At 72.3% G+C, this 227808-nt stretch carries 201 protein-coding genes, 6 tRNA genes, 1 other RNA gene, 2 pseudogenes, 2 CRISPR repeat arrays and 1 riboswitch (2 of these 213 running past the window's edge); of the genes and pseudogenes, 119 read left to right on the top strand and 91 right to left on the bottom strand.

All coding sequences use genetic code 11. The features are described 5' to 3' along the window. The 4 genes from FKN01_RS03780 to FKN01_RS03765 form a co-directional block, all read left to right on the top strand. On the top strand, positions 1-849 hold the 3' portion of the coding sequence (locus FKN01_RS03780; protein ID WP_143616286.1) for a serine/threonine-protein kinase. 801 nt of this gene lie to the left of the window's left edge; only the last 849 of its 1650 coding nucleotides appear in the window; its start codon lies off the left edge, out of view; the stop codon is at positions 847-849. Between the two features lie 175 nt (positions 850-1024). Continuing rightward, a complete protein-coding gene (locus FKN01_RS03775; RefSeq protein WP_143616285.1) occupies positions 1025-2266 on the top strand; it encodes a protein kinase domain-containing protein in 1242 nt (413 codons plus the stop codon). Between the two features lie 68 nt (positions 2267-2334). Next, positions 2335-3441 (top strand): peptide chain release factor 2, encoded by a 1107-nt coding sequence (gene prfB / locus FKN01_RS03770; RefSeq protein ID WP_143616284.1) that lies wholly within the window; start codon positions 2335-2337, stop codon positions 3439-3441. A gap of 126 nt (positions 3442-3567) precedes the next feature. Continuing rightward, positions 3568-4212 (top strand): hypothetical protein, encoded by a 645-nt coding sequence (locus tag FKN01_RS03765; RefSeq protein WP_143616283.1) that lies wholly within the window; start codon positions 3568-3570, stop codon positions 4210-4212. 70 nt (positions 4213-4282) lie between these two features. Here the strand turns inward: FKN01_RS03765 and FKN01_RS03760 are convergent, their stop codons facing one another. Beyond that, entirely contained in the window at positions 4283-4480 is a 198-nt protein-coding gene (locus FKN01_RS03760; protein ID WP_143616282.1) for a hypothetical protein, read from the bottom strand. A gap of 289 nt (positions 4481-4769) precedes the next feature. Here FKN01_RS03760 and ftsE point away from each other — a divergent pair, with 289 nt between their 5' ends. The 11 genes from ftsE to FKN01_RS03705 all read left to right on the top strand — a co-directional run bounded on the left by ftsE (position 4770) and on the right by FKN01_RS03705 (position 16378). Continuing rightward, positions 4770-5459 carry a cell division ATP-binding protein FtsE gene (ftsE, locus tag FKN01_RS03755; RefSeq protein ID WP_026242629.1) on the top strand — a complete coding sequence of 230 codons (690 nt, stop codon included), beginning with the start codon at positions 4770-4772 and terminating at the stop codon, positions 5457-5459. A gap of 23 nt (positions 5460-5482) precedes the next feature. Further along, complete coding sequence (gene ftsX, locus FKN01_RS03750; RefSeq protein ID WP_143616281.1) at positions 5483-6400, top strand: permease-like cell division protein FtsX; 918 nt, start codon at positions 5483-5485, stop codon at positions 6398-6400. Between the two features lie 68 nt (positions 6401-6468). Then, complete coding sequence (locus FKN01_RS03745; protein WP_143616280.1) at positions 6469-7656, top strand: S41 family peptidase; 1188 nt, start codon at positions 6469-6471, stop codon at positions 7654-7656. 18 nt (positions 7657-7674) lie between these two features. Then, positions 7675-8163, top strand: coding sequence for an SsrA-binding protein SmpB (gene smpB, locus FKN01_RS03740; RefSeq protein ID WP_143616278.1), 489 nt, complete (start codon positions 7675-7677; stop codon positions 8161-8163). Between the two features lie 123 nt (positions 8164-8286). Continuing rightward, positions 8287-8674: a transfer-messenger RNA gene (gene ssrA, locus FKN01_RS03735) on the top strand. Positions 8675-8884: 210 nt separating this feature from the next. Next, entirely contained in the window at positions 8885-9274 is a 390-nt protein-coding gene (locus FKN01_RS03730) for a hypothetical protein (RefSeq protein ID WP_143616276.1), read from the top strand. 72 nt (positions 9275-9346) lie between these two features. Continuing rightward, the gene (locus FKN01_RS03725; RefSeq protein WP_398930931.1) at positions 9347-11473 is read left to right on the top strand and encodes a glycosyltransferase; all 2127 of its coding nucleotides are present in this window, start codon (positions 9347-9349) and stop codon (positions 11471-11473) included. After that, positions 11470-12711: an acyltransferase gene (locus tag FKN01_RS03720; RefSeq protein WP_143616272.1), complete on the top strand. Its 1242-nt coding sequence runs from the start codon at positions 11470-11472 to the stop codon at positions 12709-12711. The genes FKN01_RS03725 and FKN01_RS03720 overlap by 4 nt, the downstream gene beginning before the upstream one ends. A gap of 130 nt (positions 12712-12841) precedes the next feature. Then, positions 12842-14173, top strand: a complete 1332-nt coding sequence (locus FKN01_RS03715; RefSeq protein WP_143616270.1) for a NarK/NasA family nitrate transporter — start codon at positions 12842-12844, stop codon at positions 14171-14173. A gap of 129 nt (positions 14174-14302) precedes the next feature. Continuing rightward, positions 14303-15472, top strand: coding sequence for a uroporphyrinogen-III synthase (locus tag FKN01_RS03710; RefSeq protein WP_143616380.1), 1170 nt, complete (start codon positions 14303-14305; stop codon positions 15470-15472). A 336-nt stretch (positions 15473-15808) separates the two neighbouring features. After that, positions 15809-16378: a GNAT family N-acetyltransferase gene (locus FKN01_RS03705; protein WP_143616268.1), complete on the top strand. Its 570-nt coding sequence runs from the start codon at positions 15809-15811 to the stop codon at positions 16376-16378. A gap of 134 nt (positions 16379-16512) precedes the next feature. Here FKN01_RS03705 and FKN01_RS03700 read toward each other — a convergent pair whose 3' ends face one another. Next, entirely contained in the window at positions 16513-17052 is a 540-nt protein-coding gene (locus FKN01_RS03700) for a GNAT family N-acetyltransferase (RefSeq protein ID WP_143616266.1), read from the bottom strand. A gap of 105 nt (positions 17053-17157) precedes the next feature. Between FKN01_RS03700 and FKN01_RS03695 the strand changes: the two genes are divergently transcribed. The 3 genes from FKN01_RS03695 (at position 17158) to FKN01_RS03685 (ending at position 22014) form a co-directional block, all read left to right on the top strand. Then, on the top strand, positions 17158-19539 hold the full coding sequence (locus tag FKN01_RS03695; RefSeq protein WP_143616264.1) for a UvrD-helicase domain-containing protein: 2382 nt from the start codon (positions 17158-17160) through the stop codon (positions 19537-19539). A 406-nt stretch (positions 19540-19945) separates the two neighbouring features. Beyond that, positions 19946-21379, top strand: coding sequence for an NAD-dependent malic enzyme (locus FKN01_RS03690; protein ID WP_143616262.1), 1434 nt, complete (start codon positions 19946-19948; stop codon positions 21377-21379). A gap of 353 nt (positions 21380-21732) precedes the next feature. Continuing rightward, positions 21733-22014 carry an HU family DNA-binding protein gene (locus FKN01_RS03685; protein ID WP_017237029.1) on the top strand — a complete coding sequence of 94 codons (282 nt, stop codon included), beginning with the start codon at positions 21733-21735 and terminating at the stop codon, positions 22012-22014. 78 nt (positions 22015-22092) lie between these two features. On the opposite strand, the gene murA is transcribed toward FKN01_RS03685, so the two are convergent. Next, the gene (gene murA / locus FKN01_RS03680) at positions 22093-23433 is read right to left on the bottom strand and encodes a UDP-N-acetylglucosamine 1-carboxyvinyltransferase (RefSeq protein WP_143616260.1); all 1341 of its coding nucleotides are present in this window, start codon (positions 23431-23433) and stop codon (positions 22093-22095) included. 275 nt (positions 23434-23708) lie between these two features. Here murA and FKN01_RS03675 point away from each other — a divergent pair, with 275 nt between their 5' ends. From FKN01_RS03675 to FKN01_RS03635, 9 genes are all read left to right on the top strand, one after another. Beyond that, positions 23709-24269 (top strand): YqgE/AlgH family protein, encoded by a 561-nt coding sequence (locus tag FKN01_RS03675; RefSeq protein ID WP_143616258.1) that lies wholly within the window; start codon positions 23709-23711, stop codon positions 24267-24269. A 29-nt stretch (positions 24270-24298) separates the two neighbouring features. Further along, positions 24299-24586 carry a DUF3039 domain-containing protein gene (locus FKN01_RS03670; RefSeq protein ID WP_026171211.1) on the top strand — a complete coding sequence of 96 codons (288 nt, stop codon included), beginning with the start codon at positions 24299-24301 and terminating at the stop codon, positions 24584-24586. A 234-nt stretch (positions 24587-24820) separates the two neighbouring features. Continuing rightward, a complete protein-coding gene (locus FKN01_RS03665) occupies positions 24821-26125 on the top strand; it encodes an extracellular solute-binding protein (protein WP_143616255.1) in 1305 nt (434 codons plus the stop codon). A gap of 2 nt (positions 26126-26127) precedes the next feature. Next, positions 26128-27087, top strand: coding sequence for a carbohydrate ABC transporter permease (locus FKN01_RS03660; RefSeq protein WP_143616253.1), 960 nt, complete (start codon positions 26128-26130; stop codon positions 27085-27087). Then, positions 27084-27920, top strand: a complete 837-nt coding sequence (locus FKN01_RS03655) for a carbohydrate ABC transporter permease (protein WP_143616251.1) — start codon at positions 27084-27086, stop codon at positions 27918-27920. Before FKN01_RS03660 ends, FKN01_RS03655 begins: the two co-directional genes overlap by 4 nt. Before the next feature lie 4 nt (positions 27921-27924). Continuing rightward, entirely contained in the window at positions 27925-29556 is a 1632-nt protein-coding gene (locus FKN01_RS03650; RefSeq protein ID WP_143616249.1) for a beta-N-acetylhexosaminidase, read from the top strand. A gap of 306 nt (positions 29557-29862) precedes the next feature. Beyond that, positions 29863-30759, top strand: a complete 897-nt coding sequence (locus FKN01_RS03645) for a xanthine dehydrogenase family protein subunit M (protein WP_143616248.1) — start codon at positions 29863-29865, stop codon at positions 30757-30759. Next, a complete protein-coding gene (locus FKN01_RS03640) occupies positions 30756-32735 on the top strand; it encodes a 2Fe-2S iron-sulfur cluster-binding protein (RefSeq protein WP_143616246.1) in 1980 nt (659 codons plus the stop codon). Before FKN01_RS03645 ends, FKN01_RS03640 begins: the two co-directional genes overlap by 4 nt. Then, positions 32732-35068 (top strand): xanthine dehydrogenase family protein molybdopterin-binding subunit, encoded by a 2337-nt coding sequence (locus tag FKN01_RS03635; RefSeq protein ID WP_143616244.1) that lies wholly within the window; start codon positions 32732-32734, stop codon positions 35066-35068. Before FKN01_RS03640 ends, FKN01_RS03635 begins: the two co-directional genes overlap by 4 nt. Before the next feature lie 55 nt (positions 35069-35123). Here FKN01_RS03635 and FKN01_RS03630 read toward each other — a convergent pair. Beyond that, positions 35124-35198: transfer RNA gene (locus FKN01_RS03630), tRNA-Cys, on the bottom strand. A gap of 183 nt (positions 35199-35381) precedes the next feature. On the opposite strand from FKN01_RS03630, the gene FKN01_RS03625 reads away from it, so the two are divergent. From FKN01_RS03625 to FKN01_RS03600, 6 genes are all read left to right on the top strand, one after another. After that, a complete protein-coding gene (locus tag FKN01_RS03625; protein ID WP_143616242.1) occupies positions 35382-36845 on the top strand; it encodes an MFS transporter in 1464 nt (487 codons plus the stop codon). A 39-nt stretch (positions 36846-36884) separates the two neighbouring features. Continuing rightward, on the top strand, positions 36885-37085 hold the full coding sequence (locus FKN01_RS03620; RefSeq protein WP_093710790.1) for a ribbon-helix-helix protein, CopG family: 201 nt from the start codon (positions 36885-36887) through the stop codon (positions 37083-37085). Beyond that, entirely contained in the window at positions 37082-37471 is a 390-nt protein-coding gene (locus FKN01_RS03615; RefSeq protein WP_143616240.1) for a type II toxin-antitoxin system death-on-curing family toxin, read from the top strand. Before FKN01_RS03620 ends, FKN01_RS03615 begins: the two co-directional genes overlap by 4 nt. Positions 37472-37621: 150 nt before the next feature. After that, positions 37622-39403: a DEAD/DEAH box helicase gene (locus FKN01_RS03610; RefSeq protein WP_143616238.1), complete on the top strand. Its 1782-nt coding sequence runs from the start codon at positions 37622-37624 to the stop codon at positions 39401-39403. 446 nt (positions 39404-39849) lie between these two features. Beyond that, positions 39850-40491 (top strand): IclR family transcriptional regulator, encoded by a 642-nt coding sequence (locus FKN01_RS03605; RefSeq protein ID WP_143616236.1) that lies wholly within the window; start codon positions 39850-39852, stop codon positions 40489-40491. A 74-nt stretch (positions 40492-40565) separates the two neighbouring features. After that, a complete protein-coding gene (locus FKN01_RS03600; protein WP_143616234.1) occupies positions 40566-41339 on the top strand; it encodes a S16 family serine protease in 774 nt (257 codons plus the stop codon). A gap of 28 nt (positions 41340-41367) precedes the next feature. On the opposite strand, the gene FKN01_RS03595 is transcribed toward FKN01_RS03600, so the two are convergent. The 7 genes from FKN01_RS03595 to FKN01_RS03565 form a co-directional block, all read right to left on the bottom strand. After that, on the bottom strand, positions 41368-41568 hold the full coding sequence (locus FKN01_RS03595) for a hypothetical protein (protein ID WP_143616232.1): 201 nt from the start codon (positions 41566-41568) through the stop codon (positions 41368-41370). A gap of 14 nt (positions 41569-41582) precedes the next feature. After that, a complete protein-coding gene (locus FKN01_RS03590; RefSeq protein ID WP_143616230.1) occupies positions 41583-42194 on the bottom strand; it encodes a winged helix-turn-helix domain-containing protein in 612 nt (203 codons plus the stop codon). A 97-nt stretch (positions 42195-42291) separates the two neighbouring features. Beyond that, entirely contained in the window at positions 42292-43257 is a 966-nt protein-coding gene (locus FKN01_RS03585; protein ID WP_143616228.1) for a glycine betaine ABC transporter substrate-binding protein, read from the bottom strand. Positions 43258-43268: 11 nt separating this feature from the next. After that, entirely contained in the window at positions 43269-44141 is an 873-nt protein-coding gene (locus tag FKN01_RS03580; RefSeq protein ID WP_143616226.1) for an ABC transporter permease, read from the bottom strand. Next, positions 44138-45394 carry a betaine/proline/choline family ABC transporter ATP-binding protein gene (locus FKN01_RS03575; protein ID WP_143616224.1) on the bottom strand — a complete coding sequence of 419 codons (1257 nt, stop codon included), beginning with the start codon at positions 45392-45394 and terminating at the stop codon, positions 44138-44140. The genes FKN01_RS03580 and FKN01_RS03575 overlap by 4 nt, the downstream gene beginning before the upstream one ends. Beyond that, positions 45387-46034, bottom strand: a complete 648-nt coding sequence (locus FKN01_RS03570) for an ABC transporter permease (protein ID WP_143616222.1) — start codon at positions 46032-46034, stop codon at positions 45387-45389. Before FKN01_RS03570 ends, FKN01_RS03575 begins: the two co-directional genes overlap by 8 nt. A 14-nt stretch (positions 46035-46048) precedes the next feature. After that, positions 46049-46522, bottom strand: a complete 474-nt coding sequence (locus tag FKN01_RS03565) for an Lrp/AsnC family transcriptional regulator (protein WP_018517925.1) — start codon at positions 46520-46522, stop codon at positions 46049-46051. Positions 46523-46665: 143 nt separating this feature from the next. Between FKN01_RS03565 and hppD the strand changes: the two genes are divergently transcribed. Beyond that, positions 46666-47811, top strand: coding sequence for a 4-hydroxyphenylpyruvate dioxygenase (hppD, locus tag FKN01_RS03560; protein WP_143616220.1), 1146 nt, complete (start codon positions 46666-46668; stop codon positions 47809-47811). Positions 47812-47880: 69 nt separating this feature from the next. Here hppD and FKN01_RS03555 read toward each other — a convergent pair whose 3' ends face one another. Beyond that, positions 47881-49587: a tetratricopeptide repeat protein gene (locus tag FKN01_RS03555; RefSeq protein ID WP_143616218.1), complete on the bottom strand. Its 1707-nt coding sequence runs from the start codon at positions 49585-49587 to the stop codon at positions 47881-47883. Positions 49588-49684: 97 nt separating this feature from the next. On the opposite strand from FKN01_RS03555, the gene FKN01_RS03550 reads away from it, so the two are divergent. Continuing rightward, complete coding sequence (locus tag FKN01_RS03550; RefSeq protein WP_143616216.1) at positions 49685-51052, top strand: FAD-binding oxidoreductase; 1368 nt, start codon at positions 49685-49687, stop codon at positions 51050-51052. 26 nt (positions 51053-51078) lie between these two features. On the opposite strand, the gene FKN01_RS03545 is transcribed toward FKN01_RS03550, so the two are convergent. Continuing rightward, positions 51079-51555, bottom strand: coding sequence for an SsgA family sporulation/cell division regulator (locus FKN01_RS03545; RefSeq protein WP_143616214.1), 477 nt, complete (start codon positions 51553-51555; stop codon positions 51079-51081). A gap of 207 nt (positions 51556-51762) precedes the next feature. On the opposite strand from FKN01_RS03545, the gene FKN01_RS03540 reads away from it, so the two are divergent. Together FKN01_RS03540 and FKN01_RS03535 are read left to right on the top strand one after the other, a co-directional pair. Next, entirely contained in the window at positions 51763-53004 is a 1242-nt protein-coding gene (locus FKN01_RS03540; protein ID WP_143616212.1) for an RDD family protein, read from the top strand. Positions 53005-53080: 76 nt separating this feature from the next. After that, positions 53081-53752 carry an RDD family protein gene (locus FKN01_RS03535; protein ID WP_143616210.1) on the top strand — a complete coding sequence of 224 codons (672 nt, stop codon included), beginning with the start codon at positions 53081-53083 and terminating at the stop codon, positions 53750-53752. 25 nt (positions 53753-53777) lie between these two features. Here FKN01_RS03535 and FKN01_RS03530 read toward each other — a convergent pair whose 3' ends face one another. Then, on the bottom strand, positions 53778-54065 hold the full coding sequence (locus FKN01_RS03530) for a hypothetical protein (RefSeq protein WP_143616208.1): 288 nt from the start codon (positions 54063-54065) through the stop codon (positions 53778-53780). 368 nt (positions 54066-54433) lie between these two features. On the opposite strand from FKN01_RS03530, the gene FKN01_RS03525 reads away from it, so the two are divergent. Both FKN01_RS03525 and FKN01_RS03520 read left to right on the top strand, forming a co-directional pair. Beyond that, positions 54434-56830, top strand: coding sequence for an immune inhibitor A domain-containing protein (locus tag FKN01_RS03525; protein ID WP_185992722.1), 2397 nt, complete (start codon positions 54434-54436; stop codon positions 56828-56830). A 124-nt stretch (positions 56831-56954) separates the two neighbouring features. Beyond that, positions 56955-57296, top strand: a complete 342-nt coding sequence (locus FKN01_RS03520) for a hypothetical protein (RefSeq protein ID WP_185992721.1) — start codon at positions 56955-56957, stop codon at positions 57294-57296. A 16-nt stretch (positions 57297-57312) separates the two neighbouring features. On the opposite strand, the gene FKN01_RS03515 is transcribed toward FKN01_RS03520, so the two are convergent. Continuing rightward, positions 57313-57897: an isochorismatase family protein gene (locus FKN01_RS03515; RefSeq protein WP_143616206.1), complete on the bottom strand. Its 585-nt coding sequence runs from the start codon at positions 57895-57897 to the stop codon at positions 57313-57315. Between the two features lie 177 nt (positions 57898-58074). Further along, the gene (locus FKN01_RS03510; protein ID WP_143616204.1) at positions 58075-59403 is read right to left on the bottom strand and encodes a nicotinate phosphoribosyltransferase; all 1329 of its coding nucleotides are present in this window, start codon (positions 59401-59403) and stop codon (positions 58075-58077) included. A 90-nt stretch (positions 59404-59493) separates the two neighbouring features. Between FKN01_RS03510 and clpS the strand changes: the two genes are divergently transcribed. The 8 genes from clpS (at position 59494) to FKN01_RS03470 (ending at position 65357) form a co-directional block, all read left to right on the top strand. Next, positions 59494-59808, top strand: coding sequence for an ATP-dependent Clp protease adapter ClpS (clpS, locus tag FKN01_RS03505; protein ID WP_073964985.1), 315 nt, complete (start codon positions 59494-59496; stop codon positions 59806-59808). A 57-nt stretch (positions 59809-59865) separates the two neighbouring features. Further along, positions 59866-60450 carry a DUF2017 domain-containing protein gene (locus FKN01_RS03500; protein ID WP_143616201.1) on the top strand — a complete coding sequence of 195 codons (585 nt, stop codon included), beginning with the start codon at positions 59866-59868 and terminating at the stop codon, positions 60448-60450. A gap of 317 nt (positions 60451-60767) precedes the next feature. Then, a complete protein-coding gene (locus tag FKN01_RS03495) occupies positions 60768-62216 on the top strand; it encodes an amino acid permease (RefSeq protein WP_143616199.1) in 1449 nt (482 codons plus the stop codon). A 92-nt stretch (positions 62217-62308) separates the two neighbouring features. Further along, complete coding sequence (locus FKN01_RS03490; RefSeq protein WP_143616197.1) at positions 62309-62740, top strand: Mov34/MPN/PAD-1 family protein; 432 nt, start codon at positions 62309-62311, stop codon at positions 62738-62740. 119 nt (positions 62741-62859) lie between these two features. Then, the gene (locus tag FKN01_RS32970) at positions 62860-62985 is read left to right on the top strand and encodes a putative leader peptide (RefSeq protein ID WP_260696758.1); all 126 of its coding nucleotides are present in this window, start codon (positions 62860-62862) and stop codon (positions 62983-62985) included. A 127-nt stretch (positions 62986-63112) separates the two neighbouring features. Continuing rightward, a complete protein-coding gene (locus tag FKN01_RS03480) occupies positions 63113-63391 on the top strand; it encodes a MoaD/ThiS family protein (protein ID WP_143616195.1) in 279 nt (92 codons plus the stop codon). Then, complete coding sequence (locus tag FKN01_RS03475; RefSeq protein ID WP_143616194.1) at positions 63391-64341, top strand: PLP-dependent cysteine synthase family protein; 951 nt, start codon at positions 63391-63393, stop codon at positions 64339-64341. Before FKN01_RS03480 ends, FKN01_RS03475 begins: the two co-directional genes overlap by 1 nt. Before the next feature lie 263 nt (positions 64342-64604). Continuing rightward, complete coding sequence (locus FKN01_RS03470) at positions 64605-65357, top strand: MBL fold metallo-hydrolase (protein ID WP_143616193.1); 753 nt, start codon at positions 64605-64607, stop codon at positions 65355-65357. Positions 65358-65434: 77 nt separating this feature from the next. Here FKN01_RS03470 and FKN01_RS03465 read toward each other — a convergent pair whose 3' ends face one another. Beyond that, positions 65435-66682 carry a PTS transporter subunit EIIC gene (locus FKN01_RS03465; RefSeq protein ID WP_143616192.1) on the bottom strand — a complete coding sequence of 416 codons (1248 nt, stop codon included), beginning with the start codon at positions 66680-66682 and terminating at the stop codon, positions 65435-65437. A 264-nt stretch (positions 66683-66946) separates the two neighbouring features. Continuing rightward, on the bottom strand, positions 66947-68203 hold the full coding sequence (locus FKN01_RS03460) for a PTS transporter subunit EIIC (RefSeq protein ID WP_143616191.1): 1257 nt from the start codon (positions 68201-68203) through the stop codon (positions 66947-66949). Between the two features lie 223 nt (positions 68204-68426). Here FKN01_RS03460 and FKN01_RS03455 point away from each other — a divergent pair, with 223 nt between their 5' ends. The 3 genes from FKN01_RS03455 to FKN01_RS03445 all read left to right on the top strand — a co-directional run bounded on the left by FKN01_RS03455 (position 68427) and on the right by FKN01_RS03445 (position 70010). Further along, positions 68427-68660, top strand: coding sequence for a glucose PTS transporter subunit EIIB (locus FKN01_RS03455; RefSeq protein ID WP_143616190.1), 234 nt, complete (start codon positions 68427-68429; stop codon positions 68658-68660). Positions 68661-68756: 96 nt separating this feature from the next. Beyond that, on the top strand, positions 68757-69494 hold the full coding sequence (gene rph / locus FKN01_RS03450) for a ribonuclease PH (protein ID WP_143616189.1): 738 nt from the start codon (positions 68757-68759) through the stop codon (positions 69492-69494). A 123-nt stretch (positions 69495-69617) separates the two neighbouring features. After that, entirely contained in the window at positions 69618-70010 is a 393-nt protein-coding gene (locus FKN01_RS03445; protein ID WP_143616188.1) for a hypothetical protein, read from the top strand. A gap of 112 nt (positions 70011-70122) precedes the next feature. On the opposite strand, the gene FKN01_RS03440 is transcribed toward FKN01_RS03445, so the two are convergent. Next, on the bottom strand, positions 70123-71709 hold the full coding sequence (locus tag FKN01_RS03440) for a carboxylesterase/lipase family protein (RefSeq protein WP_143616187.1): 1587 nt from the start codon (positions 71707-71709) through the stop codon (positions 70123-70125). 162 nt (positions 71710-71871) lie between these two features. Here FKN01_RS03440 and FKN01_RS03435 point away from each other — a divergent pair, with 162 nt between their 5' ends. Together FKN01_RS03435 and rdgB are read left to right on the top strand one after the other, a co-directional pair. Further along, positions 71872-72432 (top strand): TetR/AcrR family transcriptional regulator, encoded by a 561-nt coding sequence (locus FKN01_RS03435; protein WP_143616374.1) that lies wholly within the window; start codon positions 71872-71874, stop codon positions 72430-72432. A 25-nt stretch (positions 72433-72457) separates the two neighbouring features. Beyond that, positions 72458-73060 (top strand): RdgB/HAM1 family non-canonical purine NTP pyrophosphatase, encoded by a 603-nt coding sequence (gene rdgB, locus FKN01_RS03430; RefSeq protein WP_143616186.1) that lies wholly within the window; start codon positions 72458-72460, stop codon positions 73058-73060. 40 nt (positions 73061-73100) lie between these two features. Here rdgB and FKN01_RS03425 read toward each other — a convergent pair. From FKN01_RS03425 to bcp, 5 genes are all read right to left on the bottom strand, one after another. Then, positions 73101-73184 (bottom strand) — tRNA-Leu (locus FKN01_RS03425). Between the two features lie 59 nt (positions 73185-73243). Beyond that, entirely contained in the window at positions 73244-73906 is a 663-nt protein-coding gene (locus tag FKN01_RS03420; RefSeq protein WP_143616185.1) for an HNH endonuclease, read from the bottom strand. Then, positions 73903-74562: an HNH endonuclease signature motif containing protein gene (locus FKN01_RS03415; RefSeq protein ID WP_143616184.1), complete on the bottom strand. Its 660-nt coding sequence runs from the start codon at positions 74560-74562 to the stop codon at positions 73903-73905. Before FKN01_RS03415 ends, FKN01_RS03420 begins: the two co-directional genes overlap by 4 nt. A 148-nt stretch (positions 74563-74710) precedes the next feature. Next, positions 74711-76207: a glycine betaine/L-proline transporter ProP gene (gene proP, locus FKN01_RS03410; RefSeq protein WP_143616183.1), complete on the bottom strand. Its 1497-nt coding sequence runs from the start codon at positions 76205-76207 to the stop codon at positions 74711-74713. Positions 76208-76381: 174 nt separating this feature from the next. Next, on the bottom strand, positions 76382-76849 hold the full coding sequence (bcp, locus tag FKN01_RS03405) for a thioredoxin-dependent thiol peroxidase (RefSeq protein ID WP_073863676.1): 468 nt from the start codon (positions 76847-76849) through the stop codon (positions 76382-76384). Positions 76850-76976: 127 nt separating this feature from the next. Here bcp and FKN01_RS03400 point away from each other — a divergent pair, with 127 nt between their 5' ends. The 3 genes from FKN01_RS03400 to FKN01_RS03390 all read left to right on the top strand — a co-directional run bounded on the left by FKN01_RS03400 (position 76977) and on the right by FKN01_RS03390 (position 78220). Next, on the top strand, positions 76977-77297 hold the full coding sequence (locus FKN01_RS03400) for a DUF3618 domain-containing protein (protein ID WP_143616182.1): 321 nt from the start codon (positions 76977-76979) through the stop codon (positions 77295-77297). A gap of 43 nt (positions 77298-77340) precedes the next feature. Next, entirely contained in the window at positions 77341-77679 is a 339-nt protein-coding gene (locus FKN01_RS03395) for a co-chaperone GroES (RefSeq protein ID WP_018105628.1), read from the top strand. A 112-nt stretch (positions 77680-77791) separates the two neighbouring features. Next, positions 77792-77860, top strand: a riboswitch (guanidine-III (ykkC-III) riboswitch). A gap of 39 nt (positions 77861-77899) precedes the next feature. Further along, on the top strand, positions 77900-78220 hold the full coding sequence (locus tag FKN01_RS03390; RefSeq protein WP_143616181.1) for a multidrug efflux SMR transporter: 321 nt from the start codon (positions 77900-77902) through the stop codon (positions 78218-78220). A gap of 19 nt (positions 78221-78239) precedes the next feature. Here FKN01_RS03390 and FKN01_RS03385 read toward each other — a convergent pair whose 3' ends face one another. Next, entirely contained in the window at positions 78240-80615 is a 2376-nt protein-coding gene (locus FKN01_RS03385; RefSeq protein WP_143616180.1) for a transglycosylase domain-containing protein, read from the bottom strand. A 172-nt stretch (positions 80616-80787) separates the two neighbouring features. Between FKN01_RS03385 and FKN01_RS03380 the strand changes: the two genes are divergently transcribed. Genes FKN01_RS03380 through FKN01_RS03365 form a run of 4 tightly spaced genes read left to right on the top strand, consistent with a single transcriptional unit; the run spans position 80788 to position 84193 of the window. Next, entirely contained in the window at positions 80788-81588 is an 801-nt protein-coding gene (locus FKN01_RS03380; RefSeq protein WP_143616179.1) for an ABC-2 family transporter protein, read from the top strand. Then, on the top strand, positions 81581-82453 hold the full coding sequence (locus FKN01_RS03375) for an ABC transporter permease (RefSeq protein WP_398930849.1): 873 nt from the start codon (positions 81581-81583) through the stop codon (positions 82451-82453). The genes FKN01_RS03380 and FKN01_RS03375 overlap by 8 nt, the downstream gene beginning before the upstream one ends. Positions 82454-82476: 23 nt before the next feature. Next, positions 82477-83502 (top strand): ATP-binding cassette domain-containing protein, encoded by a 1026-nt coding sequence (locus FKN01_RS03370; protein WP_143616178.1) that lies wholly within the window; start codon positions 82477-82479, stop codon positions 83500-83502. Positions 83503-83533: 31 nt separating this feature from the next. After that, positions 83534-84193 carry a DUF1707 domain-containing protein gene (locus tag FKN01_RS03365; protein WP_143616370.1) on the top strand — a complete coding sequence of 220 codons (660 nt, stop codon included), beginning with the start codon at positions 83534-83536 and terminating at the stop codon, positions 84191-84193. Between the two features lie 172 nt (positions 84194-84365). Here FKN01_RS03365 and FKN01_RS33515 read toward each other — a convergent pair whose 3' ends face one another. Continuing rightward, positions 84366-87215 (bottom strand): CHAT domain-containing protein, encoded by a 2850-nt coding sequence (locus FKN01_RS33515; protein WP_143616177.1) that lies wholly within the window; start codon positions 87213-87215, stop codon positions 84366-84368. Between the two features lie 99 nt (positions 87216-87314). Between FKN01_RS33515 and FKN01_RS03355 the strand changes: the two genes are divergently transcribed. Both FKN01_RS03355 and FKN01_RS03350 read left to right on the top strand, forming a co-directional pair. Next, positions 87315-87704: a hypothetical protein gene (locus FKN01_RS03355; RefSeq protein WP_143616176.1), complete on the top strand. Its 390-nt coding sequence runs from the start codon at positions 87315-87317 to the stop codon at positions 87702-87704. After that, on the top strand, positions 87704-88660 hold the full coding sequence (locus tag FKN01_RS03350) for a hypothetical protein (RefSeq protein ID WP_143616175.1): 957 nt from the start codon (positions 87704-87706) through the stop codon (positions 88658-88660). Before FKN01_RS03355 ends, FKN01_RS03350 begins: the two co-directional genes overlap by 1 nt. 119 nt (positions 88661-88779) lie before the next feature. Here the strand turns inward: FKN01_RS03350 and FKN01_RS03345 are convergent, their stop codons facing one another. Further along, on the bottom strand, positions 88780-90030 hold the full coding sequence (locus FKN01_RS03345; RefSeq protein WP_143616174.1) for an SGNH/GDSL hydrolase family protein: 1251 nt from the start codon (positions 90028-90030) through the stop codon (positions 88780-88782). 162 nt (positions 90031-90192) lie between these two features. Here FKN01_RS03345 and FKN01_RS03340 point away from each other — a divergent pair, with 162 nt between their 5' ends. Then, positions 90193-91542: a DUF445 domain-containing protein gene (locus tag FKN01_RS03340; RefSeq protein WP_398930926.1), complete on the top strand. Its 1350-nt coding sequence runs from the start codon at positions 90193-90195 to the stop codon at positions 91540-91542. A 619-nt stretch (positions 91543-92161) separates the two neighbouring features. On the opposite strand, the gene FKN01_RS03335 is transcribed toward FKN01_RS03340, so the two are convergent. Then, positions 92162-92494, bottom strand: coding sequence for a hypothetical protein (locus tag FKN01_RS03335; protein WP_143616173.1), 333 nt, complete (start codon positions 92492-92494; stop codon positions 92162-92164). 162 nt (positions 92495-92656) lie between these two features. On the opposite strand from FKN01_RS03335, the gene FKN01_RS03330 reads away from it, so the two are divergent. After that, positions 92657-94168: an MFS transporter gene (locus tag FKN01_RS03330; RefSeq protein ID WP_143616172.1), complete on the top strand. Its 1512-nt coding sequence runs from the start codon at positions 92657-92659 to the stop codon at positions 94166-94168. Further along, on the top strand, positions 94165-94746 hold the full coding sequence (locus FKN01_RS03325; protein WP_143616171.1) for a TetR/AcrR family transcriptional regulator: 582 nt from the start codon (positions 94165-94167) through the stop codon (positions 94744-94746). Before FKN01_RS03330 ends, FKN01_RS03325 begins: the two co-directional genes overlap by 4 nt. Before the next feature lie 12 nt (positions 94747-94758). Here the strand turns inward: FKN01_RS03325 and FKN01_RS03320 are convergent, their stop codons facing one another. Next, complete coding sequence (locus FKN01_RS03320) at positions 94759-96630, bottom strand: serine/threonine-protein kinase (RefSeq protein WP_143616170.1); 1872 nt, start codon at positions 96628-96630, stop codon at positions 94759-94761. 459 nt (positions 96631-97089) lie between these two features. On the opposite strand from FKN01_RS03320, the gene FKN01_RS03315 reads away from it, so the two are divergent. Next, complete coding sequence (locus FKN01_RS03315; protein ID WP_143616169.1) at positions 97090-97692, top strand: dihydrofolate reductase family protein; 603 nt, start codon at positions 97090-97092, stop codon at positions 97690-97692. Positions 97693-97744: 52 nt separating this feature from the next. Here FKN01_RS03315 and FKN01_RS03310 read toward each other — a convergent pair whose 3' ends face one another. Then, positions 97745-99400, bottom strand: coding sequence for a cellulase family glycosylhydrolase (locus FKN01_RS03310; protein ID WP_143616168.1), 1656 nt, complete (start codon positions 99398-99400; stop codon positions 97745-97747). A 221-nt stretch (positions 99401-99621) separates the two neighbouring features. Between FKN01_RS03310 and FKN01_RS03305 the strand changes: the two genes are divergently transcribed. From FKN01_RS03305 to FKN01_RS03295, 3 genes are all read left to right on the top strand, one after another. After that, on the top strand, positions 99622-100323 hold the full coding sequence (locus FKN01_RS03305; protein WP_143616167.1) for a YciI family protein: 702 nt from the start codon (positions 99622-99624) through the stop codon (positions 100321-100323). 239 nt (positions 100324-100562) lie between these two features. Beyond that, positions 100563-101747 carry an RNA polymerase sigma factor gene (locus FKN01_RS03300; RefSeq protein WP_143616166.1) on the top strand — a complete coding sequence of 395 codons (1185 nt, stop codon included), beginning with the start codon at positions 100563-100565 and terminating at the stop codon, positions 101745-101747. Next, positions 101740-102333, top strand: coding sequence for a sugar O-acetyltransferase (locus FKN01_RS03295; RefSeq protein WP_143616165.1), 594 nt, complete (start codon positions 101740-101742; stop codon positions 102331-102333). Before FKN01_RS03300 ends, FKN01_RS03295 begins: the two co-directional genes overlap by 8 nt. Positions 102334-102342: 9 nt before the next feature. Here the strand turns inward: FKN01_RS03295 and FKN01_RS03290 are convergent. From FKN01_RS03290 to FKN01_RS32955, 3 genes and pseudogenes are all read right to left on the bottom strand, one after another. After that, positions 102343-102699: pseudogene (locus FKN01_RS03290) on the bottom strand (DoxX family protein). A 117-nt stretch (positions 102700-102816) separates the two neighbouring features. Further along, positions 102817-103779, bottom strand: coding sequence for an aminoglycoside phosphotransferase family protein (locus FKN01_RS03285; RefSeq protein ID WP_143616164.1), 963 nt, complete (start codon positions 103777-103779; stop codon positions 102817-102819). Further along, positions 103776-104717 (bottom strand): hypothetical protein, encoded by a 942-nt coding sequence (locus FKN01_RS32955; protein WP_260696750.1) that lies wholly within the window; start codon positions 104715-104717, stop codon positions 103776-103778. The genes FKN01_RS03285 and FKN01_RS32955 overlap by 4 nt, the downstream gene beginning before the upstream one ends. Before the next feature lie 415 nt (positions 104718-105132). Continuing rightward, a CRISPR array of direct repeats spans positions 105133-106410; the repeat unit is 27 nt; unit sequence GCTCCCCGCACGCGCGGGGATGGTCCC. A 60-nt stretch (positions 106411-106470) separates the two neighbouring features. Here FKN01_RS32955 and FKN01_RS03275 point away from each other — a divergent pair. Continuing rightward, the gene (locus tag FKN01_RS03275) at positions 106471-106998 is read left to right on the top strand and encodes an N-acetyltransferase (protein WP_143616163.1); all 528 of its coding nucleotides are present in this window, start codon (positions 106471-106473) and stop codon (positions 106996-106998) included. Positions 106999-107086: 88 nt separating this feature from the next. Here FKN01_RS03275 and FKN01_RS03270 read toward each other — a convergent pair whose 3' ends face one another. Together FKN01_RS03270 and FKN01_RS03265 are read right to left on the bottom strand one after the other, a co-directional pair. After that, positions 107087-107296, bottom strand: a complete 210-nt coding sequence (locus FKN01_RS03270) for a DUF397 domain-containing protein (RefSeq protein WP_143616162.1) — start codon at positions 107294-107296, stop codon at positions 107087-107089. Beyond that, the gene (locus tag FKN01_RS03265; protein ID WP_143616364.1) at positions 107293-108132 is read right to left on the bottom strand and encodes a Scr1 family TA system antitoxin-like transcriptional regulator; all 840 of its coding nucleotides are present in this window, start codon (positions 108130-108132) and stop codon (positions 107293-107295) included. The genes FKN01_RS03270 and FKN01_RS03265 overlap by 4 nt, the downstream gene beginning before the upstream one ends. Positions 108133-108575: 443 nt before the next feature. On the opposite strand from FKN01_RS03265, the gene FKN01_RS32415 reads away from it, so the two are divergent. The 5 genes from FKN01_RS32415 to FKN01_RS03245 all read left to right on the top strand — a co-directional run bounded on the left by FKN01_RS32415 (position 108576) and on the right by FKN01_RS03245 (position 113838). After that, positions 108576-108740 carry a hypothetical protein gene (locus tag FKN01_RS32415; RefSeq protein WP_185992727.1) on the top strand — a complete coding sequence of 55 codons (165 nt, stop codon included), beginning with the start codon at positions 108576-108578 and terminating at the stop codon, positions 108738-108740. Next, positions 108737-109915 carry a methyltransferase domain-containing protein gene (locus tag FKN01_RS03260; protein WP_143616161.1) on the top strand — a complete coding sequence of 393 codons (1179 nt, stop codon included), beginning with the start codon at positions 108737-108739 and terminating at the stop codon, positions 109913-109915. The genes FKN01_RS32415 and FKN01_RS03260 overlap by 4 nt, the downstream gene beginning before the upstream one ends. Before the next feature lie 261 nt (positions 109916-110176). After that, the gene (locus FKN01_RS03255; protein ID WP_143616160.1) at positions 110177-110350 is read left to right on the top strand and encodes a DUF1272 domain-containing protein; all 174 of its coding nucleotides are present in this window, start codon (positions 110177-110179) and stop codon (positions 110348-110350) included. 330 nt (positions 110351-110680) lie between these two features. Further along, a CRISPR array of direct repeats spans positions 110681-112243; the repeat unit is 28 nt; unit sequence CTGCTCCCCGCACGCGCGGGGATGGTCC. Positions 112244-112412: 169 nt separating this feature from the next. After that, positions 112413-112880: a hypothetical protein gene (locus FKN01_RS03250; protein ID WP_143616159.1), complete on the top strand. Its 468-nt coding sequence runs from the start codon at positions 112413-112415 to the stop codon at positions 112878-112880. Positions 112881-112920: 40 nt separating this feature from the next. Beyond that, positions 112921-113838: an aminoglycoside phosphotransferase family protein gene (locus tag FKN01_RS03245; protein ID WP_143616158.1), complete on the top strand. Its 918-nt coding sequence runs from the start codon at positions 112921-112923 to the stop codon at positions 113836-113838. Between the two features lie 98 nt (positions 113839-113936). Here FKN01_RS03245 and FKN01_RS03240 read toward each other — a convergent pair whose 3' ends face one another. Continuing rightward, positions 113937-114125, bottom strand: a complete 189-nt coding sequence (locus FKN01_RS03240) for a hypothetical protein (protein WP_143616157.1) — start codon at positions 114123-114125, stop codon at positions 113937-113939. Positions 114126-114245: 120 nt separating this feature from the next. Further along, positions 114246-114794 carry a hypothetical protein gene (locus FKN01_RS03235; RefSeq protein WP_143616156.1) on the bottom strand — a complete coding sequence of 183 codons (549 nt, stop codon included), beginning with the start codon at positions 114792-114794 and terminating at the stop codon, positions 114246-114248. Positions 114795-114897: 103 nt separating this feature from the next. Between FKN01_RS03235 and FKN01_RS03230 the strand changes: the two genes are divergently transcribed. After that, positions 114898-115404, top strand: a complete 507-nt coding sequence (locus FKN01_RS03230) for a nuclear transport factor 2 family protein (protein WP_143616155.1) — start codon at positions 114898-114900, stop codon at positions 115402-115404. A gap of 14 nt (positions 115405-115418) precedes the next feature. On the opposite strand, the gene FKN01_RS03225 is transcribed toward FKN01_RS03230, so the two are convergent. Continuing rightward, complete coding sequence (locus FKN01_RS03225; protein ID WP_143616154.1) at positions 115419-116228, bottom strand: hypothetical protein; 810 nt, start codon at positions 116226-116228, stop codon at positions 115419-115421. Between the two features lie 231 nt (positions 116229-116459). On the opposite strand from FKN01_RS03225, the gene FKN01_RS03220 reads away from it, so the two are divergent. The 5 genes from FKN01_RS03220 (at position 116460) to FKN01_RS03200 (ending at position 122730) form a co-directional block, all read left to right on the top strand. Then, the gene (locus FKN01_RS03220; RefSeq protein ID WP_143616153.1) at positions 116460-117143 is read left to right on the top strand and encodes a hypothetical protein; all 684 of its coding nucleotides are present in this window, start codon (positions 116460-116462) and stop codon (positions 117141-117143) included. Positions 117144-117232: 89 nt separating this feature from the next. Further along, positions 117233-118657 carry a transcriptional regulator gene (locus FKN01_RS03215; protein WP_143616152.1) on the top strand — a complete coding sequence of 475 codons (1425 nt, stop codon included), beginning with the start codon at positions 117233-117235 and terminating at the stop codon, positions 118655-118657. A 2-nt stretch (positions 118658-118659) separates the two neighbouring features. Continuing rightward, positions 118660-120486, top strand: a complete 1827-nt coding sequence (locus FKN01_RS03210; protein ID WP_143616151.1) for a DEAD/DEAH box helicase — start codon at positions 118660-118662, stop codon at positions 120484-120486. A gap of 151 nt (positions 120487-120637) precedes the next feature. Beyond that, positions 120638-121234: a protein NO VEIN domain-containing protein gene (locus FKN01_RS03205; RefSeq protein WP_143616150.1), complete on the top strand. Its 597-nt coding sequence runs from the start codon at positions 120638-120640 to the stop codon at positions 121232-121234. Between the two features lie 200 nt (positions 121235-121434). Further along, positions 121435-122730 (top strand): DNA cytosine methyltransferase, encoded by a 1296-nt coding sequence (locus FKN01_RS03200; protein WP_143616149.1) that lies wholly within the window; start codon positions 121435-121437, stop codon positions 122728-122730. On the opposite strand, the gene FKN01_RS03195 is transcribed toward FKN01_RS03200, so the two are convergent. The 5 genes from FKN01_RS03195 to FKN01_RS03175 form a co-directional block, all read right to left on the bottom strand. After that, the gene (locus FKN01_RS03195; RefSeq protein WP_143616148.1) at positions 122665-123123 is read right to left on the bottom strand and encodes a very short patch repair endonuclease; all 459 of its coding nucleotides are present in this window, start codon (positions 123121-123123) and stop codon (positions 122665-122667) included. The two genes, FKN01_RS03200 and FKN01_RS03195, sit on opposite strands and share 66 nt — an antisense overlap. A 22-nt stretch (positions 123124-123145) precedes the next feature. Then, positions 123146-126079: a Z1 domain-containing protein gene (locus tag FKN01_RS03190; RefSeq protein WP_143616147.1), complete on the bottom strand. Its 2934-nt coding sequence runs from the start codon at positions 126077-126079 to the stop codon at positions 123146-123148. Positions 126080-126133: 54 nt separating this feature from the next. Next, the gene (locus tag FKN01_RS03185; RefSeq protein ID WP_143616146.1) at positions 126134-127663 is read right to left on the bottom strand and encodes an ATP-binding protein; all 1530 of its coding nucleotides are present in this window, start codon (positions 127661-127663) and stop codon (positions 126134-126136) included. A 133-nt stretch (positions 127664-127796) separates the two neighbouring features. Further along, a complete protein-coding gene (locus FKN01_RS03180) occupies positions 127797-128288 on the bottom strand; it encodes a GNAT family N-acetyltransferase (RefSeq protein ID WP_143616145.1) in 492 nt (163 codons plus the stop codon). 169 nt (positions 128289-128457) lie between these two features. After that, on the bottom strand, positions 128458-129462 hold the full coding sequence (locus FKN01_RS03175) for a lipopolysaccharide assembly protein LapB (protein WP_143616144.1): 1005 nt from the start codon (positions 129460-129462) through the stop codon (positions 128458-128460). Positions 129463-129579: 117 nt separating this feature from the next. Between FKN01_RS03175 and FKN01_RS03170 the strand changes: the two genes are divergently transcribed. The 5 genes from FKN01_RS03170 to FKN01_RS03150 all read left to right on the top strand — a co-directional run bounded on the left by FKN01_RS03170 (position 129580) and on the right by FKN01_RS03150 (position 133495). Continuing rightward, on the top strand, positions 129580-129738 hold the full coding sequence (locus tag FKN01_RS03170; protein ID WP_018555811.1) for a DUF3311 domain-containing protein: 159 nt from the start codon (positions 129580-129582) through the stop codon (positions 129736-129738). Next, the gene (locus FKN01_RS03165; RefSeq protein WP_143616143.1) at positions 129735-131231 is read left to right on the top strand and encodes a sodium:solute symporter; all 1497 of its coding nucleotides are present in this window, start codon (positions 129735-129737) and stop codon (positions 131229-131231) included. The genes FKN01_RS03170 and FKN01_RS03165 overlap by 4 nt, the downstream gene beginning before the upstream one ends. Before the next feature lie 66 nt (positions 131232-131297). Further along, a complete protein-coding gene (locus FKN01_RS03160) occupies positions 131298-131633 on the top strand; it encodes a DUF6412 domain-containing protein (protein WP_143616142.1) in 336 nt (111 codons plus the stop codon). Positions 131634-131720: 87 nt separating this feature from the next. Beyond that, positions 131721-132491 (top strand): YidC/Oxa1 family membrane protein insertase, encoded by a 771-nt coding sequence (locus FKN01_RS03155; protein WP_143616141.1) that lies wholly within the window; start codon positions 131721-131723, stop codon positions 132489-132491. Between the two features lie 143 nt (positions 132492-132634). Further along, positions 132635-133495, top strand: coding sequence for a fumarylacetoacetate hydrolase family protein (locus FKN01_RS03150; protein WP_143616140.1), 861 nt, complete (start codon positions 132635-132637; stop codon positions 133493-133495). Between the two features lie 79 nt (positions 133496-133574). Here FKN01_RS03150 and FKN01_RS03145 read toward each other — a convergent pair whose 3' ends face one another. Further along, on the bottom strand, positions 133575-134054 hold the full coding sequence (locus tag FKN01_RS03145; protein ID WP_143616139.1) for a heme-degrading domain-containing protein: 480 nt from the start codon (positions 134052-134054) through the stop codon (positions 133575-133577). Further along, positions 134051-135181 (bottom strand): Gfo/Idh/MocA family oxidoreductase, encoded by a 1131-nt coding sequence (locus FKN01_RS03140; RefSeq protein WP_143616138.1) that lies wholly within the window; start codon positions 135179-135181, stop codon positions 134051-134053. Before FKN01_RS03140 ends, FKN01_RS03145 begins: the two co-directional genes overlap by 4 nt. A 56-nt stretch (positions 135182-135237) precedes the next feature. Between FKN01_RS03140 and FKN01_RS03135 the strand changes: the two genes are divergently transcribed. The 5 genes from FKN01_RS03135 to FKN01_RS03115 all read left to right on the top strand — a co-directional run bounded on the left by FKN01_RS03135 (position 135238) and on the right by FKN01_RS03115 (position 140665). Next, the gene (locus tag FKN01_RS03135) at positions 135238-136389 is read left to right on the top strand and encodes an ROK family transcriptional regulator (RefSeq protein ID WP_143616137.1); all 1152 of its coding nucleotides are present in this window, start codon (positions 135238-135240) and stop codon (positions 136387-136389) included. 960 nt (positions 136390-137349) lie between these two features. Beyond that, complete coding sequence (locus FKN01_RS03130) at positions 137350-138405, top strand: hypothetical protein (protein ID WP_143616136.1); 1056 nt, start codon at positions 137350-137352, stop codon at positions 138403-138405. Between the two features lie 121 nt (positions 138406-138526). Further along, complete coding sequence (locus FKN01_RS03125) at positions 138527-139315, top strand: HAD-IIA family hydrolase (RefSeq protein WP_143616135.1); 789 nt, start codon at positions 138527-138529, stop codon at positions 139313-139315. A gap of 113 nt (positions 139316-139428) precedes the next feature. Next, the gene (locus FKN01_RS03120; protein ID WP_143616134.1) at positions 139429-139983 is read left to right on the top strand and encodes a hypothetical protein; all 555 of its coding nucleotides are present in this window, start codon (positions 139429-139431) and stop codon (positions 139981-139983) included. A 1-nt stretch (position 139984) separates the two neighbouring features. Then, a complete protein-coding gene (locus FKN01_RS03115) occupies positions 139985-140665 on the top strand; it encodes a class F sortase (protein ID WP_143616133.1) in 681 nt (226 codons plus the stop codon). Positions 140666-140962: 297 nt separating this feature from the next. Here FKN01_RS03115 and FKN01_RS03110 read toward each other — a convergent pair. Next, positions 140963-141036, bottom strand: a tRNA-Lys gene (locus FKN01_RS03110). Between the two features lie 207 nt (positions 141037-141243). Here FKN01_RS03110 and FKN01_RS03105 point away from each other — a divergent pair. The 3 genes from FKN01_RS03105 (at position 141244) to FKN01_RS03095 (ending at position 145356) form a co-directional block, all read left to right on the top strand. Then, on the top strand, positions 141244-142554 hold the full coding sequence (locus FKN01_RS03105) for a peptidoglycan-binding protein (RefSeq protein ID WP_143616132.1): 1311 nt from the start codon (positions 141244-141246) through the stop codon (positions 142552-142554). 33 nt (positions 142555-142587) lie between these two features. After that, on the top strand, positions 142588-144603 hold the full coding sequence (locus tag FKN01_RS03100; protein WP_143616131.1) for an SPFH domain-containing protein: 2016 nt from the start codon (positions 142588-142590) through the stop codon (positions 144601-144603). A 162-nt stretch (positions 144604-144765) separates the two neighbouring features. Continuing rightward, positions 144766-145356 carry a lytic polysaccharide monooxygenase gene (locus tag FKN01_RS03095; RefSeq protein WP_143616130.1) on the top strand — a complete coding sequence of 197 codons (591 nt, stop codon included), beginning with the start codon at positions 144766-144768 and terminating at the stop codon, positions 145354-145356. 127 nt (positions 145357-145483) lie between these two features. Here the strand turns inward: FKN01_RS03095 and FKN01_RS03090 are convergent, their stop codons facing one another. From FKN01_RS03090 to ehuB, 7 genes are all read right to left on the bottom strand, one after another. Further along, entirely contained in the window at positions 145484-147028 is a 1545-nt protein-coding gene (locus FKN01_RS03090; RefSeq protein WP_143616129.1) for an MFS transporter, read from the bottom strand. Positions 147029-147159: 131 nt separating this feature from the next. After that, positions 147160-147233: transfer RNA gene (locus tag FKN01_RS03085), tRNA-Lys, on the bottom strand. Between the two features lie 65 nt (positions 147234-147298). Beyond that, complete coding sequence (locus tag FKN01_RS03080; protein WP_143616128.1) at positions 147299-148057, bottom strand: IclR family transcriptional regulator; 759 nt, start codon at positions 148055-148057, stop codon at positions 147299-147301. A gap of 184 nt (positions 148058-148241) precedes the next feature. Continuing rightward, positions 148242-149093 (bottom strand): ectoine/hydroxyectoine ABC transporter ATP-binding protein EhuA, encoded by an 852-nt coding sequence (gene ehuA, locus FKN01_RS03075; protein ID WP_143616127.1) that lies wholly within the window; start codon positions 149091-149093, stop codon positions 148242-148244. After that, positions 149083-149727, bottom strand: a complete 645-nt coding sequence (gene ehuD, locus FKN01_RS03070; RefSeq protein WP_143616126.1) for an ectoine/hydroxyectoine ABC transporter permease subunit EhuD — start codon at positions 149725-149727, stop codon at positions 149083-149085. The genes ehuA and ehuD overlap by 11 nt, the downstream gene beginning before the upstream one ends. Beyond that, positions 149724-150458, bottom strand: a complete 735-nt coding sequence (gene ehuC, locus FKN01_RS03065; RefSeq protein WP_143616125.1) for an ectoine/hydroxyectoine ABC transporter permease subunit EhuC — start codon at positions 150456-150458, stop codon at positions 149724-149726. The genes ehuD and ehuC overlap by 4 nt, the downstream gene beginning before the upstream one ends. 19 nt (positions 150459-150477) lie before the next feature. Then, positions 150478-151380, bottom strand: coding sequence for an ectoine/hydroxyectoine ABC transporter substrate-binding protein EhuB (ehuB, locus tag FKN01_RS03060; protein WP_143616124.1), 903 nt, complete (start codon positions 151378-151380; stop codon positions 150478-150480). 340 nt (positions 151381-151720) lie between these two features. Between ehuB and FKN01_RS03055 the strand changes: the two genes are divergently transcribed. Both FKN01_RS03055 and FKN01_RS03050 read left to right on the top strand, forming a co-directional pair. After that, positions 151721-152503 carry an aspartate/glutamate racemase family protein gene (locus tag FKN01_RS03055; RefSeq protein WP_143616123.1) on the top strand — a complete coding sequence of 261 codons (783 nt, stop codon included), beginning with the start codon at positions 151721-151723 and terminating at the stop codon, positions 152501-152503. Positions 152504-152797: 294 nt separating this feature from the next. Next, the gene (locus FKN01_RS03050; protein WP_143616122.1) at positions 152798-153910 is read left to right on the top strand and encodes an LLM class flavin-dependent oxidoreductase; all 1113 of its coding nucleotides are present in this window, start codon (positions 152798-152800) and stop codon (positions 153908-153910) included. 7 nt (positions 153911-153917) lie between these two features. Here the strand turns inward: FKN01_RS03050 and FKN01_RS03045 are convergent, their stop codons facing one another. Next, complete coding sequence (locus tag FKN01_RS03045; RefSeq protein WP_398930811.1) at positions 153918-155765, bottom strand: putative bifunctional diguanylate cyclase/phosphodiesterase; 1848 nt, start codon at positions 155763-155765, stop codon at positions 153918-153920. Positions 155766-156183: 418 nt separating this feature from the next. Here FKN01_RS03045 and FKN01_RS03040 point away from each other — a divergent pair, with 418 nt between their 5' ends. Further along, the gene (locus FKN01_RS03040; protein WP_143616121.1) at positions 156184-157398 is read left to right on the top strand and encodes a M6 family metalloprotease domain-containing protein; all 1215 of its coding nucleotides are present in this window, start codon (positions 156184-156186) and stop codon (positions 157396-157398) included. A 64-nt stretch (positions 157399-157462) separates the two neighbouring features. Here FKN01_RS03040 and FKN01_RS03035 read toward each other — a convergent pair. The 7 genes from FKN01_RS03035 to FKN01_RS03005 all read right to left on the bottom strand — a co-directional run bounded on the left by FKN01_RS03035 (position 157463) and on the right by FKN01_RS03005 (position 163788). Further along, positions 157463-157536 (bottom strand) — tRNA-Lys (locus tag FKN01_RS03035). Next, a complete protein-coding gene (locus FKN01_RS03030; protein WP_143616120.1) occupies positions 157527-158222 on the bottom strand; it encodes a bifunctional DNA primase/polymerase in 696 nt (231 codons plus the stop codon). Before FKN01_RS03030 ends, FKN01_RS03035 begins: the two co-directional genes overlap by 10 nt. A gap of 125 nt (positions 158223-158347) precedes the next feature. After that, complete coding sequence (locus FKN01_RS03025) at positions 158348-158689, bottom strand: hypothetical protein (RefSeq protein ID WP_143616119.1); 342 nt, start codon at positions 158687-158689, stop codon at positions 158348-158350. A gap of 114 nt (positions 158690-158803) precedes the next feature. Continuing rightward, positions 158804-160138: an AAA domain-containing protein gene (locus FKN01_RS03020; RefSeq protein ID WP_143616118.1), complete on the bottom strand. Its 1335-nt coding sequence runs from the start codon at positions 160136-160138 to the stop codon at positions 158804-158806. Continuing rightward, complete coding sequence (locus tag FKN01_RS03015; protein ID WP_143616117.1) at positions 160135-161754, bottom strand: hypothetical protein; 1620 nt, start codon at positions 161752-161754, stop codon at positions 160135-160137. The genes FKN01_RS03020 and FKN01_RS03015 overlap by 4 nt, the downstream gene beginning before the upstream one ends. Further along, complete coding sequence (locus tag FKN01_RS03010) at positions 161745-162836, bottom strand: hypothetical protein (RefSeq protein ID WP_143616360.1); 1092 nt, start codon at positions 162834-162836, stop codon at positions 161745-161747. The genes FKN01_RS03015 and FKN01_RS03010 overlap by 10 nt, the downstream gene beginning before the upstream one ends. Beyond that, positions 162817-163788 (bottom strand): phosphatase PAP2 family protein, encoded by a 972-nt coding sequence (locus FKN01_RS03005; RefSeq protein WP_185992725.1) that lies wholly within the window; start codon positions 163786-163788, stop codon positions 162817-162819. Before FKN01_RS03005 ends, FKN01_RS03010 begins: the two co-directional genes overlap by 20 nt. A 239-nt stretch (positions 163789-164027) precedes the next feature. Between FKN01_RS03005 and FKN01_RS03000 the strand changes: the two genes are divergently transcribed. After that, a complete protein-coding gene (locus tag FKN01_RS03000; protein ID WP_143616115.1) occupies positions 164028-164624 on the top strand; it encodes a histidine phosphatase family protein in 597 nt (198 codons plus the stop codon). Positions 164625-164843: 219 nt separating this feature from the next. Here the strand turns inward: FKN01_RS03000 and FKN01_RS02995 are convergent, their stop codons facing one another. Beyond that, positions 164844-166211 carry a tetratricopeptide repeat protein gene (locus FKN01_RS02995; protein WP_143616114.1) on the bottom strand — a complete coding sequence of 456 codons (1368 nt, stop codon included), beginning with the start codon at positions 166209-166211 and terminating at the stop codon, positions 164844-164846. Between the two features lie 249 nt (positions 166212-166460). Between FKN01_RS02995 and FKN01_RS02990 the strand changes: the two genes are divergently transcribed. Both FKN01_RS02990 and FKN01_RS02985 read left to right on the top strand, forming a co-directional pair. After that, positions 166461-166850, top strand: a complete 390-nt coding sequence (locus tag FKN01_RS02990) for a hypothetical protein (RefSeq protein WP_143616358.1) — start codon at positions 166461-166463, stop codon at positions 166848-166850. A 156-nt stretch (positions 166851-167006) separates the two neighbouring features. Next, on the top strand, positions 167007-167837 hold the full coding sequence (locus FKN01_RS02985) for a spermidine synthase (protein ID WP_143616356.1): 831 nt from the start codon (positions 167007-167009) through the stop codon (positions 167835-167837). A 4-nt stretch (positions 167838-167841) separates the two neighbouring features. Here FKN01_RS02985 and FKN01_RS02980 read toward each other — a convergent pair whose 3' ends face one another. Further along, positions 167842-168384, bottom strand: coding sequence for a hypothetical protein (locus tag FKN01_RS02980; protein WP_143616113.1), 543 nt, complete (start codon positions 168382-168384; stop codon positions 167842-167844). Positions 168385-168452: 68 nt separating this feature from the next. Between FKN01_RS02980 and FKN01_RS02975 the strand changes: the two genes are divergently transcribed. Together FKN01_RS02975 and FKN01_RS02970 are read left to right on the top strand one after the other, a co-directional pair. Next, positions 168453-169157, top strand: a complete 705-nt coding sequence (locus FKN01_RS02975) for a response regulator transcription factor (protein WP_185992720.1) — start codon at positions 168453-168455, stop codon at positions 169155-169157. Then, complete coding sequence (locus FKN01_RS02970) at positions 169154-170557, top strand: HAMP domain-containing sensor histidine kinase (RefSeq protein WP_143616111.1); 1404 nt, start codon at positions 169154-169156, stop codon at positions 170555-170557. Before FKN01_RS02975 ends, FKN01_RS02970 begins: the two co-directional genes overlap by 4 nt. Positions 170558-171346: 789 nt before the next feature. On the opposite strand, the gene FKN01_RS02965 is transcribed toward FKN01_RS02970, so the two are convergent. Continuing rightward, complete coding sequence (locus FKN01_RS02965; RefSeq protein ID WP_143616110.1) at positions 171347-173143, bottom strand: 2-isopropylmalate synthase; 1797 nt, start codon at positions 173141-173143, stop codon at positions 171347-171349. A 166-nt stretch (positions 173144-173309) separates the two neighbouring features. Here FKN01_RS02965 and FKN01_RS02960 point away from each other — a divergent pair, with 166 nt between their 5' ends. The 8 genes from FKN01_RS02960 (at position 173310) to FKN01_RS02925 (ending at position 181697) form a co-directional block, all read left to right on the top strand. Next, positions 173310-174014, top strand: coding sequence for a FadR/GntR family transcriptional regulator (locus tag FKN01_RS02960; RefSeq protein WP_398930802.1), 705 nt, complete (start codon positions 173310-173312; stop codon positions 174012-174014). A gap of 526 nt (positions 174015-174540) precedes the next feature. Continuing rightward, entirely contained in the window at positions 174541-175866 is a 1326-nt protein-coding gene (locus tag FKN01_RS02955) for an extracellular solute-binding protein (RefSeq protein WP_143616109.1), read from the top strand. Positions 175867-176029: 163 nt separating this feature from the next. After that, on the top strand, positions 176030-177028 hold the full coding sequence (locus FKN01_RS02950; protein ID WP_143616108.1) for a carbohydrate ABC transporter permease: 999 nt from the start codon (positions 176030-176032) through the stop codon (positions 177026-177028). Positions 177029-177044: 16 nt separating this feature from the next. Next, complete coding sequence (locus tag FKN01_RS02945) at positions 177045-177965, top strand: carbohydrate ABC transporter permease (protein WP_143616107.1); 921 nt, start codon at positions 177045-177047, stop codon at positions 177963-177965. A 122-nt stretch (positions 177966-178087) separates the two neighbouring features. After that, positions 178088-179554: a GH1 family beta-glucosidase gene (locus tag FKN01_RS02940; protein ID WP_143616106.1), complete on the top strand. Its 1467-nt coding sequence runs from the start codon at positions 178088-178090 to the stop codon at positions 179552-179554. A gap of 241 nt (positions 179555-179795) precedes the next feature. Next, a complete protein-coding gene (locus tag FKN01_RS02935; RefSeq protein WP_143616105.1) occupies positions 179796-180827 on the top strand; it encodes a LacI family DNA-binding transcriptional regulator in 1032 nt (343 codons plus the stop codon). A gap of 55 nt (positions 180828-180882) precedes the next feature. Further along, positions 180883-181461 (top strand): hypothetical protein, encoded by a 579-nt coding sequence (locus FKN01_RS02930; protein WP_143616104.1) that lies wholly within the window; start codon positions 180883-180885, stop codon positions 181459-181461. 38 nt (positions 181462-181499) lie between these two features. Further along, positions 181500-181697 carry a DUF397 domain-containing protein gene (locus FKN01_RS02925; RefSeq protein ID WP_143616103.1) on the top strand — a complete coding sequence of 66 codons (198 nt, stop codon included), beginning with the start codon at positions 181500-181502 and terminating at the stop codon, positions 181695-181697. Positions 181698-181754: 57 nt separating this feature from the next. Here FKN01_RS02925 and FKN01_RS02920 read toward each other — a convergent pair. The 3 genes from FKN01_RS02920 to FKN01_RS02910 form a co-directional block, all read right to left on the bottom strand. Beyond that, positions 181755-181827 (bottom strand) — tRNA-His (locus FKN01_RS02920). A gap of 116 nt (positions 181828-181943) precedes the next feature. Further along, entirely contained in the window at positions 181944-182546 is a 603-nt protein-coding gene (orn, locus tag FKN01_RS02915; protein ID WP_143616102.1) for an oligoribonuclease, read from the bottom strand. Positions 182547-182556: 10 nt separating this feature from the next. Next, positions 182557-183759, bottom strand: coding sequence for a helix-turn-helix domain-containing protein (locus FKN01_RS02910; protein ID WP_143616101.1), 1203 nt, complete (start codon positions 183757-183759; stop codon positions 182557-182559). A 913-nt stretch (positions 183760-184672) separates the two neighbouring features. On the opposite strand from FKN01_RS02910, the gene FKN01_RS02905 reads away from it, so the two are divergent. Further along, the gene (locus FKN01_RS02905) at positions 184673-185194 is read left to right on the top strand and encodes a universal stress protein (protein WP_143616100.1); all 522 of its coding nucleotides are present in this window, start codon (positions 184673-184675) and stop codon (positions 185192-185194) included. Positions 185195-185342: 148 nt separating this feature from the next. Here the strand turns inward: FKN01_RS02905 and glmS are convergent, their stop codons facing one another. Both glmS and FKN01_RS02895 read right to left on the bottom strand, forming a co-directional pair. Continuing rightward, positions 185343-187172: a glutamine--fructose-6-phosphate transaminase (isomerizing) gene (gene glmS / locus FKN01_RS02900; protein WP_143616099.1), complete on the bottom strand. Its 1830-nt coding sequence runs from the start codon at positions 187170-187172 to the stop codon at positions 185343-185345. Between the two features lie 58 nt (positions 187173-187230). Further along, positions 187231-187506, bottom strand: coding sequence for a hypothetical protein (locus tag FKN01_RS02895; protein ID WP_018105728.1), 276 nt, complete (start codon positions 187504-187506; stop codon positions 187231-187233). A 323-nt stretch (positions 187507-187829) separates the two neighbouring features. Here FKN01_RS02895 and FKN01_RS02890 point away from each other — a divergent pair, with 323 nt between their 5' ends. Then, the gene (locus FKN01_RS02890; RefSeq protein ID WP_143616098.1) at positions 187830-189491 is read left to right on the top strand and encodes a beta-N-acetylhexosaminidase; all 1662 of its coding nucleotides are present in this window, start codon (positions 187830-187832) and stop codon (positions 189489-189491) included. Between the two features lie 57 nt (positions 189492-189548). Here FKN01_RS02890 and FKN01_RS02885 read toward each other — a convergent pair whose 3' ends face one another. The 6 genes from FKN01_RS02885 to FKN01_RS02860 all read right to left on the bottom strand — a co-directional run bounded on the left by FKN01_RS02885 (position 189549) and on the right by FKN01_RS02860 (position 199680). Further along, entirely contained in the window at positions 189549-190532 is a 984-nt protein-coding gene (locus tag FKN01_RS02885; protein WP_143616352.1) for an ABC transporter substrate-binding protein, read from the bottom strand. A 170-nt stretch (positions 190533-190702) separates the two neighbouring features. Next, positions 190703-193645, bottom strand: coding sequence for a DUF4157 domain-containing protein (locus FKN01_RS02880; RefSeq protein ID WP_398930792.1), 2943 nt, complete (start codon positions 193643-193645; stop codon positions 190703-190705). Positions 193646-193840: 195 nt separating this feature from the next. Further along, complete coding sequence (locus tag FKN01_RS02875) at positions 193841-195007, bottom strand: acyl-CoA dehydrogenase family protein (RefSeq protein WP_143616097.1); 1167 nt, start codon at positions 195005-195007, stop codon at positions 193841-193843. 8 nt (positions 195008-195015) lie between these two features. Beyond that, positions 195016-195945 carry a hydroxymethylglutaryl-CoA lyase gene (locus tag FKN01_RS02870; RefSeq protein ID WP_143616348.1) on the bottom strand — a complete coding sequence of 310 codons (930 nt, stop codon included), beginning with the start codon at positions 195943-195945 and terminating at the stop codon, positions 195016-195018. Between the two features lie 23 nt (positions 195946-195968). Further along, positions 195969-198065: a biotin carboxylase N-terminal domain-containing protein gene (locus tag FKN01_RS02865; protein WP_143616096.1), complete on the bottom strand. Its 2097-nt coding sequence runs from the start codon at positions 198063-198065 to the stop codon at positions 195969-195971. A gap of 7 nt (positions 198066-198072) precedes the next feature. Then, positions 198073-199680 (bottom strand): carboxyl transferase domain-containing protein, encoded by a 1608-nt coding sequence (locus FKN01_RS02860; protein WP_143616095.1) that lies wholly within the window; start codon positions 199678-199680, stop codon positions 198073-198075. Between the two features lie 118 nt (positions 199681-199798). On the opposite strand from FKN01_RS02860, the gene FKN01_RS02855 reads away from it, so the two are divergent. Next, positions 199799-200425 carry a TetR/AcrR family transcriptional regulator gene (locus FKN01_RS02855; protein ID WP_143616094.1) on the top strand — a complete coding sequence of 209 codons (627 nt, stop codon included), beginning with the start codon at positions 199799-199801 and terminating at the stop codon, positions 200423-200425. Between the two features lie 63 nt (positions 200426-200488). Continuing rightward, positions 200489-201268, top strand: a complete 780-nt coding sequence (locus tag FKN01_RS02850; protein ID WP_143616093.1) for a phosphatase — start codon at positions 200489-200491, stop codon at positions 201266-201268. A gap of 6 nt (positions 201269-201274) precedes the next feature. On the opposite strand, the gene FKN01_RS02845 is transcribed toward FKN01_RS02850, so the two are convergent. From FKN01_RS02845 to FKN01_RS02780, 14 genes and pseudogenes are all read right to left on the bottom strand, one after another. Then, complete coding sequence (locus FKN01_RS02845) at positions 201275-202264, bottom strand: cation diffusion facilitator family transporter (RefSeq protein WP_260696749.1); 990 nt, start codon at positions 202262-202264, stop codon at positions 201275-201277. A 50-nt stretch (positions 202265-202314) separates the two neighbouring features. Then, entirely contained in the window at positions 202315-203187 is an 873-nt protein-coding gene (locus FKN01_RS02840; protein WP_143616092.1) for an acyl-CoA thioesterase II, read from the bottom strand. A 19-nt stretch (positions 203188-203206) separates the two neighbouring features. After that, positions 203207-204364, bottom strand: a complete 1158-nt coding sequence (locus FKN01_RS02835; RefSeq protein ID WP_143616091.1) for an acyl-CoA dehydrogenase family protein — start codon at positions 204362-204364, stop codon at positions 203207-203209. A 209-nt stretch (positions 204365-204573) separates the two neighbouring features. Next, positions 204574-205154: pseudogene (locus FKN01_RS33665) on the bottom strand (immunity 49 family protein). Between the two features lie 43 nt (positions 205155-205197). Next, complete coding sequence (locus tag FKN01_RS33510; RefSeq protein WP_313906128.1) at positions 205198-205398, bottom strand: Imm49 family immunity protein; 201 nt, start codon at positions 205396-205398, stop codon at positions 205198-205200. A gap of 21 nt (positions 205399-205419) precedes the next feature. Then, entirely contained in the window at positions 205420-206430 is a 1011-nt protein-coding gene (locus FKN01_RS02820; protein WP_143616090.1) for a hypothetical protein, read from the bottom strand. Further along, positions 206427-209006, bottom strand: coding sequence for a hypothetical protein (locus FKN01_RS02815; RefSeq protein WP_143616089.1), 2580 nt, complete (start codon positions 209004-209006; stop codon positions 206427-206429). The genes FKN01_RS02820 and FKN01_RS02815 overlap by 4 nt, the downstream gene beginning before the upstream one ends. Further along, on the bottom strand, positions 209003-209431 hold the full coding sequence (locus tag FKN01_RS02810; RefSeq protein WP_143616088.1) for a DUF6507 family protein: 429 nt from the start codon (positions 209429-209431) through the stop codon (positions 209003-209005). Before FKN01_RS02810 ends, FKN01_RS02815 begins: the two co-directional genes overlap by 4 nt. Before the next feature lie 28 nt (positions 209432-209459). After that, positions 209460-209780, bottom strand: coding sequence for a pore-forming ESAT-6 family protein (locus FKN01_RS02805; protein ID WP_143616087.1), 321 nt, complete (start codon positions 209778-209780; stop codon positions 209460-209462). A gap of 60 nt (positions 209781-209840) precedes the next feature. Further along, complete coding sequence (locus tag FKN01_RS02800; RefSeq protein WP_143616086.1) at positions 209841-210173, bottom strand: hypothetical protein; 333 nt, start codon at positions 210171-210173, stop codon at positions 209841-209843. 161 nt (positions 210174-210334) lie between these two features. Continuing rightward, the gene (gene eccCa / locus FKN01_RS02795; RefSeq protein ID WP_143616085.1) at positions 210335-214348 is read right to left on the bottom strand and encodes a type VII secretion protein EccCa; all 4014 of its coding nucleotides are present in this window, start codon (positions 214346-214348) and stop codon (positions 210335-210337) included. A gap of 51 nt (positions 214349-214399) precedes the next feature. Then, positions 214400-215506, bottom strand: coding sequence for a MinD/ParA family protein (locus FKN01_RS02790; protein WP_143616084.1), 1107 nt, complete (start codon positions 215504-215506; stop codon positions 214400-214402). A 60-nt stretch (positions 215507-215566) separates the two neighbouring features. Then, positions 215567-216889 carry a type VII secretion integral membrane protein EccD gene (gene eccD / locus FKN01_RS02785; protein ID WP_143616083.1) on the bottom strand — a complete coding sequence of 441 codons (1323 nt, stop codon included), beginning with the start codon at positions 216887-216889 and terminating at the stop codon, positions 215567-215569. Positions 216890-216967: 78 nt separating this feature from the next. Then, positions 216968-217225, bottom strand: a complete 258-nt coding sequence (locus FKN01_RS02780) for a hypothetical protein (protein WP_073965107.1) — start codon at positions 217223-217225, stop codon at positions 216968-216970. 259 nt (positions 217226-217484) lie between these two features. Here FKN01_RS02780 and speB point away from each other — a divergent pair, with 259 nt between their 5' ends. Continuing rightward, a complete protein-coding gene (gene speB, locus FKN01_RS02775; protein WP_143616082.1) occupies positions 217485-218453 on the top strand; it encodes an agmatinase in 969 nt (322 codons plus the stop codon). Then, entirely contained in the window at positions 218450-220135 is a 1686-nt protein-coding gene (locus FKN01_RS02770) for a thiamine pyrophosphate-binding protein (protein ID WP_143616081.1), read from the top strand. Before speB ends, FKN01_RS02770 begins: the two co-directional genes overlap by 4 nt. Positions 220136-220167: 32 nt before the next feature. Here the strand turns inward: FKN01_RS02770 and FKN01_RS32945 are convergent, their stop codons facing one another. Next, complete coding sequence (locus tag FKN01_RS32945) at positions 220168-220341, bottom strand: hypothetical protein (protein ID WP_260696747.1); 174 nt, start codon at positions 220339-220341, stop codon at positions 220168-220170. A gap of 345 nt (positions 220342-220686) precedes the next feature. On the opposite strand from FKN01_RS32945, the gene FKN01_RS02760 reads away from it, so the two are divergent. From FKN01_RS02760 to FKN01_RS02750, 3 genes are all read left to right on the top strand, one after another. Next, positions 220687-221562 (top strand): serine hydrolase, encoded by an 876-nt coding sequence (locus FKN01_RS02760; RefSeq protein WP_143616080.1) that lies wholly within the window; start codon positions 220687-220689, stop codon positions 221560-221562. Positions 221563-221715: 153 nt separating this feature from the next. Then, positions 221716-223206 carry a serine/threonine-protein kinase gene (locus tag FKN01_RS02755; RefSeq protein ID WP_143616079.1) on the top strand — a complete coding sequence of 497 codons (1491 nt, stop codon included), beginning with the start codon at positions 221716-221718 and terminating at the stop codon, positions 223204-223206. Positions 223207-223311: 105 nt separating this feature from the next. After that, positions 223312-227052: an ABC transporter ATP-binding protein gene (locus tag FKN01_RS02750; RefSeq protein ID WP_143616078.1), complete on the top strand. Its 3741-nt coding sequence runs from the start codon at positions 223312-223314 to the stop codon at positions 227050-227052. Between the two features lie 22 nt (positions 227053-227074). On the opposite strand, the gene FKN01_RS02745 is transcribed toward FKN01_RS02750, so the two are convergent. Beyond that, positions 227075-227617, bottom strand: coding sequence for a hypothetical protein (locus FKN01_RS02745; RefSeq protein WP_143616077.1), 543 nt, complete (start codon positions 227615-227617; stop codon positions 227075-227077). Positions 227618-227802: 185 nt separating this feature from the next. On the opposite strand from FKN01_RS02745, the gene FKN01_RS02740 reads away from it, so the two are divergent. After that, on the top strand, positions 227803-227808 hold the 5' end (the start) of the coding sequence (locus tag FKN01_RS02740) for a hypothetical protein (RefSeq protein ID WP_143616076.1). 411 nt of this gene lie beyond the right edge of the window; 6 of the gene's 417 nt are visible here — the first part of the coding sequence; its start codon is at positions 227803-227805; its stop codon lies beyond the right edge, outside the window.

Raw genomic sequence — 227808 nt, 5'->3', positions numbered from 1 at the left:
AACCTGGCCCGCGCCCTGCGTACCGTCGCCGACGGCATCGGGGTCCACGCGAGCTCCGCGCAGATCGCCGCCGCCGACGGGGTCGCCGCCCTCCTCGCGCCCGACCCGGCGCCCACCGCCGTCCCCGAGATCCCCGGCGCGGCCGACCCGACGCAGGTGCTGCCGAGCAACGCCGGCTCGTACGACCCCAACGGGGTCACCAGCGTCCTGCCGCACGGCGGCGGACCCGGCGGAGGCCCCCAGGCCGATCCGACCGCCGTCCTGCCGCCCGTGCCGCCGCGCCCCGACGGCGGCCCGCGCCCCGAGGACCCGCACCCCTGGCAGTCCCAGCTCCGGGCCGCCCGCGACCGCAACGAGCAGACGCAGGTCCAGTACCTCGACCCGAGCCAGGACCCGCTGCGCCGCCGCCCGCAGCGCCGGCAGCAGCCGCCCCCGCAGCAGCCCGGGTACCAGCAGCCCCAGCCCCAGCCGTACCCGCAGCAACAGCGGCAGCAGCAGTACCAGCCGCAACCGCAGCAGCAGTACCAGCCGCCGCAGCGCCAGCAGTACCAGCCCCAGCCGCAGCCGTACGCGCCCCCGCAGCAGCCCCAGCAGCCGCAGCGCGCGCCCCGCGAACCGCGCGAGCCGCGGCGGCGCAGCGCCAACCCGATGAAGATCCCCGGGCTCGGCTGCCTCAAGGGCTGCCTCTTCACGCTGGTGCTCCTCGTCGTGGCGAGCTGGCTGATCTGGGAGCTGACCCCGCTCAAGGACTGGATCGGGCAGGGCCAGAGCTACTGGAACGCGATCACCGACGCCGTCTCCACGGTGACGGACTGGGTCTCCGGACTGGGCGGCGGCAGCGGCGGCTGACCGCACCGCAGGCGCACAGCTCTGTAGCCATATCGACTTCCGCGGGCCGATTCCGAGGCGATTCGCCCGCAGAAGCGAAGGTTGGCGCCAACCGCGGCACGCGGGCCCCCGATCGCCGCGTAGCTTTGTCGACCGGGGGTTGTTGGGTCCATCGCCAGCCGCTGAGGGAGCAGTCTTGGCACGGAAAATCGGCAGCCGGTACACCGCCCACCAGATACTGGGGCGCGGCAGCGCCGGCACGGTGTGGCTCGGGGAAGGCCCCGAGGGCCCCGTGGCCATCAAACTGCTCCGCGAGGACCTGGCGTCCGACCAGGAGCTCGTCGGCCGGTTCGTCCAGGAGCGCACCGCGCTGCTCGGACTCGACCACCCGCACGTCGTCGCCGTCCGCGACCTCGTGGTCGACGGCAACGACCTCGCCCTCGTCATGGACCTGGTCCGGGGCACCGACCTGCGCACCCGGCTCGACCGCGAACGCCGGCTGGCCCCCGAGGCGGCCGTCTCCGTCGTCGCGGACGTCGCCGACGGCCTCGCCGCCGCGCACGCCGCCGGGATCGTCCACCGCGACGTCAAGCCCGAGAACATCCTGCTGGACATGGAGGGGCCGCTCGGTCCCGGCAACGCCCACCCCGCGCTGCTCACCGACTTCGGCGTCGCCAAGCTCATCGACACCCCGCGCCGGACCCGCACCACCAAAATCATCGGCACCCCGGACTACCTGGCCCCCGAGATCGTCGAGGGGCTGCCGCCGCGCGCCGCCGTGGACATCTACGCCCTGGCCACGGTGCTGTACGAGCTCCTCGCCGGCTTCACGCCCTTCGGCGGCGGCCACCCCGGCGCCGTCCTGCGCCGCCATGTCACCGAGACCGTGGTCCCGCTCCCCGGCATCCCCGACGAGCTGTGGCGGCTGCTCGTCCAGTGCCTCGCCAAGGCCCCCGCCTCCCGGCTGCGCGCCTCGGAGCTGGCCGCCCGGCTGCGCGAGCAGCTGCCGCACCTGGCCGGCATCCCGCCCCTGGAGGTGGACGAGCCGGACGAGGAGCCGGAGGCCCCGCAGGGCTACGACGAGCAGCAGTACACGCCGGCCGGCGAGGAGCCGCGCAAGCGCGGCGCGGTCCCGCTGGTGCCCGGCTCCACCCCGGACTCCAACCGCGACACCCACACGAGCATGCGCGTCCCGGCCCCCGACGAGCTGTCCGGCGGCCCCCGGGGCACCGCCCGCGCCCCGCGCGCCCCCGGCCGGCCCCGCCCCGGCTCGGCCCGCAACAAGTCGGCGGCCGTCCGCAAGCGCCGCCTGACGCTGGGGGCCGCGGCCCTGGTGCTGGTGGCCGGGATCGGCGCGGCCGGCTGGCTCGCCCTGAGCGGCGACGGCGCGGACCCGGGCCCCCAGGAGACCGGGAACTCGGCCCCGGCGGCCCCGTAGCCGCCTCCCGGGGACGGTGATCCGGCAGCCCGAGGAACGTACGCGCCGACAGCCGTTACGCTGGACCCGTGGCAGTCGTCGATATTTCCGAAGAGCTGAAGTCCCTCTCCTCGACCATGGGGTCGATCGAGGCCGTCCTGGACCTGGATGCGCTGAGGGGGGACATCGCCGTGCTCGAGGAGCAGGCGGCCGCCCCGTCCCTGTGGGACGACCCCGAGGCGGCGCAGAAGATCACCAGCAAGCTTTCCCACCTCCAGGCCGAGGTCCGCAAGGCCGAGGGCCTGCGCGGCCGGATCGACGACCTCGAAGTCCTCTTCGAGCTCGCCGAGGCCGAGGGCGACGCCGACGCGCTCGCCGAGGCGGAGGCCGAGCTGGAGTCCGTCCGCAAGGCGCTGGACGAGATGGAGGTCCGCACCCTCCTCTCCGGCGAGTACGACGCCCGGGAGGCGCTGGTCACCATCCGCGCCGAGGCCGGCGGCGTCGACGCGGCGGACTTCGCCGAGCGGCTCCAGCGGATGTACCTGCGCTGGGCCGAGCGGCACAACTACAAGACCGAGGTCTACGAGACGGCCTACGCGGAAGAGGCCGGCATCAAGTCGACCACCTTCGCCGTCGAGGTGCCGTACGCCTACGGCACGCTCTCCGTCGAGCAGGGCACCCACCGCCTGGTGCGCGTCTCGCCGTTCGACAACCAGGGCCGCCGCCAGACCTCCTTCGCGGGCGTCGAGGTGCTGCCCGTGGTCGAGCAGACGGACCACGTCGAGATCGACGAGTCCGACCTGCGCGTCGACGTGTACCGCTCCTCCGGCCCCGGCGGCCAGGGCGTCAACACCACGGACTCCGCGGTGCGTCTGACCCACCTGCCGACCGGCATCGTCGTCTCCTGCCAGAACGAGCGCTCGCAGATCCAGAACAAGGCGTCCGCGATGAACGTCCTCCAGGCGAAGCTCCTCGAACGCCGCCGCCAGGAGGAGCAGGCCAAGATGAACGCCCTCAAGGGCGACGGCGGCAACTCCTGGGGCAACCAGATGCGCTCCTACGTCCTGCACCCGTACCAGATGGTCAAGGACCTGCGTACGGAGTTCGAGATGGGCAACCCGGACGCGGTCTTCAACGGCGAGATCGACGGCTTCATCGAGGCCGGCATCCGCTGGCGCAAGCAGAACGAGAAGTAGTCCGAGAATCGCCGCAACCACCCCCGCGGCAAGGCATCCTGGCCCGGAACGGCCTTGACGTACCCGGAACCCCCGGCAAGGGTGCTGGGGCAGCCTGAAGCGAACGGCTACTGGGGGTAGCGGTACATGACGAAGAAGACGCGCGTACGCCTCGCACGGACGGCGGCGGGCGCGGTGATCGCGGCCGGCGCCTCGCTGACCGCCGCGGGCGCGGCCCAGGCCGTGGGCATCGGCGTCGATGTCGCCGGCGTGGAGATCGGCGCGCGGACCACCGCCGAGCCGGGGGACGGGGAGCCGGGCGAGGACGGTGACCCGTGCAGCCCGCTCGACCCGCGCTGCGAGCCGTCCGGTCCGCCGGCCACCCCCGCGCACCCTTCCACCCCGCCGACCGGCCCGGCGCAGCCGAGCGAGCCGCCCACCGGGCCCACGGACCCGGAGGAGCCGGAGGACCCGCCCTCGACGCCCGCGAAGCCCTCGGCCACGCCCACCAAGGGCCCGACCAGGTCCGCGGACCCGGGCAACGGGCCGAGCGACAGCGGGGACCAGGGCAGTGGCGTCGGCCAGATCGGGGTCTCGGGCGGTGGCGGCGGCCACACCGACACGGACTCGGTCGGCAACCAGCCCGTCGAGCAGGGCAAGGGCAAGGACGAGCTCGCCGAGACCGGAGCGGGCGAGACGGCGTTCCTGCTGGCCGGCGCCGCGACGATGATCGCCGGCGGCATCGGCTTCCGGGTGCTGCCGCGCCTGATGGGCAACCGCACGGCCGCGTGAAGCCATGGGAAGGGGCCCGGACCGCGCGCGGCGGTCCGGGCCCCTTCCGTACGCCGGCCGGTGGCGGGCGCTACACGGTCTGGTGGGCCAGCAGGGCCAGGGCGGCCAGGAGCACCACCAGCAGCGCGGCCAGCGCCGCCGGGCTGATCCCGGCGAAGGGGCCCTGCTCCTGCTCCCGCAGCCGCTCGCGGCTCGCCCGGCACACGGGGCAGCGACCCTCGGTGACGGGCGCCGCGCAGTTCGCGCACACCAGTCGGTCGTAGGTCATGCGCTTTCCTCCTCCCGCGCGGCGGAGCCGCACAAGCCATCTCTCCGCCCAACGCTCACGGAAACGCGACCGTTCCCTCGGGGGTCTGTCAGGCACCCCCTACCACTGTGCCAGCTCGTGGCCCATTCGGCCCGCCCCGCCGTCACACCCGGGCCCCTTCCCCGCCGCACCGCCCCGGAATCGGGGCCGTTTCACCGTAAATCACCCATCCCGGTACGGGTGCATGCACGGCTCAGCCCGGTTCGCGTATGGTCACGCTCACCTACTCCCGGCCGACCGTGGTGCATCCGTGATCCGATTCGACAACGTCTCCAAGACCTACCCGAAGCAGAGCCGTCCCGCTCTCCGGGATGTGTCGCTCGACATCGAGAAGGGCGAGTTCGTCTTCCTGGTCGGCTCGTCCGGCTCCGGCAAGTCCACCTTCATGCGGCTCATCCTGCGCGAGGAGCGCGCCAGTACGGGCGCCGTCCACGTCCTGGGCAAGGACCTCGCGCGCATGTCCAACTGGAAGGTGCCGCACATGCGCCGCCAGCTGGGCACCGTCTTCCAGGACTTCCGCCTCCTGCCCAACAAGACCGTCGCGCAGAACGTGGCCTTCGCGCAGGAAGTGATCGGCAAGCCGCGCGGCGAGATCCGCAAGGCGGTGCCGCAGGTCCTCGACCTCGTCGGTCTCGGCGGCAAGGAGGACCGGATGCCCGGCGAGCTGTCCGGTGGTGAGCAGCAGCGCGTGGCGATCGCGCGGGCCTTCGTCAACCGGCCCATGCTGCTGATCGCGGACGAGCCGACCGGCAACCTCGACCCGCAGACCTCCGTCGGCATCATGAAGCTGCTGGACCGGATCAACCGGACCGGCACGACCGTGATCATGGCGACCCACGACCAGAACATCGTCGACCAGATGCGCAAACGCGTCATCGAGCTCGAGAAGGGCCGTCTCGTGCGCGACCAGGCGCGCGGCGTCTACGGCTACCAGCACTGAGCACCCAGCACTGAAAGGACGCCATGCGCGCCCAGTTCGTCCTGTCGGAGATCGGCGTCGGCCTCCGTCGCAACCTCACGATGACCTTCGCCGTCGTCGTCTCCGTCGCCCTCTCGCTCGCCCTGTTCGGCGGCGCGCTGCTCATGCGCGAGCAGGTCAGCACGATGAAGGACTACTGGTACGACAAGGTCAACGTCTCCATCTACCTCTGCGGCAAGGGCGACGCGGAGACGGTGGTCCAGTGCGCCAAGGGTGCGGTCACCAAGCAGCAGAAGGAAGAGATCGAGAGCGATCTCAAGAAGATGGACGTCGTGGAGAAGGTGATCTACGAGTCCAGCGACCAGGCGTACAAGCACTACCAGGACGAGTTCGGCGACTCCCCGATGGCCGGCAACATCACGCCGGACCAGATGCCGGAGTCCTTCCGGGTCAAGCTCCACGACCCCACCAAGTACAAGGTCGTCGCGACCGCCTTCGCCGGGCGGGACGGCGTCCAGTCGGTCCAGGACCAGAGAAGCATCCTGGACAACCTCTTCGGTCTGATGAACGGCATGAACGTCGCCGCGCTGTTCGTCATGGCGCTGATGCTCGTCATCGCGCTGATGCTGATCGTCAACACCGTGCGCGTCTCCGCGTTCAGCCGGCGCCGGGAGACCGGCATCATGCGGCTCGTCGGCGCCTCCGGCTTCTACATCCAGGCCCCGTTCATCATGGAGGCAGCCTTCGCCGGTCTGATCGGCGGTGTGCTGGCCTGCGTCATGCTGCTGGCCGGGCGCTACTTCCTGATCGACGGCGGTCTCGCGCTCCAGGACAAGCTCAACCTGATCGACTTCATCGGCTGGGACGCGGTCCTCACCAAGCTGCCGCTGGTCCTGGCGATCGGCCTGCTGATGCCCGCCGTTGCCGCTCTCTTCGCGCTGCGCAAGTACCTGAAGGTGTGATGTGCGCCCTGTGAGGCGCACCCCCAACGGCCCCTGCGCCTCCGGGGCGTTGTCCTAGAATCACCGCCATGTCGGACCCCGAATGTCGCGTCGGGCCCCGCGGTCTGCGCCGCGGGGCCGCCCTGACGCTGGTCTTCGCCGGCGTCCTCGCCACCGGGGCCGCGACCGGCGCGCTGCCCCACGGCCAGGCGTCGCAACCCCCGGTGCACCCCCGGTCCGTGGCCGCCACCGCCGACCGCGACGAGGTCGCCGAGGCCGCGGCCGACGCGGTCGCCGACGGCAAGTCCGGTACGGAGGCGGCCGAGGAGGTCGTCAGCCGCAGCGGCGACCGCTGGGGCGCGGTCTACGACGAGCGCGAGTACCAGGAGTTCGAGGACTCCCTCGGCGGCACGTACACCGGGGTCGGCCTCGCCGCCCGGCGCTCCGCCGACGGCCAGGTCGCCGTCGCCCGCGTCCAGCCCGGCAGCCCCGCCGACCGCGCGGGCATCCGCTCCGGCGACCTGCTCCGCACCGTGGACGGCCGCCGCGTCGACCGGCTGCCCGTCTCCGACGTGGTGGCCATGCTGCGCGGCGACCGCACCGGGGCGAAGGCCGGGAGCACGGTCAGCCTCGGCGTCCGCCGGGGGGCCGCCACCCGGACCGAGACCCTGCGCCGGGCCCGGCTCACGGTCGAGTCGGTGACCGTGAGCCGGATCGGGGAGCGGCGCTCGGGCCCCACCGGGGCGGTGCGCATCGCGGTCGCCTCGTTCACCAGGGGCTCGGGAGCCGCCGTGCGCGACGCGGTCCGGGACGCGCCCCCGGGCGCCGGGGTGCTGCTGGACCTGCGGGGCAATCCGGGCGGCCTGATCAGCGAGGCGGTCACCGCGGCCTCCGCCTTCCTGGACGGCGGCCTGGTCGCCACGTACGACGTGCACGGAGAGCAGCGCGCCCTGTACGCGCGGTCCGGCGGCGACACCGAGCGCCCCGTCGTCGTGCTGGTCGACGGGGGGACGATGAGCGCGGCCGAGCTGGTGACGGGGGCGCTCCAGGACCGGGGCCGGGCGGTCACGGTCGGCTCGCGGACCTTCGGCAAGGGGTCCGTGCAGATGCCGAGCGAGCTGCCGGGCGGCTCGGTGGCCGAGCTGACCGTGGGCCACTACCGCACCCCGGCGGGCCACGGGGTCGACGGCAAGGGCATCACACCGGACCTCGCGGTGAGCGCGCGGGCCCAGGAACGGGCCGAGACGGTATTGAGTGGCCTCGGGGGCGGGTCGTAGTGCGAAAATGGCCGCACTATGGCTAAGGAAAAGGACACCGGGCGCAAGCTCATCGCGCAGAACAAGAAGGCGCGCCACGACTACACCATCCTCGACACCTACGAGTGCGGGCTCGTGCTCATGGGCACCGAGGTCAAATCGCTCCGCCTGGGCCGGGCCTCCCTGGTCGACGGCTTCGTCCAGATCGACGGCGGCGAGGCGTGGCTGCACAACATCCACGTCCCGGAGTACGTCCAGGGCACCTGGACCAACCACTCCGCCAAGCGCAAGCGCAAGCTGCTGATGCACCGGGCCGAGATCGACAAGCTGGAGTCGAAGTCGCAGGAGACCGGCCACACCATCGTGCCGCTCTCGCTGTACTTCGTGAACGGCCGGGTCAAGGCCGAGATCGCGCTCGCGAAGGGCAAGAAGGAGTACGACAAGCGGCAGGCGCTGCGCGAGAAGCAGGACACCAGGGAGACGAACCGCGCCATCGCGGCGGCCCGCCGCCGCCAGCGGAGCGCCTGATCCCGAGGCCGGCACCCGCCGCCGGCCCCTCCGGGAGGAATACGCTGGCATCGGCCCGCGTTGGTCACGTACGATGGCGGCACACCCCGTCGAGGGTGTGGCACCACCTTGAAAACACAACATGGGGATGATCGGTTTCGACAGCGGATGTCGAAGCAGGGGAAGCGAGTCGAGGAAGCGGCAATGATCTCGTAAACCATATGTCGCAACCAATAATCGCCAATTCCAAGCGCGATTCCTCCGCCTTCGCCCTCGCTGCCTAATTAGCAGCTAAGCGAAGACTCTGCGGAGTGTCAGCCCGGGGGTGATCCCGACCCGGATCCTGGCATCATCAAGGGATCTAAACTTCTGAGTCCGGTCACGGGGCTCAGAAGGAAATCAAACAGTGACTGGGCCTGTCGGAGGCTTGTCCGTGTGACCTCCGAGGCCGAGAAAAGCGTAGCGGACTGCACTCGGAGAAGCCCTGGTTCCGCACCGTTGGACGCGGGTTCGATTCCCGCCATCTCCACAATTCCCATGTGAGCGAGGACCCCGCTGCCACCGGCAGCGGGGTCCTCGCTGTTTGTGCCTCCGGGTGTGCCCGGAGGCCGGGCGTGCGCTACATTCATGGCCCGGGTGCACTGTGGTAGGGGGCGCGTGGACGAGGTGGGGGCCCGTCCGGCGACACACGACAGGGGCAGTTGCGCGCACCCGTTCCTGAGTGGGGGAAGTGCGTACACCAGTGGAAACTTGGCGTGAAGGTGCCCATGCGGGGCACACACACGAGCCGAACGAAGTCACCATCCAGCTGGACGGAATCGGACGGCAGCTCTCCGAGCTGCTGCCGGAACCATCTGCTCCGGACGACTCCGACGGCCCCGTCTTCGTGGACGAGAGCGGCCGGCGCGGCAAGACGCTGCGACGGTTCGGCTGGGTCCTGGCCGCGGTCTTCGTCTGTTACGCGGTGACCCTGGTCGTCGCCGTGCTCGGCGGCAACTCCAGCGCCCCCTTCCTCCCGCTCTCGAACCAGGAACAGCAGGACACGGGCAGCACCGATCCAACGGTTCCGGACGCCGGCCTCCCCACCGGCGTGTCCCCGGCCCCCGCGCAAGGACAAGAAGGCGCCAACTAGATGACCACCCCTGCCCCCCGGGGCAGGCGCAACTCCCACCGGAAGAAGCAGACCCGCCGGCGCAGACTCCCCATGCGCTACATGCTGCCGCTCCTCTTCCTCGTTGCCCTGCTCGCCATGCTGATGCTGCGTGGCTACGTGCACAGCGAAATCCTCGCCGACTTCCGCGTCCGGCCCCCCGTCGCGACCGACCGGGTGCCCGAGCAGGTGCTGGAGGGCGGACCGGTCATCGACGCGCGGTCCACCACCGAGCCCGCGAAGACCCTGCGCATCCCGGACCACCGGATCGTGCTGACCTTCGACGACGGCCCGGACCCGGAGTGGACGCCGAAGGTGCTGGACGAGCTGAAGAAGTACGACGCCCACGGGGTCTTCTTCGTCACCGGCACCATGGCCTCGCGCTACCCGGACCTGGTCGAGCGCATGGTCAAGGAGGGGCACGAGGTCGGGCTGCACACCTTCAACCACCCCGACCTCTCCTACCAGTCCACCGGCCGCATCGACTGGGAGCTGTCCCAGAACCAGCTGGTGCTGGCCGGGGCGGCGGGCATCCGCACCTCGCTCTTCCGGCCGCCCTACTCCTCGTTCGCCGACGCCATGGACAACAAGTCCTGGCCGGTCACGCAGTACATCGGCAGCCGCGGATACCTCACCGTCGTCAACAACACGGACAGCGAGGACTGGAAGCGGCCGGGCGTCAAGGCGATCATCGACCGGGCCACGCCCAAGCACGGCAAGGGCGCGATCATCCTGATGCACGACTCCGGAGGGGACCGGTCCCAGACCGTCACCGCCCTGGGGAAGTTCCTGCCGCAGATGCAGAAGCGGGGGTACGAGTTCGCCAACCTCACCGACGCGCTCGGCGCACCCAGCGCGCACACCCCGGTCACCGGCTTCGACCTGTGGAAGGGCAAGGCGTTCGTCTGGGCGGTGGGCGTCTCGGAGCACATCACCGATGTGATGGTGGCCGGGCTCGCCGTGATCGGGGTGCTGGTCTTCGCCCGCTTCGGGCTGATGCTGGTGCTCTCCTTCATCCACGCCCGCCGGGTCCGCGGACGCGGCTTCCGCTGGGGCGAACCCGTCACCCGCCCGGTGACCGTCCTGGTGCCCGCGTACAACGAGAAGAAGTGCATCGCGAACACGGTCCGTTCGCTCCTGGCAAGTGACTATCCGGTCGAAGTCATCGTGATCGACGACGGCTCCACGGACGGCACCGCGGACATCGTCCAGCGGATGCGGCTGCCCAACGTCCGGGTGGTCCGCCAGCGCAACGCCGGCAAGCCCGCCGCCCTGAACAACGGCATCGCGCACGCCCGCAACGACATCATCGTGATGATGGACGGCGACACGGTCTTCGAGCCGACCACCGTCCGCGAGCTGGTGCAGCCCTTCGGCGACCCGCGCGTCGGGGCCGTCGCCGGCAACGCCAAGGTCGGCAACCGCGACTCGCTGATCGGCGCCTGGCAGCACATCGAGTACGTGATGGGCTTCAACCTCGACCGCCGCATGTACGACGTGCTGCGCTGCATGCCCACCATCCCCGGCGCGGTCGGGGCCTTCAGGCGCGAGGCACTGGAGCGGGTCGGCGGCATCAGCGAGGACACCCTCGCCGAGGACACCGACGTCACGATGGCCCTGCACCGGGACGGCTGGCGCGTCGTCTACGCGGAGAACGCCCGCGCCTGGACCGAGGCGCCGGAGACCGTGCAGCAGCTCTGGTCGCAGCGCTACCGGTGGTCGTACGGCACCATGCAGGCGATCTGGAAGCACCGCCGGGCGGTCGTCGAGCGCGGGCCCTCGGGCCGGTTCGGCCGGGTCGGACTGCCGTTCGTCTCGCTGTTCATGGTCGTCGCCCCGCTGCTCGCCCCGCTCATCGACGTCTTCCTGCTGTACGGGCTCGTGTTCGGGCCCACCGAGAAGACCGTCGGCGCGTGGCTCGGGGTCCTCGCGGTCCAGGGCGTGTGCGCCGCGTACGCCTTCCGGCTCGACCGGGAGCGCATGACGCATCTGCTCTCGCTGCCCCTCCAGCAGGTCCTGTACCGGCAGCTCATGTACGTGGTGCTGCTCCAGTCCTGGATCACCGCGCTCACCGGCGGCCGGCTGCGCTGGCAGAAACTGCGTCGTACCGGGGTGGTGGACGCGCCCGGCGCGATGCCGTCCCAGCGGGCGCGCACCCACGAGCGGAGGCCCGTCGCATGACGCACCCACAGCAGTCGTACGGGGAGCCGCGCCCGGACGAGCAGACCATGGCGCTGCGCGTGGTGGTGCCCGCCCCCGCCGGGCCCGCCCCGGCCGACGCGCCGGCCCCCGCGCCCGCCAAGGCCGGCCGGGACCGCTACCTCGACCTGCTGCGGGCCGTCGCGCTCGTCCGGGTCGTCGTCTTCCACCTCTTCGGCTGGGCCTGGCTGACCGTCGTGTTCCCGTCCATGGGCGTCATGTTCGCCCTGGCCGGATCGCTGATGGCCCGGTCGCTGGCCCGGCCCGCGTGGAGCGTGATCCGCTCCCGCGTACGCAGGCTGCTGCCGCCCATGTGGGCGTTCGCGGCCGTCGTCGTGCCCGTGGTCTTCGCGCTCGGCTGGAAGCCGGTGCGCGAGGAGGGCGTCTGGTGGTTCCTCAAGCTGGGCTGCTACATCCTGCCGGTCGGCGCCCCGCCCTTCCCCTGGGAGAACGGCTCCGAGGGCGGCTGGCTGGAGACCTCCTGGGCCGAGCAGGGCATCGGGCCGCTCTGGTACATCCGCGCCTACCTGTGGTTCGTGCTGGCCTCGCCGCTGCTGCTCAAGGCGTTCCGGAAGCTGCCCTGGGTCACCCTGCTCGCCCCCGTCGGGCTCACCGCCGTCATCGGCACCGGCCTGGTCACCGTGCCGGGCGCGACCGGTGAGGGCCTGGTGGACTTCGCGGTCTTCGGCTCCTGCTGGATTCTCGGCTTCGCGCACCACGACGGGCTGCTGAAGACCGTCCCGCGCTACCTCGCCGTGTCGCTGGCCGCGATGCTGATGGCCTTCGGGCTGTGGTGGGGCGCCCACCACCTCACCGAGGAGGGCTGGAACCTGGACGAGATCCCGCTCGCCCAGGCCACCTGGTCGCTCGGGTTCTGCATGATCCTGCTCCAGTACGCCCCCTCCTGGCGGGAGCTGCCGGGCCGGCTGGCCGGGTGGGACAGCCTGGTCACCCTCGCCAACAACCGGGCGGTCACCATCTACCTGTGGCACAACATGCTGCTGATGGCCACCTTCCCGATCATCGACCTGCTGTGGGACGTGCCCTGGGTCGGCGACCACCTCGGCACCTACATCGACCGCGCGGACAACGCGCTCGCGCTGATCATCGTCTGGCCGCTGATCGGGCTGATGATCCTCGCCGTCGGCTGGGTCGAGGACCTCGCCGCCAGGCGCCGCCCCAGGCTCTGGCCCAACGGTGCCGCCCGCGCCCGTACGTGACCGGCCGCTCACCGGGCCCGGCCCGGCCCGGTGAGCGCAAGGTTGCCCACCGGTCCACCTCGCGGCACGGCACCGAAACGCGCGCTTCCTAGGTTCGGGACGACACCCCGACCACCCGTGGAGGCGCGTGATGGCAGGCCGTTGGATCGAGCACTGGGACCCGGAGGACGAGACCTTCTGGCGGGAGACCGGCGAGCGCGTCGCCCGCCGCAACCTCTGGTTCTCCGTCCTCTCCGAACACATCGGCTTCTCCGTCTGGACCCTGTGGTCGGTGATGGTGCTCTTCATGGGGCCCGAGTACGGGGTCGACCCGGCCGGGAAGTTCTTCCTGATCTCCACCGCGACCCTGGTCGGGGCCGTCGTCCGGGTGCCGTACACCTTCGCGGTCGCCCGGTTCGGCGGCCGGAACTGGACGGTGTTCAGCGCGCTCACCCTGCTCGTCCCGACGATCGCCGCCCTCGTCGTGATGGAGCCGGGCACCTCCTACGGCACCTTCCTCGCCGTCTCCGCGCTGACCGGCATCGGGGGCGGCAACTTCGCCTCGTCCATGACGAACATCAACGCCTTCTTCCCGCTGCGCCGGAAGGGCTGGGCGCTCGGGCTCAACGCGGGCGGCGGCAACATCGGCGTGCCCGTGGTCCAGCTGGCCGGGCTCCTGGTCATCGGGACGGCCGGAGCCACGCACCCGAGGATCGTGCTCGCCGCGTACATCCCGCTGATCCTGCTCGCCGCCGGGTGCGCCGCGCGCTTCATGGACAACCTGGCGCCGGTGCGCAACGACACCGGGGCCGCGCGGGAGGCGGTGCGCGACCGGCACACCTGGATCATGGCGGTCCTCTACATCGGCACCTTCGGCTCCTTCATCGGCTACAGCTTCGCCTTCGGGCTGGTCCTCCAGACCCAGTTCGGCCGGACCCCGCTGCAGGCGGCCTCGCTCACCTTCATCGGCCCGCTGCTCGGCTCGCTGATCCGCCCCGTCGGCGGATGGCTCGCCGACCGGTACGGCGGGGCGCGCATCACCCTCGTCAACTTCGCCGCCATGGCCGCCGCGACCGGAGTCGTCGTGTACGCCTCCCGGATCGCCTCGCTGACCGTCTTCCTCGTCGGCTTCACCGCCCTGTTCGCGCTGTCCGGGCTCGGCAACGGGTCGACGTACAAGATGATCCCGGGCGTCTTCCACGCCCGGGCCGTCGCCCAGGGGCTGCGCGGCGAGGAGGCGGTGGCCCGGGGGCGGCGGATCTCCGGCGCCGCGATGGGACTGATCGGCGCGGTCGGCGCGCTCGGCGGTCTCGGCGTCAACCTGGCCTTCCGGCAGTCCTTCCAGACCTCGGGCACGGGCACGGCGGCCTTCTGGTCCTTCCTCGCCTTCTACGCGGTGTGCTCGGCGCTCACCTGGGCGGTATACCTTCGCCGCGCCGCGGCCGTACCGGCGAAGCCCCGGCTCGGTCATGCCGGGGTGTGATGATGGACGGGCGGTGCCGGGCGACGTAACGAGCGGGAAATACGGCTGAACCGGGTCTGTCACGCGGCGTTGGCAGGCTCGGACCTCCGCACCATCGAGCAGCAGCGGGACGAGAGCCGGGTAGACCTCATGCACGACGGACAGCACGACGACCGACAGCACGACGACGCACCGCACGGGCCCCTCGCGGGTTTCACGGTCGGGGTCACCGCCGCACGCCGGGCGGAGGAGCTGGGCGCCCTGCTGCGGCGCCGGGGTGCCACGGTGGTGCACGCGCCGGCCCTGCGGATCGTGCCGCTCGCCGACGACGGCGAACTGCTCGCCGCGACCGAGCGGCTGGTCACCGAGAAGCCCGACGTGGTCGTCGCCACCACCGCGATCGGCTTCCGCGGCTGGATCGAGGCGGCCGACGGCTGGGGCATCGGCGACCGGCTCCTGGACACCCTGCGCGGGGTCGAACTCCTGGCGCGCGGCCCCAAGGTGAAGGGCGCGGTCCGCGCCGCCGGGCTGACCGAGGCATGGTCCCCGGCCTCCGAATCCATGGCCGAGGTCCTGGAACGGCTCCTGGAGGAGGGGGTCGAGGGCCGCCGCGTCGCGCTCCAGCTGCACGGCGAACCCCTCCCCGGCTTCGTGGAGGCGCTGCGCGAGGCCGGCGCCGAGGTGGTCGGCGTCCCCGTCTACCGCTGGATGCCGCCGGAGGACATCGCGCCCCTGGACCGGCTCCTCGACCTGACAGCCGCCCGCGCCCTGGACGCGCTGACCTTCACCAGCGCCCCGGCCGCGGCCTCGCTGCTCGGCCGCGCCGAGGAACGCGGACTGCTCACCGAGGTCGTCACGGCGCTGCGCGGCGGCATCGTGCCGGCCTGCGTCGGACCGGTCACCGCCGTGCCGTTGCAGGCGCGCGGGATCGACACCGTCCAGCCGGAGCGCTTCCGGCTCGGCCCGCTCGTCCAGCTCATCTGCCGCGAGCTGCCCGCCCGCGCCCGCAGGCTGCCCGTCGCCGGCCACCGCGTCGAGATCCGGGGCCACGCCGTCCTGGTGGACGACGAGCTGCGCGCGGTCCCGCCCGCCGGGATGGCCCTGCTGCACACCCTGGCCCGGCGCCCCGGCTGGGTGGTCTCGCGTGCCGACCTGCTGCGCGCCCTGCCCGGCAGCGGCACCGACGAGCACGCGGTCGAGACCGCGATGGCCAGGCTCCGCACCGCGCTCGGGGCGCCCCGGCTGATCCAGACGGTCGTCAAGCGCGGCTACCGGCTGGCGCTGGACCCGGCGGCGGACGCCGCACACGCGGGCGCCTAGGGCCCGTCCGGCGGCGGCGGACGCCGCGCACGCCGGCGTCCAGGGCCCGTCCGGCGGCGGCGGACGCCGCGCACGCCGGCGTCCAGGGCCCGTCCGGCGGACCTTCGCGGGCCCGCGGCGCCTGGCCCGCACGCTCGGCGTGCGCCCGCGTCGCCCCTGTACGTCCGGTACGAGGGCGATCCGGGCGCACGCCGAGAAGTGGGGTCTCCCCTGTTCGAGCGGAGCCGAGAAGTGGGGTCTCGGGGGTGCACCAGACGCCGCGGGCCGGTCCACGAAGATCCGCCGGACAGGCATCGGCGGCCTTCTGCCGATCCGGGCCGCGATAGCGTGCTGGGCATGATCGACGATGCCCACCCGCTCGACGCGGGCATACGGTTGCGCCCCGCGACCATGGCCGACGCCGCCTCCCGCGCCGAGGCGCTGATCCGCAGCCGGGCGTACATGCGGCCCTGGGAGCCGGTGCGCCCCGATTCCTTCTACACCGAGGAGGCCCAGCGCGAGCGGCTGGCCGGGCTGCTCGCCGACCGGGACGCGGGGCGTGCGATGCCCTGGGTGCTGAGCGACGCCGAGGACCGGGTGGTCGGCGCGTTCGACCTCAACACGATCGTGCTCGGCCCGTTCCGCAGCGCCTCCCTGGGCTACTGGGTGGATGTGGAGCACGCGGGCCGGGGCCTGGCGACGGCGGCGGTGCGCCGGATCTGCGAGCTGGCCCGCGACGAGCTGCGGCTGCACCGGATCGAGGCGAGCGTTCTGCCGGACAACGCCGCGTCCCAGCGGGTCCTCGCCAAGTGCGGGTTCGAGCGGTTCGGCCTGGCGCCGCGCTACCTCCACATCGCCGGTGAGTGGCGCGACCACCACCTCTTCCAGCGCATCCTGCACGACGGCCCGGTGACCGGGGCGGTTTGAGGGCCTGTCCGGCGGGTCCTCGCGGGGCCGCGCCGCCTGGCCCGCACGCTCGCCGCACGCCCGCAGCGCGGAGCCGAGAACCCGGGGATACACCGGACGCCGCGGGCCGATCCACGGAGATCCGCCGGACAGCTCTAGAGCCGGCGCGTGTGGCGGTGGCCCTCGCGCGGCCACGGCGGGGACGGCGGCAGCACCTCGGTGAGCGCGTACCCGGCCTTCTCCGCGACCCGGCAGGACGCCGCGTTGTCCACCTGGTGCAGCAGTTCGAGCCGTACGAGACCGGCGTCGGCGAACGCCTCGGACGCCCAGCCGGAGAGCGCTTCGAGGGCGCGCGGGGCGATGCCCCGGCCCCGGGCGGGCGCGACCGTCCAGTACCCCACCTCCGCCGAGGGCGCGCCGGGCTCCGGGAAGGACAGGGCGACATTGCCCACCGGGCCCGCCCCGAGCTCCGTGTCCACCACCGCGAAGCTGTGCCGCAGCCCGGTCGCCCGGCCCTCCTCCTGGGCCCGCAGCCAATGCGCGGCCGCCGCCTCGTCCGCCACCGGTGCCCGCGAACCGGCCAGGACGGCGGGGTCGCGGTAGGCGTCCAGGAGCACTCCGAGGTCGCCCGGCCGCCAGGGACGCAGCACCAGGGAACCGGCCGACAGACGAGTGTCACGCGCGCGGGCGTTCATCCGCCCATCGTACGAGTGGGGTTCGGGCGGCCCCCAGCAGGTGCGCGAAGGGTCCCCGTCGCATAAGGTTGACGGCTGCCCAATGCACGTCAGAAGGGGGCCTCGGTGGCCGCGCAGGATGCCGCTGTCGATTCGTTGCGGGACCGGGAAATCGGTGTCGAGCAGGAACATCTCGACCGGGTGTACCACCGCCTCGAGGAGAAGATCCACGAGGCGGAATTTCTCATGGACGACGCCGTCAAGCGCGGCCAGGTCGGGACGCCGGGGGCCCTCGCCGAGCGCGACGCCCAGGTGTTCCGCGCCGGAATCCACCTCAACCGGCTGAACAGCGAGTTCGAGGACTTCCTCTTCGGGAGGATCGACCTCCTGCTCGGCAAGGACGGCGAACGCGGCCCGGACGGCGCCTACACCTCCGTCGAGCCCGCCGACGACGTCGTGCGCGAGGACAACTCCGCGGACATCGCCGAGACGCTGCACATCGGCCGGATCGGGGTCCTCGACTCCGACTACGCGCCGCTCGTCATCGACTGGCGGGCCCCGGCCGCGGCCCCGTTCTACCGCTCCACGCCCAAGGAACCGGGCCGGGTGGTCCGCCGCCGCGTCATCCGCTCCAAGGGCCGCCGGGTCCTCGGCGTCGAGGACGACCTGATGCGCCCCGAGCTGACCGCCCGCCTGGACGGCGAGAAGCTCCCGGTCGTCGGCGACGGCGCCCTGATGGCCGCGCTCGGACAGGCCCGCAGCCACACCATGCGGGACATCGTCTCGTCCATCCAGGCCGAGCAGGACCTCGTCATCCGGGCCCCCGCCGCCTCCGTCACCGAGGTCTCCGGCGGCCCCGGCACCGGCAAGACCGCGGTCGCCCTGCACCGCGCCGCGTACCTGCTCTACCAGGACCGGCGGCGGTACGCGGGCGGCATCCTCGTCGTCTCCCCGACGCCCCTGCTGGTGGCGTACACCGAGGGCGTGCTGCCCTCGCTCGGCGAGGAGGGCCAGGTCGCGATCCGCGCGGTCGGCTCGCTCTCCGACGACGCGGCGGGGCCCGAGGGCGCCACCGCGTACGACGAGCCCGCCGTCGCCCGGATCAAGGGCTCCTCGCGGATGCTCCCCGTGCTCCGCAGGGCGGCGCGCGGCGCGCTGGAACAGCCCGCGCCCCGGACCGCCCCCGCCGCCGGCGGGCAGCTGGAATTCGGTGAGGCCGAGGAGGCCCCGCGGCCCGCCGGCACGCCGACCCGGCTGCGGGTGGTCGCCTTCGGCGCCCGGATCGAGCTCCAGGAGGACGAGCTGCGGCGCATCCGCAACAACGTCCTCGGCGGCACCGCCCCGGTCAACCTGCTGCGCCCGCGCGCCCGCCGGCTGCTGCTCGACGCGCTGTGGAACCGCTCCTCCGGCCGGGGCCGCTACACCGACCCGGAGCTGGCCGCGGAGCTGCGTACGTCGTTCGACGAGGACGTGTCCACGGAGACCCCGTTCATCGAGTTCCTGGACGCCTGGTGGCCCGAGCTGACCCCGCGCGGGGTGCTCGCCGCGATGGCCGACGAGAAGCGGCTCGCCCGGTGGGCGCGGCGCACGCTCAACCAGGGCGAGGTGCGCCGGCTCGCGCGCTCCCTCAAGCGTCTGGACGCCGCCGGCCAGGGGCCGCTGTCCGTGCACGACGTGGCGCTCCTGGACGAGCTGCACACCCTGCTCGGCACCCCGAGCCGCCCCAGGCGCAAGCGCGAGGCGGACCCGCTGGACCAGCTCACCGGTCTGGAGGAGCTGATGCCCCGCCGCGAGGAGACCCAGTGGGAGCGCGCCGAACGGCTCGCCGCCGAGCGCACCGAGTACGCCCACGTCATCGTGGACGAGGCGCAGGACCTCACGCCCATGCAGTGGCGGATGGTCGGCCGGCGCGGCCGGCACGCCACCTGGACGATCGTCGGGGACCCGGCGCAGTCCTCCTGGTCCGACCCGGACGAGGCGGCGGCCGCCCGCGACGAGGCCCTGGGCAGCCGTCCGCGCCGGAACTTCACGCTGACCGTCAACTACCGCAACCCGGCGGAGATCGCGGAGCTGGCCGCGAAGGTGCTGGCCCTGGCCATGCCCGGGATGGAGGCCCCGGCCGCCGTCCGCTCCACCGGCGTGGTCCCGCGCTTCGAGACCGTACGCGGCGACGACCTGGCCGGGACCGTGCGCGAGGAGGCGCGGCGGCTGCTCGCCGAGGTGGACGGCACGGTCGGGGTGGTCGTGGCGATGAACCGGCGCGCCCAGGCCCGCGAGTGGCTGGCGGAGCTGGGTGACCGGGTGGTGGCGCTCGGCAGCCTGGAGGCCAAGGGGCTGGAGTACGACGCCACGGTGGTCGTCTCGCCGGCCGAGATCGCGGACGAGTCCCCGGCCGGGCTGCGCGTGCTGTACGTGGCGCTGACCCGGGCGACCCAGCAGCTGACCGTGGTGTCGGGGGAGCGGGACCTGCCGGACGAGGACGGGGTGCCGGACCTGCTCAGGGACTGAGGGAGCGGGGCGTGCGGGCGCCGATTCTGGTCAACCCGCGCTTCGGGAATCACTTTTCCAGGTGGTTTGTTAGGCTGGATGTGGCACCGGCTCGATCCAAGCCCCCGGGCCCAACCTTAGTCGCTTCGAGCGACCACTTGCCGCGAGGCGAGCATGGCGGGCCGGTGTCGTCAACTGAAGAAGAGGCCCGCGTCACCTTCCGGTGGCGCGGGCCTCTTCGCGTTCCCGGGGAGGGGTTCCGTTGCGCCACCCTCTCTCGTATGGTGGAAAAAACTTTCCGCGCTGCGACAGTCATTAACGGCTACTCGTCGGTAGGTGCGAATATCGGAAGGCGTGTCCGCTGCCGGGCCTGCTCGGAGCTCGGACGCGCGTAGCAATGAAGCTAAGGAAAGCGAAGGACTCGGCCATGGCAACGGCGCCCAGCGTCTCGTACTCGATGACGGTCAGGCTGGAGGTGCCCGCGAGCGGCACCGCGGTCTCCCAGCTCACCACGGCCGTGGAGTCCTCCGGCGGTTCGGTCACCGGCCTCGACGTGACCGCCTCCGGCCACGAAAAGCTGCGGATCGACGTCACGATCGCCGCCTCCTCCACCGCGCACGCCGACGAGATCGTCGAGGGGCTGCGCGGCATCGAGGGCGTCGTGCTCGGCAAGGTCTCCGACCGTACGTTCCTCATGCACCTCGGCGGCAAGATCGAGATGGCGTCCAAGCACCCCATCCGCAACCGCGACGACCTCTCGATGATCTACACCCCCGGCGTGGCCCGGGTCTGCATGGCGATCGCCGAGAACCCCGAGGACGCCCGCCGCCTCACCATCAAGCGCAACTCCGTCGCAGTCGTGACGGACGGCTCCGCGGTGCTCGGCCTCGGCAACATCGGCCCGAAGGCCGCGCTGCCCGTCATGGAGGGCAAGGCGGCCCTCTTCAAGCGCTTCGCCGGCATCGACGCGTGGCCGATCTGCCTGGACACCCAGGACACCGACGCCATCGTCGAGATCGTCAAGGCCATCGCGCCCGGCTTCGCGGGGATCAACCTGGAGGACATCTCCGCGCCGCGCTGCTTCGAGATCGAGGCCCGGCTGCGCGAGGCCCTGGACATCCCCGTCTTCCACGACGACCAGCACGGCACGGCGATCGTCGTCCTGGCCTCGCTGACCAACGCGCTGCGCGTGGTGGGCAAGGCGATCGGGGACGTGCGGGTCGTCATGTCCGGCGCCGGAGCCGCCGGTACGGCCATCCTGAAGCTCCTCATCGCCGCGGGCGTCAAGCACGCCGTCGTCGCCGACATCCACGGCGTGGTGCACTCCGGCCGCGAGGACCTGCGGTCCGCCGACCCGGACTCGCCGCTGTGCTGGATCGCCGACAACACCAACCCGGAGAACATCACCGGCACCCTCAAGGAGGCCGTGGTCGGCGCCGACGTCTTCATCGGCGTCTCCGCCCCCAACGTGCTGGACGGGGACGACGTGGCGGCCATGGCGGACGGCGCGATCGTGTTCGCGCTCGCGAATCCGGACCCGGAGGTGGACCCGGCGATCGCCCGCCGCACCGCCGCCGTCGTGGCCACCGGCCGCTCGGACTTCCCGAACCAGATCAACAACGTGCTGGTCTTCCCCGGCGTCTTCCGGGGCCTGCTCGACGCCCAGTCCCGCACGGTCAACACGGACATGATGCTCGCCGCCGCGCGCGCCCTGGCCGGCGTGGTCGCCGAGGACGAGGTGAACGCGAACTACATCATCCCGTCGGTCTTCAACGACAAGGTCGCCGGTGCGGTCGCCGGCGCCGTCCGGGACGCCGCGCGGGCCGCCGGAGCCACTGTGACGGCGCCCACGTCGGTCTGACTACGGCGCGTCGCGGGTCGCGGCGCCCCAAACGCCCCTTTAGGGTGGGCGGGCGACGCGTCCCGCAGAGCCCCGCACCCCTCGCGGACGGCTCTGGGGTAGTCGACGGGACGTCACCACGACGAGGCGGTGGTGCTGTTCGCGCGGCTCCCGGAGGGTGCCGGATTGGCTTTCCCGCCGCAGGTGGGGGCAGGATGCTTCCTCAAGGACTACGTCCAGGGGAGACCCCACAGGGCGCGAGGTCTACCGGACCCTCTCAAGGGCGGACCCGGCTTAGGGGACTGTCCGAGGGCCCTGGCAGCATCGGCTTCGATCTCACGCCTCACAGGCAAGAAGAACACGGGAGTAACAAAATGAACCGCAGTGAGCTGGTGGCCGCCCTGGCCGACCGTGCCGAGGTGACCCGCAAGGACGCCGACGCCGTGCTGGCCGCTCTCGCCGAGACCGTCGGTGAGGTCGTCGCCAAGGGCGACGAGAAGGTCACCATCCCCGGTTTCCTGACCTTCGAGCGCACCCACCGTGCCGCTCGCACCGCTCGTAACCCGCAGACCGGCGACCCGATCAACATCCCGGCCGGCTACAGCGTGAAGGTCTCCGCGGGCTCCAAGCTCAAGGAAGCCGCCAAGGGCAAGTAAGACCCCTGGGCACGACGAAGGGCGGCCACCCCGCACCCGGGGTGGCCGCCCTTCGGCATTCGGCCCTCCAGCGGCCGCTCAGACCAGCGAGCCGCCCGGCAGCTCCACCTTCGCGCCCAGCTTCTCCAGCTTGTCCATGAAGTTCTCGTAGCCCCGGTTGATCAGGTCGATGCCGTGCACCCGGGAGGTGCCCTGGGCCGCCAGAGCGGCGATCAGGTACGAGAAGCCGCCGCGCAGGTCCGGGATGACCAGGTCCGCGCCCTGGAGCTTCGTGGGGCCCGACACGACCGCGGAGTGCAGGAAGTTGCGCTGCCCGAAGCGGCAGTCCGAGCCGCCCAGGCACTCCCGGTAGAGCTGGATGTGCGCGCCCATCTGGTTGAGCGCGGAGGTGAAGCCGAGCCGGGACTCGTACACCGTCTCGTGGACGATGGACAGGCCCGCGGCCTGCGTCAGCGCGACCACCAGCGGCTGCTGCCAGTCCGTCTGGAATCCGGGGTGCACGTCCGTCTCCAGCGCGATGGCGTTGAGCGCGCCGCCCGGGTGCCAGAAGCGGATGCCCTCGTCGTCGATCTCGAAGGCGCCGCCCACCTTGCGGTAGGTGTTCAGGAACGTCATCATCGAGCGCTGCTGGGCGCCCCGGACGTAGATGTTCCCCTCGGTCGCCAGCGCGGCGGACGCCCAGGACGCGGCCTCCAGGCGGTCCGGGATGGCGCGGTGGGTGTAGCCGTCGAGGCGGTCCACACCGGTGATCCGGATGGTCCGGTCGGTGTCCATCGAGATGATCGCGCCCATCTTCTGCAGGACGCAGATCAGGTCCTCGATCTCCGGCTCCACGGCCGCGTTGGACAGCTCCGTGACGCCCTCGGCGAGCACCGCGGTCAGCAGCACCTGCTCGGTGGAGCCCACCGAGGGGTACGGCAGCCGGATCTTGGTGCCGCGCAGCCGCTGCGGGGCCTCCAGGTACTGCCCGTCCGCCCGCTTCTCGATCGTCGCGCCGAACCGGCGCAGCACGTCGAAGTGGAAGTCGATCGGCCGGCCGCCGATGTCGCAGCCGCCGAGCCCCGGGATGAACGCGTGGCCCAGGCGGTGCAGCAGCGGCCCGCAGAACAGGATCGGGATGCGCGAGGAGCCCGCGTGGGCGTCGATGTCGGCGACGTTGGCGCTCTCGACGTGCGTGGGGTCCAGGACCAGCTCGCCCGGCTCCTCGCCGGGGCGGACGGTCACCCCGTGCAGCTGGAGCAGCCCGCGCACCACGCGTACGTCACGGATGTCGGGCACGTTGCGCAGCCGGCTGGGCCCGCTGCCGAGCAGCGCGGCGACCATCGCCTTGGGCACCAGGTTCTTGGCGCCTCGGACGCGGATCTCGCCCTCCAGCGGGGTTCCGCCGTGGACAAGCAGGACATCGTCTGTGCCGGTCATGAATCTCGCGTTCCGGAGTGGTCGGGCAGGGGGCCAAACGAAAGGGTAATGGCCCCGCACCCCCGTTCCGTAGGGGAACGGGTGGTGTACGAACGTCATGAATCCGCCACAACACACTCTGCTGTACGGGACTTGCGGAGGGTCACCGTCCGGATCGGCGGTCCGGCCGTGCGCTCCGCGTGCACCCGTGCGCCCTGAGCTGCGCTCGGGCACCGAGCGCGACGAGCACGTCACTTGGCCCCCGCCGCGGCCGGAGATGCGGGATCATTTCTGCCATGACCGAGGTGTCCTCGCTCACAGGGCGGCTGCTCGTGGCCGCGCCCGCCCTGGCGGACCCGAACTTCGACCGTGCGGTCGTGCTGCTCCTCGACCACGACGAGGAGGGCTCCCTCGGCGTGGTCCTCAACCGGCCCACCCCGGTGGGCGTCGTGGACATCCTGGCGCCCTGGGCCGGGCTGACCGGTGAGCCGGAGGTCGTCTTCCAGGGCGGACCGGTCTCGCTGGACTCCGCCCTCGGGGTCGCGGTGATCCCGGGCGGCGAGGGCCCCCTCGGCTGGCGCCGGGTGTACGGGGCGATCGGCCTGGTCGACCTGGAGGCACCGCCCGAGCTGCTGGCGGCGGCCGTGGGCTCGCTGCGGATCTTCGCGGGGTACGCGGGTTGGGGGCCCGGACAGCTGGAGCGCGAGCTGTCCGAGGGCGCCTGGTACGTGGTGGAATCGGAGCCCGGTGACGTGTCCTCGCCGCGCCCGGAGGGCCTGTGGCGTGCGGTCCTGCGGCGGCAGCGCAGCGAACTGGCCATGATCGCCACGTATCCGGACGACCCTTCGCTGAACTGATGTCCCGTTCTTCAGTACGCTTGGCGGTTATGAGCACTCTTGAGCCCGAGCGCGGGGCAGGTACCGGAACCCTCGTGGAGCCGACGCCGCAGGTGTCGAACGGCGACGGCGACCACGAGCGCTACGCCCATTACGTCCAGAAGGACAAGATCATGGCGAGCGCCCTGGAGGGCACCCCCGTGGTCGCACTGTGCGGCAAGGTCTGGGTACCGGGGCGCGACCCCAAGAAGTACCCGGTCTGCCCGATGTGCAAGGAGATCTACGAGTCCATGGGCGCCGGCGGCGACAAGGGCAAGGGCGGCAAGGACAAGAAGTAGCGGCCACCGGTACGGCCCAGAGCTGAAGGCCCGGGAGACCCCCGGGGCGCGCGTCCGCGTGCCCCGGGGGTCTTTCGCGTGCCGTTGCACGGGCTGCTCCGCCAGGTCACGGAGTGGTGCAGAGGTGGTGCAGACCACTTGTCGCCGTCCCCGACCCCACCTACTCTCCTGCCTGTTGTGCAGAACGAAACATGCGTTGCGTATGCTGCAACACTGACCGGTAGGGGTTCCCGGATGAAGTTCTCTGCCCGAATCGCCGCCCCGGCCGCGGCGCTCGTCCTGGCGGGCCTCACCGCCACCGCCTGCGCGCCGCAGACCTCCGACAACGGAGCCAAGGGCGACGAGAAGACCGGCACACTGCGGGTCTGGCTGTTCCAGGAGGTCGGCAACGAGCCGAAGGAGAAGGTCGTCGACACCGCGGTCGCCGCCTTCGAGAAGGCCCACAAGGGCGCCGAGGTCACGATCGAGTACATCCCGGTCGAGACCCGCGCCCAGCGCGTCAAGGCCGCCTTCAACGATCCGGAGAGCGCCCCCGACCTCATCGAGTACGGCAACACCGACACCGCCGGGTACGTCAAGGACGGCGGGCTCGCCGACATCACGTCCGAGTTCGGGGCCTGGGCGGACGCCGAGGACACCGACCCGGCCGCCAAGCAGTCCGTGACGGTCGACGGCAAGGTCTACGGGGCCCCGCTCTTCGTCGGCGTACGCGCGTTGTACTACCGCACCGACGTCTTCGCGGACCTGGGCATCGAACCGCCCAAGTCACAGGCCGAACTGATCTCCACCGCCAAGAAGATCCACCGGAAGAAGCCGGACCTGTACGGGCTCGCCGTCGGCGGCGCCTACACCTACGGGGCGATGCCGTTCATCTGGGCCAACGGCGGCGAACTGGCCGACCGGGACGGCTCCTCGTACAAGTCGGCCATCAACAGCGCGAAGGCCCGCAAGGGCATCGAGGCCTACACCTCGCTGTTCGGCGCCGCCAACTGCCCGCCCGCCAAGTGCGCCGCGATGGGCGGCAACGCGACCGTCACCGCCTTCGCGTCCGGCAAGGCCGCCATGGCCATCGGCGGCGACTTCAGCCACGCGGCCGTCGAAGCCGGCGCCGTCAAGGGCAAGTACGCGGTCGTCCCGCTGCCCGGCGTGGCCGAGGGCTCCATCGCCCCGGCGTTCGCGGGCGGCAACAACATCGGCGTGCTGAGGAGCAGCGGGCACCGCAGCCTGGCCGTCGACCTGATGAAGGAGCTGACCGGCAAGGCCTCCCAGGCCCGCATGTTCGACGCGATGGGCTTCCTGCCGACCTACACCGACGTCCGCGCCGCCGCCGCGGAGCGCGAGCCGTTCGTCGAGCCCTTCGTCAGGACGCTCGGCGCCGGCGCCAAGTTCGTCCCCGCCTCCCCGGCCTGGGGGCAGATCGACTCCTCGCTGATCCTGCCCACCATGTTCCAGGAGATCGTCAGCGGCCGTAAGGACGTGGCCGAGGCGGCCGACGACGCCGCGGAGAAGATGGACGCGGCGTTCGCCGAAGCGGGCTGACGATGACCGCGAACAGCACGGCGTACAAAGCGCCCCCCACACCCGCCCCCGCGCCCGCCCCGCGCCGCCGGTCCGCCTCCCCGGCCCGGCGGCCGGGCTGGACCCCGTGGCTCTATCTGCTGCCCGCGCTAGTCCTGCTCGGCGGGCTGCTGGTCTACCCGATCTACCAGCTCGGCCTGATCTCCTTCCTGGAGTACACCCAGGCCCAGGTCAGCGGCGGCGAACCGGCCCGCTTCCAGGGGTTCGGCAACTACGCCGCCCTCTTCGGGGACCGCCAGTTCTGGCAGGTCCTCCTCGCCACCGTGGTCTTCGCCGCCGCCTGCGTCCTGGCCACCCTGCTCACCGGCTGCGCGCTGGCCGTCCTGCTGACCCGGATACGGGCCGTGCCCCGGCTCGCCCTCATGCTGGCCGCGCTCGGCGCCTGGGCGACGCCCGCGATCACCGGGTCGACCGTCTGGGTCTTCCTCTTCGACGCGGACTTCGGCCCGGTCAACCGGGTCCTGGGGCTCGGCGACCACTCGTGGACGTACGGGCGCTACAGCGCCTTCGCGCTGGTGCTCCTCGAAGTCCTGTGGTGCTCCTTCCCGTTCGTGATGGTCACCGTGTACGCGGGCATCCGGGCGATCCCCGCCGAGGTGCTGGAGGCGGCGGCGCTGGACGGGGCCTCGCAGTGGCGGACCTGGCGGTCCGTCACGGCCCCGATGCTGCGGCCGATCCTCACCGTCGTCACCATCCAGTCGGTCATCTGGGACTTCAAGGTGTTCACCCAGATCTACGTCATGACCAACGGCGGCGGGATCGCCGGGCAGAACCTGGTGCTCAACGTGTACGCGTACCAGAAGGCGTTCGCCTCCTCGCAGTACGGCCTCGGCTCGGCGATCGGCGTCGTGATGCTGCTCATCCTGCTCGCCGTGACGCTGGTCCACCTGCGTCTCGTACGCCGGCAGGGGGAGGAACTGTGAGGCTGCCCGTCCGCCGGCCCGGCCGGCTCGCCGCCGAGGCCGCGGCCCTGCTCATCGCCGCCGCCGTCGCCTTCCCGCTGTACTGGATGGTGCTCTCCGCCCTCAAACCGGCGGGCGAGGTCCAGTCCACGCACCCCAGGCCCTGGACCCTGTCGCCGTCCCTGGACTCCTTCCGGCGGGTCTTCCAGCAGCAGGACTTCGGGCGCTACTTCCTCAACAGCCTGCTCGTCGCCGGGACGGTCGTCGTCGCCTCCGCGCTCATCGCGTTCCTGGCGGCCACGGCGGTCACCCGGTTCCGGTTCCGCTTCCGGACCACACTGCTGATCATGTTCCTGGTCGCGCAGATGGTGCCGGTCGAGGCGCTGACGATCCCGCTGTTCTTCCTGATGCGGGACTTCGGCCAGCTGAACACCCTCGGTTCGCTGATCCTGCCGCACCTGGCGTTCTCGCTGCCGTTCGCGATCTGGATGCTGCGCGGCTTCGTACGGGCCGTGCCGGAGGCGCTGGAGGAGGCCGCGTACATCGACGGGGCGAGCCGCACCCGTTTCCTGTGGCAGATCCTCTTCCCGCTGGTCCTCCCCGGACTCGTGGCGACGAGCGTCTTCTCGTTCATCTCCACCTGGAACGACTTCCTGTTCGCGAAGTCGTTCATCATCAGCGACACCTCCCAGTCGACGCTCCCGATGGCGTTGCTGGTCTTCTTCAAACCCGACGAGAACGACTGGGGCGGGATCATGGCAGCCTCCACGGTGATGACCGTGCCCGTGCTGGTCTTCTTCGTACTCGTACAGCGACGCCTGGTCTCCGGACTCGGCGGAGCGGTTAAGGACTGACGTCATGAACATGGATCTGATCCCGGCCCCCGCGCGCGCCGGTGACCAGGGGCGCTGCGGATTCCTGCTGGACGAGTCCACCACCCTCGCGGCGGCTCCCGGCACCGGGACCACCGAGCGCTGGCTGCGCACCACCCTCGGCGCGGCCTTCGGCGTGCCGCTCGCACCGGGCGCCGAGGACGCGGAGCGGTCCATCCGGCTGCTGACCGATCCGGCCCTGGAGCCGGAGGCGTACCGGCTGACCACGCTGCCCGGCAACCGCCTGTCGATCACCGGCGGCGGCCCCGCCGGGGTGTTCTGGGGCGCCCAGACCCTGCGCCAGCTGCTGGGCCCCCGGGCTTTCCGGAAGGCGCCGACGGGGGACGGCACGGCCGCGTTCGGGTTCACCGACATCGAGGACGCGCCCCGCTTCGGCTGGCGCGGCCTGATGCTCGACGTGGCGCGGCACTTCATGCCCAAGGACGACGTCCTGCGCTACCTCGACCTGCTCGCCGCCCACAAGCTGAACGTCTTCCACTTCCACCTCAGCGACGACCAGGGCTGGCGCGTCGAGATCAAGCGGTACCCGCGCCTCACCGAGGCCGGCGCCTGGCGCCCGCGCACCAAGTACGGGCACCGGGCCTCCGAACTCTGGGACGAGACCCCGCACGGCGGTTACTACACCCAGGACGACATCCGCGAGATCGTCGCCTACGCCGCCGCCCGGCACATCCGGGTCGTCCCCGAGATCGACATCCCCGGCCACTCGCAGGCCGCCATCAGCGCCTACCCGGAGCTCGGCAACACCGACGTCATCGACACCTCGGCGCTCGGCGTCTGGGACAACTGGGGCATCACACCGAACGTCCTGGCCCCCTCCGACCACGTCCTGCGGTTCTACGAGGGCGTCTTCGAGGAACTCCTCGAACTCTTCCCGCCGGAGACCTCGCCGTTCGTCCACGTCGGCGGCGACGAGTGCCCCAAGGACCAGTGGAAGCGGTCACCCGCCGCGCAGGCCCGCATGAAGGAACTCGGCCTGGCGGACGAGGACGAGCTCCAGTCCTGGTTCATCCGCCACTTCGACACCTGGCTGACCGCCCGCGGCCGGCGCCTCATCGGCTGGGACGAGATCCTGGAGGGCGGCCTCGCCCCCGGCGCCGCCGTCTCCTCCTGGCGCGGCTACGCGGGCGGCATCGCGGCGGCCGAGGCGGGCCACGACGTGGTCATGTGCCCGGAGCAGCAGATCTATCTGGACCACCGTCAGCACGGCGGCCCCGACGAGCCGATGCCCATCGGGTACGTCCGCACCCTGGAGGACGTCTACCGCTTCGAACCCGTGCCGCCGTCCCTGAGCGCGGAGGCGGCCCGGCACGTCATCGGCACCCAGGCCAACGCCTGGTCCGAGGTCATGCAGAACCGGGCCCGCGTCGACTACCAGGTCTTCCCCCGCCTCGCCGCGTTCGCCGAGGTCGCCTGGTCGGCCCTGCCCGCCCCGGCGGAACGGGACTTCGCCGATTTCGAGCGCCGCATGACCGCCCACTACGCCCGGCTCGACGCCCTCGGCGTCGGCTACCGGCCGCCGACCGGACCGCTCCCCTGGCAGAAGCGCCCCGGCGTCCTCGGACGCCCGATCGAGGGGGCACCCCCGAACGTGTGAGCCCGGCCCCGGCCCGCTCTCCCGCCACCACGGCCGCTGCGACCGTGGTGGCGGCGGCGTTTCCCGGGCCGGGCCGCCGCCTTGGGGGCAATCCGTACGGAGAAGCACACGACCGGCAAAGGGCGCTCACCGCCGAACCGGCGTGAAACCGGGACCATTACCCTGGCCATGGACGGATACACCCTTCGCGGACCTGCGCGTCGGGCCGGTCCGAAGATGTGCCAGAGTTGCCACGTCCGGGCTTCGAGCACGTACCGTACGGCGAAACAGGCGGGAGCGCCGGGACACCGGGAAGGGGCAGCTGGGTTGACCACGCACGCACCGCAGGCGACGCAGTCCGTGACGCTGCCTGCCTCGCTGGACGAGGCGGTGGCGGCACTCGGCGCCATGCCGGCCGCCGTCCCCGTGGCAGGCGGCACGGACCTGATGTCGGCCGTCAACAAAGGGCTCCTGCGCCCCTCCGGCCTGGTCGGACTCGGCCGCATCAGCGAGCTGCGCGGCTGGCACTACCAGGACGGACACGCCCTGCTGGGCGCCGGCCTGACCCACGCCCGCATGGGGCGGCCCGACTTCGCCGCCCTCATCCCCGCGCTCGCCGCCTCCGCCCGCGCCGCCGGCCCCCCGCAGATCCGCAACGCCGGCACGCTCGGCGGCAACATCGCGACCGCCGCCCCGACCGGGGACGCGCTGCCGGTGCTCGCCGCCCTGGAGGCCGAACTCGTCATCGCCGGACCCGGCGGCGCCCGCCGCGAGATCCCCGTCTCCCACCTGCTGGCCGGCCGCGAGATGCTGGAACCCGCCGAGCTGATCGGCTTCGTCCGGGTGCCCCTGCTGCACGCCCCGCAGGTGTTCCTCAAGGCCACCGGCCGCACCGGCCCCGGCCGCGCCACCGCCTCCGTCGCGATCGTCCTCGACCCGGCCAGGCGCGGGGTGCGCTGCGCGGTCGGCGCCATCGCCCCGATGCCGCTGCGCCCGTTGGAGGCGGAGCGCTGGATCGCCTCGCTGATCGACTGGGACGGGGCGCGCGGCCTGGCCCCCGACGCGCTGGCCGCCTTCGGCGAGTACGTCGCGGCCGCCTGCATCCCGGACCAGGAACCACCCGCGGACGGGGGAGAGGCGCCACCGCTGCCCCCCGCCGTACTGCACCTGCGGCGCACCGTCGCCGCGCTCGCCCGACGCGCGCTGGGGAGGGCACTGTCGTGAGCAAGGAGAACCCCGCCGAGCAGCAGCAGCACGGCGGCTGGCAGCCGACCCCGCAGGGCGACTACGACGGCGACGCGACGGCCTTCGTCCAGCTGCCGCCCGAGGACCTGGCGGACATCCCGCTGGCCGCGCCCGGCCACGGCTACACCCCGCCGATGATCCTGCCGCTGACCCCGGCCGCCGGCCTCGACCCGGCGGCCACCGGCAACTGGACCGTCCAGACCCCGGACCAGCAGCCCGCGCCGGACCCGGTGCACTGGCCCGACCCGAACCAGCAGTCCGGCTACGGCCACCCGCACCCCGGCTCGTACCAGGAGCCGTACGGTACGGACCCGGCCGCCACCGCCCAGTGGCCGGTGGACACCTCGTCCTGGCCGGACCCGGCCGCCGCGCTCTCGGACGACTCCGGCGAGCTGTACACCCCGCCCCCCGCCGCCGACTGGTACGCGGACCGCCCGGCCACCCTGCCGGGCGGCGCCCCGGCACCCTGGGCGGTGCCGGACGCGGCCGGGGCCGCGGAGCCGTCGCCGGGTGATCTTGCCGGTGCCTCGGGTGAGGCGCGGGCGGACGGTTCGGCGGGTGTGTCGGCGTCCTGGGCGGTGCCGGGCGCGGGCGGGGCGGGGGAGCCGTCGGCGGGTGATCTTGCCGGTGCCTCGGGTGAGGCGCGGGGGGACGGTTCGGCGGGTGTGTCGGCGTCCTGGTCGGTGCCGGACGCGGCCGGGGCTGCGGAGCCGTCGGCGGGTGGTCCGGCCGATGCCTCGGGTGACGTGCGGGGGGACGGTTCGGCGGGTGTTCCGGCGTCCTGGGCGGTGTCGGGCGCGGGCGGGGCTGCGGAGCCGGTGGCGGGTGATCTTGCCGGTGCCGCGGGTGCGGCGCGGGGGGACGGTTCGGCGGGTGTGTCGGCGTCCTGGGCGGTGTCGGATGCGGGCGGGGCTGCGGAGCCGGTGGCGGGTGATCTTGCCGGTGCCCCGGGTGGCGTGCGGGCCGACGGGCCGACGGGCGCCCCGGCCGCAGGCGACGCCGATGGGCTGACGGGTGCCCCGGCCGCAGGCGACCCCGACGCGTCGGCCGCCGCCCCCGCCGCAGGCGACGCCGATGGGCTGACGGGTGCCCCCTCCGCAGGCGATGCCGACGCGTCGGACGCCGCCCCCGCCGAGAGCGCTCCCGAGGCGGCGGAGCCGGTCGGCGGCGAGCGGCCCGAGCCGGCGGCCGACGCCCTCGCGGACGCCCCCGGCGCCGTCCCGGACCCGGTCGCGCAGGCGCCCGCCGGGGAAGCGCCGCCGGACGCCACGGCGCCCGAGGCGGCGGACACCCTCCAGCCCGCCGAGGTGCCCGAGGCCCCGGCCCCGGAGGGGCCCCCGCCGCCCAGCGAGCACCCCGCCGCCTCGTACACGCTGCACGTCAACGGCGTCGACCGGCCCGTCACGGACGCCTGGATCGGCGAGTCCCTGCTCTACGTGCTGCGCGAACGCCTCGGCCTCGCCGGCGCCAAGGACGGCTGCTCGCAGGGCGAGTGCGGGGCGTGCAACGTCCAGGTGGACGGCCGGCTCGTCGCCTCCTGCCTCGTCCCCGCCGCCACGACCGCCGGCAGCGAGGTCCGTACGGTCGAGGGCCTGGCCGTCGACGGGGAACCGTCCGACGTGCAGCGGGCGCTGGCGGACTGCGGCGCCGTCCAGTGCGGCTTCTGCATCCCCGGCATGGCGATGACCGTCCACGACCTCCTGGAGGGCAACCACCGCCCCAGCGAACTGGAGACCCGCCGGGCGCTGTGCGGCAACCTCTGCCGCTGCTCCGGCTACCGGGGCGTCCTGAACGCGGTCAACGAGGTCATCGCGGCCCGCGCGGCCGCCGCCGAGGCCGCCGAAGCCGCCGGGGAGACCGGGACCGGCGAGCCGGAGAAGCCCCGCGTCCCACACCAGGCGGCGCCCGGCGCCGGTAGTGTGCAGGCCCACCAGCAGGACGGAGACATGGCGTGAGCAACGACGCGGCCGGCGCCTCCCCCACGACGATCAGCATCCCGTCGCCGGCCGGTCCGGGCGGACCCGAGGCCGAGCGGCCGCGGCTCGGCCTCGGCGCCTCGCTGCCCCCGGCCGACGCCCGCGCCAAGACCCAGGGCACCTTCCCGTACGCCGCCGACCTGTGGGCCGAGGGCCTGCTCTGGGCGGCCGTCCTGCGCTCCCCGCACGCCCACGCCCGCATCCTCTCCATCGACACCTCGGCCGCCGCCGAGATGCCCGGGGTGCGCGCGGTCGTCACCCACCGGGACGTCCCGGGCGAGGCCCTGTACGGCCGCAAGGTCGTGGACCGCCCCGTCTTCGCCTCCGACCTGGTCCGCCACCACGGCGAGCCGATCGCCGCCGTCGCCGCCGACCACCCCGACACCGCCCGGCTCGCCGCCGCCGCGATCGCCGTCGAGTACGAGGTGCTGGACCCGGTCACCGACCCGGAGAAGGCGTTCGAGGCCGAGCCCCTGCATCCCGACGGCAACCTCATCCGCCACATCCCGCTGCGCTACGGCGACCCGGAGGCGGTCGGCGAGGTCGTCGTGGACGGGCTGTACCGCATCGGCCGCCAGGACCCCGCCCCGATCGGCGCGGAGGCCGGGCTCGCCGTGCCCCGCCCGGACGGCGGCGTCGAGCTGTACACCGCGTCCACGGACCCGCACACCGACCGCGACCTCGCCGCCGCCTGCTTCGGCCTCGAACCGGAGCGGGTCAAGATCGTCGTCACCGGCGTGCCCGGCGCCACCGGAGACCGCGAGGACCCCGCCTTCCAGCTGCCGCTCGGCCTGCTCGCCCTGCGCACCGGATGCCCGGTCAAGCTGGCCGCCACCCGCGAGGAGTCGTTCCTCGGCCACGCCCACCGCCACCCGACCCTGCTGCGCTACCGCCACCACGCGGACGCGGAGGGCCGCCTGGTCAAGGTGGAGGCCCAGATCCTGCTGGACGCGGGCGCCTACGCGGACGCCTCGTCGGAGTCGCTGGCCGCCGCGGTCGCCTTCGCCTGCGGCCCGTACGTCGTCCCGCACGCCTTCATCGAGGGCTGGGCCGTCCGTACGAACAACCCGCCCTCCGGCCATGTCCGGGGCGAGGGCGCGATGCAGGTCTGCGCCGCCTACGAGGGCCAGATGGACAAGCTGGCCGCGAAGCTGGGGATCGACCCGGCCGAGCTGCGCATGCGCAACGTGCTGGCCACCGGCGACATCCTGCCGACCGGGCAGACCGTGACCTGCCCCGCGCCCGTCGCCGAACTGCTCACCGCCGTCCGCGACCACCCGCTGCCCGCCCTGCCCAAGGACGCCCCGGAGGACGACTGGCTGCTGCCGGGCGGCCCCGAGGGCGCGGGCGAACCGGGCGCGGTGCGGCGCGGCGTCGGGTACGCGCTGGGCATGGTCCACATGCTCGGCGCGGAGGGAGCCGACGAGGTGTCCACGGCCACGGTCCGGGTCCACGACTCGGTCGCCACCGTCATCTGCGCGGCCGTCGAGACCGGACAGGGCTTCTCCACGCTGGCCCGGCAGGTCGTCCAGGAGACCCTGGGCGTCGAGGAGGTGCACGTCGCCTCCGTCGACACCGACCAGCCCCCGGCGGGCGCGGCCACGCACGGCCGCCACACCTGGGTCTCCGCCGGAGCGGTCGAACGCGCCGCGAAGATGGTCCGCACCCAGCTCCTCCAGCCCCTGGCGCACAAGTTCGGGATGTCCACGGAGCTGCTCCAGATCACGGACGGCAAGATCACCTCGTACGACGGGGTGCTCTCCACGACCGTGTCGGAGGCGCTGGACGGCAAGGAGCTGTGGGCCACCGCGCAGTGCCGCCCGCACCCCACCGAACCGCTGGACGAGTCCGGGCAGGGCGACGCCTTCGTGGGCATGGCCTTCTGCGCGGTCCGCGCGGTGGTGGACGTCGACATCGAGCTGGGCTCGGTCCGGGTCGTCGAGATGGCCGTCGCCCAGGACGTCGGCCGCGTCCTCAACCCGTCCCAGCTGGCGACCCGTATCGAGGCGGGCGTCACCCAGGGCATCGGCGCCGCCCTCACCGAGAACCTCCGCACCGCCCGCGGCCTGGTCCGGCACCCCGACCTCACCGGCTACGCCCTGCCGACCTCGCTGGACGCGCCGGAGATCCACATCGTGAAGCTGGTCGAGGAGCGGGACGTGGTCGCGCCGTTCGGCGCGAAGCCCGCTTCGGCGGTGCCGGTCGTGACCTCGCCGGCCGCGGTGGCCGCCGCGGTCCGCGCGGCGACCGGCCGCCCGGTCAGCCGCCTCCCGATCCGCCCGCAGGCGGCGGTCGCGGCACCGAAGGGCTGAGCGGCCCGCACACGGAAACCGCCCGCCCCCCTGGACCAGGGGGCGGGCGGTGACGTGGAGACCGTGACCGGATTCGAACCGGTGTAACTCGAGTTGCAGTCGAGCCCCTGAGCCTCTCGGGCACACGGTCCTGCGCGGTGTCGCTGAACCGACCGTAGGCCCGGCCGCGCGGGCCGTTCAAGGGCTGCGGCGGGCGTGCAACGCGACCGCCACACGCCGTTCACGTACGGCCCGCGGACGTAGGACCAACGGCTGAGGCCGGGGCCGACCACCGACAGGGTTCACCAGGCGTTTCACCCCTTACCCTTGGCTCATGACCGCCCTGGAACCGCGCGACGCCGATGTCCCGCGCCTCATCGAAGACGTCGACGCCCCCGCCCCGGCGGGGCCCGGTTCGCCGGAGGGCATTCTCGGGCGCACCTACCGGGCGCTCAGCATCGGCATCGTCTCCGTGGTGTTCCTGATCGCCTTCGAGGCCACCGCCGTGGGGACCGCGATGCCGGTCGCCGCGCGTGAGCTGCACGGCATCCCGCTGTACGCGTACGCGTTCTCGGCGTACTTCACCACCAGCCTCTTCGCCATGGTGCTGTCCGGGCAGTGGGCCGACCGGCGCGGCCCGCTCGCCCCGCTGGCCGCCGGGATCAGCGCCTTCGCGGCCGGGCTCCTGCTGTCCGGGACCGCGGGCACCATGTGGATGTTCATCGCGGGCCGCGCCGTGCAGGGGCTCGGCGGCGGACTGGTCATCGTCGCGCTGTACGTGGTGATCAGCCGCGCCTACCCGGAGCACCTGCGGCCGGCGATCCTGGCCGCGTTCGCCGCGAGCTGGGTGATCCCCTCGGTCGTCGGGCCGCTCGCCGCCGGCAGCGTCACCGAGCACCTGGGCTGGCGCTGGGTGTTCATCGGCATCCCGGTCCTGATCGTCTTCCCCCTCGCGCTCGCGCTGCCCGAGATCCGGCGCATGGCGTCCGGCCCGGCCGACCCGGAGGCGCCGGTGGCGGCGTACGACCGCCGGCGCATCGCGCTCGCCCTGGGCATCTCGCTGGGCGCCGGGCTGCTCCAGTACGCCGGCCAGGAGCGGAACTGGCTCTCGCTGCTGCCGGCCGCCGCCGGGGCCGCGCTGCTCGTCCCCGCGATCCGGGGCCTGCTGCCCCACGGCACGTGGCGGGCGGCGCGCGGGCTGCCCGCGGTGGTCCTGCTGCGCGGGGTCGCGGCCGGGTCCTTCATCGCCGCCGAATCGTTCGTCCCGCTGATGCTGGTCACCCAGCGAGGCCTGTCCCCGACCCTGGCGGGCCTCTCCCTGGCGGCGGGCGGCGGCACCTGGGCGCTGGGCTCCTACGTGCAGTCCCGGCCCCGTCTCGAACCACACCGCGAACCACTGATGGTCGGCGCCATGATCCTGGTCGCCCTCTCCATCGCGGCGGCCCCCGCCGTGCTGATCACCTCCGTGCCGGTCTGGACCGTGGCCGTCGCCTGGGCCTTCGGCTGCTTCGGCATGGGCGTGGTGATCGCCTCCACCAGCGTGCTGCTCCTGAAGCTGTCCGCCCCCGAGGAGGCCGGCGCCAACTCGGCCGCCCTCCAGATCTCCGACGGCCTCTCCAACGTCCTCCTGCTGGCCGCGGGCGGCGCCGCCTTCGCGGCCCTGGGCGGCGGCACGATGGACGCCACGGAGACGGCCGCCACCACCTCCCACCCGGCCGCCTTCGCGGTCGTCTTCTTCCCGATGGCGGCGGTGGCCCTGGCGGGGGCGTGGGTGGCGGGGCGGGTACGGGAACGGTGAGTGGTACCAAACTGACCCCACTGGTGGTACCGTTTTGGTATGGCTATGAACCTGCGTCTCCGCGATGACCAGACCGAAGCCCTCAAGCAGCGTGCCGAGCAGGAGGGCACGAGCATGCACGCCATACTGCTCAAGGCCGTGGACGACTACCTGGCCCGAACCGCCCAGCAGGCCATCGTGCGCCGGACGGCGCAGGAGCAGGCGGCCAAGTGGAGTGAGCTCATGGAGCGGCTGAAGTGAGCTGTGTCTACCTGAGCTCCGAGGATGTTCTCGTCATCGCCGAGCACGCCTGCCCCGACATGCGGGTCGTGCTTCGCGACGCAGGACTTCTGGAGTCGGCCGCGCACCGGCCGTCGGCGTCCATGTTCGGGCAGGAGGCGTACCCGGACGTCCTCGACAAGGCGGCCGCGCTCCTGCAGTCGCTGGCGGTCAACCACCCGTTCTTCGACGGCAACAAACGCACCGCCTGGCTGTCCTGCGTCACCTTTCTCGCCATGAACGGGATCGACCTCCGGCCCGACATCGACGCGGCGGAACGCCTGGTCATCGCGGTCGCGACGGGAGAGGCCGATGAGGTCGCGGTCATCGCGAAGGGGTTGCGCGAGCTGGTGGCCGGCCCCGTGTGAGAGCCGTCGCACTTCCGTGCGGGGTGGCGCGGAAGACGGCGGTACGGGGCAGCCGCCCCGGTAGGGTGGCCCGGTTGTCGTATCGCGTGCGGAGCCGGTCCGGCCCGCGCGGACAGCGCCCACGTACCCGAGAGACCCGAACCGGAGACCGTGACTACTACCGCCTCCCACCACCTCTCACCCGCCTTCCCCGGCCGCGCCCCCTGGGGCACGGCCGGAAAGCTGCGAGCCTGGCAGCAGGGCGCCATGGAGAAGTACATCCAGGAACAGCCGCGCGACTTCCTCGCCGTCGCCACCCCCGGCGCCGGGAAGACCACCTTCGCGCTGACCCTCGCGTCCTGGCTGCTGCACCACCACGTCGTGCAGCAGGTCACCGTCGTCGCGCCCACCGAGCACCTGAAGAAGCAGTGGGCCGAGGCGGCCGCCCGGATAGGGATCAAGCTGGACCCCGACTACAGCGCCGGTCCGCTGAGCAAGGAGTACCACGGGGTCGCCGTCACCTACGCGGGCGTCGGCGTCCGCCCGATGCTGCACCGCAACCGGTGCGAGCAGCGCAAGACCCTCGTCATCCTCGACGAGATCCATCACGCCGGTGACTCCAAGTCCTGGGGCGAGGCGTGCCAGGAGGCGTTCGACCCCGCGACCCGGCGGCTCGCGCTCACCGGCACCCCCTTCCGCTCGGACACCAACCCGATCCCGTTCGTCGTGTACGAGGAGGGCGACGACGGCATCCGGCGCTCCTCCGCCGACTACACCTACGGCTACGGCAACGCCCTGGCGGACGGCGTCGTGCGCCCCGTGATCTTCCTCAGCTACAGCGGCAACATGCGCTGGCGCACCAAGGCGGGCGACGAGATCGAGGCCCGGCTCGGCGAGCCGATGACCAAGGACGCCATCGGGCAGGCCTGGCGCACCGCCCTGTCGCCCACCGGCGACTGGATTCCCAATGTGCTGAGCGCCGCCGACAAGCGCCTCACCGAGGTCCGCAAGGGCATCCCGGACGCGGGCGGGCTCGTCATCGCCACGGACCAGGAGTCGGCGCGCGCGTACGCCAAGATCCTGAAGAAGGTCACCGGCGAGTCGGCCACCGTGGTGCTCTCCGACGAGAAGGCCGCGTCGAAGAAGATCGACAAGTTCAGCCAGGACGACTCGCGCTGGATGGTCGCCGTCCGCATGGTGTCCGAAGGCGTCGACGTGCCGCGCCTGGCCGTCGGGGTGTACGCGACCACCATCTCCACCCCGCTCTTCTTCGCCCAGGCCGTCGGCCGCTTCGTGCGCTCCCGCAGGCGCGGCGAGACCGCGTCCGTCTTCGTGCCCACCATCCCGATGCTCCTGGAGTTCGCCAACGAGATGGAGGTCGAGCGGGACCACGTCCTCGACAAGCCCAAGAAGGGCGGCGACGAGGAGAACCCGTTCGCCGAGGAGGACAAGCTCCTCGCCGACGCCGAGAGGCTGGAGGACGAGGAGACCGAGGAGCAACTGCCCTTCGAGGCCCTGGAGTCCGACGCGGTCTTCGACCGGGTGCTCTACGACGGCGCCGAGTTCGGCATGCAGGCCCACCCGGGCAGCGAGGAGGAGCAGGACTACCTCGGCATCCCCGGGCTCCTCGAACCCGACCAGGTCCAGCTGCTGCTCCAGAAGCGGCAGACCCGGCAGATCGCGCACAGCCGCCAGAAGCCCGCGTCCGAGGCCGACCTCCTGGAGAAGCCCGCCCAGGACCGCCCGGTCGTCACCCACAAGCAACTCCTCAGCCTGCGCAAGCAGTTGAACACCATGGTCTCCGCCTACACCCACCAGAGCGGCAAACCGCACGGCGTGATCCACACCGAGCTGCGCCGGGTCTGCGGCGGACCCCCGAGCGCGGAGGCCACCGCCGGGCAGATCGAGCAGCGGATCAAGAAGGTCCAGGAGTGGGCCACCCGGATGCGCTGATCCGCGTACGGCGACACGCTCACGGCGTCAACAGGCCCCGGAACCCCGGCACATGGGTCCCGGGGCCTTGTCGATCAATGAATCGGCCGAAAAAATTTTCACGGTGAGTTAACCGTGGTTCACATCCGGTCTACGGAGCGTCGCGGGAGAGTCGGCCGACATGGACGCGCGTAGACCCGCGGTGAACCGCCCGCGCGCCGCTGACCGGCGCTTATGTTCGTACGCCGCAACCGGGCTCCGGACGGAGACCGGATTCTGGACGAGGGCTTCCGCTGAGCGGACTCGCTCGCTACTGTCCAAAAAATGTGAACGCCCCGTGGCAACGCCGCCGCGGAGCGCAGCCGGTGCCTTGGCCAGGCCGGCGGCCTCTCCGTGCGTCGCCCCGGGACCGGTGGCGCACATCCCACGGGACGGCCGCGGCCGCTCACCACGGAGGAGAGGGCGTCGTGACCGCGGAGACCTCCCAGACGCTCGACAGAGGACTGCGTGTCCTCAAACTGCTCGCCGACACCGACCACGGCCTGACGGTCACCGAGTTGTCCAACAAACTCGGCGTCAACCGCACCGTGGTCTACCGTCTGCTCGCCACGCTGGAGCAACACGCCCTGATCCGCCGCGACTTGGGCGGCCGGGCGCGGGTCGGCCTCGGCGTCCTGCGCCTCGGCCGCCAGGTCCACCCCCTCGTGAGGGAGGCGGCGCTTCCGGCGCTGCGCTCGCTGGCCGAGGACATCGGGGCCACCGCCCACCTCACCCTGGTCGACGGCTCCGACGCGCTGGCGGTGGCCGTGGTGGAACCGACCTGGACCGACTACCACGTCGCCTACCGGGCGGGCTTCCGCCACCCGCTGGACCGGGGCGCCGCCGGCCGGGCGATCCTCGCCGCCCGCCAGAGGCCGGTGGGCGAGACCGCCTACACCCTCACCCACGGCGAACTCGAAGCGGGCGCGAGCGGTGCGGCGGCGGCGCTCATCGGCGTGACGGGGGTGGAGGGCAGCGTCGGCGTCGTCATGCTGGCGGACTCCGTCCCGGAGCGGGTGGGGCCCCGGGTGGTGGACGCGGCCCGTGAGGTGGCGGACGCGCTCCGCTGACGCGGGTACGTCGCGCCGGGGCCCCGGATCGCCCGGGCGGCCCGGCCCGGAGCGCCGGACGTTAGATTGGACCGGTGTCCACACAACGCCTCGCCCTGGCCGCCCTCCCCGTCGTCGCCCTCCTCGGCACAGCCGCCTTCGCGCCGCTGCCGTTCACGCTGGCGCAGCCCGGGACGACCGCGGACGTGCTCGGGGACGACCACGGCACCCCGGTGATCAGCATCGAGGGCGCGCCCACCCGCCCCACCCGGGGCGAGCTGCGGATGACGACGATCGTGGCGACGGGCCCGAAGGCGGACGTCGGCATCGGGGACGTCGTGGACGGCTGGTTCCGTACGGACCGGGCCGTGATGCCCCGCGACTCCGTCTACCCGACCGGCGGCTCCGAGAAGGAGATCGAGAAGCACAACCTGGACGACATGGCCAAGTCCCAGGACGCCGCCGTCGACGCCGCCCTGAACTACCTGGGCCGGAAGCCCGGATCGGTCGACGTCACCCTGCACCTGGCGGACATCGGCGGCCCCAGCGCCGGACTGTTCTTCGCGCTCGGCATCGTGGACAAGCTGGACGGCGACGGCTCGGGCGGCGACCTCACCGGCGGACGCACCATCGCGGGCACGGGCACGATCGACGCGAAGGGCGAGGTCGGCGCGGTCGGCGGGGTCTCGCTCAAGACCCAGGCGGCCCGGCGGGACGGGGCGACCGTCTTCCTCGTACCGAAGGCGGAGTGCTCGGAGGCGAAGTCCGAGCTGCCGAAGGGCCTGCGGCTGATCCCGGTCAGGACGCTGAAGGACGCGGTGAACTCGCTGCGGGCCCTGGAGCACGGCGGCGAGATCCCCGGCTGCTGAGCTCCGGACGGCAGGGCCCGGACCGGCCCTAGACGGGGCGCGGGGCGCGGGCCGGGCGGCCGGCGCCGGCCGGGAGCACGCGCAGGCCCATCCTCACGATGGTCCAGCCCAGCCTGCTCCGCAGCTTCCGGCGCAGGGCGGCGCGGCGGGCGACGCGGAGGTCCCGGAGGTGGAGGCGCATCTCGGGGGAGTGGACGCGGTAGGGGGCGAGGTAGGTCTCGGGGTCCATGGCGGTCGGTCCCTTCAGTCGGTGCGGCGCGGGAAGACGTGCAGGTGGGTGCGGACGACGGCGGAACCCTCGGTGCCCTCGGGCACGCGGCCGCGGTAGGTGTCGATCAGCTCGTGGACCTTCTCGGCGAGTTCGCGGGAGAGCTCGGGCGTGAGCCGGATCTTGAAGTCGCTGAGGCTCGAGCCCTCGTACCACTCGCGGGACCACTCGTGCATCGTGCCGAGCCAGGTGCTCAGCTCCTGGGCGTGGATCGTCGCCACCTCGTGGAGGACGACGCCCATGGCACCGCGCACCTCGGGGTCGGCGTCGTGCATCAGTTCGGAGTCGAAGGCGGTGCCGGCGTGGGACGCCCGCCACCAGCGCTCGCGGCCCTTGCCGAGCGTCGGGTCGTCCTCGACGAAGCCGTACGAGGCCAGTTGCCGCAAGTGGTAGCTGGTGGCGCCGCTGGACTCGCCGAGCCGTTCGGCGACGCCGGAGGCGGTGGCCGGGCCGTGCTCCCGAAGGGCGTTGAGCAGGCGGATGCGCAGCGGGTGGGCGAGGCCGCGCAGGGCGCGGGAGTCGATGCGGAGGAAGTCCAGCTCGGCCGCCGTCGCGCTGTGGTCGTCGTTCGGTTCGGTGGGTGCCATGGTTCCACCGTAGAGTTGCAAAGGATGTTTTGCAACGGGTCTTTGCAAAGAACCTTTGTAACTTCGCCTGCCCGTTCCCGCCCGTTCTCTCCCGGTCTCACCCCTCCTTGATGAACCCCTCCTCGATCAGCCAGTCCTTCGCCACCTCGTGCGGGTCCTGGCCCTCGACGTCCACCTTGGCGTTCAGCACCTGGGCGACCTCCGTGTTCAGCCGCTTGCTGAGCGGGTCGAGGAGGCCGGCGATCTCCGGGTACTTCTCCAGCGTCGGGGTGTGCACCACGGGCGCCGCGTTGTAGTTGGGGAAGAAGTGCTTGTCGTCCTCCAGGACTTCCAGGTCCATCGCCTTGATGCGGCCGTCCGTGGTGAAGACCTCGCCGAGCAGGCAGGAGTCGGACTTGGAGACCTGGGTGTAGATGATCCCGGCGTCCATCTTGCGGATGCTGGAGGCCGGCAGGGACATCCCGTACGCCTTCTCCATGCCGGGCAGCCCGTCGTCGCGCGAGGCGAACTCGTTCTCGACGCACACCGTCACCGCCGACGGGTTCTTCTTCGCCAGGGCGGCCACGTCGGACAGCGTCTTCAGGTGGTACCTGGCGTTGTTCCGGCGGCTGATGGCGAGCGCGTACGTGTTGTTGAGGGTGGACGGCCGCAGCCAGGTCACCCCGTTCCTCAGGTCCGCGTCGCGCACCGCCTTCCACTGCTCCATCGGGTCGGCGATCGGCTTCGCGTGCCCGAGGTACGTGATCCAGCCGGTGCCCGTGTACTCGTACTCGGCGTCCGCGTCGCCCTGGATGACCGCCTCGCGGGCGCTGATCGAGCTGGGCAGATTCGTCCGGTCCAGGACCTCGGCCCCGGCCGCCTTGAAGATCAGCCCGATCATCTGGCCCAGGATGATGTTCTCGCTGAAGTTCTTCGAGGTGACCGTCAGCGACGCGCCGTCCAGCGGCTGCCCCTGCCCGACCGACCCCGGCACCACGTCGTCCACCATCGGCGACCCGCTCTTCAGCCCGCACCCCGCCAGCACCAGGGACAGTGCGGCCCCCGCCGCCAGAGCCCCGCGCATCCGCCGCGTCCTCATCGCCCCACCTCCAGGCCGCGCGGGGTCAGGGCCACCTCGGCCAGCGAGGCCAGCCAGTCCACCAGGAGCGCCAGCACCACCGTCAGGACCGAGCCGAGCACCAGGACCGGCATGCGCTGGGTCTGGATGCCCGAGGTGATCAGGTCGCCGAGCCCGCCGCCGCCCCCGAAGGTCGCCAGGGTCGCCGTGCCCACGTTCAGGACGAGCGCGGTCCTGACCCCGGCCAGGATCAGCGGCACGGCGAGGGGGAGTTCGACCTTGGTCAGGGTGCCCATCGCCGACATGCCGATGCCGCGCGCGGCCTCCACCATGTTCGGCTCGATCGCCTTGAGGCCGGCGACCGTGTTGGACAGCACCGGCAGCACCGCGTAGATCACCATGCCGGTGATGGCGGTCGACGGGCCGATGCCGAGCCAGATCACCAGCAGCGCCAGCAGACCGATCGCCGGGGTCGCCTGCCCGATGTTGGCGATCGCCGTGACCACGGGCGCTGCCCTGGTCAGGCCGCGCCGGGTCAGCGCGATGCCCAGCGGAATGGCGATGACCAGCACCCAGAAGGTGGAGATCGCGGTCAGTTTCACGTGCTGCCACCAGCGCACCTCGACCGTGTCGCCGGCGATGGAGTTCTCCGCGATCGAGTCCAGGTGGACGTTCTCGATCCAGACGTACGTGAGGACCAGCACGACCGCGAGGATCGCCGGCAGCACCACCAGCTTGCGCCAGGTGATCCGGCGCGCCGGTTTCGCCGGCCGCGGGACGGGCTCGGCCTCCTCCTCGTCCCGGAAGGCGTGCCCCTGCACCTCGTGCTCGCCCGGCGGCCGTTCGCGGCCCGGCGCGCGGGAGGAGCCGGAGGGGGAGTCGGGGGTCATGCGCCCGCACCGCCCTCCAGCTCCTCGGCGGTCTGGTGGACCCGCAGCTCCTCCAGATCGTGCTGGTGCTCGATGGCGGCGAGCCGGTCCGCCTCCAGGAGCTCGTGCACCGAGTTCATCAGGGTGTGCATGTCCACCACCCCGGTGAACTCACCGCGCCGCCCGGTCACCGCGACCCGCCCGCCGCTGTCGGTGAGCACCGCCTCCAGCGCGTCGTGCAGGGTCGCGTCCCGGGTCACCGTGTCGTGGACCAGCTGCCCGGCGCGCGCCAGGGAGCCCCGGGCCCGCATCAGGTCGCCGCGCCGCAGCCACTTGTAGGGGCGGCCCCGGCGGTCCAGCATCAGCAGCTCGTTGTGCGAGCCGCTGCGCAGCTTGTTGAAGATCGACTGGAGCGGGTCGTCCACCGTCACGGTCGGGAAGTCGGCGATCTCCACCTCCCGCACCCGGGTCAGGTTGAGCCGCTTCAGCGCCGCACCCGCGCCGACGAAGCCGGAGACGAAGTCGTCCGTCGGATTGGTGAGGATGGCCTCCGGGGTGTCGAACTGCGCGATGTGCGAGCGCTCGCGCAGCACCGCGATCCGGTCGCCCAGCTTGATCGCCTCGTCGAAGTCGTGGGTGACGAAGACGATCGTCTTGTGCAGCTCGTGCTGGAGCCGGATCAGCTCGTCCTGGAGGTGGTCGCGGGTGATCGGGTCGACCGCGCCGAACGGCTCGTCCATCAGCAGCACCGGCGGGTCGGCGGCCAGCGCCCGGGCCACGCCCACGCGCTGCTGCTGCCCGCCGGACAGGGCGCGCGGATAGCGGCCGTGGAACTCGCGCGGATCGAGCCCGACCAGGTCCAGCATCTCCTCGACCCGGTCCTTCACCCGGGACTTGGACCAGCCCACCATCTTCGGGACCAGGGCGATGTTCTCGGCGACCGTCATGTGCGGGAAGAGCCCGGAGGACTGGATGGCGTATCCGATCTTCCGGCGCAGCTTCACCGGGTCGATGTCGGTGACGTCCTCGTCGTCGATCCGGATGCGGCCCGAGGTGGGCTCGATCAGCCGGTTGATCATCTTCAGCGTGGTGGACTTCCCGCAGCCGGACGGGCCCACGAAGATCACGGTCTCGCCGGCCTTGATCTCCATGGAGACGTTCTCCACGGCGGGGCTCGGGTTGCCCGGGTAGCGCTTGGACAGGTTCTCCAGCTGGATGGCGGCGCCGGAGGTGGCCACCGGCTCCGACGCGGTCTCGGTCGAGGTCTCAGACACGGATGCCCCTCGGGATGGTGAGCCGGCCCAGCAGGACGTACGCGGCGTCGAAGAGCAGGGCGAGGATGACGATGCCGAGCGTGCCCGCGAGCACCTGGTTGATCGCGTTGGCGCTGCCCAGCGAGGCGATGCCCCGGAAGATCTCGTTGCCGAGGCCGGGCCCGGAGGCGTACGCGGCGATGGCGGCGATCCCCATCAGCATCTGCGTGGAGACCCGGATGCCGGTCAGGATCGGCGGCCAGGCCAGCGGCAGCTCCACCTTGAACAGCCGCGTGGTCCGCGACATCCCGATGCCCTTCGCCGCGTCCACCAGGGCCGGATCGACGCCGCGCAGGCCCACGATCGCGTTGCGGACGACGGGGAGCAGCCCGTACAGCGTCAGCGTGATCACCGTGGGTGCGACGCCGAGGCCGACCAGCGGGATGAGCAGACCGATGGCGGCCAGGGACGGGATGGTGAGCACGGTCGCCGTCGAGGTGATCGCCACCGAGGAGCCCCAGCCGCTGCGGTAGCTGACGACCCCGATCAGGACACCGAGCACGGTGGCGATGACCATGCACTGGAAGACCGCGCTGACGTGCTGGAAGGCGTCGGTGAGCAACTGCTGATGACGGTTGGCCACGTACTCCCAGAAGCTCACCCGTCCTCCTCGGCTCAGTCGGTGTCCCGTGCCGCCTGTTCCACCAGCGGGATGACGCGCAGCGGCACGGCGTTCTCCATGACGATGGCCGTGGAGGCCCGGACGATGCCATCAAATCCGACAACGCGGTCGATCACCCGCTGGAGATCCGCGTTGGACCGGGCCACGAGCCGGCACAGCATGTCCCCGTGCCCGGTGGTGGTGTGCAGTTCGAGGACCTCCGGTACGCCGCTCAAGTGCGCCCGTACGTCGGCCCCTTGACCCTGTTTGATCTCCAGCGTCGCGAACGCGGTGACCGGATAGCCGAGGGCCGCCGGATCGACGTCCGGACCGAAACCGCGGATGACGCCATTGGACTGAAGGCGGTCCAGCCGCGCCTGCACCGTCCCGCGTGCCACGCCCAGCCTGCGCGACGCCTCCAGGACCCCGATCCTGGGTTCACGCGCGAGCAGCACGATGAGCCGCCCGTCGAGTCGGTCGATCGCCATGTCCCGGCCTCCGTCGGTGTGATGGGCACATGTGATGGGCACCATGTACAGATAGTCCGGTCATCATGGCCAACCGCTATACAGGTTGACCAGTGATCACGCGAACTGTTGCGCACCTTGCAAAGTGGCGGGAACCTCTGGGCATGACAGAGACGATGCACAGCACCCCCGAGACGTCCCGGCAGGCCGACCCCTTCCCCGTCAAGGGGATGGACGCCGTCGTCTTCGCCGTGGGCAACGCCAAGCAGGCCGCGCACTACTACTCGACCGCCTTCGGCATGAAGCTGGTGGCCTACTCCGGCCCCGAGACCGGCAGCCGCGAGACCGCCAGCTACGTGCTCACCAGCGGCTCCGCCCGCTTCGTCCTCACCTCCGTCGTGAAGGCGTCCACCGACTGGGGCCACTTCCTGGAGGACCACGTCGCGGCCCACGGCGACGGCGTGATCGACCTCGCCATCGAGGTCCCGGACGCCCGCGCGGCGTACGCCTACGCCGTCGAGCACGGCGCCACCGGCATCGAGGAGCCCTACGAGACGAAGGACGAGCACGGCACCGTCGTGCGCGCCGCCATCGCCACGTACGGCAAGACCCGCCACACCCTGGTCGAGCGCTCCGGCTACGACGGCCCGTACCTGCCCGGCTACGTCGCCGCCAGCCCGATCGTCGAGCCGCCGGCCAAGCGCTTCTTCCAGGCCATCGACCACTGCGTCGGCAACGTCGAGCTCGGCAAGATGGACGAGTGGGTCGGGTTCTACAACAAGGTCATGGGCTTCACGAACATGAAGGAGTTCATCGGCGACGACATCGCCACCGAGTACTCCGCGCTCATGTCCAAGGTCGTCGCCGACGGCACGCTCAAGGTCAAGTTCCCGATCAACGAGCCGGCCATCGCGAAGAAGAAGTCGCAGATCGACGAGTACCTGGAGTTCTACGGCGCCGCCGGTGTCCAGCACATGGCGCTCGCCACGAACGACATCGTCGCCTCGGTCAAGGCGATGCGCGCCGCCGGTGTGCAGTTCCTGGACACCCCGGACTCGTACTACGACACGCTCGGCGAGTGGGCCGGCGAGACCCGGGTGCCGGTCGAGACCCTGCGCGAGCTGAAGATCCTCGTGGACCGCGACGAGGACGGCTACCTGCTGCAGATCTTCACCAAGCCGGTCCAGGACCGCCCGACCGTCTTCTTCGAGATGATCGAGCGCCACGGCTCCATGGGCTTCGGCAAGGGCAACTTCAAGGCCCTGTTCGAGGCGATCGAGCGCGAGCAGGAGAAGCGCGGCAACCTCTGACCCGCGGGGCGTGAGTGAGGGGCGGGCCGCTCTCCGGCCCGCCCCTCCTCCGCCGCGCCGGCCGGTACGTCAGCGAACGGCCGCCGCCGGCGCCGGTGACGGCTGTACGGGGGCCTGCGCGACGGCCGCCGCGGGCGCCGGGCCGGCCGGGCCGGGCGCCGGACCGCCGCCGGGCGCGGGCTGCCGCTGCGGTGCCGGGGCCTGCGGCGCGGGGGGCTGCGGGGCCGGGGCCTGGGGCGCCGGGGCCTGCGGGGCCTGCGGCTCCGGGGCCGGCGGCCGCATGTCCGCCGGGCCGCCCGCCGGCGGCTCGCCCAGGTCGTCCAGCGCCTCCCGGGCCAGTGGCGCGTCCAGCGGCGAGAACTCCGGGTTGGTCCGCAGCGCCCCCTCCAGCCGGCGGCGCGCCGAGCCGTAGTCGCCCAGCGCCCGCTGCACCATGCCCAGGTGATACGCGTACGAGGCGTTCTGCCCGCCCGAGTCCACGGCCCGCTGCGCGTACTCCAGCGCCCCGTCCGAGTCGCCCGACCGGTGCAGCGCCCAGCCCAGCGCGTCCGCCACCGCCGCGCTGCGGTGCCCCCGCTCCCACTCCGCCCGCAGCAGCTCCACCGCCGCGTCCGCGTCGCCGTGCGCGGCCTCGAAACGGCCCAGGAGCAGCGACTCGTCCACACCGCGCGCCTTGCCCCGGTCCAGGGCCGCCCGCAGCTTCTCGTACTGGCCCACCGAGTCGCCGTCGAGCCCCAGCGACTCGTACAGCTCGCCCAGTTCGAGCAGGTAGCCCGGGCGCGGCGACTTCGCCAGGGCGGCCTGGTAGTCCCGCACCGCCTCGTCGGTGCGCCCGAGGGCGGCCAGTGCCCGGGCCCGCCCGGCGAGCGCCGGATGGTGGCCCTTCTCCACGCGCAGCGCCGACCCGTACTGCGCCACGGCCTCCTTCGGCTCGCCCCGCTCCCAGGCCAGGTCCCCGAGCCTGGTCAGGCAGGCGGCCTTCTCGGCGGGCGTCCCCGCCCGGTTCGCCGCGTCCTGCGCGGTGGCCAGCGCGTCCTCGCGCCAGCCCCGGTCGCGGTACATCTCGGCGGCCCGGCCCAGCGCCGGGACCCCGGCCCGCAGCTCGGTGAACCGCTCCACGGCGGTGATCGCGGACTTCTGGTCGCCGAGGCCGTTGTAGGCGTCGATCAGCTGGGGGTAGACCGTCCACTCCTTCGGCGCGCGCTTGCGGACCGTCTCGCCCCACTTCCTGGCGGTCACGAAGTCGCGGCGGGCGTTGGCCAGGGAGGCGAGGCCCACCCAGGCGGCCGTGTTGCCGCTCTCGCCGGGGCGCACGTCCAGCGACCGCTTCAGCGCCTGCTCGGCCCGGGTGTAGTACGCCGGGTCGGCGGCCCGCCGCCCCACCTCCACGTACGCCGAACCCAGCACCGCCCAGGAGTCCGCGTCCGAGGGGTGCGTGCCCACCCACTTCTGCCGGTCCCCGACGAGCGCCCTCAGATCGGCGAGCGCGGCGGGGGAGCCGGCGGCCGTCGCGCTCATCGCCCGCGAGACCGGGCCGGCCACGGGCGGGGCCGCTTCCTTGTCGTCGTCGGGCACCGCGACCACCGCGCCGGTCACCAGGACGGCGCCCGCCACCATGCCGAAGGCGGCCCGCCGCAGCGTTGTCCGCATCGTGGGGGGCGGCGGCTCTGCCAGGGACGCGGGGTCCGGCCGTGCCGCGTCCGGGGCGGGCCAGTCGGTGTCGAAGGAGTACTCGGGCCCGGAGGCCCCCGGGGGCTGCTGAGGCGTGAGATCCATGCCGCTCACTGTGCGTCAGTATGAAGATCACACCGAGCCTTGGGATCGTCACCGCAGACGGGTTCACACCAATGGGCCCGGGTGTCACGCTTGGATCATGGACGATCTCCTCGAACAGCTGCGGGCGGGTCTTCCCGCCGGGGCCGTGCTCACCGACCCGGACGTCACCGCCTCCTACGCCCACGACATGGCGAGCTTCTGCGAGGCCGGCACCCCCGCCGCGGTCGTGCTCCCGCGCACCGTGGAACAGGTCCAGCACGTCATGCGCACCGCCACCGCACTGCGCGTCCCCGTCGTCCCGCAGGGGGCCCGCACGGGCCTGTCGGGCGCCGCCAACGCCACGGACGGCTGCATCGTGCTCTCCCTGGTGAAGATGGACCGCATCCTGGAGATCAGCCCCGTCGACCGGATCGCCGTGGTCGAGCCCGGGGTGGTCAACGCCGTGCTGTCCCGCGCGGTGGACGAGCACGGCCTGTACTACCCGCCGGACCCCTCCAGCTGGGAGATGTGCACCATCGGCGGCAACATCGGCACCGCGTCCGGCGGCCTGTGCTGCGTCAAGTACGGGGTCACCGCCGAATACGTCCTCGGCCTCGACGTCGTCCTCGCGGACGGGCGCCTGCTCAGCACCGGCCGCCGCACCGCCAAGGGCGTCGCCGGATACGACCTCACCCGCCTCTTCGTGGGCTCCGAGGGCAGCCTCGGCGTCGTCGTGAAGGCCGTCCTCGCGCTGAAGCCCCGGCCGCCCCGGCAACTCGCCCTGGCCGCCGAGTTCGCCGACGCGGCGGACGCCTGCGACGCGGTCTGCCGGATCATGGAGGGCGGCCACACCCCGTCACTCCTCGAACTGATGGACCGTACGACCGTCCAGGCGGTCAACCGGATGGCGGGCATGGGCCTCCCCGAGACCACGGAGGCCCTGCTGCTCGCCGCCTTCGACACCCCGGACCCGGCCGCCGACCTCGCCGCCGTCGCCGCCCTGTGCACCGCCGCCGGCGCCACCGACGTGGTCCCCGCCGAGGACGCGGCCGAGTCCGAGATGCTGCTCCAGGCCCGGCGGATGTCGCTGACCGCGCTGGAGACCGTCAAGCCGGCGACGATGATCGACGACGTGTGCGTACCGCGCTCGCGGCTCGGCGCGATGCTGGCGGGCACGGCGCGGATCGCCGGGAAGTACGGCCTGACCATCGGCGTCTGCGCCCACGCGGGGGACGGCAACACCCACCCCGTCGTCTGCTTCGACCCCGCCGACGCCGACGAGTCCCGGCGGGCCCGGGAGTCCTTCGACGAGATCATGGCGCTCGGCCTCGCGCTCGGCGGCACGATCACCGGCGAGCACGGGGTGGGCGTGCTGAAGAAGGAGTGGCTGGCCCGGGAGCTCGGCGAGACCGGCGTGGAACTGCACCGGAGCATCAAGCAGGCGTTCGACCCGCTCGGGCTGCTCAACCCGGGCAAGGTCTTCTGACCGGCCCCGGCCCGGGCCCCCGCTCCTCAACTCTCCCCGTCCTGCGACTCGTCCGACGGCCACGGGTCGCTCATCCACAGATCGTCGGCCGGCAGCGGCGCGAGGAGTTCGGCCAGCCCCTCGTCGATGCCGAGCCGTTCGGTCTCCGTACCCGGCGGCACCACGCGCAGCGTCCGCTCCACCCAGACCGCCACGGCGGCGGCCGGCATCTCCAGCAGCGCGTTGCCGTCCGGCGACGTCAGCGCCACGCAGATGACGCCGTTCCCGTCCACCTTGGTCGGCCAGATCCGCACATCCCCCTGCCCGCACGGCCGGAACACCCCCTCCACCAGCAGATCGCGGGCGAACGTCCAGTACACCGGCGAGTCCGAGGTGATGTGGAAGGTGATGTGCACCGCGTACGGGTCCTCCGCGCGGTAGGTCAGCCTGGCCGGTACGGGGATGCTGCGCTCGGGCGACAGGACCAGCTTGAGCTCCAGCTCGCGTTCCACGACGGTGTGCATGACGGCGTCCTTCCGTTCTCCGGGGCCGGTCCCACGACCGGCCCGCACAGGTGAGAGCGCCCCGCACGCCATCCATTACGCGACTTCCCGGAAAAAGTTCGCGTGACCGGAAAGTGGGCCAAACATCCGGACCGGCCCGGCGGTACGCACCCGTCTGGTAGATGTGGAGCCCCTGATTGAGGCCGCGAAGAGATACGGGACCAGGTGATGAGCGCCCCAACCCCGGCACCCGGTGACGAGAGCCCCCGCGAGGGCTATTACCCCGACCCGTCCATCCCCGGTTACGTCCGCTACTGGAACGGCGCCTCCTGGGTGCCCGGCACGAGCCGCCCGGCCCCGAAGCCGGGGCCGGAGGAACCGGCGGCGGTCGAGGAGACCGGCCCCGTCTTCCTCGACGAGGAGGGTTACGGGGACGGCCGCCCCGAACCCGCCATCGCCTGGCAGGCCGATGCCTCCCGCCAGTCCGGCTTCGCCGGCGCGCGGCAGGTGGCGTGGCCGGAGGCCCCGGACGAGCCGGCCCCCGAGGACGCGAAGCCGCCCGCGCAGAGGGTTCCGTCCTCGAACGCCGGACGGGCCGGGTTTCAACGGGCTGAGGCTGACGAGCCCGGCCGGCCGGACCAAGCCCGTCCGGCGCTTGAGGACGGAACCGGCACGCCGGAGCCGGCTGAAGGCACTCTGACCCTCCGCACGCTCAACGCCCACCCCGCGCCGCAGGCGCCCATCGCGCCGCAGGCGCGTCCCGCGCCGCAGCCTCAGCCGCATCCCGCGTCGCAGGCGCCCGTCCCGTCGCAGCCGCATCCCGCGCCTCAGCCGCGTCCCGTGCCCCAGGCGCCCGTCCCGCCGCAGGCGCACCCCGTGCCCCAGGCGCCCGTCCCGTCGCAGCCGCACCCCGCGCCGCAGGCGCCCGTCACGCCCTGGAAGCCTCCCGCCAACGACCCCTTCCGGGACCTCGTCGCGGCGCGGACGTCCGGTCGCCCCGCGCCGCTCGGCAAGCGGTTCGCCGCCCGGCTCATCGACACCGTGCTGCTGGGCGCGCTCACCGCCGTGGCCGCCGTGCCGCTGGCCGGCCGGGCCGTGGACCACATCGACGGGAAGATCGACGCGGCGAAGCAGACCGGCGAGACGGTCACCGTATGGCTGCTGGACACCACCACGGCCGCGCTGGGCGGCGCGGCGCTGGGGGTGTTCCTGGTGCTGGGCGTACTCCTCGACGCGCTGCCGACCGCGAAGTGGGGCCGTACGCCCGGCAAGAAACTGTGCGGGCTCGACGTACGGGACATCGAGTCCCACGAGATCCCCGGCTTCGGCGCCGCGCTGCGCCGGTGGCTGGTCTACGGCGTGCTGGGCGTCCTGGTCGTGGGGGCCGCCGGTGTGCTGTGGTGCCTGGTGGACCGGCCGTGGCGCCAGTGCTGGCACGACAAGGCGGCCCGGACCTTCGTCGCGGGCTGACGCCGTCCGCCGAACGGCGTCCCCCGAACGCACCTGAGCCGTTGCGGGGCCCCGGACCCCGCGATGCACTGCCCCCATGAGCAACGATCAGCCGCCGCCCGGTCAGCCGCCCGAGGACGACCCGTTCAGGAAGCGGCCGCCCGGGGACCAGCCGCCGCCGTCGTCCGGCTCGCCCTACGGCGGCAGCGCCCCGCCGCCCCCGCCCCCGCCGTACGGCCCGGGACCCTACGGCGGCGGCCCGTACGGCGGCGCGGACCCGCTGGCGGGGATGCCGCCGCTCGCGGAGCCGGGCAAGCGCATCCTGGCCCGGCTGATCGACTTCCTGATCATCTCGATCCCGCTGTACCTGATCTCGCTGCCCTGGGGCGGCGCGGTCGGGATGTCGGACGGCAACGGCAACGACGACGACGTCAGCGACGTCTTCGCCCAGACCTACAGCGGGCATCAGCTGCTCTGGTCGCTGATCGGGCTCGTCTGCTACGTCGCGTACGACACGTACTTCACGCACAAGGACGGCCGCACGCTCGGCAAGCGGCTGCTGAAGATGCGGGTCGCGATGCTCAACGACGGCAGGGTGCCGGACACCGGCGCGGCGTTCCTGCGGGCCGTGGTGCTGTGGCTGCCGGCGCTGCTGTGCTGCCCGTGCCTGTGGTGGCTGATCAACATCGTGCTGATGTTCACGGACAAGCCCTACCGCCAGGGGCTCCAGGACAAGGCGGCCAAGACGGTGGTGGTCACCGTCAACTGACCCCGGGTCCGGGCCCGGCCGGCACTCAGCGCGGGCTTCGCGCCGAGACGGGCGCGCGCTCCTCGTCACGGGCGGCGGGCGCGGCGCCGCGGTGCGCGGCGACCGGACGGCCCGTCCCCGCCGCCCCTGCCGCGTACCGGCGCGGCCTCGCGGGTACGGAGACGGACACCACGAGCCCGAGGGCGAGCGCGACCGTGCCGACGGCGGCGATGCCGATGCCCGAACTGGTGCGGAACAGCAGCAGCATGACCAGGGTCGAGAAGACGACGGTGACCGAACCGTAGGAGAGCTGTGCGGCAGTAGGACGCGGCATGGCGTTTTCCGTCCTCGGGACGTCGGATGGGCGGTCTCTCAACACGGTCGCGCTGTCAAGCGACTCTATGACGGTGGATGCCCTGGAGGAACGGGTGGTAAGCGTAACCTAACCCACAGTGCCGGTGCATGGGGGGCGCACGGAGTCATACCCCGCGCCCCTGTGGGGGGTTGACGCACCGGCGGGTGGCGAACGTCTCGTCCGCATTCCGGAACGGTGCTCCTGCATAGTGCACTTGTTCCATTCAAGTCAAGGTCTGTCTTTTCTTCCGTAACTCCGGTCGAATGGCGTCACTTGTGACGCGTTCCGCGCGCGGCCTCTCCACACTCCCGGGCCGTCGCCGCGGGCGCCGGGGAGGACTGCATCACGTGATCAATAAGAGACGGGCGCTTCGGACCGGGGCGGTTGTCGTGGCCATGGCCGCGACCGCCGCGACCGCATCCGCCTTCGCCACCGCTCAGGCAGATGACCAGGCGTCGGGCACCGCTGCCTCCATCGACCGCCGGGACCCGGGGTCGGCCAAGGGCAACAACCACGACCTGGAGGGCCCGTTCAGCAAGCAGCAGGCCGCTCAGCGCCAGGCTGCCCTGGAACAGGTCATATCCGGCGACAAGAAGGTCTCGTCGCGCGGAGGCTCCAAGGTCGTCAAGCTCGACAGCAACAAGTACGTCGAGCTCGGCCGTGAGAAGACCGACAAGATCTTCACCGTCCTGGTGGAGTTCGGTGACCAGGTCGACAACACGACCATGTACGACCCGGACGGCGCCGGCCCCAAGCCCGCCGTCAAGAAGTACGGCGGCACGCCGGGCCCGCTGCACAACCAGATCGCGCAGCCGGACCCGAAGAAGGACAACAGCACCGCCTGGCAGGCCGATTACAACCAGGCCCACTTCCAGGAGATGTACTTCGGCGAGGGCGCCGGCAAGCACTCCCTGAAGACGTACTACGAGAAGACCTCGTCCGGCCGCTACTCGGTCGACGGAGAGGTCTCCGACTGGGTCAAGGTCCCCTACAACGAGGCGCGCTACGGCTCGAACTACTGCGGTTCGACCAACTGCGCCAACGCCTGGGACATGATCAAGGACGGCGTCAACGCCTGGGCCGAGGACCAGAAGGCCAAGGGCCGCACGTCCGAGCAGATCAAGGCGGACCTCGCCCAGTACGACCAGTGGGACCGCTACGACTACGACAACGACGGCGACTTCAACGAGCCCGACGGCTACATCGATCACTTCCAGATCGTGCACGCGGGTGAGGACGAGTCGGCCGGCGGCGGCGTCGAGGGCACCAACGCCATCTGGGCGCACCGCTGGTACGCGTACGGCACCAACGCCGGCGCCACCGGCCCGGCCAACAACAAGGCCGGCGGCACCGAGATCGGCGACACCGGCATCTGGGTCGGCGACTACACCGCGCAGCCCGAGAACGGCGGCCTGGGCGTCTTCGCCCACGAGTACGGCCACGACCTCGGTCTTCCGGACCTGTACGACACGACCAACACCGCCGAGAACTCGGTCGGCTTCTGGTCGCTGATGTCGGCGGGCTCCTGGCTCGGCACCGGCCAGGGCAGCATCGGGGACATGCCCGGTGACATGACCGCCTGGGACAAGCTCCAGCTGGGCTGGCTGAACTACGCCGAGGCCAAGGCCGCGACGAAGTCCACCCACAAGCTGGGCGTGTCCGAGTACAACACCAAGGACAAGCAGGCGCTCGTCGTCGAGCTGCCGGCGAAGGCCGTCACCACCGCCGTCACGACGCCCGCCGAGGGCGCCAAGCAGTGGTGGAGCGACATGGGCGACAACCTCAGCAACACGCTGTCGCGCTCCGTCGACCTCACCGGCAAGTCCAAGGCGTCCCTGGACCTCCAGGGCTGGTGGGACATCGAGAAGGACTACGACTACCTCTACACCGAGGTGTCCACCAACGGCGGCACCAGCTGGACCGCGATCGACGGCACCGCCGACGGTCAGCCGATCCCGCGCGACGCCAGTGACAAGCCGGCCCTGACCGACGTCTCCGGCAAGTACCAGAAGCTGTCGTACTCGCTGGACGCCTACGCGGGCCAGAAGATCGACATCCGCTTCCGCTACGCCACCGACGGCGGCGCGGGCGGCGTGGGCTTCGCGGCCGACACCATCTCGGTGACCGCCGACGGCACCGCGCTCTTCACGGACAACGCCGAGGGCGACGACAACGGCTGGACCAGCAAGGGCTTCTCGCGGGTCGGCAAGTCGTTCGAGAAGGACTACCCGCAGTACTACATCGCGGAGAACCGTCAGTACGTCAGCTACGACGAGACGCTCAAGACGGGCCCGTACAACTTCGGGTTCTCCACCACCCGTCCGGACTGGGTCGAGCACTTCCCGTACCAGAACGGTCTGATGGTCTGGCTCTGGGACACCTCCCAGAAGGACAACAACGTCTCCCAGCACCCGGGCCAGGGCCTGATCCTGCCGGTGGACGCGCACGCCAAGCCGCTGAAGTGGGCGAACGGCGCGGTCATCCGCAACAAGATCCAGCCCTTCGACGCGCCGTTCAGCTGGTACCCGACCGACGGCTTCACGCTGCACCTGGCCGACCAGGCCGTGAAGATCAAGCCGCAGCTCGGCGTCCCGTCCTTCGACGACCACAAGGGCACCTATTGGTACGCGGAGAACCCGACCGGAAGCGTCAAGGTTCCTGACACCAACACCAAGATCACGATCGTCAACGAGCCGCTCAACGGCGACACGATGACCGTCCAGGTCGGTGCCTCGAAGAAGTAGACCCGCATCACCGCAGGTCACAGCATGATCGGCCGTCGCCCTCTAGCGGGCGGCGGCCGATCGTGTTTAGGTGCCCCTGTTCACTTTCTTATTGACACGATGTCTCACGGGGGAGCTCGTACGCATGGCAGGCGGAGGATTCAGCAAGTTGCCGAACGGCAGTGTGGTCGTCGCGATCACCCTGCCGGCCCCGGCGGAGGGCCCCGGCCCGGGCACCCCCGTCCGGGTCCTGGTGCACGCGGCGAACCGGGCCCGCGCCCTGACCCGGCTGCGCAACCTCGGCCTGCGCGCCGTCTACCTGCGGGGCAACGCCGAGCCGCCCACCCCGGACGAGATCACCGCCGTCCTGCACCACCCGGACGGCGTCCTGTGGCGCGCGAGACCCGGCTGCGCCCAGGAGCTCTGGCACCCCATCCGTGCCCTGCTGCGGCCCGCCGCGCCGACGGTCCCGGCAGGCAGGGGCTGAGCCCGGGCCCGCGCGCTCAGACGACCGGCGCGCCGGTCAGCGTCACGCCCGCGCCGCGCAGCTCGGCCAGCGCCCGCCGCGTCGTCGCCTCGGCGACGCCCGCGGTCAGGTCCAGCAGCACCTTCGTGGCGAAGCCCTCGCGCGCGGCGTCCAGCGCGGTCGCGCGCACGCAGTGGTCGGTCGCGATGCCGACCACGTCGACCTCGCGGACGTCCCGCTCGCGCAGCCAGTCGGCGAGCCCGGTGCCGTTCTCGTCCAGCCCCTCGAAGCCGCTGTACGCCGCCGCGTGGGCGCCCTTGTCGAACACCGTGTCGATGGCCCCGGAGGCGACCGCGGGGGCGAAATTGGGGTGGAAGCCCACGCCCTCGGTCCCGGCCACGCAGTGCGGCGGCCAGGAGTGCTCGAAGTCGGGCGTCGCCGAGAAGTGGTCCCCGGGATCGATGTGGTGGTCCCGGGTGGCCACGACGTACCGGTAGGCGGGCCGGCTCTCGCCGATCAGGTCGGTGATGGCGGCGGCGACATCGGCACCCCCCGCCACGGCGAGGCTCCCGCCCTCACAGAAGTCGTTCTGAACGTCCACGACGATCAAGGCGCGGTGCATGGTGGGTGTCCTTCGGGGAGTGGGGGAGCGGTACGGGGGACGGTCCGAGCCTAGAGATTCCAGCGGTCCAATCAAGCGCGCCCTCGCCACGAATCGGGCCCGTCGCGCGAATGAAGCCGGTCCGGCGGCCGAGGGCAGGACGTCACCCCGGAACCCCCGGGGCTGCACGGCGCGCCGTCACACGTACTCCGTGGGGATGACCGCCTCGCCGCGCGACAACTGCATCGCCGACAACGGCAGCCCCGCCCGCGCCGCGATGTGCCGCTCACGCGCCGCGTCCAGCGGCTCACGCGCCACCACCTCACCGCCCCGGACCAGCTCCACCAGCAGCTGCCGGCCGGCCAGCTCCTCCGGCACCGGGCCGGTGCCGATCACCTCGGCCTCGGCCACGCCCTCCTCGTCCAGCCGGCGCGCCGCCCACTTGCGGCCGCCCTTGGACGACTTCGCGCCCATCGACTTCTTCGCGACCGGCCGCAGCTCGTCGGCCGGGTCGCCGGAGTCCGCACGGGCGACGAGCTTGTAGACCATCGAGCACGTGGGGTGCCCGCTGCCCGTGACGAGCTGCGTGCCCACCCCGTACGCGTCCACCGGCGCGGCGGCCAGCGAGGCGATGGCGTACTCGTCCAGGTCCGAGGTCACCACGATCTTCGTCTCCGTGGCGCCCAGCTCGTCCAGCTGCTGGCGCACCCGGTGGGCGACGAGCAGCAGGTCGCCCGAGTCGATCCGGACCGCACCCAGCTCAGGCCCGGCGATCTCGACCGCCGTGCGGACCGCCTCGGCCACGTCGTACGTGTCCACCAGCAGCGTCGTACCGCGCCCCAGCGAGTCCACCTGGGCCCGGAACGCGTCCCGCTCCGAGTCGTGCAGCAGGGTGAACGCATGGGCGCTCGTGCCGACCGTCGGGATGTTGTAGCGGAAGCCGGCCGCCAGGTCGGAGGTGGTGTCGAAGCCGCCGACGTACGCGGCACGCGCCGAGGCGACCGCCGACAGCTCGTGCGTGCGCCGCGCGCCCATCTCGATCAGCCGCCGCCCGCCCGCCGCCGCGGACATCCGGGAGGCCGCCGCGGCGATGGCCGAGTCGTGGTTGAGGATCGACAGGATCACCGTCTCCAGCAGCACGCACTCGGCGAACGAGCCCTCCACCCGCAGGACCGGCGAGCCCGGGAAGTAGACCTCACCCTCCGGGTAGCCCCAGATGTCGCCGCCGAACCGGTAGTCCGCCAGGTAGTCCAGCGTCGGACCGTCCACGACCGCCTGGTCGCGCAGGAAGCCCAGCATCTCCTCGTCGAAGTGGAAGTTCTCCACCGCGTCCAGGACCCGCCCGGTGCCCGCGACGACGCCGTAGCGCCGCCCCTCCGGCAGCCGGCGGGTGAACGCCTCGAAGACCGAGCGCCGCCCGGCCGTCCCGGCCTTCAGCGCGGCCTGCACCATCGTGAGCTCGTACTGGTCGGTGAAGAGCGCTGTCGACGGCACACCGACCCGTCGCCCAAGGTCCGCAGAGTTCATGCAGGGGATGCTACCCCTATTTCGTCAAAGTGACGAGATGGGGGTGTCGGGGCGGGGCCGTTTGTGCGCCGGGCCCCCGCGAGTGGCAGCATGGGACAGGTGAGCGTCGCCCCTACAGAGATCGAACGTCCCGAATCGGCCGAGGACCACCTCGTCGTCCCCGAGCCCGACGTCCCCTGGGTGACGCTGGTCCACAACGACCCGGTCAACCTCATGAGCTACGTGACCTATGTCTTCCAGGCGTACTTCGGCTACTCCAAGGACAAGGCGCACAAGCTGATGCTCGACGTCCACCAGAAGGGCCGCGCCGTCGTCTCCAGCGGCAGCCGCGAGGAGATGGAACGCGACGTCCAGGCCATGCACGGCTACGGGCTGTGGGCCACGCTCACCCAGGACCGCAACTAGCACCGCACCGCACCGCACGGCCCACCCGCACCGCCCGACCATCATCGGAGAGAACCCATGGCCGGCCACTTCGAGGCCACTCCCGGCGGCGGCGCGGCCGTCGCGCTCGACGAGGTGGAGATCGCGATCCTGCGTTCCCTCGCCGTCCAGCTGCTCGAACTCATCGGCCCCGGCGACGAGCCCGCCGAGGACGAGGACCCGCTCGCCGCGCTCTTCGCCGAGGGCCCCAGCGAGCCGCCCGCCGACCCCGCCCTGGCCCGCCTCTTCCCCGAGGCCTACGGCGACGAGGACGACGAACTGCGCGCCGCGTCCGCCGAATTCCGCCGGTACACCGAGAACGACCTGCGCACCCGCAAGCGCGAGGACGCGCTCGCCGTCGTACGGACACTGGACGCGCTGACCCCGGCCGGCGACAGGGCGGCCGTCCTCACGCTCACCGCCGACGAGTGCCGCCACTGGCTCGGCTCGCTCAACGACCTCCGGCTCACCATCGGCACCCGCCTGGAGGTCGGCGACGAGGACGAGGGCGAGGAGAGCCCGCTCTACCGGCTCCCGGACAGCGACCCCCGCAAGCCCATGGTCATGGCCTACCTCTGGCTCGGCGCCCTCCAGGAGACCCTGGTCGAGACCATGATGCCGTGACCCCGGGCACCCGCCCCGGGGCGGTGTTCGCTCAACGGACGCTCAAATCCGAATAACGATCACGTCACCTGAACGGTCTTCTTTGCAGCGCCCGTTCCGCCTTGTCCGCTTTTACTTGTGGTGTGCGCCACAAAACTTCCGCCGGACCGCCGTCACGCCCGTGATAAATCTTCACGACCACCCGGGAACGACACCCCTGTTCCCGGGTAGGCGCTATCAGCCGGTGACCACCGGCGGCACTCCATCCGTATCCGGGGGGATCAGGACCTGATCCGCGGCCGAAAGGCGCGGATCGGCGTGGAGAAAGGCGCATTCACATGACATCGGCGCAGATAGACGACAAGGGGCCCGACGGCCCGCACGCCGCGGCCGTGGACGCCGCTCCCTCGGCCGAGGGCTATCAAAGAGCACTCGGCGCCCGCCAGATCCAGATGATCGCGATCGGCGGAGCCATCGGCACCGGGCTCTTCCTCGGCGCCGGCAAGGCCATCGCCAAAGCCGGACCCAGCCTCATCCTGGCCTACGCCATCGCGGGCCTGGTCATCTTCTTCATCATGCGCGCACTCGGCGAACTCCTCATGTACCGCCCGGTCTCGGGCTCCTTCTCGGAGTACGCACGCGAATTCATCGGCCCCTTCGCGGGCTTCGTCACCGGCTGGACGTACTGGCTGTTCTGGGTCGTCACCGGAATCACCGAAGTCACCGCGGCGGCCCAGTACATGACGTTCTGGTTCGACATCCCGCAATGGGTGTCGGCCCTGGTCTTCACGATCATTCTCTACGGCGTGAACCTCATCTCCGTGAAGCTCTTCGGCGAGCTGGAGTTCTGGTTCTCGATGGTCAAGGTCACCGCCATCGTCGGCATGATCCTCATCTGCGCCGGAATCCTCACCCTCGGCTTCTCCGACGCCGGGGACACCGCGACCGTCACCCACCTGTGGTCCGACGGCGGCTTCTTCCCGCACGGCGTCAAGGGCACCCTGATGACCCTGCAGATCGTGATGTTCGCCTTCCTCGCCGTCGAACTCGTCGGCGTCACCGCCGGCGAGTCCAAGGACCCCAAGACCGTCCTGCCCAAGGCCATCAACACCGTGCCCTGGCGCATCGCCGTCTTCTACGTCGGCGCCCTGATCATGATCCTCTCGGTGGTGCCCTGGACCGAGTTCTCGCCCGGCGTCTCCCCGTTCGTGGAAGCCTTCAAGAAGATGGGCCTCGGCGTCGGCGCCGGCATCGTCAACTTCGTCGTCCTCACCGCCGCGCTCTCCTCCTGCAACTCCGGCATGTACTCCACCGGCCGCATGCTGCGCGACCTCGCGCTCAACGGCCAGGGACCGAAGCTCTTCACCCGGCTTACCCGCAGCGGCACCCCGCTCATCGGCACCACCTTCTCCGCGGCCCTCATGCTCGTCGGGGTGTGGGTCAACTACCAGTGGCCCGGCGACGCCTTCACCTACGTCGTCTCCTTCGCCACCATCTCCGGAATGTGGGCCTGGATCATGATCCTGATCAGCCAGATCCGCTACCGCCGCCTCGCCGACCGCGGACTGCTCCCGCAGTCCTCCTTCCGGGCCCCCGGAGCCCCGTACACCAGCGGCTTCGCGCTCGCGTTCCTCGCCCTGGTCGTCGTCATGATGGGCATCGACGAGGACGCCAGGATCTCGCTCTACTGCGCCCCGCTCTGGGCCCTCATCCTCGGCGTCTCCTACCTGGTCCTGAAGTCCAGGAACCCGGAGGGCAAGGCCTTCGCGGAACGCGTCAAGCGCTGAACCGCACGCCCCCGACCCGGGCCGTCCCACGATGCGGGCTCCCGCGTACCACTCCTCGGTACGCGGGGGCCCGCCGTCCTATCCTGGGCGCCATGCTGACCATCACCCAGACGCTGTACGACCAGATCGTCGCGCACGCCCGCGCCGACCACCCCGACGAGGCGTGCGGCGTCGTCGCCGGACCCGCCGGCAGCGGCCGCCCCGAGCGCTTCATCCCCATGCTCAACGCCGCGCGCTCGCCCACCTTCTACGAGTTCGACTCCGCCGACCTGCTCAAGCTCTACCGCGAGATGGACGACCGCGACGAGGAGCCGGTGATCGTCTACCACTCGCACACCGCGACCGAGGCGTACCCCTCGCGCACCGACGTCACGTACGCCAACGAGCCCGGCGCCCACTACGTCCTCGTGTCCACCGCGGACACCGACGACGAGGGCCCCTTCCAGTTCCGCTCGTACCGCATCGTGGACGGCGAGATCACCGAGGAGGAGGTCCGGGTGGTGGAGGCGTACCCGGCCGCCTGAACACCCCACCGGTGCGACAGGGCCGCGCGGACACGGCCCTGTCCGCCCACCGAACGTCAAACATCCACCAGGTGAGATCACACTCCGAATCCCGGACCGGGAATCGATACGATGACCGCATGGTTCCCCATGACGTGAGTGACAAGACGCCGGGCTCGCTGCTCGTGGCGCGCCTGCACGTCGACCTGTGCCGCCTCTCCAGCGCGATCTGTACGAACCACCGGTCCGCCGGCCGCGCGGTCTGAGCCGGGCCACCCCGGGCTCCGCCGACCGGCCGGGCGCCCACCGCACCACGTACCGACCCCCGCGCGGGGGCAGAGCCGCACGCCCCACGCCCACCGCCACCACTCCGCTTCGACAGGAGCCCACGCCATGGCCATCGAGGTCCGCATCCCGACCATCCTCCGCACCTACACCGACGGCGCCAAGGCCGTCGAGGGCCAGGGCGACACCCTCGCCGACCTCTTCACGGACCTGGAGACCCGCCACACCGGCATCCGCGAGCGGATCGTGGACGGCGACCAGCTGCGCCGCTTCGTCAACGTCTACCTGAACGACGAGGACGTCCGCTTCCTGGACGGAATCTCCACCAAGCTCAGCGACGGCGACAGCATCACCATCCTCCCGGCCGTCGCCGGCGGCATGAACTGATGCGCTTCGACAGCCCGCTCGCCGCAGTGGGCAACACCCCGCTCGTCCGCCTGCCGCGGCTGTCACCCTCGGACGACGTCCGCATCTGGGCCAAGCTGGAGGACCGCAACCCCACCGGCTCCGTCAAGGACCGCCCCGCGCTCCACATGGTCGAACAGGCCGAGAAGGACGGCCGGCTCACCCCCGGCTGCACGATCCTGGAGCCCACCAGCGGCAACACCGGCATCTCGCTCGCCATGGCGGCCAAGCTCAAGGGCTACCGCATCGTGTGCGTGATGCCCGAGAACACCTCCCAGGAACGCCGCGACCTCCTCGCCATGTGGGGCGCCGAGATCATCTCCTCGCCGGCGGCCGGCGGCTCCAACACCGCGGTCCGCGTCGCCAAGGAGCTCTCGGCCGAGCACCCGGACTGGGTGATGCTCTACCAGTACGGCAACCCCGACAACGCGGGCGCGCACTACGCGACGACCGGCCCGGAGATCCTCGCCGACCTCCCCTCGGTCACCCACTTCGTCGCGGGGCTCGGCACGACCGGCACCCTGATGGGCGTCGGCCGGTACCTGCGGGAGCACGTCGAGGGCGTCAGGATCGTGGCCGCCGAGCCGCGCTACGACGACCTCGTCTACGGCCTGCGCAACCTCGACGAGGGCTTCGTCCCCGAGCTGTACGACGCGTCGGTGCTGACCACGCGCTACTCGGTCGGCTCCGCCGACGCGGTCACCCGCACCCGCGAACTCCTCCAGCAGGAGGGGATCTTCGCGGGCATCTCCACGGGAGCGGCGCTGCACGCCGCGATCGGCGTCGGCAACAAGGCGGTGAAGGCGGGGGAGACCGCTGACATCGTCTTCGTCGTGGCCGACGGAGGCTGGAAGTACCTGTCCACGGGCGTGTACACCGCGCCGACCACGGAGGCGGCGATCGCCACGCTGCAGGGCCAGCTCTGGGCGTAACCCGTGCCCGAAGGGGCTGGATCCGGCTGCTGCCGGATCCAGCCCCTCCGGCGTTCGAGGAGCGGGGTCCGGGGCGGCGCCCCGGTCACGGGAAGGGGCGGGCAGGGGAAGGCCACCCGAACCGGTGACAGCGCAGGTGAGTTCCCCCACAACGAGCCACCCCGAAGGAGCGACCCGCACTTTCGCGCCTTACGCTCAACGAACCCGCACCGCGAGAACCGCACGAACCCTCCCCGTTCCCACGTCTCGGAGGTTCACGCTCCATGAAGCTCACCGTCGTCGGCTGCTCCGGCTCCTTCCCCTCCGCGGGATCGGCATGCTCGAGCTACCTCGTAGAGGCCGACGGCTTCCGGCTGCTCCTCGACATGGGCAACGGCGCCCTCGGCGAGCTGCAGCGCCACATCGGTCTCTACGACCTCGACGCCATTTTCCTCAGCCACCTGCACGCCGACCACTGCATCGACATGTGCGCGTACTTCGTCGTCCGCTACTACCCGCACGGCGGCGACCGCCCCGCCCGCCTCCCGGTCTACGGCCCCGAGGGCACGGAGCAGCGGCTCACCACCGCGCACGCCGACACCCCGTCCGACCACGCGATGAGCGAGGTCTTCGACTTCCACACGCTGAAGCCGGGCTGGTTCGAGCTCGGCCCCTTCTCGGTGCGTACGGAGAAGCTCCGGCACCCCGTGGACACGTTCGGCATCCGCATCGAGCACGGCGGCTCCTCGCTCACGTACTCCGGCGACACCGGCATCTGCGAGGCCCTGGACGAGCTGGCCGAGGGCACGGACCTCTTCCTCTGCGAGGCGTCCTTCGTGCACGGCAAGGAGGACATCCCGGACCTCCACCTCAACGGCCGCGAGGCCGGCGAGCTGGCGGCCCGGGCGGGCGCCGGACGCCTCGTGCTCACGCACATCCCGCCGTGGACCGACGCCGAGCGCAACCTCGCCGACGCCCGCGAGGTCTTCACCGGCCCGACGGAGCTCGCGGCGCCGGGCGCGGTGTACGAAATCTGAGCGACGCGCCCGTACGCGTACGACGAAGCCCTCACCTTCCGCCGGGAGGGTGAGGGCTTCGAGCTGCCGGGCCGGACCTACTTGGTCAGGTCCTCGACCTCCTCCTCGGGCTCGCGGCCCGGGGTGGTGAGGTTGAACTTGACGATCGCGAAGCGGAAGGTCACGTAGTAGATCACCGCGAAGACCAGACCGATCGGGATGATCATCCACGGCTTCGTGGCGTGGGTCCAGTTCAGTGCGTAGTCGATGAACCCGGCCGAGAAGTTGAAGCCCGCGTGGACGCCCAGGCCCCAGGTGATGGCCATCGAGGCGGCCGTCAGCACGGCGTGCAGGACGTACAGCACCGGCGCGATGAACATGAACGAGAACTCGATCGGCTCGGTCACACCGGTGACGAACGAGGTCAGCGCGAGCGAGACCATCATGCCCATCACGGCCTTGCGGCGCTCGGGGCGGGCGCAGTGCGCGATGGCGATCGCGGCGGCCGGGAGGCCGAACATCATGATCGGGAAGAAGCCGGACTGGAACATACCGGCGCTCGGGTCGCCGGCCAGGAAGCGCGTGATGTCACCGTGGACGACCTCGCCGGCCGAGTTGGTGAAGTCACCGAGCTGGAACCAGGCGACGGTGTTGACGAACTGGTGCATGCCGATCGGGATCAGCGCGCGGTTGACGCCACCGAACAGGGCGGCGCCGCCGGAGCCGAGACCGGTCATCCACTCGCCGAAGTTGGAGATGCCGTCACCGATCGGCTCCCAGACCAGGCCGAAGAAGACACCGACGATGACGCCGACGAAGGCCATGATGATCGGGACCAGGCGGCGGCCGTTGAAGAAGCCGAGCCAGTCGACCAGCTTGGTGCGGTGGAACCGCTGCCACAGGACCGCGGCGAGCAGACCCATGATGATGCCGCCCAGGACACCGGGGTCGTTGTACGTCGCGGCGGTGTCCGCGCCCTTCTGGATCACGGCCTCGGTGACCGGGAAGGCCTGCAGGACCTTGCTGTAGACGAGGAAGCCGACGAGCGCGGCGAGCGCGGTCGAGCCATCGGACTTCTTGGCGAAACCGATGGCCACGCCTATGCAGAACAGGATCGGGAGGCTGCCGGTGATGGCACCGCCCGCGTTGTTGAAGACGGCGGCGACCTTGTCCCAGCCAAGACCGTCCTTGCCGAAGATGTCGTCCTGGCCCAGGCGCACCATGATGCCGGCGGCCGGCAGCACCGCGATCGGCAGCTGCAGGCTGCGACCCACCTTCTGCAGGCCCTGGAACAGGCCGGAGCCCCGCTTCTTCGCGGGGGCCGCCGTAGCGGTGGCCGTACTCATCAACTTCCTCCAGTAAGCAAGGCGCCGCCGGGGACAGGGGGTTTTGGGTGGGCGACGACTCGAGAAACGTGTCGCGCGAAGCTTCACGTGGTCTGGACCACTGAGTGGTGTAGACCAGTTGTAGCACGGTGAGGGTTAGATAAGGAACCTGCAATTTGCGACTACTTCGCAGCAGCTGACGCATACGCACCGTGACATGCGAAAAGCCCCCGGACCGCATGGTCCGGGGGCCCCGCTCACAAGATCAGAGACCTTGCGTAATGGCTATTTCGTGAGGTTCCTCTCGATGTCCTCCTCCACCTCCTCGGGCTCGCGCCCGGGGGTCGGCAGATTGAACTTGGTGATCGCGAACCGGAAGATCACGTAATAGACCACCGCGAAGCAGAGCCCGATCGGGATGATCAGCCACGGCTTCGTATCCAGGTGCCAGTTGACGACGTAGTCGATCAGCCCGGCCGAGAAGCTGAACCCCGCGTGCACCCCGAACGCCCAGGTCACGCCCATGGACACACCGGTCAGGATCGCGTGCACCCCGTACAGCAGAGGCGCGACGAACAGGAACGAGAACTCCAGCGGCTCCGTCACACCCGTCACGAACGACGTCAGCGCGACGGACAGCATCAGCCCCGCCACCTCCTTGCGCCGCTCCGGCCGCGCGGTGTGCGCGATGGCCAGCGCCGCCGCGGGCAGCCCGAACATCATGATCGGGAAGAAGCCCGAGGTGAACTGCCCGGCCGACGGGTCCCCGGCGAAGAACCGGGAGATGTCGCCCTGGACCGTCCCGCCGTCGCCGGTGAACTCGCCCGCCTGGAACCAGAAGAACGTGTTCAGGAACTGGTGCATGCCGATCGGGATCAGCAACCGGTTGGCGAAACCGAAGATCGCCGCGCCCCAGGCGCCCAGATCGATCAGCTGCTTGGCGAACCAGGTCAGCGCGTCCCCCACCGGCTGCCACAGCAGTCCGAACAGCACGCCCAGGACCGCGCAGAGGAAGGCCATCAGGATCGGGACCAGCCGGCGGCCGTTGAAGAAGCCGAGCCAGTCGACCAGCTTGGTGCGGTGGTAGCGCTGCCAGACCACGGCGGTCAGCAGCCCGATGATGATCCCGCCCAGCACCCCCGGATTCTGCGGCACCCCCTCCGGGACGTCCTTGGTCACCGAACCGTCCACCGGGAACGCCGTCAGCACCCCCCGGTAGACCAGGAAACCGGCCACCGCGGCGAGCGCCGTCGAGCCGTCCGCCTTCTTCGCGAAGCCGATCGCGACCCCGATGCAGAAGAGCAGCGGCAGGCCCAGCTCACCGTCGAGGATCGCGCTCCCGCCGTTGAGGAGGACCTTCGCGGTCTTGTCCCAGAAGCGGCCGTGCAACGAGGAGTCGAAGAGGTTGCCCAGGCTCACCAGCAGGCCCGCCGCGGGCAGGACCGCCACCGGGAGCTGCAGGCTGCGGCCGACCTTCTGCAGGCCCTGGACCGGCCCGTTCCACCACTTCCGCTGCGGTAGCGCGGCCGCGTTCGAACTCATCGGCATCCTCCCGGAACACGCCTGGTTTGGCGGTCGTCGCATACTGGTGTAGACCAGTCGCGATACGGTGCGGAGCCCGGCCCGGAAGGCGGGGCACCGGTGATCGTCATCATTGGGGACCGTGCGGTTGCCCGCCCGAGAAGTTGGGCCAACCGTGCGTTACCGTGACGAAACGGACCCATGGTGGGCCGTCGCACGCACATGAGGAACCAGGGAGAAGGCCATGGCCAGCAAGGCTGAGAAGATCGTCGCCGGGCTCGGCGGACTCGAGAACATCGAAGAGGTCGAGGGCTGCATCACGCGCCTCCGCACCGACGTCGTCGACCCCAGCAAGGTCGACGAAGCCGCGCTCAAGGCCGCCGGCGCGCACGGCGTCGTCAAGATGGGCAACGCGATCCAGGTCGTCATCGGCACCGACGCGGACCCGATCGCGGCGGAGATCGAAGACATGATGTGACCGCCTGAACCCACCCCCGCAGGCCCCGCCCACCCCGGACGGGGCCTGCGGCGCACCCGGAAACCGGGCCCCCCGCCACCCGATAGGCTCGGCGCCATGTCTCGTATCGACGGCCGCACCGCCGACCAGCTCCGACCCGTCACCATCGAACGCGGATGGAGCAAGCACGCCGAAGGTTCCGTGCTCATCTCCTTCGGCGACACCAAAGTCTTCTGCACCGCCTCCGTCACCGAAGGCGTCCCCCGCTGGCGCAAGGGCAGCGGCGAAGGCTGGGTCACCGCCGAATACTCGATGCTGCCCCGCTCCACCAACACCCGCGGCGACCGCGAATCCGTACGCGGCAAGATCGGCGGCCGGACCCACGAGATCAGCCGGCTCATCGGCCGCTCCCTGCGCGCCGTCATCGACTACAAGGCCCTCGGCGAGAACACCATCGTCCTGGACTGCGACGTCCTCCAGGCCGACGGCGGCACCCGCACCGCCGCCATCACCGGCGCCTACGTCGCCCTCGCCGACGCCGTCGCCTGGGCCCAGGGCAAGAAGATCATCAAGCCCGGCCGCAAGCCGCTGACCGGCACCGTCGCCGCCATCAGCGTCGGCATCGTGGACGGCACCCCGCTCCTCGACCTCTGCTACGAGGAAGACGTCCGCGCCGAGACCGACATGAACGTCGTCTGCACCGGCGACGGCCGCTTCGTGGAAGTCCAGGGCACCGCCGAGGCCCAGCCCTTCGACCGCACCGAGCTGGGCGCCCTGCTCGACCTCGCCACCGCCGGCTGCGTCGACCTCGCCAAGCTCCAGACCGAGGCACTGGCCACCACCCTGGGCGCCTGAAAAAGGCAGACCGAAAAGGTAAAGAGGCAACCAAGCCCCACCCAGCGGCGTCGATACGCATACGGGCGCACGGGTCGAACCGTGCGCCCGTCCGCGCATCCGCACCCGGGGAGGGACCACACCATGGCCGCGCGCCACCGGCTCCACCGCACCGCACTGGCCGTCACCGCCGTACTCGTCACCGCCACCGCCGCGGCCGGCTGCGGCGCCCTCGACAAGACGCTCGACTGCGTCCGCACCGCCGACGCCATCGCCACCAGCGTCGACAACCTCCGCCAGGCCGTGACCAACGCCTCCAACGACCCCACCCAGGCATCCGAAGCCCTGGACCAGATCCAGGACGAGCTCGGCAACCTCGGCGACAAGACGGACGACGCCGACCTCTCCAAGGCCGTGGACGACCTCCGCTCCGGCGTCACCAACGTCCGCGACGCCATCGACAAGGGCGACGCCACCCCCGACATCACGCCGGTCACCGACGCCGCCGGCGAGATCGCCAAGGTCTGCACCCCCTGACGCACGGATGCCCCCGGCGGCACCCAGACCGCCGGGGACACCCGGACCCGGCTCAGCTCAACCCGGTTCGGCTCGGCTCAGCTCAACTCGGCTCGGCTCAGCCCGGTTCGGCTCACGACGAGGCGAGACCCTTCCAGAACGCGTAGTGGTGGTCCGCCGCGAAATCCGTCCGGCCGACGCGCCCCGACGCCAGACGCTGCACATACGCGTCGCCGTCCGTGAACCGCCGCCACGCCGGCAGCCCCGGACCGTCCATCCGACCGGTGCTCGCGAACCGGCTCCAATAACCCACCACCGTCTCCGACAGCCCCGCCTGCGCCGCGTCCAACGGCTCGAACAGCTCGTTCTCGAACAGGTACGCCAGATCCGTCATGTGACCCGTACCCAGCGAGAAGCTCGCCGGACGCGGCACGTTCCGGAAATACGGCGCCGACGCCTCGGCGAACTCGTACGCGTACACCGACGTGTGCCGCGCCAGCGCCCGCTGGGTGTCCAGTGCCGCCGTCGACCACTCCGCATCCGTCAGCACCGCCGACAGCGCCGCCCCCGGAGCCGCGTACCGCTCCACCGGATACTCCGCCAGCACCGCCGCCGCGTCCGCCCCGAACCGCGCCGCCACCTTCTCCGCGTACCCCTCCGCGGTCAGCGGCCTCCCCGTCATGAGCTCGTCCATACCGGCCAGCCCGCTCATCTCGTCGCGCGTCGAACCGTGCAGCACCGGCACCCGCGCGAACCGCCCCGCCGCGATCGCCCGCGCCGGCGCCTCCGGCACCACCTCACCGTCCACCACCGGCCGGTACCCGTCATGACCGGACACCGACGCGGCGACCAGGTCGGCCGTCGACAGGGCCCGCATACGGGCGTCGACATCCCCCACGCCCCCGCCCAGGGCCGCCGCGACGACCGCCTCGCCCTGCTCCTCCGCCCGCGCCCGGGTGAACGAACCGTCCGGCCCGACACACCCCGCACTCTGCAGAATCGCCTTGTGGAACAGCCCCCGCGCCCCCGGTGACACCAGCTGGGCGCACACGCTGTACGCCCCGCCCGACTGGCCCATGAGCGTCACATTGCCCGCATCCCCGCCGAACGCACCCGCGTTGCGCGCCACCCACCGCAGCGCCGCCTGCTGGTCGAGCAGCCCCAGATTCGCCGGAGCCCGCAGACCGGGCGCCGACAGGAACCCGAACGCCCCCAGCCGGTAATTCACCGTCACCACCACCGCGCCCTGCCGCGCCGCCGCCAGCTTCGCCGCGCCGTAGCTCGCCCCGTCCCCGTACGCGAAGCTCCCGCCGTGAATCCACACGATCACCGGCCGGGGCCTCGCCGACCGGCCGGCCGGCGTCGTCACGTTCAGATACAGGCAGTCCTCGCTGCCCCCGCCCGCGATCGCGATCGGCTGGTCCGTGGGCTGCGCGCACGCGTTCCCCGGCGTCCGGGCATCCAGCGTGCCGGACCACGGCCGGACCGGCTGCGGCTTCCTCCACCGCAGCTCGCCGGTCGGCGCAGCCGCGTACGGGATGCCCTGGAACGTGCGCACCGCGCCGGTGACCGCCCCCTGCACGGGGCCTTCGGCGGTCACCACCCGGGCGGGGAGGGGGCGCTCCGAGGCCTCGGCGACCGGTGCCGCGACCGCTGCGGTCAGCGCCGAGCCGACGACGGCCGCGGCGAGGGCGGTGACACGGGACTTCAGGGGACTCATACGGACTCCAGAGCTCGACGTGGTCTTCGGTGCGCCTGCGGGACCAACGTAGCGGCGCATTGGGCGATCGTGCAAGACGTATGTATGAGGCGGTCGCGCAAGACGTGCGCGTCAGGCGTTCGCCCCACCCCCTCGGGCCGCCCTAGGATGCGGCGCATGGGAATGGGAAACCGCGAGAAGCTGCTGGAAGCGGCCAGGAAGTGCCTCTTCGAGAAGGGGTACGAACGCACCACGGTCCGCGACCTCGCCTCGGCGGCGGGCGTCAGCATGGCGGCCATCGGCTACCACTTCGGCTCCAAGGAGGCCCTGCTCAACCAGGCCCTCTTCGAAGCGCTCGACTCGGGCGGGCAGGCCCTCGGGCCGGCCGGGCGCGACGGCGATGTCCAGGCCCTCTGGCACCGCCTGATCGAGGCGTTCTCGGCCGACAGGACCTTCTGGCTGGCCAACCTGGAGACGATCCTGCGCGCCCAGCGCGACCCGGAGCTCCGCGAGCAGGTCGCCTCAGGACTGCGGCAGGGGCGCAGCGGCATGGCCCACGAGGTCACCGGGACGCCCGAGGACGAACTCTCCGAGGAGACCGTGCGCACCCTCGGCTCGGTGCAGCTCGCCCTGGTCGGCGGTCTGATGATGCAGCACATCACCGACCCGGAGTCGGCCCCCACCGCCGACGAGGTGCTGGCCGGCATCCGCGCCCTGGCCGCCGCCCTGCCCGACGAAACGTGACACCGGACCGGGCGATACTGGGCGCATGACCCGCCTCATCCTCGCCACCCGCAACGCCGGGAAGATCACCGAACTCCACGCGATCCTCGCCGACGCGGGCCTTGACCACGAGCTCGTCGGCGCCGACGCCTATCCGGAGGTGCCCGACGTCAAGGAGACCGGCGTCACCTTCGCCGAGAACGCCCTGCTCAAGGCCCATGCCCTAGCCCAGGCCACCGGTCACCCGGCGATCGCCGACGACTCCGGCCTCTGCGTGGACGTCCTCGGCGGCGCCCCCGGCATCTTCTCGGCCCGCTGGTCCGGCACCCACGGCAACGACCGCGCCAACCTGGACCTGCTCCTCGCCCAGCTCGGTGACATCTCCGACCCCCATCGCGGGGCCCACTTCGCCTGCGCCGCCGCCCTGGCCCTCCCGGACGGCACGGAGCGCGTGGTCGAGGGCCGCCTGACGGGCACCCTCCGCCACACCCCCGCCGGCGGCTACGGCTTCGGCTACGACCCGATCCTCCAGCCGGACGGCGAGACGCGCACCTGCGCGGAACTGACCCCGGCGGAAAAAAACGCGATCAGCCACCGGGGCAAGGCGTTCCGCGCCCTGGCCCCGGTGGTGCGGGAGCTGGTGGGGTGAGACGCCGATGGGCCGCCCCGGAGGGCGGCCCATCACGGTGTGCGGCCGGTGGGATTCGAACCCACACAGGATTTCTCCCAGATGCCCCTAAAACACCCGCCGATACCAGTTTGGCTACGGCCGCGCAGCTGGTCTCAGCTTACTGCCCTCTGCGGAGGGAGTGCAGTGGGTATCAGCCCTCTTTCAACGCCGCGCGCGGGTGCCGCCCCTGCACCACGTGCTGGTCACCGCATGGCAGTTCGGGCACAGGAGCCGCAGATTCTCTCTGCGATCGTCTCCCCAGTCTCCGTTGATGTGATCAACCTCCAACGTCATCGGCTTACCCCGCCAGATCGTGCCTGTTCCGCACTCGGCGCATTCTTCGGGGACGCCGACCTCGCGGAGAGCGCGTCGCAACAGCGCGGCCTTCGTGCGGTGACGGCCATCGTGCCGCACCAAGATGCGGTCAGCGGGCTTCAGCGGGGTGGTTCCGGCACGCCCCCGTTGATGTCCTTGCCCCAGGAAGTGGCTGATGGTGAGCCCCTCCTCCGCGAGCCAGGCGCGCAACTGCTTCCGCTGGCTCGCGTTGTCGGTGCGGCCCAGTCGCCTCAAGGTGTCGGCGATGGAAACGGCTGAGGCCACGGCAGCTGCGAGTTCCGCTGGTGAGGGACGGTCCCCTGCTCCGCGGCAGCCGCGGCGTGGAAAGTGGGACACGTCGATCCCGAAATGCTCGAAGCGGCGAAATATATGGCGTCCGAGTTGCCCGTAGGGGCGGGTGCCCAGAAAGTCGATGACCTCCTGGATGTTGGCGCACTTCTCCGCAGCTTCGACCAGCAGTTCCCGTGTGTAGCGGATTCCCGAACTCACTGGCCCTCACTCCGCGCCAGTGTGCGCCTCTTCTTGCCGCGACCTCGGTATGTGTCGGTTGTCGAGTGACAGTTCGGGCAGAGAAGTCTCAGATTCTGAGGCTGGTTGTTCCGCCAGTTGCCGTCAACGTGATCGACCTCAAGAGGCAGAGGCTGGTGCCGCCAGACGGGTTCAGTGCCGCACTGGGCGCAACACTCGGGGACACCCATGGCGATCATGGCTCGCTTCAGTCGCTCGCCGGGGACGCGGTGAGCGAGTGTCTGAGTCCGGTCGACGAGTAGTTCCTCCGGGCGCCGGCGGCGCGTCTCGCCCTTCCTTGACGGTGCCGCGAAGTGCGATGTGTCGAGGCCATACGCCTTGATCCTCCGACTGATGTTCGTGTGGTGTCCGCCGACCAGGTCGAGTCCGAGGCGCCGCAGTACCTCCTGCACGCTTTTTGACGCAGCGACCACGGGCTCGAGGATTTCTTTGGTCCAGCGAGTCCCCTCGCGCTCGAAGTGCTTGGTGTCCAGCCCCATCTTCCGAATCCGTTCGCGGAGGTAGGCCCGGGTGCTGCTCTTCGGATCGACCTCGAGTTTCGTCAATGCTTCGGACAGCGTTCGCGACGATGAGACGGCCTCCGAGAGCCGCTCGCGTGTATAAGGGCTGGCTGGCATATTCCCCTCCGCATCCGGCCGCGCGTTCGCGGCCCCGTACGGAGTAACGAACCGACTATCGGAGTGTCACGTCCGATATCCGACAAGATGCGGAACGGCCCGTACCGCTTCGAGGGGAAGCCGTACGGGCCGTGGCCGGGGGCGGGGGTCAGAACTTCGGGTCCGGGGTCTGGGCCGCGACCAGTTCTTCCGCCTCCTCCGTCGTCTCCACCGACGGCGGGGAGCCCGCCAGCGGGCGGTTCGCGGTTTCCTTCATGCAGGCCACCGCGATCACGCCCACCAGGGCCGCCGCCATCGAGTAGTACGCCGGCATCAGGTTGGTGCCGGAGACGCTGATCAGGGCCGTGATCACCAGCGGAGTCGTACCGCCGAAGATCGACGCCGAGAGGTTGTAGCCCACCGAGAGCGAGCCGTAGCGGACGTTCGTCGGGAACAGGGCCGGGAGCGCCGCCGACATCGTGCCGAGCATGCAGACCAGGGAGAGGCCCAGCATCAGCATGCCGATGATGATCGCGGCGATGCTGCCCTGGCGGATCAGGAGGAACGCCGGGAGGGAGAAGACCAGGAAGCCGAGCATGCCGGTCATCAGGAGGGGCTTGCGGCCGAAGCGGTCGGAGAGCTTGCCGACCTGGTTGATGATCAGCATCAGGAACACCATGACGCCGAGCAGGATCAGCAGGCCGTGCGTCTCGCTGTAGCCGAGCTCGTCGGAGAGGTACGTCGGCATGTACGACAGCAGCATGTAGTCGGTGATGTTGTACGCGCCGACCAGGCAGATGCAGAGGATCAGCGTCGGCCAGTAGTCGCGGAAGATCTTCGCGAGGTCGCCCTTCGCCGTCGTCTCGACGCTGTCCGCCGCCTCCGTGGCGTGTGCCGTGCCGCCCTCCAGCTTCTGGAAGGCCGGGGTCTCGTCCAGGCGCAGTCGCAGGTAGAGGCCGACGAGGCCGAGCGGGCCGGCGACGAGGAACGGTACGCGCCAGCCCCAGGACTCCATCTGGGCGTCGTTGAGGACCGCGTACAGCAGGGTCACCAGGCCCGCGGCGCCCACGTAACCGGCGAGCGTGCCGAACTCCAGGAAGCTGCCGAAGAAGCCGCGTCGCTTGTCGGGGGCGTACTCCGCGATGAAGGTCGAGGCGCCGCCGTACTCGCCGCCCGTCGAGAAGCCCTGGAGCATGCGGAAGAAGATCAGCAGGACCGCGGCCCAGACGCCGATGGACTCGTGGGAGGGGATCACGCCGATCGCGAAGGTGCCGATCGCCATCATGATCATCGTGAGGGCGAGGACCTTCTTGCGGCCGATCTTGTCGCCCATCGGGCCGAAGAACATGCCGCCGAGGGGCCGTACGAGGAAGGCGACCGCGAAGGTGGCGAACGAGGAGAGGAGCTCGGTGGTGTCGTTCCCGGACGGGAAGAAGACGTCGCCGATGGTGCCGGCCAGGTAGGAGTAGATGCCGAAGTCGAACCACTCCATGGCGTTGCCGAGGGAGGCCGCCTTGACCGCGCGCTTGACCGCCTGGTCGTCCGTGACCGTGATGTCGGTGCGCCGCAGCTTGGGGTTCTGGCGCTTCCGGATGGCACGGAACAGCGCGGGGTGGCGTTTGACCGCTTCCGGGTCGGCCACCTGGTGGGGGTCGGAGGCCGCCATGGCCGGTTCCTTTCCTCGGCAACTGTTACAGGAAAGGCTTCTGCGCGGACATGGCGGCCGCAAACCGGTTCGACGGAGGAATGGGATGTCCGTCACATGATTTCGGCCATTCAGCCCAGTGAATGGCCTGTTTCGGTCCGTTCCGTGCGGCTCGCGGACCGTCCCCGCCGTACCTCAGATCTTGAGGTCCTTGATGATCTTGGCGACATGGCCGGTGGCCTTGACGTTGTAGAAGGCGTGGGCGACCTTGCCCTCCTCGTCCACCACGACGGTGGACCGGATGACGCCCGTCACCGTTTTGCCGTAGAGCTTCTTCTCGCCGTACGCGCCGTACGCCTCAAGGGTCTCCTTGGCCGGATCGCCCACCAGTGTGACCTTGAGGTTCTCCTTCTCGCGGAACTTCGCGAGCTTCTCCGGCTTGTCCGGGGAGACCCCGATGACGTCGTAGCCGGCCTCGGCGAGCAGGTCGAGGTTGTCCGTGAAGTCGCACGCCTGCTTGGTGCAGCCGGGGGTAAGCGCCGCGGGGTAGAAGTAGACGATGACCTTGCGGCCCTTGTGGTCCGCGAGCGAGACGTCGTTGCCGTCGGCGTCGGGGAGGGTGAAGGCGGGGGCGGTGTCGCCGGGAGTGAGGCGCTCGCTCATGGTTCTCCTCGTTGGTACGTGGGGTCTAAGGGACCGAGCGTAATGGGGGTGCCGCCGGGTGCGGATGCGGCGGAACTGACAGACTGTCGATGAAGGTTTACCGGACGAGGACCACGGAGGCGGCGCGGTGTCGGATGCCAGGACCCCTGCGCAGATCGAGGCGGACATCATCAGCAGGCGCGAGCGGCTTGCGGTGGTACTCGATGAGATCGGGGTGCGGGTGCACCCGAAGACGATCATGGGTGACGCGAAGGCGAAGGTCGCCGGGACGGTGGACCGGACGGCCGGCCGGGCGTACGTGGCGGTGAACCGGGCGGTGTCGGACGTGAAGGCACAGTTCGTCTCGGAGACCGGCAGCCCCCGGCTGGAGCGGGTGATCCCGGCGGCGCTGCTCACGGTGGGCGTGGTCGGACTGGTGGTCGTCTCCTCGCGGCGCGGCAAGCGCTGACCCCTCGCGCGTGGCGGGCGCGCCGCCCGGTAGGTTGCGGGGCGTGAGCGAGAACACCGACGACAAGCTGCCCATCCGGATGCTGCACGACCGAGTGCTGGTCCGGTCCGAGTCGCCCGAGGGCGAGCGGCGTTCCGGCGGCGGCATTCTGATTCCCGCGACGGCCGCGGTCGGCCGTCGGCTGGCGTGGGCCGTGGTGGTGGCGGTGGGGCAGAACGTGCGGACGGTCGAGCCGGGTGACCGGGTGCTGTTCGATCCGGAGGACCGGGCGGAGGTCGAGGTGCGGGGTGTGGCGTACGTGCTGATGCGCGAGCGCGACCTGCACGCGGTGGCCGCGGACCGGTTCGAGGGTTCGGAGGACTCGACCGGGCTGTATCTGTAGATCCGCATCCGTGGAGACGTATCCCTAACGACGTATCCGTGGAGACGTATCCCTAGCGTCGTATTCGTTTCGTGGGCGAAGGGCCCGGTGACGGTTGTCACCGGGCCCTTCGGCTGTCCTTTGCTACGGTGGTGGGACCCGACGAGACGCGCCGTACCGGGTTTCGCAAAGACGACGCATCCGTGTTGTTGGCGTGTTCTGTCTCGTCGGAGGTGCTGTCGTGGCGTGGGTTCTGCTGGTGGTCGCCGGTCTGCTGGAGGTGGCCTGGTCGATCGGGATGAAGTACACCGAGGGGTTCACCCGGCTGTGGCCGAGTGTGTTCACGGGTCTGGGGATCGTGGCGAGCATGATGCTGCTGTCGCACGCGGCCCGGACGCTGCCGATCGGTACGGCGTACGGGGTGTGGGTCGGGATCGGCGCGGCGGGTGCCGCGGTCCTGGGCATGGTGGTGCTGCACGAGCCGGTGACGGCGGCCCGGATCTTCTTCGTGTGTCTGTTGCTGGTGTCCGTGGTGGGGCTGAAGGCCACTTCGGGGCACTGACGCCCGCGCCGGGCCCGGTTCAGGGGCGGGTGCTGGGGGCCCGCGTGCCTTTGGGTCCGTCGAGGGGGCCGCCGGTGTCGCCGCCCCCGCCCCCGGTGTCCCCGCCGTCGCCGCCCGTGTCCGTCCCGCCGTCCGTGGTGCCTCCGTCGCCGGTGCCTCCGGCCGGGTTGTCCGTGGTGCCGGGGGTGGTGCGCGGGGCGGAGGGGGGCTGGGACGGGGTGGTGGACCGGGTGCGGCGGGGGGTGGCCGAGGGGGTGCGGCGGCCGGTGTCGCCGGGGGCGGTGGACTGGGCGGTGGGCAGCGCGGTGTCGTCGGTGCCCTCCTCCACGTCGAGGTCGAAGCTGTGGGCGGGGGTGCCCTTGAGGGCTGCCGCGGTGTACTGGGCCCAGGTTTCGGCGGGGGCGCCGCCGCCGTTGATGCGGGGGAGTCCGAGTGCGCCGTAGAGGGGTTTCTGGGCGCCGGTGTCGGGGTTCTGGCCCATGACGGCGATGACGGTGGCGAGGTCGGGGGTGTAGCCGGCGAACCAGGCGGCCCGGTCCTCCTCGGCGGTTCCGGTCTTTCCGGCGGCGGGGCGGCCCGCGCCCTTGGCGGCGGTTCCGGTGCCGCCCTCGACGACGCTCCGCAGGATCGAGGTGGTGGTGTCGGCGGCCTCGCGGCTGACGGCCTGCTTCACCGTGCGGCCGGGCAGGGTGACCTTCTCGCCGTCCTTGGTGACCTCGCTGACCAGGACGTGGGCGCCGTGCTTGCCGTGGGCGGCGAGGGTGGCGTACGCCTCGGTCATGTCGAGGACGCTGGCGGTGGCGACGCCGAGGGCGATGGAGGGGGGGGGGGGGAGGGCGGAGGTGTCCTTGGGGATGCCGAGGTCGATGGCGGTCTGCCGGACCTTCTCGGGGCCGACGTCCTCGGCCATCTGGGCGTAGACGGCGTTGACGGACTTGTCGGTGGCTTCGGTCACCGTGATGGGGCCGTAGCTGCGGTCGTCCTCGTTGGCGGGGTCGTAGCCGGTGGGGCCGTCGGGGCCTTCGACCATGCGCTTGTTGGTGCCGTCGTAGATGGTGCTGGGGGTGATGCGGCGGCCGTCCTGGGTGGTGGAGCCGTTGGCGACGGCGGAGGTGAAGACGAACGGTTTGAAGGTGGAGCCGACCTGGTAGTCGCGACGGGTGGCGTTGTTGACGTACTGGCGGGTGTAGTCGATGCCGCCGTACATGGCGACGACGTGGCCGTTGGCGGGGTCGATGGAGGCGCCGCCGACCCGGACGTTGCGGTCGGGTGCGCGGTCGTCGTCGGTCTTGGACATGACCTTGTCCTCGACGGCTTCGACGAGGGCGTTCTGCTTCTCGCGCTGGAGTGTGGTGGTGATGCGGTAGCCGCGGGCGGCGAGGGTCTTCTCGTCGAGGATGTCGTTGCCGACGAGGTAGTCCTCGACGGCCTTGACGATGTAGCCGCGCTGTCCGGAGAGGCTGTTGGCGGGCTTGACGGGGCCGGGGACGGGGAAGGTCATCGCCTCGCGCTCGGCGGGGTCGAGCCACTTCTCCTTGACCATGCCGTCCAGTACGTAGTTCCAGCGGGCGACGGCGGCGGACTTGTTCTCGGGGAGGGCGACGACGTCGTAGGCGCTGGGGGCGTTGAGGAGGGAGGCGAGGTACGCGCCCTGGGCGGTGGTGACGTCGCCGATGTCCTTGCCGTAGTACGCCTGGGCGGCGGCCTGGATGCCGTAGGCGTTGCGGCCGAAGTAGCTGGTGTTGAGGTAGCCCTCCAGGATCTGGTCCTTGGACTGTTCGCGGTTGAGCTTGATGGCGATGAAGAATTCCTTGACCTTGCGGACGACGGTCCGTTCCTGGCCGAGGTAGTAGTTCTTGACGTACTGCTGGGTGATGGTCGAGCCGCCCTGTTTGCCCTTGCCGGTGAGGGTGTTCCAGCCGGCCCGGAACATCGCCTTCACGTCGACGGCGCGTTCGGAGTAGAAGTCGCGGTCCTCAGCGGCGAGGACGGCGTGCTGGACGCTGCGGGGGACCTGGGCGAGCTTGATGTTCTCGCGGTTGACGTCGCCGTCGCGGGCGATGACGGTGCCGTCGGCGTACAGGTAGACGTTGGACTGGGCGGTGGCGCTGGCGTTGGCGGCGGGGATGTCGACCAGTTGGTAGCCGGCGATGAAGCCGCCGATCAGGAGCAGGGCGATGAGGAGTACGCCGCCGAGGACCATGCGCCAGGTGGGGATGAGCCGCCGCCAGCCGGTGCGCTTGGGGCGTTTGGCCTTGCCGGGTTTCTTGCCGCCGGTGTTCTCGCCTGCCGGCGGGCCTTCACCGGTGGGGGCGGCGGCGTCGGCAGGCAGGTCCCTGGGGGCCCAGCCCGGGGGGTCGGTGTCCCCGTTCTGCTGCTGTGGCTCGTCGCTCATGTCGGTGCAGACTCCTCGGCCGCGGTCAGTTCCCCCATAGTGCCCTTTTCTGGCGCATATCCCTTGGATCGACGGCCGAAAAGCGCTCGCGGCGGCTGTCCCGGCCGGGCTAGGGTTCTGCGCTTTGGTGTCCACGCGCGGTGCGGCACCCGTTGACGGGGAGGCGGTTGCTGTGCGGGTCTACGCGGTGGTGGCGGCGGGTGGTTTCCGCCGGTACGCCACCTATCGGATGGAGACGGTGGCGGGCGTGTTCACCAACACCGTCTTCGGTTTCATCCTCGCCTACACGTACATGGCGTTGTGGGACGAGCGGCCGCGGCTCGGTGGCTACGACATGCCGCAGGCGCTCACCTTCGTCTGGCTGGGCCAGGCGCTGCTGATGACCTGCGTGATGATGGGCGGCGGTTTCGAGGACGAGCTGATCGAGCGCATCCGTACGGGCGACATCGCGGTGGACCTGTACCGGCCGGTCGACCTCCAGCTGTGGTGGCTGGCGCAGGACTTGGGGCGGGCGGCCTTCCATCTGCTGGGGCGCGGCATCGTGCCGATGGTGCTCGGCGGGCTGGCGTTCGACCTGGCGCTGCCGGGGTCGGCGGGGCCGTGGCTGGCGTTCCTGGTGGCGGTGGCGCTGGGGGTGGTGGTGAGCTTCGCGATCCGCTATCTGGTGGCGCTGTCCGCCTTCTGGCTGATGGACGGGGCGGGCGCGGCGCAGATCGCCTTCCTGGCGGGGCTGTTCTTCTCGGGGATGCTGCTGCCGCTGAGCCTGTTCCCGGGGCTGCTGGGTGAGGTGGCGCGGCTGATGCCGTGGTCGGCGCTGCTCCAGGTGCCGGCGGATGTGTTCCTGGGCAAGCACACGGGCTGGGGTCTGGTGCGGGTGTACGTGTTCCAGGCGGCCTGGGCCGTGGTGTTGCTGCTGGTGGGGCGGATGGTGCAGTCGGTGGCGACGCGGAGGGTGGTGGTCCAGGGTGGCTGAGGTGGCGGAGGCGGCCGCGCCGGGGGTGCGGGAGGAGGCGGTGTTCGCGCCGCGCCCGCGGCTGGTCGAGGGGGTGCGGGCGTACGGGCTGATCGTGTCGATGTGGCTGCGCTCCACGATGGCGTACCGGGCGTCGTTCCTGATGACGGCGGTCGGCAACTTCACGGCGACGGCGTTCGACTTCGTGACGATCATGCTGATGTTCGCGCACGTCGACGCGCTGGGCGGCTACTCGCTCCAGGAGATCGCACTGCTGTACGGGGCTTCGGGGACGGCCTTCGGTCTGGCGGATCTGCTGATGGGGTCGATGGACCGGCTCGGCCGCCGGGTGCGCGACGGCACGCTGGACACGTTGCTGGTGCGGCCCGTGCCGGTCCTCGCGCAGGTGGCGGCCGACCGTTTCGCGCTGCGCAGGCTGGGGCGGATCACGCAGGGGGTGCTGGTGCTGGGTTACGGGCTGGTGGCGTCGGACATCGACTGGACGGTGGCGCGGGCGGTCGTGCTGCCGCTGATGCTGCTGAGCGGGGCGGTGATCTTCGGGGCGGTGTTCGTGGCGGGCGGGGCGTTCCAGTTCGTCGCGCAGGACGCCTCGCAGGTGCAGAACTCGTTCACGTACGGGGGGAACACGCTGCTCCAGTATCCGCCGACGATCTTCGCGAAGGACCTGGTGCGCGGGGTGACGTTCGTGGTGCCGCTGGCCTTCGTGAACTGGCTTCCGGCGCTGTACGTGCTGGGGCGGGAGCTGCCGTTGGGGCTGCCGTCGTGGGTGGCGTTCCTGCCGCCGGTGGTGGCCGGGGGGGGCGCGGCCGGGGCGGGTCTGGCGTGGCGGGCGGGGCTGCGGTCGTACCGGAGCACGGGAAGTTGAGACGGGACGGGAGAGGGAGCGGCATGGGTGGTACGGAGACGGGCGGCGGGGCGGCCTTCATCGAGCTGGACCGGCTGGAGAAGGTCTTCGACGTCCGGCGCAGGACGGGCTTCCTGCGCGGTGAGCGGCGTCAGGTGCGGGCGGTCGACGGGATCAGCTTCCGGGTGCAGCGCGGGGAGATGGTCGGTTACATCGGGCCGAACGGGGCCGGGAAGTCGACCACGATCAAGATGCTGACGGGCATCCTGACGCCGAGCGGTGGTTCGCTGCGCGTCGCGGGCATCGATCCTTCGCGGGAGCGCACGCGGCTGGCGCACCGGATCGGGGTGGTCTTCGGGCAGCGTACGACGTTGTGGTGGGACCTGCCGCTGCGCGACTCGTACCGGCTGATGCACCGCATGTACCGGGTGCCGGACGCGCGCTTCCGGGCCAATCTGGAGCGTTGTGTCGAACTCCTGGACCTGGGTGACCTGTTGGACGTGCCGGTGCGTCAGCTGTCGCTCGGGCAGCGGATGCGGGGGGACATCGCGGCGGCGCTGCTGCACGATCCGGAGGTGCTGTATCTGGACGAGCCGACGATCGGCCTCGATGTGGTGTCGAAGGCCAGGGTGCGGCAGTTCCTGCGGGACCTGAACGCGGAGCGCGGGACGACGGTGCTGCTGACGACGCATGACCTCACGGACATCGAGCAGTTGTGCGGCCGGGTGATGGTGATCGACCGCGGCCGGCTGATGTACGACGGTGCGCCGGCCGGGCTGCACGAGGTGGGGGAGAGCGAGCGGACGCTCGTGGTCGATCTGGAGCGCGAACTCCCGCCGATCCGCTTGGAGTCGGAGCCCTCGGTGCGGACGGTGAAGGTGGAGGGGCCGCGCCAGTGGCTGGCCTTCCCGGCGTCCGCGTCGGCGGCTCCGCTGGTGGCGCGGATCGCCGCGGAGTACCCGTTGGCGGACCTTTCGGTGCGGGAGCCCGACATCGAGGCGGTGATCGCGAAGATGTACGCGTCCGGGACGGCCGGGGGAGCCGGTGACGTGGGCGCGGCGGTTCAATAGGCTGCGTGCCATGACGAGCGAACTCCCCGACATGCGTGCCTCCGACGCCGAACGTGAACGGGTGGCCGAGATCCTGCGTGAGGCGGTCGCCGAAGGGCGCCTGGAGATGGAGGAGTTCGAGCAGCGCCTCGACAGCGCCTACAAGGCGCGGACGCACGGCGAGTTGGAGCCGCTCGTCCGTGATCTGCCGGCCGCCGGCTCCGCCTCGTCGTCGCCGGCCGTGCGGCCCCGGCCGGGTTCGGCGGCGCGTTGGCCGGAGCGGATCGGGAAGCCGGCCACGTCGAGCGGCGCGTTCGCGTTCTGGGGCGGGTTCGGCCGCCGGGGCAGATGGACGGTCGGCCGGGTCTTCACCGCGTTCGCGATGTGGGGCGGCGGCAGCATCGACCTGCGCGAGGCGAATTTCGAGGCCCGCGAGACCGTGATCCGCTGCTTCACGATCATGGGCGGTATCCATGTGACGGTTCCGCCGGATCTCAATGTGGAGGTCCGGGGCATCGGCATCATGGGTGGTTTCGGGGAGGACGTCAAGGACGAGTCGGCGCCCGCGCCCGACGCGCCCCGGGTCCGGATCACCGGTTTCGCGCTCATGGGCGGCGTAGGGGTGGAGCACAAGCGCAGCAAGGCGGAGAAGCAGCGGCTGCGGGAGGCCGCGCGCGAGCGGGGCCGGCTGGAGAAGGGCGAGGGGCGCTGAGGGCGCGCGTTCCGGGAGTGGCGCCGTCCGCCGGCGGGGCGGGCCGGGGCGTCGGGAGTGCCTGCCGGGTGCCGCCCGGCGGGCGGGACGTTCCGGCTGCCCGGGGTGAGGCGCCGGCGGATCGTGGGCCGGCTGCCGCCCAGGTGCCTTCGGCCGCCGGTGTGTGGGGTGGTCACGGACCGACGTGGATGTGGGCCGCCCACAGTGACGGCATCCGGGGGTAGCGGTCCCGCTGGGTCCTGACCGCGTCGTGCAACGCCCGCGCCGCCGCCGTGAAATCGATGCCTTCCGAGGCGTCGGCGCGCATCCCGGCGTAGAAGTCCTGGGCCATCTCGGCGGCGGCCTCGTCATCGATGGACCACAGGGTGCCGACCACGTGGGAGTAGCCGGCGGCCTGGAAGGCCGAGGCCATGTGGATCGCCTCGTCGAGCAGTCCGGTGGCGGTGTTCAGCGCGGTCTCACAGGCGGACAGATAGGCGAGCCGTGCCTGCCAGAGGTCGATCGGTGCCAGGGCGGCGACCGTGAAGGGGGACTGTTCGTGGTCGTGCAGGAGCAGGCGGCTGCGGGAGGGGTCGGCGGGATCGTGCGCACCATGGCAGGCGAAGTGCGCGATCGTGTGCCGGGCCAGCTCCTTCAGGACCCGGTCGCGGGTCGGGAGGGTGTGCGCGGACCCGGTGAGGACCAGCGGGTCCGGCAGTGTCGAGGTCAGCATGTCGACCTCGGTGGGGACGTGCGCGAGTCCCGGCAGCCCCGGCGTGGTCGGCATGGCGACGATCAGCGAGCTCTGGCGGCCGGGCGGCGCCGTCTGGCGCCTGCGGGCGTGGCTCAGGGCCCGGATCGTCGGTGTGTAGGAGGAGACGACGCGCTCCATGACCGCCTGCCCGTGGCGGACGCCTCGCTCGTCGTAGCGGCCGGCGGCGTGCAGTGGCAGCAGGCTCAGCAGCCCGCCGGGCGCCCACCACATCCGTGGCGGGGCGGAGCCGTCCGGGGGTGCCTCGCGGTATCCGAGTTCGTCGAGGACTGGTTCGGCCACGGTCTCCCACAGCCATTCCAGCGTCCCGGTCAGCGACGCCTGGGCGGCGAAGCGGTCCTGTCCGGGGTCGGTGCTCGCCTCCAGCGCCGCGTGGAAGGCTTCGACCCGGGCGGTGAGCGTCGCGCGGTTCAGGCCGGGAAGCGGTAGCGCTACGACTCCGGCGGTGGTCAGCAGCAGTGCGTCGCTGCGGCGCTCCGCGACGTTGACGGTGACCACGGGGCCGTGGGCGGCTTCGGGCAGGAGCTCATCGAGGCGGGGCGGCAGGCCGAACGAGGCGAAACCGTCCTGCGCGCGGATCTCGGCGAGAGTGGCGGCCATCGCGCGGGCGAGGTCGACCCGGTCGTCGTTGGTGGCCGCCCCGCCGGGCAGGAGGGCGGACAACGGATCGGCGCCCCGGCTTCCTTCGAGTGCTTCCCGCAGCGAGGTGAACCGGGCCGCGAGAGCGGGGGGCAGGCCGTCCAGACTGCCGCGGCCGTCGAGGAGTTGGCCGATCAAGATCGTGCGCCCGCTCTCCAGCAGGGACAGGGCGCGCTGGGCGGCCCGGTCCGGCCGGGCCGAGGCGGCGTCCAGCGCCAGGGCCGCGGCGTCGCCGGCCAGTCCGGTGACGGCGACGAGCGCGGACTGCTGGTCGGTTCGCCCGAGGCGGCGCGGTGCGACCTCGGGCAGCAGGCGTACGGCCTGTTCCAGGAGGTCGGCTGCCCGGGACGGATCGATCAGGGCGAGCAGCCTGGCCGCGCTGGTGGCGAACTTGATCCGCTCGTGCGGCGGGGCGGCCGGGGCCGCCACCGCGGCGGCGAACGCCTCGGCGGCTTGGAACGCGTCGTCGAGATGACGGGACAGTTTGAACCGGGCCACCAGCGCGAGACCCACGGCCTGCTGTCTCCCCGCCCAGGCCGCGTCGCTTTCGGCAGTGGCCCGCAGGGCCCTGACCGCGACCCGGACCGCCTCGTCGCCGTCCGCGGGGGCGCCGTTGGCCGTGCAGCGGTTGCGGAGCGCCATTCCGAGGACCGACAGCCGGGTGGTCCACTCGCGGTGGCTCTCGGGGGTGGTGGCGACCGCCAGCCGGCCGGCCTCGACGGCCTCGTCGAGGCCGGCGGAGTCCGCTGTCCCCGCGAAGCGGTTCTGGAGCGCGAGGCTCAGGTTCGACAGCCGTGCGGCGCGATCGGGGTTTTCGGGCTGGGTGAGGGCGACGGCTCGGCGGCCGAGCCGGATCGCGTCGTCCAGGTCCGCCGAGTCGGACGTGCGGCCGTGGCGCAGGAGCAGCATCGTGCACAGGTTCGACAGGTATCCGGGCATGTCCTCCTCGTCCGGGCGGGCGGCCCGGACGGCGCGCCGCCCCGTCTCGATGGCTTCGTCCAGGTCGCCGATGGCCTGCGCGAAGCCGTATCTGTCGCGTAACGCGGTCGCGAGCGCGGACAGGGCGCTTGCCGCGTCCGTGCCACGGCTGAGCGCGACCGCCTCGCGGCCCAGGCGGACCGCCTCGTCCACGTCCTCGACGCCGCCTCCCAGCCAGCTCCGGATCTGCAGCATCGTGCTGAGACAAGTCAGGCAGTGCGCCCGCAGGGAGTCGTCCGGCTCCAGTGCCTCGATGACGCGCGTCCACAGCCGGACCGCCACGTCCACCGACAATCCGTCGGGCGCGAGCACGGTGCGGCTGTGGTGCGCGAGCGCGCTCGGGATCGCCATGAGGGCGATGGTCGCCGCCAGCGGCTCGGGGATCGCTCCGGAACCGTCGGTGATGAAGTGGTGGAGGAGGAAGTCCCGCGCGCGTTCCAGGTCCTGCTCGTCCTCGCCTTCGGGAAGTCCCTGGGCGCGGTACCAGTGGAACCATCCCAGGAGGTACCGCGCCACACCCGGCTCGGGGTGGGTGTCCAGGTTCGCCGCCAAGCGCTGGGCGTGTTCGAGCACACCGGGCCCGAATACCGGATCGAGGCTCTCGGTCGCGGCGGCTTCCCTGACGCAGGACATGACCACTTCGAGTGATTCCACGGCTCCCCCAGGTACTTCCCGCCCCGATGCGGCTCAGCTTACGATCGCACCGGCCGGCGGGGCGGCGGATTCGAAGGACTGACGGGGCGGGGTGGGGCAGTGGAACGGTCGACCGCGGAGATCGCCGACGCGGTGGGGTACGTGTGCCGGCGGCAGCTCCAGCTTCGCCAGGTCCTGGCCTCCGGGCCGGGCGTCGCCGCGCTCGACGCCGTCATCGGCGTCCTGCGGGCCGGCGGCGATCCGCGGCAGTCCTTGGACGACCTGCACCGGGCGCTGCGCGAGGCGGGCGACGCGCTCGGTGTGTTCGGCCGCTCGCGAGGCCTCTTCGACCTGGCCGGCTCCGACCGGTACGCGCGTCAGGAGCCGGTGCTCCTGTGCCCGCAGGGGGGAGCGCACTACCCCTGTGCGCGATTCGCCTTCCCCGCCCCGGGCGTGACCCCGCGGTGCGAGGTCAGCGGTGAGCCCCTGCGCCGGGACGTGATCGGCTGATGCCGGCGTTCTTCACCCGGCTCGGCGAGCAACTCGCGGAGCGCTGGCTCACTTTCCTGGCTCTGCCGGGCGCCCTGTACCTGGCAGTCGCCCAGGCCGCCCACATCCTCGGGCACGCCCACTCGTTCGACCTCGCCCGGCTGACCCGCCGGCTCACCGCCTGGGCCGAGGCCCCGCAGGTCCATTCGTTCGGCGGGCAGGTCGTCCTGCTCGCGGGAGTGCTGGCGGCCTCGGCCGCCGTGGGCATCGCAGCCCGCGCTCTGGGCGCGGGCATCGAACGCCTCGTGCTCGCCGCGGACTGGGACACGTGGCCCAACCCGCTGCGATACCTCGCCGGCACCCGGGTGGCCGCCCGCCGCCGGCGCTGGGACACCGCCAGGCAGGTGCTCGACGCGCAGCGAAGGGCGGCCGCCCGTGCGGCGGCACTGCGCGGGCCGCACGACCCCGAAGCCCTGCACGAGGCGCGCCGCTCCCTGGAGCAGATCGCGCTGGAACGCCCCTGCCGGCCGACGTGGGCGGGCGACCGGGTCCGTGCCGCCACCACCCGCGTCCGCCGCGACCACCACCTGGACCTCGCCGTCCTGTGGCCTCACCTGTGGCTCAGCCTCCCCGACACCGACCGTGCCGAGCTCTCCGGCACCCGACGGGAACTCACCGCCTCCACCGCCCTGGCCGCGTGGTCTCTCCTGTACGCACCGCTGGCCGCCATGTGGTGGCCCGCGGCGGGGATCAGCCTCCTGCTCGCACTGACGGCTCGGCACCGGACCCGCGCCGCCGCGGAGAGCTACGCCCAGCTCGTGGAAGCGACGGTCCGGCTCCGCACCGTCGAACTGCTCGGTCTGCTGGGTGTGGACCACAGCGGACCGCTGTCGCAAGAGGCCGGCGACACGCTCAACGACCTGCTGGAGTCACGTCTCCCGGTATCGGACGGTCCCGGCCTCGATCCCGCACCGTGACGTCCGGGCGCCGCCGGCGAACCCTCCCGCCCGCGCACCCGAGACGCCGCTGTCCAGCGGGTGTGCCCGCGATGCCTTCTCTCCCCGGCCGCCGTGCGGCCGGGGAGACGGGCTCCGGTTCAGAGCGCGTCGACCTTCGGCCTGTCCCCGGTCAGGGCGTCCACGTCCGGCAGCGCCGCCAGGCGGGCGTACCCGGCGTCGTTGAGGTGCAGGTGGTCGCCGGAGTCGTACGGGGCGCGCAACTGCTGGGGGTGGGCCGGGTCGCGGAGGGACAGGTCGAAGTCGAGGACCTCGTCGAAGATCCCGTCCGCCCGGATCTCCGCGTTGACCTGCCGGCGCACCTGCTCCCCGCCGGCCGTCCAGACCGCCGAGCCCCGGTAGGGCATGAGGGTCGCGCCGATGACCTTCAGGCCGCGGGCGTGGGCCCGCCGGGTGAGGTCGCGCAGGGCGTCGGTGATCCGCCCGGGGTCGGTCTCCCTCGGGAGCGCCTGGATGTCGTTGATGCCGAGCGCGATGACGACGGTCTTCGCGCCGGAGGCGCCGAGGACGTCGCGCTCGAAGCGGTCGAGGGCGCGCGGGCCGACGCCGTCGCGCAGGAGGCGGTTGCCGCCGATGCCCTCGTTGACCACGGCGTAGCGGCCGTGCAGCCGGTCGGCGAGGGCGTCCGGCCAGCGGGTGTTGGCGTCGGTGGTGGAGCCGGAGCCGGCGGTGAGCGAGTCGCCGAACGCGACGAGCGTCCCGGCCGCCTGCGTGCCGCCGCCCCGCACGTCGACGGCGGTGAGGTAGCGCCACTGCGTGGTGGCCCAGGTGCCCCGGTCGTCCTCGGTGTACGAGGTCTGGTGGCTGTTGGGGTGGGCGGTGACCGGTCCGTCGGCGGTCGGGGTGCGCAGGGTGACCACGAGGTCGGCGTCGGCGGCGACCGGGACGGCGACGGCGTCGCTGACGGTCTGCCCGCCGGCGGCGACGGTGACGGAGGAGGCCCCGCGGAACGTCACGGGGCGGGTGTTCACGGTGACGCGGTCGATGAGCAGGGGCTGCGTGCCGAACAGGTTGGACAGCGTCACGCGGGCCTCGGTGCCGCCGATGCTGGTGTGCACGACGTTGCGGATGACGCGGCGGCTCTGGTCCTCGGCCTGTGCCGGGTCGGCCACGCCCGCGACGGGGGCCGCCGCCCAGGTGGCGAGCCAGTGCCCGGAGGAGTGCGCCGGGGCCGCCGGGCTGTGGGCCACGCCCTGCGGGGCCGTGGTGGCGGCGGCCGTCGCCCGTTCCCCGGCGAACAGCAGGGAACCGGCGAACGCCACGGCTGCGGCGAGCGCGGCGGTGCCCGCCACGAGGGCGATGAGCAGGGCGTACCCCTGGCGCCTGGGCATGGGCGGTGTGTCTCCTTGCGGGGGCGGGGAAGCGGGGGGAGTGGACCGGTTCCCATGATGCGGCAGGGCGCGGGGAACTCGACGTGCGGCCCGGGAGTAGGTCAGGTAGGCACAATGCGTAGCGGAGGCCTGGGGCTGTGCGTACGCGGACGGGTGGAGCGGATGGAACGGATCGACGGAACCGGGCGGACCGAGCCGGGCGCGCTGCCCCCGGGGCCCGGTGGGAGGGCGAGACCCGGGGGGCTCGCCTCGTTCGCGTACACCGCGGCGGACGAGGAGAAGCGTCGTGGCGTACGCCGTATGAAGACCACGGCCACCGGCCTCCTTCTGCTGGTCGCGCTGGTGTACGTCCTCGCCACCTGGGCGAAGAACGAGGGGGTGAGCGGCTGGCCGGGCTTCGTCGCGGCGGCTGCCGAGGCGGGCATGGTGGGCGCGCTGGCCGACTGGTTCGCCGTCACGGCCCTCTTCAAGCGTCCGCTCGGTCTGCCGATCCCGCACACTGCCATCATTCCCACCAAGAAGGACCAGCTCGGGGCCTCCCTCGGTTCCTTCGTCGGCGAGAACTTTCTCTCCGGGGACGTCGTACGTGACCGGATTCACTCGCTGGGCATCGGCAGCCGGGTCGGGGCGTGGCTCGCGGAGCCGGCCCACGCGGACCGGGTCACGGCCGAGCTGGCGACCGCGCTGCGCGGGGCGCTCACCGTCCTGCGGGACGCGGACGTCCAGGCCGTCGTCGGCGAGGCGATCACCCGGCGGGCGAACGCGGCGGAGGTGGGCCCCGGTCTCGGCCGGATGCTGGAGAAGGTCGTCGCGGACGGCGGCCACCGCAAGCTCGTCGACCTGGTGTGCGCGCGGGCGCACGACTGGCTGGTGCTGCACGGCGACTCGGTGATGGACGCGGTGCAGGGCGGGGCGCCGGGCTGGACGCCCCGGTTCGTGGACAAGCGGGTCGGGGAGCGGGTCTACAAGGAGCTCCTGCGCTTCGTCACGGAGATGCGGGACATGCCGGGGCACCCGGCGCGCGGCTCCATCGACACGTTCCTCGCGGACTTCGCGGCCGACCTCCAGACCGACTCGGAGACCCGGGACCGGGTGGAGCGCCTGAAGTCGGAGATCCTGGGGCGCGGCGAGGTCCAGGACGTCATCGCCTCGGCCTGGGCGGCGGTGCGCGCGATGGTGATCGCGGCGGCGGAGGACGAGCAGAGCGAGCTGCGGCTGCGCGCCCGGGCCTCGCTGATGTCGCTGGGCGCCCGGCTGGCCACGGACGACCGTCTCCAGGGGAAGCTGGAGGGCTGGCTGGAGGACGCGGCGGCCTATGTCGTGACGACGTACCGGGCCGAGATCACGTCGCTGATCAGCGACACGGTGGCCGGCTGGGACGCGGACCAGACATCCCGCAAGATCGAGGCCCACATCGGCCGCGACCTGCAGTTCATCCGCATCAACGGCACGGTGGTGGGGGCGCTGGCGGGCCTGGCGATCCACACGGTGTCGTGGGCGCTCTGGGGGTGAGGGGGCCCCGGGGCGGGGCCGCGTGCGGGGGCCCCGGAGCGGGGCCGTTGGGGCCCGGGCCGCCCGGCCGCGGCGCCCGGACGGCCCGCGGGCCCGGGCCGCCCGCGGGAAGGTGCCAGGGCCCAGGACGCCCTGCGGCTGCGCCCGGGCACTGGGTGCGGGGGCTCGGCGCGCCCTGGGCTGAGGGTGCGGGGGCTCAGCGCGCCCCGGCTGGCGGTGCGACGGGCCGGCGCGCTCCGGGTGGCGCCTCGGCCCCAGCCCGTCCCCGGCTCTGCGCGGTCCGGGAGGCGCCCCGGGCTCAGGGCAAGGTCCCAGGGCGCCCCGGGCGGCGCCTCGGCCGTCTAGGCAAGCGGGGCCAGCCCGCCCCAGGGCGCGGGGGTCCAGCGCTTCCCGCGTCCGGAGTGCGGCCCGTTTCGCGTCGGCGTCCGGAGGACGCCTCGGGTACGGGGTGCGGGGGCTCAGCCCGCCCCGGGGCGTGGCACCCCGGGGCCAGCGCTTCCCGCGTCCGGAGTGCGCTCGTTTCGCGTCGGCGTCCGGAGTGCACCCCGGGTCCAGCGCGTCCCGCGTCCGGAGGGCGCCCCCGTTCCGCGTCCGCGTCCGCAGGGCGCACCGGATCAGATCAGGATGCTCGGCGGGTGACCGCCCAGGACGCGGCGGCCACCGTGCCTGCGACGGTGAAGACCGCGGGCCAGGCGCCGACCTTCTTGGCCAGTGGGTGGGAGCCCGCGAACGCGGCCACGTAGGCGGTGGTCAGCGCGACGGCCGCGCGCGGGCCGGCCTGCCGGTTCCACTCGTACGCGGCGACGCCGCCCGCCGCCGCGAGCGCGACCCCGCCCAGCGGACGCTTGCGGGTCCACCGCGCGACGGCGTAACCGCCGACCAGTCCGCCCGCCGCCACCGCCGCTGCCGGCACCTTCGCCATCGCGGTCACCTCCGCCTTCGTCCACGTCATGGTTGTGCGCCCAGCGCACTCGTACGCGCTTCGCGCCGGGCGCCGCACCGGCGCCCGGACCGAGGCTAACCCGCGCTTCCGCCCTCCCGTCGCCGAGGGGGTGCACAGGCGTTTACCCTGGGGGTGAACATCTGTGCACCCCCGAGTCGGCAACGGAGAACCATGCCCGCGGACATACCCGCCCCCACCGCCCCGACGCCCCCGGAGGCCCAGGCCCCGCACCCGCGCTTCGCGGTCGGCGTGCTGGCCTTCTGCGGGGTCGTCGTCGCGGTGATGCAGACCATCGTCGTCCCCCTGCTCCCGCACATCCCCGAGCTGACCGGCGCCACCCCGGCCGCCGCGAGCTGGCTGGTCACCGTCACGCTGCTGACCGGCGCGGTGTTCACGCCCGTGCTCGGCCGGGTCGGCGACATGTACGGCAAGCGGCGGGTGCTCGTGGCCTCGCTCGGCGTGCTCGTGGTGGGCTCGGTGCTCTGCGGGATCAGCTCCCACATCGGCGTGCTGATCACCGGCCGCGCACTCCAGGGCGCCGCGATCGCCGTCGTACCGCTGGGCATCAGCATCCTGCGCGACGAACTGCCGCCCGAGCGCGTGCTGTCCGCCGTCGCGCTGATGAGCTCGACGCTCGGCATCGGCGCCGCGGTGGGCCTGCCGATCGCCGCGCTGGTGGTCGAGAACTTCGACTGGCACACGATGTTCTGGGTCTCCGGCGTCATCGGCGTCATCGACATCGTGCTCGTCCTCGTCTTCGTACCGGAGTCCCCGCTCCGCAGCCGCGGCCGTTTCGACGCGCTCGGCGCCCTCGGCCTGTCCGGCGCGCTGGTCTGCCTGCTGCTCGCGGTGACGCAGGGCGGCGACTGGGGCTGGACCTCCGGCCGGACGGTCGGCCTGCTCGTGGCGGCCGTCGTGGTGGCGCTGGTGTGGGGGGCGTACGAGCTCCGCGTCGCGACGCCCATGGTCGACCTGCGGATCTCCGCCCGCCCGGCCGTCCTGCTCACCAATGTCGCCGCTCTCCTCATCGGCTTCGCGTTCTACGCGAACTCCCTGGTCACGGCCCAGATGGTGCAGGAGCCGAAGGCGACCGGCTACGGGCTCGGCGCCTCGCTCGTCGTCAGCGGTCTGTGCCTGCTGCCGGGCGGGGTGTCGATGGTGGCGCTCTCGCCGGTGTCCGCGCGGATCTCCGCCAAGTACGGCCCGAAGGTCAGCCTCGCCCTGGCGGCGGGGATCATCGCGGCCGGTTACGGGGTGCGGTACTTCACCAGCCACAGCCTGTGGCTCATCATCGCGGGCGCCACGGTCGTCGCCTCCGGCACGGCCATCGCGTACTCGGCGCTGCCCGCCCTCGTGATGCGCGGGGTCCCGGTCAGCGAGACCGGCGCGGCGAACGGCCTGAACACCCTGATGCGCTCGATCGGCCAGGCGTTCTGCAGCGCCACGGTGGCCGCCGTCCTGGCCAACCTCACCTTCCGGGTGGGCGGCCGGACCGCGCCGACCCTGCACGCGTACCAGCTGGTCTTCGTCATCGCGGCGGGCGCGGCGCTGCTGGCCCTGCTGGTCACGCTCATGCTGCGGGGCCGCAGGCCCGCCGGGGCGGGTACGGTCGAGGAGAAGCGCACGGCGCCGGTCACCCCGACGGGGGGTGCGCGGCCGGCGGGAATCCAGGAGGGCGCATGACCGGCGGCCAGGCCATCGCCGCGACCCCGGCCACGGACACCGGCACGGGCCGGGACGCGATCCTGCGCGCGGCCCGGCGGGCGTTCACGCAGCGCCCGTACGCGGAGGTGACGATCCGGGGGATCGCGGCGGACGCCGGGGTCAGCGCGTCCCTGGTGGTCAAGCACTTCGGCCGCAAGGAGGAGCTGTTCAACACGGTGGCCGACTTCGGACCGGCCGCCGCCGAACTCTTCGACGCGCCGCTCGACGTGCTGGGCCGCCACCTGGTGGTCACCCTGGTCGCCCGCCGCCGCGCGGACCAGTCGGACCCGCTGCTGCGCGTCGTCTTCTCCCTGGGCAACCAGGACGAACGGTCCCTGCTCCGCGACCGCTTCCACGAACAGGTCACCGACGTGCTGACCGCCCGCCTGCCCGGCGAGGACGCCGCCCTGCGCGCCGAGCTCCTGGCCGGACACCTGCTGGGCCTGGGCGCGACGCTGAGCCTGCACCGGGAGGGCGCGGGGGCGTCCGCGACGCCGGAACGCATCGCGGACCTGTACGCGCCGGCGCTGCAGCGGCTGATCACGGGCGCGTCGTAGCCCCGCCCGCGCTCACCGCGCCGCGTTCCGCCACACCGTCACGTCGAGCGTGACGTAGTCACTGGGGGAGTCCTCCGGCGAGTTCCCCTCGTACGTCACCAGCGCCATGTGCCCCGTGCCCGTGGTCACGCACACCTGCCGCCCCTTCGACAGCTGCTCCACGGGGATGGTGTCGGCGAACCGGGTCTCCGCCCGGCACACGTCCAGCGACCCGGCCTGCCCCGGGTCGAGCAGGGTGAGCCGGCCGCCGTCGCTCTCCGCTTCGAGGTATCCGGATTCGTACGTCAGGTCGTACCCGCCGTCCGTGCCGTCCTGCGGCCGGACCTCCGAGTCCCCGAACGTCAGGTGGTACCCGCGCGTGAGGTCGATGCCCGCGAAGTCCTCGGGCGTCGGGCTCGACGTGGCGGTGGGCATCGGGTTCGGCTCGTCCGACGCGCCGTCGTCCCCCGACTCCGTCGGCTCCGCGCTCGGCTGCGTACTCGCCTTCGCCGCGGGCGGGTTCTTGTCCTGGGCGGTGGTGTCGCTCCGCGACCCCTTGTCGTCGTCCTTCTGCGACAGGAAGTACGCCGTCCCCCCGCCGGCCACACCGACGACCAGTGCGGCCACGACCGCGATCGCCGCCGCCCGCCCCCGCCGCTTCCTGGGCCCGGGCGTCTGCGGCGTCTGCGGCGGCACACCCCCGCCGGCATACGCGGGCCCCGGCTGCGGATAACCGTACGAAGGCTGCTGGGCGGCCGGATACCCGTACGCCGGGGTCTGCGCGGAGGGCGCCGTGGGCGCACCGTAAGCCCCGGGCCCCACTGGTGCGGGCCCCTGTCCCGGAGGCGGCGTGACCGGCGGCCCGTATCCCGGCGGCGGGGTGCTCGGCGCCGGCGTCGTGGGCGAGTAGGCGGCGGGCGCGGCGGCCACCGGCGGCGTGGCCGGGGCGGTCGACGGGGGCGGCGGCGTCTGCACGGGCGCCGGCGCGGCGGCCCGTACGGTGATGTCGGCGGCGACCGGCTTCGGCAGCCAGTCCTCGGGCCGCCGCAGCACCGTCTCCGCGTTCGCGGTCTGGCAGAGCCGGATCACCTCGGCGACCGACGGCCGGTCCTGCGGGTCCTTCGCCAGGCAGCGCTCCACGAGCTCCGTCAGCCGCTCCGGCACACCCGTGAGGTCCGGCTCCTCGTGCACGATCCGGTAGAGCACCCCGTGCGAGGTCCCCTCGCCGAACGCGGGCGTCCCGGTCGACGCGAACACCGCGACCTGGCCGAGCGCGAAGATGTCCGTCGCGGCGGTCACCCGGCGCCCGGCGGCCTGCTCGGGCGCCATGAACGACGGGGTGCCGATGGTGACCCCGCTCCCCGTGAGCGACGTCGCGTCGGCCGCGTAGGCGATGCCGAAGTCGATGACGCGCGGCCCGTCCGCCGCGAGCAGCACGTTCGACGGCTTGAGGTCGCGGTGGACGATCCCTGCCCCGTGGATGACGTGCAGCGCCTCGGCCATGCCCGCGATCAGCAGCAGCACCGCCTCGACCGGCAGCGCGCCGTGCTCCACGACCGCGTCGGCGAGCGAGGGGCCCGGCACGTAGGCGGTGGCGAGCCACGGCTGCGCGCCCTCGGTGTCGGCGTCGATCACGGGCGCGGTGAACAGCCCCTGCACGCGCTGCGCGGACTGCACCTCCTGCGCGAACCGCCGCCGGAACTCCGCGTCCTCGCCGAACTCCGGCCGGATCACCTTGATCGCGACGGGCCGCCCGCCGGGCGTGTACGACAGGTACACCTTGCCCATGCCGCCCGCGCCGAGCTTGGCGGCCAGCCGGTAGCCGGCGATGGTGGTGGGGTCGTCAGCCGCGAGGGGCTGGAAGACCTGCGAGGCGCCGCCTCTGCGTGGCTGCTGACCGCTCATGTACTCGTAACTCCCCCGGAGAGCGCTGCTGTAGACACGGCACCCTATCCAAATCCCGGGTCTGCGCGGAGTGGTGGGAGCGCGCTGGTTCAGCCGGCCGGAGGGCCGCGAACCGCACGCCCGTGGCCTCCTCCGGCACCTCCACGGCCGCCGCCCCGTCGCGGCGCCGGCCGCCCCGGCGGACAGCCGCACCGGGTGGCCGCACCGCGCGGCCCGCCCCTGCCGCCCGGCCCGATGAAGTCGCCTGCCGCCGCGTCCGGCCCGGCCGCCGCGTACAGCTGCGGCCCAGGCCCCGGCGGACCTCGCGGACCGGGCGTTCGCGGTGGTCGCCCCGGCGCCGGACCGGTCCCGAGACTGCCGGAGGCCGTCATTCCCGTTGCCTGCCACGGGCTTCCGTTCGATCATGAACGGCCGACGGCCCCCGCGTACCGGAGGCCGCCCCCGGACGGAAGGGTCCCTGTGCGCAAGCTGGTGTACTTCATCGCCACCACCCTCGACGGCTTCATCGCCGGCCCGGACGGAGCCGATCCCACCGGCCCGGACGGCTTCTGGCCCATCCCGGAGGACTACCTCAAGCATCTGATCGCCGAATACCCGGAGACCTTGCCCGGCCCGGCGCGTGCCGCGCTCGGGGTGACGGCGGAGGGCACGCGCTTCGACACGGTGGTCGAGGGCAGGCGCTCGTACCAGATCGGCCTCGACGCCGGACTCACCGACGCCTACCCGCATCTGCGCCACCTGGTGTTCTCCCGCACCCTGGGCGAGAGCCCCGACCCGGCCGTGGAGCTCGTCGCGGGCGATCCGGCCGCGCGGATACGGGAGTTGAAGCAGGAGGACGGCAAGGACATCTGGCTCGTCGGCGGCGGCGAACTGGCCGCCTCGCTCTACGCGGAGATCGACACGCTGATCCTGAAGCTCAGCCCGACGACCATCGGAGCGGGCATCCCGCTGTTCGGCGGCCGGGCCGCGTTCGAACCGGCCGCCTGGACCCTCACCGACCACACGGTCCTGGGCAGCGGAGCGGCGTATCTGACGTACCGACGTGCCCCGGTGGCCGGCTGAGTCGGCGAGACCGGCCGGCGGGAGCGGCGAGCCCCCGCCGGCCGGTGCCGCGTCACGCGGCGGCGCAGGCCGCGCCGTTGAGGGTGAAGGCGGCCGGGGCGGCGTTCGTACCGCTCTGGCTGCCCGTGAAGCCCACGGTCACCGAGGAGTTCGGGGCGATCGTGGAGGTGTACGAGGCCGCCGCGACGCTCACCGAACCGCCGGACTGCGTGGGCGTCCCGCCCCACATGTTGGTGACGGTCTGCCCGTTGGCGAAGGCGAACCCGAGCGTCCAGCCGTCGATCGCGGCGGTGCCCGTGTTGCGGATGGTGATCTCGCCCTGGAAGCCGCCCGGCCACTGGCCGACCACCTTGTACCCGACCGAGCAGCTGCCCGCCGGGGTGGCCGGGCCCTCGTCCGTGGTCACGCTCACGGCGGCCGAGCGCGCCGACCGGTTGCCGGCCGCGTCCCGCGCGTAGACCGCGAAGGAGTACGCGGTGTCGGCGCTCAGGCCCGTGACCGTCACGCCCGGCGTGGCGGAGGAGGCGACCTTGGTCTCCGTACCGCCGCTGACGCGGACCACGTCGTAGCCCGCGACGGCAACGTTGTCCGAGGACGCGGCCCAGGTCAGCGCGGCCGAGGTGGCGGTCACGGCGGAGGCGGCCGGGGTGCCCGGGGCGGTCGGCGCCTCGGTGTCCTCCTCGGCGGGACCGCCGTAGACCGTGGCCTCGACGGAGGTCTCCGCGATGCCGTCCGCGCCGTGGAAGATCCGCTCGCCCCAGGAGCTGAGCCGCGCCGGGTCGAAGCCGATGGCCAGGTCGAGGATCGGGTCGGTGTTGCCGCTCCACGACCAGGCGATCCAGCCGAGCCCGAGCCGCTGCGCCTCGGACATCATGGTGTCCTCGTCCGGGTCCCCGTACTGGTCGGCGGGTCCGCCGAACTCGCCGATGACCAGGGGCAGTCCGGCGTCCACGAAGGCGTTCAGATAGTCGGTGACCTTCTGGGCGGTGTTGTAGACGCTGTACATGTGGATCGAGAACAGCAGATTGCCCGTGGTGTCGGCGTCGTACACCGCCTGCGCGTTGTCCCGCATGACGTTCTGCCAGTCCTGGCCCCAGTTGGGCGCGTCCACCATGATCGTGTGCGCGAACCCGGCGGCGCGCAGCTTCTTGATCGCGGCGGTGGTGGGGGCGGTCCAGCCGGCCGGATCGGTGTTGCCCCAGGGCTCGTTGCCGATGTTGATGACGACGTAGTCCTCCTGGCCCTGGAGGACGTCCTTCAGGGAGATCCAGTAGTCGGCCGCGTGGTCCAGCGTGCCGGCGGCGGAGTCCTCGCCGTATCCGGTGGTGTCGTGCACCTCCAGCACGCAGATGAGCCGGTTCGCCTTGCAGTCGGCGATGACGGCGGCGACGTCGTCCGGCCCGTTCCTGCTCCAGCGGTAGCCGTCGGACAGCACCACGCGGACGGTGTTGGCACCGGTCGCCTTGATGTCGGCCAGGGACTGGGTTTCGCCGGGGTACCAGGTGTGCGCGTGGTTGACGCCGCGCATGATGAAGTCGTTGCCGTTGCCCTCGACCAGCCGGCCGTCGCTGATGTGCAGCCCGGTTCCGGCGGCGGTGGCGGCCCGCGCGGGGGCGAGGGCGCCGAGGGAGAGGAACCCGAGGAGGGTGGCCAGGACGGTGAGGATGACGGCGGCGGGGCGCTGTGCCGGATGTCTCGCTGTTCTCACTGCGGCTCCAGAGGGGGAGGAGGGGACGGACCGTCGGTGTGTGGGAGCGCGCCCCCCCCACGCGAACCCATGAAGCCATTCGGTCAGGGGCACGTCAATAGATCGGACGAATCCGGTAGGCGGAGGCCGGCTTCGAACTTTTTCTCATCGGACTGTCGGATTCGGCGGACACCGTTCGTCGTCCTCATGAAACGTTCGGCACGGCAGCAAGGAGAACGCTCATGAAGTACGTGTTGTTCATCGCCACGGACCCCGCCGGGGAGCCCGCCGACGAGAACCCGCAGGCGTGGGCCGAGAAGTGGAACGGCCGGGGCGTCCGGCTGGAGGGCATGCCGCTCAAGCCCGTCGAGGAGACGAGCACGGTCCGGGTCCGCGGGAGCGACATCCTGGTCACCGACGGCCCGTTCGCCGAGACGGCCGAGTGGATCGCCGGGTACGACCTCCTGGAGGCCGCTGACCTGGACGAGGCGATCGAGGTCGCCGCCTCGCACCCGATGGCGACCGCCGGCCGCATCGAGGTCCGCCCCGTCGCGCCGATCGACCACGGCCCGGGCACGGACAACGTCCCGCACGAGGGCGACGCCCCCGCGTCCCGCTTCCTCGCCCTCATGCGGACCGACCCGGCCGCGCCGCCGTACACCCCGGACCCGGCCGAGGTGGCCGCATGGGTACGGGACGGCCTGGCGTCCGGCCGCTACCTGGGCGGCGAGCACCTGAGCCCGGTCGAGGACGCCACGCTCGTACGGCGGCGCGGGGGCGAACTCCTGATCGCGGACGGGGCGTACGCGGACGTGCCGGAGTGGGTCACGGGCATCGTCTTCGTCGACGGGGACCGGGAGCAGGCGCTGGAGTACGTGGGGCGGTGCCCGATGGCCCGGTCGGGGCTGGTGGAACTGCGGGAGTTCTGGCAGGACCTCGGATGAGTGCGGGGGCGGGGGGCTCTGGTGGGACGGGGCCGGTGGGGGCCGGGGTTGGCGGTGGCACCGCCCCGGCGGCGGCCGTCCGTGCGGCCGTTGGGGCGGCGGGGACCTCCGCTGGCGCGGCGGCGGAGGGGGCAGGGGCCTCCGGTGGGACGGGGGCGGCGGCGGGGGCCTCCGGTGACACCGCCCCGGCGGCCGTCCGTGCGGCCCTCGCCGCCGCCCACCGGGCCGAGTGGGGCGCCGTGTTCGGCACGCTCGTCCGCCTCACCGGTGACTGGGAGCTGGCCGAGGACTGCGCGCAGGACGCGTTCGCCCGCGCCCTGCCGGCCTGGGAGCGCGACGGCGTGCCGCGCAGCCCGGGGGCGTGGCTGGTGACGGCCGCCCGGCGCCGCGCCGTGGACGTCCTGCGCCGCCGTACGACGGAGCGCGACAAGATCGCCGAAGCGGCGGCGCTGCAGGAGGCGTACGAACCGGCGCCGCCCGGCGACGAGCGGCTGAGGCTGATCTTCACCTGCTGCCACCCCGCGCTCCCGCTCGAAGCCCGGGTGGCCCTCACCCTGCGCGCGGTCGGCGGCCTCACCACGCGCGAGATCGCCCGCGCGTTCCTGGTCGGCGAGGACACCGTGTCGCAGCGCGTCCTGCGTGCCAAGCGGAAGATCGCCGCCGCAGGCATCCCGTACCGCGTACCGCCGCCCGGCGCACGCGCCGAACGCCTCGGCGGGGTCCTGGCCGTGCTCTACCTGATCTTCACCGAGGGGTACGCGCCCAGCGACGGCAGCACCCTCCGCGACCAGCCGGCCGAGGAGGCCGTCCGCCTGGCCCGCCTCGTGGTGGCCGAGGCTCCGGACGAGCCGGAGGCCCGTGGCCTGCTGGCCCTGCTCCTGCTCCAGCACTCCCGCCGCGCCGCCCGGCTCGACGCGGTCGGCGGCCTGGTCAGGCTGGAGCACCAGGACCGCTCGCTGTGGGACCGCGCGCTGATCACCGAGGGCGCCGCGCTGGCCCGCGAGGCGCTCGTGGCGGGCGGTCCCTACGCGCTCCAGGCGGCGATCGCGGCCCAGCACGCCCTGGCACCGGACGCCGCCGCCACCGACTGGGCGGCCGTCGTGGCGCTGTACGACCGCCTCCTCGCCCTGCGCGCCAACCCGGTCGTGGCCCTCAACCGCGCGGTGGCCGTGGGCATGCGGGACGGACCGCGGGCCCAGCTGGCGGCCGTCGACGCGCTGGGCACACCGAAGGAACTCGCCGGCCACCACGCCCTCCCCGCCGTCCGGGCGGACGCGCTGCACCGCCTCGGCCGTACGGAGGAGGCGGCGCGGATGTACGAGGCCGCGAGGGCGGCGGCGCCCAATGAGGCGATCGCCGCGCAATACGCGCTCCGGCTCACCGGCCTGGGGCACCCGACGAAGGGAACACCGCACGATGGCTGAAACCAACCGGAACGAGATACGGGCCCGCATCGCGAAGGGGCTCGTCTACACGGAGACCGAGGCGGCCTTCCTGGCCCCGGCCCGCCGCGCGGACGAGATCTTCGCGTACAACCGGACGCCCCCGGGCGACACGCGGAGGCGGCGTGCGCTGCTGACCGAGATCTTCGCCTCGGTGGGCGAACGCACGGTCCTCCAGGCGCCGTTCCACGCCGCGTTCGGCAGCAACGTCCACATCGGCGACGACTTCTTCGGCAACGTGAACCTGACGTTCGTGGACGATGTGGAGATCCGCATCGGCGACGACGTCATGATCGCCCCGAGCGTGACCCTGACGACGACGGGCCACCCGGTGCACCCCGCGCGCCGGGCGGATTTCGGCCGCTTCTCGGAGCCGATCGTCATCGAGGACAAGGTGTGGATCGGCAGCAACGTGGTGGTCCTGCCGGGCGTCCGCATCGGCTACGGCTCGGTCATCGGCGCGGGCAGCGTCGTGAGCCGCGACATTCCTCCGATGAGCGTCGCGGTCGGTACGCCGTGCCGGGTGGTCCGGCCGATCACGGACGACGACCTCACCACGCGCATGTAGGGGGCCCGCTCACCAGGCCCCGTGGTACCGCACGCCCAGGGTCGGAGCGGCGACCGCCGTCGCCAGGAACACGATCCCGCCGACGATGTCGTGGGAGCCCACCCGCAGGTGGGCGATGATCGCGCCGATGAAGTAAGAGGATGAGCCCGCACGCGGCGAGCGTGCCGAGCGCGGGCACGGCGAACCCGGCGAGCAGTCCCAGGGTGCCCGCGGCCAGGCACATCCCGAGCCATGGGACGTATCTGCGGGGGATGCCCTTCATATCGGCCTGGGTCTTGGGGTATTCGTGGCCGATGAGGTAGGTCAGGCGGCGGCGCCGTTGAAGAGGACGCCGAGGACGGTGACCGTGAGATATGCGGTGCGCACGCTTCTTTTCTCCGCTCCGAGGGAAGGGCCGCCGGCCGCCCCGAGGAGGGGCGGCCCGCTCTTCGAGCCCGACGATCGACGGCCCGGTTTCGTGAGGCCGCGACGGCTTCGAGCGGTTCAGCGCGCCGAAGGCCCGGCGGAGGGCTCGGTCAGCGATTCCGCCAGCCGGTCCGCGAAGGCGGTGATCCACTCCAGCTCGGGCCCGCCCCTGGCGACCCGGAACCCGTGCCGCCGGGCCCAGAACGCCGCCTGCACGGCGTGCAACTGCGCCCACCGCCGCACCCGTTCACGTTCCAGCCCGGCGGCGTCCGCGAAGACGTCCACGATGCGGTGGGCGGCGCGGCGGAGGTCGTGGGCGCCAGGTTCGGCCTTCGCGAGGGCGTAGGCGCGGGACTTCATCAGTGCCCCGACGTCGTACGCCGGATCACCCACGTACCCCTTGGGATCGACGGCGAGCCACGGCTCGCGCCCGGCCCGCAGGATGTTCCGCCCGTGCAGGTCGCCGTGGACGAGCGTGCCGGGCTGAGCACGCCCCAACTCCCTTACGGTGGCGAGCGCGGCGCCGATGACGGGGCGCGGCAGGGCGTGCGCGAACTCGGCGTCGTCCCCGCGCAGCCCGTCCTCCCACTCCCCGGCCCGCTCGCTGAGCCGGGGCAGCCCGGTGGGCGCGGGCACGGCGAGCCGCCGCCCGAGCCGCGCGGCGACGGCCACCACCTCGTCCCCGTCGACCGCCTCGGCGAGCGTCACCGGCGAGACCCGCTCCAGCAGCATCGCGTACCGGACGTCGTCCCGCTCGTACAGCGCGACGGCCCCGCGCCCGCCCCAGGCGGCGAAGGCGTCGGGCTCGTGGTCGTTGCCGGGATGCGGGAAGGAGACCTTGAGCACGGCGGGGGGCGTGCCGTCGCGGCGTACGGGGAGGATGACCCCGACGCCGCCGTGCATGACGTCGCCGTCGGGCGTGCAGCGCCAGTCGTCGGCCAAGCCCGAGACGATGCCGGGCAGTTCGGCGATCCACTTCGCCCCGGTGGCTCCTTCGCGCGCGATGGTGGTCCGCGCGAACTCCTCGGGAACGGTGATCATCCGGGCACCTTACGCGGACCAGGCCCGGGCTCACCCCTGAGATACCGCCCCCAGACCTGGGCCTTGCGGAAGGGCCCGTCCCCGTCGCTGGTGTACTGCGGCGAGTCAAAGGCGACCATGTACACCAACTCGCCGTCGAGTGCCTGGGGATGGGCGTTGGGCTCGGGGGCAATCGCGGCATCGACCGTCCCGGTGAACTCGACAGCCTGCCAGGGGCCGTCCCAGTCCGCGTCGCGTACGACGACGACCCGAGTGCCGGGGGCCATCGCGCCGGGGGCCGGCGCGCCGGGTGGCCGGGCCCGGCTCAGCACCGGGAAGTGGGACCGCCGGCCGGAGCGCCCGTACGGCACCGGCCCGGAGCACACCTCGCGGTGGCGCCGCCCCTCGTGGTTGGCGTTGCGGGGGAGGTAGCCCTGGAGGAGGTCGGCCGCCCGCAGATCCGCGTGGAGGTGCCCGGCACACTCGGCGACGGGGTCGGCGGAGGCGGGGTCGGTGGGCCGGAAGCCGCCGTCGGCCAGCCGGAACGCCCGGCCCTCGTCGTGGTCGACGCCGCCGGCCGCGACGAGCCTGCCCGAGCGGAAGGCGGCCGCGTAGGCATGGACGCCGATGCCGGCCACGACCACGGGCGCGGCGAGGCTGAGAAACGATCCCAGCAGAAGATCCTCGTCATCGAACGCGTCGAGCGGATCGGGCCCCGCAGGCACCCCCGCCGCGACGCGCCACGCGCGCACGTCGTGCGGCGTCAGCCCGCCCCGCTCGTAGACGAGCTCTTCGACGGTGTGCTCCAACTCCCACGGCGCGGGAAGCACCCACCCCACCGGCAGGCCGGGGCCCTCACCGGTACGCGGGACGTAGGCGGAACCGCCGGGTATCACGAGCTCGTACATCGGCAACACCCGTGCGTCGAGGGTGAGTACGCAGTTGAGGTGGAATCCCATGAACAGCATCCTCGCGCACGCCCCCGAAGGAGCCCCCTCCGATGACCGCGACCATCCGCCCCGCCCGGACCTGATCGAGGGCAGCGAACGCCTCTACGGAGCCCCGGAGCTCCAGCCCCGCACGAAACGTCGCACGTACGTGAGTGAACCGTGGCGCGGGAACGGCCTCGGGGCGCGCTCGACGGCGGAACTTCGCGCGGTGGCGCTGGGCCGGGAGGGGTGCGGCCGGGTGGAGTGGACGGCGGATGCGGAAGACCCGGGGCGGGGTGAGGTGGAGCGAACGGGACGCGGAAGTGAGGGCGTTGGCCTACGCTGGGCGCGTATGCCTGCTGTGTGAGCGTTGAGGCGGTTATGCCGGAGTGAGCGAAAGTGGTCAGAAATCACGCCGACACGAGATAAAGCCGCAGGTCACAAAGTGCTCCCCGCACGCGCGGGGATGGTCCCCGCGCGTACCGTGCGCTCAAGCAGCAAGGCCTGTGCTCCCCGCACGCGCGGGGATGGTCCCACCCCAGGCTGCTGGACGGCTACCTGTACATCGTGCTTCCCGCACGCGCGGGGATGGTCCCTGCGGGCGGAGGCTGAGCCCGCGTAGGGCGAGGTGCTTCCCGCACGCGCGGGGATGGTCCCTGGACCGGGATGCCGCGCCGGGTGAGGTGGTGGTGCTCCCCGCACGCGCGGGGATGGTCCCTCGCCGCCGCCGTTCACCACATCGCCACCGGGGCGCTCCCCGCACGCGCGGGGATGGTCCCCGTCCGGGACCGTCACCCTGGACGACGAACCGCGCTCCCCGCACGCGCGGGGATGGTCCCCAGGACGACGAGCAGCTGCACGACGACGAGCAGCGCTCCCCGCACGCGCGGGGATGGTCCCGACGGGTCGAGGCGCTGCAGCAGGCGGCGCTCGCGCTCCCCGCACGCGCGGGGATGGTCCCCCCTAGACATGCAGACTCGGAGTCTGCATCATGCGCTCCCCGCACGCGCGGGGATGGTCCCCATCGCGATGGCGCTCTGGACCCGGAACAGCAGCGCTCCCCGCACGCGCGGGGATGGTCCCAGGCCGACGGCGTACAGGCCGTCGCCGGAGTCGCGCTCCCCGCACGCGCGGGGATGGTCCCGGCCAGGCATCGGGCGTACGACGGCGGGTGGGGCGCTCCCCGCACGCGCGGGGATGGTCCCACGTCCGCCTGGAGCACCTGACACCCCCGGTCGCGCTCCCCGCACGCGCAGCCGTCGCGATCTGCTCCCCGCACGCGCGGGGATGGTCCCGCACCGGGTGGAGGTGCGGCCCCACTCCCGTCCTGCTCCCCGCACGCGCGGGGATGGTCCCGGGGTGGTCGGCGGCCTGGTGCAGCAGGCCCGCTGCTTCCCGCACGCGCGGGGATGGTCCCAGCTCCGAGATGAAGTGCACGCGCCCTCCTAGCTGCTCCCCGCACGCGCGGGGATGGTCCCCACGCGAGCAAGTACGGCGGGGCGTTGGCCAGCTGCTCCCCGCACGCGCGGGGATGGTCCCGCTCGAACTGCTGCGCCGCATGGCATGGATGACTGCTCCCCGCACGCGCGGGGATGGTCCCTGCACCTCAGCCACCAGCTCCGGCACGTCCGTCTGCTCCCCGCACGCGCGGGGATGGTCCCCCCGGTGCCCGACTTGCTACGCCGTGACGCCCATCGCTCCCCGCGCTCCGTGAGGACGGTCAGCGACCAACGCGCAGGCCTCGCCAGGCCTCACCATGGAGGCCCCACGTACCCTGGCCGCCATGTTCGCCCGCCCTGATACCCACCCCACGCCACCCCTCACCCTCCACCCCCTCACCTTCGCCCCCGACGAGATCGGCGAGGTCGTCGCCCTTTACGCCAGTAACCCCGCCTACTGGCGCGCGGCAGGCGAGTACGACCCCCGGGACATCCAGGCGGCGAAGGTTGAAGCGGATCTCAGAGGGGAAGCCGCCACGGAGGGCGGTGAGGTGTTGCTTGCCCGGGACGGGGAAGGGCGCCTCGCGGGGGTCGTCTGTCTGCTCGACCGGCATCCGAAGGACGGCCTGCCGTGGATCGGGCTGCTCATGGTGGACGGACACTCCCGCCGTACGGGGCTCGGGCGGCGGCTCGCCGGGCTGGTCGAGGAGCGGTTTCGGGCCGAGCAACGGAGCGGCATCCGGCTCGCCGTACTTGAGAACAACCCGGACGCCCTCGCCTTTTGGAGCTCCCTCGGATGGCAGGAGATCGACCGTCGTCAGGACCTGGCCCACGACCGGCCGTGCATCGTCATGCACAAGCACCTGGCCTGAAGGGGGCGGCGCCCACCACCCCTCGTACCCCACCCACCGCCGAGCGGCGATGGGTGGCCCGGCCCTCGGACAGCGGCCGGTTGGTCGCTCAGACCGTGTCGAACTCTCCCGCTCTGACACCTTCCACGAACAACGAGAACGCCTCAGTGGAGAACGACACCCTCGGGCCGCCGGTCTGCTTGGAGTCGCGGAGGGGAACGGCCCCGGTTGTGGCAGCGAGGTTGGTGGCCACCTCGACACAGTCGCCACCGTTCGAGCTGTACGAGGACTTGTGCCAACGGGGGGATTCGTTCGTCACGGGGTGCCCTTTCGCAACTGGCTGATCATGGCCACCGACGCCGCCTGCGACATGGTCTCGGCCTGCAGTTGATGGTAGGCCGTGAGCATGGGCACCACGGTTGACGGTTCCCGGTCGACGTACCCCTGCAACTGCGATTCGGCGTACCCGACTACAGACCGGTCGGGGAGGGTGAGCAGGTTGACCGGCATGTCGAACGCCCGCCGAGCGCCTATGGCGAACGGTGATACGTGAATGATCCAGTTGGGGAGTGCGGCGAGTTTCTCCAGCCGTTCGAGCTGGGCATGCATGACCTTCGGGCCGCCGACGGCCTGAAGAAGACAGCTCTCGTCCATCACAACAAACACCATGGGCGGCCGGGGCCTGACCAGTGCCGCTTGCCGCTCCAACAAGAACGAGACGCGTTCGTCGGCCTGTTCAGGGGTGATAGAACCACGTTGCAGCTCACCTTCGGCTACCGCTCGCGCGTACTCAGACGTCTGCATCAGGCCAGGGATGAGCCCGATACGGAACAACCGGATCTCCACCGCACGCGCCTCGTAACCCACGTACTCCGGGAAGCCCTCCAGCAGGCTGCCGTGCCTCATCTCGCGCCACTCACGCTCGAACGACTCCGGCGTGCCGACGAGTTCGAGCGCGACGTCCAATCTCCGCGAGAACGGCAGGGTTGCGGATTTACGACCAGTTTCGATCGCGGAGATGTGTCGGCCCGTGCAGCCGACCATCGTGGCGATGTGATCCTGAATCCAGCCACGAGCCTCGCGCATCCTGCGTAAACGCGCGCCGTACGCCGCCTGAGGTGACGCGTCCGGATTCAGCTCCTTGATGTTGACCAATATGCCCTCCGTGGCTGCCACGTTGATGACTTTGCGAGGCTAGGTCACGCTGAGCGCGTCTGGTAGTGAAACCGCTACGGAGGGACACGAAAGCGTGCCTATTGAAGAGCATGGAACCGCGCCGGCCCCAGGCCCACTCCCCACCCGAACCCACGACGAAGTCCTCCCGCGCCGCGAGCTGCGGCGGGACCCGGACCTCTCGCGTTACGCCTCGCTCGCCGCGTTTCCGCCCTGCCGGTGCGGGGCGTCCATCTGCCCGGACGGCCCGCCGAAGGCCGGGGCGTCGTCGGACGACATCCGCGCCCGCGTACGGGAGACGAACGCGATGCACGCGAAGTACCGCCTGTGACGGCGACGGCGACGGCGACGGCGACGGCGACGGCAACGGCGCGGGCCCCACGCCGTCGCGCCGTCAACACGCACACCGGAAGGAGCGGAAGGAAATGAACGAGGTCATGAGGGAAACGACGGCGCACGGCATCGCGGTACGCGTGGACGGCGGCGGGGACGGCCTGCCCGGGACCCCGTGGCCCGGCCCCCAGGACCCGCCCTCGCCGGACGGCGGACCGGGCGTGCCGAACCCGCCGAAGGGTGCGGCGGCGGCATGAGCGAGCAGGCGGTGACGGCGTACCCCACCCGCGCGGACGTGGCGCACGCCCTCACGAGCGGCGGCGTCCTGAAGACGGGCTGGCTGGACGCGTATGCGCGGGTGCCCCGGCAGGCGTTCCTGCCGGACACGATCTGGCCGTACGACATGGCGACCGGGCGGACGGTTCACGCATCGCGGACGGAGGACGCGCAGGCGTGGCGCGGGTACGCGGACGCGGACGTGCCGATCGTGACGCAGTGGGACGACGGGGCGCACGCCGGCCGCGTACCGGGCCGGCTGCCGACGTCGTCGGCCTCGATGCCGAGCGTCGTGTTCCGGATGCTGGACGAGCTCACGGTGGACGACTACTGCTGCGTCCTGGAAATCGGCACGGGAACGGGCTGGAACGCGGCGCTGCTGGCCCACAAGGTGGGCGAGGAGAACGTCGTCAGCGTGGAGGTGGACGAGGCGGTGGCGAACCGGGCACGCGAGGCCCTGGCCCACTTCTTCGGCGCCCCGGTGGACGTGGTGCACGGCGACGGGCGCGCGGGGGCGCCGGGGCGGGGCGGGTTCGACCGGGTCATCGCCACGTGCGGGGTCCGTGAGATCCCGTACGCGTGGGTGGAGCAGACGCGGCCCGGGGGTGTGATCGTGGCGCCGTGGGGAACGGGCTTCACGAACGCGGACGCGGTTCTGCGGTTGGTGGTGGACGCGGAGGGGAAGGGCGCGAGCGGGCGGTTCACGGGCCCGGTCGAGTTCATGAAGCTCAGGGCGCACCGGTCGGCCCCGGTCGACCATGAGGCGTACGCGTCGGGACTCCCCTCCGCTCCGGCATCGACGACCACCTCCGACGCGGCGAGGGCCCTGTCCGCGACCGACCGCTTCAGCCCGCTGGTCTTCGCGCTGGGCCTCCGCGTCCCCGCCTGCGCGTACGTCGCCGCCGAGAAGGTGCGCGGTACGCAGCCCCACTGGTTCTACGGCCGTAAGGACCGGTCCTGGGCGTGCGTGCTGGTGGAGGACGGTGAGGCGGCGGCCCGCGTGTGGCAGTGGGGCCGGCGTCGGTTGTGGGACGAGGTGGAGGGCGCGTACGCGTGGTGGGTGGAGCGGGGACGGCCGGGGTGGGAGCGGTTCGGGGTGTCCGTGCGGGGGGAGGGGGAGCGGGTCTGGGTGGATGAGGTGGGGGAGTGGGTGTGACGGGGTGGTGTCCGGCCGGTCGGACGGCCGGCCGGACGGCTGGCGGGAACGGGTCTGCTCGACCAGATGATCGCTCCGAGGGGGCGCCGGGAGGCGTCATCCGCAGCTCGCTCAGGCACTCCGGCAATGCCCGGATCTTGTGCGAAGCTGTTCCCGCTGGCACTTTCCGATCAAGGCGCCTGTTCTCAAAATGGGTTTCCCGACTTCGTCCGGCGCCCGCCCGCACCCGGGCTATGGGGACGTGAACTTCTCAGGAGAGTCATGGCACTGGAGATGCGTGAACGCTGCGAACGCTGTGAAGCGGCGTTGCTGCCGGACTCGTCCGCCCGGATATGTTCGTACGAGTGCACGTTCTGCGTGTCCTGCAGCGACGAACTGCGGCACACCTGCCCCAACTGCGGCGGTGAACTCGTCGTCCGCCCCCGCCGGGCGTAGGCACCGCTGCCGAGCAGACGGTCAGCTCAGCCGCCCAGGTCAGTGACCGTACGCGGTGGGTGAGCGCGTGGCGGGTTCGGGGCGGCCGATGGACCAGCCGCGCCGGACGAAGTGCTCGCTTGGTACGTCGGCGAACGCGGCCAGTCACCGGCTCGAACATGCCCCCTCACCGAGGGACGCGGGCGGACGGCGGTTCAGCGGCGAAAGTGCGATGACCGAGTGGCTAGGTTGCTACGCGTGCCCGCTATAGCCCTTTAGAGCGAAAGGTCGGAATGCTTGAAAGTGGTCGAGAATGGCGTGACCGCGGAGTAAAGTCGCAGGTCACGAAGACTGCTCCCCGCACGCGCGGGGATGGTCCCGGTCTGGGTGCTCATGCGGTGCTCCGGTTTCGCTGCTCCCCGCACGCGCGGGGATGGTCCCTCCCACGTCGCGGTGGCACCGGACCGGGACAGCTGCTCCCCGCACGCGCGGGGATGGTCCCGAGATGTCGGCGCCGTCGCGGGGGTCGGTACCCTGCTCCCCGCACGCGCGGGGATGGTCCGCAGGACGCCCACTCGATGGCCGGCCAGGCCGTCTGCTCCCCGCACGCGCGGGGATGGTCCCGGCAACAACCTGACCGTCGGCGACGACCTTGGCTGCTCCCCGCACGCGCGGGGATGGTCCCCACGTGTTGGAGGAGGTCACCTCCCGCTTCGCCTGCTCCCCGCACGCGCGGGGATGGTCCCTCCCGGCGGGCGGACAGGGCGGGAATCCCGTCCTGCTCCCCGCACGCGCGGGGATGGTCCCGTAACCAACGTTCGCCGCAGCCCGTGCGCACTGCTCCCCGCACGCGCGGGGATGGTCCCAGCGCCGCGATGGAGGGCTACTTCGAGGACGGCTGCTCCCCGCACGCGCGGGGATGGTCCCGCAGCGACCGCGCCCAGGCGCCACCCTGAGTACTGCTCCCCGCACGCGCGGGGATGGTCCCCCCCCAGTCGGTCGCCGCAGCGCGCAGAGCGCCCTGCTCCCCGCACGCGCGGGGATGGTCCTTTTCATTCACGCACCAAAAACAGGCGACGTGGTCAAGGACTGCTCCCCGCACGCGCGGGGATGGTCCCCGGTCGGCGTCCCACGTACCAAGCGGCGTCCTCTGCTCCCCGCACGCGCGGGGATGGTCCCTCGGATGCCATGTCCCTGGTACGCGAGGCGGACTGCTCCCCGCACGCGCGGGGATGGTCCCAGGACCGCCACCGCGCCACTCAGGAGAACCTGGCTGCTCCCCGCACGCGCGGGGATGGTCCCGAGCGGTACAACACGTGCCGCCCCAGCATCTACTGCTCCCCGCACGCGCGGGGATGGTCCCTCCCGGGACCGTCGGCAAGGGCGCCTTGTTCTCTGCTCCCCGCACGCGCGGGGATGGTCCCTCGCGCTGGAACTGGAGCACGGCGGAGAGCACCTGCTCCCCGCACGCGCGGGGATGGTCCCGACGCGGTCGCGGACACATCGGCGGCCAGTACCTGCTCCCCGCACGCGCGGGGATGGTCCCCGGTCATACAGTCCGTCGTCCCCGAGCCGGCGCTGCTCCCCGCACGCGCGGGGATGGTCCTTCGCGAAGCGAATTCTTTCACTGCCCCATGGACTGCTCCCCGCACGCGCGGGGATGGTCCCAAGTTCCAGGAGCGGAGCGTGGACCCCCGATCCTGCTCCTCGCACGCGCGGGGATGGTCCCACGGACTGCTCCGGCCGGCCGCGCTCCGGAGATCCTGCTCCCCGCACGCGCGGGGATGGTCCCATCGGCTCCCGGATCGTCTCGAAGATCAAGAGCTGCTCCCCGCACGCGCGGGGATGGCCCCGCCGCCGACCGTGAACTCCTCGCCCACCCCGTCTGCATCCCCGACGCGCCGGGATGCACCCGCGCCCGCACCCGCCCCGTGCGTCGTCTCAGGCGTTCGCCGCGCCTGCCCGAACGGGTGGGCACCAAGCCCCCGCAGGCCCCAGGGTCACCGCGCGGCCATATGGTTGAACGTGTTCAACGCGCAACGCGGTTGGCGGGAGGGGAGGTTCAGTGGCAGGCGGGTGCTACGTGCGTGTCGGGGTGGTGGCGTTCGGTTGGCTTCTGGTGGCGTGTGCCGGGCCCGCCCAGTACTACGGCGGGACCGGCGTCCATGACGTCACAGCCACCGAGGTCACCGGCGGCTGGGTGAACGCCGAGGGCGCCCGTGTCGAGTTGCGCGAGGACGGGACGGCGGCGGTCAGGAAGCTCGACGGGCAGGACTTCGCCTACGACGAGGGCTGGCGCCTCTCCGGTACGGGGGCCTGGCGGCTGGCCGACAGCGAGGGCGGGCAGGTCGTCCGGCTCGCGCTGAAGGCGCCGGCACGGGTGGACAGGCGCGCCCCTGGGACCGCCGAGGACACCCAGCCGCCGTCCTCGTACAACTGGTACCTCTACGTGGACCGTTCGCAGCGCGAAAAGGAGGTGAAGCTGTTCTCCTTCTACGGGGACCCCGACGTCGGCCATACGTACGTCCTCACGCGCACGGGTAGCAAATAGCCCGGGACGCACCGGAGTCCGCGTGACTACGGTGGTTCGCATGACCCACGCCCCCACCTCCCTCACCCCCGACCTCATCCGCGCCCTCCTCCGCGACCAGCACCCCGACCTCGCCGATCTCCCCCTCAGCCTCGCCGCACGTGGCTGGGACAACCAGCTGTGGCGGCTGGGGGACGAGCTCGCCGTACGGTTGCCGTGGGCGACGGAGTCCGCCGACGAGCTGCTGTTGAAGGAGCACGCCTGGGTCCCCGGGCTGGCCCCGGACCTTCCTCTGCCCGTCCCCGTGCCGCAGCGCCTCGGCGTACCGTCCGCACGCTTCCCGCGGCCCTGGCTGATCACCACCTGGGTGCCCGGGGAGCCGGCCGACCGGGTCCCGGCGACGCACGCGGAGGACGCGGCCGACACGTTGGCCCGGTTTCTCAGCGCCCTGCACCGGCCTGCCCCGGCCGAAGCGCCCGTCGGGCGGGGGCGGGGCGGGCCCCTCGGGCCCTACGGGGACCACTTCGCCCAGGCGCTCGCCGCAGTCACCGGGCGGGGCCTGATCCCCGATCCCGACGGCGTCCGCAGCGTGTGGCAGGACGCGGTCGCCGCTCCCGACTGGGGCGGGCCCGCGCTGTGGCTCCACGGCGACCTGCATCCCGCCAACGTGTTGACGGCCAACGGCACGTTCTGCGGGGTCGTCGACTTCGGCGACCTCTTCGCGGGCGACCCCGCCTGCGACCTCTCCGCCGCCTGGAACCTGCTCCCGGACAACGCCGCCGACCGCTTCCACGCCGCCTACTGCCCCACCCCGGACGTGGCGACTCTTCGCCGCGCGCGTGGGTGGGCGGTCCTGCGCGCACTCAGCGCCCTGCTCATCGCGGACGACGGCGACCGGGGGCTGCCCAACGGCAAGTCGACGTGGGGGCCGCCCGCTCGGAGGTCACTGGAGCGGCTGGTCGCGTCCCTGGGGCAGTGAAGCGACCGGCCGGCGTTGCGGAGCCCGTAAAAAATCACTCGGCTGGGACGCGGGGCGCGCCTTCGGGCCGCGGCCACCGCCGCACCGCCGGCCCGCGCTCAGCCCCCGTACGGTCCCATGTTCTGGCTCTGCGCGTGCCCGTGCGCCAGGCCCTGCGCCTGCCCCTGCCCGGCCGCCCCGCGCTCCCAGGCCCCGCGCGCGCCGGAGCCGCCGCGCATCCGCAGGGCCACGAGGCATGCGCCGAGGACCACGACGAGACCGACTACCACCGCGATGACCAGAACCATGACTTCCCCCGCTCCGCCGGAGGGGCCGCGGACTGCGGGCCCTCGCTGATGGGGTCCATGGTCGCGCGTGGGGCGCTCCGGGGAAAGCGGGATTCCGGCCCGGTCCGCCGGCGCTTCCGCTCAGGCGGCATGGGGGAGGGACGCGGCGAAGGAGGCCAGGGCGGTGAAGTCGTCGTCCCGCAGCCCGATGCGCGGGTTGACGTGGTGGAGGAGCGCCGGGGCCGGGTGATGGGCGCTCACGTGGGCGTGGTCGGCGTCGCTCTGCTCGTCGTCGACCCAGGCGAAGGGGCGCCCGCCGGCGTACGCGAGCAACGCCTCGCACTTCCAGTGCACCCCGTCGGGACGCTCACGGAACAACCCGTCCCCGAAGTCGACGAACGGCAGCTCGGGGAGGCCGAGGACGGGCCCGATCCAGGTGTTCGCGTCGTTCATCCAGGTGGTGGCCCAGCACAGCTCGTACCCGAGCGCCGCCAGCGCGGCGCCGTGACCGGGGTTGAGCCACACCCGCAACGGCCTCGCGGGGGACTGGAGCACCCCGTGCGCTGTAGCGGCGACGGCGTCCCGGGGGACGCGGACGGTGGTGTAGCCCGCCGGGCGGCGTTCGGGCTGCGCGGCGTACGGGTTGAGCGGTCCGTCGATGTCCAGGAAGAGAAGGGGCGGGGCCGCCATGAGACTCCCTCGGGTGCGGGCGGGCGGGGCGGGACGTGGCGTGAGCGTAACGCCCGGGCGGAGCCCTTGACCTCAAGCTTGGTCGAGGTCGCACGATCGGGCCATGAACGAGACGAGCACCGCCCCGGACCCGCAGGACCACGTCGAGATCGCCGCCCTCATCAGCGGATTCTTCCGCGCGCTGGACGAGCGCCGCTTCGAAGAGGGCTGGGCCGACGCCTACTTCACCGGCGACCTCCATGTGACGACCCCGGTCGGCGCGGCCACCAGCGCCGCAGCGGTCCGCCTCGCGGAAGAAGCAGTTAACCGCTTCGCAGCCACGCTCCACACCTCCTCCGACGTCCTCGTCCGCCCCGCCCCGGACGCCCGCACGGCCGACGTCACCTGGAACGCCCACATGACCCACGTACACCGCGAGTCCACCCTCCGCGCCCGCGGCGAGGGAGCCGACCCGCTCTTCACGGTGGGCGGGGTGTACGAGGGCCGGTTCCGGCGTACGGACGAGGGGTGGCGGATGAGCCGGATGGAGGTGCGGGCGGTGTGGACGGTGGGGGAGGCGCCGGGATTGGGGGCACCCGCGGCAGTCTGTGAGACGGAGTTGGCGGGCTGAGGGTGGCGGAACCGCTACGAGGCGCGCATCGCAGCCGACAGCACGAACGCCACATCCTCGTGCCGGCCGGCGTCGACCAAGGCCGCGGCGACGTTCAACACCGCCTGGCGGTCGGCGCGTTCTGCGACGTTGATCAGTATGGCTTCGGCGGCGTCGCGCAGCCCAGCGGCATGGCACGACGCCACGGCTTTGACGATGTCCGCAGCGGCGTAGGACATGCCCGCCCGCCAGAGCAGAAAGCCAGCATCGTGCTTTCGGTCAGCGGCGAGGTATCCAGCCACCAGTTTCGTCTCTGGCCAGGTGAGCTCCGCGGCATCTACGGGGTGCCGGTCCCCCTCTGGCAGGGGGACCGGCACCCCGCTCTGCTTTGGCGCCAGCGGGATCTCGCGCCGCAGGGTGCGGCGGCGCAGGCGCCGGGCCCGTGCCAGCCCGGGATTTTCGACGGTGGGTGAAGCCGGCTGCTCTCGTCCTGCGTCTTCGGACGTCGTCGGGTAGCCGACTGTGCAGCACGCGCAGTGCTTCTTCCTGGCGTGAACGCGGAGTCCGTAGAGAGCGTCCAAGGTGTGGGGCAGTGGTCCGTGTCCTGCCGCTGAGGCGTCCTTCTCTACCACCGCGTAGAAGTCCCGCAGAAGCCTTATGTCCGGGATGCGGCCACCGTTTAGGTGGTTTGAGAGGGTTGTCGGTTCCTGATGGGCGTCCCTAGCGATGTCTGCCTGTGTGCGCGGGCTGCATTCCCTTACCTCTCGCAGCGCTGTTACCAGGGCCCGGTGGGCGGCGGTGATCCGGGGCGGCAGTTCCTTCCAGGACTTTCGATTGGAGGTCACGCACACCTTCTGTTCATTCGGGGGCGGCAGATGGGCATCAATTGTGGCTGAGGCAGTGGCCTTTCGGGAAGGTGTGGATGTTTTCCGTAAGGCCTCGAAACCTTGCGGAACCTGGCGTAGTGACCGTCAGGCAGTCAGAGTGGTGATGCCCGGAAAGGGAGGTCGGCCACCCGGCGCTCCCGGGCATTGCTATGCACCTGACAGCTATGCATCTGACATAAGGGGGTCCGGATGACTCTGCCGTCGTGGCAGGACGGAAAGCTCGGAACGATGAAGCGCGCGGCGCTCTGGCTGCTGACCGTGGTGGGGGAGGGCAACGTCTTCACCAAGGAGGACGTCAAGAAGGCTTTTCCTGGCATCGCCCAGGCGGATCGCCGCGTCCGCGACCTGCGTGGCTACGGGTGGCAGATCGTGACCCACAGGGAGGACCCCGGCCTGGGGCAGAGTGAACAGCGGTTCGTCGCGCAGGGGCAGCCTGTCTGGGAACCGGGCAAGGCCACCAAGGACAGCTCGTCCCTTACGGACACCCAGCGCCGGAAGATCCTGGCCCGTGACGGCAACCGCTGCCGGTCGTGCGGAATCACGCCCGGACAGGAGTATGCCGGCACCTTCGAGACCGCCCAGCTCGACATCGCCCGGCGGAAGGTGAAGCTCCCCACTGGCACCTCAGTGGTGCAGCCCATCGCCGAGTGCCACCGCTGCCGCGTGGGGGGCCGTTTCCACGAGGCCGACCTGGGGGCTGTTCTGGAGGAGATTTCCAAGCTCGGCGGGTTGCAGCGGCAGACGCTTACGGCCTGGGTCGCCGCCGACGAACGTGAGTTCAGCCCCGTGGAGCGCGCCTGGGCCGACTTCCGTACGCTGCCGGCGGACTCCCGCGACGAGGTGCGCAAGGCCCTCGGACTTCCGCCCGCCTGAGACCGGCTCTCAGCTCATGGCGGGGCCGCCCGCCCCGGCGGCCCCGCCATGAGCTGAGATGAACCTTTCAAGTAAGAGGAGAACGGACCGTGAGCAACAACGCCGGGGACTTCGGTCTGCCGCCGCATGCTGAGAAGAACAAGGTGACCGTTGAGCAGCGTCTCAGGGAAGTGGCCGCCGGCGGAGGGCTGCAGGAGACGCTGACCATCGAGTGGCGGACGAAGCCGCAGGTGGTGCAAGTCATCGATATGCCGGTGGACTCGCTGTACTACAACCCCGGCACACACCGCATCCGTGCACAGCGCAGCTACGATCCGCAGTTGGACCGCCGGCTGGATGAAGACCCGTGGAGCGACGAGAGCCAGAACTATCTCGATCACCTTCTGAAGGCTGAGCCCTCTGACCCCTCGAAGCGGGACAAGGACTTCGATGCGCTGAAGGAGAGCCTCGCAGACTTCCGGCAGAACGAACCCGGGCTGATCACCCGCGAGGGCATTCTGGTCAACGGCAACACGAGGGCGGCGGCGCTGCGAGAGCTTGCCGTAGCTGAGATCCGGGTGGCTGTCCTGCCGGACTCATGCACCTGGGCGGACATTAACCGTGTCGAGCTGTCCCTCCAGTTGCGCCATGACACCCGTCGCCCGTACTCGTACATCAACCGGCTGCTCACCATCGACGAGCAGGTCGAGGCCGGCCGCCCGCTTAAGGAGGTCGCCCGGGACTTCCGCATCCGGGAATCGACCGCTGAGCAGGACCTGTGGGTACTTTCCTGCCTCCGGGATCTGAGCGACAGGTCGGCGGCTGAGGGCGTACAGCTGAGGCTCCTTGACTTCGAGGACGCTCAGGAGCGGCTCCGTGAGGTGCACCGCGCTTATGCCAAGGAGTCCAAGTCTGATGTGCAGAAGGCCGAGCTGCTGAAGGAGAACCGTCTCGCGGCCATCGTGATGAACTTCTCCAAGACCGATGTCCGTCTCATCGAAGCGGACTTCCGTAATCGGTACTTGGAGCACCGACTTCCGGACGCGCTGAAGCCCGCCCCCGCAGCCGCTCCCGGGCGTGTCATCCCCGGCATCAACCGGTCGGTGAAGGCCGAAGCGCCGCAGGTTGCCGCGGCCCGCGCCTTCACTGACTCCGTGCTCCGGGCCAAAGCGGTGGTCCGGGCCCAGGCGAAGGTACCCGCTGCCCAGGTGGAGGCGGCGTCGTCTGTCTTCGAGGCGGCGCACAAAGCGGTGGAGGCCGCGCTTGAGCCCGCCGGAAAGGACGCCCGCGTCCGCAAGCGTAAGCAGGCTGCTCCCGACCGTCTCAACGACGCCTGTCAGGACATCGAGCAGTGCATCACCGACATGGTGCTGGCGAGCGGGGCCCGCAGCCTGGACGAGGAGGCGCTGGACGAGGCGGTGCTCAAGCTCAGGGCTACGCTGAAGAAGCTGGCCCAGGCCACGGCTCGGACCATTGAGGTGCCGGGTGAGGGCGTCGAATGGCTGCGTGAGGCCGTACGGCAGGAGCCCTCGTGACCATGACTGCTGACGAATCGTCCCTGCACATCGGCTTCGATGTCACGCGGACCAAGGCCCTCCTGCGTGTCGCCGAGCCATACCGCAGCGATCTCACGCGGCTCTCAGCCAAGTTTCCCAGCGGCAGTCCGCGTGGCCGCCTCGCCCTGGAGCTGGACCTCGATGACTTCCTGGTAGGTATCGACGCCCTGGCGGACTGGCCCCACCCGGAAGGCGTGGTGTGGTCGGACGAACTCAGCGCCCTGGTCGGGGAAGTACTCGATGACGCCGACCGTGCCGAGGAGCAGCTCCAGTCGCCCCAGACGGCTGGGATGTGGGACGAAGGTGCTGCGTATACGGCGCTCGGTGCAGGCTGGTGTGCCGCCCTCACGGAGTTTCAGCGCAGGGACCTCGCACGGCTGCTGTCCCTCCGGCACGGTGCCAACTTCAGCGTCCCCGGTGCCGGGAAGACCCGCGTCGGCCTGGCGGTATACGCGGCGATGCGCGAGCGCGGAGAGGTCCACCGACTTCTGGTAGTCAGCCCTAAGTCCGCTTACGAGTCGTGGCTCTCCGAGAGTGAGCTGTGTTTCAACGAACCGCCGCGTACGGTTGTTATGGGGAAGAGCCCTGATCACAGGGCCGAGATCCTGATCATCAACTATGAGCGCCTTGACCGGTCGCTGGCGGCCTTGGCGGACTGGCTGCGGGGCACGCCGTCCATGATGATCCTGGATGAAGCGCACCGGATGAAGCTGGGAGCGCGGGGGACGTATGGCAGCGCCTGCATGGCGCTTGGCCCGCTCACCCGCCGGCGCCTCATCCTGACAGGTACTCCGGCTCCGAACGGGGCCCGGGACCTGGAGAATCTGCTGTCGTTCGTCTGGCCCGGCCATGGGCGCAGGGTGGTGACCGAGGCGGTCGCGGGCGGCGATCTAGCGTACGCGAGTTCCGTGCTGAGGCCGCTGTTCACGCGGACGACGAAGAAGGAGCTGGGGCTGCCGCCCTTCGAGACCCGGATCCGGCGCCTCAAGATGCCGGAACTGCACCGTGAGGTGTACGACGCGCTGGTGGGCCGGTTCACAGCGAGGGCGGAAGCATCGCGGGATGAGTTCGATGCCCTGGGGAAGGCCATGCTCCGGCTTCTGATGGCGGCCACCAGCCCGGCGCTGCTTATCGAGGGCGAGAGTCGCCACGAGCCTCTGGTTTATCAAGTTCCGCCGCTCAAAGTGCCAGAAGGCGAATCCTTGTATGCGTTGATGCGCAACCTGCCGGCGCACGAGCTGTCGCCTAAGTACAAAGAGGCTCTCAATATTGTCGCGGCCAATGCCGCGATGGGACGCAAAACCCTTGTGTGGACCACCTTTGTCCGCAGCATCACCACCATGGAAACTCTGTTCAGTGCGTACCGGCCGGCAGTCGTCCACGGCGGTACGCCAGACCGTGAAGAGCAGATCAGGCGGTTCCGCGAGGATCCCGACTGCCACGTACTCCTGTCCAACCCGGCAACTCTCGGTGAGGGCATCAGCCTCCACCACATCTGCCATGACGCGGTGTATGTCGACCGCGACTTCATGGCGGGCCGTTTCCTGCAGAGTCTGGACCGCATTCACCGTCTCGGACTGGCCCCCGGTACGCAGACGCGCGTCACCGTGCTCGCCGTCGAAGGCACGATCGATGAGGTGGTCGCCATGCGGCTTGAGGAGAAACTTGAATTCATGGGGCGCATTCTGGACGATCCCGCCGTCCAGCAGTTGGCCGACCTGGAAGACGAGCCCTCCGGCGCGGCGGGGATGGACATGGCTGACGTCCGCGCTCTGCTGAATCACGTCAGTGCTGTCGCCGCCCACTGAAGCGACGCGCCGTGCGGCGCGCCGCTGGCTGGCTGAGCTGCGCGTCGCCGGGGTGCCACGGGTACGGGCGCTTCTCACCCATCACCCGGATTACGCGGATCTCACCCCTGCCCAGTACGCGGAGGGCCTTGCCTGGCTCAGGCGTACAGGCATGGTGACCACCGCGGGACGGCCCGTCGTGGACATCGGAGAGAGTGAGGCGACGGACGGCGAGCCCCCGGTGGTGTGGAGCAGGGCCGGAGAGGAAGCGCGCCGGGCCGTGGGTGCCGCCGGTGAGCAGGCGCTGCTCCGGTTACTCCGCGAAGGGGGAGTGCCGCACGTGAGGCATGTGGCTGCGGAGTCCGACGCGTACGGATACGACATACAGGCAGCCCGGTTCGCCTCTGAGCGGGCGCACATCGAGGTCAAGTCGACCACTGACCCGACTCGCCTCGTGATCCACCTGACGCGTCACGAGTACGAGGTGATGGCGAAGGACGACTGCTGGTGCCTCGCCGCTGTCCTCGTCGGCAGCGACGGGCGCCCGCTGAACGTCGCGACGGTCGACCGGGCCTGGCTTCGCTCGTCCGTGCCCGCCGACCAGTCGGGGCACGGCCGCTGGGAGTCCGTTCGGCTGGAGGTACCGGGTCATGCCGTGACGGCAGGGCTGTGCACGGACGTGTGGCGGTTGCTCCCGGAGGCGCTGCTGCCCCTGTGCCCTGTCTGGCACGGGGCCTGCGGCAGACAAATGGGATCAGGCCAGCACTAGCTCGTTTGTTCGAATATGCTGGGCTCCGTGCCGGAGGTGAAGCCCTGCTTCGTCTGCCGAGGCTGCCGCAGGGCACGTCTCGGGGGAAGCCTCCGGCCGGTGGGGGCAGGTAGGCTCTTCCAGTCTTGCCTGTCAATATTGGCCTGTTCTGGCCCGGCGAGGCTCGAACGCTGAACGTGCGAATGAGGAGACCGGAGCCGATGGGTCCCAGTGACGACGTGCTGACCTCGATCGAGATCTGCGCGGGGGCTGGAGGGCAGGCCATCGGTCTGCACCAGGCCGGTTTCAAGCATCTCGCGCTGGTGGAGATCGATCCGTATGCCTCGCAGACGCTCCAGGAGAACATCGCTTCCCTGGAAGAGTGGAAGTGGGAGCGAGATTACTGCGATGTCATCTCTGGCGATGTGAACCACTTCGTTCCCATCGCTTCCGGGGGTGATCGCGAGCCTGACCTGAAGAAGGCGCAGAAGTATCTGGGAAGACCTCTCGGTAAGGGGGAGCTGCACCTTCTCGCGGGCGGCGTGCCATGCCCGCCCTTCTCGCACGCTGGCAAGCAACTCGGGAAGGATGATGAGCGCGACCTCTTCCCGCGCATTCTTGAGCTTGCTGACGAGCTTCGCCCTGAAGCGGTAATGATCGAGAACGTGCGCGGTATCAAGGACGCGAAATTCGAGGAGTACCGCACCTATATCGAAGCGCGCCTTCAGGGTGGCTGGGCTACTCACCCGGTCACGGGCATTGTTGAGGACTTCGAGGGGCTTGGCTACCGGGTCTGCGAGTGGGAGGTCCTGGAAGCCAGTGATTTTGGCGTTCCCCAGCTGCGCCCCCGGGCCGTTCTGGTAGCCATCCGCAAGGATGTGCTCGGTGACCTGAAGTTCGTATGGCCGACGGCCACGGGAATCCCGGTAAGTGTTTTTCAGGCGCTCAAAGATTCCATGAAGGCCCGGTATGCCCCCTTTAAGAAAATGGGCGGGGAAATCGCGGATCTGGCGAAAGAATGCCACGAGAACTGGAAAGTAAAGGCGCGGCAGGCTGAGGAGAAAAAGGATTTTGGTGTAGCTCCCACCCTGGTTGGCGGCTCGAAGAAACACGGTGGCGCCGACCTCGGGCCGAGCCGCGCGAAGACCGCCTGGGGGCTTCTGGGCGTTTCCGGTGTGGGAGTTGCCAACTCCCACGAGGAAGGCATGAGGAAGAAGTCCTGGGACCGGGATCTTTTCCGGAAGGAAGGTCCCATGCTCACGGTCGACCAGGCCGCGATCATTCAGGGTTTCCCGGCCAACTGGAAATTCTCCGGTGGAAAGACCGCACAGTACCGGCAGGTTGGGAATGCCTTTCCCCCGCCCGTCGCCGCCGCAGTAGGCAAGGCCATCGCGGACGTGCTGCGTGCCGCCCATGAACGCGATCGCCGCAAGGCGGAGACCGCTGGGGCACTACCCGGGCAGGTGGCGCCGGCGCTCGCGGACAGTGCTGACGATCTCCAGGGCGCACACGTCTGAGTCCTGGTGTTCCCAGAACCGCAGGACGGTCCACCCGGCCTCGGCCAGCCGTTTGTCAGTGTCGCGGTCCCGGGCCATGTTCCGGGCCACTTTGTCTGACCAGTAGCCCGGGTTGGTCTTGGGCGGGACGTAGTGTTCAGGGCAGCCGTGCCAGTAACAGCCGTCAATGAACACAGCGACTTTCGCCGGACGGAAGACCAGGTCTGCCGTCCGGCGCAGGTCCGGCAGAGGCCGGGCGGCGACCCGGTAGCGCAGGCCGTTCGCATGGACGAGCCGGCGGATCAGCCGTTCCGGCTGTGTGTCGCGGCTGCGGATCGCCTGCATGTTCCGGCGGCGCGCCGCAGACGAGGCCCACGAGCCGTCTGGCGGGGTCCACTCTGCGGGGTCAGGCACTGCGGTCACTCCAGGATCACGTTCATCGCACTTCAATAGTGGCTTCACCAGGCCGGGACGAGTCGACCGCCCGGAAGCGAACGTAGGGTACCGGCTTGTCCGTCGTGCTGACGGCTGGGATGAACGCCGCAGCCAGCACGACCTTGCCGGGGTCGATACTGCCGTCTGTCACGAGATCCTCCGGCCTTCCGACGCTGGGATCGATGACCGGGTAGAGGAGCACGGCTCCACGGCGCGGCCGGTGAAACTGAGTGGCGAACGGGTCGTCGTCGCTCAGTGCGCGGAGTCCGGCGATGCGCTCGGCAGACTGGCGGTGGGCTACACCGGAGATGCGGTTGAACACGCCGCGGCCGTTCCGCTTGCGCTGGACCAGGGTGAGGGGCTGACTGCCGAGGATGCTGGCGGACACGCTGGTTGGCCCCGTGGTCTGGGGAAGGATCAGTGTCCAGTCGTCCGTAGTGCAGCCGGTGTCGCTCGTATCCCGCAGATACGCCAGATGAGGGGCGAAGAGATCCGGGCGCCCCCAGTTCAGGCCGCTCACGATGTCCAGCAGCTCGGTATGGCTGAGAACCGCCGTCCGGGCGGGGTAGCGGGTGTAGCTGCCCCGGTCGTTCCCGGGGACGGTCACGAACACGGAGAGGTCCTCGCTGAGCGCCCCCAACGCCACCCCCCAGGCCCCCACGTTCCCCCGCAGCTCCGCCGCCCCCACCGGGTACGCGGTCGGTTCCACCCACTGGCCCGGGGAGCGGATCTCCACCAGTTCGGCGTTGAACATCTTGTTGCGGGCCGACGGGCGGATCCAGGAGAGGTGCTGGGAGACCAGTGGGGGGATCTGGGCGGGGGTGACCTGGGGTTTGCCGTCCACCAGGGTCGCGTAGCGGGTCAGCTGGGCGCGGAACGTCTCCTCGTCGCGGCAGATGGCCTCGAAGGCTTCGTAGAGGTCGATCGTCCCCGTTCTGCCGACCGGGACCTCGCGGCCGATGTAGAGGCGGACCAGGTCCCGGTAGCCGGGGCGGAAGCCGAACCAGCGGCCCATCTGCATCAGGGTGTCCGCCTGCCGGGTGGCACGGAGGTAGTACGTGACCGTCAGGCCCTCCACCGTGAAGCCCCGGGAGAGCTTCGTGCCGCCGACCAGGATCTTCCACACGTGCGGGGTGCGCTCGAAGTCCAGGTCGGGCTGGTCGTAGTCCCGCTCGGTGTCGCCGTTGACCACCAGGACGGGGGTGCCGCCGGCGTTGATGAGCCGGCGGGCGGCCGAGACATAGGCCCTCAGTTCCTCGTACGACTCCGGGGTGGGCAGGTCCGCGTCGGCGAAGCGGTGGAAGTCCGAGGCGAAGAGGGCGGCCAGGCGGTCGTGGCCCTGGCGGCTGGTGTAGGCGGCCTGGTGCCACATGGTGCTGATCCGCAGGGCGAGGGCCGTGTGCTCGGCCATGCGCACCGACTCGTGGACGAGCATCGTGTGGTGCCGGAACGGCCCCTCGGGGACGCCCCGGTCGGCGCGGTACAGCTTGAGCGCGCCCGTGAGGACGAACGCGTCCATCGCCTCCTGGAGGCGGTCGCCGGTGTCCTCGTAGATGCCCCGGACGTGCGTCTCCTCCGCGGTGCCCTCGTCCGTGTCGAGGTCGTGGAAGTCCTGGACGCCCATGTAGCCGGTCGGGCGGGGCAGCGAGACGAGGAAGTCACGCGGGAAGATGTCCTCGCCGTCGCCCGGGTCCACGAAGACGTTGGCGAACGGGGTCGCGGTGTAGCCGACGTACTGGGCGCGGGGCAGCAGCCCGAGCAGCTGGGATATCTGGCCGTTGATGGCCGTACGGGTGACCTTGCCCTCCTCCCACTTCTTCGGGTCCGTGGTGTTGACCGACGCCTGGTCCGACTCGTCGTCGATGATCAGCGCGGGGATCTCGGAGAGGATCGGGCCGATCCGCCTGAGGTCCGCGATGAGCTTGCCCAGTACGGACTTGTTCTTCTTCACGACCATGATCCGGGCCGCCGCGCGGTGCAGGTTGGCCGGTGCGTACAGCGGCTCGGTGCGCGACTGCTTCTCGAATTCGAGCGCGCGGATGCCGCGCAGCAGGCTCTTGTAGTCGTCGTCCCGGGTGGTGAGGCGCTCGATGTCGAAGGCGCCGAGTGCGGAGGGCCTGCCGCCGTGGCTGACGAACTTCTCCGGCCAGTCCGCGTCCTCCTGGTAGTCGATGCCGACCAGGGCGTCCGGGTCCTCCGGGTCGGCGCCGCGCAGGATGTTCTCCCGGCCGATGAGCTCCATGTCCAGCCGGCGCTGGGTCTGGCCCCGGAGCAGGTTGAGCGTGCCGCCGAGGACGATGACCAGGCGGTATCCCGCGTCGATGGCCTTCGCGGTGACGCCGGTGAAGTTGGCGGTCTTGCCCGACTGGACGTAGCCCACCACGAGGCCGCGCGCCCCGTACGCCTCGGGGCGGGTGGGGTCGGAGAGCCGCTCGACCACGGCGTGGCTCGCCTCGTCGAGACCGGAGACCGCCGCGTCCGACCAGCCCTTGCTCCGCAGCAGCCGTTCGTACGACTTCCAGTAGAAGGAGCGCGCGGCGGCCGCGTCCCGGGTGTACCAGGAGGCGAACTCCTTGCTGATCACCGTCGGCCCGGGCTCCTTGAAAACCGGGACGGCGCTGTCGAGCGCCTTGCGCAGCCCGGGGCCGAAGCCCAGCCGGGTGTACGTGTCCGCGCGGCGCTCGTCCGTACGGGGCGGGGCCGCCGACCAGTCGGCCCGCTCCGCCAGGTCCCAGGCGGTCAGGGTGCGGTGCCACAGCGCGATCAGCCCGTCACCCGGATCCGCGCCCAGGACGCGGTCCTGGAAGTGGGAGAGCGCGGTGTCGGCGGGCTCCTCGTCCTCCGAGAGCACGAAGGCCAGCTTGGCGAAGGGCTTGGGCCCCCGTCGCATGGCGGCCAGCACATCGCCGTGCAGGGTGAACAGGTGGTCGGTCATGGCGGGCGGCTCTCTCGGATCGGCTGCGGGGACGGGCGGGCGGGGGAGGGGCGCTCAGCGCTCCGTCTCGCAACGGGCCGCCGTGACCAGGACGCTGTTCCAGAGCGCCACGTTGTCGGTGTGGACGGCGCGGACCCGTTCCTTCTGGAAGATCTCGTTGACCATCAGATAGAGCATGCTCTTGATCACCGGTGCGTCGTTCAGCCCTCCGCGCCGGCCGCCGTTGAGCACCTGCCGGTACTCCTTGTTGAGCCGCACCTCCCGCCGCTCCCGGTCGAGTTCGAAGAACACGTCGGACGGCAGGCTGTCCCAGCGGAACGCGATCGGGTCCTCGCCCTCCAGCTCCGGCAGCTCGTCGCGCAGCGTCCGCCGGAGCTTCGGGTCGATCCCCTTGCCCGCCGGGAGCACCGCCTTGCGCTGCGGCTCGGTGGCACGCCGGGCCGCCTCGCGGTACGTCAGCGCCGCCTCCTGCACGTACGCGGCGAAGGTGTGTCCGGCGGAGTCCACGGCCTGCTCCAGGCCGCGGGCGAACGCGGGGGTGACGGTCACGCCGTCCTTCTTCACCGTGAGGTTGAAGACGTCGTTCGGCGCGGACGGCAGGTCGACGGCGATCCGGGCGAGCGCGAGGTGGCTCTCCGGGCTGCGGGTGCCGTTCCAGCCGCCGGCCTGGACGAGCCGGTCGTTGCGGTAGATGTAGAAGCCCTGGCGCTCGGCGAGCGGGCCGATGCCCCGGAAGCTGACCAGCGGCGACTTCGGCGGCCAGATGTGCGCGGTCAGCGGGACCGGGCCGACGCCCTCGACGGGAGCGGTGTACGTACGGGGGTAGCCGGCGCGGCCGGGCACCCGGTAGCCGAACGGGTCGATCGGTTCGACCCCGCGATGGTCGAGCTCCTCCTTGGTCCGCACGTCCTCCACGACGATGTCGATGTTGAAGCCGTCTCGGGCCAGGAAGCGGTGGAGGTAGAGCCCGAGGTGGGTCTCCAGCTTCTCGATCGCGTCGTTGAGGTAGCGGTCGGCCTGGCCGGTGGTGATGGTCTCGAAGGCGCGGACCCGGTCCCAGCGCACGATCGTGCCGTGCCACTGGATGACCCCGTCGTAACGGTCGACGAGATCCTGGCAGTACCCGGGGTCGACGATGTCGCAGCTGAAGTCGGCCTGGGCTCGGGCCGTCAGCCAGCGGCGCCCGGTGGACGGGCTGCGCTTGGTGCGGCTGATCACGGTGAGCGAGTCGGCGTGCGACAGGGACGCCGCCTTGAGCCCGGCGCCGAAGTGGCCGAGCGCCGTGTCGTCGTAGCCCTGTCTGCCGCCCACGGTCATCGCGGTGTCCAGCGCGGCGTCGTCCATGCCGCAGCCGTCGTCGATGACGAGGAGGCTGACCAGCCGGTCGTCGTCGCGCAGCAGGCTGACGACGACGTTACGGGCACCCGCGTCGATGGAGTTGTCCACGAGGTCGGCGATGGCCGCCTCGAATCCGTATCCCTGGTGCGTCAGCGACTCGACGTACCGGGCGGCGGGCGGGAGCCGTTTGGTGCCGGTGGTGGGGACCTCGAACTGCCAGTCGGCAGAGGGCTGATACGGCACCATGAAGCCTTCCTCGCGCACACAGAGCTGAGACCTGCGTGGGGAGGTGCGGCCCTGATGAGTAGATGCGATGTGATGGTATTGCAAAGGTGGGACAGCCGGGAATACCGGTGACAAATGCGTCCGCGTTACGCCGTCACCGCCCCAGCACCCGCACGAACCCCACCCCCCGCTCCCCGTTCAGCGCCACCGCCTCCCCCGTCTCCACGAAGCCGGCCCTCCTCAGCACCCCGTGCGACGCCGCGTTCCGCACCGCCGCCCTCGCGGTGAGCCGCGTCAGGCCGTACGTCGTGCGGCACAGCGCGAAGAGGTCGTGCACGGCGGTCGTCGCCAGGCCCCTGCCCGTGGCCTTCTCCGCGAGGCGGAAGCCGAGTTCGGCCGTGCCGGCGGTGGCGTCCATCAGGTTGAAGCGGCCCAGGACCTCGCTCGTGTCCTCCGCCACCAGGACGTGGAAGTGGCAGGTCCCCGCGGCCTGTTCGGCGAGCAGCGCATCGTGGCGGGGCGGGTAGTCGGCGAAGTAGGCGTCGCCGCGGTCCGGGACCGACGCGGCGAAGAACGCGCGGTTGGCCTTCTCGAACGCGAGGACGGCCGGGGCGTGGTCGGGGCGCAGGCGCTGGAGTTCGGGCATGGGGGCAGGGTACGGAGCCGGGGTGTACCCGGACATCCGCATTCCGGCCGCCCCACACCGCCCAGGAGCCCCGCCCCCGGTTGCAGCCCCAAGCCCGCGTGCTCCCCCCGCAGCCCCCGCCCCCGGGGGCAGCCGCAGCCCGTGCGCCCCCGCCCCGGACTGCGGTCCCCTACACCCGCCCCCCATGGCACCCCCGGTACGACTCCCCCGACCCGCACCAGCACTCCGCGCTCTTCGCCGGGGGCCACGGCACCGCACGGCCGCGTGCGGCCAGGGTCGTGGCGTATTGGGGGAGGAGGTCCGGGTCGGCCGGGGAGGCGGATTCGGAGGCGGCGAAGGCCTCGTAGGAGGGGACCGTGCCGCGGACGATGCCGAGGTTCGGGGTGCCCGCCGCCTGGAGGTCGCGCAGGGCCGTCTCCAGGCGGGCCAGGTGGTCCGGGTGGGAGGCGTATTCGCTGCCCAGGCGGGGGTACGCCGTGAGGAGCTCGCGGAATTCGGCGGCCGGCCAGTGCAGCACCGCCACCGGGAAGGGGCGCGACAACGCCGTGCGGTAGGTGCCCAGCTCGGCACGGAGGCGGGTGATCTCGGCGCGCAGCTCGCCCGGGTCCGAGGAGCCCAGGGACCACAGCCGCTTCGGGTCGTGGAGCTCGTCCAGCGGGACCGCCGCCGTGTGCAGCGTGTCCGCGAGCTCGTCCCAGGCGTCGTGCCCGACGCCCATCAGACGGCGCACCCGGTGGCGGCCGGTCAGCAGCGACTGGGTCGCGTACGGGACCTCCTCGCCGGGGGCGATCAGCAGGCGCAGGGCCGTGGAGAAGAGGTCGTGCGCCGCTTCCAGCTCGTCGTGGGCCTCCAGCGTCTCCGCCGCGATCTCCCACGGGGCCGCCTCCTGCGGGGCCGCCACCCGGACGCCTTCGATCAGCGCGCGGGCCTCCGCCTCGTGGCCGTACTCCCACAGGTTCGCGGCGCTGAGCGCCTTCACCAGGTGCGGGTGCTCGGTGCCGGGGTCGGCGAGCAGGTCGTCGTAGAGCGTCGCGGCGCGGTCGCGGTCGCCGCCGAGTTCCAGGTGGGCCGCCGCCTGGAGGAGCAGCGGTTCGTGGTCCTCGGGGTACTGCGCCGCGGTGCGGAGCAGACGCTCGGCTTCGGAGATGTGGTCGGCAGGAGTCTCGGGGCGCATGCACCACACCGTACTGCTGTGCGGGGGCGCGACGGGGGCTACTCCCTGGGCTCCGGGCACGCCGCCGACCCTCTAACGTGTCTCCACGTGCTCAGACGACGTCCGCAGTTGTTGTGGTTGCTGGTCCCCTACGTGCTCTACCTCGGGGCGCTGCCGTTCGTGAACCGGGTCCGGCCCGTCGTTCTCGGGCTGCCGTTCCTCTTCCTCTGGCTGCTCGGGGCGACCTTGCTGACCCCCGTCGCCGTGTGGCTGACCCGGCGGGGTGACCGCCGGTGAACGCCGCCGTCGCGACCTCCGTCTTCGGGGTCTTCATGGTCGCCACCGTCGCCCTGGGGCTGCTCGCCGTACGCGGCGGACGCGGCGGCGGGCTCGCCGAGTGGTCGGTGGGCGGGCGCAGCCTCGGGGCCGTCTTCATCTGGGTGCTGATGGCCGGTGAGGGCTACACCAGCTTCAGCTACCTCGGCGCCGCCGGCTGGGGCTACAACTACGGGGCGCCCGTCCTCTACGTCGTCGCGTACATGTCCTGCGGGTACGCCGTCGGCTACGTCGTGGGGCCGATGCTGTGGGCGTACGCGCGCAGGCACGGTCTCGTCGGGATCACCGACATGGTGGCGCACCGCTTCGGGCGGCCCTGGCTCGGCGCGCTCGTCGCCGTCCTGGCGACCGTGTTCCTGCTGCCGTACATCCAGCTCCAGATCACCGGCATGGGCGTCGTCGTCTCCACGATCTCGTACGGGGCCATCAGCCTGAACTGGGCGTACTTCATCGCCTTCGCCGTCACCACCGGCTTCGTCGTCGTCAGCGGGCTGCGCGGCAGCGCGTGGGTGTCCGTGCTGAAGGACCTGCTGGTGATCGTCACGCTCGGCTTCCTCGCGGTCTACGTGCCCGTGCACTACTTCGACGGCTACGGGCCCTTCCTCGACCGGCTCGTCACCGAGAAGAGCGAGTGGCTGACCTTCCCCGGCCACGGGGACAGCGGCCTCGGGCAGGCGTGGTTCATCACCACGTCGTTCCTGAACTCGCTCACCGTCGTGATCTTCCCGACCACCGTCGCCGGCTACCTCGGCGCATCGAGCGCGGACGTGCTCCGCCGCAACGCGATGTGGCTGCCCGCCTACAACGTCCTGCTCTTCGTCCCGATGCTGCTCGGCATGGCGGCGCTGTTCGTGGTGCCGGGGCTGGTCGGGGCCGAGTCCAACCTCGCTCTCTTCAAGCTGGTCACGGACTCGCTGCCCGCCTGGTCCGTCGGGGTCGTCGGGGTCGCCGCAGCGCTCTCCTCGATCGTGCCCATGGCCGTGTTCATGCTGGTCATCGGCACGATGTGGGGCCGCAGCGTGCTCTCGCTCGTGCCCCGCTGGGAGCGCGGGCAGAAGGGCGCCGCGCAGCTGGTCGTCGTGGTCGCGGGCTCCCTGGCGCTGCTCCTCACGTACACGGCTCCCAACACCCTCGTACGCCTGTCGCTCATCTCGTACGAGGGCATGGCGCAGCTGCTCCCCATGGTGCTGCTGGGGCTGATGTGGCGGCGGCTGACGCTGCTCGGGGCGCTGTCCGGGCTCGCCGTCGGGGTCGGTGTGGTGTGCGGGTTCGTGTTCACGGAGCACGATCCGGTGTGGGGCGTGAACGCGGGGATCGTCGCCCTCGCCGCCAACCTGGCCGTCGCGCTCGCGGTGACGTACGCGGGTCCGCGCGAGCGCGACGAACGGCCGGACGAGGAGGTGCTGGCCCGGGACGAGCTGGAGGCGGACCGCGTGGTCGTCAACGTACGTTGACCGGTGCGGCCGGTCGTGTATAACGGATGGACCGACAGCAGCGGATACGGAAGGGAGGCACCGTCCATGGACACCGACGCCATGAGCCGCGTACGCGACGGTCTCTCCCGCGTCCTGCGCCCCGCCGGGCTGCTGCTCTTCCTCCTCACCGAGGTGCTCCTCGCCGAGGGCGGCAGCCTCTCCGCCGCCGTCGCGCTCGCCGCCACCGCTGCCGCCGGCACCGCGCTCGTCGCCTGCTCGGTCATCAGCGCCCGCTGCGCCGCCCCGGTGCCCCGCACCCGGGTGCGCACCGCCATGCGCGACCGGGAGAAGCGCACCGCGTTCCTCCCGCAACGGGACCCGGACGCCCAGGGACGCCGCCGCCCCCGAGCGCCGGGGCACGCCCTCCTGACGGCCGCGTAGGGACCCACAGCGGCGCCCTCGCGGACCCGTCACGCCGAAGCACGTTCTCCTCGCTTCCCGCATGACGAGACCCCGGAGGGCTCACCCATGTCCGCCTTCATGTCCGCCTTCGCCGGCCTGGTCGGCGCCCTCGCCGACCTGCTCCACCCGCTCTTCCGGAGCGCGTCCACCGCCGCCGCGATCGTCCTGTTCACCGCGCTCGTCCGGCTCGCCGTGCACCCCCTCTCGCGGGCCGCCGCACGCGGGCAGAAGGCCCAGCGCCGCCTCCAGCCGCAGATCGCCGAGCTGCGCAAGAAGCACGGCAAGGACCGCGAGCGGATGCAGCAGGCGCTGATGGAGCTGCACCGCGAGGAGAAGGTCTCCCCGTTCTCCGGCTGCCTGCCGAGCCTCCTCCAGATGCCGGCGTTCTTCCTGCTCTACCACCTCTTCTCCAGCCAGAAAATCGGCGGCGAGGCCAACTCGCTCCTCGGCCACCAGCTCTTCGACGCCCCGCTCGGCGAGCGCTGGCACGACGCGCTGGGCCACGGCGGGCTCTTCGGGGCGCAGGGCCTCGTCTACCTGGGCCTCTTCGCGATCGTGGCGGCCGTCGCCACCTTCAACTACGGGCGTACGAAGCGTCAGATGGCCGCCAACCCGGTGACCCCGCCCACCGGCCCGGACGGGCAGCCCGTGCCGGGCATGGGGGCGATGAACCAGCTCATGCCGCTGATGTCCTTCTTCACCCTCTTCACCGTCGCCTTCGTGCCGCTGGCCGCCGCGCTGTACGTCGTCACCAGCACGACCTGGACCGCGGTCGAGCGGGCCTTCCTGTACCGCGACATGCCCGCACCGGGGGCCGCGGTCGCCCCGGCCGCGTAACGACGGCGCCGAGGGGCGACGCCGGTCCGGTCCAGGTGGTGAACAGGGTCTTGCGGAGTGATCGGACGTCTTGGAGGATCGGACAAGCCTGCGATGGCCGCCACCCATCCGACGGGCCTGATCCCGACCGAGGAGAACGACTCTTGAAGCTGCTTCGTGTGGGTACGGCGGGCGCGGAACGACCGGCGCTGCTGGACGAGGACGGAACCCTGCGCGACCTGGCGGGCATCGTCCCCGACATCGACGGCGCCCTGCTCGCCGACGACGACGCGCTCGCCCGGGTGCGTGCCGCCGCCGCCGCGCCCGGCGGGCTGCCGGCGCTCGACGCCGAGGGGCTGCGGGTGGGCCCGCCGCTCGCCCGGATCGGCAAGATCGTGTGCGTCGGGCTGAACTACCACGACCACGCCACGGAGACCGGGGCGCCGATCCCGGACGAGCCGATCCTGTTCTTCAAGGCCCCGGACACCGTCGTCGGGCCCGAGGACACCGTGCTCGTGCCGCGCGGCAGCGCGAAGACCGACTGGGAGGTCGAACTCGCCGTCGTCATCGGGCGCACCGCGCGCTACCTGGAGACGGCCGAGGAAGGGCTCGCCCACGTCGCCGGGTACGCGGTCGCGCACGACGTCTCCGAGCGCGAGTTCCAGATCGAGCGCGGCGGCACCTGGGACAAGGGCAAGAACTGCGAGACGTTCAACCCGCTCGGCCCCTGGCTGGTCACCGCCGACGAGATCGCCGACCCGCAGGCGCTCCCGCTGAGGCTCTGGGTCAACGGCGAGCTGAAGCAGGACGGCACCACCGCCGACCAGATCTTCCCGGTCGGCGAGGTCGTCCGCTACGTGAGCCGCTTCATGACGCTCTACCCGGGCGACGTCATCAACACCGGCACCCCGGCGGGCGTCGCCATGGGGCAGCCCGAGCCCAAGCCGTACCTGCGGGCGGGCGACGTCGTGGAGCTGGAGATCGAGGGGCTGGGCCGGCAGCGCCAGGAGCTGAAGGACGCCTAGGGACGCCTAGGGGCGCCCGCGCCGGATACATCGGAGGGGTGGGGGCCGTCCGTACCCGGACCCCACCCCTCCGCGCGGGTCAGCCGTCGATCCGCGTCACGAACCGCTCCAGCGCCTCCACCACCAGCGCGTGGTCCTCCGCCTGCGGCAGCCCCGAGACGGTCACCGAGCCGATGACGCCCGCGCCCTCGACCGCGATCGGGAACGAGCCGCCGTGCGCCGCGTACACGTCCGGGTCGAGACGGGACGCCTCGTCGAACGTCGTCCCCTTCGCCCGGAACCGCGTCCCCACCAGGTACGAGCTCTCCCCGTACCGCTCGACCACCCGGCGCTTGCGGTCGATCCACGCGTCGTTGTCCGCGCTCGAACCGGGCAGGGCCGCGTGGAACAGCTGCTGCGCCCCGCGCCGGATGTCGATCGCGACGGGGGCGTGCCGCTCCCGGGCCAGCGAGACCAGCAGCCCGCCGAGCGCGTAGGCGTCGTCGTAGCCGAAGTGCGGCAGGGTGAGCCGGCGCTCCTGGGCGATCAGCTCGGAGATGGTCGGAGCGGTGGGCTTCATACGGGCTGCTCCTCGGGGGCGTGGGCGGGCGGGGGTACGGGGGTGCCGGCGCCGGCCGGCCGCAGGGTGACGGTGACCCCCTCGCGGGCCGAGCGGCGGGCCGCCTCCAGGACGTCCAGGGCCTCGGCGGCCTGGCGGGCGGTCACCGGATTGTCGCCCCTCCCGCGCAGCGCGTCGGTGACCGCCGCGTAGTACGCCGGGTAGTCGCCCGGGAGCGTGCGGACCGGGGTGCCGCCGCCCGTGAGCGGGGACTCGCCCGCGCCGAGCCGGCCCCACAGCTCCTCGCCCTCCTCGCCCCACGGCTCGCCCGGGGCCGGCCGGGCGCCCTCGCGCAGGGCGGCCTCCTGGGGATCGAGTCCGTACTTCACATACCCGGCGGCCGACCCGAGCACCCGGAAGCGCGGGCCGAGCTGGGGCGTCGCGGCGCTCACGTACAGGTGCGAGCGCACCCCCGAGGTGTGGGTGACCGCGACGAACGTGTCGTCGTCGGCCGCCGCGCCCGGGCGCCGCAGGTCCGTCTCCGCGTACACCTGGGCCGCCGGGCCGAACAGGGTCAGCGCCTGGTCGACCACATGGCTGCCCAGGTCGTACAGCAGGCCGCCGATCTCGCGCGGGTCGCCCGACTCGCGCCAGCCGCCCTTCAGCCGCGGGCGCCACCGCTCGAACCGGGACTCGAAGCGCCGCACCTCGCCGAGGGCGCCGTCCGCGAGGAGCGCGCGCAGGGTGAGGAAGTCGTTGTCCCAGCGGCGGTTCTGGAAGACCGAGAGCAGCAGCCCGCGCTCCTCGGCCAGCGCCGCCAGCTCGCGCGCCTCGGCCGCCGTGCCCGCGACCGGCTTGTCCACGACCACCGGAAGCCCGGCCTCCAGGGCCGCCCGCGCGAGCGGTACGTGCGTCCTGTTCGGCGACGCGATCACGATCAGGTCCAGCTCGTCCGCCCGCCGCCACAGCTCGTCGGGGGAGTCGGCGAACCGTACGTCCGGGTGGGCGGCGCGGGCCTGGGCGCGCCGCTCCTCGTCGCGGGTGACGACCGTGTCGAGGACCAGTCCTTCGGTGGCCGTGATCAGCGGGGCGTGGAAGACGGACCCCGCCAGGCCGTAGCCGACGAGTCCGACGCGCAAGGTGGTCATGCCGTCCACTTTGGCAACGCTGTTGCCTAAGTGCAAGCGCGGGCCACAATGGGTCCGTGAACAGGAGCAGCACCGGCGCGAACCTCCCCGCTCTGCGCAGCCACAACGCGGCCCTCGTCCTCGGCCTGCTGCGGGTGGCCGGCGAGCGCGGCATCAGCCGGCTCGAACTCGCCGAGCGCACCGGGCTCACCCCGCAGGCCGTCAGCAAGATCACCGCCCGGCTGCGGGCCGAGGGCCTGGCCGCCGAGGCGGGCCGCCGCGCCTCCACCGGCGGCAAGCCCCGCACCGTGCTGCGGCTCGTCCCCGAGGCGGGGCACGCGGTGGGGCTGCATCTGGACCGCGACGGGCTGACCGTGGTCCTGGTCGACCTCGCGGGCACGGTCACCGAGAGCGGTACGGCTCCGCTGGACCTCGGGGCCCCGGCGGACGAGGTGCTGACCGCCGCCGCCGGGGCGGTCGCCGCCGTGCGGGGGGACGGGGCGCTTCCGGTGCTCGGGGTGGGCGTCGCGGCCCCGGGGCCGCTGGACCACCGGGGCGGGGTGCTGCACCGCGTCACGGGGTTCCCGCAGTGGGACGGCTACCCGCTGCGGGACGCGCTCGCCGCCCGGACCGGGCTGCCCGTGGTCCTCGACAAGGACACCAACGCCGCCGCGCTCGGCCTCGCCCTCGGCGCGGAGGGCCCCGCCGACTTCGCGTACCTCCACCTCGGCACCGGCCTCGGCGCGGGGCGCGTCCTCGGTGGCGCGGTGCACCGGGGGGAGCGGACCGGGGCGGGCGAGTTCGGGCACCAGACCGTGCAGCTGGACGGCCTCCGGTGCGGCTGCGGCGGGCGCGGCTGCCTGGAGGCGCTGTGCCTGGCCGCCGTCCGCCGGGGCGACGCGGCCGAGGCGGCGAGGGTGCTCGGGACCGGCGCCGCCAACCTCGTCGGGCTGCTCGACATCGACCGCGTGGTCCTGGGCGGGCGCACGGTCGCCGCCGACCCCGACACCTACGTACGCGGAGTGCGCGCGGTCCTGGACGACCGCTCCCGCCGCGACGGGGCGCGCGGCACCCCGGTCCCGGTCACCGCCCACCGCGAGGGCGACCGCCCGGTCGCGGAGGGCGCGGCACAGCTGGTACTGGCCCCGCTGTTCGGACGGGTGAGCACGGAGGGGGCACCTGCGGCGGGCTGCCGGGTGGGGGGGCGGAGGGGGCGCGCGGTGGGTTGACGTGGGGGCGCTTCGGGTCGCCCGCCGCTTTGTTGCCCCGGTTCGACCTCGCGTTGCTCGCCGCCTTGTTGCCCCGGTTCGGCTTCGTGGGCCCCGCCTCTCCGCCGCCGGTCGGGCCTCGCGTCCGGGCCGACCCCGGCGTCGTCCGCCGCTTTGTCGCATCGGTCCGGCCCCGCGTTCGGGTCGACCCCCGCCGCGTCCGCCGCTTGGTCGTCCCGGTTCGGCCTTGCGTCGCACGCCCTCCGCCGCCCGGTCCGGCCCTGCGTCGGGCGGACTTCCGCCCCCTCCGCCGCCTCGGTTCGGCCTGGCGTGGCACGGCCTCTCCGCCGCCCGGTCCGGCTCGCGTCCGGGCCGCCCCCGGCGTCGCCCGCCGCTTGGTCGTCCCGGTTCGGCCCCGCGTCGCACGCCCTCCGCCGCCCGGTCCGGCCCTGCGTCGGGCGGACTTCCGCCCCCTCCGCCGCCTCGGTCCGGCCTGGCGTGGCACGGCCCCTCCGCCGCCCGGTCCGGCCCCGCGTCCGGGCCGACCCCGGCGTCGCCCGCCGCTGTGTCGCCCCGGTCCGGCCCCGCGTCGCACGCCCTCCGCCGCCCGGTCCGGCCCTGCGTCGGGCCGACTTCCGCCCCCTCCGCCGCCTCGGTCCGGCCTGGCGTGGCACGGCCCCTCCGCCGCCCGGTCCGGCCCCGCGTTCGGGTCGACCCCCGCCACGCCCGCCCCATCCGTCCCCTCGGGCCGACCCCCGCCACGCCCGCCGCTTCGTCGCCCCGGTCCGGCCCCCGCCACGCACGCCCCTCCGCCGCGCGGGCGGCCCCGGGCCGCCGTCCGGGGGGAAACCCGGCACGCCTGCGCGGGGTGCCCGCGCGCGCGTGGCAGCGTCGGTCGCCCCGAGGGGTGACCGGAGCCGCGCCGCCCGCGGCGCCCCGCCCCGACCGGCCGTTGCCGCACGAAGTGGAGGCTGCCCCGCCATGCCCCCCGAACCCCCAGAAACCGCCGAGCCCGCCGAGACCGCCGAAGCGCCCGGGGCCGGGCGCACCCGGCACGGTCTCGCGCTCGGGCTCGCCGCCGCCAGCGTGATGCCCGTGGTCCTCGGCGGGGCGACCGCGTCCGCCGCCCCGCAGCGCGGCCCGGTCGCGGGTCCGGCCACCCGGCTGACCCCGGCCGCCGACCAGCGGCCCGCGTGCGGCGACCCCGCGTCGGCCGGCTTCCCCATCGACACCCGCATCCACGGCGGGCCCGACACCTACGCCTCCGGCGGCGGCTACGGCACCTGGTTCCTGGACCTGACGAACACGACGACCGAGTCCTGCCGGGCGATCCACCCCGTAGTCGTCCTCACCGACGAGGAGCGGGCGCTGACCTCCGACCAGATCCAGCTCCAGTTCTCGGAGCGCGCCCGCCCCGGGGTCGAGCACCGGGTGACCTGGGAGACGACCGACCGGGACGAGCACATCGGGGTCTTCGGCGGCGAGGACGACGCCTTCCCCGGGTTCACCGTGCCCGCCGGACGTACCGTCACCGTCCAGGTGCGGCTGGCCTTCACCTCCGACACCAGCCCCGGCCGGATCACCGCGAACGCCGCGATCGTCCAGCGGCGCGGCGGCGGGAGCGGCGCGGAGGGCGACGGGGAGTGGGTCGGCGAGTCCGAGGACTACCCGTTCTCCGTGGTCGAGCCCGACGAGGACACCACCGGCACCGGTGAGACCGGTGAGGCGGACGGCGACCGCGAGAGCGGGGACGGGACGGGCCGGGACCACGTGGGCGGCACCGGCGAGGCCGAGGAAGAGGAAGAGGGGAGCGGCACGGTGAAGGGCAAGGGCGACGAGGGGTACGCGGACCCCGGCAGGACCGGCACCACCCGGCGCCCCGTCCCGCCCGGCACCGACCCGGCGGGGGTCCCGCAGCTCGCCGACACGGGCATCTCCGTCCCCGTGTCCCTGCCCGCCCTCACCGTCTCCGGATTCCTCATCGGCGGCGGCGCCATGGTGCTCGCGGCCCGCCGAACGCGCCGCGCCGACCACTGATCACCAGGTGGTCAGCCGGTACCTCCACGTCGAACAGTCCGCCTAAACTCGGGACGTCGGCGCTGCACAACGCGGTGCCGCCGGCGTCCCCGCACCTGGCGTACGGCAACTGGAGTCCCACATGGCAGAGCGCAAGCCGATCTCGTCCTGGCTGACCGACATGGACGGGGTCCTCATCCACGAGGGCACCCCGATCCCCGGCGCCGACGCCTTCATCAAGCGGCTGCGCGACTCGGGACTGCCCTTCCTGGTCCTGACCAACAACTCGATCTACACCGCCCGCGACCTGCACGCCCGGCTGAAGCGCATGGGCCTGGACGTGCCCGTGGACAACATCTGGACCTCCGCCCTCGCCACCGCCCAGTTCCTGGACGACCAGCGGCCCGGCGGCACGGCGTACGTCATCGGCGAGGCCGGGCTCACCACCGCGCTGCACGACATCGGGTACGTGCTCACCGACCACGACCCCGACTACGTGGTGCTCGGCGAGACCCGTACGTACTCCTTCGAGGCGCTCACCAAGGCGATCCGGCTGATCAACGCGGGCGCCCGGTTCATCTGCACCAACCCGGACGAGACCGGCCCCTCCGCCGAGGGACCGCTGCCCGCGACCGGTTCCGTCGCCGCCCTGATCACCAAGGCGACCGGCAAGGCCCCCTACTTCGCGGGCAAGCCGAACCCGCTGATGATGCGCACGGGCCTCAACGCGATCGGCGCGCACTCCGAGTCCAGCGCCATGATCGGCGACCGGATGGACACCGATGTGCTGGCCGGACTGGAGGCGGGCATGCAGACGTTCCTGGTGCTCACCGGGCTGACCACGGTCGCGGACATCGACAAGTACCCGTTCCGGCCGTCCACGGTGGTGGACTCCATCGCGGACCTGGTCGACCTGGTCGACCTGGGCTGACACCGGATGGGGCGGGCCCCCTTCGCGCCCGCCCCACTCCACCGGCCCAGCGCCCGCGCGCTGCGGATGCGGGACCGGCCCGCAGGCGTGAACCTTCCATCAGGAGGTTCACGATGCGTTCCATACCCCTCACGTTCTGTGCCGCCGCACTGGCCGCGGCGACCCTGGTGCCGGTCCCCGCGGCACTGGCCGAATCCGGCTCCGGCCACGAGGACTCCCGGTCCCGCGCCGCCCTGTCGGTCTCGCCCTCGTCCGCCGCCCCGGGCACCGAGGTCGAGCTGGAGCTGACCGGCTGCAAGGCCAAGGAGGCCAAGGGGAGCTCCGACGCCTTCGTCTCCGAGGCGCGCTTCTCGTCCGGTGGCGACCGCACGCTCTACGCCGAGGCCCGTGTCCGCGCGGACGCCGAGCCCGGCGACTACGACGTCCTGGCGGTCTGCGACAAGCACACCCGGGTCACCGCCACCCTCACCGTCGTGCACCGCGAGCGGCCCATGCCCGTCGCCCCGGTCCACGCGGGCGGCGGAGGCACCGCCGTGCTCGCGAGCGAGACCGCCGAGCAGGACGGCCCCGGCACCACCCACGAGGTGATCGGCCTCGGACTGGCCGCCGTCGCGGCCGTCGCCGTCGCCTTCCGCAGCGTGCGCCGTCGCCGTCCGGCGGCCGACTGAGATGTCCGCACCCGAGGAGGCGGCGGGGCGCGGCAGGCTGCTCACCGGAGTGACCTGGGCCGTCATCCTGCTCGGCCTGTGGCTCTGGGGCCGGGGGATCACGGACGGATCGGGCATCGGCTCGGCCCCGACCACCGGCGACGTCGCCGCGGTCGGGCGCCCGCTCGGCGTGCCGCTGCCCCCGGCGCACGCGCCGATCGCGGGCGTCGCCCCGAAGAGCGTCGAGATCCCCTCGATCGGCGTCCGGGCCCCCGTCGTCTCCCGGGGCCTGGACGCGGAGGGCGCCATCGAGCCGCCGTCCTTCGACACGCCCCAGACGGTCGGCTGGTACGGCGCCGGCACCCGGCCCGGCGCCGAGGGGCCGGCCCTGTTCGTCGGCCACGTCGACACCGAGACCAAGCCCGCCGTCTTCTACGGGCTCAGCACGGTCCGCCCCGGCGCGAAGGTCGACGTGACCCGCGCGGACGGCACGGTCGCCGAGTTCACCATCGACGACGTGCAGGTCCTCACCCGCGCCAGGTTCGACGCCCGGAAGGCGTACGGGCCCCGCGAGGACGGGCGGGCGGAGCTGCGGCTGATCACCTGCGGCGGCACATACGACGAGGAGTCCCGCTCGTACACCGCGAACGTGGTCGTCTCGGCCTACCTGACCGCGGAGAAGAGCGCGGCGAAGGCGGCCTGATCCATCCGGGAAGCCAGGTCCCCGGCCCGGCCGCCGCCCGTTCCCCGGGCGGCGGCCGGGCCGGTCCTCGACCGCGGTGCGCGGGCCGCGGGAGTGGCCCGGCACGGACACGGGAGGTCACCGGCGTCCGGGTCCGCCGCACACCCCACTGTAGGGGGAGGTTTCCCGTCCGCCCAGCCGCCTTCTGACGTTACGTCGATAACCGGTCACCCTCCGCACGCGGTGAAGCGGTTGCGGAAGCGCGTCGAAGAACGACCAAGGCCCCCTCGCGCGAAGCGAGGGGGCCTTGGCTGTGCGTGCGCCGCCAGGGACTCGAACCCCGGACCCGCTGATTAAGAGTCAGCTGCTCTAACCAACTGAGCTAGCGGCGCCTGCTGACCTGGAAAACTCTACCCGATCCCGAGCGGTGCTCCCGACCACCCCCTAGGGGGGACCTGGCCTTCCCGGCCTGTCGGATGGTCGTTTTTTCCCTTCTATCCGTCAAACTGCGGTATGTCGTGACCTAGGTCATGGCCTTTGCCACGCTGACGCCCGAGCAGATGCGCCCGAAGAACTTGACGACTGCGGAGGGGAATCGCATGACTGTGCCGGCCTTCGAGGAGTACGTACCCGCCATCGACTGCCCCTGTCCCGGCTGCGCCGCCCAGCGGCGGTCCGCCGCCGGGGGACTGCCCGTGCGGTACGGGGGGCACCCGGCCGCGCGCGGCGCGCGGCGCGCGATGGTGCTGGTCACCGCCGCCGGGGTGGTGCTCGGCGGCGGGGCCGCGCAGTCCGCCGGAGCGCCCGCCGACCCCGCCCCCGCGCCCGGTACGGGGGTGCCGGCCGGCATCGGCCCGCTTCCGGACAGCCCGCAGGGGCTCCCGGGTCCGCTGCGCGGGTCCGGTGCGCCGGGGTCGGCGGCGGCCCAGGCGGCGTCGCCGGGCCAGCGGGCGACGACCCGGACCGAGATCATCGACCGCGCGCAGAAGTGGGTGGACGCGCAGGTCCCGTACAGCATGTCGGCGTACTGGTCGGACGGGTACCGGCAGGACTGCTCCGGCTATGTGTCGATGGCCTGGAACCTGCCGGGCAACGAGTGGACCGGCAGCCTCGCCGCGTACGGCACCCGGATCGCCCGCGCGGACCTCCAGCCCGGCGACATCCTGCTCTTCCACAACCCCGCCGACCCCGGGAACGGCTCGCACGTCACGATCTTCGGCGGCTGGACCGACTCCGCGCACACCCACTACACGGCGTACGAGCTGACCAAGCCGCGCGCCCGCAAGCAGACGACGCCCATGGCGTACTGGACCAACTCCGCGAGCTATGTCGCCTACCGCTACAAGGGCCTGAGCACGGGGAAGTCCGGCAGCGAGGCGGAGACGGAGCCGTTCCCCGGCGCGGCGAAGTTCGGGCCGCGCGCGAACAACGCGTACGTGACCCGGCTCGGCGCGATGCTCGTCGCCCGGGGCGGCAAGCGCTTCTACAAGATCGGCCCCGACCCGGTCTGGACCGACGCCGACCGCCGGGCCACCCGGGCGTTCCAGCAGGCCCAGGGGTGGAAGGGCGCCGAGGCCGACGGCATCCCCGGCCCCCACACCTGGAGGCTGCTGGTGACCGGAACCGGCCGCGACATCCCCGCCGCGAGCGGGCAGGGCGGCCCGAAGGCGGCGCCGGTCTTCCCCGGACGGGGCTATTTCCGGCCGGGTCAGTCGAACAGCCATGTCGACCGGCTCGGAAAGCAGTTGGTGAAGAAGGGGCACGGCACGCACTACCGGCTGGGCCCCAGCCCCCGGTGGACCGAGGCGGACCGGCGCAATGTCGAGACCTTCCAGAAGGCCCAGGGCTGGCGGGGGACGGAGGCCGACGGCTATCCGGGCCCGGAGACCTGGCGGCGACTCTTCGCGTGACACGACGGCACGACGGACATGACGGAGGCGGAAATGCGATCCACGGTGTCGGACAGCTCCGGAAACCCGGGGTACGGCCAGGAGACGGAGTACGGGACGGTCCCGGTACGGGAATGGGTCGGCCCGGGCGGAGCGGGCAGCGTCACGGACGCGTGGGCGGCGGGGGCCGCGGCGGACGAGACGCCGGTCGCGGAGGGGCTGCCGGTGCGGGGTACGACCCCGGCCGCGCCCCGCGCGCCCGAGCCGCCTCCCCTCTTCAGGCCGGTGTCGGTGTCGGTGCCCTCGGACGAGGAGGTGGTGGTCCAGGTGGCGGAGCCGGCCGCTGCGGAGCGCGGGGACGACGCCGCTGCCGGTGCCGACTCCGTTGTCGATCTGGTGCTCGACCTCCCGTCGGGCGAGGAGGACCGCGAGGCCTCGCTCGGTGCCACCTCGGCCTCGGTGTCGGTGCCGGCGGAGGCCCGCACGCAGGAGCCCGCGGAGGCCCGCACGCAGGAGCCCGCGGACGCGGCGCCGGGCAGCGCGGTGCTGGGCCGCGCGGTGCCGGGCAGTGCGGTGCCGGGCAGTGCGGTGCTGGAGGACTCGGTGCTGGGTAGTGCGGTGCCGGGCAGTGCGGTGCCGGGCAGTGCGGTGTCGGAGGACGCGGTGCCGAGCAGTGCGGCGCCGGGCAGTGCGGTGCCGGAGGGCGCGGTGCCGGGCAGTGCGGTGCCGGAGGACGCCGTGCCGGGCAGTGCGGTGCCGGAGGACGCCGTGCCGGCCGGCGCGGTGCCCGGGGACGCGCCCGCGCCGGATCTCGTGAAGGATGCCGTGCCCGAGGACGCCGCGCCCGAGGACGTCGTGTCCCTCGCGGTGGCCCCCCGGCCCGAGCCCGCCCTCGCCCTCGCCGGGGCCCGTGTGCCCGGCCCCGGCCCCGACGCCGCGCCGTGCCCCGATCCGGTCCGGGACAGCGGTCGCCACCAGGCCGTCATCGCCAACGAGCGCACCGCCTCCATCCCCGTGCACCTCCTCTTCCGCGAGGACCGGCGCGCCGGTGCCGCCGCCGTGCCGCCCACCGTCGTGCGCCCGGCGGTCGGTGAGCCCGGGGTGCGCCGGCCGCCCGTGCCGAGGACGCCGCAGGTGCGGCCCTCGAACCGGCCCGCCCCCGAGGCCGACCCCCGGCTGCGCGAGCGGCCCGGACCCGCGCTGCCCGGCTGGGCCGCGCTGCTCGCCGGCTTCGGCGGGGCCGCGGCGGCCGGCGGCGTCCTGTGGTGGACGGGTGCGGTCCCGGCCGCCGTGCTCGCCCGGATCGGGCTCGGCCCCCGGCCGTACGACGGGCTGCCCACCGGCGCCTGGGCGGCGCTCGTGTTCCTGACGGCCGTCGTGCTCTTCGCGCTCGGGGGCCTCGGCCGGGGCCGGGTCGGCCATGCCTGGGTGCTCACCCTCTTCGGGCAGTACCGGGGCACCGTGCGGCGCACCGGGCTGGTGTGGGTCAGCCCGCTGCTGCTGCGCCGCCGGATCGACGTACGGCTGAGGCACTGGCGCAGCGAGCCGCTGCCCGCCGTGGACGCGAACGGCACGGCGCTGCGGGTCGTCGTCCAGGTGGTCTGGCGGGTCAAGGACACCGTGCGGGCGGCGCTGGGGATCGAGGACCACGAGGCGTACCTGCGTGAGCAGGTCGAGGCCGCGATGGCCCGCGTCCTGTCCCAGCTGCCCGCCGACGCCTTCCACGAGGACGCGCACACCCTGCGCGACGCGGAGGCGGTCGGCGACGCGCTGACCCGGATGCTGAAGGCGGACTGCGAGCCGGTCGGCGTCGAGGTGTACTCGGCCCAGCCCACCGGGATCGAGTACGCGCCGGAGGTGGCGGCGGCCATGCAGCGGCGCCGGATCGCGGCGATCGACGCGCAGCACCGGGACAGCGTGCTGACCTCGGTCGTGGACGCGGTGGACGACACCGTCAGCCGGCTCACCGAACGGGGCCTCGTGGAGCTGGACGACTACGAACGGAAGGCGCTGGTCAAGGACTTGACGGTGGCGTTCTACACCGGGCGGACCGGAGGCGACGGCTCCTGAGGGCGCGCGGAGGAAGTTCCGGGCAACCGGAATCCGGCGCTCATTGGTCTGGACATGGTCAAGGCGTGGCAATAATCTGAGCCTTGGTCTAGACCGCAGACGCGCGTACGCGGCAGTGCTCATGGAATCCCCCTCCCCCCACGATCCGAGGAGCGACGACACATGCGTATGAAGGCAAGCGCGGCCCTGGTCGGCCTTGCGGTAGCGGGCGTCTCGATGTTCGCGACGAGCAGCGCCAGCAGCCACGGCTACACGGACAACCCGATCAGCCGTCAGAAGCTGTGCGCCAACGGCACGGTGACCGGCTGCGGCAACATCCAGTGGGAGCCGCAGAGCGTCGAGGGCCCGAAGGGCTTCCCGGCGGCCGGACCGGCCGACGGCAAGATCTGTTCCGGGGGCCACGGCGAGTTCGCCCAGCTGGACGACCCGCGCGGCGGCAACTGGCCCGCCACCAAGGTGACGGCAGGACAGGGCTTCAGCTTCCGCTGGCAGTTCACCGCCCGCCACGCCACGACGGACTTCCGGTACTACATCACCAAGGACGGCTGGGACCCCACCAAGCCGCTCACCCGTGCCGACCTGGAGCCGCAGCCCTTCATGACGGTGCCGTACGGCGGCAAGCAGCCCCCGGCGACCCTGACCCAGCAGGGCACCATCCCCACCCAGAAGTCCGGGAAGCACCTCATCCTGAGCGTCTGGAACATCGCGGACACGGCCAACGCCTTCTACGCGTGCTCGGACGTCCAGTTCTGACGCCGGCGGGAGACCGTGCCGCCTAGGTGAACGTGCTGTCGGCGGGCAGCACGGCGAACCCCGGGGAGTCCGAGGACACCCGGGGTTTCGCCGTGCCGCCACGGGCCGGGCCCACGGTCGGCCACGGTCAGACCTCGGCCGGAACCGGGGCCGGCGCCCCGGCGGCGGTCTCCTCGGCGGTGTCCACCGTCCGGGCCGCCCGGCGGAGCAGGGTCGCCGCGAGCACCGCGCCGGTCAGCAGGATCAGTGACCCGGCCACCGAGGCGTACCGCATGCTGTGGACGAAGGCCTCCCGGCCGATCGCGATCAGCGAGTCGTCACCGGTGGTCAGCGCGCCCGGCAGGGTCTTGCGGGCGGCCTCGGGGGCGGAGGCGGGCATGTCCGCCCGGTAGGCCGCCGTGGCCACCGCGCCCAGGAGGGCCATGCCCAGCGCCCCGCCGAACTCCTGCCCGGTCTCCAGGAGCGAGGCGGCCGATCCGGCCTTCTCCGGCGGGCTGATCGCCATCGCCATGTCCGAGACGAGCGCCATCACCGCGACGATGCCGCTGCTCATCACGGCCGACCCGATCAGCAGCAGGGCCGGCGAGTCGGTCCCGGTCAGCGTGAAGACCCCGAACCCCGCCGCGCCCACGGTGAACCCGCCGCAGACCACGTAGGCCCGCTGGACCCGCTGGGCGAGCAGGGTCGCCGCGGGCGCCGCCGCACCCACCGCCAGGGACGGGGCCAGGCTCCACAGCGCGGCCTCCATGGTCCTCATGCCGAGCACCGACTGCAGGTACTGGGTGGTGAAGAAGGACGAGCCCATCATCGCGAAGGCGGCCAGCGCGTTGAGCCCGATCCCGATGCCGAAGCCCCGGCCGCGGAACAGTTCGCGGCTGATCATCGCGTCGGAGCGGGTGCGCTGCCGGCGGACGAAGACCCAGCCGACGGCCAGCCCGGCGGCGATGATCAGGGCCCGCTCGGCGTCGAGCCCGTGGGCGGCGCTCTCCTTGATGCCGTAGACCACCGGCAGGACCGTGCCCATGGACAGAGGGACGCTTCCGAAGTCGAAGCGGCCCGGGTCCGGGTCCTTGAACTCCGGCACCATCAGCGGCACCAGCACCAGCAGCAGCACCATCGCGGGCACGTTGATCAGGAAGACCGAGCCCCACCAGAAGTGCTCCAGCATCACCCCGCTGAGCACCGAGCCGAGCGCGATCCCGCCGGCCATGGCACCTGACCAGATGCCGATCGCCTTCGCCCGCTGCGTCTCGTCGCGGAACATGTTGCGCACCAGCCCGATCGTGGAGGGCATCAGCGTCGCCCCGCCGATCCCGAGGACCGCCCGGGCCGCGATCAGCATCTCCGGGCTGTTCGCGTAGGCGGCGCACACCGAGGCGGCGCCGAAGGCGAGCGCCCCGATCATCAGCAGCTTCCGGCGGCCGATGCGGTCGCCCAGGGAGCCCATCGTGATGAGGAGGCCGGCCAGGGCGAAGGCGTACACATCGAAGATCCACAGCTGCTGGGTGGCGCTGGGGGCGAGGTCCCGGTCGATGGACGGGATCGCGAAGAAGAGGACGGACACGTCCATCGAGACGAGGAGGAGGGGGAGGAGCAGGACCAGGAAGGCGGTCCACTCCCGACGCCCGGCGAGTGCGCCGGGGGCGGCGGTGGTGCTCGTGGGGTTCGTCATGGCAAGGAATGTACGGGTGTTTAAAACAGCTGTCTAGTACGTCTGTGTAAAACGTCCGTACATGGCTGCGGGCAGCGCAAAACGCACGAGGCGGTCTCCGTGGATACGGAAACCGCCTCGTGCGTTGTCTGTGCGCCGCCAGGGACTCGAACCCCGGACCCGCTGATTAAGAGTCAGCTGCTCTAACCAACTGAGCTAGCGGCGCCTGCTGACGTGAAAATAATACCCGGCCCGGAGGGGTGCTGATGACCAGCCGCCTCGCCGCCCGGTTCACAGGGCCAGCGACAGCAGCACCGGGGCCGCGCGCCGGTTCAGCGTGTCCGCTGCCGCGCGCAGCCGGTGCGCGTCCTTCACCGGCATCGACAGCGCCAGGCAGCCCGCCGACGACCCGGCGGTCAGCGGCACCGCCGCGCACACCGTGCCGACCGCGTACTCCTGGAGGTCGAGCACCGGGACCGTGGCCGGCTGGCTGTCCAGCTTGGAGAAGAGGACCTTCTCGCTGGTGATCGTCCGCGAGGTCAGCCGGGGCGTCTTGTGCCGGGCGATGTGGTCGCGCCGGCCGTTCTGGTCGAGCTGGGTCAGCAGGCACTTGCCGATCGCCGAGGCGTGCGCCGCCGACCGGAAGTCCACCCACTCGTTGACCGCGGGGGTGAGCGGGCTGTCGGCGTACTGCGTGACGCGGATCTCCCCGTCGACGTACCGGCTGATGTAGACCGCCGCGCCCACCGAGTCGCGGAGCTGGGCCAGGGTCTGCTGGAGCTTGGTCTCCAGGGCCTGGCGGCGGGCCGCGCCCGAGCCGAGGAGCAGCAGCGAGGCGCCGGTCACGTAGGCGCCGTCGGTGATCTGCTCCACGTAACCCTCGCGGCGCAGGGTCAGCAGCAGGGAGGTGAGGTGCCCGGCGGGCAGCCCCGTCTCCCGGGAGAGCTGGGTCTCGGTGACGCCACTGCCGTGCTTGGAGACCGTTTCGAGAACGCGAAGGGCGTACTGCACCGAGTGGAACGGCGCGGTCGGTTCGGGCTTCAACACCACGGATTCCCCCTGCCAGTCGGGACCGGAGGCCGGTCGGCGGGCCTTCGGCCTCGCCACCACGATAGCCGCCGAGGGCCTGTTCAGGGCGGTGTGCGGCGGACTCGTGGGTGCGCCCCGGGCCTGTCAGCAGGGGCGCACCCGTCCGGCATGTGCCAGGGTCATGCGCGGGCGACGGATACCGAGGTCACAGCACCGCGTTGAGGAATTCGCGCGTGCGTTCGTGCGAGGGGTCGGAGAAGATTTTGTCCGGCGAACCGGACTCCACGACCCGTCCGGCGTCGAACATCAGCACCTTCTCCGAGACGTCCCGGGCGAAGCTCATCTCGTGGGTCACGCAGACCATCGTGATGTCGGTGTTCCTGGCGATGTCCGTCAGCAGCTCCAGCACCCCCGCCACCAGCTCCGGGTCGAGCGCGGAGGTCACCTCGTCGAGGAGCAGGATCTCCGGCTCCATCGCCAGCGCCCGGGCGATCGCGACCCGCTGCTGCTGCCCGCCGGACAGCTGCGAGGGGTGCGCGTCGACCTTGCCGGAGAGCCCGACGAGGTCCAGCAGCTCCCGGGCCCGGGTCTCCGCCTGGCCCCGGTCCATGCCGAGGACGTTGACCGGCGCCTCGGTGATGTTCTGGAGCACCTTCATGTTGGGGAAGAGGTTGAACTGCTGGAAGACCATGCCGATCTTCCGGCGGGCCGCGCGCAGGTGCTTCTCGGACGCCGGCTTCAGCGAGCCGTCCGGCGCCCGGACGTGCGTGAGCGGCTCGCCGTTGACCCAGATCACGCCGTCGCTGACCCGCTCCAGCGTCATCAGGAGGCGCAGGATCGTCGTCTTGCCCGAGCCGCTGGGCCCGATCAGGGTGACGTGCTCGCCGCGCTCGACCGTGAAGTCCAGTTCGTCCAGGACCGTGTGGTCCCCGTAGCGCTTGACGACCTTGTCGAAGCGGACGAGCGGGTGCCCTTCGTCCTTGGACACGGCGACGGGCACGACGTCCTGGGGGGCCGGGGCCGCGTTCTTCTGCAGGGGGAGGGGCTCAGTGGCCAAGGCGCTTCTCCAGCTTCCTCATCAGGAGGGACGTGGGATAGCTCGCGACCAGGAAGACCAGGCCGGCGAGCGTGAACACCTCGGTGTAGACGAAGTGCTGTGAACCGTAGGCGCGTGCCTCGAAGACCATCTCGTGCACGGTGATCACGGCGAGGAAGGGGGTCTCCTTGAACATCGAGACCGCGTAGTTGCCCAGCGCGGGCACCACGTTGCGCACGGCCTGCGGCAGGATCACGGCCTGCCAGGTCCGGCGGGCGGGCAGCGACAGCGCCCGGCACGCCTCCCACTGCCCCTTCGGCACGGCGTCGATCCCGGCGCGGTACACCTCGGAGGTGTACGCGGCGTAGTGGACGCCCAGCACGGCGATGCCGATCGTCAGCGGCTCCACCGAGGTGAACAGGGCCGCCGCGCCGACGAGTTGCACGAGCAGCGGGGTGGAGCGGACGAACTCCATCACCGCCTTCACCGGAACGGTCACCAGCCGGCTCGGGGCCCGCCCGGCGACCGCGATGGCCAGCCCGAGGACCGCGGCGACCAGGGTGCCGAACACCGTGGCCAGCAGGGTCGTCCAGAACCCGTCCAGCAGCAGGGGGAACGCGTCACCGACGGCGCCCCAGTCGAATTCGTGGTTCACCCGGCACCTCCGGCCTGGGCCGCGGACACGGCGCTACGGGACCTCAGCAGGCTCTTCCCGCCCGCCGCGAGCCCGAGCCGCCGCTTGGCGGACCGCTCCAGCAGGTTCATGAACAGGGTCAGCGCGTAGGCCAGGACGAAGTAGCAGACCAGCAGCGTCGCGTAGGCGGCGAGGGTCTCACCCGTACGGCTGCGCAGCTTCTCGATGGCGGTCATCAGGTCCGCCGCCGAGATCAGCCACAGCAGCGGGGTCGCCTTCAGCAGCTGGATCAGCAGGTTGGTGAACGACGGGATCATCTGCACCCACGCCTGCGGCAGGATCACCTTGCGCATCCGGTGCACCGGCGACATGTTCAGCGCGAGGGCCGCCTCGTACTGACCGCGCGGTACGGAGTTGATCGCGCCGCGCACCACTTCGGCGCCGTACGCGCCGTAGTTGAGGCCGAACGCGAGCACCCCGCAGACGACCGGCGTCAGTTCGTACCCGGTCAGCTGCGGCATCGCGTAGTACAGCCAGAACAGCTGGACGTACAGCGAGGTGCCGCGGAAGAACTCCACCACCACGCGGGAGACCCCGCGCGACAGCATGAGCCGGCTGAGCGACATCAGGCCGAGGACGAACGACAGGAGCAGCGCCGCCAGGGCGCCGAGCACCGTGGCCTCCAGGGTCACCCACAGGCCGGACCGCAGCTGCGGCAGATCGTCGGCGAAGGCCGAGAAGAAATCATTCATGCGGTGGGTACCGTCCCCGTCAGCCCTTGCACAGATCGGCCGTCTTCAAGGAGGCCGGCGGCAGTTCGGTCGCGCCGAAGCCGTAGTCGCGCAGCAGCTCCACATAGCGGGACTTGTCGGCGACGATCTTCTTCAGCTCGCGGTTGAACGCGTCGCGCAGCTCCTCGTTGCCCTTGCGGAAGACCGCGCCGCCGGGGCTGTACTGCTTCACGCCGTCCAGCTCGGGCAGGAACGCCTCGGTGACCTCGGTGCCCTCGTTCGTCTTGGCGAGCCAGCGCAGCGAGATCCCGGTGAGCAGGAAGGCGTCGACCCGGCCGCCCTTGACCGCGTCCGCGCCGTCCTGCGGCTTCTGGAGCGTCTTGATCCGGTCCTCGGGGATGCCGGCGCCCTTGGCGTACGAACCCTCCACCGCGCCCGCCATCACGCCGACGGTGATCCCGGCCTCCTTCGCGGAGGCCAGGTCGGTGACCTTCTTCGGGTTGCCCTTCTTCACCATCATCGCGGTCGGCGAGATGAACTCCGGCTCCGAGAAGAGGGCGTTGGCGCAGCGCTCCGGGGTGATCGCCATGCCGGCGCTGACCACGTCGTACTTGCCGGCCTGGAGGCCGGGGATCAGGCTGTCCCACTCGGAGAGGGTGGGCTTCAGCTCGTCGACCCCGAGCGCCTTGAAGATCTCGCGGTGCAACGTGGGCGCTTCGCCCTTGAGTTCCTTGCCCTCCATGTACCCGTACGGCGCCTCGTCGGCGTAGGCGACCCGTACGAAACCCTGCTTGCGGAGCTTTTCCAGCGCGCCTTCGCCGTCGGCGGAGCCCTCACCGGTCTTGCTGCACGCGGTGAGGAGGCCCGGGACGACGAGCAGACCGCCCACCGCTGCCGATCGGTTGAGAAATCCCCGGCGGGACAGGTTCGGGAAGTCAGCCATGGTTCGCAATCTCCTGAAGGGGTCGAACAGTCCGGACAGGCTTGGCGCCTGCCCGATCCGGGGCTTCTATGCAGGAAGAAAGCGCATGTAATCGAACGGTGGCCGGAGGGTGACCTTCCCGTGTCCGCGCGCAGGCCGGAAGACGGAGATTGCGCGGGGATGTCCCATAACCCGGCTCCGTACCGCGACGGGTGCCCGCCCGGCCGCCGTTCATGCACGCGTCAGGCGCCCGGGGCGATAACCGGGGCGGATGGCGGAATACTGGAACAGGAGCGGGGAAACCGGTCAGTGCCGCCGCGGCCCAGCGCGGCACGGACACAGGCGCAGAGAAAGGGTGGACATGACGACCGTCGGATTCCTCTACCCGGGCCACTTCGCCGAGGACGACTACCCGCGCATGGAGATCCTCCTCGACAGCACCATCAGACTCGTCGTCCACCACACCGAGAGCCCGGACGCCGCCTACCGCGAGGAGGTCCTGAGCGCCCTGGGCTCCCCCGGCCGGCTCGCCGCGGGCATCGAGGAGCTGCAACGCTCCGGGGTCCAGTCCATCGTCTGGGCCTGCGACGGCGGCAGCTTCCCGTACGGGTGGCAGGGCGCCCACGACCAGGCCGCGGCCCTCGCCCGGGCGGCGGGCGTGCCCGCGTCCAGCACCTCGATCGGCTTCGTCCACGCGGTACGGAAGCTGGGCGCCGAGCGCGTCGCGGTCGCCGCGACCTACCCCGAGGCGGTCGCCGAGCGGTTCGCCGCGTTCCTCCGGGAGACCGGCACGGAGGTGACCGGCACCCACGCGGCGGGCGTCACCGAAGCCGCCGAGGCCGCCTCCTGGGGCGCGGAGCAGGTGCTCGACCTGGCCAGGGCCGCCGACCGCCCCGACGCGGAGGCCGTCCTGATCCCCGACACGGCCCTGCACACCGTCTCCCACCTCCCCGAGCTGGAGGAGGCGCTCGGCAAGCCCGTCCTCACCGCGAACCAGGTCGCGGCCCGCGAGGCCCTGCGACTGGCCGACCGCCCCGCCTGGGCCCCGAGGCTCGGCGCGCTCTTCGCCCACCGCGAGCAGCCGCCGGCCCCGGTGATCCGGGGGAGCGGGAGGGCGTACGCGCACGGGAGGAAGAGCCGCTAGCGGAGGCGCCAGGGGCGCGCCCGGGGCCACAGCGCCCGGGGACGACGTGCCCGGGAACGACGTGCCCGGGAACGGCGCGCTCGGGTACAACGCACCCGTGAACGGCGCGCCCGGGGCCACAGCGCCCGGGAGCAACGCGCCCGGGGCCACAGCGCCCGGGAGCAACGCGCCCGGGGCCACAGCGCCCGGGGGCGCGCCGGGGACGACGTGCCCGGGGAATAAACGGAGCCCTCCTCCTGTTCGTGCTCTCCGGACGGACGAGGCACTGAAGCGCACCACCGGAGAGGCCAGAACGTGGACGAGATTCGAGGCGACGAGATCCAGGGCGACGAGATCCGCGGCACGGCCCGGGGCACCGCCCCCGTGCCGCTGTCCGTGCTGGACCTGGTGACCGTCGGCCAGGGCCGCACGGCGAGCCAGGCCCTGCGCACCGGCGTGGAGATCGCCCAGCTCGCCGAGCGCCGGGGCTTCCACCGCTACTGGGTCGCCGAGCACCACTCGATGCCCGGCGTCGCCTCCTCGTCCCCGGCCGTGATCCTGGCCCACACCGCCGCCCGCACCGAGCGCATCCGGCTCGGCTCGGGCGGCGTCATGCTGCCCAACCACGCCCCGCTCGTCATCGCCGAGCAGTTCGGCACCCTGGAGGCGATGGCCCCCGGCCGCATCGACCTCGGCCTGGGCCGCGCCCCCGGCACGGACGGGGCCACGGCGGCCGCCCTGCGCCGGACGGACCGGCTCAACGAAGGGGCGGACGACTTCCCGCAGCAGCTCATGGAGCTGACCCGGTTCCTGGACGACGACTTCCCCGACGGACACCCCTACGCCCGCATCCACGCGGTCCCCGGACCCGTCCAGGCCACCGCCGAGGGCGGCGTCCAGTCCCCGGCGCGCCCGCCCATCTGGCTGCTCGGCTCCTCCGGCTTCAGCGCCCGGCTCGCCGGGGTGCTCGGGCTGCCGTTCGCCTTCGCGCACCACTTCTCGGCCCAGAACACCGTGCCGGCCCTGGAGCTGTACCGGGACTCCTTCAAGCCCTCCACGGTGCTCGACGCCCCGTACGCCCTGATCGGCGTCGCCGCGCTGGCCGCCGACGACGAGCGCGAGGCGCGGCGCGAGGTGCTGAGCGGTGCGCTCTCGATGCTCCGGCTGCGGTCCGGGCGGCCCGGTCTCGTACCGACGCCCGAGGAGGCGGAGGCGTACGCCTTCTCGCCGATGGAGCGGGAGTTCGTGGACAGCTGGCTGGTCAACATCGTGCACGGCACCGCCGACGAGGTCCGCTCCGGCCTCGACGACCTGGCCAAGCGCACCGGCGCCGACGAGCTGATGATCACCGCCAACGCCCACGGCGGCGAGGCCCGGCTGCGCAGCTACGGCCTGATCGCGGACGCCTACGGGATGCCGGAGGCGTAAGGGTGCGTCACGCCCCCGGGGCGCGGGTTCCGATCAGTTCGGCGATGCGCTCCGGGGCCACCGCCCGCGAGTAGAGCCAGCCCTGTCCGGTGTCGCAGCCGATCCGGCGCAGCCGCTCGGCCTGGCCGGCGGTCTCCACGCACTCCGCGGTGACGCTCAGGCCCAGCCGGTGCGCGAGTTCCACCATGGCCTCGACGATCGTCTCGTCGGCGGGGCTGGGGTGCGTGCCGTCCTCGTAACGGAAACCGCGCACGAACGCGCCGTCCAGCTTGAGCACGGACACCGGGAGGCGGCTGAGGTAGGCGAGGTTCGAGTAGCCGGTGCCGAAGTCGTCGATGGCGATGCGCACGCCCATGTCGCTGAGCGCCCGCAGGGCCCGCAGCGGGCGGCCCGCCGAGCCCATCACCGCGGACTCGGTCAGCTCCAGCTGGAGCAGCGCCGGGTCGAGCCCGGTCTCCGCCAGGATCTCCGCGACATCGCTGACCAGGTCCGAGTCCCAGACCTGGCGCACCGCGACGTTGACGCTGATGAACAGCGGCGGTCGCGCCGGATGGTCCAGCTGCCAGCGCCGGGCCTGCCGGCAGGCGGAGCGCAGCACCCAGCGGCCGAGCTGCACGATCGAGCCGTCCTCCTCGGCGATCGCGACGAACCGATTCGGCGAGAGCATGCCGAACTGCGGGTGGTTCCAGCGCACCAGCGCCTCGACCCCGCGTACGGCCCCGTCCGCCAGGGCGACCAGCGGCTGGTACTCGATGGTGAACTCGCCGCGCTCCACGGCCGGGCGGAGCGTGGACGACAGCGCCTGCCGGGTCATCCGGTGGGCGTTGCGCTCCGGGTCGAACAGGGTCCAGCGGGCCTTGCCGTCCGCCTTCGCCCAGTACAGCGTGGTGTCGGCGGCCTGCATCAGGCCGGTGGCGGACGTGCCCGCGACGGGCCGCTCCACCACCCCGATCGACGCCGACACGGAGAGCCGCTGCCCGCCCAGGTCGAACGGCTGCTGGAGGGCGCCCAGCACCGTGCGCGCCAGGCCGGTCAGCTGCTCGGTGCCGGTGGACTCCTCGACCAGGACCGCGAACTCGTCGCCGCCGAGCCGGGCCACCAGCGGGGCGCCGGCCGGATACGCCCCCTGCTGCTCGGCGCAGTCCGTGAGCCGGGCCGCGACGGCCGCCAGCAGCCGGTCGCCGATCCGGTGCCCGAGGGTGTCGTTGACCGCCTTGAAGCCGTCCAGGTCCAGGTAGCAGAGCCCGACGCGGGAGCCGGCGCCGCTCTCGCGGGGCGGGGTGCGCAGGGCCGCCGACAGCCGCTCGAAGAACAGCGCCCGGTTGGGCAGCCGGGTCACCGGGTCGTGCATCTGGAGGTGGCGCAGCCGCTGCTGGAGCTCGCGCCGGTCGCTGACGTCCGCGACGGAGAGCAGCACCTGACCGGGCGCGCCGCCGGGGAGCGCCCGCCGGGCGTCGGACAGCGGTACGACGGTGATCTCGGCCCACAGCGAGCGCCCGTCGGGATGTTTGAGGCGGCGGGTGCAGCGGAAGCGGGAGCGCCGGCCGTGCAGCACCTCGCGGTACGCGTGCCAGGCGCGCGCGTCCGCCGCGAGGTCGACCAGGTCGGCCGCCGAGCGCGCGGTGAGCGCCGCCGCAGCCGTGCCCGCCAGTGAGCCGAGCGCTTCGTTGGCGGTGACGATCAGGCCCTCGTGGTCGACCACGGCCATCGGCAGGGTCGCGGCGCGGAACGCGGCCCGGTAGTCGTGCTCCTCGGTGGCGGACCCGTCGGGCGGCCACGCTTCGTCACTCCGCGTGATGTCGGGTCGCTGTGCGGAGGGCGCCTCGGGCCCCGGCCCTTCGGAGGTTGCGCTCACCGTTCGCTCCGCCCTGCAGTTCTGTCCCGGACACCTCTGACCGGACTGGCCCGCCGCGCGGAGTGCCGTCGTCGGAGGCGGAAATCGCGCAGGAAAGCGAGGTGAAGCATAGAGGGCGCGCCCGGCGCCGATCCAGCGCCCCGGCCCTCGGCCGCCCCGCTCGCGACTCGCACGGCCCACGCGAACGCCGATCCGGTTTGTCCCTGACTGATTGTTTCTGCGCACCTCTGTTCACTCGCGCTGTACGGGTGATCGATTGTGACTTTCTGTGAAGGGCGTGGGTGCGGCAGCGACCGACACGACTGGGGGAGTCCAACGTGACGAAACGGCCATAACCGCACAAGGTGGACGGGAGGCTTTCTGGTTTCCGCTCCCCGCACCGGAGGTAGATGTGCCGCGTCAGCCCGGGCCCTCAGGGGTGGAGAGGCCCAGTCCGCGCGGGCTGGCCGCCGGGCTGGTCTCGCTGCTGGCGCTCGCCGCCACCTCCCTCGTCGCCGGGCCCGCTGCCGCCGCCACCGGGGATGCCGCGCCCTGCGCGCTGCCCCGCACCCCCGCGCACCACTCCCTCGGCGTCGACCGCTGGAACGGCGCCTATCCGCGCCCCGACCACACCCTGGACGCGGTGATGGTCTTCCTCTCCTTCCCGGACGCCGAGCCGGCCACCACCCCCGCCGAACTCACCTCGGACTACTTCCCGGCCACCACACAGTTCTTCCGGCGCGCCTCGTACGGGAAGTTCACCCTGCGCCCGCACCCGCGGCGGGAGTGGATCCGGATGCCGAAGCCCTCGACCTGGTACGGCATACAGCGCGACTGGGCCAGCGACCGGCGCAGCGCCTATCTGCGCGACGCGGTCCGCGTGGCCGACCGGCACATCGACTTCTCGCGCTACGACATCGTCTACCTGGTCGCGGACCCGGACGCCCCCGGCGTCGACTCGGACGCCACCAAGGTCGTCAACTTCGACCGGCCGCTGCACGCCGACGGTACGGACATCAGGCGCGTCGTCACCGTCTTCGAGCAGCACCCGCCCGACCACAACGTCCTCGCCCACGAGACCGGACACGTCTTCGACCTGCCCGACCTCTACCACCGGCCCACCGACGGCAAGGGCGACTGGGACACCCACGTCGGCGACTGGGACGTCATGGGCAGCCAGTTCGGCCTGGCGCCGGACCTCTTCGGCTGGCACAAGTGGAAGCTGGGCTGGCTGGACGACCGGCAGGTGGTCTGCGTCCAGAGCGACCGCGTCGTCACCCTCGAACCGATGGCCGAGGTCCCCGTGCCCGGCGCCTCGCTCGGCACCCGGCTCGCCGTGATCAGGACCGGCGAGGGCAGCGCGGTGGCCGTCGAGGCGCGCGGCTCCACCGGCAACGACCTCTCGACCTGCGCCGAAGGCGTCCTGCTCTACCGGGTGCGCAACGAGACCCCGTCCGGCGGCGGCCCGGTCGAGGTGCTCGACACGCATCCGGAGAGCGACGCCTGCTGGGAGCGCTCGGTCTACCCGCCGCTCGCGGACGCGCCGCTGCGCGTCGGCGAGACGTACTCCGTCCCCGGCGCGCACGCCACGGTCGAGGTCGCCGACCGGACGCCCTCGGGCGCCTACACGGTCCGCATCACCACGGGGGCCTGACCGGCCGGGCCGGCACCGGACAACGAAGAAGCCCCCCGCTTCCGCGAGGGGCTTCTTCCGTCTGTGCGCCGCCAGGGACTCGAACCCCGGACCCGCTGATTAAGAGTCAGCTGCTCTAACCAACTGAGCTAGCGGCGCCTGCTGACGTCGTAGACCTTAGCACTCGGATCGGTGAGAGGAAAAATCGAAATCCGGGGCGCCGGAGCGGGCGCCGACCGGGCCACCCGGACGCACGCCCACAGCAGCACGTCCGGCCCCGGCAGCCAGGGGGCCCGGGTGTCCGGGGCCACCAGCCAGCGGGGCCCCGCATACGCCTCGTCGCAGGTCAGGGGCGGGACCGTCACCGCGTCCCCGGTGCCGTGGCAGAGCAGCGGGGGCACCTTCGTACCGCCGCCGTTCCGGCCCCGCGCGCCCTTGCCCCACTCCTCCCAGTCCAGCAGCGACGGCAGCCGCTGGGCCGTGCCCGGGGAGGCGAAGAGCAGCATCCGGCCCCGGTGCGAGGCGACCGGACCCGAGCCCGGGCCGTCCGCCCACAGATGCTCCAGCATCCGGCGCCCGAACAGCGTGGGAACGTTCACCACGTCGAACGCGGTGCCGCACGGCAGGACCCCGGGCGCCGTCGGTCGCGACTCCCACTGAGCCAGGGCGCTGCGCGGGTACGCCGTCGCCCCGGCCAGCCACGCGGCGCCGGCCGCCGTGACCTGGGCCGTCTGATTCCGCGCGGGCTCGCGCAGGGCCGAGAAGAGGTCGGCCTCGTGGCCGGTGCGGAGACACGGCCCGTCGCCGTGGTGCAGGGTCGTTTCGTCAGGCAGCCATGCGGTCATGTGCACAGGTCTACCCGGAGTGATCAACCGGATTCCGAGAGTTGTCGGAAATCGGGACAGGGGAACCGCGCGAGGAGTATGGTTCGCCCGGGCATATGCCGGTGGTGGTAACCGGGGGCCCGTACCTACGGCTGCGGGGCGTCCAGCAGGGTGCGGCCGAACTCGACCATCTTCTTCGCGTAGTCCTCGGTCCACTCCGCACGCCGCGCGATGTCCGCCGTCGTGAGCCGGTCGAAGCGGCGCGGATCGGCCAGCTGGGCCGCCGCCACCGCCTGGAACTCCACCGCGCGGTCGGTCGCGGCGCGGAAGGCCAGGGCCAGCTCCGTCGCCCGGCCCAGCAGCTCCTTCGGATCGTCCATCGACTCCAGGTCGAAGAAGTGCTCCGGGTCCGCGACGGCCGAGGCCGGCTCGAAGAGCAGCGGTGCGGGGCGCAGCCGCCGCTGCTCGCCCTGCTCGGGTTGTGGCATGTGTCTTCCTCCTCGGGCGGCCCGACGGCCACCCTCAATTGTCCAGTCCGCCGCAAGGGTGCAGAAGGCTTCGTCGCGGGGGCGTGCGCAGGCCCGGCCGCACCCCCGGCGCACTCAACAACTCCAGCGCACCCGGTGTTCCGCCAGATGCGCCAGCACGGCGTGGTTGGCCTCCCAGCCGTCCGGGAACTTCACCGTGACGCCCAGCTGGACCGGCTCCGTCGACGGATGCTCGTCCAGCAGGTCCGCCACGCCCTCCCGGCAGACCACGACGCACGCGTGCCGGTGCCGGGAGGCCAGGACGCACAGGCGCCCCGTCTCCAGGTGGAACGCGGTGGCGTCCGGCCGCCCCGACAGCGGGTGCAGCACCACCGTCACGTCGAACTCGCGGCCCTGCAGCCGGTTCGCCGTGTCCACCGCGACCCCCGTCACCCCCAGCTCCGCGAGGGCCGCGCGCACCGCCGCCGCCTGGTCGCGGTGAGCCGTGCCGACCGCCACCCGGTCCGCCGTCACCGGGGCCGGGTCCGGCGACCGCTCACTGGTGGCCGCGCCGCCCCGGTCCAGCAGCCGGCGCACCACCAGCGCGACCGCCCGCACCGCCTCCGGGTCGGTGCGCGGGGTGTGCCGGGCCGGCAGTTCGAGCAGCCCCCAGCCCGACTCCGCCGCCTCGTCCAGCACCCGGTCGGCCGCCGACCCGTCCGACGCCACCCCGAAGGACAGCCGCCGGTCCCCGTGGTCAGTGCCGCTGCGGAACGGGGTGTACGGGTAGAACGCGTCCGACACCAGCGGCGCCGCCGAGGCCGGGAGCCGCCAGGAGACCGGGAGCCGGTGCTGCGGGAGCTCCGGATTGTGCGCGAGCAGCGTGCTCACCGCACTGGCCGAGGGGTCGTAGCTCAGCCCCGCCCACTGGTCGGCGCCGACGATCGAGAACGGGTCCAGCTGCCCCGGATCGCCCACGAAGAGCGCCCGCTCGAAGAGCCCGGCCACGGCGAGCAGCGCGTCCGAGCGCATCTGGTACGCCTCGTCCACGATCGCGTGCCCCCACGGCTCCACGTTCTTCACATGGGCCCACTTCGCCGCCGTCGAGATGACCACGTCGAGCCCGGCCAGATCCGCCGCCTTCGCCGACTTGCGCACATTCGCCAGGCCGTCGAGCACCTTGTCGTACGGATCGGAGTCGCTGCTGTGCAGCCGGCCCACCGGCAGCTCCGGGTCCTTCTCCGCGAGCCGCACCACCAGGTCGTCCACCTGGGCGTTGGTCTGGGCGACCACCATCAGCGGACGGCCCGCCGCGGCCAGCTCCAGCGCCGCGCGCACCACCAGCGTCGACTTCCCCGCACCCGGCGGGGAGTCCACCACGACACCCCGGGCCGTGCCGTTCAGCGTGTCGTCCAGAATCCTCGCGGTGGCCAGGCCCGCCGCCGCGCCCGGGTCGAATACGGCCGTCACAGCAGGTCCTCCGGGGTCACGGGGTCGGGCAGCTCGGCCGCTTCGAGGCCGCCCGGCGGACCGCCGTGGGTCCACGGCGTCTCCTCCGCGTCCGGCAGCTGCGGCCCGCCGCGCTGGTCGTGCTCGAACAGGGTCCAGGCGATCCGGTCACCCGGCTCCGGGACCGACCCCGGGGCCGGCTCCTTGCCGCGCCCCATCCGGTCCGTGATCCGCAGCACCAGCGAGAGCACGCCGTCCTCGCCGTCCGCGCCTTCCGCCGGGCCGTACGCCACGAACTCGGCGGTCTGCGGCTTGCCGTCCAGCGAGCGGTAGACCTTCACACCGGCGCCCAGCTGCGGCCGCTCCTCGGTGCGGACCGTGACCAGCGGGCGCGGCGAGGGCCGTTTCGACTCGCTGTACGCCATCTCCACCGCGCTCACCTCACCGATGAACGCCTCCCCGGCGAGCCGCCGGCCCGCCAGGACGAGCGGGTCGTCCAGCGCCTCCTGCGCCTCCAGCTGCGCCTGGGCCGTCTCCCGGGCGGCCAGCTTGCGGGCGGCCGTCACCGCGTCGTCCCGGCGCGGCTGGGGCGGCTCACCGGAGCGCACCCGGTCGCGGTGGGCGGTGAACGACCAGCGGTCCCGGGTCCAGCGGTCCTCGGTCCTGGACCCCTCGGGCAGCTCCCGCAGCAGGTCGAGGCCCCGCCACACCGCGTCCCAGGTCGGCAGCAGCACCCCGGCGAGCAGCGCCCTGATCTCGCGCTCGGCCCCGGACAGCCCGGCCAGCAGGGCATCGGCCGCCAGCCCGTCCTCGGCCGCCGCGAACGCGGCGCGCGCCCGGTCGTACTTCTCGATCGCCGGGGCCAGCAGCCGGTTGTCGAAGTCCGGGTCGGTCGCCGGGCCGGCCGGCGGGCACAGCAGCTGTCCCGCCGCGTCCCGGGCCAGCTCGGCCCGGAGCGCCGCACTGGCACCGGACTCCCCGGCGGGCGGGTCGATCCAGGCGAGCAGGGCCCCCAGGTGCTGATCCTCCAGATTCGACTGGCCGGTCGCCCAGTGCCGGTTCAGCAGGTCCGTGCAGGCGAGCAGGAGCGAGGAGCCGGGGACCCGGGCCCGCTCCCCGTAATGCGTCAGCCAGCGCCCCAGCAGCGGGACCCGGGCGGGCGCCGGATACGGGGTGTCCGGATCGTCCTCGGCGGTGCGCCGGAAGCGCATGGAGCGGCCGAGCAGCCGGACGAACTCGATGCCCGCCCGGCTGGGGACGACGATCTGCGCCGCGTCCACGCACAGCTCGGTCTCGACCTTGACCCGCTTCCCGGTCGCCGGGTCCGTCTCGCCCCGCTCGGCGGGCTCGACGACGTCCTCGTACGCCTCGATGTGCGGCAGGACCGCCTCGGCCAGCTCGGCGAGGAACGCGAACCGCAGGTCCCGGTCGCGCGGCTGGGCGACGGCCAGCAGCCGGGGCGCCTCCCGGTCCGTGCCGACGAGCGCGCCGAGCGGGGCGCCCGCCTCGCCCGCCGTGGTCAGCGGCACCAGGACGAGCGGCCGGTCGGTGAGCCGGCGGTGGCGCACGGTGGCCGTCGGCCGCGCCCGGCCGCTCTCCACCGCCTCCAGCCGGGCCAGCGTGGTGATCAGCGACATGCCGCCCGCCCCTCCAGCGCCTCGGCGCGCAGGGCCGCAGCGCGGCGCAGGGCGGCGACCACCGGGTCCGCCGGATCGCCCTCCTTGCCCGCGGCGGCGGCCAGCACCCCGGCGACCGTCGTGAGGCCGCCCAGCTCGCCCCGCACCCCGCGCCCCAGCGCCTCCACGGCCCCCTCGGCGCGCGCCCGGGCCCGGCAGTGGAAGGCCAGCTCGCAGGCGGACAGGCACTCCGGCGCGTAGGCCGCGGCGACCGACTCGACCGCCGACTCCAGCTCCTCGGGGGAGCGGTCCGGGTCGAACGAGGCGCCCTCGGGGAGGGCCGCCGCGATCTCCTCGACGCGGGTGAGCCGGGTCAGCTGGCGGCGGGTGACGGCGCGCTGCTTGCGTACGTCGATGACGGAGGCGGCCGGCAGGTTCGAGAAGTCCTTCGGGCACACCAGCAGCACCCGGTGCCCCACCCGGGCCCCGTCCGTGACCTCCGCGACCCGTTCGAGCGCCAGCACGTAGACCGCGGACTGGCGGGCGGCGGCGCCCACCTTCGCCGCGTCCGCCGAGCCGTCGATCATGGGGAACGACTTGATCTCGACGACCGTCCAGGTGCCGTCCGGCCGCACCACGACCGCGTCCGGCTCCAGATAGGCCGGGGAGCCCGCCACCTCCAGGGCGAGCATCGGGTGGTCGAGCAGCGCCCAGCCGCCCGCCTCCGTCGCCTCCCGCAGGGCCAGCGCGGTCCTGGCCGCCCGGCCCTCGGGCCCGGCGGCGGTCAGATCGGGCGTCGCCACCTCGCCCGGCGGTTCACCGGAGCCGCCGAGCCGCTCGTGCAGCAGGCGCGTCAGCTCCGCACCGCCGTCGGCCTTGACCCGGGCCTCGAAGGCGTTGCCCCGCATGAAGGCGAACTGGGACTGGCCGAACGGAGCCGGGGAGCCCAGCGCGGAGGCGAGCGCGCCCTTGTCGACCCCGGCCCCGTCGAGCAGGGCGCGGCGCTTGCAGCCCGGGTTGGCGGCGAGGGCCGCGAGCGCGCGGGCGTCCAGCGGGCGCGGGGCGACCGCCGGGCCCCTCAGCTCAGCGAGCCGCTGCCGCAGGGTCCCCGTCGGGGGTCCGTCCTGCCCGGCCGGCGCCGTCGGCCCCGGCAGGCGGGCCGGCCGCTGCTGCCGCGTCGGATGGTTCTGCGGAGGAGGTCCGCTGGCCGGGGATTCGCTCACCCGCCGAAGTCTCGCACCCGGCACTGACATCCGGGGACCCCGTCGTCGCGGAAGCCCCCGAGAAGCGCGCCAGGACGGCCGCCCTGACCCCGTCGGCGAAGCGCATCACGGGCCGGGCGAGGAGTGCCCCGACGCCCATCACGGCGCAGCCGGCGACCGCGTCGAGCAGATAGTGGTTGGCGGTGCCCATCACGACGAACGTGGTGACCAGCGGGTACGCGATGCCCGCGGCACGCAGCGCCGGGTGCTTGGCGTGGCGCCACAGCAGGATGCCGCACCACAGCGCCCAGCCGACGTGCAGGCTCGGCATCGCCGCGTACTGGTTGGTCATCCCGCCCATGCCGCGCGGCGCGCTCGCCTCCGTGCCCCACCAGCCGTACGAGCTGTACTGCGCCATCGTGTCCACGAATCCGTGCCGCGCGTCCAGCAGCCGGGGCGGGCACGTCGGCATCAGCGTGAAGCCGATCAGGCCGAGCATCGTGGAGGTCATCAGCCAGGTGCGGGCCCTGCGGTACGCGGCCGAGTGGCGCCGGAACATCCAGATCAGGACGGCCGGGGTGACCACGTAGTGCAGGGAGGCGTACGCGAAGTCGGACGGGATGCCTATGGAGGGGTGTGCCGTGAACAGGCGGTTGAGCGGGTGCTCCGCGTTCAGGTACAGCGCCTTCTCCAGGCGCAGGATGCTCAGGCCGTGGTCCACAGCCGTGGACACGTCACCGCGTACGAGGAGCCGGCCGCCGGAGTACGCCCCGTACACCAGGGCCAGGAGCGGCAGCTCGGTCCACCAGCGGAGCCGGTGGCGCGGAGCGGGCGCGGTGGTGGCGTGCGGCATCCGGAACTTCTCCATCACGTGTTCATGCGGCCGACTGCGGGCGTTCAACCGTACGGTGCGCGTCGGGCGCGTGTCTGCCGGGGGGTGTGGTCCCCACCCCCCGGGCTGCTCTGATTCGTCTGTGGTCAGTGGGACGCCGCCGCGGCCCCCCGGGTTGCCTCGGGGGCGGATACGGGATGATGGGAACAACTTCTCAGATTCCGCATCCCAGGTCCCAGCTTTCCAGGGAGAACCCTTTTATGGCACCGCGCATCCTGCTCGCCCGGCACGGGCAGACGGAATGGTCCCTCAACGGCAGGCACACCGGCAGGACGGACATTCCGCTGCTCGACGCCGGACGCGAGGGGGCCAAGCTGCTCGGCGAGCGGCTGCACCGGGAGCCGTGGACGGGTCTGCGCGGCCTGGAGGTCCGCACCAGCCCGCTCGTCCGGGCCGCCGAGACCTGCGGGCTCGCGGGCTTCGGCGACCGCGCCGAGCCGTGGGACGCGCTGATGGAGTGGGACTACGGGGCGTACGAGGGGATGACACCGGCCGAGATCAAGGCGGGCCGTCCCGACTGGTTCATCTGGCGCGACGGGGTGCCGGAGGGCGAGAGCACCGCCGAGGTGTCGGCCCGGGCCGACGAGATCGTGGAGTGGGCGCGGTCCGCCGACCGGGACGTCCTCGTCTTCGCCCACGGCCACATCCTGCGGGCGCTCGGCGCGCGCTGGCTCGGCGAGGACATCGCCTTCGGCGCGCGGATCTGGCTGGCGCCGACGTCGCTGTCGGTCCTGGGCTGGGCGTACGGCGCCCCGGCGATCCAGAAATGGAACGACACGGGGCACCTCGAGCGGTGAGCGGCGGGGTTGTCAGCCCGTCCGGGGCGCCTGACGGATCCGGTGCGCCGGTGAACCCAGCCCGTCCGGCGTTTGAGGACGGAACCGCTGCGCACGGTCGCGGCGCCTGTCCTGGGGCCTTGGTCCGAGGGCCGAGCGGATGCGCCCCGGACCGGGGCAGGGGGTTCCGTCCTCAAACGCCGGACGGGCTGGGGGCGCCGGGCTGCGGGCCGCGTGTCCTCAGACGCCGGACGGGCCGGAAGGGGCGGCGCTCTCGTAGCGGTCCAGGAAGTCCGCCACCTCCCGCGACGCCCCGGTCCTCGGCCCCAGGGCCGCCACCGCGTCGTGCAGTATCGCCCGGATGCGGGACGACTGGACCTCGTCCAGCAGGTCCAGGACCGCGTGGCCGGCCGACGCCGCCTCCTCGGGGCGGCCCCCCCGGGCCAGGTCCCAGGTGAGCTCGGCGCGGTACAGCGCGAGGTTCCGGGTGAAGTGGGGGTCCTGGAGCCGGACCGCCCGCTCCGCGTGGCGCGCGGCCCGGGACCAGTCGCCGAGGGCGGCCCGGCACTGGGCCTCCAGCATCTCCAGCTCCGCCTCGCGGAAGAAGCTCATCCACTCCGGGTCCGCCCCCGACGCCCCCTGGGCGAACGCCGCGTGCGCCCGGCCGAGCGCCCGCTCGCAGCCCGTGCGGTCCCCGAGCCCCGCCCGGCCCCCCGCCTCCCGCAGCGCGAGCAGCGCCCGCAGCCGGGGCGAGCCCAGCGGCTCGGCGGCCCGCTGCCCGGCCTCCGCCGCGCGCACCGCCTCGCGCGGCCGGCCCGTGTCGCGGGCCAGGAAGGACACGTTGCAGAACGCGTGCGCCTCCAGCGCCGGGTCACCGGCGACCCGTGCGGTGGCCAGCGCCTCCGCGTAGTGCGAGCGGGCGTCCTCGAAGCGGCCCGAGTCATGGGCCAGCCAGCCGACCGAGATGGCCAGCTCACCGGCGCCGGAGTGCAGCCGGTCCGCCGTGGAGCGCCGGTTCACCGTCCCCGCGTCGAGCAGCGCGTACGCCGCCCGCAGGGGCTGCGAGGCGCGCCGGTAGAGCCAGTCGCCGCCGTGCCGGTCGTCCAGCACCCGGATCTGCCGCACCGCCCGTTCGACGGCGCTCACCTCCGTGTCGCCGACCCGGCGTTGCAGGGGCAGGGCGGCGGCCGGGCCGCCGAGGCCCAGCCCCAGGGAGACGGCCGCCACCGCGGTGGTGCCGCTCGTCATGAACACGCGACGCAGCACGTCGCTCTCCTCGTCGTCGCCGCCGGACTCCGGCGGCGGGGCAGTCGGGGGCGGGGCGTCCGCGGCGGACCTGGCCGCCCGCCCGCGTACCGAAGCGCGGGGCGAGAAGCCCAGGTCCTCCAGGGTCGCCCCGGGGAACATGTGCAGGAAGACCCGCTCGTACGCGTAGTTGGGACAGCGGATCTCGCCGGACTCCACGCGCCCGATGTACCGGGCGTCGCACGCGACCTGCTCGCCGATCTCGCGAGCGGACCTGCGTACCGCGGCAGCGAACTCGCCGGCGGAGCGCGGGCCGCGCAGCCGCCGGAAGGCGAGGTTGGGAACTGCCCGTGTCGACACCATGGCATGGCCCTCTCGGTGCGAGCCGGGCGCTGTTTCCGGTGTCCCGGCGGAGCAAGAACGTACCGTCCGTGACCGGGCACACACACAGCGTTTCCGGGCGAACCGGGCATCTCGGCCGCGATCCGCCATGAACTGCCACCCTTTGCGGCGGTGTCGCGCCGTAGCCCTTGACGCGGTCGGCCGTTGGTCCTCCTGGAGAGGGAGTACGGAGCGCGGCTCCGCCCCGGCGATGAGAGGAGAGGTCCCTTGTTGCACACCGACCTGGCGGACGGCGGCACGGCGGCCGCCGGCGAACCCTGTGATCTGGTGACCGTGCCCGCCCGGCAGGGACTGGAGGCCGTGGACATCCTGCGCCGGGGCGCGGCGCGGGACGTCGTGGGCCCGGTCATCCACGACGGCGCCTGCGACACCCTCGGGTTCCTGGTGCCGCCGGGCACCGCGCAGGGCTGGGACGTACCGGGCAGCGCCTGTACGCGGACCGACGGCCGCGGGCTGCGCATCCCCGCCGATCCGCCGGCCTCCGGCAGCGGCTGGCTGCTGCCCCCCGCCGCGGACACCCCGGTCACCGACCCGGCCGTGCTGCGGGTCGCGCTCGACCAGGCGGCCCGGCTGATCGAGGCCGCGGACAACTGCCGCTGAGCCGCGTCACCCCGGCGCACCGATAATGGCCGGACGGCGGGCCGCGCGGATCGGCCCGTCCCGGACACGGTGAGCAGTGGGCAGGGGCGAGAAGCAGTGGCACGTCGAGGAGCGGCCGGCGGCGACCGCAAGGGGCGCGCGGGCCGCGCGGCCCCCGTGGGGAACGTCTCCGAGCCCGTGGACGGCGGGCTCGCCGAACTCGTGCCCGACCGGGAGCGCCGGCGCGCCTGGACGCTGACGATCGACGGGGCCCCGCAGTCGCACGTCGACCTGGACGACCCCACCTACCTCTCCTTCGAGTACCAGCGCCGCATCGGCCACATCGCCGACCTCGTCGCGCCCGCCGGGCAGCCGTTGCGGGTGGTGCACCTGGGCGGCGGGGCCTTCACGCTCGCCCGTTACATCGCCGCCACCCGCCCCCGGTCCACCCAGCAGGTCATCGAGGCGGACGCGGCGCTGGTGCAGCTGGTGCGGCGCGAACTGCCGCCGGACCCGCAGGCCAGGATCCGGGTCAGGTCCACCGACGCCCGCGCGGGGCTCGGGAAGATCCAGGACGGCTGGGCCGACCTCGTCATCGCGGACGTCTTCAGCGGCGCCCGCACCCCGGCACACCTGACCAGCACCGAGTTCCTCGCCGAGGTCCGCAGGGTCCTCAAGCCCGGCGGGAGTTACGTCGCCAACCTCGCGGACGGGCCGCCGCTGGCCCATCTGCGCGGCCAGATCGCCACCGCCGCCACGGTCTTCCCCGAACTCGCGCTCGCCGCCGACCCCACGGTGTGGCGGGGCCGCCGCTTCGGCAACGCCGTGCTGCTCGCCTCCGACACCGCGCCGGACATCGCGCGGCTCACCCGCCGGGTCGCGACCGACCCGCACCCCGGGCGCGTCGAACACGGCCGCGCCTTGGCCGACTTCACCGGCGGCGCGGCCCCGGTGCACGACGCGGACGCCCGCCCGTCACCGCCGCCGCCCCCGGACGCCTTCCGCTGAGGCCCTACGAGTTGATGATGTCCACCTGGGGCGCGTGGTCGTGCCAGGTGCAGAAGACGGAGACCGTCGTGCCGTCGTCCCGGGAGAAATCGACCCGTATCCACGTCGTGTTGGACCACACCCGCATCGACCAGCCCGGTTCCGGGGTCGCCGACACCAGCTCCGCCGAGCGGGCCCCGACCTCGAACACGACCCGGCCGCCGTCGGTCGGGTAGCTCCGTGCCCGCCCGGCCGCGGCGGCGGTCGTCCCCGAAGCCGGGCGCGGGGTGTTGGGCGCCGGGGTGTGCGACGCGGACGGCTCGCGGGAAGGGGGCGCGGGCGGCCTCGGCGCGGTGGCCCGGGGTTGGCGGGACGGCGAGGGCGAGGGGGCGGGGCGGTGCGTCGAGGACGTCAGGCCCTCCGTGGCCGGCGGCGCGACCGGCACCGCGCGCGGCGGGTCGTACACCGTGCCCGCGAGCACGGCGTGCACGCCCCACCACGAGACCGTGGCCGCCGCGCCGGTGGCGAGCGACCACGCCAGCGCGTGTACCAGAGCTCGTTGCATCATCAACATCCTGCACCACCGGCCGGGTTGCCACGGCACCCGGCCGGACCGGATGGCGTACGGTGCCGCCCATGCCCAGTGTGCTCGTGGTCGAGGACGACCAGTTCGTACGTTCCGCCCTCATCCGGCACCTGACGGAGGCCGGTCACACCGTACGGAGCGTCGGCACCGCGCTCGAAGCCCTGCGCGAAGTCGCCCACTTCCGCTTCGACGTGGTCATCCTCGATCTCGGGCTGCCCGATCTCGACGGTTCCGAGGCCCTGAAGATGCTGCGCGGCCTCACCGACGTGCCCGTCATCATCGCGACCGCCCGGGACGACGAGAGCGAGATCGTCCGGCTGCTCAACGACGGCGCCGACGACTACCTCACCAAGCCGTTCTCCGTGGAGCACCTGTCGGCCCGGATGGCCGCCGTGCTCCGCCGGGCCCGGGCCGCCTCGGGCGAGGCACCGCCCCCGCGCGTCATCCGGGTCGGCGGGCTCCGCGTCGACCCGCTGCGCCGGCAGGCCGAACTCGACGGCGCCGCGCTCGACCTCACCCGGCGCGAGTTCGACCTGCTGGCCTTCCTGGCCGGGCGCCCCGGCGTCGTCGTCCCCCGCCGGGAACTCCTCGCCGAGGTCTGGCAGCAGTCCTACGGCGACGACCAGACCATCGACGTCCACCTCTCCTGGCTCCGCCGCAAGCTGGGCGAGACCGCGGCCCGGCCCCGCTATCTGCACACCCTGCGCGGCGTCGGCGTGAAGCTCCAGCCCCCGGCGCCGGAGCGGCCGGCATGAGATGGGCGCTGGTCAAGGTCTGCCTGGCCGTTACCGCCATGGTCGTCATCGCCTTCGCCGTGCCCCTGGGGCTCGTCGTCAAGGAGATGGCCCGCGACCGCGCGTTCACCGACGCCGAACGGCAGGCCGCGACGATCGGCCCCACGCTGTCCATCACCACGGACCGGACCCAGCTGGAGAAGGCCGTCCTCACCACCGAACCGGGCGCCGCCGGCCGGATGGCCGTCCACATCCCCGCCTCCAAGGAGCCCGACGGCATCGCGGCCCACATCGGCAGGGGCCGCGCCACCCGCGAGGAGCTGGAGACCGTCCGCGTCTCGGGGCGCGCCGCGATCATCGGGGTCACCGGCGGCTCCGTGCTGCTCCAGCCGACCGCGGTGGGGTCCGGCGACATCGCGGTGGTCGAGGTGTTCGTCCCCGAGGCCGCGGTGTCCCACGGGGTCACCACCGCCTGGCTGATGCTGGCGGGCGTCGGCATCGCGCTCGTCGTCGGCTCGGTCGCCGTCGCCGACCGCCTCGGCATCCGCATGGTCGAGCCCGCCCGCCGCCTCGCGGGCGCCGCCCACGACCTGGGGGAGGGCCGGCTCGGCACCCGGGTCCCCGAGGAGGGCCCGGACGAACTGCGCTCCGCCGCCGTCGCGTTCAACTCCATGGCCGACCAGGTCGTCCAGCTCCTCGCCAACGAACGCGAACTGGCCGCCGACCTCTCGCACCGGCTGCGCACCCCGCTCACCGTGCTCCGGCTGAACGCCGCCTCGCTCGGCGAGGGGCCCGCGGCCGAGCAGACCCGGGCGGCCGTCGAACAGCTGGAACGCGAGGTGGACACCATCATCCGGACCGCCCGGGAGCAGCGCCCCCAGACCCAGCAGGGCGGGCCCGGCGCGGGCTGCGACGCCTCCGAGGTGATCCGCGAACGGATGGCCTTCTGGTCCGCCCTGGCCGAGGACGAGGGCCGCGAGGTGCGGCTGGCCGGGGTGGACCGTACGCTGCGCATCCCGGTCGCCCGGCCCGAACTGGCCGCCGCGCTCGACGCGTTGCTCGGCAACGTCTTCCGGCACACCCCGGAGGGCACCGCCTTCGCGGTCGACGTGCACCACAGCGGTGACGCGGTGATCGTGCTGGTCTCGGACGCGGGCGGCGGGATCGCCGACCCCGAGACGGCCCTGGCGCGCGGCGGGGCACGGGACGCGGTGGGCTCGACCGGACTCGGGCTCGACATCGTGCGCCGGGTCGCCGAGTCCACCGGCGGTGACGTGCGCATCGGCCGCTCGGTGCTGGGCGGCACGGAGGTCCGGGTCCGGATCGGGCTCCACGGACAGCGCCCGCCGGGCGGCGGGCGGGGCCACCGGGTGGGCCGGCCGCGGTGGCGCCTGCGGCGCCAGGGGGCGCCGAACCTTTAGCCCGGCCGATGCGCTCCTTAAGGCAGTCCTAAGAACCCCGGCCCCGGCCCGGAACACCCCCTTTGCCCGTTCCGCAGCCGCTAGCGTGCTCCGCATCCCCACCGCGCACCCCGGCCCGGCCCCCTTCCCCCCACCCCCGGCCGGGATGCGCACCTCCGCCCCCGGCCGGGACGAGCACCCCCCCTTCCTCCCGTCCGGGGCGCACCCCCTTCCTCCCGGCCGGGGGCGGGGGCGTACTTCCTTCCTCCCGGTCGGGGGCGGGGGCGCACCCACCTCCAGGCCGTGGGCGGGTGCGCCCCACCTCCCGGCCGGGGCCGGAGGCGCACCCGCTTCCTCCCGGCCGGGGCGCAGACGCTTCCTCCCGGCCGGGGCGCAGACGCTTCCTCCCGGCCGGGGCGCAGACGCTTCCTCCAGGCCGGGGTCTCCCCCTTCCTCCAGGCCAGGGGCGGGGGCGCACCCACTTCTTCCCGGCCGGGGGCGGGGGCGTACTTCCTTCCTCCCGGTCGGGGGCAGGGGCGCACCCACCTCCAGGCCGTGGGCGGGTGCGCCCCACCTCCAGGCCAGGGGCCGGAGGCGCACCCGCTCCATCCCGGCCGGGGGCGCCCCCACCTCCCGGCCGGGGGCGGGGGCGTACTTTCTTCCTCCCGGGCGGGGGCGGGGGCGCACCCACCTCCAGGCCGTGGGCGGGTGCGCCCCACCTCCAGGCCAGGGGCCGGAGACGCACCCGCTTGCTCCCGGCCGGGGGTGCCCCCACCTCCCGGCCAGGGGCCGGACCCGTTCCGCGGTCCGCTACCCGCGCGCCCGGTTCACCGCCGACAGCACCGCCGCCACGGACGCGGCCACCCCCGAGGCGTCCCGGCCCGCGCCCCAGCGCTCCTCGCCGCCGACCCGGCAGCGTGCGTACGCCGTGACCGTCCGGGTCCCGGCCGGGCCCGCGGGCTCCTGCTCCACCAGCTCCAGGACGGCCGCCTCCACCCCGGCCGCCGCCAGCGCGTCCGCGAACGCCGTGACCGGGCCGGTGCCCGTTCCCTCGTAATCGCCCTCCCGGTCGTCCACGCGCAGCGTGCAGACGCAGCGGTGCTCACCGGCCGGGCCGCTCGGCGCCGACCAGGAGGTGAGGGCGATGCCGCCGTCCCGCCCGGGGACCAGGTACACCGCCTCGAAGAGGTTCCACAGGTCCTTCGAGGTGGCCTCCGTACCGCTGTCGTCGGTGGCCTCCTGGACGGTACGGGAGAACTCGGCCCGCATCCCGGCCGGCAGGTCCACCCCGTGGCCGGTGCGCAGCAGATGCGCGATACCGCCCTTGCCCGACTGCGAGTTGACCCGGATGACCGCCTCGTACGTACGCCCCACGTCGGCCGGGTCGATCGGCAGGTACGGCACCTCCCACAGCTCCGGGACGCTGTCCGCGCGGCGGGCGAAGCCCTTGCTGATGGCGTCCTGGTGGGTCCCGGAGAACGCGGTGTACACCAGGTCCCCGCCGTACGGATGGCGCGGCGGCACCGGCAGCCGGTTGCAGTGCTCGACCGTGCGGCGGATCTCGTCGATGTCCGAGAAGTCGATCATCGGGTCGACGCCCTGGGCGTGCAGGTTGAGCGCCAGGTTGACCAGGTCGACGTTGCCGGTGCGCTCCCCGTTGCCGAAGAGGCAGCCCTCCACCCGCTGGGCGCCCGCCAGCACGGCCAGCTCCGCGCAGGCCACGCCCGTGCCCCGGTCGTTGTGCGGGTGCACGGAGAGGATCACCGAGTCGCGCCGGGCCAGGTGGCGGTGCATGTACTCGATCTGGTCCGCGTAGACGTTGGGCGTGGCGATCTCCACGGTGGCCGGCAGGTTGTGGACGACCGGCCGGTCCGGCGAGGCGTCCCACAGCTCGGTGAGGCTGTCGCAGATCTCCAGGACGTAGTCGGGCTCGGTGAGGTTGAAGACCTCGGGCGAGAACTGGAACCGGATGTCCGCGCCGGGCCTGGCCCGGGCCAGCCGGTCCATCCGCCGGGCCGCGTCCAGGACCACGCCGTGCACCTCGGCCCGGTCGCGGCCCAGGACCACCTCGCGCCAGACGGGGGCGGTCGCGATGTAGAGGTGGACGACGACCCGGTCCAGGCCCGCCACGGACTCGAAGGTGCGGTCGATCAGGTCGGCCCTGGCGGGTGTGAAGACGACCGCGGTGACGTCGTCGGGGACGGCCCCGCCGGTCGCCAGGTGGCGTACGAAGTCGAAGTCGGTACGGCTCGCGGACGGGTAGCCGACCTCGATCTCCTTGTAGCCCATCGCGACCAGCAGGTCGAACATCCGCCGCTTGCGCGGGGTGTCCATCGGCTCCGCCAGGGCCTGGTTGCCGTCCCGCAGGTCGACCGGCACCCACAGCGGGGCGCGTTCGATACGGGCCTGCGGCCAGCTCCGCCCGGTCAGCGGAACCGCGACCCGGTCGAAGGCGGAGCGGTAGCGGTGCGACGGCATGGAGCTGGAGCGCTGCCGGTTCCAGCGGGGCGCCGCCTGGGGGACCGGGCCGCGCGGCGTGCAGATGGTGGGGAAGCTGTGCATCGGGGGCCGGGCGTCGGACGTGGCCGCGGACATGGACTCGGGCATGAACGGTGTCTCTTCTCGCATCGCCGGATGCGACCGGCCCAGCACGGCACCCCGCGGCGGGGTGCCGATCGCTTCAGGCCCCGCCGCGGCAGCCGAGAAGGAGGAGACCGCGGTACGTCATGGGCGGTACAGTAACCAGAACGCAACCCCTCAGACAACCTGACAGGTGAACGAAGTGTCCTCGCTCGGCCCCCTCCGCCCCAGCCCTCTCGTGGAACAGGCGACCAGCCATCTGCGGACGCGGATCACCGAGGGGCACTGGCCGGTCGGCACGAAGCTCCCGGGCGAGACCGCCCTCGCCCGCGAGCTGGGCGTGGGCCGCTCCACGGTCCGCGAGGCGGTCCGTACGCTCGCCACGCTCGGCCTCCTCCGGTCCCGCCAGGGCGCCGGCGTCTTCGTCGTCGCGGACCACGTGACGGAGGACTGGCCGGTACGGCTGCGCCGGGCGTCGGTCACCGACGTCTACGAGGTCCGCATGCTCATCGAGGTCCAGGCCGCCCGCCTCGCCGCCCGCCGCCGTACGGACGAGGACCTGACCGCCCTCGACGCGGCGCTCACCGCCCGGCTGGAGGCGGGCGCCGGCCTCGACGACGCCGACTTCGTGGACGCGGACATCGCGGTCCACCGGGCGGTCGTGGCCGCCGCGCACAACCCGGTCCTCGCCGACCTCTTCGCCGAGTTCGTCCCGGCCCTCCGCCAGGCCCTCATCGACCTCGTGGACCTCCTGGGCCTGCGCCGCCAGGACCCCCACCACGGCCACACCGGCCACCACGCCCTGGTCACGGCCATCGTCTCGGGCGACCCGGAGGCGGCGGCGCGGACGGCCCAGGAGGAGCTGGAAGCCACCCTGGCCCGGCTGCGCGAGGTGTGACCCCGTAAGGCCCGCGTTCCGCCGCCATGCGGTCCCCGGGTTCGGGCAAAGAACGCGCGGGTCCGCATCCGTGCCCCCTGCGTGCCATGGCCCGTTCACTTCCCGGCGGGGCCCCCGCGGCTCCGGCGCACTGTTTCCGGCGTGTGCCGGAAAACCGGCACCGTAGCCGGTTTTCCGCCAGGGCTCAACCATGATCGAATGTCAACCCGCCCTCCACCTGCGGCTATTCGGAAATCCGCCGGGCGCCGAAATACGGTGAACCGCTTTGGCAAGCCTTCGGCCGGACACGGTCTCGTGACTTGCAGGACACGCTCGCGCAACGGAAGCGTCTTCAACTCTTGACACCCACCCCCTGAAGGCAGCAATCTTCCGACATCGACGCATGGGAGCGCTCCCACATCACCCGGGGTTTTCCGGGTGAACGGCACTGCCCGTGTTACTCCCCCCAAACCCATCCGGCACCCGCACTCACCAGCGCGTATGCCGCGCAGTGAGCCAGTCCCACCCTGGAACAAGGAGTAGTGGAATGCGTATCACCCGCACCGTCGCCGGCCGGAGCCGCAGAGTCGCGGTCCTGGCCACCACGGGCCTGACCGCTTCGGCGCTGCTGCTGACCGGCTGCAGCAGCGACGACTCCGACTCGAACGAGTCCTCCGACGCGAACGGGAAGATCACGCTGACCGTCGCCGACTACGGCCAGTTCGGTTACAAGGAAGCCGGTCTCTTCGAGAAGTACCACGAGCTGCACCCGAACATCACGGTGAAGGAAGACACCACCGCCGATGAGAAGGTCTACTACCCCAAGCTCCTCCAGCAGCTGAACTCGGGCAGCGGTCTCGCCGACGTCCAGGGTCTCGAGGTCGGCCGCATCAAGGAGCTCGTCGACACCAAGGCGGACCAGTTCGCCGACCTGAGCAAGGTCATCGATGTCAACGAGTTCGTGTCGTGGAAGGAGAAGCAGGCCACCACGGCCGACGGCAAGGTGATCGGTGCGGGTACCGACATCGGCCCGATGTCGCTCTGCTACAACACCGAGCTGTTCAAGAAGGCCGGTCTGCCGACCGACCGCAAGGAGGTCGCGGCCAAGATCTCCGGCGGCTGGGAGGACTACCTCAAGCTGGGTGAGGAGTACAAGAAGAAGGCGCCCGCGGGCACGTACTTCATGGACTCCGCCAGCGCCATGTTCAACGCCGTCGTCAGCTCCAACGCGAAGCAGTACTACGACGAGAGCGGCAAGCCGATCTACAAGGAGAGCCCCAGCGTCCAGCAGGGCTGGAACCTGGCCGCCGAGGCCGCGGACAAGAAGCTGACCCAGGGCCTCGCCCAGTTCAGCGACCCGTGGAAGGCCGCGCTCCGCAAGAGCACCATGGCCACCGTGGCCTGCCCCGCCTGGATGGCCGGTCAGATCTCCGTGAACGCCGGTGAAGCGAACAAGGGCAAGTGGGACATCACCACCGCCCCCGGCGCCACCGCGGCCAACTGGGGCGGCTCCTTCCTCGGTGTCCCGAAGGCCGGCAAGAACGTCGAGGAGGCCACCAAGCTCGTCAAGTGGCTGACCGCCCCCGAGCAGCAGGCCGCCGTCTTCAAGGCCATCGGCTCCTTCCCGTCCAACAAGGGCGCGTACGACCTGCCGGACGTGAAGAACGCCACCCTGCCGTACTTCAACGACGCCCCGATCGGCCAGATCTACGCCGATGAGGCCAAGTCCATCCCCGAGACGATCCTCGGCCCGAAGGACGCCGCGATCAAGGACACCATCTCCACCCAGATCAACAACATGGAGCAGCGCGGCACCAAGCCCGACGACGCGTGGGAGGCCGCGACCAAGGCGATCGACAAGGTGATCGGCTGACGTTCGCCAGGGCGCGTCCGGCCTGAACCGCCGGACCCGCCCGGGCGCGGGCGGCCCCTCCCCGGGCCGCCCGCACCCGCGTGTTCCTGAGGGGTGCGGCGTAACGGCCCAGCCATCCCCGTACCCGGGTAACTCAAGCAAATCCAGGGAAGGACTCCCGCTCGTGGCCACCTCGACTCCCACCCGGGACGCATACGCGCCGCCACCCCGCGGCTCCCAGCACAAACCGGTGAACGCCCGCCGGCAGAACTGGCGCAGCCGGCTCTGGCGGTTCGACGACAAGGCGTCGCCGTACGCCTACATAGCCCCGTTCTTCCTCGTCTTCGGCGCCTTCGGGCTCTACCCGCTGCTCTACACCGGCTGGATCGCCCTGCACCGGGTCGAGATGACCGGCATGGACCAGATGGAGTGGGTCGGCTGGGAGAACTTCGACAAGATCCTGCACGACGCGGAGTTCTGGACGGCCGTCAGCAACACCTTCCTCATCGGTGTGATGTCGACGGTCCCGCAGCTGCTCGTCGCGCTCGGTCTGGCCCACCTGCTCAACTACAAGCTGCGGGCCAGCACCTTCTGGCGCACGATCATCCTGACCCCGTACGCCACCTCGGTCGCCTCCGCGGCCCTGGTCTTCGCCCTGGTCTTCCGGGCCGACGGCGGTCTGCTCAACTGGGTGCTGCACTTCGTCGGCCTCGGCGACACCAACTGGGCCAACGGCCACTGGACGTCCAAGATCGCGATCTCGGTCATCGTGATCTGGCGCTGGACCGGCTACAACACCCTGATCTACCTGGCCGCGATGCAGGCCGTGCCGTCCGACCTCTACGAGGCGGCCTCGCTGGACGGCGCCTCGCGCTGGCAGCAGTTCCGCAAGGTGACCATCCCGTCGCTCCGGCCCACGATCCTCTTCACGATCGTCATCTCGACCATCGGGTCGATGCAGCTGTTCGGTGAGCCCCTGCTGCTCGAAGGCGGCACCCTCGGCCAGACCGGCGGCAACGAGAATCAGTACGAGACCCTCAGCGTCTACCTCTACAACTACGGCTGGAACCTCGGGCACCTCGGTCCGGCCGCCGCAGTGGCCTGGGCGATGCTCGCCCTCCTGCTGATCATCGCCGCGGTCAACTGGCTCATCGGCCGCTTCGTACGCAAATCCGCGGTCTGACCGGGAGCGAATTCCAATGACCATGACCAGCCCCACCAAAGTCTCGGAGCCCGGCCTCCCGGCGCGTTCCGTCCACCGCGCACCGAAGCGTGCGAGCCGCTTCAGGCCCGGTGCCGGGCAGCAGCTGAAGGGCGGCCCGTTCGCCTACTTCGCCCTGGCCGTCGTCGGCATCGGCTCGCTGCTGCCGCTCTACTGGACCCTCGTGGCCGCGTCCCACACCCAGGACGAAGTGCTGGCCACCACCCCGCCGTTCCTGCCGGGTGACCGCCTCTTCCACAACCTCGACGCCGCGTGGAACCAGGCCCATCTGGGCAAGGCCATCGTCAACAGCGTCATCGTGTCCGGCTGCATCACCCTGGCGACGCTCTTCTTCTGCACCCTGGCCGGCTACGCCTTCGCCAAGATGCGCTTCCGCGGCCGGAACGTCCTGATGACCGGCGTCATCCTGACCCTGACGATCCCGCCGCAGCTCAGCGTCGTCCCGCTGTTCATGATGATGTCGGACATCGGCTGGGGCGGTGACCTGGAAGCGGTCATCTTCCCGACCCTGGTCAGCGCCTTCGGCGTGTTCTTCATGCGCCAGTACCTCAGCGAGGCGATGCCCTACGAGCTGATCGAGGCCGCCAAGATCGACGGTGCGAACAACTTCCGCATCGTGCTGAGCGTGGTGCTGCCGGTGGCCCGTCCCGCGATGATGGTGCTCGGTATGCTCACCTTCGTCCAGGCGTGGAACGACTTCTTCTGGCCCTACCTCGCCCTGAGCCAGGAGAACCCCACCCTCCAGGTGGCGCTCGGCCAGCTCAGCGCCTCGTACACCCCCGACACGAGCATCGTGATGGCCGGCGCGCTGATCAGCACCCTGCCGCTGCTCGTGGTGTTCGTGATCTTCGGCAAGCAGATCGTCGGCGGCATCATGTCCGGCGCCGTCAAGGGCTGACCACCCGCTCGCCGCTTCTCCGTCACGGAGCCGTACGGTCCCGCCCGCCCCGTGGACCGTACGGGCTCCGTAGCCCCACCCCGTCAACGCTCTGACCTTCACACCCCTGGGAGCGCTCCCGCATGACTGCCGTACGACCTGACATCGCCCCGAAGCCGGTGCACGAGGCCACCACCACGTTCCCGACGGGCTTCGTCTGGGGAGCGGCCACCGCCGCCTACCAGGTCGAGGGTGCCGCCGCCGAGGACGGGCGCACGCCCTCCATCTGGGACACCTTCAGCCGCACCCCCGGCAAGGTGCGCAACGGCGACACCGGCGACATCGCCGCCGACCACTACCACCGCTACCGCGACGACGTGGCGCTGATGAAGCAGCTGGGGCTGAAGGCGTACCGCTTCTCCATCTCCTGGTCCCGGGTCCAGCCGACCGGCCGCGGCCCGGCCGTCGAGCGCGGGCTCGACTTCTACCGCAAGCTGGTCGACGAGCTGCTGGAGGCGGGCATCAAGCCCGTCGCCACCCTCTACCACTGGGACCTGCCCCAGGAGCTGGAGGACGCGGGCGGCTGGCCGGAGCGCGCGACCGCCGAGCGGTTCGCGGACTACACCGCGATCATGGCCGGCGCCCTCGGCGACCGCGTCGACACCTGGACCACCTTCAACGAGCCGTGGTGCTCGGCCTTCCTCGGCTACGGCTCCGGGGTGCACGCCCCCGGCCGCACCGAGGCCGCCTCCGCCCTGCGGGCGGCGCACCACCTCAACCTCGCCCATGGCCGGGCGATCGAGGTTCTGCGCGGTCAACTCCCCGCTACCGCGCAGACCTCGGTCACCCTCAACCTCCACCAGGTCCGCCCGCTGACCCAGAGCCCCGAGGACGTGGACGCCGCCCGCCGCATCGACGCGGTCGGCAACCGGGTCTTCACCGGCCCGATGCTGCACGGCGCCTACCCGGAGGACCTGCTCGCGGACACCGCGCACCTGGTGGACTGGTCGAAGCTGGTCCAGGACGGCGACCTGGAGGCCATCGCGCGTCCGGTCGACGTCCTCGGCATCAACTACTACACGCCGACCCTGGTCTCCACGCCCGCCGAGGGCGCCGGCGACACCCGCAACGACGGCCACGGCGCGAGCGACTACTCCCCGTGGCCCGGCTCCGAGCACGTCGCCTTCCACCTCGCCGACGGCAAGCCGACCACCGCCATGAACTGGTCGATCGACCCCAACGGGCTCTACAACCTGCTCATGGACGTCACCCGCGACCACCCCGGCATCCCGCTGATGGTCACCGAGAACGGCGCCGCCTTCGACGACTACGTCTCGCCCGAGGGCCGCGTGCAGGACCCCGAGCGCATCGCCTACCTGCACGGCCACCTCGACGCCGTGCAGCGCGCGGTCGCCGACGGCGCGGACGTGCGCGGCTACTTCCTCTGGTCCCTGATGGACAACTTCGAGTGGGCGTACGGCTATTCGAAGCGGTTCGGCGCGGTGTACGTGGACTACGCCACCCAGCGCCGCATCCCGAAGGCCAGCGCCCACTGGTACGCCGACGTGATCCGCCGCCACGCGCTGCCGCCGCTGGAGGACCTCGCCTGACCCGCTCCGGTACGTCCTGTCCGTACCGCTGCCTCCCCCGAGACCCGGCACTTGTGCCGGGTCTCGGCCCATTCGCCCCCCGGCCTGTGCGTTCCGCTTGACCACGCGCGTAGAGTGGGAGCGCTCCCATAGGTGGAGCGGGGGAGCGGCCGACCGGTCCCGCAGAGTGTCAAGGGAACCAACACCAGGACTTGGTTTGGTTATCCGACTGTGAGAAATTGACCGCGAACGGGAGGCAGCCATGACGGCAGCGCGAGTACGGAGCGGGGGCCGGCCCACGCTCGAAGAGGTCGCGGCGCGGGCGGGGGTCGGGCGGGGCACGGCCTCGCGCGTCATCAACGGTTCGCCCCGCGTCAGCGCCCACACCAGGGAAGCGGTCGAGGCCGCCGTCGCCGAGCTGGGCTACGTACCCAACCGCGCGGCCCGCGCGCTGGCCGGCAACCGCACGGACGCCATCGCGCTCGTCGTGCCCGAGTCGGAGAGCCGCTTCTTCGCGGAGCCGTACTTCTCCGACATCGTGCGCGGGGTCGGTGCCGCCCTCGCCGACACGGAGATGCAGCTGCTGCTCACCCTCGTCGGCAGCGACCGCGAGCGCCGCCGGCTCGCGCAGTACCTCACCGCCCACCGCGTGGACGGCGTGCTGCTGGTCTCCGTGCACGCCGACGACCCGCTGCCCGACCTGCTGGAACAGCTCGGCATGCCCGCCGTGATGAACGGCCGCAGATCGGCCGCCGAGTCCCTCTCCTCCGTCGACTCGGACAACTTCGAGGGCGCCCGCGGCGCCGTGGAACACCTCGCCTCGCGAGGCCGCCGCTCCATCGCCACGATCACCGGCCGGCTCGACGTCTACGCCTCCCAGAGCCGCCTGGACGGCTACCGCCAGGCCGTCAGCGACGCGGGCCTGGAGCCGGACGAGCGGCTGATCGCCCCCGCCGACTTCTCCGAGGAGGGCGGCGCCCAGGCCATGCGCGACCTGCTCGCCCGCCGCCCCGACGTGGACGCGGTCTTCGCCGCCTCCGACGTGATGGCCGCCGGTGCCCGCCAGGTCCTGCGCGAGGCCGGCCGCCGCATCCCGGACGACGTCGCCCTCATCGGCTTCGACGACTCGGCCGTGGCCCGCCACATGGACCCGGCCCTCACCAGCGTGCGCCAGCCGATCGAGGAGATGGGCCGCACGATGACGAGGGTTCTGCTCGACATGATCGCCGGCGAGAACGCGGACCGGGCGCAGATCGTGCTGCCGACCGAGCTGGTGGTCCGCGACTCGTCGTGAGGCGGGTCGCCTCAACTCGGCCTGACCGGCGCGCACTTCGAGTAGCTTCTGAGGTGTGGACCCTTCTCTGACCGCTCTGGTCGTCGCCGTGGTGGGGGTGGCCGGCACCCTGGTGTCCGGTGTGCTGGCGCACCGCGGCGCCCTGCGGGCCAAGACGGTGGAGCTCGACCGTGCGGAGCGGCTGCGCCGGGAGGAGCTGCTGGCGGACGAACGCCGCGAGGCCCTGGCCGCGCGCAGGGCCTCCTACGCGGTGTTCAACCAGCGTCTGCGGCAGTTCCACTCCGTGCTGTCCAAGGACTACTTCGCGCTCGCCGCCGGGGAGGCGCGCCCCGGGCAGGGCCTGGAGCGGGAAGAGCCCCGGCGCGTCCTGCGCGACGTCTACGCCGAGGCGCAGATGGTGATCAGCGACGACGTGCTGACCGTCGCGGGCGGTGTCGTGCACCAGCTGCACCGCATCCACGCCCTGCTCGGGCAGCACGAGCAGGGCGGCGCGGCCGACGAGCCCCTGGAGGACGTCAGGCAACGGCTGGAACGCGCCTCGGAGGGCCTGTACGAGGTCCGGCAGACCATGCGCCGGGACCTCGGGGTCTCGGTGCTCCCGGTGCACCGGCCCGACGGCTACGGAGCGACGTGAGGCCCGTCGCCGGGCGGGCGGCCGACCGGAGGAGAGCGATGACCCCGCACTGGACCAGGTCCAGCTACTGCGACTCGGCGGGCCCCGACTGCGTGGAAGTGGCGCTGCCTCCCGGCCCCGCCCCGGCGGTCCGCCTGCGCGACTCCGCGACCCCGACCGCCCCCGGGCTCGCCTTCGGTGCGGCCGCGTGGGCGGCGTTCGTCGGCTCCGTCGGCCAGCTGGGGCCCCACGACTGAACGAGGGCACGAAGAAGCCCCTGCCGCGTTTCCACAGGCAGGGGCTTCTTCGTACAGGGTGAGTAACGGGACTCGAACCCGCGACATCCTGGACCACAACCAGGTGCTCTACCATCTGAGCTATACCCACCACGTCCGGGCGTTTCCGACCGGCCGAGAAAAAGTGTACAGGGTCCGGGAGGGTGCTCGCGCACTCATTTCCCGGCGGGGGGTCGCGGCCCCCCGGGAGGGCCGTGACCAGCGCCTTCAGGGGCGAGGCCGGGAGACCCGGGCGGCGGCAGCCCTGGCCTGCTCGGAGTCCGGGCCCGGCTGCGGGACGAAGACCGCCTCGCGGTAGTACCGCAGCTCCGTGATCGAGTCGCGGATGTCGGCGAGCGCCCGGTGGTTGCCGTTCTTCTCCGGGCTGTTGAAGTACGCCCTCGGGTACCAGCGGCGGGACAGCTCCTTGATGGAGGAGACGTCCACGATCCGGTAGTGGAGGTAGCCCTCGAGGAGGGGCATGTCCCGGGACAGGAAGCCGCGGTCGGTGCCGACCGAGTTCCCGCACAGGGGCGCCTTGCCGGGCTCCTTCACGTGCTCGCGCACGTAGGCGAGGACCTGCTCCTCGGCGTCGGCCAGCGTCGTGCCGCCGGCCAGCTCGTCGAGGAGGCCCGAGGCGGTGTGCATCTGCCGCACCACCTCGGGCATGGTCTCCAGCGCCGCGTCCGGCGGGCGGATCACGATGTCCACCCCTTCGCCGAGCACGTTCAGCTCCGAGTCGGTGACCAGCGCGGCCACCTCGATGAGTGCGTCTTCCGTCAACGAGAGCCCGGTCATCTCGCAGTCGATCCACACCATGCGGTCGTTCATGGGCTCCACCCTACGGGGCGCTCCGCTGCCCGGGCAGGGCCGGGCGCTCCGCGGCGAACACGTCGGTCACCGCCTTCGCGTCCAGCGCCGCGGGTGCGGCGCCGGACGGGCCGGGGACGGCGGCACGGCGGCTGTGGGAGGCGCCCTGGGCGGGCACCGCCACCTCCGCCACCACGACCGGCTCCGGGGCCCCGCCCTGCGGACGGCGGGCCCGGTAGGCGGCCCGGTACGCGGCGGGGGAGGAGCCGAGCTGGCGGCGGAAGTGCCCGCGCAGCGCGACCGGCGAGCGGAAGCCGCAGCGGCCCGCGACCTCGTCCACCGAGTAGTCCGACGTCTCCAGGAGGCGCTGCGCCTGCAGCACCCGCTGGGTGATCAGCCACTGGAGCGGCGCGCTGCCCGTCAGCGAGCGGAACCTCCGGTCGAAGGTCCGCCGGCTCATGTAGGCACGCGCGGCCAGCGTCTCCACGTCGAACTGCTCGTGCAGATGCTCCAGCGCCCAGGCGACGACCTCGGCGAGCGGGTCGGAGCCGATCTCCTCAGGTAAAGACCTGTCGAGGTAGCGCTCCTGACCGCCACTGCGCCGGGGCGGCACGACGAGCCGGCGCGCCAGCGCCCCGGCGGCCTCCGTGCCGTGGTCCGAGCGGACTATGTGCAGACACAGGTCGATGCCGGCCGCCGTCCCGGCGGAGGTCAGCACGTCCCCGTCGTCCACGAACAGTTCGCGCGGGTCGACGTGCACCGACGGGTAGCGCTTGGCCAGCGTCGGTGCGTACATCCAGTGGGTGGTGGCCGGCCGGCCGTCCAGCAGCCCGGCGGCGGCGAGCACGAAGGCCCCCGTGCACAGGCCGACGATGCGGGCGCCCTCCTCGTGGGCGCGGCGCAGCGCGTCCAGCGCCTCCACGGGCGGCGGCGAGGTGATCGAGCGCCAGGCGGGCACCACGACGGTGCCGGCCCTGCTGATCGCCTCCAGCCCGTAGGGCGCGGTCAGTTCGAGTCCTCCGGTGGTGCGCAGCGGTCCCTCTTCACCGCTGCACACGAGCAACCGGTAGCGCGGAACTCCCGCGTCCTGGCGGTCGATTCCGAACACCGACAGCGGGATGGAGCTCTCGAAGATGGGGCCACCGCTGAAGAGCAGGACGGCGACGACTTCCCGGCGTCGTCTTCCGCCCAGCTTCCGTACAGCCTCCGTTGCGGTGGCGGAGTCCTGGCTCATGACGCTAAGCCCCCCTCGGTGTTCGCGTCTTCCTGGTCCTTACGGGCCTGTCGCACCTGCACATGTCCCCTCGGTCGTGCACGAGTCCCCGGCCTTAGACGCCCAAGATCGAATCTACTGCGTCCCGTGGTGCCGTCGTGACAAGTTCACCAACCGGCTCATTGTCGACAAGGCAACCTGGCGGGAAGCGTTCGATCACGAAGCGTTTCACTCGCGGCTCGCGCAGGGAAGTGCGTCCGGCGTTCATGGCCCGTCCCTGTTGGGCGGAAGCGTACCGGCCGGTCTCTTCCTGCCTGGTGGCAAGGGGGTTGATCGGCCATTTCGACAAGGAATGGACCGGTCCTTGAAGTTGGCTGAAAATGTACGGTCGCGTGTACGGAAATCAGTCGTTCTACCGGCGCACAACCCGGGGCGCCCGCCCGCCTCTGCGCGCCCCCTCGCACGGGTCGGCGGGGCCGGCGGCGGGGCCGGCGCGCCCGGCCGGGGACCGGCCCGGGCGGGCAGCCGAATACCGCTCTCCCGGCCGTCCCGGGAGCAGACCGCGCGGTGGGTTCCGGACGGACCCCGTGCGTCGGCCGGGTCCCCCGGAAGGGTGGGTTCCGCTCCGTGCGGGCGACGCCCCCGGACCGTCCGGGCGGACCCCTCCGGGGCGCTTTCGCCGTGCGCCGCAAGGGGCCGGGGCGGTGGCCGGTGCGTCTGTGTAGAGGGCAACCGGCATTGCCATGGAGGCCCCGTCTCGGGCATGCTCCGGAAAACGCCGCATGCGCCGTGCGCGGGGCGGGCAACGGAGGAGTGGCGCCGTACCCTTGGGGGTAAGGGGTTGGGAAGATGATTCCCGGACACCACCGCACCGCCCGCTGACGCACCTTCCCACGCCGCTCTCCTCACGAGGACTCTCTTCGCCGAGACACCGATGGCCGGTCACGAAATCCCCGAACCCGCGGACCGCGAGCAGGTAGCCGACCCCCTGTCGGACCCGCTGGCGGCCGAACAAGCGCGCCGACCCTGCGACCCCGCCTTCCGGCATGGGGTCGTCGTCGGCTTCGACGGCTCGACGTCCAGCGAGCGGGCCCTCGCCTATGCGATCGGCATGTCCCGCAGGACGGGCTCCGGTCTGATCATCGTCCATGTCGCCAACCGGCTGCCGACCACGGTCTGGGCGGGCTGCGAGCCCCCGGTCTTCGTCGACGTGCCGGACCACCGCACCGAGGTGCTGGGCCTGGAGCTCGCCTGCGCGGACTACCTCGCCGAGGTGCCCTGGGTGCTCGTGGAACGCGGCGGGGACATCTGCCACGAGCTGGAGGAGGTCGGCCGGGAGTACTCGGCGGACGCCATCGTGGTGGGCTCCACGCACGGCCTGGTGGGCAAGATCTTCGGCTCGGTGGCCGGCCGCCTCGCCCGCCGCGCCCAGCGCCCGGTCGTGGTCATCCCGTAGCCCGGAAGCCGCCCCGGGGGCCCCGTGGCGCCAACTCGCCTGTGGAAAACGCCGCATGGGCCCTTCCCGGCCGCTCAGCGGCCGGGAAGGGCCCATGCGCGTACGGCCCCGCGGTCACCGGCCGCGATGCCCCGGCCGCGTGACGTGACTACTCGACGGTGACCGACTTCGCCAGGTTGCGGGGCTTGTCGATGTCCCGGCCCATGGCCAGCGCCGTGTGGTAGGCGAAGAGCTGGAGCGGGATGCCCATGAGGATCGGGTCCAGCTCGTCCTCGTTCTTCGGCACGACGATGGTGTGGTCGGCCTTCTCCTGGACCTGGTGGGCCACGGCGAGGATGCGTCCGCTGCGGGCCTTGATCTCCTCCATCGCGGCGCGGTTCTTCTCCAGCAGGTCGTCGTCCGGCACGATCGCCACGGTCGGCATGGCGGGCTCGATCAGGGCGAGGGGGCCGTGCTTCAGCTCGGAGGCGGGGTACGCCTCGGCGTGGATGTACGAGACCTCCTTGAGCTTCAGCGACGCCTCACGGGCCACGGGGTAGCCGCGCACCCGGCCGATGAACATCATCGACTTCGCGTCCGCGTACTCGGCGGCCAGCCGCTTGATCTCGTCCTCGCCCTTCAGGATCTCGCTGATCTGGGCCGGCAGCCTGCGCAGGCCCTCGATGATCCGCTTGCCGTCGGCGACCGACAGGTCCCGGATGCGGCCCAGGTGCAGCGCGAGCAGCGCGAACGCGACCACGGTGTTGGTGAAGCACTTGGTGGAGACCACGCACACCTCGGGGCCCGCGTGCACATACGTGCCGCCGTCCGCCTCGCGGGCGATCGCCGAGCCGACCACGTTGACCACACCGAGGACCCGGGCGCCCTTGCGCTTCAGCTCCTGGACGGCGGCCAGCACGTCGTAGGTCTCACCGGACTGCGAGACCGCGACGTACAGCGTGTCGGGGTCCACGACCGGGTTGCGGTAGCGGAACTCGGAGGCGGGCTCGGCGTCCGCGGGGATGCGGGCCAGCTCCTCGATCAGCTGGGCGCCGATCTGGCCCGCGTGGTACGAGGTGCCGCAGCCCAGGATCTTGATCCGGCGGACCCCGCGCGCCTCGCGGGCGTCCAGGTTGAGGCCGCCCAGGTGCACGGTGGAGAACCGGTCGTCGATCCGGCCGCGCAGCACCCGGTCGACGGCGTCCGCCTGCTCCGAGATCTCCTTGTGCATGTACGTGTCGTGGCCGCCCATGTCGTACGACTCGGCCTCCCACTCCACGGTGGTCGGCGTGGCCGTCGTGGTGGAGCCCTCCGTGGTGTACGTACGGAAGTCGTCGGCCTTCAGGGTGGCCATCTCGCCGTCGTCCAGGGTGACGACCTGGCGGGTGTGGGCGACCAGGGCGGCGACGTCGGAGGCGACGAACATCTCCTTCTCGCCGATGCCGAGGACGACCGGGGAGCCGTTGCGGGCGACCACGATGCGGTCGTTGAAGTCGGCGTGCAGGACGGCGATGCCGTAGGTGCCCTCGACGGAGCGCAGGGCCTCGCGGACCTTCTCCTCCAGCGTCCCGGCGTCCGAGCGGGCGATCAGGTGGACCAGCACCTCGGTGTCGGTCTCGGAGAGGAAGACGACGCCCTCGGCGGTCAGCCGGGTGCGCAGCTCGGCGGCGTTGTCGATGATCCCGTTGTGGACGACGGCGACCTTGCCCTCGGCGTCCAGGTGCGGGTGGGCGTTCTCGTCGCTGGGGGCGCCGTGGGTCGCCCAGCGGGTGTGGGCGATGCCGGTCGTGCCGGCGAAGCGCTTGGGGACCCGGGACTCCAGCTCGCGGACCCGGCCCTTGGCCTTGACCGACTTCAGCGCGGCGGGCTTCCCGGCCGCGGGCTTCCCGGTGATCACGATCCCGGCGGAGTCGTAACCCCGGTACTCCAGCCGCTGCAGGCCCTCCAGCAGCAGCGGAGCCACGTCACGCTTTCCGATGTAACCGACGATTCCGCACATAGAGCTTTCTGTCCTCCGACGACGAACAAAGTTGGGGGTACCCGGCCGCGAGGCGGCCTCAGCCGTAGACGATCCGGCGCAGCTGACGGAGCGAGAGCTCCGGCGGCGCGACCGCGCGGTGCGGCAGTTCGGCCGCGATCCGCTCGAAGATCTCCGTGTTCACCAGGCCGCCGGCCTGCAGTTCGCGGTGGCGGCGGCGGACGAAGACCTCGGTCGTCTCGTCGAAGTACGCCAGCACGTCGAGGATCACCCGGGCGGCTTCGCCGCGGGGCAGCGTGGTGCTGCGCACCACGTGGTCAATGAGGTCGTCGTACGACGAGAGGCGTTCGAGCACCCGTCGATACTGCGACCGAAGGGGCGCGAGCGCAACAATCCTGCCCGATATCGGGCAGGGAAGCGCGATAGTGGCCCCGTTTTTCTGGCTTGGGTGGATTTCGTGCGAGCGTCACGAAGGCACGGCCGAGGGGGTGGAGCGGCGGTGGTCGGAGCCGAAGGGGTGAATGCGCACATAAGACACAAAAGCTTCTCCGGGTGCCTGGGTGACCAACGCGCCGAGCTGGTCTACACCTTGACCACCCGTGAGACCGCGCGGTACGCATGGCGACGGAGAAAGGTCAGGAGACCCCGCAGAGTGACCCCCAGAAAGGGACCCGGCTTGTGAGACTGCTCACGGTACGCCGCCGTACTCTTCCCCGTACTCTTCCCCGGCTCCTCGGTTCGCTGCTCCTCGTCGCGGCGGCCGGTGTCTCCAGCGCGTGCGCCGCCCCGGAGGCGTCCGCCGCGGGCACGACGGCCACGGCCTGGGCGCCCCGGCCGCTCGGCCAGGTGGTGCCCGCGCCCGCCTCGGTCAGACCCGGCGGCGAGCCCTACCTGCTCAACGGCTCCACCAGCATCCGGGCCCTCGGCGCCTCCGGCGAGGCCCGCAAGATCGGCGACTACCTGGCGGGCCTGCTGCGCCCCTCCACCGGGTTCGCCCTGCCGGTCACCACCAAGGACGGCGCCGACGGCATCCGGCTCCGCCTCGACCCCCGGGCCGGCAAGCTCGGCGCGGAGGGCTACACGCTCACCTCCGGGCGCGGCGGCGTCACCATCACCGCCAGGCAGCCCGCGGGGCTCTTCCACGGCGTCCAGACGCTGCGCCAGCTGCTCCCGGCACAAGTGGAGCGCGACACCCGCCAGAAGGGCCCCTGGCGGGTCGCCGGCGGCTCCATCACCGACACCCCGCGCTACGCCTACCGGGGCGCGATGCTCGACGTCGCGCGCCACTTCTTCTCGGTGGACGAGGTCAAGCGCTACATCGACCAGGTCGCCCAGTACAAGATCAACACCTTCCACATCCACCTCTCCGACGACCAGGGCTGGCGCATCGCCGTCGACTCCTGGCCGAGGCTGGCCACGTACGGCGGGTCCACCGAGGTCGGCGGCGGGCCCGGCGGGTACTACACCAAGGAGCAGTACAAGGAGATCGTGCGCTACGCCGCCTCCCGCTACCTGGAGGTGGTCCCGGAGATCGACATGCCGAGCCACACCAACGCGGCGCTGGCCTCGTACGCCGAGCTGAACTGCGACGGCGTCGCCCCGCCGCTCTACACCGGCATCAAGGTCGGTTTCAGCACGCTCTGCGCCGGCAAGGACGTCACGTACGACTTCATCGACGACGTCGTCGGCGAGGTGGCCGCGCTCACTCCCGGCCGCTATTTCCACATCGGCGGCGACGAGGCGCACTCCACCACCCGCGAGGACTACGTGGAGATCATGGACCGGGCCCAGGCGATCGTCGGGAAGTACGGCAAGACCGTCATGGGCTGGCACCAGCTGACCGGCGCCCACCCGGTGAAGGGCGCCGTCGCGCAGTACTGGGGCTACGACAAGACCAGCGCCGCCGACCGGCAGCAGGTGGCGGACGCGGCGAAGAACGGCACGAAGCTGGTGCTGTCGCCGGCGGACCGCGTGTACCTCGACATGAAGTACAACGACCAGACCGTGCTGGGCCTCAAGTGGGCGGGCACGGTCGAGGTCCGGCGCAGTTACGACTGGGACCCGGGGACGTACCTCGCCGGCGCCCCGGAGGGCTCCGTGCTGGGGGTGGAGGCGCCGATCTGGGCCGAGACCCTGACCGACAGCGACGACATCGACGCGATGGCCTTCCCGCGGCTGCCCGGTGCCGCGGAGCTGGCCTGGTCGCCGGCGTCGACGCACGACTGGGACACGTACAAGCTGCGGCTCGCGGCGCTCGGGGAGCGGTTCACCGCCCAGGGCATCGACTACTACCGCTCGCCCCAGGTCCCGTGGCCCGCGTCGGAGACCGGCGGGAAGTGACACACCACCGCCCCCGGCGGCCGGGCTTCCGGCCGCCGGGGGCGGTGTGCCGTCGGATCAGGCGACCTTCTTGGCGTCCTCGATGGCCTTCGCCAGGTCCTCCAGGATGGGCGCGCACTTGTCGTAGCTGTAGATCGGCTCCGTGGTGCGCGGGACGACCTGGCCCGCCTTGACCGCCGGCAGCTGCGCCCAGGTCGGCTTGGAGGTCAGCGCCTCGGGCTGGAGGGCCGAGGAGCGGTTGTCCATCATGATGATGTCGGCGCCGTACTTGCCGACGTTCTCCCAGCTCAGCTCCTCGAAGAAACCCGCGGCGTTCACCTTCGGCTCCACGAACCGCACGCCCAGCTCCTGGAAGTACAGGGTGTCGGCGGACATCTTGGCGAGCGAGACGTAGAACAGGTCCTGGCTGGCCGAGCCGACCATGACCTTGATCTCCGGCTTCGACTTCGCGGCGGCGCGCAGCCGGGCCGCCGCCTTCTCGAACCGCGTCTTCGCGGCGGTGACCTTCGCGGACTTCACGTCGGCGCCGAGCGAGGCCGCCAGGTCCTCGTGGCGCTGGATCGCCTTCGGGATCGTGGTCTCGGCGGCCCACAGGGCGACGCTCGGGGCCAGCTTCAGGATCTTGTCCTTGGACTGGTCCGGCACGTACCAGAGCGCGTCCTTCTCCCACATCGCCGTCACCAGCAGCTCCGGGCCGAGCTCCGCGTACTTCTCGACGTTGAACTCGCCCCAGACGTTGCCCAGGATCTCGACCTTGCTGATGTCCAGGTCGCCGGCCTGCACGTCCGGCTTGCCGTCCTTGGCCTTGGTCGGGCCGAAGACCGCCTTGACCTCGACGCCGTAGTCGTGGAGGGCGGCGGCGACACCGGTGAAGGCGACGATGTTCTTCGGGACGGACTTCGCCTCGGCGACCCGGCCCCGGTCGTCCTTGAACTTCCACGGCCCGGCGTCGGCGCTCTTGGAGCCGGTGGCGGCGGAGTCCTCGGAGCCGTTGCCGCCGCAGGCCGCGAGCACGGCGCCGAGACCGACGGCACCGCCCATGGCCAGCAGGCCGCGGCGGGTGGGACGGGACGCTCGGGTTGTGCGCATGACGGGGTCCGCTTTCGTACGAGCCGGAGACCGGCAGGTGACACGTGCAAAGGAAGGCTAGCCTAACCTCAGTCTTTGTCGACCTGCCTACGGGGTCCGGTCCGGTGGACGGTGCGCCGCCCTCAGGCCTCCGTCGCCCAGACGTGCTCGTACCAGGCGCTGCCGCCCTTCGTCGCGTCGTGGTGCGGGTCCTGCTTCCACTCGCTCCTGGTCACCTTGAAGTTCGCGCCCGGCATGAGCAGCACCTCCGCCTCGGTGGCCTGGTAGCGGTGGAAGGGCTCGACGTCGCGGCCGTACTTCCCGGTCAGCTCCAGCTCCAGCAGGATGCGGTGCGTCGCCTTGCCGGAGACCTTCTGGCCGCGCATGAAGTCCATGGCCACGTCCTCGTCCCGGCTGGTGCTGTCGAAGGAGGTGGTGAAGACGGAGCCCGGCCGGTAGTTCAGCGCGGCCTGCTTGCCGAGCTGGTACACCGACTCGTCGCCGCCCGCGTTCCAGTCGCCGCGGAAGACGGTGCCGGTGACGGGAGGAAGCCGCTTCAGCGCCTCCATCGTCATGTCGGCGTGAGCCTTCATCTCCTCGAAGAGCACGGGCGCGAGGAGGTCGATGCGCGCGTCGATGACGGCGGTGGCCGCCTTCTTGGCCACCGGGTCCGTGCCCCGGGCGGCAGCGAGCTGCGGCGCGATCACCGGGTCCTCTTCGAGGGTGTTCACCAGCTCGGCATCGGGGTCCTGCGCGGCCCACTTGAGCTGCTTCTTGATCTGCTGCAGTGAGAGCGCCCCGGCACCTGCGGCGGCCAGGCCGGCGGTGCCGTACGGCGCGTACCCCTCGGGCAGCAGCCGGCTGCGCACCACTGAGTTGATCATCTGGTGCGCGCCCCCGGTGTAGGCCATCAGCGCGGTCGCGTGGGCGGGCTTGAACCGCTTCGCGAGGGCCTCGGTGGAGGCACCGTTGTTCCGCGCCTTCCAGTCGGCGATCTCCGGCGTGGGCGCCGTGTCGCCCGCGAGGAAGTCGGCGTATCTGCCGGGTACTTCACCGGCTGTGGCCTGGCCCGGCTCCATGAAGCCGCTCGCCGCGGGGGCGACCGCACGGGCCGTGTTGGCCTGCGCGAGGTACATCAGCTCGTGCGGGAACTGCCCGTCGACGCAGACGTGCTCCCGCAGCTCCTCCTCCGTGAAGGGCGCGATGCTCTGGTACATCAGCGCCGCGCCCTTGCCCGCCCGGGCGGCCGTCTCGCCCGGCCCCTTGACCCCGGCCGCCCAGGAGCCGCGCAGGATCTCGTAGAGGGAGTGGTCCCAGGACGGCAGCATCCAGCCCATCAGCGCCATCCGGTAGTCGAAGACGTCCACCCCGGGCACGTTGATCCACTGGAAGGTCTTGAGCATCCGGGTCGTGGTGCCGGACATGCCGGCGACGATCGGGATGCCTCGCTCGGCGTTCGCCTTCGGCCAGCTCTCGTTCTGCTGGATCTCCCAGTAGGCCGCGCCCTCGTTCCAGGGCAGCTTCTCGTCGGGCCCCGGCTTTCCCGCGAACTCCAGCTCGCGCGCGCTGAGCGGGGCGCCGCGGTTCTCGTAGTCACGGGGGGTCTTGCGGTTGGCCAGTTTGCCGGCCTCGCTGCGCTCCTTGCGCGGCCCCTGGCTTCTGATCATCTCGCGGGTGTCGTCGGCCACGGTCTCCGGGTCCGACTGCCACAGCAGGCCGCCCAGGGCATACGGGTCCTTCTCGTAGTTGTACCCCTTGCCGACGGCGCTCGCCCCGGCCCACAGGGGCAGCCGGGTCCAGCCGTTGAGGAACGCGGAGTGCTTCTTCAGCTCCTCCTGATTCATGCCGAGGGTCGCCGCCAGCTGCGGCTTGGGCCCGATGATGCTGTTGAGGATGTTCTTGAGCGACAGCTCGGCGCCCTTGTTGTAGTAGGCGGCGTTGTAGACGGCCGTGATCAGCTCACGGACGTTGCCGTCCCGGGAGAAGAAGTCGTTGATCTGGGCGGTGGTCATCTTCTCGCCCACCTGCCCGGCGCTCGTCGGGTCGTCCTTGAAGAACGACTTGTTGGCGAGCGCGGAGTCCTTGTGCTCGACACGGCTGTACGCGATGAGCAGTTGCTTGAGCCGGTTCACCGTCTTGCGCGCCGCCGCGAGCGCCTTCGGATGCCGGAAGGCGTACCCGCCGAGCCGCTGCTCGAACTGCTCGGCCGACGCCTGCCAGTCCGTGTGCGCGTAGTACTGGGAGTGGTCGAAGGGCACCTCTCCCTCGCGTGCGCGCTGTACGGCGACCTTCCCGCCGGTCCGGGCCGGGCCGTCCGCCGTCCGCCGCACGGACGCCGCCCCGGTGGGCACGGGACCGGCCAGAACCCGGCGGGCGTTCTCCTCCGCCGCCCGCTCGAAGCGGTCGGAGGGGTCCGAGACCCGGAGCCCCGAGCCGTTGTCGGTGCCCGCGACCGGCCCCTGGCGCTGCTGGATGACGTGCGTCAGCTCATGGGCCAGCGTGTGCCGGTCCGCGCCGCCGGAGCCGATGACGACATGGGCGCCCGAGGTGTAGGCGCGGGCCCCGACCTCGGCCGCCGAGCGCTGGGCGGCCGGCCCGGTGTGTAGCCGCACATCGGAGAAGTCGGCGCCCAGCCGTGCCTCCATCTCCGCCCGGACGGCCTCGCCCAGCGGCCGCCCGGGGCCACGCAGCACGTCCGGCACGGACGAGCGCTGTACGGGAGCCGGCTCGCCCCGCCCGCAGGACGGCCCGTGCTCATGGCGCTGCACGGGCGCCGACTCCCCATGTGCGCCGGGGAGTCCGGGTATGCGGCAGTCGGCCTGCCACTGCCGCTCCAGCGCCCGGACCACGGCGGCGTTGCCCATCGAGCGCTGCAACGCCCCCAGCCGGCCCCCGGGCAGCGCGCCTCCGGAGCCGACCGTGCCCGAGGGACCGGTGAGACCGGCCATCCCGGTCAGGCCGACCGGCCCGGCGGACCCCACGGCCCCGGAGACCACGGCCGGACCCGCGGCGCCGGCCGAGCGCGCGGCAGCGGGCTCCGTACGGACCGGGCGAGGGGCGGCGTCCTGCTTGTCCTGTGCGCGCATGCTCCGATCATTGGCCATGGAGGCCCCTGCGGGCTAGGTGTGTTTTACGCAGCACACGCGGGCCGGACCGTGCGGGTGTCTCAAACCCGGGGCCCCGGCCGTCCCTGCGCGGCAGCCCCGTCGTCCGGAACGGGACCGGTGGTCCGGCAGCCGCCTTCGGCCGGGCGGCCCCGTGGCGCGCCCGGCCCCGCGGGTTCAGGCCTGCAGCCCCAGCTCGCGGGCGATCAGCATGCGCTGGACCTCGCTGGTGCCCTCGCCGATCTCCAGGATCTTGGAGTCGCGCCACATCCTGGCGACCGGGTACTCGTTCATGAAGCCGTAGCCGCCGTGGATCTGGGTCGCCTCGCGGGCGTTGTCCACGGCCACCGTCGAGGAGTACAGCTTGGCGATGGCCGCCTCCTTCTTGAACGGCTCCTCCGCCAGCAGCCGGGACGCCGCGTCCCGCCAGCCGACGCGGGCCATGTGCGCCCGCGTCTCCATGTCCGCGATCTTGAACTGGATGGCCTGGTTGGCGCCGATCGGCTTCCCGAAGGCGTGCCGCTCGGCGGCGTACTTCACCGACTCGTCCACACAGCCCTGCGCCAGGCCCGTCGAGAGCGCCGCGATGGCGATGCGGCCCTCGTCCAGGATGCGCAGGAACTGCGCGTAGCCCCGGCCCTCCTCGCCGAGCAGGTTCTCCAGCGGGACCCGGACGTCGGCGAAGGACAGCTCGCGGGTGTCCGAGGCGTTCCAGCCGACCTTGGAGTAGGGGGCGGCCACCGTGAAGCCGGGGGTGCCGGAGGGGACGATGATCGAGGAGATCAGCGGGGCGCCGTTCTCCTTGCGGCCGGTCACCGCCGTGACCGTGACCAACTCCGTGATGTCCGTACCGGAGTTGGTGATGAAGCACTTGGAGCCGTTGATCACCCACTCGCCCGCCGCCTCGTCGCGCACCGCGGTCGTCCGGGTGCCGCCCGCGTCCGAACCGCCGTCCGGCTCGGTCAGGCCGAACGCGCCCAGCGCCTCGCCCGAGCAGAGCTTCGGCAGCCACCGCCGCTTCTGCTCCTCGGTGCCGAAGCGGTAGACCGGCATCGCGCCCAGCGAGACGCCCGCCTCCAGGGTGATCGCGACCGACGAGTCGACCCGGGCCAGCTCCTCCAGGGCGATGCCGAGCGCGAGGTAGTCGCCGCCCATCCCGCCGTACTCCTCCGGGAACGGCAGCCCGAACAGGCCCATCCGCCCCATCTCGCGCACGATCTCGTACGGGAACTCGTGCCGCTCGTAGAAGCCGCCGATCTTCGGGGCGACGACGTCATGGGCGAACTCCTCGACGGTGCGGCGGAGTTCCTCGTGCTCGGCGGTCAGCCGGTGGTCCAGGGACATGGGGACGTTCACTCCTTGTGGGACAGGGCGCGGACGGTGCGGGAAGGGCTGGGTCGGCCCAGGTGTCCGGCGAGCCACGCGCTGGTGGCGGTGAGCTCGCCGAGGTCGACCCCGGTTTCGATGCCGAGGCCGTCGAGCATCCACACGAGATCCTCGGTGGCGAGGTTTCCGGTCGCGCTCTTCGCGTACGGGCAGCCGCCGAGGCCGCCGGCCGAGGCGTCCACCGTGGACACGCCGTGCCGGAGCGCGGCGAGGGTGTTGGACAGGGCCTGCCCGTACGTGTCGTGGAAGTGCACCCCGATCACGTCGGTGGCCACCCCGGCCTCGTTCAGCCCGGTCAGCAGGGCGGTCACATGGCCGGGGGTGGCGACGCCGATGGTGTCGCCGAGGGACAGCTCGTCGCAGCCGAGGTCCATCAGAGCCCTGGCGACCCGGACGACCTGCGCGACGGGCACGGCGCCCTCCCAGGGGTCGCCGAAGCACATCGACAGGTAGCCGCGCACGTGCACCGACTCGGCCTTCGCGCGGGCCACCACCGGCGCGAACATCGCCAGCGACTCGTCCACCGTGCGGTTGAGGTTGCGCGCGGCGAACGTCTCCGTCGCCGAGCCGAACACCGCGATCCCGCGGGCCCCGAGAGCCAGGGCCCGGTCGAGCCCGCGTTCGTTCGGCACGAGGACCGGCAGCGCCACGTCACCGACGTCCGCGATGTCCCCGAGCATCGGGAACAGCTGCTCGGCGTCGGCGAGTTGGGGCACCCACTTGGGGTGCACGAAGCTGGTGGCCTCGATGGTGGTCAGCCCGGCGACCGCGAGCCGGCGGATGAACTCCGCCTTCACCTCGGTCGGGACGACCTCCTTCTCGTTCTGCAGGCCGTCGCGGGCACCGACCTCGTGGATGCGGACCCGGGCGGGCAGCCCCTCGGCGGGCACGGTCATCGGCAGGGCGCGGGCGGTGGTGGTCACGCTTCCTCCCCGGCGCCGGCGGCCGGCACGACCACGGCGAGCACCTGGTCCATCGCCACCGCGGTCCCGGCGGTCACGTCGAGTTCGGTCACGGTGCCGGCGTGCGGCGCGGAGATGACGTGCTCCATCTTCATCGCCTCCACCACGAGCAGGCTCTGCCCGGCGGCGACCTCGTCCCCGACGGCCACCTTCACCACGGTCACCGTGCCGGGCATGGGCGCGGCGAGCGTGTCCGCGCCGGAGCGGGCGGCACCGGTCAGCGACGCCTCGACCGGGTCGTGGTCCCGCACGTGCCAGCTGTCGCCGTCCCGGCCGAGCCAGTGCCCCTCCGGGGAGGCCGCGTACGCGAACACATGGGTGACCCCGGCGAGTTCGAACGCGATCCGGCCCTCACCGGCGGCGAGCGTCCTGGCCTTCTCCGCCGTACCGGGCAGCGGTCCGAACGGTCCGCAGGAGCCCGACTCCGGGGCGGGCGGGCTCGCGCCCTCGCCGACACGGCCGAACGTCAGCTCGGTGTCCCCGCCGCCGCACGGCCGCAGGCCCACCTGGACCGGCTCGTGGCCCGGGATGTGGAAGTCGAGCACCGTCCGGGCCGGGGCGCCGCCGAGCCGCCAGCCGTTCCCGGCCGAGAACGGGTCGGCCCAGGCGCCGGGCGCCGGGCGGGCGGCGGCGGACGCGGTGTGCTGCCGCAGCAGCGCCGCCGCCGCGTACACCTCCTCCGGCACGCCCTCCGGGACGAGGGCGGCCACCTCGCGCTCCACCAGGCCCGTGTCCAGCTCGCCCGCCACCACGGCCGGGTGGGCCAGCAGCCGGCGCAGGAAGCCCGCGTTGACCGGGACGCCCAGGACGACGGTGTCCGCGAGGGCCACCCGCAGCCGGCGCAGGGCGGTCGCCCGGTCGGGGCCGTAGGCGATGACCTTGGACAGCATCGGGTCGTACAGGCTGCCGACCTCGCCGCCCTCGGCGAGCCCCGAGTCGGTGCGCACCCCGCCGCCCTGCGGCTCGCGCAGCGCCAGCACGGTGCCGCCGGAGGGCAGGAAGCCGCGGGCCGGGTCCTCGGCGCAGACCCGGGCCTCCACGGCGTGCCCGGTGAGCGTGATGCCGTCCTGCCCGTACGGCAGCGGCTCACCGGCGGCGACGCGCAGCTGCCACTCCACCAGGTCGAGTCCGGTGACCAGCTCGGTCACCGGGTGCTCGACCTGGAGGCGGGTGTTCATCTCCATGAAGTAGTACGAGGACGGGTCGTTGCCCGGCACGATGAACTCCACCGTGCCCGCGCCGACGTACCCGCAGGAGCGGGCCGCCTGGACGGCCGCCTCGCCCATCGAGGCCCGGGTCGCCTCGTCCAGCAGGACGGACGGGGCCTCCTCGATGATCTTCTGGTGGCGGCGCTGGAGCGAGCACTCGCGCTCGCCCAGGTGCACCACATGGCCGTGGGCGTCGGCCAGGACCTGGATCTCGATGTGGCGCGGCCGGTCGATCCACCGCTCCACCAGCAGCGTGTCGTCGCCGAAGGAGGCGCGGGCCTCGCGCCGGGCCGCCGCGATCTCGTCCGCGAGCAGCGCCGCGTCCCGGACCAGCCGCATCCCCTTGCCGCCGCCGCCCGCCGAGGGCTTCAGCAGCACGGGCATGCCGATCCCGGCCGCCGCCTCGGCCAGCTCGGCGTCGCTCAGGCCGCTCCCCGAGGAGCCGGGGACGACGGGGACCCCCGCCGCCGCGACCGTCTCCTTGGCCCGGATCTTGTCGCCCATCAGCGAGATCGCGGTGGCGGGCGGCCCGATGAAGACCAGCCCCGCCTCCGTGCACGCCCTGGCGAACGCCGCGTTCTCCGCGAGGAAGCCGTAGCCGGGGTGGACCGCCTGGGCGCCGGTGCGGCGGGCGGCCTCCAGGAGGCGGTCGGCGCTCAGATAGCTCTCGGCGGCGGGCGCGGGGCCGATCCGTACGGCCGTGTCGGCCTCCCGTACGTGCCGCGCGTCCGCGTCCGCGTCGCTGAAGACGGCGACCGAGCGGACGCCCAGCTCGCGCAGGGTCCGGATCACCCGGACCGCGATCTCGCCGCGGTTGGCGACGAGGACCGTGTCGAACATCGTCATCTCTTCCTCACATCCGGAAGACGCCGAAGCCGGCGTCGCCCAAGGGCGCGTTGGCGCACGCGGTCAGGGCGAGCCCCAGCACCTGCCGGGTCTCCAGCGGGTCGATCACCCCGTCGTCCCAGAGCCGGGCGGTGGCGTAGTACGCGCTGCCCTGGGTCTCGTACTGCTCGCGGATCGGGGCCTTGAAGGCCTCCTCGTCCTCGGCGCTCCAGTCGTCGCCCAGCTGGTCGCGCTTGACCGTGGCGAGGACGGAGGCGGCCTGCTCGCCGCCCATGACGGAGATCTTCGCGTTGGGCCACATCCACAGGAACCGGGGGCTGTAGGCCCGGCCGCACATGGAGTAGTTGCCCGCGCCGTAGGAGCCGCCGACGACCACGGTCAGCTTCGGCACCCGGGCGCAGGCGACGGCGGTGACCATCTTCGCGCCGTGCTTGGCGATGCCGCCGGCCTCGTAGTCCCGGCCGACCATGAAGCCCGAGATGTTCTGCAGGAAGACCAGCGGGATGCCGCGCTGGTCGCACAGCTCGATGAAGTGCGCGCCCTTCTGGGCGGACTCGGAGAACAGGATGCCGTTGTTGGCGACGATCCCGACCGGGTGGCCGTGGATGTGCGCGAAGCCGGTGACCAGCGTCTGGCCGTACTCCGCCTTGAACTCGGCGAACCGCGAGCCGTCGACCACCCGGGCGATCACCTCGCGCACGTCGTACGGCGTACGCGAGTCGACCGGGACCGCGCCGTAGAGCCCGGCCGGGTCCACCTTCGGCTCCTCGACCGGCCGCACCGACCAGGGCAGCGCGCCCCGGTCCGGCAGCGTCGCCACGATGTTCCGGACGATCCGCAGCGCGTGCGCGTCGTCCTCGGCGAGGTGGTCGGTGACGCCCGACGTACGGGAGTGCACCTCGCCGCCGCCCAGCTCCTCGGCCGTGACCACCTCGCCGGTGGCGGCCTTCACCAGCGGCGGGCCGCCCAGGAAGATCGTGCCCTGGTTCCGGACGATGACGGCCTCGTCGCTCATCGCCGGGACGTACGCCCCGCCCGCCGTGCAGGAGCCGAGTACCGCCGCGATCTGCGGGATGCCGGCGCCCGACATCCGGGCCTGGTTGTAGAAGATCCGGCCGAAGTGCTCGCGGTCCGGGAAGACCTCGTCCTGCATCGGCAGGAAGGCACCGCCCGAGTCCACCAGATACAGGCAGGGGAGACGATTCTCCAGCGCCACCTCCTGGGCCCGCAGGTGCTTCTTCACCGTCATCGGGTAGTAGGTGCCGCCCTTGACCGTCGCGTCGTTGGCGACGACCACGCACTCCCGGCCGCTGACCCGGCCGATCCCGGCGATCACCCCGGCGGCCGGCGCCGCGCCCCCGTAGAGCCCCTCCGCCGCCAGCGGGGCCAGCTCCAGGAAGGGCGAGCCCGGATCGAGCAGGGTGTCCACCCGCTCCCTGGGCAGCAGCTTGCCGCGCGCCACATGCCGGGCGCGGGCCCTCTCACCTCCGCCGAGCCTGGCCGTGGCGAGCCGCTTGCGCAGCTCGTCGGCGAGCGCGTGGTGCGCCGCCTCGTTGGCCTGCCAGGCCGCCGAGGCGGGATCCGCCGCGCTCGTCAGCACCGGTGCCTGCTGCATCGTGTCGAGCCCCCTTGCCCGTACCGCGCCGTTCCGATCGCCAACGCCACCGTGTTAATGAGCGTTAACGTGGCTACAGGTTAACGAGCGCTAACCCGCCTGTCTAGAATGGCTGCTCATGAGCACCCATGCCGCCGCCCGCGTCGCGGCCCCCACCCGCCGCGAGCAGATCCTCCGGGAGGCCGCCCGGCTCTTCGCCGAGCGCGGCTTCCACGGTGTCGGCGTCGACGAGATAGGGGCCGCCGTCGGCATCAGCGGCCCCGGCCTCTACCGGCACTTCCCCGGCAAGGACGCGATGCTCGCCGAACTCCTCGTCGGCATCAGCGAACGGCTGCTGGCCGGCGGCGAGCTCCGGGTCTCCGAGGACGCCGCCTCCGGCGACGGATCGCCCGAGGCCCTGCTGGACGCGCTCATCGAGGGCCACATCGACTTCGCCCTCGACGACCGCCCCCTGATCACCCTGCACGACCGGGAGCTGGACCGCCTGCGGGACACCGACCGCAAGCGGGTGCGCCGGCTCCAGCGGCAGTACGTCGAGGTCTGGGTCACCGTCGTCCGCGACCTCTATCCGGACCTGCCGGAACACGAGGCCCGCGCCGCCGTCCACGCCGTCTTCGGCCTGCTGAACTCCACCCCCCACCTGGGGCGCCCCGGCGCGCTGCCCGGCCGCACCGAGACGGCGGCGCTGCTGCACCGGCTGGCCCGGGGCGCGTTCGCGGCGGCGGGGGAGCGGCAGCCGGGCTGACCGGCCGCGTATCCAGGGGCGGACGGCCGGGACGCCGGGCACGCGCCACGGCACAATGGCCCCATGCCGATACCCAGCCGCGCCGCCCTCGTCGAACACCTCGTCCGTACGCGCATCGCCGGGGACGTCGCCACCCCGCGCGACAACAACCTGGCCCACTACCGCAGCCTGGCCAACGGGGACCGGCACTACTGGCTGGGCCTGGAGCTGGGCGACCGGTGGCGCGACGAGCAGGACGTGCTGGCCGTGATGGCCGAGCGGTGCGGGGTCAGCGACGACCCGGAGCACCGGTTCGGTCAGGACACCATCGACCCCGAGCTGACCGTGGACGCCCTGGAGCGGGCCGCCGCCCGGCTCCGCAAGGCCGTCGAGGGCGCCGAGCGGGTCCTCTTCGCCACCGGCCACCCCGGCGGCCTCCTGGACGTCCACCGGCAGACCGCGCAGGCGCTGCGGGCGGCCGGCTGCGAGATCGTACGCATCCCGGGCGGTCTCATGGCCGACGAGGGCATGGTCTTCCAGTTCGCGGACGTCGCCGTCCAGGAGCGCGGCGCGACGCTCTGGCACACCCACTCCCCGGCCCCGATGGCGGCCATCCTCGACGGCCTGGAGCGCGAGGGCCGCCCGCTGCCCGACCTCGTCGTCGCCGACCACGGCTGGGCCGGATGCGCCGCGCAGCGCGGCCTGGACGCCATCGGCTACGCGGACTGCAACGACCCCGCGCTGTTCCTCGGCGAGTCCGAGGGGACCCTTCAGGTGGCCGTCCCGCTGGACGACCACGTCCTGGACCCGCGCTTCTACGACCCGATGACGGACTACCTGCTGGGCGCGGCGGGGCTGCTCTGAGGGCCCTCAGGGGCCTTCCGCCCGGCCCTCCCCCTCCCCGGCCGCGCGGGCCCGGCGGCGCGCCTCGCGCCCCGACGTGGGGTCCAGGTACACCCGTTTGACGGACGCGTACCGCTGCCGCAGCCGGCGCTCGGCCTGCTCGCACGCCGTCTCGACCTCTTCGGCGCTGACCGTGTCCCGGAAGTCGACCTTCGCGGCGACCAGGATCTCGTCCGGCCCCTGGATGAGCGTGGTCAGCTCCAGTACGGAGATGAGGTGGTCGACGCCGAGCAGCTCCTCCCGGATGCCGTCCCGCATCGGCCGCGACACCGGCCGCCCGATCAGCAGCTGGATGTTGGACCGGCCGAGCACCCACGCCACGTACACCAGCAGCGCGCCGATGAGCAGCGAGGCGATGCCGTCCCAGACCCCGGACCCGGTCAGCTGGCCGCCGAGCAGCCCGCCCGCCGCGAGCAGCAGGCCGAGCAGGGCCGCCGAGTCCTCCATCACGACGGCCTTGACGGCGGTGTCCGGGGTGCGCCGGAAGTAGTGCCGGGCGGGCGCGCCCAGCTGCTCGGCCTCCTGGCGGACCTGCTTGAGCCCGGTCCGCAGCGAGAAGCCCTCCAGGACGAAGGCGACGAGGAGCACGAGGTACGAGATCAGCGGGTCGCCCAGGTCCTCGCCCGCGAGCAGGGTGTGCACCCCGTCGTAGATCGAGAAGACCGCGCCCCCGACGAAGGTGGCGACGGACGCCAGCAGCGCCCAGATGTACCGCTCGGGGCCGTACCCCAGCGGGTGGTCCTCGTCGGCCGGTTTCTCGCTGCGCTTGAGCGCGGTGAGCAGCAGGACCTCGGTGACGGTGTCGGCGACCGAGTGGGCCGCCTCGGAGAGCATCGCGCTCGACCCGCTGATCAGCCCGGCGACCGCCTTCGCCACGGCGATGCCGAGATTGGCCAGCGCCGCGACGACGACCGTGAACGTGGAGCCCCCGCCGCCACTGGTTTTCGCGTCAGTCATGCCGGTGAGTATGTCCGCGTCCGGCCCGCTCATGTCCGACGCGCGGCCGGTCACCGGGGGACCCGGACCACACCCTCCTGGATGACGGTGATCGCCAGGCGGCCGTCCTGGGTGTAGATCCGGGCCTGGCCGAGGCCGCGCCCGCCGGACGCGGACGGCGACTCCTGGTCGTACAGCAGCCACTCGTCGGCCCGGAACGGCCGGTGGAACCACATCGCGTGGTCCAGGCTGGCCCCGACCACGTCCCCGACCGCCCAGCCGCCGCGCCCGTGGGCGAGGAGCACGGAGTCGAGCAGCGTCATGTCGGAGACGTACGTGGCCATGCAGACGTGCAGCAGCGGGTCGTCGGCGAGCTTGCCGTTGGTACGGAACCACACCTGCGACCTGGGCTCGCGGACTTCGCCGACCGTGCCGAACGGCGGCGCGTCCACGTACCGCAGATCGACCGCGGCCCGGGCCTCGACCAGCCGGTCCACCATGCCCGGGTCGCTGAACCGGTCGGCGTACCGGGGCAGCATCTCGGCGGCGGTGGGCAGCGTCTCCGGGTCGGGGGCGGGCGGCATGTCCGCCTGGTGCTCCAGGCCCTCCTCGTACGTCTGGAACGACGCGGAGAGGTGGAAGATGGGCTGCCCGTGCTGGACGGCGACGACGCGGCGGGTGGTGAAGGAGCGGCCGTCGCGGATGCGGTCCACGGTGTAGACGATGGGTGCGCCCGGGTCGCCCATGCGCAGGAAGTACGCGTGCAGCGAGTGGGCGGTCCGGTCGGCGGGGACGGTGCGGCCCGCGGCGACGAGCGCCTGGGCCGCGACCTGTCCGCCGAAGACCCGGGGCACGACCGCCGAGCGGCTGGCGCCCCGGAAGATGTCCTGCTCGATCCGCTCCAGGTCGAGCAGATCGAGCAGGGAATCGAGTGCGGTGCTCATGGCTGTGTGGACGCGGTCCCTACAGGCCCATGGACTTGGCGATGATCGACTTCATGACCTCGCTGGTGCCGCCGTAGATGCGGTTGACGCGGTTGTCCGCGTACAGGCGGGCGATCGGGTACTCGTTCATGAAGCCGTAGCCGCCGTGCAGCTGGAGGCAGCGGTCGATCACGCGGTGGGCGACCTCGGTGCAGAACAGCTTCGCGGAGGCGGCCTCGGCGGCGGTCAGCTCACCGGCGTCCAGCGCTTCCAGCGCGCGGTCGGCGACGGCCTGGGCCGCGTCCACCTCGGCCTGGCAGGCGGCCAGCTCGAACTTGGTGTTCTGGAACGAGGCGACGGTCTTGCCGAAGACGGTGCGCTCCTGGACGTACTCCTTGGCGAACCGCACGGCGGCGGCGGCCTGGGCGTACGCGCCGAAGGCGATGCCCCAGCGCTCGGAGGCCAGGTTGGTGCCGAGGTAGCCGAAGCCCTTGTTCTCCTCGCCGAGCAGGTCCTCGGCGGGCACCTTGACGTCCACGAACGCCAGCTCGGCGGTGTCGGAGACCTTGAGGCCCAGCTTGTCGAGCTTGCGGCCGATGGAGTAGCCCTCGGACTTGGTGTCCACGGCGAACAGCGAGATCCCGAAGCGGCGGTCGTCCTCGCGCGGGGCGGAGGTGCGGGCGCAGACGATGACGCGGTCGGCGTGGACGCCACCGGTGATGAACGTCTTGGCGCCGTTGAGGACGTAGTGCGTGCCGTCCTCGGAGAGCTTCGCGGTGGTCTTCATGCCCGCCACGTCCGACCCGGTGCCCGGCTCGGTCATCGCGAGGGCCCACATCTCCTCGCCGGTGACGAACTTCGGCAGCCAGCGCTTCTTCTGGTCGTCGGTGGCGAGCATCTTGATGTACGGCAGCCCGAGCAGGGTGTGCACGCCGGACCCGCCGAAGGAGACGCCGGCCCGGGCGGTCTCCTCGTAGATGATCGCCTCGTACTTGTGCGAGTCGATGCCCGCGCCGTCGTACTCCTCGTCCACGTTGATCCCGAAGACGCCCAGCTCACCGAGCTGCTTGTAGAACTCCCGGGGCGCCTGCCCGGCGGCGAACCACTCCTCGTACACGGGCACGACCTCGGCCGCGATGAAGGCCCGGATGGTCTCCCGGAACGCCTCGTGGTCCTCGTTGAATACCGTACGGCGCACGGGGTGCCTCCCTGGTCGGCTGCGATGTTCTGGGACACGGCTAAGCGCTTGCTCAGCCATGGTTAAAAGTTACCCGGCGGTCACGGGGCTGTCCAGGGTGATACGGAGCACGCGGGAGCGGGGCGCTGCGGAAGCCCGTCGGCCGACTCGGGCGGGCCACGCGGGGAGGGGGATGCGCAGTCGCCACTGACAGAGGGCCGTGCGAGGTGTCAGACCGGAAATTCTCCGACCCAACTGCGCTGGAGGAGATGCTGGGGGAGGTATTCGGATTCGACGTCGATGGGGAAGTCGCCGTCGTAGGCGAGGCATGCGATGGCGAGTGGACCGATGGCCCACAGGCCCTCGGTGTCCTCCTCACGCTCCTCGTCCTTTGTCCAGTACGCCTTGTGAAGTTCGAGTGCTTCCGCAAGGGCGGTGTTGAAACCGGCGTGGTCATGTTTGACGAACCGGTAGAAAAGGTTGATCGGCGGGTACGAGAGACAGGGAGTGCGCGCATCTCGTGATGGATGCGGCACTCGAAGGTGTCGCCGGTACCGGTGGCGGCGCGGAAGATCGTCGAACCCACCTGCATGGCGTTCACCACGGCTTCCCAGGTTTCAATGCCTGAGCACGTGGGGTCGATTGTCGACCGGGCGTGGACGCATGTGCGGACGGAGTTCCACAGAGCGTCGAGCATATGCGGCGACTGCTCGATCGAGGAGATCTCGTCGATGGTCTCCTCGGTCAGGGCTCGTGCGAAACCTTCGTCGTCGGGCCCGGGCGCGCCATGGCGAGGGATGATCACGGTCACCGAAAATTTCCTGAGAACGTGACAGAGGTCATCGTATGAGGTGTCAGGTGGGGAACTCGCCGGCCCACGTCCCTTTCAAGAGGTGCAGGGGCAGGTAGTCCGACTCGATCTCGATGGGGAAGTCGGCGTCGGCTGCCAGGCAGGCCATGGCCGGAGGGGCCAGGGCGACCCAGTCGAACAGCCGGTTGGCCAGTGCCTCCGTGTCGGCTTCCCCCTGGAGGTCGTGGCGGGTAACAACTGTCATCGTGTGTCTTTTCACAGGGCCTCAACTGTTTCTCGTCAGTTCCCGGAGGGCGTCGAGGTGCATGTGGCGTGGCGCCACCGTGGCGTCGACGTGGCCCGAGCCGTCCTCGTCTGGAAGCCGGGCCAGTTGCCGCAGAGCCTCGGAAGGCGTGAGGCCTCGGTCGTGGGTAGTGCGCAGGCGGGTCAGCCACAGGCGTCCGGCACGGTACGTCTCGTCGTCGCCGACATCCTGTGGTTCGAAGCCGGCCGCTCCCTCCGCGTCGGAGGCCCAGAGATACCCGATTAGCCGCCCCTGTTCACCGAGCACGGGCACGTACTGGACTTCGCCGTCCGTGGAGCGCTTGTACCCAATGCTGCCGAAGCCGGGAGCGTGGGTGAACTCGTTGTATCGGTATGGAATCTCGAAGCTGGACCATACGTCGCACGAGCTTCCGTCTTCCCGGAGGAAGTTGTCGACCCCGGTCTCGGTCGGCTGGCCGAAGTAGGTCGGGTCGTCCGGATCGGTCTCCGCGTGGAGCCCCTGAGACAAGTCGATGAGGGCGGCGGACAGCCGTGGGGCGTTGGCCGCATGGATCGTCGGCTGCGCGCGACCCGCAAGGTCGTACGGCATCCAGGCGTCGGAATAGGTGACGAGGTCTGTGCTCACATAGTCGAGGAAGGCCGAGCTTCCGATCAGGAACACCTTCTCTTCCCGGACCTCATGGCTGGCGTCGATGATTATGCCGGGACATTCGATGTGCGCGTATACCGAACCGATCTCTCCGGGGCGCAATGATGCCTTGACTTGAGCGGTGAGGTCTTGTTCGGTGTCCGGACCAAGTTTATCCAGCTCGAAAGTCTCTTTGAACAGGTAGGTGTTCGATCGGCCGGCCTCGGAGACACGTGCGGAAATGTGCGGAACGCCACTTACAAGTCGGTTCTTGGCGAGCGCGTACCAGGCGGTCAGTAGGTCATTGAAGCATGCGATGATTTCCTGGCCGGGACGGTTGTGGCGACCCCATGTCCATCGGGCTACAGGTGTGCTGGCGATCACAGTGTTCCCCCTGGTGTGAATGTACCGCCGGGAGGGATGGTCAGAACCCCATCATCTAGCCTGATGATGAACTGAATGTTATATTTCCCGTAAATCTCGGCGAGGCGCTGTCCAGTTCGAAGCGCTGCGTGGTCGGCCAACGTGCCCTTGGTGTCGACCACGAAAGTCCGGAAATCGGCACCGGAGTGTTCGAGCTGCTTCATGCTGTCGAATGCCTTTTTGACGACTTTCTTGGGGTTTTCGATGTTCTTGAACTGGTACCCATGAATGCGTCCTTCTGTGTCGCGGGCCATCACGTCCAAGTCTGTTCCTGCGCCCGTTTCGACCCCGGGCTTTATTTCGATGCCACCCTTGATCTCGAACGAGATGTCGTGCACACCGATTTCGAGGAGACGGTTGGCCAGGCGGAGTTGCGCCACGCTGCCCGGCATCTTGTTGAAGTGGCTCAAGCTGGAGACGACTTGGCCGAAGTTACTTGTGTTCTTGAACTTCCCCGAAGCAATGATATCCGCGATCTCCTCTCCGGCTGAGTGCCGAGACAAGTTGGTGAGGGCATTCTCCAGATCGTCAGGCTTGACACCCAAGCCCCGCAACTGGGCGCGGATCTGCTGCTCGATGTCGCCGCCACGCTCGAACGGCTTGGGCGTGGCGGGTGGAGCGTCCCACCCGTGGACGGCGCCACTGCCATAAGGAACTTCGAGGTCTCCGTGGGTTTCGCCGCTTCCCGGGCCGCTCCTGCCACCGTCGGGTGCGATGTCGTGCCCACGCGTCAAAGGCTGGGAGCCACCATGATGCCCGCCCGAAGAGCGGTCCACCTGACTGCTGGGCTGCTCATGGCTGCCCGAGGAATCATGTCGCACGCCGTCCGAATGGGCACTTGGAAGATCGCCAACCGAGTCCCGATGCGCGCCACTTCTGCCCGAGTCCGTGTCCCCGGCCCGCATGGCGCTGTTCGTGTCGTTCCCCATGTGAGCGTGGACCGGAGTGGGCTGGGGTGAGCCGGTCGGGCCGGTGCGGGTCGCCTCGTCGACCCGCATCCCCTCCTGCCGGGCCGCCGAGTGGTGTTGGAGGAGGGTGCCGTCCTCGCGCAGGAGGTTGCCGTGGCCGTCGAGGTAGACCGTGTTGCCGGCCCCGTCGGTGGCCTTGACGATGCCCTCCGGCAGGGCCGTCGTGCCCTCGGGGAGTTTGAGGGTGCCCTCGGGGATGCGGAGGGAGCCCGCAGGGGGCTGTACGCCCTCCGGGAGGCGGACCACGCCGTCGCCCAGGTCTATCGCTCCCGGGGGGATCTCCGCGCCGGCCCGGAGTTTGAAGGAGTTGGCCGGGACCTCGAACGCGGCCTCCGGGACCGCCGCGCCCTCCGGCAGGTGCAGGGTGCCGTCGGGGAGCTTGAACGCGCCTTCCGGGAGGGCGATCGCGCCCTCGGGGAGGGCGGGTATGTCGAGTTTCCCCAGGCCCTTGAGCGCCGCCAGCCCGTCGCCGATCTTCGTCAGGCCCATGCCCGCGCCCTTGAAGACGTACGTCATCGGGTCCACGACCCGGCCCACCTTGCCCGCCGTGGACAGGGCCTTCGCCGCGAGCGCGGCCTTTCCGGCGCCGGAGGCCGCGCCGCCCGTACCGCCGGTGACCACCGTCGTGACGACGTTGAACGACACCGCGCCCAGCGCCCGGGACGGGTTCTCGCTCCACTGGTCCCAGGCCAGCAGCGCCTTGCCGGTCTCCTTCATCGCCTTGCGGGAGTCCCGCAGGTAGGAGGGGAGCTTGTCGTCCGGCAGTCCCCAGTACAGGCCGGCCAGCGGCGTGCCGGAGATCGCCAGGCCCGTGGCGAGATCCCCCAGGCCCGACCACGCCTGCTTGGCGGAGTCCCAGCCCTCGGCGCCGACCAGGGTGCCCAGGCCCTTGATCGTGCCCCAGACACCGTCCACGACGAAGCCCTTGGCGAAGTCCCAGACCTGTCCGCCGACGTGCTGCCACCACGGCCTGGACTCCTCGACCGGGTCACCCCAGGGCAGACCCTCGGCGTGCTTCAGCGCCTCGGCGTCGTAGCCGTAGGTGTGGGCCTTGCCCGAGCCGTCGTCGGCCTTCAGGGGGGCGCCGTCCACCAGGGCGACGATCTTGTTGTAGCAGGCCCGTTCCACCGCCTGGAAGGCCGCCCAGGTCTCCGCGATCTCGTCGCGCCGCCGGTTGTTCTCGTCGACGAGGTCGCCGTCCTCGCGCCACTTGTCGTCCGCGTTGATCTTCACTCGGAACGCCCCGGCATCCCGCTTGAGCTGCTTCAGCTTCTCGATCAGCGGTTCGGCGTCCTGGGAGTACGTGCTCAGCGCGGAGGTGATCGTGGCCAGATCCGACTTGAGGGAGATTCCGCGGTCCGCCACCGGCCGGGTCGTGGCGAAAAGCTGGTCCGCCTCGGGCGCCCGGTAGAACGCCTGGAGGCCACCGAAGCTGCTGTGCACGTCGCCGGCGGACGTCTCGATGGCCTCGCCGCCCTTGGTCAGCGCGGACACCTGGACGTCGAGCAGGGCCAGGTCGCCGGTGAAGACCGGGATGCCTTCGAGGGGTATCGGCTCGTCGGCGCTCACCTGCCTTCCCCGATGTCCTTCAGCACGTCCAGGCGGAGGGCCCTGGCCGCGTCCTGGGCCCGCTTGGCGTTGTCCAGGTCACCCTCGACGTACTCGTTCGTCGCCGTGACCGCGCCCAGGACAGCCGCCTCGACGCGCTCCGCCATCGCGGCCAGCTGCGGCTGCCGGCCGCGCAGGTACTCGCCCAAGGCGGCGGCGACAGGCCCCAGCGTCGGTGCCGTGAGGTGCGGCTGCCCCGGAGCGACCGGTCCTTGCAGCGGTGTCTCGCGGGCCATCGTGCCGGGCACCGCGGTGCCCGCCGCCCGGGCCGCCTTCTCCAGGGCCGTCAGCATCGCGTCCTGTGCCTTCGCCAGCTCGCCGGCGTGGCCGCCGACGAGCCTCAGCTGCCCCTGCACGCCCTGCGGTTTTATGTCCCAAGCCGTCACCGGCCGCCCCCCCCCGGAGTCGTGGACGTCAGCCGATGTTGTCGACGGCCGCCTTCGCGCGGGCCAGGGTCTGGTGGGCCGTGCCGTCGTTCTTCTCCAGCGTGGAGCGCAGGAGGTGGATGATGTTCTTGACCTCCTGGGAGGTCGCCTGCCAGCGGAGTTCCTTGCCGTGGTACTCGTCGGCCACGCCGTCCGCCGCGAAGTCGCTCATCGCGGCCTTGACCTGGCCGTCCCGGGCCGTGATGACCAGTTCGAGCTGGGCGATCACCGTCTGGAGGTTGCCCTGCACCTCGGATGACGCGCCGGTGTCGTACGAGCGCCGGTCCGTATTGCCGCCGTGTCCTGCCATGACTCTTGTCTCCCCGTCAGGAATGTGTGCGGATGCGTCGAAAGTGCCGGCCGCGCCGGCTCAGCGGGCGCCGAAGCGGGCCGCGTCGAAGTTGGCCGAAGCCATCTGCGTACGCGCGTTCTCGCCCTGCTCCTGCTCGCCCGAGCCGAAGGCCGCGTCCATGCCCTGCTGGCCGCCCAGGATGGCGGAGAGCGAGGCGTTGAGCGCCGCCGTGATCTCGTCGGAGCGGTTCTTGAAGTCGTCGAACGCGATCTTGCCCGCGCCGTTGAACTTGCCCTCCAGCGGCTCCGCCGCGGCGATCAACTGCCGGATCAGCGTGCCCAGATCCGTGCTGGAGCCCTGCGAGTGCTTGAGCAGCGTCGACAGGACCGTGGACCCCATGTCGAACTTCATCGGCTTCCCCCCATGCGTCGAACCTCGAACGGTTGTGTTCGTTCCATCCTCATGTCTATCAATCCGCGCGTCGCTACTGCAATCTGCAATCGGCCATATCGTCACGGTGACAGGGGGAGTGGACCGGCGCCCCTGGTGGCCGCGCTTTGCGAAGTGGTACGTCAGTGCGGTACGTACACCGTCTGCGTCAGCCGGTTCGGGCGGCCCCGCTGGATGAACACTCCCCGGCCAGGAGGCTGTTGGGCCGCGTACACGCCGGGGAAGAGCTGGCCCTCGCCGCGGTCGCCGGACATCACCAGCGCCGAGGCCCCCGACTCCCGCAGGCTCTGCACCACCGGCTCGTACATCCCGCGCGCCGCCCCCGCCACGCGCCGCGACAGGACGAAGTGCAGGCCGATGTCCACGGCGGACGGGATGTACGGGAGGAACGCGGCCAGCGGCGACTGGCCCGCCGTCGTCAGCACGTCGTAGTCGTCCACCAGGACCACGATGCGCGGGCCCCGGCCCCAGCTGCCCGGCTCCAGGTCCTCCAGGCGGGCGTTCTCGTCCGGCAGCCGCTTCTCCAGCTCCGAGGCGATCGCGGCCGAGAGGCCCGCGCAGAGCTTGGAGTTGTACGCGTAACCGCCGTTCAGCTCCTCCGGGACCACCCCGCGCAGCGAGCGCCGGGGGTCCATCACCGCGAAGACGAGGTCGTCCTCGCCGTAGCGGTCGGCGTAGCCCTGGGCGACCGCCCGCAGCAGGTTCGTCTTGCCGCACTCGCTGTCCCCGAGCACCAGCAGGTGCTGGTCGTGGCCGAACAGGTCCAGCAGCACGGGCGCCAGGGCCGACTGGTCGAGGCCCAGCGGCACGCGCTCCGGCTCCGCCGCCCGGCCGGGCAGCAGGGACGGTTCGAGCAGGTGCGGCAGCACCCGTACCGGCTGGGCGACCTCGCCGTGCCAGGTGGCCCGGACCGTGCGCGTGGCGCGTTCGAGCACCGCGCCCAGCTCCGCCGTCTGGGCGACCCCGTCCGCGCGGGGCAGGGCGACCTGGGCGAAGAGCTTCCCGTCGGTGAGGACGCGGCCCGGCTCGTCGGGGGAGAGGGTCTCGGCCAGCTTGCGGTCGATGCTCGACTCGCCCGGGTCGTTGAGCCGCAGCTCCACGCGGGTGCCGAAGTTGGACTGGATCGCGATGCGCACGTCGTTCCACCGGAGCATCCCGGCGACGACATGGACGCCGTAACCACCGCCCCGCTTCAGGATGTCCGCGACCGCGTCGTCCAGCTCGTCGAAGTCGTCGCGCAGCGCGCCGAACCCGTCGATGACGAGGACGATCTCGGCGGACGCCAGCTGCGGCAGGCCGCCCGCCGCGTGCAGTACGCGCAACTGCTCGACCGAGTCGATGCCGTGCTCGCGGAACAGCTCCTCGCGCAGGGCGAGCATCGCGCGGACCTCCTCGACCGTGCGCGCCGCCCGCTCCCGGTCGGCGCGGCCGGCGACGCCGCCGACGTGCGGCAGCTCGGCGAGCGCCTGGAGGCCGCCGCCGACCAGGTCGAGGCCGTAGACGCCGACCTCCCGCGGGGTGTGCGTGAGCGCCAGCGAGAGGACCAGGGTGCGCAGCAGCGTCGTCTTGCCGGACTGCGGGCCGCCGATGACCGCCGCGTGCCCGCCGGCCACCGTGAGGTCCAGGAGCCACTGCCCCTGCCACTGCTTGGCCGGGTCGTCCAGCAGCCCGAGCGGCACCAGCAGCGGGCCCCGCTGCCGGGTGCCCGGCCTCCCCGCGTCGGGGCGCACCCCGGCCAGCCGCAGCCCGCGCGGCCCGGCGTCCAGCGGCCCGGCGACGGCATCGAGGGTGACCGCCGACGGCAGCGGGGGCAGCCAGATGCTGCGTACCCCGGGAGCGGCGCCGGTCAGCTGGTCCACCATCACCGCGAGTTCGGTCGGCCCGGTCTCGCGGCGGCGGGCCGACGGCTCGCGGTCCTGCGGCGCGTCGCTCTCCGGCCCGGCGAGGGTGTTGTAGGCCTCGTAGGGGAGGGCGAGCGGCCCGGTCTCCTCCTCGTCGGCGGTCCGCACGGGCCCCCGGTAAGCGCCGGAGACGTAACCCGCCTTGAAGCGCGTGTAGTGGCTGGTGTCCACCTTGAGGAAGCCGAAGCCGGGCAGCGGCGGCAGGTGGAAGGCGTCCGTGGTGTCCAGGACCATCCGCGACTCGTCGGCGGAGAAGGTGCGCAGCCCGAGCCGGTACGAGAGGTAGGTCTCCAGGCCCTTGAGCTTGCCGCTCTCGATGCGCTGGCTGGACAGCAGCAGGTGCACGCCGATGGAGCGGCCGATCCGGCCGATGGACAGGAACAGGTCGATGAAGTCCGGCTTGGCGGTCAGCAGTTCGCCGAACTCGTCGATCACCACGAACAGGTGCGGCAGCGGCTCCAGGTCCGGCCGCTTCTGCGCGCGCAGCGCCGCGTAGTCCCCGATGTCGGCGACGTTGCCCGCGTCCTTCAGGGCCTGCTGGCGGCGCTTGACCTCGCCGGCGAGCGAGGAGTGCACGCGCTCGACCAGGCCCGCCTGGTTCTCCAGGTTGGTGATGACGCCCGCCACGTGCGGCAGGTCCGCGAACGGGGCAAAGGTGGCGCCGCCCTTGTAGTCGACCAGGACGAGCGCCAGGTCCTGTGGCGGATGGGTGGCCGCCAGGCCGAGGACCAGGGTGCGCAGCAGCTCCGACTTGCCGGAGCCCGTCGCGCCCACGCACAGCCCGTGCGGGCCCATGCCCAGCTCGGAGGACTCCTTGAGGTCCAGGAGCACCGGTTCGCGCGCGTCGCTGATCCCGATCGGCACCCGCAGGAAGGCCCGTTCGCCGCGCGGCGCCCACAGCCGGTCCAGGTCCAGCGCCGCCACATCCTGGACGCCGAGCATCGCGGCGAACTCGACGGGCCCGGCCAGCGGCGCGTCGGCCAGGGACTCGGCGGACAGCCGCAGCGGCGCGAGCATCCGGGCCAGGCCCTCCGCGAAGTCCGTCCCGACCTCGTCCACGGTGCCGTGCGACTCGACGGTCTCCGCCCCGCGCAGGTCCTCCACGACCACGTCCGTACCGTCCACGGTGAGGCGCACGTTGACGTGGTCCGGCTCCTGGACGCGCCGGTCGAGCAGGTGCACCACGGTCACGCCCATCTCGCGCAGCCCCACCGCGTCATCGGGGCGCGGCAGGTCCACGGCGTCCTCGCCGTGCCCGTCGACCACCACGACCAGCCGGGAGTTCATCGCGAGCGCGTCCCGCCCGGCGAGCCCCCGGCGCACCTCGGCCGCGTACGAGGCGCGGCGGCGCAGCTCGGGGCCGAGGAGGCGGGCCAGCTGAGCGGTGGAGGGCGCGATGCGGCGGGCGGCGACCGGGCCGTCGGACTGCTCGGGGTCGAGCAGGTGCGGCAGCCACTTGGCCCACTCCCAGTCGGCCATGCGCTCACCGGGGGCGGCGACCGCGATCGCCACGTCGTCCGGCGCGTGCAGGGCCGCCGCCTGGACGAGCAGGGCGCGCACCACCCGCAGGCCGTCCTCGCGGGGGCCGACCACGCTGACGTTCCCGGCCCGGTCCAGCGGGACGGTCAGGGGGAGTTCGGTGCCGTTGCGGAACCGCTTCACCACGGCCGACGCCTCGTTGAGCATGAAGAGGTCGGGCGGGGTGAGGACGGACGAGCCCTGTTCGCCGATCCGGAGGTCCCGCAGCGGCATCTCGCCGGTGCCGGCCCGTATCCGCAGGAAGTCGTCGTCGGCCCGGCGCCGCTCCCAGAGCCGGGCGGGGTCGCGCACGATGTCGTAGAGGGCGTACGGGGACGGGTTGAGCACGTCCGCCTGCTCGCGCCGGGCCCGTTCCTCGGCCGACAACTCCTCGCGCAGGTCCTCCACATAGGCGAGGTAGGCCTCGCGCTGGGTGCGGCGGGTCCGCTGCGCCTTGCCGCGCTGGGAGAGCAGCAGCACCGCCGAGCCGATGACCGTGACGAGGAGGATGATCGCGCCGAGCCCGGCGAACTGGCTGTTGCGGACCACCGTCATCATCACCACGGACGACATGACCCCGGCGACCGGGAGCAGCGACATCGCGATGTTCCCGGACTTGCCCTCGGGCAGGTTGGGCGGCGCCTCTATGGTGCGCGGCTCGGACTCGGCCGGCGGGCGCGTCGTGCGGGCGGGGCGGTGGATCAGGCGGGTGCTCATCGGCTCCGTCCGGGGGTCGCGGCCGGGTGGGCGTACGAACGTGTCACCGGGTCACCGGCGCTTCTGGGACAGCTCGAAGACCTCGGCGGCGAGGCGGGTGGCGGCCAGCCGGGCCGGGCGGGCGAGGAGTCCGGTGCGCAGCGGTCCGCCGGCCGCCAGGTGCCGGTCGTAGGGCAGGACGTGGACGCGGGCGCCGGTCGTCGCGAGCCGTTCGGCCGCCGCGCCGACGTCGATGCCGGGGCGCGGGGTCGTCACGGAGAGCGCGACGACGGTCCCCTCGATGACGTGTGCGGGGAGCGCCCGGAGCCACTGGAGCACGGCATGGGTGCTGGTCACTCCGTCGAGCGTGGCGGGGGCCGCCAGCACCCGGGCCTGCGCGGCGGACAGGGCGACCCGGGCGACCTCGGCGGGCAGCGTCTCGCAGTCCACCACGGTGACCCCGAAGTAGCGGCGCAGGGCGACCATGACCCGTTCGTACGTGGCGGTGTCGACCATGGCCCCGATCCGGCCCTGGCTGCCCGGCAGCAGCCAGGCGTTGTCGGGGAGCTGGACGAGATAGCCGGTGACGTCGAGCAGGGACATCTGCGGCGCCGCGATGTCCGCCAGGTCGGCCGTGGTCCACCGCAGCGCCTCGGCGCCCAGCCGCAGCGGCAGCGAGCCCAGCGCCGGGTCGGCCTCCACGAGGAGGACCGGGTCCTGCCGGTAGTGCGCGTACGTGGTGCCCAGCAGCGCGGTCACCGTGGTCTTGCCGGCGCCGCCCCGGATGGACGTGACCGCGATCTGCCGCCCCGTCGTCACCGGCTGCTGGAGCACCTCGGCGGTACGGGTGAGGGCGGCGACCTCGCGGGCGGCGGACCCGGAGACGATGCGGCGCACGGCGCGCGCGGCCCGTACGGCGACGGCCTCGCCCCGCACCGGCCGCCGCACCACGGCGGCCATCGCCTTGTCGAGGACGGGGAGCGAGTCGGGGGTGGGCGGCGGTGCGGGCGTCCCGGGCCAGGCGCGGGCGGGGGCGGCCGGGGCCGGTGCGGGGCGCGTCTCGGGTTCCGTCCGTGCGGGCGGCACGGCGGGGCGCGGGGCTTCGGGGGTCCCGGCCTCGCCAGGCCCTCTCAGGTCGCGCAGGAGGTCGCCCTGCCAGTTGTGGTCCGCGTTCGGCATGTCTGCCCTTCTTCGCCGCTTCGCTGCCCCGCCGGGCCCGCGTCGGTGGTCTCGGAGTCGTCAGAACTTGTTCAGCAGCTGGCCGTAGACGCCGAACACCCCGACGGCGAGCGGGAAGAGCCCCACGACGCCGATGGACTCGACGAGGTCGGCCGTCCGCCGCAGCCGCACCCGTACGTGCTCCGGCGGCTCCGCCACCAGCGCGAGCAGGGGCAGCAGCGCCGCCGCGCACAGCACCGCGACCGGCCCCGCCCCGCCGGAGTGGTCCAGCCACAGCACCACCAGCCGCACCGCGACGAACGCGGCGGCGGCGAACAGCGCCACCACCTCCGCCACCAGCGGGAACGCCCGCGCCCGGGACAGCAGCACCACGGCCACCAGGCACGGCAGCAGCACCGTCCACACCGTCGGCCGGTCCGCGGAGGTGAGGAGGTGGCCGCCCGCGGCGGCCGACACCGCCGTGACGAGCGTCGCCAGGGCCAGGCCCCGGTGCGTGGCGGCCAGCGCGTTGCCCACGTCGTGGCGGCTGACCGAGGCGCCGCCCGAGCGCCGGTCGTCCAGCCCCGTGAGGCCCGACGCCATCAGGGCGAGCCGGGGCAGCAGGCCGAGCAGGACCACGGAGAACACGGCCATCACGGCACCGAGCCGGGCCGGGTCCTCCGTCACGGCGGCGACGGCCTCCCAGACCCCCGTCACCACGGCCGCGGCCAGCGCGCCGGTCAGCCCGCCCCGGCCCAGCGGCGACAGCAGCCCGAGCAGCACCAGCGCCAGGACGACCGCCCCGGCCACCGCCGCCAGCCGCAGCGCACCGGACCAGTCGTAGGCGTCGGCGGCCGTCCACGCCGTGAGGACGCCCAGCCCGGCCGAGACGAGGAGCAGCGCGGTCGCCAGCGGGCGGTTGCCCCGGCCGAGCCGGGAGACCAGCGCACCGGCCGCCAGCAGCAGGACCGTGACGCCCGCCAGCGCCCCGGCCAGGGCGCCGAGCGGGAACTCGCGGCGGGCGAGCAGCGCGGCGATCACCGCGAAGACCACGGCCGCCGCGCCCGCGCCGACGCGGCGGGCAGCCGGACGCCAGCGCCAGGTCTGGAGGTCCAGGCTGTCCGCCACCTGGTCGGTGACGTCGTGGACCACCGGGGCCGGCGGGGCCGCGTGACTGCGGACCAGCCGGAGCACGGCACCGTCACCGATGCCCGCCGAGGCCAGGGTGGCGTCGTGCGGCAGCGCCGAGCCGTCGGCGGTGAGCAGCTGCCTGGTCAGGGGGCGGGACGCGGCCCGGTCGTCCAGCAGCCGCAGAATGTCCGGAAGGAGCTGTCCGACCGGGGTGTCGGACGGCAGGACGAGATCCGCGCGGCGCCGCTCGCCGACCAGGGTCACCCGGCTCATTTCCGCTCGGGGAGCCGTTGCCGTACTCACTGACGAATACCAATCATCGCGACGTCCAGGAATGTCGGGGCCAACCGGTCAGCGGTCGTACTGCTGGTACTGCCGCTGCTGCTTCTCCTGCTCGGCCTTCTGCTTGTCCAGGGTGTGCTGGAGGAAGGACCAGCCGACGCAGCCCGCGCACAGCACGGCGGTGATCGCGATGCCCGCGAACACCTTGCCCAGGCGCTCGTCGGCCGTCCGCCGCGCACGGCCGGTGCCGAACAGGAGCGCGTCGCGCATCCGCCGGCGGCGTACTCCCACCGACTCCAGCAGCTGACTGTCGTAATCCCGTGCCATGCGACCCCCCTTTGCCACTGCAACATAAGGCATGGAGCGTCGGCGGGAACACCTCAGGGTGGCCGGATCGCGGGCGCGGGACAGGGCGTGGGCGCGCGTGTGCGGACGCATCCGTTCCGAGCGTGGGGGATTCATCCGTTCCGGTGGGTGAGTGGACGAAACGTACACTTCAGTCCGGCCCCGAGGCCGTTTAGCGTCGCTCCGGCAGACGTGCCGGAGGACCCCGGCACCCGCACCCGACGGAAGGGCACCACCCACCATGAGCAGCAACGACGCGCCGCGCGGCCCCGTCGACTCCTCGCGCGTCCCCCGGTACGCGGGACCCGCGACGTTCGCCCGGCTGCCCCGCCTGGACGAGGTCGGCGCGGCGGACGTGGCCGTCGTCGGGGTGCCGTTCGACTCGGGCGTCTCCTACCGGCCGGGCGCCCGCTTCGGCGGCAACGCGATCCGGGAGGCGTCGCGCCTGCTGCGCCCCTACAACCCGGCGCAGGACGCCTCGCCGTTCGCCCTGGCCCAGGTCGCGGACGCGGGGGACATCGCGGCCAACCCGTTCAACATCGAGGAGGCCGTGGAGACCGTCGAGGCGGCGGCCGACGAGCTGCTGTCCACGGGCGCCCGGCTGATGACGCTCGGCGGCGACCACACGATCGCGCTGCCGCTGCTGCGGTCCGTCGCCAAGAAGCACGGCCCGGTCGCGCTGCTCCACTTCGACGCCCACCTCGACACCTGGGACACCTACTTCGGGGCCGCCTACACGCACGGCACGCCGTTCCGCCGGGCCGTCGAGGAGGGCGTCCTCGACACCTCGGCGCTCTCCCACGTCGGCACCCGGGGCCCGCTCTACGGCAAGCAGGACCTCACCGACGACGCCAAGATGGGCTTCGGGATCGTCACCTCCGCCGACGTGATGCGGCGCGGCGTGGACGAGATCGCCGACCAGCTGCGCCAGCGCATCGGCGACCGGCCGCTGTACATCTCCATCGACATCGACGTGCTGGACCCGGCGCACGCCCCCGGCACCGGCACCCCGGAGGCCGGCGGCCTCACCTCGCGCGAGCTGCTGGAGATCGTGCGCGGCCTGTCCTCCTGCCACCTGGTCTCCGCCGACCTGGTCGAGGTCGCCCCCGCGTACGATCACGCGGAGATCACCTCCGTCGCCGCCTCGCACACCGCGTACGAGCTGACGACGATCATGACCCGCCAGATCGCGGAGGCCCGGCAGTCTTGAGTCACGACCACCACGACGAGCGGCCCGAGCTCACCCCGGCGCAGATCGAGGCCGCGCTGAATCCTCCACCGGGGCGGACCGGCGGCGACCTCGTCGTCGAGACGCTGCGCGGGCTCGGCGCGACCACGGTCTTCGGGCTGCCCGGACAGCACGCGCTGGCGCTGTTCGACGCGCTGCGCCGCTCGTCGCTGGAGTACGTGGGGCTGCGCGTCGAGAACAACGCCGGGTTCGCGGCCGACGCCTACGGCCGGATCACCGGCGAGGCCGCCCCGCTGTTCCTGTCGACCGGGCCCGGCGCGCTGACCTCGCTCGCCGCGCTCCAGGAGGCGGCGGCCGCCTCCGCACCGGTGCTCGCGGTCTCCAGCCAGATCCCGGTGCGCGGGCTGGGCGGCGGGCGCCACGGCCATCTGCACGAACTGCGCGACCAGCAGGCGTCGTTCCGGGACGTCGTGAAGTCCGTCCACACCGTGCGCGCCGCCTCCCAGATCCCGTCCGCGATCGCCGCCGCCTGGGAGTCCGCGCTGACGGCCCCGCACGGCCCCGTCTGGGTCGAGATCCCGCAGGACGTGTTGGACGCGAAGACCGCGCTGCCCGTCGTCCTCGCCCCGGACGCCACCCCGCGCGAGCTCCACGCCCGCCCCGAACTCATCGCCGTGGCCGCGCACCTGCTGTCGCACGCCGAGCGCCCGGCGATCGTCGCGGGCGGCGGGGTCGTACGGTCGGACGCCTCCGGGAAGCTGCGGGCGCTCGCCGAGAAGCTGGCGGCCCCGGTGGTCACCACGTACGGGGGCAAGGGCGCCTTCCCCTGGCAGCACCCGCTCTCGCTCCGGTCGTGGGTGGAGGACCGGCACGTCACCGACTTCCTGGAGGACGCCGACGTCCTGCTCGTCGTCGGCTCCGGACTCGGCGAACTCTCTTCCAACTACTACACGTTCGCCCCGCGCGGCCGGGTGATCCAGATCGAGGCGGACGCCGGCAAGCTGGAGGCCAACCTCCCGGCGCTCGGCATCCACGCGGACGCCCGCGACGCGCTCGCCGGCCTCATCGACGCGGTCGCCCCGCGCGAGGACCCGGCCGCGGCGGACCGGGCCGCCGGGGTCCTCGCCCGGGTCCGGGACCGGATCGCCGGCCAGGGCCGGGAGCTGGAGCAGGGCCTTCTCGCGGCGATCAGGACCGCCCTGCCCGACGCCTCGCCCAGCTTCTGGGACATGACGATCCTCGGCTACTGGGCCTGGGCCGCGTTCGACGCCCGCCGCCCGAACACCATGCACTCCGCCCAGGGCGCGGGCGGCCTCGGCTACGCCTTCCCGGCGGCGCTCGGCGCGGCGGTGGCCGACCCCACCCGGCCGGTCCTCGCGGTCTCCGGCGACGGCGGCGCGATGTACTCGATCGCGGAACTGGCCACCGCCCGGCAGTACGGCCTGCCGGTGACCTGGCTGATCGTGGACGACGGCGGCTACGGCATCCTGCGCGAGTACCTGACCGGTGCCTTCGGCGAGACCACCGGCACGGAGCTGGCCCGCCCGGACTTCACGGCCCTCGCCGAGTCCTTCGGCGTCCCCGCCGTCCGTACCAGCCCCGAGACGCTCGCCGCGGACCTGGCGGAGGCGTTCGGACGGCCGGGGCCCTCGGTCGTCGTACTCCCGGCCCGTCTGACGATGTTCGAGCCGACGCATCTGTAGGGGCCCGGGGCCGCGACGCGGCCCCGGGCGGCTCATTCCGCGGCAGCCTCCAGCGCCTTCACCCGCGCGCACCACCCCAGATGGAAGTCGTCGCGCTGTACGTTGTTCAGGCCTCCCGGCAGTTCCTTCGTGCCCGGCAGCAGCTCGGGAATCGACCGGAAGACGGCCGCCGCCTCCGCCCCCTTGCGGCGGTGCTGGGCCGCCATGGGGTAAGCGACCGCCTGCTTCAGACAAGCGGGCGATACGTTTCGCGGGTTCTCCGCCGCCTTCGACCGGACGTCCTTCTCGTCCAGCGCGACCTTCCCGTTCGGTCAGGCGAGCCGTTCGAGCGCCGCGAGTGCCGCGTACAGCTGTCCGCAGCGACAGGCGTCCGTGAGCTGACCGTCGGCCATGCACCCTCCCTGGTCCACCGGCGGACTCTCATGGCTACCTGCCCCGGGCCGGCGGCGAACCCCGTGTCGCGGGCGCGTACAACCTTCCGGCGCCCCGCGAGTCATCTCTTGCGGGCGTGCCGGGGGGCCGCCCGCAGGAATCTTTCAGGGGGAAGCACCATGACCACGTCCCGTACCACCGGGCGCGCCCGCGCCGCGCTCTGCGCCGCCGTCGCCGCCGGGGTCCTCGCGCCCGTCGCGCTCGCCGCCGCGCCCGCGTCCGCCGCGACCGCGCAGGTGAGCTGCACCTCGAAGCGGGCCGGGCTCGCCGCCCAGCTGACCAAGGACATCACCGCCGCGCTCAAGGGCCGCAAGTCCACCGTCGCGCTGGCGCTCTACGACCGCTCCACCAGCACCACGTGCACGCTGCGCGCGACGAGCAAGTACGACTCCGCGAGCATCGTGAAGGCGACCGTGCTGGCCACGCTCCTGTGGGACAACGCCAAGCACAACCGCTACCTCACCCAGCGCGAGATCGACCTCAGCACCAAGATGATCACCAAGTCCGACAACGACGCGACCACCAGCCTGTGGAAGCAGCTCGGCGTCAGCAAGGTCAACGCCTTCCTCAAGGCGGCCGGCATGACCCACACCGTGCCCGGCTCCGGCGGCTACTGGGGCCTGACCCAGATAACCGCCCAGGACGAACAGCGGCTGCTGACCCTGCTCACCTCGAAGAACTCCGTGCTCACCGACAGCGCCCGCTCCTACGAGCTGGGCCTGATGAAGAAGGTCGTCTCCTCGCAGCGCTGGGGCACCCCGGCCGGTGCCGTCACCGGGACCACCGTCCAGCTCAAGAACGGCTGGCTGCAGCGCTCCACCCACGGCTGGCGGGTCCACAGCATCGGCGCCTTCACGGGCAACTACCACGACTACGGGCTGACCGTGCTCACCCAGGACAACAAGACGATGAACGACGGCGTCAACACCATCCAGGCCGTCGCCCGGGTCGTCCACAAGGACCTCAACCCGCGCATCGCGCACGCCAGGGGCTGATCCGGTCCCGCCCGGGCCCGCCTCCTACCGGGCCCGGGCACAGGGGCGCGATCGGCAGGGCTGCACGCGGCTCTTCCGGGTACGCGGCGTCTCAAGGAGCGTCGGGTCCGGATCACCGACTGGCGTAAGCCCCCCAACGCGGTAGGAGAGGGAATGAGGCTTCGCGAATCTGCTCAGGCCACGGCTCCCCGGCTTCACGCCGAGGTGCTCAGCGGCCGGTACCGTCTTGACGGACCTCTCGGTTCGGGCGGTGCGGCGGACGTCCACCGGGGCTTCGACCTGAGGATGAGACGACCGGTGGCCGTCAAGGTCTTCCGGCCCGGCACCTCCCTCGACGCCGAGGAGAGCTGGCGGGCCGAAGCGGAGATCCTGGCCCGGCTGCACCACCCCGGACTGGTCACCGCCTTCGACGCCGGGCACCACGACGGACGCGCCTTCCTGGTCATGCAGCTGATCGAAGGCACCACGCTGAAGCACCGCATCGCCGAGGGGCCGCTGCCCCCCGAGGCCACCGCGGCACTCGGAGCGGGCCTCGCCCACGCGCTGGCGCACGCGCACGAGGCCGGCATCGTCCACCGCGACGTCAAGCCGTCCAACATCCTCCTGGACTCCGCGCACCGTCCGTATCTGGCCGACTTCGGCATATCCAGGCCCCTGGACGCCACGACCCGGACCGCGCCCGACACCCTCGTCGGCACCGCCGCCTACCTGTCCCCCGAGCAGGTACTCGGCCGGCCCGTGGGGCGGCCCGCCGACATCTACGCCCTCGGCCTGGTCCTCCTCGAATGCCTCACCGGCAGGCTGGAGTACGGCGGCGGCCCCGTCGAGGCCGCGATCGCCCGGCTCCACCGTCCACCCGTCCTGCCGCCGGGCGCACCGGAGCGGTTCTGCGCCCTGCTCGGCCGGATGACGGCCAAGGACGACGAGGACCGCCCGACGGCCCGCGACTGCGCCCGCGCCCTGACGGAGCTGGCCGGGGCGGGGGCGCCCGCGCAGGCGGACCGGCCGCACCGCGTCCTGACGGAGCCGGCCGGGGCGGTGGAGCCCGCGCACGCGGACCGGCCGCGCGCCGGGGACCGGCCGCGCGCCGGGGACGACGGCGCCCGCCCCGCACGAGGACGCACCGCCATGGCCGGCGGGGGCGTCGCCCTCGCCGCCGTCGCTGCGGTCGTGCTCGCCGTCACGGGCAGCTCCGCCCCGACCGACGCCGGCCCGGGCGCGCCCCGGGCCTCCGCCGCCCCCACGGGAAGCGCCCACGCCCGTAACGACTCAGGCGCGCACGGTACGACGGCCACACCGCCGCCGGCTCCCCGGCCCACCGGCCCGCACGCCGCCGCCGGCCCCCGCCGGACCGCGGACACGCCCACGCCCGGCAGCCCCTCCGCCCCGTCCGGCGCGTCCCGCGCACCCACCGCCTCCACCGGCTCGGACGACACAAAGGACACGGCGGCGCCCACGCGGAGCACAGCGCCCGCCCCCTCGCCGACCGCTCCCACCGCATCGGCCACACCGGACGAAGGGACACCCTCGGCGTCGGTGACCCCGAGCACCACGGCGACCGAGGCCCCCGGGCACACGCCCGGCCGGGCGAAGAGGACGGAGACGGCCCGGGACGGGGAGAGCGGGCGGACCACGGGAAGGTGACGCCGGGACCTGGGTCCCCGGTCCCGTATTTGTGGCGGAGGGATGAAATCCGCAGCACACCGCGTTGGTGCCTTCCGTCGGATCAGGACGGACGGGAGGCACCGGGTGGCGGACGCACGGGAGACGGAACGCGGGCAGCGGGGCGGCTGGGCGCGGAGACTGACCGGTTACGCCTGGCGCTACCGGCGCAACGTCGTGCTGGCGCTCGGCTCCTCGCTCGCGGGCATGGCCGTGATGGCCCTCGTCCCCCTGATCACCAAGGTGATCATCGACGACGTGGTCGTCGGTCACACCCGCTCCCTCGCCGTGTGGACCGGCCTGCTGGTCCTGGCGGCCGTCCTCGTCTACGCCGCCACCTACATCCGCCGCTACTACGGCGGCCGGCTCGCCCTCGACGTCCAGCACGACCTGCGGACCGGCATGTACGGGACGATCACCAGGCTGGACGGCAGGCGTCAGGACGAGCTGTCCACCGGGCAGGTCGTCGGGCGCGCCACCAGCGACCTCCAGCTCATCCAGAGCCTGCTCTTCATGCTCCCGATGACCATCGGGAACGTGCTGCTGTTCCTGATCTCCCTGGTCATCATGGCCTGGCTGTCACCGCTGCTGACCCTCGTCGCCGTCGCCGTCGCCCCCGCCCTCTGGTACATCGCCCGCCGCTCCCGCGCCCGCCTCTTCCCCGCCACCTGGTACGCCCAGTCGCAGGCCGCCGCCGTCGCCGGAGTCGTGGACGGAGCCGTCTCCGGCGTCCGCGTCGTCAAGGGCTTCGGGCAGGAGGAGCAGGAGACCGGCAAGCTGCGCGAGGTCGGCCGCAAGCTGTTCGCCGGCCGGCTGCGCACCATCCGGCTGAACGCCCGCTACACCCCCGCCCTCCAGGCCGTGCCCGCCCTCGGCCAGGTCGCGATGCTGGCCCTCGGCGGCTGGCTGGCCACCCGGGGCGAGATCACCCTCGGCACGTTCGTCGCCTTCTCCACGTACCTCGCGCAGCTCGTCGGCCCGGTCCGGATGCTCGCCATGGTCCTCACCGTCGGCCAGCAGGCCCGGGCCGGTGTGGAGCGCGTCCTGGAACTCATCGACACCGAGCCCTCCCTCCAGGACGGCACCAAGGAGCTGCCCGCCGACGCCCCGGCGAGCGTCGAGTTCGAGAACGTCCGGTTCGGCTACGACAAGACCAGCCGCCCCGTCCTCGACGGCTTCTCGCTGACCATCGAACCCGGCGAGACCGTCGCCGTCGTCGGCGCCTCCGGCAGCGGCAAGTCCACCGTCTCGCTGCTGCTGCCCCGCTTCTACGACGTCACGCACGGCGCCGTCCTCGTCGGCGGCCACGACGTGCGGGAGCTCACCCTCGACTCACTGCGCGCCGCGATCGGGCTCGTCCCCGAGGACAGCTTCCTGTTCTCCGACACCGTCCGCGCCAACATCGCGTACGGCCTGCCCGGCGCCACCGACGAGCAGATCGAACAGGCCGCCCGCTCCGCCCAGGCCCACCGCTTCATAGCCGAGCTGCCGGACGGCTACGACACCAAGGTCGGCGAGCACGGGCTCACCCTCTCCGGCGGCCAGCGCCAGCGCATCGCCCTCGCCCGCGCCATCCTCACCGACCCCCGCCTCCTCCTCCTGGACGACGCCACCTCCGCCGTGGACGCCCGCGTCGAGCACGAGATCCACGAGGCCCTGCGCCAGGTGATGGCCGGCCGCACGACGCTGCTCATCGCCCACCGCCGGTCCACCCTGAACCTCGCGGACCGCATCGCCGTCCTCGACGACGGCCGCCTCGCCGACCTCGGCACCCACGAGGAGCTGGAACGCCGCTGCGCCCTCTACCGGCGCCTGCTCACCGACCCGGACGAGCTGGGCGGCCCCTCGCCCGGCCACCGCCCGGCCGCCGCCCCCGAGGAGCCGGAACGCGACCGCGCGCTCCAGGAGGAGATCGACGCCGCGTTCGACGCCGAGCGCGGCATCACGCCCGCGCTGTGGGTGCGCCGGGAGGAGGACCGGGGCACCGACACGACGGGCACGCCCGCCACGCCCGAACTGCTCGCCCAGGTGGACGCCCTGCCCCCGGCCACCGACACCCCGGACGTGGACGAGGCCCGCGCGGTCCGCCCCGAGGACTCCTACGGGCTGCGCCGGCTGCTGCGCGGCTTCGGGCTGCCGCTCCTGGTCAGCCTCGGCCTGGTCGCCGTGGACGCCGGGGCCGGGCTGCTGCTGCCGGTGCTGATCCGCGACGGCATCGACGACGGGGTCACCCAGCTCGCGCTGGGCGCGGTCTGGACGGCGTCCGCCCTCGCCCTGCTCGTCGTCCTCGTGCAGTGGGCGGCCCAGATCGGCGAGACCCGGATGACCGGCCGCACCGGGGAGCGGGTGCTGTACGCGCTGCGGCTGAAGATCTTCGCCCAGCTCCAGCGCCTGGGGCTCGACTACTACGAGCGCGAGCTGACCGGCCGCATCATGACCCGGATGACGACGGACGTGGACGCGCTGTCCACCTTCCTCCAGACCGGCCTGGTCACCGCCTTCGTCTCCCTGGTCACCTTCCTCGGCATCATGGTCGCGCTGCTGGTCCTCGACGTGGAGCTGGCCCTCGTCGTCTTCGCGACCCTGCCCGTCCTCGTCGTCGGGACCGTCTTCTTCCGCCGCAAGAGCGTCAAGGCGTACGAGCTGGCCCGGGAGCGGATCAGCGTCGTCAACGCCGGCCTCCAGGAGTCCGTCGCCGGCCTCCGCATCGTCCAGGCGTTCCGGCGCGAGCGGGACGGGGCCGAGGAGTTCGCCGCCCGCAGCGACGACTACCGCGCGGCCCGGGTGCGCGGGCAGTGGCTGATCTCCGTCTACTTCCCGTTCGTCCAGCTGCTGTCGTCGGTGGCCGCCGCGGCGGTGCTGGTCGTGGGCGCCCACCGGGTGGACGACGGGACGCTCACCGCGGGCGCGCTGGTCGCCTACCTGCTCTACATCGACCTGTTCTTCGCGCCCGTCCAGCAGCTCTCCCAGGTCTTCGACGGCTACCAGCAGGCGGCCGTCTCCCTCGGCCGCATCCAGGAGCTCCTGCGCGAGCCCGCCTCCACCACCGACCGCGACGACCCCCGGCACGTCCGCGAACTGCGCGGCGAGATCGCCTTCGAGGACGTGTCCTTCGCCTACGGGGACGAGGAGGCGGCCCTCCGGGGCGTCGACCTGCGCATCCCGGCCGGGCAGACCGTCGCGTTCGTCGGGGAGACCGGGGCCGGGAAGTCCACCCTGGTCAAGCTGGTCGCCCGCTACTACGACCCGACGGAGGGCAGGATCACGGTGGACGGCGCCGACCTGCGCGGCCTCGGGCTCACCGCCTACCGGCGCCGGCTCGGAGTCGTCCCGCAGGAGGCGTACCTCTTCGCCGGGACCGTGCGCGACGCCATCGCCTACGGGCGGCCGGACGCCACCGACGCGGAGGTGGAGGCGGCTGCCAGGGCGGTCGGCGCGCACGACATGATCGCCACGCTGGACGGGGGCTACCTCCACGAGGTCGCCGAGCGGGGCCGCAACCTCTCGGCCGGACAGCGCCAGCTGATCGCGCTCGCCCGCGCCGAACTGGTCGACCCGGACATCCTGCTCCTGGACGAGGCGACCGCCTCGCTCGACCTGGCCAGCGAGGCGCAGGTCAACCAGGCCACCGACCGGCTGGCGGGCCGCCGCACCACGCTCGTCGTCGCCCACCGCCTGACCACCGCCGCCCGCGCGGACCGGGTCGTGGTGATGGACCACGGCCGGGTCGTCGAGGACGGCACCCACGACGAGCTCCTCGCCCGCGACGGGCACTACGCGGTGCTGTGGCGCACGTTCATAGGGGAGGACGAGCCGGCCGGGGTGTGACCGCCGGCCCCCGGCCCGGGGCCTACACCCCGTCCCGGATCGCCGAGATCTTCCCGGTCGCGAGATCGGAGCGCACGGTCAGGTAGGTGTACGCGGGGTCCTCGGGCGTGCCCCAGGTGAGCCGGACCGTGGACCAGGTGTGGCCGGCGCCGCTGTGGCCCGGGGTGACCAGGTGGTCCGAGGGGACGTCCTGGGCGAGGAGCACACCGTCCGCGTGGTGCGCCGCCTCCCACCCGGCGAGGCGGTCGCGGAGCTCCGGGGTGAGGTAGAAGCCGCGCAGCGCCGTGGCCAGGTTCCCGCCGTCCTCGGCCGCCACCGCGTCGACGTACGCGCTGTAGAAGTCGTCCACCAGCCGGGATTCCCGGGTCGCCGGCTCCTCGGTGACCGTCGCCCCGGCGGACGCCTCGCGCGGGGCGTCGGTGACCGTCGCCCCGGCGGACGCCTCGCGCGGGGCGGCAGTGGCGGCGGGCACGGCGGCGACGGGCACGGCGACGGCGGCGGCCAGAAGCGCCGAGGCGAGCAGCGTACGGCCGGCGGCGCGCCGGGCGGAGCGGGGTCGGGTCATGGCGGTTCCTGCCTTTCGTGGTGGTCTGTCCTGTCCGGCTCCATGGTGGGCCGCTCCGGCTTCCACGGGCGCCGGGCCCGCCGCATGCAACCTCCGGATGGCCTCCCGCGTCGTACGCAGGTACACGCATGTGCGCCCAGGTGTCGGGTAGGGGCGCGGACGTTCGATGAAGCGATGGGGCTGCTGTGACC

The organism is Streptomyces sp. 130 (genome assembly GCF_007096885.1).
Lineage (GTDB): Bacteria > Actinomycetota > Actinomycetes > Streptomycetales > Streptomycetaceae > Streptomyces.
Note: the sequence above shows the minus strand (reverse complement) of the source record. Positions and strands in the feature narration are given on the sequence as shown.

What these genes read in the sequence shown, in the direction of transcription:
- FKN01_RS03335 (WP_143616173.1), bottom strand. Translation starts at nt 92,494, where the DNA reads ATGACGTGGACGAAGGCGGAGGTGACCGCGATGGCGAAGGTGCCGGCA.
- FKN01_RS03535 (WP_143616210.1), top strand. Translation starts at nt 53,081, where the DNA reads ATGAGCAACGATCAGCCGCCGCCCGGTCAGCCGCCCGAGGACGACCCG.
- bcp (WP_073863676.1), bottom strand. Translation starts at nt 76,849, where the DNA reads ATGAGCGAGCGCCTCACTCCCGGCGACACCGCCCCCGCCTTCACCCTC.
- FKN01_RS03320 (WP_143616170.1), bottom strand. Translation starts at nt 96,630, where the DNA reads ATGAGCGGTCAGCAGCCACGCAGAGGCGGCGCCTCGCAGGTCTTCCAG.
- FKN01_RS03700 (WP_143616266.1), bottom strand. Translation starts at nt 17,052, where the DNA reads ATGAACGCCCGCGCGCGTGACACTCGTCTGTCGGCCGGTTCCCTGGTG.
- FKN01_RS02860 (WP_143616095.1), bottom strand. Translation starts at nt 199,680, where the DNA reads ATGCAGCAGGCACCGGTGCTGACGAGCGCGGCGGATCCCGCCTCGGCG.
- FKN01_RS03580 (WP_143616226.1), bottom strand. Translation starts at nt 44,141, where the DNA reads ATGACCCCCGACTCCCCCTCCGGCTCCTCCCGCGCGCCGGGCCGCGAA.
- FKN01_RS02910 (WP_143616101.1), bottom strand. Translation starts at nt 183,759, where the DNA reads ATGAGCCAGGACTCCGCCACCGCAACGGAGGCTGTACGGAAGCTGGGC.
- FKN01_RS03725 (WP_398930931.1), top strand. Translation starts at nt 9,347, where the DNA reads ATGCGCTACATGCTGCCGCTCCTCTTCCTCGTTGCCCTGCTCGCCATG.
- FKN01_RS03185 (WP_143616146.1), bottom strand. Translation starts at nt 127,663, where the DNA reads ATGGTGCCGTATCAGCCCTCTGCCGACTGGCAGTTCGAGGTCCCCACC.
- FKN01_RS03055 (WP_143616123.1), top strand. Translation starts at nt 151,721, where the DNA reads ATGACGACCGTCGGATTCCTCTACCCGGGCCACTTCGCCGAGGACGAC.
- FKN01_RS03385 (WP_143616180.1), bottom strand. Translation starts at nt 80,615, where the DNA reads ATGAGCGACGAGCCACAGCAGCAGAACGGGGACACCGACCCCCCGGGC.
- FKN01_RS03365 (WP_143616370.1), top strand. Translation starts at nt 83,534, where the DNA reads ATGCGTGCCTCCGACGCCGAACGTGAACGGGTGGCCGAGATCCTGCGT.
- FKN01_RS03465 (WP_143616192.1), bottom strand. Translation starts at nt 66,682, where the DNA reads ATGAGTACGGCCACCGCTACGGCGGCCCCCGCGAAGAAGCGGGGCTCC.
- FKN01_RS02980 (WP_143616113.1), bottom strand. Translation starts at nt 168,384, where the DNA reads ATGATGCAACGAGCTCTGGTACACGCGCTGGCGTGGTCGCTCGCCACC.
- FKN01_RS03160 (WP_143616142.1), top strand. Translation starts at nt 131,298, where the DNA reads ATGGACACCGACGCCATGAGCCGCGTACGCGACGGTCTCTCCCGCGTC.
- FKN01_RS03000 (WP_143616115.1), top strand. Translation starts at nt 164,028, where the DNA reads ATGGCACCGCGCATCCTGCTCGCCCGGCACGGGCAGACGGAATGGTCC.
- FKN01_RS02925 (WP_143616103.1), top strand. Translation starts at nt 181,500, where the DNA reads ATGACCCCGCACTGGACCAGGTCCAGCTACTGCGACTCGGCGGGCCCC.
- FKN01_RS03030 (WP_143616120.1), bottom strand. Translation starts at nt 158,222, where the DNA reads ATGACCGCATGGCTGCCTGACGAAACGACCCTGCACCACGGCGACGGG.
- FKN01_RS02850 (WP_143616093.1), top strand. Translation starts at nt 200,489, where the DNA reads ATGCCGATACCCAGCCGCGCCGCCCTCGTCGAACACCTCGTCCGTACG.
- FKN01_RS02865 (WP_143616096.1), bottom strand. Translation starts at nt 198,065, where the DNA reads ATGACGATGTTCGACACGGTCCTCGTCGCCAACCGCGGCGAGATCGCG.
- FKN01_RS32945 (WP_260696747.1), bottom strand. Translation starts at nt 220,341, where the DNA reads ATGGCGGCCCAGCACCGCCGCAAGGGGGCGGAGGCGGCGGCCGTCTTC.
- FKN01_RS03200 (WP_143616149.1), top strand. Translation starts at nt 121,435, where the DNA reads ATGGGTCCCAGTGACGACGTGCTGACCTCGATCGAGATCTGCGCGGGG.
- FKN01_RS03105 (WP_143616132.1), top strand. Translation starts at nt 141,244, where the DNA reads ATGACTGTGCCGGCCTTCGAGGAGTACGTACCCGCCATCGACTGCCCC.
- FKN01_RS02905 (WP_143616100.1), top strand. Translation starts at nt 184,673, where the DNA reads ATGGCCGGTCACGAAATCCCCGAACCCGCGGACCGCGAGCAGGTAGCC.
- FKN01_RS03470 (WP_143616193.1), top strand. Translation starts at nt 64,605, where the DNA reads ATGAAGCTCACCGTCGTCGGCTGCTCCGGCTCCTTCCCCTCCGCGGGA.
- ftsX (WP_143616281.1), top strand. Translation starts at nt 5,483, where the DNA reads ATGCGCGCCCAGTTCGTCCTGTCGGAGATCGGCGTCGGCCTCCGTCGC.
- FKN01_RS03350 (WP_143616175.1), top strand. Translation starts at nt 87,704, where the DNA reads ATGCCGGCGTTCTTCACCCGGCTCGGCGAGCAACTCGCGGAGCGCTGG.
- FKN01_RS03475 (WP_143616194.1), top strand. Translation starts at nt 63,391, where the DNA reads ATGCGCTTCGACAGCCCGCTCGCCGCAGTGGGCAACACCCCGCTCGTC.
- FKN01_RS33510 (WP_313906128.1), bottom strand. Translation starts at nt 205,398, where the DNA reads ATGACAGTTGTTACCCGCCACGACCTCCAGGGGGAAGCCGACACGGAG.
- FKN01_RS03660 (WP_143616253.1), top strand. Translation starts at nt 26,128, where the DNA reads ATGACCGCGAACAGCACGGCGTACAAAGCGCCCCCCACACCCGCCCCC.
- eccCa (WP_143616085.1), bottom strand. Translation starts at nt 214,348, where the DNA reads ATGAGCACCCGCCTGATCCACCGCCCCGCCCGCACGACGCGCCCGCCG.
- FKN01_RS03205 (WP_143616150.1), top strand. Translation starts at nt 120,638, where the DNA reads ATGGTGACCACCGCGGGACGGCCCGTCGTGGACATCGGAGAGAGTGAG.
- FKN01_RS32955 (WP_260696750.1), bottom strand. Translation starts at nt 104,717, where the DNA reads ATGGGATTCCACCTCAACTGCGTACTCACCCTCGACGCACGGGTGTTG.
- FKN01_RS03220 (WP_143616153.1), top strand. Translation starts at nt 116,460, where the DNA reads ATGACTCTGCCGTCGTGGCAGGACGGAAAGCTCGGAACGATGAAGCGC.
- FKN01_RS03015 (WP_143616117.1), bottom strand. Translation starts at nt 161,754, where the DNA reads ATGTCGCTGATCACCACGCTGGCCCGGCTGGAGGCGGTGGAGAGCGGC.
- FKN01_RS03515 (WP_143616206.1), bottom strand. Translation starts at nt 57,897, where the DNA reads ATGCACCGCGCCTTGATCGTCGTGGACGTTCAGAACGACTTCTGTGAG.
- FKN01_RS03285 (WP_143616164.1), bottom strand. Translation starts at nt 103,779, where the DNA reads ATGATCACCGTTCCCGAGGAGTTCGCGCGGACCACCATCGCGCGCGAA.
- FKN01_RS03120 (WP_143616134.1), top strand. Translation starts at nt 139,429, where the DNA reads ATGCGTTCCATACCCCTCACGTTCTGTGCCGCCGCACTGGCCGCGGCG.
- FKN01_RS03415 (WP_143616184.1), bottom strand. Translation starts at nt 74,562, where the DNA reads ATGCCAGCCAGCCCTTATACACGCGAGCGGCTCTCGGAGGCCGTCTCA.
- FKN01_RS02965 (WP_143616110.1), bottom strand. Translation starts at nt 173,143, where the DNA reads ATGCCCGAGTCCATGTCCGCGGCCACGTCCGACGCCCGGCCCCCGATG.
- FKN01_RS32970 (WP_260696758.1), top strand. Translation starts at nt 62,860, where the DNA reads ATGGTTCCCCATGACGTGAGTGACAAGACGCCGGGCTCGCTGCTCGTG.
- FKN01_RS03760 (WP_143616282.1), bottom strand. Translation starts at nt 4,480, where the DNA reads ATGACCTACGACCGACTGGTGTGCGCGAACTGCGCGGCGCCCGTCACC.
- FKN01_RS02995 (WP_143616114.1), bottom strand. Translation starts at nt 166,211, where the DNA reads ATGGTGTCGACACGGGCAGTTCCCAACCTCGCCTTCCGGCGGCTGCGC.
- FKN01_RS03715 (WP_143616270.1), top strand. Translation starts at nt 12,842, where the DNA reads ATGGCAGGCCGTTGGATCGAGCACTGGGACCCGGAGGACGAGACCTTC.
- FKN01_RS03490 (WP_143616197.1), top strand. Translation starts at nt 62,309, where the DNA reads ATGCTGACCATCACCCAGACGCTGTACGACCAGATCGTCGCGCACGCC.
- FKN01_RS03540 (WP_143616212.1), top strand. Translation starts at nt 51,763, where the DNA reads ATGAGCGCCCCAACCCCGGCACCCGGTGACGAGAGCCCCCGCGAGGGC.
- FKN01_RS03235 (WP_143616156.1), bottom strand. Translation starts at nt 114,794, where the DNA reads ATGGCGGCCCCGCCCCTTCTCTTCCTGGACATCGACGGACCGCTCAAC.
- FKN01_RS32415 (WP_185992727.1), top strand. Translation starts at nt 108,576, where the DNA reads ATGAACGAGGTCATGAGGGAAACGACGGCGCACGGCATCGCGGTACGC.
- FKN01_RS02970 (WP_143616111.1), top strand. Translation starts at nt 169,154, where the DNA reads ATGAGATGGGCGCTGGTCAAGGTCTGCCTGGCCGTTACCGCCATGGTC.
- FKN01_RS02935 (WP_143616105.1), top strand. Translation starts at nt 179,796, where the DNA reads ATGACGGCAGCGCGAGTACGGAGCGGGGGCCGGCCCACGCTCGAAGAG.
- FKN01_RS02870 (WP_143616348.1), bottom strand. Translation starts at nt 195,945, where the DNA reads ATGACCGTGCCCGCCGAGGGGCTGCCCGCCCGGGTCCGCATCCACGAG.
- FKN01_RS03585 (WP_143616228.1), bottom strand. Translation starts at nt 43,257, where the DNA reads ATGCGCGGGGCTCTGGCGGCGGGGGCCGCACTGTCCCTGGTGCTGGCG.
- murA (WP_143616260.1), bottom strand. Translation starts at nt 23,433, where the DNA reads ATGACCGGCACAGACGATGTCCTGCTTGTCCACGGCGGAACCCCGCTG.
- FKN01_RS03625 (WP_143616242.1), top strand. Translation starts at nt 35,382, where the DNA reads ATGACCGCCCTGGAACCGCGCGACGCCGATGTCCCGCGCCTCATCGAA.
- FKN01_RS03675 (WP_143616258.1), top strand. Translation starts at nt 23,709, where the DNA reads ATGACCGAGGTGTCCTCGCTCACAGGGCGGCTGCTCGTGGCCGCGCCC.
- FKN01_RS03620 (WP_093710790.1), top strand. Translation starts at nt 36,885, where the DNA reads ATGGCTATGAACCTGCGTCTCCGCGATGACCAGACCGAAGCCCTCAAG.
- FKN01_RS03155 (WP_143616141.1), top strand. Translation starts at nt 131,721, where the DNA reads ATGTCCGCCTTCATGTCCGCCTTCGCCGGCCTGGTCGGCGCCCTCGCC.
- FKN01_RS03690 (WP_143616262.1), top strand. Translation starts at nt 19,946, where the DNA reads ATGGCAACGGCGCCCAGCGTCTCGTACTCGATGACGGTCAGGCTGGAG.
- FKN01_RS03370 (WP_143616178.1), top strand. Translation starts at nt 82,477, where the DNA reads ATGGGTGGTACGGAGACGGGCGGCGGGGCGGCCTTCATCGAGCTGGAC.
- rdgB (WP_143616186.1), top strand. Translation starts at nt 72,458, where the DNA reads ATGACCCGCCTCATCCTCGCCACCCGCAACGCCGGGAAGATCACCGAA.
- FKN01_RS03545 (WP_143616214.1), bottom strand. Translation starts at nt 51,555, where the DNA reads ATGCACACCGTCGTGGAACGCGAGCTGGAGCTCAAGCTGGTCCTGTCG.
- FKN01_RS03255 (WP_143616160.1), top strand. Translation starts at nt 110,177, where the DNA reads ATGGCACTGGAGATGCGTGAACGCTGCGAACGCTGTGAAGCGGCGTTG.
- FKN01_RS02800 (WP_143616086.1), bottom strand. Translation starts at nt 210,173, where the DNA reads ATGAAGTTCGACATGGGGTCCACGGTCCTGTCGACGCTGCTCAAGCAC.
- hppD (WP_143616220.1), top strand. Translation starts at nt 46,666, where the DNA reads ATGACAGAGACGATGCACAGCACCCCCGAGACGTCCCGGCAGGCCGAC.
- orn (WP_143616102.1), bottom strand. Translation starts at nt 182,546, where the DNA reads ATGAACGACCGCATGGTGTGGATCGACTGCGAGATGACCGGGCTCTCG.
- glmS (WP_143616099.1), bottom strand. Translation starts at nt 187,172, where the DNA reads ATGTGCGGAATCGTCGGTTACATCGGAAAGCGTGACGTGGCTCCGCTG.
- FKN01_RS03115 (WP_143616133.1), top strand. Translation starts at nt 139,985, where the DNA reads ATGTCCGCACCCGAGGAGGCGGCGGGGCGCGGCAGGCTGCTCACCGGA.
- FKN01_RS03495 (WP_143616199.1), top strand. Translation starts at nt 60,768, where the DNA reads ATGACATCGGCGCAGATAGACGACAAGGGGCCCGACGGCCCGCACGCC.
- FKN01_RS03125 (WP_143616135.1), top strand. Translation starts at nt 138,527, where the DNA reads ATGGCAGAGCGCAAGCCGATCTCGTCCTGGCTGACCGACATGGACGGG.
- FKN01_RS03710 (WP_143616380.1), top strand. Translation starts at nt 14,303, where the DNA reads ATGCACGACGGACAGCACGACGACCGACAGCACGACGACGCACCGCAC.
- FKN01_RS02885 (WP_143616352.1), bottom strand. Translation starts at nt 190,532, where the DNA reads ATGGGCGGTGCCGTCGGTCTCGGCGCCGTGCTCGCGGCCTGCGGCGGC.
- FKN01_RS03260 (WP_143616161.1), top strand. Translation starts at nt 108,737, where the DNA reads ATGAGCGAGCAGGCGGTGACGGCGTACCCCACCCGCGCGGACGTGGCG.
- FKN01_RS02845 (WP_260696749.1), bottom strand. Translation starts at nt 202,264, where the DNA reads ATGACTGACGCGAAAACCAGTGGCGGCGGGGGCTCCACGTTCACGGTC.
- ehuC (WP_143616125.1), bottom strand. Translation starts at nt 150,458, where the DNA reads ATGAATGATTTCTTCTCGGCCTTCGCCGACGATCTGCCGCAGCTGCGG.
- FKN01_RS03340 (WP_398930926.1), top strand. Translation starts at nt 90,193, where the DNA reads ATGGAACGGATCGACGGAACCGGGCGGACCGAGCCGGGCGCGCTGCCC.
- FKN01_RS02955 (WP_143616109.1), top strand. Translation starts at nt 174,541, where the DNA reads ATGCGTATCACCCGCACCGTCGCCGGCCGGAGCCGCAGAGTCGCGGTC.
- FKN01_RS03175 (WP_143616144.1), bottom strand. Translation starts at nt 129,462, where the DNA reads ATGCGCCCCGAGACTCCTGCCGACCACATCTCCGAAGCCGAGCGTCTG.
- FKN01_RS03325 (WP_143616171.1), top strand. Translation starts at nt 94,165, where the DNA reads ATGACCGGCGGCCAGGCCATCGCCGCGACCCCGGCCACGGACACCGGC.
- eccD (WP_143616083.1), bottom strand. Translation starts at nt 216,889, where the DNA reads ATGAGCCGGGTGACCCTGGTCGGCGAGCGGCGCCGCGCGGATCTCGTC.
- FKN01_RS02790 (WP_143616084.1), bottom strand. Translation starts at nt 215,506, where the DNA reads ATGCCGAACGCGGACCACAACTGGCAGGGCGACCTCCTGCGCGACCTG.
- FKN01_RS03025 (WP_143616119.1), bottom strand. Translation starts at nt 158,689, where the DNA reads ATGCCACAACCCGAGCAGGGCGAGCAGCGGCGGCTGCGCCCCGCACCG.
- FKN01_RS02940 (WP_143616106.1), top strand. Translation starts at nt 178,088, where the DNA reads ATGACTGCCGTACGACCTGACATCGCCCCGAAGCCGGTGCACGAGGCC.
- FKN01_RS03510 (WP_143616204.1), bottom strand. Translation starts at nt 59,403, where the DNA reads ATGAACTCTGCGGACCTTGGGCGACGGGTCGGTGTGCCGTCGACAGCG.
- ehuB (WP_143616124.1), bottom strand. Translation starts at nt 151,380, where the DNA reads ATGGCTGACTTCCCGAACCTGTCCCGCCGGGGATTTCTCAACCGATCG.
- FKN01_RS02805 (WP_143616087.1), bottom strand. Translation starts at nt 209,780, where the DNA reads ATGGCAGGACACGGCGGCAATACGGACCGGCGCTCGTACGACACCGGC.
- FKN01_RS03500 (WP_143616201.1), top strand. Translation starts at nt 59,866, where the DNA reads ATGGCCGGCCACTTCGAGGCCACTCCCGGCGGCGGCGCGGCCGTCGCG.
- FKN01_RS03345 (WP_143616174.1), bottom strand. Translation starts at nt 90,030, where the DNA reads ATGCCCAGGCGCCAGGGGTACGCCCTGCTCATCGCCCTCGTGGCGGGC.
- FKN01_RS02975 (WP_185992720.1), top strand. Translation starts at nt 168,453, where the DNA reads ATGCCCAGTGTGCTCGTGGTCGAGGACGACCAGTTCGTACGTTCCGCC.
- FKN01_RS03685 (WP_017237029.1), top strand. Translation starts at nt 21,733, where the DNA reads ATGAACCGCAGTGAGCTGGTGGCCGCCCTGGCCGACCGTGCCGAGGTG.
- FKN01_RS03245 (WP_143616158.1), top strand. Translation starts at nt 112,921, where the DNA reads ATGACCCACGCCCCCACCTCCCTCACCCCCGACCTCATCCGCGCCCTC.
- FKN01_RS03005 (WP_185992725.1), bottom strand. Translation starts at nt 163,788, where the DNA reads ATGCCGCACGCCACCACCGCGCCCGCTCCGCGCCACCGGCTCCGCTGG.
- FKN01_RS03090 (WP_143616129.1), bottom strand. Translation starts at nt 147,028, where the DNA reads ATGACGAACCCCACGAGCACCACCGCCGCCCCCGGCGCACTCGCCGGG.
- FKN01_RS03240 (WP_143616157.1), bottom strand. Translation starts at nt 114,125, where the DNA reads ATGGTTCTGGTCATCGCGGTGGTAGTCGGTCTCGTCGTGGTCCTCGGC.
- FKN01_RS03095 (WP_143616130.1), top strand. Translation starts at nt 144,766, where the DNA reads ATGCGTATGAAGGCAAGCGCGGCCCTGGTCGGCCTTGCGGTAGCGGGC.
- FKN01_RS03530 (WP_143616208.1), bottom strand. Translation starts at nt 54,065, where the DNA reads ATGCCGCGTCCTACTGCCGCACAGCTCTCCTACGGTTCGGTCACCGTC.
- FKN01_RS03555 (WP_143616218.1), bottom strand. Translation starts at nt 49,587, where the DNA reads ATGGATCTCACGCCTCAGCAGCCCCCGGGGGCCTCCGGGCCCGAGTAC.
- FKN01_RS03520 (WP_185992721.1), top strand. Translation starts at nt 56,955, where the DNA reads ATGGCAGGCGGAGGATTCAGCAAGTTGCCGAACGGCAGTGTGGTCGTC.
- FKN01_RS03140 (WP_143616138.1), bottom strand. Translation starts at nt 135,181, where the DNA reads ATGACCACCTTGCGCGTCGGACTCGTCGGCTACGGCCTGGCGGGGTCC.
- FKN01_RS03180 (WP_143616145.1), bottom strand. Translation starts at nt 128,288, where the DNA reads ATGCCCGAACTCCAGCGCCTGCGCCCCGACCACGCCCCGGCCGTCCTC.
- FKN01_RS03210 (WP_143616151.1), top strand. Translation starts at nt 118,660, where the DNA reads ATGACTGCTGACGAATCGTCCCTGCACATCGGCTTCGATGTCACGCGG.
- FKN01_RS02840 (WP_143616092.1), bottom strand. Translation starts at nt 203,187, where the DNA reads ATGAGCACCGCACTCGATTCCCTGCTCGATCTGCTCGACCTGGAGCGG.
- FKN01_RS02760 (WP_143616080.1), top strand. Translation starts at nt 220,687, where the DNA reads ATGACCACGTCCCGTACCACCGGGCGCGCCCGCGCCGCGCTCTGCGCC.
- FKN01_RS03595 (WP_143616232.1), bottom strand. Translation starts at nt 41,568, where the DNA reads ATGGACCCCGAGACCTACCTCGCCCCCTACCGCGTCCACTCCCCCGAG.
- FKN01_RS03665 (WP_143616255.1), top strand. Translation starts at nt 24,821, where the DNA reads ATGAAGTTCTCTGCCCGAATCGCCGCCCCGGCCGCGGCGCTCGTCCTG.
- FKN01_RS02880 (WP_398930792.1), bottom strand. Translation starts at nt 193,645, where the DNA reads ATGCGCGCACAGGACAAGCAGGACGCCGCCCCTCGCCCGGTCCGTACG.
- FKN01_RS02945 (WP_143616107.1), top strand. Translation starts at nt 177,045, where the DNA reads ATGACCATGACCAGCCCCACCAAAGTCTCGGAGCCCGGCCTCCCGGCG.
- FKN01_RS02755 (WP_143616079.1), top strand. Translation starts at nt 221,716, where the DNA reads ATGAGGCTTCGCGAATCTGCTCAGGCCACGGCTCCCCGGCTTCACGCC.
- FKN01_RS03330 (WP_143616172.1), top strand. Translation starts at nt 92,657, where the DNA reads ATGCCCGCGGACATACCCGCCCCCACCGCCCCGACGCCCCCGGAGGCC.
- FKN01_RS03445 (WP_143616188.1), top strand. Translation starts at nt 69,618, where the DNA reads ATGGCCGCGCGCCACCGGCTCCACCGCACCGCACTGGCCGTCACCGCC.
- FKN01_RS03765 (WP_143616283.1), top strand. Translation starts at nt 3,568, where the DNA reads ATGACGAAGAAGACGCGCGTACGCCTCGCACGGACGGCGGCGGGCGCG.
- FKN01_RS02875 (WP_143616097.1), bottom strand. Translation starts at nt 195,007, where the DNA reads ATGTCCCTGGACCACCGGCTGACCGCCGAGCACGAGGAACTCCGCCGC.
- FKN01_RS02855 (WP_143616094.1), top strand. Translation starts at nt 199,799, where the DNA reads ATGAGCACCCATGCCGCCGCCCGCGTCGCGGCCCCCACCCGCCGCGAG.
- FKN01_RS03590 (WP_143616230.1), bottom strand. Translation starts at nt 42,194, where the DNA reads ATGGCACCCACCGAACCGAACGACGACCACAGCGCGACGGCGGCCGAG.
- clpS (WP_073964985.1), top strand. Translation starts at nt 59,494, where the DNA reads ATGGGACAGGTGAGCGTCGCCCCTACAGAGATCGAACGTCCCGAATCG.
- FKN01_RS03745 (WP_143616280.1), top strand. Translation starts at nt 6,469, where the DNA reads ATGTCGGACCCCGAATGTCGCGTCGGGCCCCGCGGTCTGCGCCGCGGG.
- rph (WP_143616189.1), top strand. Translation starts at nt 68,757, where the DNA reads ATGTCTCGTATCGACGGCCGCACCGCCGACCAGCTCCGACCCGTCACC.
- FKN01_RS03670 (WP_026171211.1), top strand. Translation starts at nt 24,299, where the DNA reads ATGAGCACTCTTGAGCCCGAGCGCGGGGCAGGTACCGGAACCCTCGTG.
- FKN01_RS03145 (WP_143616139.1), bottom strand. Translation starts at nt 134,054, where the DNA reads ATGAAGCCCACCGCTCCGACCATCTCCGAGCTGATCGCCCAGGAGCGC.
- FKN01_RS03550 (WP_143616216.1), top strand. Translation starts at nt 49,685, where the DNA reads ATGGACGATCTCCTCGAACAGCTGCGGGCGGGTCTTCCCGCCGGGGCC.
- speB (WP_143616082.1), top strand. Translation starts at nt 217,485, where the DNA reads ATGAGCAGCAACGACGCGCCGCGCGGCCCCGTCGACTCCTCGCGCGTC.
- FKN01_RS03130 (WP_143616136.1), top strand. Translation starts at nt 137,350, where the DNA reads ATGCCCCCCGAACCCCCAGAAACCGCCGAGCCCGCCGAGACCGCCGAA.
- FKN01_RS03705 (WP_143616268.1), top strand. Translation starts at nt 15,809, where the DNA reads ATGATCGACGATGCCCACCCGCTCGACGCGGGCATACGGTTGCGCCCC.
- FKN01_RS03295 (WP_143616165.1), top strand. Translation starts at nt 101,740, where the DNA reads ATGGCTGAAACCAACCGGAACGAGATACGGGCCCGCATCGCGAAGGGG.
- FKN01_RS02780 (WP_073965107.1), bottom strand. Translation starts at nt 217,225, where the DNA reads ATGGCACGGGATTACGACAGTCAGCTGCTGGAGTCGGTGGGAGTACGC.
- FKN01_RS03455 (WP_143616190.1), top strand. Translation starts at nt 68,427, where the DNA reads ATGGCCAGCAAGGCTGAGAAGATCGTCGCCGGGCTCGGCGGACTCGAG.
- FKN01_RS03100 (WP_143616131.1), top strand. Translation starts at nt 142,588, where the DNA reads ATGCGATCCACGGTGTCGGACAGCTCCGGAAACCCGGGGTACGGCCAG.
- FKN01_RS03435 (WP_143616374.1), top strand. Translation starts at nt 71,872, where the DNA reads ATGGGAAACCGCGAGAAGCTGCTGGAAGCGGCCAGGAAGTGCCTCTTC.
- FKN01_RS02745 (WP_143616077.1), bottom strand. Translation starts at nt 227,617, where the DNA reads ATGACCCGACCCCGCTCCGCCCGGCGCGCCGCCGGCCGTACGCTGCTC.
- smpB (WP_143616278.1), top strand. Translation starts at nt 7,675, where the DNA reads ATGGCTAAGGAAAAGGACACCGGGCGCAAGCTCATCGCGCAGAACAAG.
- FKN01_RS03460 (WP_143616191.1), bottom strand. Translation starts at nt 68,203, where the DNA reads ATGAGTTCGAACGCGGCCGCGCTACCGCAGCGGAAGTGGTGGAACGGG.
- FKN01_RS03440 (WP_143616187.1), bottom strand. Translation starts at nt 71,709, where the DNA reads ATGAGTCCCCTGAAGTCCCGTGTCACCGCCCTCGCCGCGGCCGTCGTC.
- FKN01_RS03720 (WP_143616272.1), top strand. Translation starts at nt 11,470, where the DNA reads ATGACGCACCCACAGCAGTCGTACGGGGAGCCGCGCCCGGACGAGCAG.
- proP (WP_143616183.1), bottom strand. Translation starts at nt 76,207, where the DNA reads ATGGCGGCCTCCGACCCCCACCAGGTGGCCGACCCGGAAGCGGTCAAA.
- FKN01_RS03230 (WP_143616155.1), top strand. Translation starts at nt 114,898, where the DNA reads ATGAACGAGACGAGCACCGCCCCGGACCCGCAGGACCACGTCGAGATC.
- FKN01_RS03565 (WP_018517925.1), bottom strand. Translation starts at nt 46,522, where the DNA reads ATGGCGATCGACCGACTCGACGGGCGGCTCATCGTGCTGCTCGCGCGT.
- FKN01_RS03650 (WP_143616249.1), top strand. Translation starts at nt 27,925, where the DNA reads ATGAACATGGATCTGATCCCGGCCCCCGCGCGCGCCGGTGACCAGGGG.
- FKN01_RS03275 (WP_143616163.1), top strand. Translation starts at nt 106,471, where the DNA reads ATGTTCGCCCGCCCTGATACCCACCCCACGCCACCCCTCACCCTCCAC.
- FKN01_RS03305 (WP_143616167.1), top strand. Translation starts at nt 99,622, where the DNA reads ATGAAGTACGTGTTGTTCATCGCCACGGACCCCGCCGGGGAGCCCGCC.
- FKN01_RS03480 (WP_143616195.1), top strand. Translation starts at nt 63,113, where the DNA reads ATGGCCATCGAGGTCCGCATCCCGACCATCCTCCGCACCTACACCGAC.
- FKN01_RS03190 (WP_143616147.1), bottom strand. Translation starts at nt 126,079, where the DNA reads ATGACCGACCACCTGTTCACCCTGCACGGCGATGTGCTGGCCGCCATG.